The 230,686-nt window shown below is 47.0% G+C and carries 218 protein-coding genes, 7 tRNA genes and 2 rRNA genes (1 of these 227 cut by a window edge); 103 read left to right on the top strand and 124 right to left on the bottom strand.

Annotation, left to right across the window (positions count from 1 at the left end; genetic code table 11):
- The 6 genes from ACN08W_RS01135 to ACN08W_RS01110 all read left to right on the top strand — a co-directional run.
- Positions 1 to 912, top strand: partial view of an HtaA domain-containing protein gene (locus ACN08W_RS01135; protein WP_419108584.1) — the final stretch only. Its footprint begins 1,380 nt before the window's first position; only the last 912 of its 2,292 coding nucleotides appear in the window; its start codon lies off the left edge, out of view; its stop codon occupies positions 910 to 912.
- Positions 913 to 1,016: 104 nt separating this feature from the next.
- Positions 1,017 to 2,201 carry a heme/hemin ABC transporter substrate-binding protein gene (locus tag ACN08W_RS01130; protein ID WP_419108583.1) on the top strand — a complete coding sequence of 395 codons (1,185 nt, stop codon included), beginning with the start codon at positions 1,017 to 1,019 and terminating at the stop codon, positions 2,199 to 2,201.
- Positions 2,202 to 2,251: 50 nt separating this feature from the next.
- Positions 2,252 to 3,238, top strand: a complete 987-nt coding sequence (locus tag ACN08W_RS01125; protein WP_419108582.1) for a FecCD family ABC transporter permease — start codon at positions 2,252 to 2,254, stop codon at positions 3,236 to 3,238.
- A 1-nt stretch (position 3,239) separates the two neighbouring features.
- Positions 3,240 to 4,010 (top strand): heme ABC transporter ATP-binding protein, encoded by a 771-nt coding sequence (locus ACN08W_RS01120; RefSeq protein WP_419103125.1) that lies wholly within the window; start codon positions 3,240 to 3,242, stop codon positions 4,008 to 4,010.
- A 144-nt stretch (positions 4,011 to 4,154) separates the two neighbouring features.
- Positions 4,155 to 6,650, top strand: a complete 2,496-nt coding sequence (locus tag ACN08W_RS01115) for an HAD-IC family P-type ATPase (RefSeq protein ID WP_419108581.1) — start codon at positions 4,155 to 4,157, stop codon at positions 6,648 to 6,650.
- Positions 6,651 to 7,083: 433 nt separating this feature from the next.
- Positions 7,084 to 9,156: a glucose PTS transporter subunit IIA gene (locus ACN08W_RS01110; RefSeq protein ID WP_419108580.1), complete on the top strand. Its 2,073-nt coding sequence runs from the start codon at positions 7,084 to 7,086 to the stop codon at positions 9,154 to 9,156.
- A 101-nt stretch (positions 9,157 to 9,257) separates the two neighbouring features.
- Here ACN08W_RS01110 and ACN08W_RS01105 read toward each other — a convergent pair whose 3' ends face one another.
- Both ACN08W_RS01105 and ACN08W_RS01100 read right to left on the bottom strand, forming a co-directional pair.
- Complete coding sequence (locus ACN08W_RS01105) at positions 9,258 to 9,752, bottom strand: GNAT family N-acetyltransferase (RefSeq protein ID WP_419106657.1); 495 nt, start codon at positions 9,750 to 9,752, stop codon at positions 9,258 to 9,260.
- A 92-nt stretch (positions 9,753 to 9,844) separates the two neighbouring features.
- Positions 9,845 to 9,917: transfer RNA gene (locus tag ACN08W_RS01100), tRNA-Lys, on the bottom strand.
- A gap of 144 nt (positions 9,918 to 10,061) precedes the next feature.
- On the opposite strand from ACN08W_RS01100, the gene ACN08W_RS01095 reads away from it, so the two are divergent.
- From ACN08W_RS01095 to ACN08W_RS01085, 3 genes are all read left to right on the top strand, one after another.
- A complete protein-coding gene (locus ACN08W_RS01095) occupies positions 10,062 to 10,781 on the top strand; it encodes a histone acetyltransferase (protein WP_419108579.1) in 720 nt (239 codons plus the stop codon).
- A 261-nt stretch (positions 10,782 to 11,042) separates the two neighbouring features.
- Positions 11,043 to 11,663 (top strand): DUF47 family protein, encoded by a 621-nt coding sequence (locus tag ACN08W_RS01090; RefSeq protein WP_419103130.1) that lies wholly within the window; start codon positions 11,043 to 11,045, stop codon positions 11,661 to 11,663.
- A gap of 3 nt (positions 11,664 to 11,666) precedes the next feature.
- Positions 11,667 to 12,680: an inorganic phosphate transporter gene (locus tag ACN08W_RS01085; protein WP_419103131.1), complete on the top strand. Its 1,014-nt coding sequence runs from the start codon at positions 11,667 to 11,669 to the stop codon at positions 12,678 to 12,680.
- 115 nt (positions 12,681 to 12,795) lie between these two features.
- On the opposite strand, the gene pstB is transcribed toward ACN08W_RS01085, so the two are convergent.
- The 4 genes from pstB to pstS are packed head-to-tail and all read right to left on the bottom strand — an operon-like array spanning position 12,796 to position 16,906.
- Positions 12,796 to 13,575: a phosphate ABC transporter ATP-binding protein PstB gene (gene pstB / locus ACN08W_RS01080; RefSeq protein ID WP_419108578.1), complete on the bottom strand. Its 780-nt coding sequence runs from the start codon at positions 13,573 to 13,575 to the stop codon at positions 12,796 to 12,798.
- A 40-nt stretch (positions 13,576 to 13,615) separates the two neighbouring features.
- Positions 13,616 to 14,719 carry a phosphate ABC transporter permease PstA gene (gene pstA / locus ACN08W_RS01075; protein WP_419106659.1) on the bottom strand — a complete coding sequence of 368 codons (1,104 nt, stop codon included), beginning with the start codon at positions 14,717 to 14,719 and terminating at the stop codon, positions 13,616 to 13,618.
- Between the two features lie 3 nt (positions 14,720 to 14,722).
- A complete protein-coding gene (gene pstC, locus ACN08W_RS01070) occupies positions 14,723 to 15,754 on the bottom strand; it encodes a phosphate ABC transporter permease subunit PstC (RefSeq protein WP_419108577.1) in 1,032 nt (343 codons plus the stop codon).
- Positions 15,755 to 15,793: 39 nt separating this feature from the next.
- Positions 15,794 to 16,906, bottom strand: coding sequence for a phosphate ABC transporter substrate-binding protein PstS (gene pstS, locus ACN08W_RS01065; protein WP_419103135.1), 1,113 nt, complete (start codon positions 16,904 to 16,906; stop codon positions 15,794 to 15,796).
- 207 nt (positions 16,907 to 17,113) lie between these two features.
- Between pstS and ACN08W_RS01060 the strand changes: the two genes are divergently transcribed.
- From ACN08W_RS01060 to disA, 3 genes are read left to right on the top strand one after another with little or no spacing between them, the layout of a single operon-like run.
- Positions 17,114 to 18,439, top strand: coding sequence for an FUSC family protein (locus ACN08W_RS01060; RefSeq protein ID WP_419108576.1), 1,326 nt, complete (start codon positions 17,114 to 17,116; stop codon positions 18,437 to 18,439).
- Positions 18,440 to 18,487: 48 nt separating this feature from the next.
- Positions 18,488 to 19,900: a DNA repair protein RadA gene (gene radA, locus ACN08W_RS01055; RefSeq protein ID WP_419106662.1), complete on the top strand. Its 1,413-nt coding sequence runs from the start codon at positions 18,488 to 18,490 to the stop codon at positions 19,898 to 19,900.
- Between the two features lie 37 nt (positions 19,901 to 19,937).
- Entirely contained in the window at positions 19,938 to 21,014 is a 1,077-nt protein-coding gene (disA, locus tag ACN08W_RS01050; RefSeq protein ID WP_419103138.1) for a DNA integrity scanning diadenylate cyclase DisA, read from the top strand.
- Between the two features lie 87 nt (positions 21,015 to 21,101).
- On the opposite strand, the gene ACN08W_RS01045 is transcribed toward disA, so the two are convergent.
- Positions 21,102 to 21,980 carry a hypothetical protein gene (locus ACN08W_RS01045; protein ID WP_419108575.1) on the bottom strand — a complete coding sequence of 293 codons (879 nt, stop codon included), beginning with the start codon at positions 21,978 to 21,980 and terminating at the stop codon, positions 21,102 to 21,104.
- Positions 21,981 to 22,058: 78 nt separating this feature from the next.
- Here ACN08W_RS01045 and ACN08W_RS01040 point away from each other — a divergent pair, with 78 nt between their 5' ends.
- Positions 22,059 to 23,015 carry an A/G-specific adenine glycosylase gene (locus tag ACN08W_RS01040; protein ID WP_419103140.1) on the top strand — a complete coding sequence of 319 codons (957 nt, stop codon included), beginning with the start codon at positions 22,059 to 22,061 and terminating at the stop codon, positions 23,013 to 23,015.
- Between the two features lie 201 nt (positions 23,016 to 23,216).
- Here the strand turns inward: ACN08W_RS01040 and ACN08W_RS01035 are convergent, their stop codons facing one another.
- From ACN08W_RS01035 to ACN08W_RS00950, 18 genes are all read right to left on the bottom strand, one after another.
- Positions 23,217 to 25,784, bottom strand: a complete 2,568-nt coding sequence (locus tag ACN08W_RS01035; protein ID WP_419103141.1) for an ATP-dependent Clp protease ATP-binding subunit — start codon at positions 25,782 to 25,784, stop codon at positions 23,217 to 23,219.
- Positions 25,785 to 26,232: 448 nt separating this feature from the next.
- Positions 26,233 to 26,592, bottom strand: a complete 360-nt coding sequence (locus tag ACN08W_RS01030) for a histone-like nucleoid-structuring protein Lsr2 (protein ID WP_419103142.1) — start codon at positions 26,590 to 26,592, stop codon at positions 26,233 to 26,235.
- Positions 26,593 to 26,767: 175 nt separating this feature from the next.
- Positions 26,768 to 26,980 carry a hypothetical protein gene (locus ACN08W_RS01025; protein ID WP_419103219.1) on the bottom strand — a complete coding sequence of 71 codons (213 nt, stop codon included), beginning with the start codon at positions 26,978 to 26,980 and terminating at the stop codon, positions 26,768 to 26,770.
- A gap of 100 nt (positions 26,981 to 27,080) precedes the next feature.
- Positions 27,081 to 28,568 (bottom strand): lysine--tRNA ligase, encoded by a 1,488-nt coding sequence (lysS, locus tag ACN08W_RS01020; RefSeq protein WP_419108655.1) that lies wholly within the window; start codon positions 28,566 to 28,568, stop codon positions 27,081 to 27,083.
- Positions 28,569 to 28,639: 71 nt separating this feature from the next.
- Positions 28,640 to 29,560 carry a pantoate--beta-alanine ligase gene (gene panC / locus ACN08W_RS01015; RefSeq protein WP_419103143.1) on the bottom strand — a complete coding sequence of 307 codons (921 nt, stop codon included), beginning with the start codon at positions 29,558 to 29,560 and terminating at the stop codon, positions 28,640 to 28,642.
- Positions 29,561 to 29,596: 36 nt separating this feature from the next.
- Positions 29,597 to 30,490 (bottom strand): Rossmann-like and DUF2520 domain-containing protein, encoded by an 894-nt coding sequence (locus tag ACN08W_RS01010; RefSeq protein ID WP_419106665.1) that lies wholly within the window; start codon positions 30,488 to 30,490, stop codon positions 29,597 to 29,599.
- 50 nt (positions 30,491 to 30,540) lie between these two features.
- Positions 30,541 to 32,121: a PH domain-containing protein gene (locus tag ACN08W_RS01005; RefSeq protein WP_419108574.1), complete on the bottom strand. Its 1,581-nt coding sequence runs from the start codon at positions 32,119 to 32,121 to the stop codon at positions 30,541 to 30,543.
- 2 nt (positions 32,122 to 32,123) lie between these two features.
- Positions 32,124 to 32,645 carry a PH domain-containing protein gene (locus ACN08W_RS01000; protein WP_419103146.1) on the bottom strand — a complete coding sequence of 174 codons (522 nt, stop codon included), beginning with the start codon at positions 32,643 to 32,645 and terminating at the stop codon, positions 32,124 to 32,126.
- Positions 32,646 to 32,730: 85 nt separating this feature from the next.
- Positions 32,731 to 33,258, bottom strand: a complete 528-nt coding sequence (locus ACN08W_RS00995) for a DUF3180 domain-containing protein (protein WP_419106667.1) — start codon at positions 33,256 to 33,258, stop codon at positions 32,731 to 32,733.
- The gene (folK, locus tag ACN08W_RS00990) at positions 33,255 to 33,761 is read right to left on the bottom strand and encodes a 2-amino-4-hydroxy-6-hydroxymethyldihydropteridine diphosphokinase (protein ID WP_419106668.1); all 507 of its coding nucleotides are present in this window, start codon (positions 33,759 to 33,761) and stop codon (positions 33,255 to 33,257) included. Before folK ends, ACN08W_RS00995 begins: the two co-directional genes overlap by 4 nt.
- On the bottom strand, positions 33,758 to 34,171 hold the full coding sequence (folB, locus tag ACN08W_RS00985; RefSeq protein ID WP_419103149.1) for a dihydroneopterin aldolase: 414 nt from the start codon (positions 34,169 to 34,171) through the stop codon (positions 33,758 to 33,760). Before folB ends, folK begins: the two co-directional genes overlap by 4 nt.
- A gap of 240 nt (positions 34,172 to 34,411) precedes the next feature.
- Complete coding sequence (folP, locus tag ACN08W_RS00980) at positions 34,412 to 35,287, bottom strand: dihydropteroate synthase (protein ID WP_419108573.1); 876 nt, start codon at positions 35,285 to 35,287, stop codon at positions 34,412 to 34,414.
- A 159-nt stretch (positions 35,288 to 35,446) separates the two neighbouring features.
- Positions 35,447 to 36,019: a GTP cyclohydrolase I FolE gene (folE, locus tag ACN08W_RS00975; protein ID WP_419103151.1), complete on the bottom strand. Its 573-nt coding sequence runs from the start codon at positions 36,017 to 36,019 to the stop codon at positions 35,447 to 35,449.
- Entirely contained in the window at positions 36,019 to 38,148 is a 2,130-nt protein-coding gene (ftsH, locus tag ACN08W_RS00970; RefSeq protein WP_419103152.1) for an ATP-dependent zinc metalloprotease FtsH, read from the bottom strand. The genes folE and ftsH overlap by 1 nt, the downstream gene beginning before the upstream one ends.
- Before the next feature lie 218 nt (positions 38,149 to 38,366).
- Positions 38,367 to 38,918, bottom strand: coding sequence for a hypoxanthine phosphoribosyltransferase (gene hpt / locus ACN08W_RS00965; protein ID WP_419103153.1), 552 nt, complete (start codon positions 38,916 to 38,918; stop codon positions 38,367 to 38,369).
- A gap of 130 nt (positions 38,919 to 39,048) precedes the next feature.
- Positions 39,049 to 40,224, bottom strand: a complete 1,176-nt coding sequence (gene tilS / locus ACN08W_RS00960; protein WP_419103154.1) for a tRNA lysidine(34) synthetase TilS — start codon at positions 40,222 to 40,224, stop codon at positions 39,049 to 39,051.
- A 3-nt stretch (positions 40,225 to 40,227) separates the two neighbouring features.
- A complete protein-coding gene (locus ACN08W_RS00955) occupies positions 40,228 to 41,346 on the bottom strand; it encodes a zinc-dependent metalloprotease (RefSeq protein WP_419108572.1) in 1,119 nt (372 codons plus the stop codon).
- Between the two features lie 282 nt (positions 41,347 to 41,628).
- A complete protein-coding gene (locus ACN08W_RS00950) occupies positions 41,629 to 42,105 on the bottom strand; it encodes an inorganic diphosphatase (protein ID WP_419108571.1) in 477 nt (158 codons plus the stop codon).
- Between the two features lie 182 nt (positions 42,106 to 42,287).
- Between ACN08W_RS00950 and dacB the strand changes: the two genes are divergently transcribed.
- A complete protein-coding gene (gene dacB, locus ACN08W_RS00945; RefSeq protein WP_419106672.1) occupies positions 42,288 to 43,676 on the top strand; it encodes a D-alanyl-D-alanine carboxypeptidase/D-alanyl-D-alanine-endopeptidase in 1,389 nt (462 codons plus the stop codon).
- 85 nt (positions 43,677 to 43,761) lie between these two features.
- Here the strand turns inward: dacB and ACN08W_RS00940 are convergent, their stop codons facing one another.
- Positions 43,762 to 44,907 (bottom strand): CAP domain-containing protein, encoded by a 1,146-nt coding sequence (locus ACN08W_RS00940; RefSeq protein ID WP_419108570.1) that lies wholly within the window; start codon positions 44,905 to 44,907, stop codon positions 43,762 to 43,764.
- Between the two features lie 714 nt (positions 44,908 to 45,621).
- On the opposite strand from ACN08W_RS00940, the gene ACN08W_RS00935 reads away from it, so the two are divergent.
- Complete coding sequence (locus ACN08W_RS00935; RefSeq protein WP_419108569.1) at positions 45,622 to 46,272, top strand: hypothetical protein; 651 nt, start codon at positions 45,622 to 45,624, stop codon at positions 46,270 to 46,272.
- A gap of 41 nt (positions 46,273 to 46,313) precedes the next feature.
- Entirely contained in the window at positions 46,314 to 46,937 is a 624-nt protein-coding gene (locus ACN08W_RS00930; protein WP_419103159.1) for a recombinase RecJ, read from the top strand.
- A gap of 5 nt (positions 46,938 to 46,942) precedes the next feature.
- On the opposite strand, the gene ACN08W_RS00925 is transcribed toward ACN08W_RS00930, so the two are convergent.
- Both ACN08W_RS00925 and ACN08W_RS00920 read right to left on the bottom strand, forming a co-directional pair.
- Positions 46,943 to 47,302, bottom strand: coding sequence for a thiol-disulfide oxidoreductase DCC family protein (locus ACN08W_RS00925; protein WP_419108568.1), 360 nt, complete (start codon positions 47,300 to 47,302; stop codon positions 46,943 to 46,945).
- A gap of 10 nt (positions 47,303 to 47,312) precedes the next feature.
- The gene (locus ACN08W_RS00920; protein ID WP_419108567.1) at positions 47,313 to 48,164 is read right to left on the bottom strand and encodes an HAD family hydrolase; all 852 of its coding nucleotides are present in this window, start codon (positions 48,162 to 48,164) and stop codon (positions 47,313 to 47,315) included.
- Between the two features lie 129 nt (positions 48,165 to 48,293).
- On the opposite strand from ACN08W_RS00920, the gene ACN08W_RS00915 reads away from it, so the two are divergent.
- Entirely contained in the window at positions 48,294 to 48,989 is a 696-nt protein-coding gene (locus ACN08W_RS00915; RefSeq protein ID WP_419108566.1) for a metal-dependent transcriptional regulator, read from the top strand.
- On the opposite strand, the gene ACN08W_RS00910 is transcribed toward ACN08W_RS00915, so the two are convergent.
- The 4 genes from ACN08W_RS00910 to serS form a co-directional block, all read right to left on the bottom strand.
- The gene (locus ACN08W_RS00910; protein WP_419108565.1) at positions 48,940 to 49,821 is read right to left on the bottom strand and encodes a metal ABC transporter permease; all 882 of its coding nucleotides are present in this window, start codon (positions 49,819 to 49,821) and stop codon (positions 48,940 to 48,942) included. The genes ACN08W_RS00915 and ACN08W_RS00910 overlap by 50 nt on opposite strands.
- A 46-nt stretch (positions 49,822 to 49,867) precedes the next feature.
- Entirely contained in the window at positions 49,868 to 50,596 is a 729-nt protein-coding gene (locus ACN08W_RS00905) for a metal ABC transporter ATP-binding protein (RefSeq protein ID WP_419108564.1), read from the bottom strand.
- A gap of 9 nt (positions 50,597 to 50,605) precedes the next feature.
- Entirely contained in the window at positions 50,606 to 51,544 is a 939-nt protein-coding gene (locus ACN08W_RS00900) for a metal ABC transporter substrate-binding protein (protein ID WP_419103165.1), read from the bottom strand.
- 211 nt (positions 51,545 to 51,755) lie between these two features.
- Positions 51,756 to 53,060, bottom strand: coding sequence for a serine--tRNA ligase (gene serS, locus ACN08W_RS00895; RefSeq protein ID WP_419103166.1), 1,305 nt, complete (start codon positions 53,058 to 53,060; stop codon positions 51,756 to 51,758).
- A gap of 71 nt (positions 53,061 to 53,131) precedes the next feature.
- Here serS and ACN08W_RS00890 point away from each other — a divergent pair, with 71 nt between their 5' ends.
- Positions 53,132 to 54,223, top strand: coding sequence for a diacylglycerol/lipid kinase family protein (locus ACN08W_RS00890; protein ID WP_419108563.1), 1,092 nt, complete (start codon positions 53,132 to 53,134; stop codon positions 54,221 to 54,223).
- A gap of 75 nt (positions 54,224 to 54,298) precedes the next feature.
- Here the strand turns inward: ACN08W_RS00890 and pheA are convergent, their stop codons facing one another.
- Positions 54,299 to 55,216 (bottom strand): prephenate dehydratase, encoded by a 918-nt coding sequence (pheA, locus tag ACN08W_RS00885; RefSeq protein WP_419108562.1) that lies wholly within the window; start codon positions 55,214 to 55,216, stop codon positions 54,299 to 54,301.
- A 216-nt stretch (positions 55,217 to 55,432) separates the two neighbouring features.
- Here pheA and ald point away from each other — a divergent pair, with 216 nt between their 5' ends.
- On the top strand, positions 55,433 to 56,518 hold the full coding sequence (gene ald / locus ACN08W_RS00880; protein ID WP_419108561.1) for an alanine dehydrogenase: 1,086 nt from the start codon (positions 55,433 to 55,435) through the stop codon (positions 56,516 to 56,518).
- Positions 56,519 to 56,618: 100 nt separating this feature from the next.
- Here the strand turns inward: ald and ACN08W_RS00875 are convergent, their stop codons facing one another.
- From ACN08W_RS00875 to fbaA, 3 genes are all read right to left on the bottom strand, one after another.
- Entirely contained in the window at positions 56,619 to 57,044 is a 426-nt protein-coding gene (locus ACN08W_RS00875; protein WP_419108560.1) for a DUF3151 domain-containing protein, read from the bottom strand.
- A 211-nt stretch (positions 57,045 to 57,255) separates the two neighbouring features.
- Entirely contained in the window at positions 57,256 to 57,474 is a 219-nt protein-coding gene (locus ACN08W_RS00870; RefSeq protein ID WP_419108559.1) for a hypothetical protein, read from the bottom strand.
- A 187-nt stretch (positions 57,475 to 57,661) separates the two neighbouring features.
- Positions 57,662 to 58,684 carry a class II fructose-bisphosphate aldolase gene (fbaA, locus tag ACN08W_RS00865; RefSeq protein ID WP_419105772.1) on the bottom strand — a complete coding sequence of 341 codons (1,023 nt, stop codon included), beginning with the start codon at positions 58,682 to 58,684 and terminating at the stop codon, positions 57,662 to 57,664.
- A 523-nt stretch (positions 58,685 to 59,207) separates the two neighbouring features.
- On the opposite strand from fbaA, the gene ACN08W_RS00860 reads away from it, so the two are divergent.
- Complete coding sequence (locus ACN08W_RS00860; protein WP_419103172.1) at positions 59,208 to 60,803, top strand: SLC13 family permease; 1,596 nt, start codon at positions 59,208 to 59,210, stop codon at positions 60,801 to 60,803.
- Between the two features lie 103 nt (positions 60,804 to 60,906).
- Here the strand turns inward: ACN08W_RS00860 and ACN08W_RS00855 are convergent, their stop codons facing one another.
- The 5 genes from ACN08W_RS00855 to ACN08W_RS00835 form a co-directional block, all read right to left on the bottom strand.
- Entirely contained in the window at positions 60,907 to 61,578 is a 672-nt protein-coding gene (locus tag ACN08W_RS00855) for a TrmH family RNA methyltransferase (RefSeq protein WP_419101130.1), read from the bottom strand.
- A 77-nt stretch (positions 61,579 to 61,655) separates the two neighbouring features.
- On the bottom strand, positions 61,656 to 62,237 hold the full coding sequence (gene pyrE, locus ACN08W_RS00850) for an orotate phosphoribosyltransferase (protein WP_419108558.1): 582 nt from the start codon (positions 62,235 to 62,237) through the stop codon (positions 61,656 to 61,658).
- Positions 62,238 to 63,245: 1,008 nt separating this feature from the next.
- Positions 63,246 to 63,485 (bottom strand): hypothetical protein, encoded by a 240-nt coding sequence (locus ACN08W_RS00845; RefSeq protein ID WP_419103174.1) that lies wholly within the window; start codon positions 63,483 to 63,485, stop codon positions 63,246 to 63,248.
- Between the two features lie 7 nt (positions 63,486 to 63,492).
- Complete coding sequence (locus ACN08W_RS00840) at positions 63,493 to 63,720, bottom strand: hypothetical protein (RefSeq protein WP_419108557.1); 228 nt, start codon at positions 63,718 to 63,720, stop codon at positions 63,493 to 63,495.
- 1,004 nt (positions 63,721 to 64,724) lie between these two features.
- Positions 64,725 to 64,931, bottom strand: coding sequence for a hypothetical protein (locus ACN08W_RS00835; RefSeq protein WP_419108556.1), 207 nt, complete (start codon positions 64,929 to 64,931; stop codon positions 64,725 to 64,727).
- Positions 64,932 to 65,355: 424 nt separating this feature from the next.
- Between ACN08W_RS00835 and ACN08W_RS00830 the strand changes: the two genes are divergently transcribed.
- A complete protein-coding gene (locus ACN08W_RS00830) occupies positions 65,356 to 65,595 on the top strand; it encodes an antitoxin (RefSeq protein WP_419108555.1) in 240 nt (79 codons plus the stop codon).
- 325 nt (positions 65,596 to 65,920) lie between these two features.
- Here ACN08W_RS00830 and ACN08W_RS00825 read toward each other — a convergent pair whose 3' ends face one another.
- The 4 genes from ACN08W_RS00825 to ACN08W_RS00810 all read right to left on the bottom strand — a co-directional run bounded on the left by ACN08W_RS00825 (position 65,921) and on the right by ACN08W_RS00810 (position 67,720).
- On the bottom strand, positions 65,921 to 66,112 hold the full coding sequence (locus tag ACN08W_RS00825) for a methionine biosynthesis protein MetW (RefSeq protein WP_419108554.1): 192 nt from the start codon (positions 66,110 to 66,112) through the stop codon (positions 65,921 to 65,923).
- A gap of 475 nt (positions 66,113 to 66,587) precedes the next feature.
- Positions 66,588 to 67,211: an MFS transporter gene (locus tag ACN08W_RS00820; RefSeq protein ID WP_419108553.1), complete on the bottom strand. Its 624-nt coding sequence runs from the start codon at positions 67,209 to 67,211 to the stop codon at positions 66,588 to 66,590.
- On the bottom strand, positions 67,181 to 67,429 hold the full coding sequence (locus ACN08W_RS00815) for a hypothetical protein (RefSeq protein WP_419108552.1): 249 nt from the start codon (positions 67,427 to 67,429) through the stop codon (positions 67,181 to 67,183). The genes ACN08W_RS00820 and ACN08W_RS00815 overlap by 31 nt, the downstream gene beginning before the upstream one ends.
- An 18-nt stretch (positions 67,430 to 67,447) precedes the next feature.
- On the bottom strand, positions 67,448 to 67,720 hold the full coding sequence (locus tag ACN08W_RS00810) for a hypothetical protein (RefSeq protein WP_419103180.1): 273 nt from the start codon (positions 67,718 to 67,720) through the stop codon (positions 67,448 to 67,450).
- A gap of 878 nt (positions 67,721 to 68,598) precedes the next feature.
- On the opposite strand from ACN08W_RS00810, the gene ACN08W_RS00805 reads away from it, so the two are divergent.
- A complete protein-coding gene (locus tag ACN08W_RS00805; protein WP_419108551.1) occupies positions 68,599 to 69,066 on the top strand; it encodes a hypothetical protein in 468 nt (155 codons plus the stop codon).
- Here the strand turns inward: ACN08W_RS00805 and ACN08W_RS00800 are convergent.
- Both ACN08W_RS00800 and ACN08W_RS00795 read right to left on the bottom strand, forming a co-directional pair.
- The gene (locus ACN08W_RS00800) at positions 68,978 to 70,411 is read right to left on the bottom strand and encodes an anthranilate synthase component I family protein (RefSeq protein ID WP_419108550.1); all 1,434 of its coding nucleotides are present in this window, start codon (positions 70,409 to 70,411) and stop codon (positions 68,978 to 68,980) included. The two genes, ACN08W_RS00805 and ACN08W_RS00800, sit on opposite strands and share 89 nt — an antisense overlap.
- Before the next feature lie 162 nt (positions 70,412 to 70,573).
- Entirely contained in the window at positions 70,574 to 70,903 is a 330-nt protein-coding gene (locus ACN08W_RS00795; protein WP_419103183.1) for a rhodanese-like domain-containing protein, read from the bottom strand.
- Positions 70,904 to 71,154: 251 nt separating this feature from the next.
- Between ACN08W_RS00795 and ACN08W_RS00790 the strand changes: the two genes are divergently transcribed.
- Both ACN08W_RS00790 and ACN08W_RS00785 read left to right on the top strand, forming a co-directional pair.
- A complete protein-coding gene (locus ACN08W_RS00790) occupies positions 71,155 to 72,633 on the top strand; it encodes a peptide MFS transporter (RefSeq protein ID WP_419103184.1) in 1,479 nt (492 codons plus the stop codon).
- Between the two features lie 278 nt (positions 72,634 to 72,911).
- Positions 72,912 to 74,270, top strand: a complete 1,359-nt coding sequence (locus ACN08W_RS00785; RefSeq protein ID WP_419108549.1) for a uracil-xanthine permease family protein — start codon at positions 72,912 to 72,914, stop codon at positions 74,268 to 74,270.
- A gap of 307 nt (positions 74,271 to 74,577) precedes the next feature.
- Here ACN08W_RS00785 and ACN08W_RS00780 read toward each other — a convergent pair whose 3' ends face one another.
- Both ACN08W_RS00780 and ACN08W_RS00775 read right to left on the bottom strand, forming a co-directional pair.
- Entirely contained in the window at positions 74,578 to 75,399 is an 822-nt protein-coding gene (locus tag ACN08W_RS00780) for an HAD-IIB family hydrolase (RefSeq protein ID WP_419108548.1), read from the bottom strand.
- Positions 75,396 to 75,929: a YbhB/YbcL family Raf kinase inhibitor-like protein gene (locus tag ACN08W_RS00775; RefSeq protein ID WP_419103187.1), complete on the bottom strand. Its 534-nt coding sequence runs from the start codon at positions 75,927 to 75,929 to the stop codon at positions 75,396 to 75,398. The genes ACN08W_RS00780 and ACN08W_RS00775 overlap by 4 nt, the downstream gene beginning before the upstream one ends.
- A gap of 431 nt (positions 75,930 to 76,360) precedes the next feature.
- Between ACN08W_RS00775 and ACN08W_RS00770 the strand changes: the two genes are divergently transcribed.
- Genes ACN08W_RS00770 through ACN08W_RS00755 form a run of 4 tightly spaced genes read left to right on the top strand, consistent with a single transcriptional unit; the run spans position 76,361 to position 78,300 of the window.
- Complete coding sequence (locus ACN08W_RS00770; RefSeq protein WP_419103188.1) at positions 76,361 to 76,807, top strand: hypothetical protein; 447 nt, start codon at positions 76,361 to 76,363, stop codon at positions 76,805 to 76,807.
- A 45-nt stretch (positions 76,808 to 76,852) separates the two neighbouring features.
- Positions 76,853 to 77,554, top strand: a complete 702-nt coding sequence (locus ACN08W_RS00765) for a Crp/Fnr family transcriptional regulator (RefSeq protein ID WP_419103189.1) — start codon at positions 76,853 to 76,855, stop codon at positions 77,552 to 77,554.
- 2 nt (positions 77,555 to 77,556) lie between these two features.
- Positions 77,557 to 77,958: a hypothetical protein gene (locus ACN08W_RS00760; RefSeq protein ID WP_419108547.1), complete on the top strand. Its 402-nt coding sequence runs from the start codon at positions 77,557 to 77,559 to the stop codon at positions 77,956 to 77,958.
- Positions 77,959 to 77,961: 3 nt separating this feature from the next.
- Positions 77,962 to 78,300: a DUF427 domain-containing protein gene (locus ACN08W_RS00755; protein WP_419103191.1), complete on the top strand. Its 339-nt coding sequence runs from the start codon at positions 77,962 to 77,964 to the stop codon at positions 78,298 to 78,300.
- Between the two features lie 157 nt (positions 78,301 to 78,457).
- Here ACN08W_RS00755 and galK read toward each other — a convergent pair whose 3' ends face one another.
- From galK to ACN08W_RS00740, 3 genes are read right to left on the bottom strand one after another with little or no spacing between them, the layout of a single operon-like run.
- Positions 78,458 to 79,744 (bottom strand): galactokinase, encoded by a 1,287-nt coding sequence (galK, locus tag ACN08W_RS00750; RefSeq protein WP_419108546.1) that lies wholly within the window; start codon positions 79,742 to 79,744, stop codon positions 78,458 to 78,460.
- Positions 79,741 to 80,883, bottom strand: a complete 1,143-nt coding sequence (gene galT, locus ACN08W_RS00745; protein ID WP_419103193.1) for a galactose-1-phosphate uridylyltransferase — start codon at positions 80,881 to 80,883, stop codon at positions 79,741 to 79,743. Before galT ends, galK begins: the two co-directional genes overlap by 4 nt.
- On the bottom strand, positions 80,880 to 81,641 hold the full coding sequence (locus tag ACN08W_RS00740; RefSeq protein WP_419103194.1) for a DeoR/GlpR family DNA-binding transcription regulator: 762 nt from the start codon (positions 81,639 to 81,641) through the stop codon (positions 80,880 to 80,882). Before ACN08W_RS00740 ends, galT begins: the two co-directional genes overlap by 4 nt.
- 270 nt (positions 81,642 to 81,911) lie before the next feature.
- On the opposite strand from ACN08W_RS00740, the gene ACN08W_RS00735 reads away from it, so the two are divergent.
- The 5 genes from ACN08W_RS00735 (at position 81,912) to ACN08W_RS00715 (ending at position 87,438) form a co-directional block, all read left to right on the top strand.
- On the top strand, positions 81,912 to 83,588 hold the full coding sequence (locus ACN08W_RS00735; RefSeq protein WP_419106697.1) for a sodium:solute symporter family protein: 1,677 nt from the start codon (positions 81,912 to 81,914) through the stop codon (positions 83,586 to 83,588).
- A gap of 9 nt (positions 83,589 to 83,597) precedes the next feature.
- Positions 83,598 to 83,948: a hypothetical protein gene (locus tag ACN08W_RS00730; RefSeq protein ID WP_419103196.1), complete on the top strand. Its 351-nt coding sequence runs from the start codon at positions 83,598 to 83,600 to the stop codon at positions 83,946 to 83,948.
- 93 nt (positions 83,949 to 84,041) lie between these two features.
- Positions 84,042 to 84,980 (top strand): aldose 1-epimerase family protein, encoded by a 939-nt coding sequence (locus ACN08W_RS00725; RefSeq protein WP_419108545.1) that lies wholly within the window; start codon positions 84,042 to 84,044, stop codon positions 84,978 to 84,980.
- A gap of 189 nt (positions 84,981 to 85,169) precedes the next feature.
- A complete protein-coding gene (locus tag ACN08W_RS00720) occupies positions 85,170 to 86,615 on the top strand; it encodes a glyceraldehyde-3-phosphate dehydrogenase (protein ID WP_419108544.1) in 1,446 nt (481 codons plus the stop codon).
- A gap of 19 nt (positions 86,616 to 86,634) precedes the next feature.
- Entirely contained in the window at positions 86,635 to 87,438 is an 804-nt protein-coding gene (locus ACN08W_RS00715; protein WP_419108543.1) for an exodeoxyribonuclease III, read from the top strand.
- A 161-nt stretch (positions 87,439 to 87,599) separates the two neighbouring features.
- Here ACN08W_RS00715 and ACN08W_RS00710 read toward each other — a convergent pair.
- The 3 genes from ACN08W_RS00710 to ACN08W_RS00700 form a co-directional block, all read right to left on the bottom strand.
- Positions 87,600 to 87,672, bottom strand: a tRNA-Phe gene (locus tag ACN08W_RS00710).
- Between the two features lie 63 nt (positions 87,673 to 87,735).
- Positions 87,736 to 87,809 (bottom strand) — tRNA-Asp (locus tag ACN08W_RS00705).
- 44 nt (positions 87,810 to 87,853) lie between these two features.
- Positions 87,854 to 87,926 (bottom strand) — tRNA-Glu (locus tag ACN08W_RS00700).
- A 454-nt stretch (positions 87,927 to 88,380) separates the two neighbouring features.
- Here ACN08W_RS00700 and ACN08W_RS00695 point away from each other — a divergent pair.
- Positions 88,381 to 88,905 (top strand): DM13 domain-containing protein, encoded by a 525-nt coding sequence (locus ACN08W_RS00695; protein WP_419106700.1) that lies wholly within the window; start codon positions 88,381 to 88,383, stop codon positions 88,903 to 88,905.
- Positions 88,906 to 89,010: 105 nt separating this feature from the next.
- Here the strand turns inward: ACN08W_RS00695 and ACN08W_RS00690 are convergent, their stop codons facing one another.
- Positions 89,011 to 90,030: a universal stress protein gene (locus ACN08W_RS00690; RefSeq protein WP_419106701.1), complete on the bottom strand. Its 1,020-nt coding sequence runs from the start codon at positions 90,028 to 90,030 to the stop codon at positions 89,011 to 89,013.
- Positions 90,031 to 90,204: 174 nt separating this feature from the next.
- Positions 90,205 to 91,260, bottom strand: a complete 1,056-nt coding sequence (locus ACN08W_RS00685; protein WP_419108542.1) for an acyltransferase family protein — start codon at positions 91,258 to 91,260, stop codon at positions 90,205 to 90,207.
- A 372-nt stretch (positions 91,261 to 91,632) separates the two neighbouring features.
- On the opposite strand from ACN08W_RS00685, the gene ACN08W_RS00680 reads away from it, so the two are divergent.
- Positions 91,633 to 92,892 (top strand): D-arabinono-1,4-lactone oxidase, encoded by a 1,260-nt coding sequence (locus ACN08W_RS00680; RefSeq protein ID WP_419108541.1) that lies wholly within the window; start codon positions 91,633 to 91,635, stop codon positions 92,890 to 92,892.
- A 68-nt stretch (positions 92,893 to 92,960) separates the two neighbouring features.
- Here ACN08W_RS00680 and ACN08W_RS00675 read toward each other — a convergent pair whose 3' ends face one another.
- The 6 genes from ACN08W_RS00675 to ACN08W_RS00650 all read right to left on the bottom strand — a co-directional run bounded on the left by ACN08W_RS00675 (position 92,961) and on the right by ACN08W_RS00650 (position 99,208).
- A complete protein-coding gene (locus ACN08W_RS00675; RefSeq protein WP_419101162.1) occupies positions 92,961 to 94,361 on the bottom strand; it encodes an FAD-dependent oxidoreductase in 1,401 nt (466 codons plus the stop codon).
- A 174-nt stretch (positions 94,362 to 94,535) separates the two neighbouring features.
- Positions 94,536 to 95,174, bottom strand: coding sequence for an ABC transporter ATP-binding protein (locus tag ACN08W_RS00670; RefSeq protein ID WP_419108540.1), 639 nt, complete (start codon positions 95,172 to 95,174; stop codon positions 94,536 to 94,538).
- The gene (locus tag ACN08W_RS00665; protein WP_419108539.1) at positions 95,174 to 96,736 is read right to left on the bottom strand and encodes a hypothetical protein; all 1,563 of its coding nucleotides are present in this window, start codon (positions 96,734 to 96,736) and stop codon (positions 95,174 to 95,176) included. The genes ACN08W_RS00670 and ACN08W_RS00665 overlap by 1 nt, the downstream gene beginning before the upstream one ends.
- Before the next feature lie 20 nt (positions 96,737 to 96,756).
- A complete protein-coding gene (locus ACN08W_RS00660; protein ID WP_419108538.1) occupies positions 96,757 to 97,131 on the bottom strand; it encodes a hypothetical protein in 375 nt (124 codons plus the stop codon).
- Positions 97,132 to 97,336: 205 nt separating this feature from the next.
- Complete coding sequence (uhpT, locus tag ACN08W_RS00655; RefSeq protein WP_419103207.1) at positions 97,337 to 98,728, bottom strand: hexose-6-phosphate:phosphate antiporter; 1,392 nt, start codon at positions 98,726 to 98,728, stop codon at positions 97,337 to 97,339.
- 141 nt (positions 98,729 to 98,869) lie between these two features.
- Positions 98,870 to 99,208, bottom strand: coding sequence for a DUF2218 domain-containing protein (locus tag ACN08W_RS00650; RefSeq protein WP_419108537.1), 339 nt, complete (start codon positions 99,206 to 99,208; stop codon positions 98,870 to 98,872).
- Between the two features lie 352 nt (positions 99,209 to 99,560).
- Between ACN08W_RS00650 and ACN08W_RS00645 the strand changes: the two genes are divergently transcribed.
- Positions 99,561 to 101,033: an NCS2 family permease gene (locus ACN08W_RS00645; protein ID WP_419108536.1), complete on the top strand. Its 1,473-nt coding sequence runs from the start codon at positions 99,561 to 99,563 to the stop codon at positions 101,031 to 101,033.
- A gap of 96 nt (positions 101,034 to 101,129) precedes the next feature.
- Here the strand turns inward: ACN08W_RS00645 and ACN08W_RS00640 are convergent, their stop codons facing one another.
- Positions 101,130 to 102,323 (bottom strand): polysaccharide pyruvyl transferase family protein, encoded by a 1,194-nt coding sequence (locus ACN08W_RS00640; protein ID WP_419108535.1) that lies wholly within the window; start codon positions 102,321 to 102,323, stop codon positions 101,130 to 101,132.
- A 147-nt stretch (positions 102,324 to 102,470) separates the two neighbouring features.
- Here ACN08W_RS00640 and ACN08W_RS00635 point away from each other — a divergent pair, with 147 nt between their 5' ends.
- Positions 102,471 to 102,734, top strand: coding sequence for a hypothetical protein (locus tag ACN08W_RS00635; RefSeq protein ID WP_419108534.1), 264 nt, complete (start codon positions 102,471 to 102,473; stop codon positions 102,732 to 102,734).
- 77 nt (positions 102,735 to 102,811) lie between these two features.
- Here the strand turns inward: ACN08W_RS00635 and ACN08W_RS00630 are convergent, their stop codons facing one another.
- Positions 102,812 to 103,693, bottom strand: coding sequence for a spermidine synthase (locus ACN08W_RS00630; protein WP_419108533.1), 882 nt, complete (start codon positions 103,691 to 103,693; stop codon positions 102,812 to 102,814).
- A gap of 65 nt (positions 103,694 to 103,758) precedes the next feature.
- On the opposite strand from ACN08W_RS00630, the gene ACN08W_RS00625 reads away from it, so the two are divergent.
- On the top strand, positions 103,759 to 104,337 hold the full coding sequence (locus ACN08W_RS00625) for a GNAT family N-acetyltransferase (protein ID WP_419108532.1): 579 nt from the start codon (positions 103,759 to 103,761) through the stop codon (positions 104,335 to 104,337).
- Positions 104,338 to 104,380: 43 nt separating this feature from the next.
- Here ACN08W_RS00625 and ACN08W_RS00620 read toward each other — a convergent pair whose 3' ends face one another.
- Together ACN08W_RS00620 and ACN08W_RS00615 are read right to left on the bottom strand one after the other, a co-directional pair.
- Positions 104,381 to 105,382 (bottom strand): hypothetical protein, encoded by a 1,002-nt coding sequence (locus ACN08W_RS00620; RefSeq protein ID WP_419108531.1) that lies wholly within the window; start codon positions 105,380 to 105,382, stop codon positions 104,381 to 104,383.
- A 333-nt stretch (positions 105,383 to 105,715) separates the two neighbouring features.
- Positions 105,716 to 106,027, bottom strand: coding sequence for a thiamine-binding protein (locus ACN08W_RS00615; protein ID WP_419101174.1), 312 nt, complete (start codon positions 106,025 to 106,027; stop codon positions 105,716 to 105,718).
- A 217-nt stretch (positions 106,028 to 106,244) separates the two neighbouring features.
- On the opposite strand from ACN08W_RS00615, the gene pta reads away from it, so the two are divergent.
- The 4 genes from pta (at position 106,245) to ACN08W_RS00595 (ending at position 112,152) form a co-directional block, all read left to right on the top strand.
- Positions 106,245 to 108,356 carry a phosphate acetyltransferase gene (pta, locus tag ACN08W_RS00610; protein ID WP_419108530.1) on the top strand — a complete coding sequence of 704 codons (2,112 nt, stop codon included), beginning with the start codon at positions 106,245 to 106,247 and terminating at the stop codon, positions 108,354 to 108,356.
- A gap of 118 nt (positions 108,357 to 108,474) precedes the next feature.
- Positions 108,475 to 109,614, top strand: a complete 1,140-nt coding sequence (locus tag ACN08W_RS00605) for an acetate/propionate family kinase (protein WP_419103216.1) — start codon at positions 108,475 to 108,477, stop codon at positions 109,612 to 109,614.
- Positions 109,615 to 109,804: 190 nt separating this feature from the next.
- Positions 109,805 to 111,187 carry a M48 family metallopeptidase gene (locus ACN08W_RS00600; protein ID WP_419103217.1) on the top strand — a complete coding sequence of 461 codons (1,383 nt, stop codon included), beginning with the start codon at positions 109,805 to 109,807 and terminating at the stop codon, positions 111,185 to 111,187.
- A 5-nt stretch (positions 111,188 to 111,192) separates the two neighbouring features.
- A complete protein-coding gene (locus ACN08W_RS00595) occupies positions 111,193 to 112,152 on the top strand; it encodes a bile acid:sodium symporter family protein (protein WP_419108529.1) in 960 nt (319 codons plus the stop codon).
- Positions 112,153 to 112,209: 57 nt separating this feature from the next.
- Here the strand turns inward: ACN08W_RS00595 and ACN08W_RS00590 are convergent, their stop codons facing one another.
- Entirely contained in the window at positions 112,210 to 114,255 is a 2,046-nt protein-coding gene (locus tag ACN08W_RS00590; RefSeq protein ID WP_419108528.1) for a glycoside hydrolase family 15 protein, read from the bottom strand.
- Positions 114,256 to 114,429: 174 nt separating this feature from the next.
- On the opposite strand from ACN08W_RS00590, the gene ACN08W_RS00585 reads away from it, so the two are divergent.
- The 11 genes from ACN08W_RS00585 to ACN08W_RS00535 all read left to right on the top strand — a co-directional run bounded on the left by ACN08W_RS00585 (position 114,430) and on the right by ACN08W_RS00535 (position 121,670).
- Positions 114,430 to 114,762 carry a metal-sensitive transcriptional regulator gene (locus ACN08W_RS00585; RefSeq protein ID WP_419108527.1) on the top strand — a complete coding sequence of 111 codons (333 nt, stop codon included), beginning with the start codon at positions 114,430 to 114,432 and terminating at the stop codon, positions 114,760 to 114,762.
- A gap of 49 nt (positions 114,763 to 114,811) precedes the next feature.
- A complete protein-coding gene (locus ACN08W_RS00580; protein WP_419102731.1) occupies positions 114,812 to 115,027 on the top strand; it encodes a heavy-metal-associated domain-containing protein in 216 nt (71 codons plus the stop codon).
- 92 nt (positions 115,028 to 115,119) lie between these two features.
- Entirely contained in the window at positions 115,120 to 117,381 is a 2,262-nt protein-coding gene (locus ACN08W_RS00575) for a heavy metal translocating P-type ATPase (protein ID WP_419108526.1), read from the top strand.
- Between the two features lie 187 nt (positions 117,382 to 117,568).
- The gene (locus ACN08W_RS00570) at positions 117,569 to 118,060 is read left to right on the top strand and encodes an Asp23/Gls24 family envelope stress response protein (protein ID WP_419101183.1); all 492 of its coding nucleotides are present in this window, start codon (positions 117,569 to 117,571) and stop codon (positions 118,058 to 118,060) included.
- Positions 118,060 to 118,260: a hypothetical protein gene (locus tag ACN08W_RS00565; protein WP_419101184.1), complete on the top strand. Its 201-nt coding sequence runs from the start codon at positions 118,060 to 118,062 to the stop codon at positions 118,258 to 118,260. The genes ACN08W_RS00570 and ACN08W_RS00565 overlap by 1 nt, the downstream gene beginning before the upstream one ends.
- A 40-nt stretch (positions 118,261 to 118,300) precedes the next feature.
- Positions 118,301 to 118,660, top strand: coding sequence for a hypothetical protein (locus tag ACN08W_RS00560; RefSeq protein WP_419101185.1), 360 nt, complete (start codon positions 118,301 to 118,303; stop codon positions 118,658 to 118,660).
- Positions 118,657 to 119,283, top strand: a complete 627-nt coding sequence (locus ACN08W_RS00555) for a hypothetical protein (protein WP_419108525.1) — start codon at positions 118,657 to 118,659, stop codon at positions 119,281 to 119,283. The genes ACN08W_RS00560 and ACN08W_RS00555 overlap by 4 nt, the downstream gene beginning before the upstream one ends.
- A 2-nt stretch (positions 119,284 to 119,285) precedes the next feature.
- On the top strand, positions 119,286 to 119,909 hold the full coding sequence (locus tag ACN08W_RS00550; RefSeq protein ID WP_419108524.1) for a hypothetical protein: 624 nt from the start codon (positions 119,286 to 119,288) through the stop codon (positions 119,907 to 119,909).
- Positions 119,910 to 119,996: 87 nt separating this feature from the next.
- Positions 119,997 to 120,560, top strand: coding sequence for an RNA polymerase sigma factor (locus tag ACN08W_RS00545; protein WP_419101188.1), 564 nt, complete (start codon positions 119,997 to 119,999; stop codon positions 120,558 to 120,560).
- Entirely contained in the window at positions 120,560 to 121,216 is a 657-nt protein-coding gene (locus ACN08W_RS00540) for an Asp23/Gls24 family envelope stress response protein (RefSeq protein WP_419101189.1), read from the top strand. The genes ACN08W_RS00545 and ACN08W_RS00540 overlap by 1 nt, the downstream gene beginning before the upstream one ends.
- Position 121,217: 1 nt before the next feature.
- Positions 121,218 to 121,670, top strand: a complete 453-nt coding sequence (locus ACN08W_RS00535) for a hypothetical protein (RefSeq protein ID WP_419108523.1) — start codon at positions 121,218 to 121,220, stop codon at positions 121,668 to 121,670.
- Between the two features lie 70 nt (positions 121,671 to 121,740).
- Here ACN08W_RS00535 and ACN08W_RS00530 read toward each other — a convergent pair whose 3' ends face one another.
- From ACN08W_RS00530 to ACN08W_RS00520, 3 genes are all read right to left on the bottom strand, one after another.
- Positions 121,741 to 122,106, bottom strand: a complete 366-nt coding sequence (locus ACN08W_RS00530) for a hypothetical protein (protein ID WP_419108522.1) — start codon at positions 122,104 to 122,106, stop codon at positions 121,741 to 121,743.
- A 156-nt stretch (positions 122,107 to 122,262) separates the two neighbouring features.
- A complete protein-coding gene (locus ACN08W_RS00525; RefSeq protein ID WP_419106720.1) occupies positions 122,263 to 122,856 on the bottom strand; it encodes a hypothetical protein in 594 nt (197 codons plus the stop codon).
- A gap of 66 nt (positions 122,857 to 122,922) precedes the next feature.
- The gene (locus tag ACN08W_RS00520) at positions 122,923 to 124,422 is read right to left on the bottom strand and encodes a PLP-dependent aminotransferase family protein (protein ID WP_419108521.1); all 1,500 of its coding nucleotides are present in this window, start codon (positions 124,420 to 124,422) and stop codon (positions 122,923 to 122,925) included.
- A gap of 89 nt (positions 124,423 to 124,511) precedes the next feature.
- Here ACN08W_RS00520 and pdxS point away from each other — a divergent pair, with 89 nt between their 5' ends.
- The 3 genes from pdxS to ACN08W_RS00505 all read left to right on the top strand — a co-directional run bounded on the left by pdxS (position 124,512) and on the right by ACN08W_RS00505 (position 127,354).
- Positions 124,512 to 125,417, top strand: a complete 906-nt coding sequence (gene pdxS / locus ACN08W_RS00515) for a pyridoxal 5'-phosphate synthase lyase subunit PdxS (protein WP_419108520.1) — start codon at positions 124,512 to 124,514, stop codon at positions 125,415 to 125,417.
- A gap of 203 nt (positions 125,418 to 125,620) precedes the next feature.
- Positions 125,621 to 126,259 carry a pyridoxal 5'-phosphate synthase glutaminase subunit PdxT gene (pdxT, locus tag ACN08W_RS00510; protein ID WP_419108519.1) on the top strand — a complete coding sequence of 213 codons (639 nt, stop codon included), beginning with the start codon at positions 125,621 to 125,623 and terminating at the stop codon, positions 126,257 to 126,259.
- A 57-nt stretch (positions 126,260 to 126,316) separates the two neighbouring features.
- The gene (locus ACN08W_RS00505; RefSeq protein ID WP_419108518.1) at positions 126,317 to 127,354 is read left to right on the top strand and encodes a YeiH family protein; all 1,038 of its coding nucleotides are present in this window, start codon (positions 126,317 to 126,319) and stop codon (positions 127,352 to 127,354) included.
- A gap of 65 nt (positions 127,355 to 127,419) precedes the next feature.
- On the opposite strand, the gene ACN08W_RS00500 is transcribed toward ACN08W_RS00505, so the two are convergent.
- The 4 genes from ACN08W_RS00500 to ACN08W_RS00485 all read right to left on the bottom strand — a co-directional run bounded on the left by ACN08W_RS00500 (position 127,420) and on the right by ACN08W_RS00485 (position 131,307).
- Positions 127,420 to 128,745 carry an MFS transporter gene (locus tag ACN08W_RS00500; RefSeq protein ID WP_419108517.1) on the bottom strand — a complete coding sequence of 442 codons (1,326 nt, stop codon included), beginning with the start codon at positions 128,743 to 128,745 and terminating at the stop codon, positions 127,420 to 127,422.
- Positions 128,746 to 128,912: 167 nt separating this feature from the next.
- On the bottom strand, positions 128,913 to 130,265 hold the full coding sequence (locus ACN08W_RS00495) for an MATE family efflux transporter (protein ID WP_419108516.1): 1,353 nt from the start codon (positions 130,263 to 130,265) through the stop codon (positions 128,913 to 128,915).
- A 31-nt stretch (positions 130,266 to 130,296) separates the two neighbouring features.
- Entirely contained in the window at positions 130,297 to 130,827 is a 531-nt protein-coding gene (locus ACN08W_RS00490) for a GNAT family N-acetyltransferase (protein ID WP_419108063.1), read from the bottom strand.
- A gap of 72 nt (positions 130,828 to 130,899) precedes the next feature.
- Positions 130,900 to 131,307: an RNA-binding S4 domain-containing protein gene (locus tag ACN08W_RS00485; RefSeq protein WP_419108515.1), complete on the bottom strand. Its 408-nt coding sequence runs from the start codon at positions 131,305 to 131,307 to the stop codon at positions 130,900 to 130,902.
- A gap of 61 nt (positions 131,308 to 131,368) precedes the next feature.
- Here ACN08W_RS00485 and ACN08W_RS00480 point away from each other — a divergent pair, with 61 nt between their 5' ends.
- Positions 131,369 to 132,646: a sucrase ferredoxin gene (locus tag ACN08W_RS00480; protein ID WP_419108514.1), complete on the top strand. Its 1,278-nt coding sequence runs from the start codon at positions 131,369 to 131,371 to the stop codon at positions 132,644 to 132,646.
- A 115-nt stretch (positions 132,647 to 132,761) separates the two neighbouring features.
- Here the strand turns inward: ACN08W_RS00480 and gabT are convergent, their stop codons facing one another.
- The 3 genes from gabT to ACN08W_RS00465 form a co-directional block, all read right to left on the bottom strand.
- Positions 132,762 to 134,102: a 4-aminobutyrate--2-oxoglutarate transaminase gene (gene gabT / locus ACN08W_RS00475; RefSeq protein ID WP_419108513.1), complete on the bottom strand. Its 1,341-nt coding sequence runs from the start codon at positions 134,100 to 134,102 to the stop codon at positions 132,762 to 132,764.
- Between the two features lie 132 nt (positions 134,103 to 134,234).
- Positions 134,235 to 135,662, bottom strand: coding sequence for a gamma-aminobutyraldehyde dehydrogenase (locus ACN08W_RS00470; RefSeq protein WP_419108512.1), 1,428 nt, complete (start codon positions 135,660 to 135,662; stop codon positions 134,235 to 134,237).
- 55 nt (positions 135,663 to 135,717) lie between these two features.
- Positions 135,718 to 137,217, bottom strand: a complete 1,500-nt coding sequence (locus tag ACN08W_RS00465) for an NAD-dependent succinate-semialdehyde dehydrogenase (RefSeq protein ID WP_419106731.1) — start codon at positions 137,215 to 137,217, stop codon at positions 135,718 to 135,720.
- Positions 137,218 to 137,419: 202 nt separating this feature from the next.
- Between ACN08W_RS00465 and ACN08W_RS00460 the strand changes: the two genes are divergently transcribed.
- Positions 137,420 to 138,733, top strand: a complete 1,314-nt coding sequence (locus tag ACN08W_RS00460; protein WP_419108511.1) for a hypothetical protein — start codon at positions 137,420 to 137,422, stop codon at positions 138,731 to 138,733.
- A 10-nt stretch (positions 138,734 to 138,743) separates the two neighbouring features.
- Here the strand turns inward: ACN08W_RS00460 and ACN08W_RS00455 are convergent, their stop codons facing one another.
- Positions 138,744 to 139,259 carry a PTS sugar transporter subunit IIA gene (locus ACN08W_RS00455; RefSeq protein WP_419102753.1) on the bottom strand — a complete coding sequence of 172 codons (516 nt, stop codon included), beginning with the start codon at positions 139,257 to 139,259 and terminating at the stop codon, positions 138,744 to 138,746.
- 188 nt (positions 139,260 to 139,447) lie between these two features.
- Between ACN08W_RS00455 and ACN08W_RS00450 the strand changes: the two genes are divergently transcribed.
- From ACN08W_RS00450 to ACN08W_RS00400, 11 genes are all read left to right on the top strand, one after another.
- Entirely contained in the window at positions 139,448 to 140,047 is a 600-nt protein-coding gene (locus ACN08W_RS00450; protein ID WP_419108510.1) for an arsenic metallochaperone ArsD family protein, read from the top strand.
- A 103-nt stretch (positions 140,048 to 140,150) separates the two neighbouring features.
- Positions 140,151 to 140,861: a purine-nucleoside phosphorylase gene (gene deoD / locus ACN08W_RS00445; protein ID WP_419108509.1), complete on the top strand. Its 711-nt coding sequence runs from the start codon at positions 140,151 to 140,153 to the stop codon at positions 140,859 to 140,861.
- Between the two features lie 15 nt (positions 140,862 to 140,876).
- Positions 140,877 to 141,344, top strand: coding sequence for a GyrI-like domain-containing protein (locus tag ACN08W_RS00440; protein WP_419102756.1), 468 nt, complete (start codon positions 140,877 to 140,879; stop codon positions 141,342 to 141,344).
- Between the two features lie 424 nt (positions 141,345 to 141,768).
- Positions 141,769 to 142,734 carry a 5-dehydro-2-deoxygluconokinase gene (gene iolC, locus ACN08W_RS00435; protein ID WP_419101212.1) on the top strand — a complete coding sequence of 322 codons (966 nt, stop codon included), beginning with the start codon at positions 141,769 to 141,771 and terminating at the stop codon, positions 142,732 to 142,734.
- A gap of 34 nt (positions 142,735 to 142,768) precedes the next feature.
- Positions 142,769 to 143,683, top strand: a complete 915-nt coding sequence (locus ACN08W_RS00430; RefSeq protein WP_419101213.1) for a Cgl0159 family (beta/alpha)8-fold protein — start codon at positions 142,769 to 142,771, stop codon at positions 143,681 to 143,683.
- A gap of 40 nt (positions 143,684 to 143,723) precedes the next feature.
- Positions 143,724 to 145,658, top strand: a complete 1,935-nt coding sequence (gene iolD / locus ACN08W_RS00425; RefSeq protein ID WP_419108508.1) for a 3D-(3,5/4)-trihydroxycyclohexane-1,2-dione acylhydrolase (decyclizing) — start codon at positions 143,724 to 143,726, stop codon at positions 145,656 to 145,658.
- 86 nt (positions 145,659 to 145,744) lie between these two features.
- A complete protein-coding gene (locus ACN08W_RS00420) occupies positions 145,745 to 147,244 on the top strand; it encodes a CoA-acylating methylmalonate-semialdehyde dehydrogenase (protein WP_419102758.1) in 1,500 nt (499 codons plus the stop codon).
- A gap of 264 nt (positions 147,245 to 147,508) precedes the next feature.
- Positions 147,509 to 148,426 (top strand): sugar phosphate isomerase/epimerase family protein, encoded by a 918-nt coding sequence (locus ACN08W_RS00415; protein WP_419101216.1) that lies wholly within the window; start codon positions 147,509 to 147,511, stop codon positions 148,424 to 148,426.
- A gap of 40 nt (positions 148,427 to 148,466) precedes the next feature.
- The gene (locus tag ACN08W_RS00410; RefSeq protein ID WP_419108507.1) at positions 148,467 to 149,441 is read left to right on the top strand and encodes a Gfo/Idh/MocA family protein; all 975 of its coding nucleotides are present in this window, start codon (positions 148,467 to 148,469) and stop codon (positions 149,439 to 149,441) included.
- A gap of 325 nt (positions 149,442 to 149,766) precedes the next feature.
- Positions 149,767 to 151,209, top strand: coding sequence for a sugar porter family MFS transporter (locus tag ACN08W_RS00405; protein WP_419102759.1), 1,443 nt, complete (start codon positions 149,767 to 149,769; stop codon positions 151,207 to 151,209).
- Between the two features lie 121 nt (positions 151,210 to 151,330).
- On the top strand, positions 151,331 to 152,542 hold the full coding sequence (locus tag ACN08W_RS00400; protein WP_419108506.1) for a Gfo/Idh/MocA family protein: 1,212 nt from the start codon (positions 151,331 to 151,333) through the stop codon (positions 152,540 to 152,542).
- 88 nt (positions 152,543 to 152,630) lie between these two features.
- On the opposite strand, the gene ACN08W_RS00395 is transcribed toward ACN08W_RS00400, so the two are convergent.
- From ACN08W_RS00395 to ACN08W_RS00380, 4 genes are all read right to left on the bottom strand, one after another.
- On the bottom strand, positions 152,631 to 153,377 hold the full coding sequence (locus ACN08W_RS00395) for a sulfite exporter TauE/SafE family protein (protein ID WP_419102761.1): 747 nt from the start codon (positions 153,375 to 153,377) through the stop codon (positions 152,631 to 152,633).
- Between the two features lie 74 nt (positions 153,378 to 153,451).
- On the bottom strand, positions 153,452 to 154,348 hold the full coding sequence (gene iolB / locus ACN08W_RS00390) for a 5-deoxy-glucuronate isomerase (RefSeq protein WP_419101221.1): 897 nt from the start codon (positions 154,346 to 154,348) through the stop codon (positions 153,452 to 153,454).
- Between the two features lie 29 nt (positions 154,349 to 154,377).
- The gene (locus ACN08W_RS00385) at positions 154,378 to 155,124 is read right to left on the bottom strand and encodes a GntR family transcriptional regulator (RefSeq protein ID WP_419101222.1); all 747 of its coding nucleotides are present in this window, start codon (positions 155,122 to 155,124) and stop codon (positions 154,378 to 154,380) included.
- Positions 155,125 to 155,291: 167 nt separating this feature from the next.
- Positions 155,292 to 160,151 carry an NAD-glutamate dehydrogenase gene (locus ACN08W_RS00380; protein ID WP_419108505.1) on the bottom strand — a complete coding sequence of 1,620 codons (4,860 nt, stop codon included), beginning with the start codon at positions 160,149 to 160,151 and terminating at the stop codon, positions 155,292 to 155,294.
- 361 nt (positions 160,152 to 160,512) lie between these two features.
- On the opposite strand from ACN08W_RS00380, the gene ACN08W_RS00375 reads away from it, so the two are divergent.
- Together ACN08W_RS00375 and ACN08W_RS00370 are read left to right on the top strand one after the other, a co-directional pair.
- Positions 160,513 to 161,487, top strand: coding sequence for a glycosyltransferase family 2 protein (locus ACN08W_RS00375; RefSeq protein WP_419102833.1), 975 nt, complete (start codon positions 160,513 to 160,515; stop codon positions 161,485 to 161,487).
- Between the two features lie 150 nt (positions 161,488 to 161,637).
- Positions 161,638 to 162,633, top strand: coding sequence for a glycosyltransferase family 2 protein (locus ACN08W_RS00370; protein WP_419102764.1), 996 nt, complete (start codon positions 161,638 to 161,640; stop codon positions 162,631 to 162,633).
- Here ACN08W_RS00370 and ACN08W_RS00365 read toward each other — a convergent pair.
- The 5 genes from ACN08W_RS00365 to ACN08W_RS00345 all read right to left on the bottom strand — a co-directional run bounded on the left by ACN08W_RS00365 (position 162,630) and on the right by ACN08W_RS00345 (position 168,268).
- Complete coding sequence (locus ACN08W_RS00365; protein WP_419102765.1) at positions 162,630 to 163,949, bottom strand: hypothetical protein; 1,320 nt, start codon at positions 163,947 to 163,949, stop codon at positions 162,630 to 162,632. The two genes, ACN08W_RS00370 and ACN08W_RS00365, sit on opposite strands and share 4 nt — an antisense overlap.
- 87 nt (positions 163,950 to 164,036) lie before the next feature.
- Positions 164,037 to 164,915 (bottom strand): glycosyltransferase family 2 protein, encoded by an 879-nt coding sequence (locus ACN08W_RS00360; RefSeq protein ID WP_419102766.1) that lies wholly within the window; start codon positions 164,913 to 164,915, stop codon positions 164,037 to 164,039.
- Complete coding sequence (locus ACN08W_RS00355; RefSeq protein WP_419102767.1) at positions 164,912 to 165,343, bottom strand: DUF2304 domain-containing protein; 432 nt, start codon at positions 165,341 to 165,343, stop codon at positions 164,912 to 164,914. Before ACN08W_RS00355 ends, ACN08W_RS00360 begins: the two co-directional genes overlap by 4 nt.
- A complete protein-coding gene (locus ACN08W_RS00350; protein WP_419102834.1) occupies positions 165,343 to 166,041 on the bottom strand; it encodes a glycosyltransferase family 2 protein in 699 nt (232 codons plus the stop codon). The genes ACN08W_RS00355 and ACN08W_RS00350 overlap by 1 nt, the downstream gene beginning before the upstream one ends.
- A gap of 139 nt (positions 166,042 to 166,180) precedes the next feature.
- Positions 166,181 to 168,268, bottom strand: coding sequence for a DUF6541 family protein (locus ACN08W_RS00345; protein WP_419108504.1), 2,088 nt, complete (start codon positions 168,266 to 168,268; stop codon positions 166,181 to 166,183).
- Between the two features lie 238 nt (positions 168,269 to 168,506).
- Here ACN08W_RS00345 and ACN08W_RS00340 point away from each other — a divergent pair, with 238 nt between their 5' ends.
- From ACN08W_RS00340 to ACN08W_RS00330, 3 genes are all read left to right on the top strand, one after another.
- The gene (locus tag ACN08W_RS00340; protein WP_419108503.1) at positions 168,507 to 170,171 is read left to right on the top strand and encodes an alpha-keto acid decarboxylase family protein; all 1,665 of its coding nucleotides are present in this window, start codon (positions 168,507 to 168,509) and stop codon (positions 170,169 to 170,171) included.
- 332 nt (positions 170,172 to 170,503) lie between these two features.
- Positions 170,504 to 171,043, top strand: coding sequence for a flavin reductase family protein (locus ACN08W_RS00335; protein ID WP_419108502.1), 540 nt, complete (start codon positions 170,504 to 170,506; stop codon positions 171,041 to 171,043).
- A 97-nt stretch (positions 171,044 to 171,140) separates the two neighbouring features.
- Positions 171,141 to 172,382 (top strand): acetylornithine deacetylase, encoded by a 1,242-nt coding sequence (locus ACN08W_RS00330; protein WP_419108501.1) that lies wholly within the window; start codon positions 171,141 to 171,143, stop codon positions 172,380 to 172,382.
- A 1-nt stretch (position 172,383) separates the two neighbouring features.
- Here the strand turns inward: ACN08W_RS00330 and ACN08W_RS00325 are convergent, their stop codons facing one another.
- The 4 genes from ACN08W_RS00325 to ACN08W_RS00310 form a co-directional block, all read right to left on the bottom strand.
- Positions 172,384 to 172,989: a VanZ family protein gene (locus ACN08W_RS00325; RefSeq protein WP_419102772.1), complete on the bottom strand. Its 606-nt coding sequence runs from the start codon at positions 172,987 to 172,989 to the stop codon at positions 172,384 to 172,386.
- A 100-nt stretch (positions 172,990 to 173,089) separates the two neighbouring features.
- Positions 173,090 to 173,464: a fluoride efflux transporter FluC gene (locus ACN08W_RS00320; protein ID WP_419102773.1), complete on the bottom strand. Its 375-nt coding sequence runs from the start codon at positions 173,462 to 173,464 to the stop codon at positions 173,090 to 173,092.
- An 11-nt stretch (positions 173,465 to 173,475) separates the two neighbouring features.
- Positions 173,476 to 173,895, bottom strand: coding sequence for a fluoride efflux transporter FluC (locus tag ACN08W_RS00315; protein WP_419102774.1), 420 nt, complete (start codon positions 173,893 to 173,895; stop codon positions 173,476 to 173,478).
- Positions 173,896 to 173,910: 15 nt separating this feature from the next.
- Positions 173,911 to 175,215 carry a carboxylesterase family protein gene (locus tag ACN08W_RS00310; RefSeq protein ID WP_419108500.1) on the bottom strand — a complete coding sequence of 435 codons (1,305 nt, stop codon included), beginning with the start codon at positions 175,213 to 175,215 and terminating at the stop codon, positions 173,911 to 173,913.
- Positions 175,216 to 175,852: 637 nt separating this feature from the next.
- Between ACN08W_RS00310 and ACN08W_RS00305 the strand changes: the two genes are divergently transcribed.
- Both ACN08W_RS00305 and ACN08W_RS00300 read left to right on the top strand, forming a co-directional pair.
- Entirely contained in the window at positions 175,853 to 176,710 is an 858-nt protein-coding gene (locus ACN08W_RS00305; protein ID WP_419102776.1) for a PRD domain-containing protein, read from the top strand.
- A gap of 433 nt (positions 176,711 to 177,143) precedes the next feature.
- Complete coding sequence (locus ACN08W_RS00300; RefSeq protein WP_419101237.1) at positions 177,144 to 177,611, top strand: MarR family winged helix-turn-helix transcriptional regulator; 468 nt, start codon at positions 177,144 to 177,146, stop codon at positions 177,609 to 177,611.
- Positions 177,612 to 177,692: 81 nt separating this feature from the next.
- Here the strand turns inward: ACN08W_RS00300 and ACN08W_RS00295 are convergent, their stop codons facing one another.
- From ACN08W_RS00295 to ACN08W_RS00275, 5 genes are all read right to left on the bottom strand, one after another.
- Complete coding sequence (locus ACN08W_RS00295; protein WP_419102777.1) at positions 177,693 to 177,923, bottom strand: hypothetical protein; 231 nt, start codon at positions 177,921 to 177,923, stop codon at positions 177,693 to 177,695.
- 16 nt (positions 177,924 to 177,939) lie between these two features.
- The gene (locus tag ACN08W_RS00290; protein ID WP_419102778.1) at positions 177,940 to 178,302 is read right to left on the bottom strand and encodes a hypothetical protein; all 363 of its coding nucleotides are present in this window, start codon (positions 178,300 to 178,302) and stop codon (positions 177,940 to 177,942) included.
- A gap of 163 nt (positions 178,303 to 178,465) precedes the next feature.
- Complete coding sequence (locus ACN08W_RS00285; RefSeq protein ID WP_419102779.1) at positions 178,466 to 179,368, bottom strand: serine hydrolase; 903 nt, start codon at positions 179,366 to 179,368, stop codon at positions 178,466 to 178,468.
- A gap of 103 nt (positions 179,369 to 179,471) precedes the next feature.
- Positions 179,472 to 180,710: a biotin synthase BioB gene (bioB, locus tag ACN08W_RS00280; RefSeq protein ID WP_419106749.1), complete on the bottom strand. Its 1,239-nt coding sequence runs from the start codon at positions 180,708 to 180,710 to the stop codon at positions 179,472 to 179,474.
- Between the two features lie 117 nt (positions 180,711 to 180,827).
- Complete coding sequence (locus tag ACN08W_RS00275) at positions 180,828 to 181,574, bottom strand: hypothetical protein (protein WP_419108499.1); 747 nt, start codon at positions 181,572 to 181,574, stop codon at positions 180,828 to 180,830.
- Positions 181,575 to 181,637: 63 nt separating this feature from the next.
- On the opposite strand from ACN08W_RS00275, the gene ACN08W_RS00270 reads away from it, so the two are divergent.
- Positions 181,638 to 182,174: a TetR/AcrR family transcriptional regulator gene (locus tag ACN08W_RS00270; RefSeq protein ID WP_419108498.1), complete on the top strand. Its 537-nt coding sequence runs from the start codon at positions 181,638 to 181,640 to the stop codon at positions 182,172 to 182,174.
- A 181-nt stretch (positions 182,175 to 182,355) separates the two neighbouring features.
- The gene (locus tag ACN08W_RS00265) at positions 182,356 to 183,729 is read left to right on the top strand and encodes a galactokinase (protein ID WP_419108497.1); all 1,374 of its coding nucleotides are present in this window, start codon (positions 182,356 to 182,358) and stop codon (positions 183,727 to 183,729) included.
- Between the two features lie 83 nt (positions 183,730 to 183,812).
- Here the strand turns inward: ACN08W_RS00265 and ACN08W_RS00260 are convergent, their stop codons facing one another.
- A complete protein-coding gene (locus ACN08W_RS00260) occupies positions 183,813 to 185,834 on the bottom strand; it encodes an amino acid transporter (protein ID WP_419108496.1) in 2,022 nt (673 codons plus the stop codon).
- A gap of 402 nt (positions 185,835 to 186,236) precedes the next feature.
- On the opposite strand from ACN08W_RS00260, the gene ACN08W_RS00255 reads away from it, so the two are divergent.
- The 3 genes from ACN08W_RS00255 to ACN08W_RS00245 all read left to right on the top strand — a co-directional run bounded on the left by ACN08W_RS00255 (position 186,237) and on the right by ACN08W_RS00245 (position 187,256).
- A complete protein-coding gene (locus tag ACN08W_RS00255) occupies positions 186,237 to 186,410 on the top strand; it encodes a ribosome recycling factor (protein WP_419102785.1) in 174 nt (57 codons plus the stop codon).
- A 211-nt stretch (positions 186,411 to 186,621) separates the two neighbouring features.
- On the top strand, positions 186,622 to 186,816 hold the full coding sequence (locus ACN08W_RS00250; protein ID WP_419102786.1) for a CsbD family protein: 195 nt from the start codon (positions 186,622 to 186,624) through the stop codon (positions 186,814 to 186,816).
- 134 nt (positions 186,817 to 186,950) lie between these two features.
- Positions 186,951 to 187,256, top strand: coding sequence for a glutaredoxin domain-containing protein (locus ACN08W_RS00245; RefSeq protein WP_419106753.1), 306 nt, complete (start codon positions 186,951 to 186,953; stop codon positions 187,254 to 187,256).
- A gap of 265 nt (positions 187,257 to 187,521) precedes the next feature.
- Here the strand turns inward: ACN08W_RS00245 and ACN08W_RS00240 are convergent, their stop codons facing one another.
- Positions 187,522 to 188,226: a rhomboid family intramembrane serine protease gene (locus ACN08W_RS00240; RefSeq protein WP_419106754.1), complete on the bottom strand. Its 705-nt coding sequence runs from the start codon at positions 188,224 to 188,226 to the stop codon at positions 187,522 to 187,524.
- A 167-nt stretch (positions 188,227 to 188,393) separates the two neighbouring features.
- Complete coding sequence (locus tag ACN08W_RS00235; RefSeq protein WP_419102789.1) at positions 188,394 to 188,921, bottom strand: peptidylprolyl isomerase; 528 nt, start codon at positions 188,919 to 188,921, stop codon at positions 188,394 to 188,396.
- A gap of 261 nt (positions 188,922 to 189,182) precedes the next feature.
- Between ACN08W_RS00235 and ACN08W_RS00230 the strand changes: the two genes are divergently transcribed.
- A complete protein-coding gene (locus ACN08W_RS00230) occupies positions 189,183 to 189,644 on the top strand; it encodes a hypothetical protein (protein WP_419102790.1) in 462 nt (153 codons plus the stop codon).
- 262 nt (positions 189,645 to 189,906) lie between these two features.
- Here ACN08W_RS00230 and rrf (ACN08W_RS00225) read toward each other — a convergent pair.
- From rrf (ACN08W_RS00225) to dnaA, 18 genes are all read right to left on the bottom strand, one after another.
- Positions 189,907 to 190,023 (bottom strand): 5S ribosomal RNA (gene rrf / locus ACN08W_RS00225).
- A gap of 3 nt (positions 190,024 to 190,026) precedes the next feature.
- Positions 190,027 to 190,099 (bottom strand) — tRNA-Ala (locus tag ACN08W_RS00220).
- A 215-nt stretch (positions 190,100 to 190,314) separates the two neighbouring features.
- A complete protein-coding gene (locus ACN08W_RS00215; RefSeq protein ID WP_419102791.1) occupies positions 190,315 to 190,758 on the bottom strand; it encodes a DUF3349 domain-containing protein in 444 nt (147 codons plus the stop codon).
- Positions 190,759 to 190,797: 39 nt separating this feature from the next.
- Positions 190,798 to 191,091, bottom strand: a complete 294-nt coding sequence (locus ACN08W_RS00210) for a hypothetical protein (protein WP_419102792.1) — start codon at positions 191,089 to 191,091, stop codon at positions 190,798 to 190,800.
- Positions 191,092 to 191,094: 3 nt separating this feature from the next.
- Positions 191,095 to 192,327: an inorganic phosphate transporter gene (locus ACN08W_RS00205; protein ID WP_419102793.1), complete on the bottom strand. Its 1,233-nt coding sequence runs from the start codon at positions 192,325 to 192,327 to the stop codon at positions 191,095 to 191,097.
- A 401-nt stretch (positions 192,328 to 192,728) separates the two neighbouring features.
- A 5S ribosomal RNA gene (gene rrf / locus ACN08W_RS00200) occupies positions 192,729 to 192,845 on the bottom strand.
- 3 nt (positions 192,846 to 192,848) lie between these two features.
- Positions 192,849 to 192,921: transfer RNA gene (locus ACN08W_RS00195), tRNA-Ala, on the bottom strand.
- Positions 192,922 to 192,944: 23 nt separating this feature from the next.
- Complete coding sequence (locus tag ACN08W_RS00190) at positions 192,945 to 193,061, bottom strand: DLW-39 family protein (RefSeq protein ID WP_419102794.1); 117 nt, start codon at positions 193,059 to 193,061, stop codon at positions 192,945 to 192,947.
- A gap of 21 nt (positions 193,062 to 193,082) precedes the next feature.
- Positions 193,083 to 193,156 (bottom strand) — tRNA-Ile (locus tag ACN08W_RS00185).
- Positions 193,157 to 193,269: 113 nt separating this feature from the next.
- Complete coding sequence (locus ACN08W_RS00180; protein WP_419102795.1) at positions 193,270 to 193,770, bottom strand: DUF3566 domain-containing protein; 501 nt, start codon at positions 193,768 to 193,770, stop codon at positions 193,270 to 193,272.
- Positions 193,771 to 193,772: 2 nt separating this feature from the next.
- Positions 193,773 to 196,418, bottom strand: coding sequence for a DNA gyrase subunit A (gyrA, locus tag ACN08W_RS00175; RefSeq protein WP_419102796.1), 2,646 nt, complete (start codon positions 196,416 to 196,418; stop codon positions 193,773 to 193,775).
- Positions 196,419 to 196,496: 78 nt separating this feature from the next.
- On the bottom strand, positions 196,497 to 198,524 hold the full coding sequence (gene gyrB / locus ACN08W_RS00170) for a DNA topoisomerase (ATP-hydrolyzing) subunit B (RefSeq protein ID WP_419108495.1): 2,028 nt from the start codon (positions 198,522 to 198,524) through the stop codon (positions 196,497 to 196,499).
- 307 nt (positions 198,525 to 198,831) lie between these two features.
- Complete coding sequence (locus ACN08W_RS00165; protein WP_419102798.1) at positions 198,832 to 199,419, bottom strand: DUF721 domain-containing protein; 588 nt, start codon at positions 199,417 to 199,419, stop codon at positions 198,832 to 198,834.
- Between the two features lie 40 nt (positions 199,420 to 199,459).
- Positions 199,460 to 200,620: a DNA replication/repair protein RecF gene (recF, locus tag ACN08W_RS00160; protein WP_419108494.1), complete on the bottom strand. Its 1,161-nt coding sequence runs from the start codon at positions 200,618 to 200,620 to the stop codon at positions 199,460 to 199,462.
- A 46-nt stretch (positions 200,621 to 200,666) separates the two neighbouring features.
- Positions 200,667 to 201,791, bottom strand: coding sequence for a DNA polymerase III subunit beta (dnaN, locus tag ACN08W_RS00155; protein WP_419102800.1), 1,125 nt, complete (start codon positions 201,789 to 201,791; stop codon positions 200,667 to 200,669).
- A 207-nt stretch (positions 201,792 to 201,998) separates the two neighbouring features.
- Positions 201,999 to 202,643 (bottom strand): hypothetical protein, encoded by a 645-nt coding sequence (locus tag ACN08W_RS00150; RefSeq protein ID WP_419102801.1) that lies wholly within the window; start codon positions 202,641 to 202,643, stop codon positions 201,999 to 202,001.
- A gap of 171 nt (positions 202,644 to 202,814) precedes the next feature.
- A complete protein-coding gene (locus ACN08W_RS00145; RefSeq protein WP_419108493.1) occupies positions 202,815 to 203,411 on the bottom strand; it encodes a hypothetical protein in 597 nt (198 codons plus the stop codon).
- A gap of 545 nt (positions 203,412 to 203,956) precedes the next feature.
- The gene (dnaA, locus tag ACN08W_RS00140; protein ID WP_419106781.1) at positions 203,957 to 205,522 is read right to left on the bottom strand and encodes a chromosomal replication initiator protein DnaA; all 1,566 of its coding nucleotides are present in this window, start codon (positions 205,520 to 205,522) and stop codon (positions 203,957 to 203,959) included.
- Between the two features lie 520 nt (positions 205,523 to 206,042).
- Between dnaA and rpmH the strand changes: the two genes are divergently transcribed.
- The 9 genes from rpmH (at position 206,043) to ACN08W_RS00095 (ending at position 213,904) form a co-directional block, all read left to right on the top strand.
- Positions 206,043 to 206,180 (top strand): 50S ribosomal protein L34, encoded by a 138-nt coding sequence (rpmH, locus tag ACN08W_RS00135; RefSeq protein ID WP_419101264.1) that lies wholly within the window; start codon positions 206,043 to 206,045, stop codon positions 206,178 to 206,180.
- A 64-nt stretch (positions 206,181 to 206,244) separates the two neighbouring features.
- Positions 206,245 to 206,667: a ribonuclease P protein component gene (gene rnpA / locus ACN08W_RS00130; protein ID WP_419108492.1), complete on the top strand. Its 423-nt coding sequence runs from the start codon at positions 206,245 to 206,247 to the stop codon at positions 206,665 to 206,667.
- Positions 206,664 to 207,044 (top strand): membrane protein insertion efficiency factor YidD, encoded by a 381-nt coding sequence (gene yidD / locus ACN08W_RS00125; RefSeq protein ID WP_419106762.1) that lies wholly within the window; start codon positions 206,664 to 206,666, stop codon positions 207,042 to 207,044. Before rnpA ends, yidD begins: the two co-directional genes overlap by 4 nt.
- Positions 207,045 to 207,096: 52 nt before the next feature.
- Entirely contained in the window at positions 207,097 to 208,074 is a 978-nt protein-coding gene (gene yidC / locus ACN08W_RS00120) for a membrane protein insertase YidC (protein ID WP_419102805.1), read from the top strand.
- Positions 208,075 to 208,079: 5 nt separating this feature from the next.
- Complete coding sequence (locus tag ACN08W_RS00115) at positions 208,080 to 208,622, top strand: protein jag (RefSeq protein WP_419102806.1); 543 nt, start codon at positions 208,080 to 208,082, stop codon at positions 208,620 to 208,622.
- The gene (gene rsmG, locus ACN08W_RS00110) at positions 208,623 to 209,267 is read left to right on the top strand and encodes a 16S rRNA (guanine(527)-N(7))-methyltransferase RsmG (protein WP_419106764.1); all 645 of its coding nucleotides are present in this window, start codon (positions 208,623 to 208,625) and stop codon (positions 209,265 to 209,267) included.
- Between the two features lie 337 nt (positions 209,268 to 209,604).
- A complete protein-coding gene (locus tag ACN08W_RS00105; RefSeq protein ID WP_419108654.1) occupies positions 209,605 to 210,582 on the top strand; it encodes a ParA family protein in 978 nt (325 codons plus the stop codon).
- A gap of 192 nt (positions 210,583 to 210,774) precedes the next feature.
- A complete protein-coding gene (locus ACN08W_RS00100; RefSeq protein ID WP_419106765.1) occupies positions 210,775 to 211,887 on the top strand; it encodes a ParB/RepB/Spo0J family partition protein in 1,113 nt (370 codons plus the stop codon).
- A 358-nt stretch (positions 211,888 to 212,245) separates the two neighbouring features.
- Positions 212,246 to 213,904: an alpha-keto acid decarboxylase family protein gene (locus ACN08W_RS00095; protein WP_419108491.1), complete on the top strand. Its 1,659-nt coding sequence runs from the start codon at positions 212,246 to 212,248 to the stop codon at positions 213,902 to 213,904.
- Between the two features lie 65 nt (positions 213,905 to 213,969).
- Here ACN08W_RS00095 and trxA read toward each other — a convergent pair whose 3' ends face one another.
- From trxA to ACN08W_RS00070, 5 genes are all read right to left on the bottom strand, one after another.
- Positions 213,970 to 214,293, bottom strand: coding sequence for a thioredoxin (gene trxA / locus ACN08W_RS00090; protein ID WP_419108490.1), 324 nt, complete (start codon positions 214,291 to 214,293; stop codon positions 213,970 to 213,972).
- 39 nt (positions 214,294 to 214,332) lie between these two features.
- Entirely contained in the window at positions 214,333 to 215,286 is a 954-nt protein-coding gene (trxB, locus tag ACN08W_RS00085) for a thioredoxin-disulfide reductase (RefSeq protein WP_419102837.1), read from the bottom strand.
- A gap of 221 nt (positions 215,287 to 215,507) precedes the next feature.
- Positions 215,508 to 216,752, bottom strand: a complete 1,245-nt coding sequence (locus ACN08W_RS00080; protein ID WP_419108489.1) for a serine/threonine protein kinase — start codon at positions 216,750 to 216,752, stop codon at positions 215,508 to 215,510.
- A 97-nt stretch (positions 216,753 to 216,849) separates the two neighbouring features.
- Entirely contained in the window at positions 216,850 to 218,511 is a 1,662-nt protein-coding gene (murJ, locus tag ACN08W_RS00075; protein ID WP_419102812.1) for a murein biosynthesis integral membrane protein MurJ, read from the bottom strand.
- 32 nt (positions 218,512 to 218,543) lie between these two features.
- Positions 218,544 to 219,050, bottom strand: a complete 507-nt coding sequence (locus tag ACN08W_RS00070) for an NUDIX hydrolase (protein ID WP_419101276.1) — start codon at positions 219,048 to 219,050, stop codon at positions 218,544 to 218,546.
- 91 nt (positions 219,051 to 219,141) lie between these two features.
- On the opposite strand from ACN08W_RS00070, the gene ACN08W_RS00065 reads away from it, so the two are divergent.
- The 12 genes from ACN08W_RS00065 (at position 219,142) to dnaB (ending at position 229,248) form a co-directional block, all read left to right on the top strand.
- A complete protein-coding gene (locus tag ACN08W_RS00065) occupies positions 219,142 to 220,563 on the top strand; it encodes a CCA tRNA nucleotidyltransferase (protein WP_419102813.1) in 1,422 nt (473 codons plus the stop codon).
- 222 nt (positions 220,564 to 220,785) lie between these two features.
- The gene (locus tag ACN08W_RS00060; protein ID WP_419108488.1) at positions 220,786 to 221,832 is read left to right on the top strand and encodes an ABC transporter ATP-binding protein; all 1,047 of its coding nucleotides are present in this window, start codon (positions 220,786 to 220,788) and stop codon (positions 221,830 to 221,832) included.
- The gene (locus ACN08W_RS00055; protein ID WP_419102815.1) at positions 221,832 to 222,647 is read left to right on the top strand and encodes an ABC transporter permease; all 816 of its coding nucleotides are present in this window, start codon (positions 221,832 to 221,834) and stop codon (positions 222,645 to 222,647) included. Before ACN08W_RS00060 ends, ACN08W_RS00055 begins: the two co-directional genes overlap by 1 nt.
- A gap of 13 nt (positions 222,648 to 222,660) precedes the next feature.
- Positions 222,661 to 224,061, top strand: coding sequence for a sensor histidine kinase (locus tag ACN08W_RS00050; protein WP_419108487.1), 1,401 nt, complete (start codon positions 222,661 to 222,663; stop codon positions 224,059 to 224,061).
- Positions 224,042 to 224,737: a response regulator gene (locus ACN08W_RS00045; protein WP_419102817.1), complete on the top strand. Its 696-nt coding sequence runs from the start codon at positions 224,042 to 224,044 to the stop codon at positions 224,735 to 224,737. The genes ACN08W_RS00050 and ACN08W_RS00045 overlap by 20 nt, the downstream gene beginning before the upstream one ends.
- A gap of 93 nt (positions 224,738 to 224,830) precedes the next feature.
- Positions 224,831 to 225,175 carry a TM2 domain-containing protein gene (locus ACN08W_RS00040; protein ID WP_419108486.1) on the top strand — a complete coding sequence of 115 codons (345 nt, stop codon included), beginning with the start codon at positions 224,831 to 224,833 and terminating at the stop codon, positions 225,173 to 225,175.
- 222 nt (positions 225,176 to 225,397) lie between these two features.
- Positions 225,398 to 225,703, top strand: a complete 306-nt coding sequence (rpsF, locus tag ACN08W_RS00035; protein ID WP_419101282.1) for a 30S ribosomal protein S6 — start codon at positions 225,398 to 225,400, stop codon at positions 225,701 to 225,703.
- A gap of 109 nt (positions 225,704 to 225,812) precedes the next feature.
- Positions 225,813 to 226,445, top strand: coding sequence for a single-stranded DNA-binding protein (locus ACN08W_RS00030; RefSeq protein WP_419106773.1), 633 nt, complete (start codon positions 225,813 to 225,815; stop codon positions 226,443 to 226,445).
- Between the two features lie 81 nt (positions 226,446 to 226,526).
- Entirely contained in the window at positions 226,527 to 226,763 is a 237-nt protein-coding gene (gene rpsR / locus ACN08W_RS00025; RefSeq protein WP_004005948.1) for a 30S ribosomal protein S18, read from the top strand.
- 21 nt (positions 226,764 to 226,784) lie between these two features.
- Positions 226,785 to 227,234 (top strand): 50S ribosomal protein L9, encoded by a 450-nt coding sequence (rplI, locus tag ACN08W_RS00020; protein ID WP_419108485.1) that lies wholly within the window; start codon positions 226,785 to 226,787, stop codon positions 227,232 to 227,234.
- 148 nt (positions 227,235 to 227,382) lie between these two features.
- Complete coding sequence (locus tag ACN08W_RS00015) at positions 227,383 to 227,712, top strand: hypothetical protein (protein ID WP_419102821.1); 330 nt, start codon at positions 227,383 to 227,385, stop codon at positions 227,710 to 227,712.
- Positions 227,713 to 227,886: 174 nt separating this feature from the next.
- Positions 227,887 to 229,248, top strand: a complete 1,362-nt coding sequence (gene dnaB / locus ACN08W_RS00010; protein ID WP_419106775.1) for a replicative DNA helicase — start codon at positions 227,887 to 227,889, stop codon at positions 229,246 to 229,248.
- Here the strand turns inward: dnaB and ACN08W_RS00005 are convergent.
- Positions 229,245 to 230,489, bottom strand: coding sequence for an MFS transporter (locus ACN08W_RS00005; RefSeq protein ID WP_419108484.1), 1,245 nt, complete (start codon positions 230,487 to 230,489; stop codon positions 229,245 to 229,247). The two genes, dnaB and ACN08W_RS00005, sit on opposite strands and share 4 nt — an antisense overlap.
- Positions 230,490 to 230,686 lie beyond the last annotated feature (197 nt).

The following is a 230,686-nucleotide window of genomic DNA, read 5'->3' as shown; positions in this document are numbered from 1 at the left end:
CACCCAACTAAGCAGGATACAGAAGAAGAAAAACAAAGTTCACATTCTCAAGACTCTTCTGAACATCCAACCCAACAAGGGAATACAGCTACTCCTGAAACCACCACACCCAAGGGCAACTCTCATACACACGTATCACGCAACCCTTCTTCTGCTTCAGCAGCAACCTGTGTTCCAGTGCAAATCACCGAAACAGTACCTGGTAAAACCACTCAGGAAAGTACAGGAAAGAACATCATCTCAGCAGGTGTTCTTGACTGGGGACTTCGCACATCATTCCGCAATTACGTTGCCGGAGGAATTGCTCACGGCGGATGGAACCTTGACGGAGTTACCTACAATTCTGGTGCATTTACCTGGTCCAACGGAACAGGAAATATTGAAGGAGCAAAAGGCACCATATCCTTCAACGGCTCCATTAACTTCCACGGACATGACGGAGTTCTCAACACAACGCTTTCTAACCTTCGTGTAGAAATCAACGGAAAACGCGGAACTCTCTACGCACACGTCAACGCAAACTCCATGGAAGGCAAAAACGTTGACTACGGAATCATCGCTTTTGCTAGTCTTGACCTTTCAAAGATGTCAATGAACGAGCAGAAGATTTCTGTTGTTTCTGCTCCAGCAGTACTCACCGAAGCTGGAGCAAAATCCTTCGCAGGTTACTATAACGCCGGCGAAACACTTGACCCCATCTCTTTCTCCGGAACTCTTACACCCGAAACAAAGAGCGTCACAGGTCAGCCCACAACAGTCACCCGAACTGCATACCGTGGAGCAGGATGCACAGCTGAACAACTCGCATACACCGGAACTTCCCAAACTGTTCCATTCCTCATTGCTGGTGGAGGAATGCTAGCCCTTGGTGCAATGCTTCTTATCACAGCTCGTCGCCGACGCACAGCATAACCTCACAACGCTATCGTCGATAGCTTCAATCAAGCTGTTCGGGTAGATTACCCATCCGTTGTCTACCCGAACAGCTTTTTTAAAACCACAATTTTGGAGTTTCCATGCGCCCAACCATATCCTCTGCTTCCCTCTCTAACCCATTCCGCGCTGTTATCGTACTGTGTTTGCTTCCTCTCCTATTCCTTCTCACTGGTTGTGGGGTAGGAACACTCAATAACTCTCAGCCAAGTTCATCATCGCCATCATCTGACTCGTCAGCTCAGGCAGAATCTGAACATCTATCGGAGCTAGAACAAGGAACAAAATACCTCGAAGAACACGCATCAAAAAACCCCAAGGAACTAACTGGTACTGCAACAGCACAAAGCGTTGGAGCGGTACTTCCTCTTGAAAACCCACAGCAACCCCAACTGCCTGTAACAGTCACCGACCATCAAGGCACAGAAGTCACCGTAGAAAAAGTTGACAGAATTCTAGCCCTTGACCTGTACGGAACCCTTGCCGAGACAGTGCAAGGACTAGGTTTAGCTGACCATCTAGTCGGTCGCGTTACCTCAACAACAGAACCATCGTTGGCACAGCTTCCAGTCGTTACGCAAAACGGCCATGACCTCAACGCCGAAGCTATTATTGCTTTACATCCTGATGTAATTCTGATGGACACCACAAATGGCCCTCTAGAAATTACAGAACAGCTACGTAGTGCTGGACTAACCGTCGTACATTTTGACCCTAAACGTTCTTTACATACCATCAGTGAACAAATTACTGCCGTTGCGCACGCATTAGGCGTTCCTGAATCTGGAGAACGTCTCAATAAGCGAGTCAGCACTGAGCTATCTCTCGTCCAAGAATCTATTGCGCGTGTAGCGCCCAAGGAAGAGTCACAAAAAGTATCCATGGCGTTCCTATACGTACGTGGTACAGCGGGAGTCTTCTTCGTTCTCGGTCAAGGTTCTGGAGCTGACGATCTCATTACCTCAGTTTCCGGTATTGATGCAGCCTCTGAAGGGGGCGCACAAGGAACAACTCCTGCAACATCTGAAGCCCTCGTTAAACTCAACCCCGATTTGATTCTCACCATGACTGGCGGATTAGAATCAACCGGAGGATATGAAGGATTTTTAGCTCGTCCTGGTGTCAGTGAAACAGCTGCTGGTAAAAACCATCGCATTATTGATATGAACGACGGTCAGGTGCTCTCCTTCGGACCTAATACTCCAGCCGTATTACTTTCCTTAGCTCAAGCAATTTATATTCCTGCACAGGAAGCGAAAACCTCCTAGTGTTCACCAGTTGGATTCAGCAAAAAAAAGTTGCTCTCACCTTCACCATAATGTCAGTACTACTGATATTGGTCTTGTTATCATCTGCCGCTCTTGGCCAATATCAGATACCTGTTACTGAAGTATTTTCTTCTATCTATCGACGATTCTTTGGAGACTTAGACACCTTACAGCTCTCAGATGCCACGCTATGGAATATTCGTTTTCCCCGCATCCTTCTTGGAGTGCTTGTGGGTGCTGCTCTGGGTGTTTCTGGTGCTGTCATGCAATCAATTTTTGGCAACCCACTAGCAGAACCAGGCGTTATTGGAATTTCTGCAGGAGCAGCCGTTGGAGCATGCACAGCTATCGTCTTTGGGTGGACGTTCCTTGGAATTTTTACTGTTCCAGTTTTTGCGTTTTGCGCGGCTCTAATCACCACAGCTTTGGTATATATTTTTTCTCGCTCACACGGTAAAGCTGAAGCTCTTTCGATGATTCTTGCCGGTGTCGCAATTACGGCAGTTGCAAATGCTCTGATTGCTTTAATGATTTTTATCGCGGACGATGCTTCTCGTGACCAGATTGTTTTTTGGCAGATGGGCTCACTCAACGGAGCAACATGGAAAGCAGTCTATACAGCTTTTCCTATTATTGTGATAGGCCTTGTTATTTGTGCATATATTGCTGCTGAGCTCAACCTATTAGCTTTAGGAGAAAGAGCTGCTCAACACGCAGGAGTCCATGTTGAAAGGCTTCGTATCATTGCTGTTATTGCAACAGCCCTTCTAACGGGTGTTGCGGTAGCTTATGCGGGGATTATTGCTTTTGTCGGGCTGATTGTCCCCCATGTGTTACGTCTACTTTTAGGGCCCTCAAATATTTTGCTTCTTCCAGCATCTGCTTTAGGAGGGGCGTTGCTGATTGCTTCTTCAGATTTAGCAGCACGTACTCTTGTTGCTTTTGCAGATTTACCTATTGGTATTTTTACAGCCCTTGTTGGTGCCCCAACGTTCTTCCTCCTGTTACGGAGAACCATCAAAAAAGGACGTGTATAGCGTGCTCAATGTTCATAATGTTTCGGTCTCTATCGGGGCAAAAGACATCCTTTCAGAGGTTTCTTTTAAGGCTCATGCCGGTGAGGTGGTTGCTCTCATTGGCCCTAATGGTGCTGGTAAATCGACACTTCTTTCAGCAATTTGTGCCGATGTTTCGCTCAGTTCTGGGCACGTAGAATTTAACGGTATTTCCTTATCGTCATTGTCGGCGCGTGAACTGGCTCAAAAACGCGCTGTTCTTCTCCAAAAAACGGAAGTATCTTTTCCGTATTCAGTAGAAGAAGTCGTTGCGATGGGGCGTACACCGTGGAAGGGCACATCTGCTGCTCAAGAAGACGAAGATATTATCCAACGATGTATGCGCATCACTGAAGTTGAGCATATGGCGCTACGCGATATTATGACGCTCTCCGGTGGTGAGTCGGGCCGTGCTCATCTAGCACGTATTTTTGCTCAAAGTACTGAACTCATTTTGCTCGATGAGCCGACAGCAGCATTAGATATTTTGCATCAAGAGCAGACTCTTAAAAATGCTCGTGCTTTTGCTCAGCAAGGCGCTACTGTTGTGGTGGTGTTGCATGATTTAGATGTTGCTGGAGCGTACGCCGATTCTATTGTGCTGTTAAATCGTGGCAAAGTTATTGCTCAAGGGTCTCCTGAGCAGGTGTGTACATCTCAAAGGCTCAGCGAGGTTTATGGTCACCCTATTGAGGTGTTGCGTCATCCTTCAAATGGTAGGCTTCTGATTCTTCCAGAACGGCATGAATCCTAGATAAAGGTTCTTCCATCATTTTTCTTAGGATATATACCTCCTAGGGATGAGGTATTCTGCCACTTCTGTGGTTACTCTGATATAGAGTCGTCTTAGGCTGTATAGGTCATATATTTTATTCATCATCATAATGGGGTTTATTTCGTGAAAAATACTGGTTCGGTATCAACTGATTCCACGTTAAGTACGCCCTCGTCTGAGGATCTTATGAAGAATGGGCTCAATGAGGTTCAGGTTGAACAGCGTGTTCGTGCTGGCATGACGAACCACCAAGATCAGTCCTCTTCTCGTAGCACTTTGACGATTATTCGCACTCACTTATTTACCCTTTTTAATCTTGTTTTAGGTCTATGCGGTGCAGTTGTTATTGCTTTAGGACGTTGGCTTGACACCTTATTTCTTTTAGCAGCGATTGCCAACGTTGTTGTTGGTTTTATTCAAGAGTTCTCTGCCAAACGTAAACTTGATCAGATTGCATTATTGCGTCGTGATCCGGTGAGTGTCATTCGTTCGGGCTCTGTTGTTCAGCTTCCCATGGAACAACTTGTTGTCGATGATGTTGTATTGCTCAAACGCGGTGATCAGGTCCCTGCTGACGCGTTAGTGTTAAGTTCTGACGGATTAGATGTTGATGAGTCCATGCTCACTGGAGAAAACGATCCAGTTGCTAAACGTACTAATGACAAGGTTTTGTCAGCTTCTTCTGTTGTTGGTGGAACTGGCCGTGTCCGTATTTATGCAGCAGGTACGTCATCTCACGCAGCGAAGTTAGCTCAAGAGGCTCGAAAGTTTAGCGTTATTCATTCTGAGCTTCGTGCCGGAATGGAACGCGTAGTTCGGTGGATTACTTATGCGTTAGTGCCAATCATTGCAATTGTTCTTAACGGGCAGATGGTAGCTGCTGGTGGTTGGCGTTATGCTTTTGAGCATAATGTCTGGCAAGACGCCATTATCGTTGCGGTATCTTCTATTGCTTCTATGATTCCTCAGGGGTTAGCCCTGATGACAACGATTTCTTTTGCAACTGCTGCAGTCAAGCTTGCTCAAGATGATGTTCTGATCCAAGAACAACCTGCCGTTGAAGTACTCGCTCGTGTTGACGTGGTGTGTTTTGATAAGACAGGAACTCTCACTGAAGGCGGCGTACGTTTTAATGAGCTCCTGCCGTTATCTGTTCAAACATCACAGGACGACTCTTCTTCTGCCCTGTCAGAGGCGGGGCAACAGGCGCTTGCGTGGTTTGGTGCTGATGAAAACGCTAACCCTACGGCAGCAGCTTTAGCTGACGGTTTCCGTGTTGTTCCGTCAAGCCCCGTACGCGGTGTTATTGCATTTTCGTCTGCACTACGGTTTTCTGCAGTGGAGTTTGATACTGGAGCGTGGGTATTAGGCGCCCCTGAAGCTCTCTTAGAGGGCGGCTCTGCAGAAAGAGAGCGTGCTCAGCAACTTGCTTCTAGTGGATTACGGACGATGGTACTTGCCCATGCTTCGTCGTTAGAACGCGATGCAAAGGGTGAGGTGGTACCTCGTATTCCCACTGCTTTGAAGCCACTTTGTTTTGTAACGTTCCGCGAGCAAGTTCGTAAAGAAGCACCTGAGACACTAGCATATTTCCGGTCACAGGGAATTGATTTGAAAGTTCTTTCTGGTGATAATCCGCAGACTGTTGCGGCAGCAGCAAAGACTGCTGGTATGGATGTTTCTGCTGGTGCTATTGATACGTCCTTATTACCTGATGAAGGCCCTGAACTTACTGAAGCCGTGTTGAACCATGCTGTTTTTGGTCGTGTAAATCCTCAGCAGAAGAAGAATATGGTTCTTGCGTTGCAAGAGCATGGTAAGACTGTTGCAATGACCGGTGACGGTATTAATGATGCGTTAGCTCTCAAGCATGCTGATTTAGGTATCGCCATGGGAAATGCTGCTCCAGCGACGAAAGCTGTTTCTCGTTTGGTTCTTTTGGATGGACGTTTTGACCGGTTACCGTCGGTGTTGGATGAGGGTCGAAAGATTATCGCCAATATTGAGCGTGTGACGAATCTATTCCTTTCAAAGACAGCGTTTGCGATTTTATTGGGTATCACCTTGGGTATTTTGTGTTGGAAGTTCCCCTTCTTACCACGTCAGTATTCAACAGCTGATTTGTTGATTGTTGGTGGCCCAGCGTTCTTTATTACGATGTTCCCTAATACTCGTAAATATGTTTCGGGGTTCTTGAACCGTGCATTGCATTATGCGATTCCTACCGCGGTGATTATTACAACGATGCTTGTTAGCGTTAATTTCTTAGGTCGTTCTTTGGGTAGCGCTGTTGTTGAAGAGCAGATTCAGACGGCTACTTTTATCACGTTGACCATGATTGGTATTTATAACGTGACAACCGTTATACGTCCGTTGCGCTCATATCGTTTAGCGATGGTTGGGTTGCTCTATCTTGGTATGGTTGCAGCAATTCATGTTCCTCTCTTACATGAATATCATCAGTTTATGATGCCTCCGGCAGAGTTACATCTGTGGTCTGTTGTTCTTGGTGTTCTTGGCATTGTTCTTGTGGAAGTGAACCTGCGTTTCCATCAGCGTTGGTTGCGTCGTTATCACCCTCAAGCTGTTGAAGCAGAACGTGCGGCTCGTCTCTCATAGCGTTTCTAAGAATCAGTTTTGCTGTAAGAAGGATGGTCGTTTTAGACAAGTTTTTTAAGATATTTCCCTTAGAGATATTCCTCAATCGAAATATATACTTGTCAATCACGTTTTATGTAGATAGCTGTTATTTTCTGCGGGTATTGCAAGAAAACGCTCAGAGGGTGTAAAGTTACTGCCGAAAGCGCTTCTTCAAGCGTTTACTCATACCATCACAGGATTGTTACTGAGATAGCAGGCAAGACCTGAGTTACATTGTTCAACATCATCATTTTTAGATGCATTATTTGTTGGACCACCGGTTATATTACGGTAGCTCTCACAGCAGAGAACTACCTTCCAAAGTATTGCTTTGGAAACTCGGTGAGGTGTAGCTCGGGTCTTTTATGTTTTCTCAGGACTTTCCGCACACACCAATCCAGAAGGAGTACCAGTGAACAACTCCGAGATGGGTGCCAAAATCCTCGAAGGTCTTGGCGGCCCAGAAAATATCTCGCACTTCACTCACTGTGCAACCCGTCTGCGCGTTACCCCTAAGTCACGTGCAGCAATCAACACCGAAATGATTGAAAAAATCCCCGGTGTTCTTTCCATCATCGAACAGTCCGGACAGACCCAAGTTGTTCTTGGCGACAAGGTTGAAGCTGTTTACAACGACATGCTCAAACTCCCCGGCATGAACACTGTTGGGGAAAGCTCCGGCAATTCTTCCGCTGAAGGCGAGAAGAACGCTAGCGTCCTCACCCGCGTATTCGACGTTCTATCTGACTCATTCCGCCCAGTTCTTTGGGCACTGCTTGGTACCTCGATGATTCTAACCCTCATCGTATTCATGCAGCAGATTGGCTACTTCGGTCAGTACGTTGACCTCACCGGCGAAACCGTAAACATCGACATCGTTAACGGCCCTCGTCTCTCTGATCCAGAAGTTGCAGCAGCCATGCTCGATGAGTGGCGTCGTGCTTATCCTTTCTGGTTCCTCATGCTTGCAGCATCACTTTCTGTTTTGCAGTTCATGCCTATCATGATTGGTGCTACCGCTGCTAAGCGTCTTGGCGCAAACATGTGGGTTGGTGCAGCTATCCCTGCAGCATTGATGACCGGCGTTTTCCAGGGCTTCAACAACATCGCAGTTGATGGCGTTGTCAACGTTCCTTTCCTCGGTCTAGATCTTCCTTTGTACGTCATGAACTACACCGGACAGATCTTCCCGCCGTTGTTCGCAGCTGCTTTGCTTGCTCCACTTGAGCGATTCCTCAAGCGCGTTATTCCTACCATGCTTCACATGGTATTTGTACCAATGATTTCGGTCATGATTCTTGTTCCCGTTACCGCATTCCTCGTTGGTCCTTTCGGTATCAAGTTCGCATTGGCTATCTCTGACGTCATCGGTGGCGTTAACGAAGTTGCTCCTTGGCTTGTTGGCGGTCTCATCGCAGGTCTCTACCTCTTTATGGTTCCTCTTGGCCTACACTGGCCTTTGAACGCGGTCATGATCAACAACCTTCAGACCATCGGTACCGACTTCATCCAGTCCCCTATGGGTGCGTACAACTTCGCAGTATTCGGTCTCGTAACCGGTGTTGCTATCCGTGCTAAGCAAAACAAAGAACTCCGCCAGACCGCTGTTGGTGCAGCTGCTTCCGGTTTGCTCGGCGGTATCTCTGAGCCTTCACTCTACGGTGTTGTACTTCGCTACAAGCGCGTTATTCCTCTCATCTTGGTACCTGCTGTTATCGGTGGTGCTACCATCTCCGCATTGGGTGTTAAGTCCTACGCATTCGCATTTACCTCCTTGCTCTCTATCCCTGCGATGCAGCCTGCTGGCTACTACGTCATCGGTCTTTCCATTGCGTTCTTCGGTGCGATGGCTGGTGTTCTCGCATTCGGCTACGAGTCCAAGACTCCTGCTGCCGGCAAAGTAGCTGAGAAAGTAGCTGCTACCGCTGGTGCTGCTGCAGGCGCTGCCGGTGCCGCTGCTGGCGCTGTTGCAGATAAGGCTCAGGCTGCTACTTCCGCTGTTCAGGAAAACCTTCCTTGGGTATCCGGTGAAGCAGTAGAGATTTCTTCCCCTCTTGAAGGCGAAGCTATCGCGTTGTCTGAGGTTCCAGACCCCATCTTCGCAGCTGGTCAGCTCGGTAAGGGTGCAGCAGTTGTTCCTAGCGGAAACTCTGTTGTTGCTCCTGCTGCAGGCAAAGTTGCCGCAATCCCCGCTTCTCGCCACGCTATCGGCCTCAAACTCGATAACGGTGTAGAACTTCTCATTCACGTCGGTATCGACACCGTCAACCTCAACGGCGAAGGCTTCAATGTTCTCGTTGCTAAGGGCGACCGCGTCGAAGCTGGTCAAGAACTTCTTACCTTTGACCGCTCCGTCATTGAAAAAGCTGGCTACTCCCTCGTCACCCCCGTTCTTGTCACTAACACCGTCAAGTACGAAGACGTTGCAGGCGTAACTGGCGACGTAAACACCTCAAGCAAGTTGCTCTCTATCACCGCTAAATAAGGGATTCTTCCTTTTCTCAAAGTGCTGATATAAAAGGCTGGGTGTCTTACCAAAGATTTTTGGTAAGACACCCAGCCTTTATTGATGAGGGGAACATATTTTTATGGGTGCAGAGGTAAAACTTTATGCACGTGTGGAATACCAGCTTCCATAAATTCTTCACCGTATTCTTCGAACTCTCGATATAACGTATCTTTCAGATAAGACTGTGCTGTTAGCTCAATACGATCAGCTGATGTATTTTCTTTAATCCAACGAATACCGGTTTCAAGGATGGTGCGTCCAAGTCCCATTCCTCGAGCTTTCTCGTGCACTGCGACTCTTCCGATTGTCCAAGCCCCAGGCATTAGTTCATGTGATTCGTCGACGTATTTGCCACAATCGAACATGCGGATATATGCCAAGATTGTTCCGTCAGCGTCCTGATGGAACATGTGTATACAGTTAGTATCTGTTTCGTCTGGGTCTGGTTCAGTAATTTTTTGCCCGCGGGTAAAAACTTCTGCTCTGGTGCAATAGATTCCGTGAAGTTCGCGAAGGGTTAGTTCGTCGAAAGATTTAACCGTAAAATCTGGTTGTTTTTGTTGTTCGATCATCGTAACCACCTTAGGCTCTATCATTGTGAACATTGCGTGAACATAAACGAAAACCCCGCTCTGGAATATATACCAGAACGGGGTTTTTGCGGTGCGCCCTGTGGGGCTCGAACCCACGACCCACGGATTAAAAGTCCGATGCTCTACCAACTGAGCTAAAGGCGCTCCACCAAGCTCAAACGAACTCAGCAGGTACTACTATACAGCAATTATCGAAAAAGTAAAAACTCCACAGAGAATATTTTTAACGCGATAAGGAGCACATTTAAACCCTCTCACCCTCAACACTAAAAAACCTAGAATATCCCTATGCCCCAAAACCCTCGACCCAGCAGAACACACCACCGCCCCGTCGCATTCTCCACTGAGGTCTTCGACCGTTACCCTGGTGGTTCAGACCCTCAAACAACCGCACAGGCAGCACACTTCTCAGCGCATGCACTATTACAACAAGGAAGAAAAAATACCGACCCAAACATTACCCAAAAACTTGTCCACTTCACCGACACCTTCGGCTTAGAAACACTCGCCGAAATGTGGTCACAAGCGCCTGCTCTCTCTTTACCTGGCGCACTCTGGAGAATCTACCTCATTAGAGACACCGTCCACACACATACAACACAAATCGCGCACTACTATGCTCGCGGAATGGAACAAAACTGGCGTTCCTCCCTCATCGCAGGTGTAGCAGACCCACCCACCGAACAAGAAGTCGCAGAAACCACCAACACCATTCTCACAGGAGCCTACACCGGAGATTTCGACATAGCCTTAGAACGTTTCGCCGCATTCTGCGCTGTTATCGCAACAGGACAACGAGCTACCGCGCACACCATCGTCTCAGGCAAAAATTATCCCACGCGCTCATCTGAGCCAACGCTACAACCTGAACTACACCCCAGTGCAGAAGTACAGACAGAAGCACGTAGACGAGCAGAACGACTCCACTGCAAAACTCAACAGCTCCTTACTATCTCCCAAGAACTCGAACAAGCAGCACAATCATGGCGAGCAGGCACCCTCGAATAGACACCAACAACGCTATCTACACATGTAGCATCATCGGTATCGAACGTTTGACATCCTCATGAAAAGAGAAGAAACTAGATATAGATGTCAGGCTGCTAATAGGTAGCCCCGGGCTCCAAAAATATAGCCGCTACGAGCGGCCTTCCGCCGAGAGGCGCTCCCAGCCTGACATCGCCTAAAACACTTCCCCAGAACGGCTCATCTGCCTGCATCACCACTACGCACATCATAAGTTTGCGGGGAACCACCCGAAGGAAAGCCGTGTTTGACTACTTATTCCTCTCTGAAAACTCTTCTCTAAAATCTCTGGCAGAACTCTCACGAAAAGTTATCAACTCAGCAGATATGCTCTCAGAGCTCGTGGGCTCTATAGAACAAGCTGACACCTCTAATATCCTCGATGAGATGTTCACACAAGAAGCACAAGCACAAGACCTATTCTTTACCACCATGACACTCGTACGCAGCTCTTTCGCTGCTCCCCTACCTCGAGAAGACCTCTACACGCTAGCAAACCACCTGATGACAGCGGTAGAACGCCTCACCAGTGCCGCACATGTGCTTTCACTACACCGTATTGAAAGATTCCCCTCACATCTGACCACGATGCTCGACCTCATCCAACGAGAAGCCGTCCTAACAACAGCTGTTATCCCAAAACTCGAAGACCTCAAAGGACTCGACGAATACTGGATTGACATGCTACGCATCTCACGCCAAGCAACACGCACAGCAGAAATCTACAGTGCCGAACTTGTCGACCAAAATAACAGCCAACATTATATGAAGCACTTCCAATTCATTACAGAACTTAAAGCTGTATCTGATTCCATGAGAGCAGTCTCCGCACAAATTGGTCGCATCGTGGTACAGGAATCATAAATAGTGAGCATCATCCTGTTTATCCTCGCATTTTTAGGACTCACCGGCTATCTTTTCGTCACGGGATTCCATGATGCACCCAACGCCGCCGCCGTCCCCGTACGAACCCGCGCACTCACACCAAGAATAGCGTTACTTGTCGGCGCCTGCCTTAACTTCTTAGGAGTCCTCGCTGGTACAGCCATCCTCACAAACCATCACTCACAATGGGTGAAGGTACCGCTTAACAATGTAGGCTTAGCCATCCTCCTCACAGCTTTCTTCGCTCAAATAGTATGGGGCCTCATCACCTTTTGGCTTAGGATGCCCTCCTCGTCTACCCACGCTCTTTTTGGCGGACTCATTGGCGCAGTCTGGGCGGCGAATGAATCAAATATTGCGACCGTTAACCCGCTCACAGAGTCTTTTAAAAGCTTCATTCTTGTTCCGTTTCTGGTGCTCCCCGCCTTAGTATTTTTCCTCTCGTGGGCAACAGTTTTTCCTCTATCGCGTCTGACGTCTAAGGCATATCCGCGTGCAGTCCATAAGGTCTCACGCCACGCAATGTCGATGTCAAACTCAGCTATTTCTCTCATACACGGGATTCAAGTGGGACAACGAGCATTATTGTTCTTCTTATTAATGTGTCTATGCGCAGATATATCGCTCACCCCGTTATGGGTTATCGTGGCCATTCTCTTCTTCGCGCTAACCCTCGCAGCAGGAACCCTCGTGGGCGGATGGCGTATCGGGCACACCTTTGCACATAAAATGGTTCAAATCGACCCATTCCGTGGTGCAGTTGCACAGGGAACAACAGCAATAGCTCTCTTCTTATCTCAAGCTTTTCTGCACACACCCGTATCTTCATCTCATTTTGCCTCCGCCTCCGTGCTCGGCGCAGGCATCAATCAAAGGTTCTCTTCTGTACGTCTTCCTATCGCGCTCAAGGTTATTTTGACGTGGGTGGCAACAGTACCAGCGGCGTTCTGTATCGCCTCATTATTCTTTCTGCTACTCTCCCCAGCTCTCAAATAGCCTCAGAATCTTTTCATGAATTATTCATGCACACTCGTACTGCATCACATATACGATGAGGGGTGTAACGCATGCACGCGTTACACCCCTCATCTTCTGCCAGCAGACTTCGGTCTTATCCGAAACGGCCAAGAATATAATCTTCCGTTGCCTGCTCTTTCGGTCGGCTAAAGATCTCTCGAGTATCACCGTACTCAATCAGTTTTCCAGGCTTACCAGTGCCAGCAATATTGAAGAATGCGGTCTTATCTGAAATACGTGAGGCTTGGTGCATATTGTGGGTCACAATCACCACGGTATAGTCTTCTTTCAGTTCATTAATCAAATCTTCTACCGCCAAAGTAGAGATGGGGTCTAACGCAGAACAAGGTTCGTCCATCAAAATAACTTCAGGTTTGACGGCGATAGAACGAGCAATGCATAAACGTTGCTGCTGGCCGCCAGAAAGATCACCGCCTGGCTTATCAAGACGATCTTTGACTTCATTCCACAGGTTTGCACCTTTCAAAGAAGTCTCTACTAGCTCATCCGCATCACTCTTAGAAATCTTACGATTATTGAGCTTCACCCCAGCAAGAACGTTCTCGCGGATAGACATCGTCGGGAACGGATTAGGACGCTGGAAAACCATACCAATCTTCGCACGAACTGCTACAGGATCAACTCCCTTACCATACAAATCATGCCCGTCAAGGCGAATACTTCCGGTAACGCGAGCGCCGGCAATAACTTCGTGCATACGGTTCAACGTACGTAAGAACGTTGACTTACCGCAACCAGAAGGCCCAATAAAAGCAGTGACCGAGCACGGTTCAATCGTCATATTGACATCTTCTACAGCAAGAAAATCACCGTAGTATACGTTGAGGTTTTCAACATCGATTCGCTGAGACAAAAGAGTTTCCTTAACTATTGCGAGTGGGAGAGAAAAAGTATTATGAGCGGCTTGTCTTCGGGGCAAAAACCTTTGCCACCAGTCGAGCAGCTAGGTTCAACACCATGACAATGACGATAAGTACAAGAGCAGCTGACCACGCTCGACCTTCAGAAACGGCAGCAGCGGTTGGGCTAGTTGGTGTCATCAACTGGTAGTAGATGTATGTTGGCAATGTTGCCATCCACCCACCAAAAGCATTCCAGTTGATGGAGGTGACAAACCCTGCAGTTACAAGAATCGGGGCAGTCTCACCAATGACGCGCGCAATTGCAAGAGTCACACCAGAGGCGATACCAGAAATGGCAGTGGGAATAACAACTTTCATAATGGTGCGCCATTTACGAACGCCTAGCGCATATGCAGCTTCACGTAATTCGTTAGGAACAATACGGAGCATCTCTTCTGCGTTACGGACCACGGTAGGAACCATCAGAACTGATAAGGCTACAGCCGCAACAAAACCTGTTCTTTCAGAGGGGTTAGCTGTTGCGAAGGCGAAGAATGATGCCGCAAAAAGACCAGCCACAATTGATGGGATACCAGTCATCACATCGACGAAGAAAGTAATTGCTTTCGCAAGGACACCACCTTTGGCGTATTCCACAAGATAGATGGCAGTGAGCAGACCGACAGGAACCGACATCACTGTTGCAAGGAGAGTAATCTCTAACGTTCCTACTACCGCATGGTAGATACCGCCGAGGACGGCGCCTTCACCGCTTAATGCAGCGTTATCGTGAACACCTGTTACGCCCTTCATCGAGGTGCTCAACAAATCAACCGATAAGTGAGGCAGACCTTTAGAAAGAACAACCCAAATCACCGAGGTCAGTGGGATAAGAGCACCGATAAAAGCTCCAAGAACTAGGAACCGCGCTAAAGAATCCACTCCACGGCGTCGCCCTTCAACCATTCCCGTCACTATCGGAGCAGCAATGATGAAAGTTACTGCGGAAAAGAGACCCCAGCTAACCCACGAAAACCCAACAACCGAAGCGAGCGCCGCTCCGAAGGTTACCGCTAGGGCAGCTACTGCGAGAGGCATCCAACGTGGTGCTCGTCGAACTCCAAAATAGTCAGATGATGATAATGCGATACTCATGAGTTATGCCTTCTTGCGGTAGCGGCTGACGATAAGTCGTGCTGCGATATTGACGATGAGGGTGATGACGAAGAGCACCAAACCGGCAGCAATGAGTTCTGACATGCGTAAGCCATAAGCTTCAGGGAAGTTCAACGCAATTTCTGAGGCGAAGGTTTGGTTTCCGGAGGAGATAATGGAGGCGGTGAGTGGCCCTCCAGAGAGTACGAGGGTGACGGCCATGGTTTCGCCGAGTGCGCGTCCTAGTGCCAGCATGACGGAGGAGATAATTCCGGTTCGTGCAAAGGGAAAGACCGTCATACGAATCATTTCCCAGCGTGTTGCGCCTAACCCTAGCGCTGCTTCTTGTTGCAGTTTGGGGGTTTGGATGAAAAGTTCACGGCACATGGAGGTGATGATGGGCAGAATCATGATACCGAGGACGACTCCTGCGGTGAGGATGGTTTTACCTGTTTGTGAGGTGTTCCCTGCAAAGATGGGTAACCATCCCATGTGTGTTCCGAGCCAGTCGTAGATGGGTACGACTTGTGGTGCGAGCACCATGGCTCCCCATGCACCAAAGATGACGGAGGGGATTGCGGTGAGCAGGTCGATAAGGTAGCTGACCGGTTTCGCAATTTTCTTTGGTGCGTAGTGGGAGATGTAGAGGGCGATACCGATTCCCATGGGTGTTGCCAGAAGTAGCGCTATGGCTGAGGCAATAAGCGTTCCAACTGCTAGCGGGTAGATATAAGACCAGAAGCTGCCTTCGGTGAGTTCTGCTGCTGGGGCAGAGAAAACTGGGGCTGCTTGGATGATGAGGAATATAGCAACGGACGCAAGAACAGCGAGAATGAGGATTCCTGCACCGAGTGAAATTCCGGAGAAAATCTTGTCAGTGGCTGGGCTACCTGCATGTGTTGCCTGTGAGAACGGGTTGAGTGTTGCGCCGTTGGTGGGGCGTGAACCTTGAGGACGGTTTGTCTCGTTGTCTGGCTTTTCAGAATAGTGTGATTCTGTTGGCCCTGGAAGTGTGGACCGTATTTGGGTAGTCATGAATGCGCTCTATCTCGGTTCTGCGTTCGTTGCTGATATTTATTTCGCGACGGTGATGGAATCGACTGCTTTTTGTGCTTCTTCGCGTAGTGCTGGTGTGAGCGGCGCTGAAGATGCGGCGTTAGCAGCGTCTTGCTGTCCTTTTTCAGATACGACGTAGCTTTCGTATGCTTTGACGAGGTCTACGGTGTTCTGGTCTTTATAGGTGGAGCAGACAATGTGGTATGAGACGAGCACGATGGGGTATGCGCCGCTTTCGTTGGGTGTACGGTTGATGTCGATGGACATGTCGTGTTCGTTCATGGAGCCAACTCGTTCAGAGATTTCTACCGTTTTAGCGGCAGATTCTGGGGAGAGTTTGACGTAATCTTCACCGGTTTTGACGGATACTGTTCCGAGGCTTCCGATGGCTGATGCGTCGGCGTAGGTGATGGCGCCTTCTGTTGCTACGGTGGTGGAGACGACACCGGAGGTGCCTTTATTTGCTTCACCGGCATATTCGGAAGGCCAGTTACCGTCAGCTTCTTTGCCCCATGCACCGTTTGAGGCAGCTTCGAGGTATTCGGTGAAGTTTTTGGTGGTGCCTGAGTCGTCAGAGCGGTGGACGACGGTGATGGTGGTGTCAGGAAGTTCGACACCGTTATTTTGGGAAGCGATGGCAGTATCGTTCCATTTGGTGATGTCGCCTTTGAAGATTTTTGCGATGGTTTCGCCGTCGAGTTTGAGTTCTTTGACGCCGGGTACGTTGAAGGCGATAGCGATAGGTGAGATGTATACGGGGATGTCGATGCCGCCGTCTGCACCGCAGACAGCTTTGGATGCTTCGTATTCTTCTTTGGACAGATGGGCGTCAGAGCCGGCGAAGTTTGCTGCTCCTGCAAGGAATGCTTTGCGTCCTGCACCGGAGCCGTCAGGAGAGTATTGTACGTTTGCGCCGCTGTGTTCTGTTGCGAAGCCACTTTCCCATGCGGTAATTGCTGCCTGCTGTGAGGATGCGCCGATACCGGTGAGGGTTCCGCTGATGTTGCTTTGGGTATCGGAGGATGAGTCGTTGGTGGTTGTTTTGACTGCATTATCAGATCCGCAAGCAGAAAGAGCGAATAGTCCGATAAGGGCTAGGGAGCCTGCGCTTGCAAGAGCTTTTGCTTTCACGAATTGTCCTTTTCCGTATGTGAAGAAAATCTGAGATATTCTCTATCTCAGGTGTATGGGTAGACCGTTGAATGGGGTGTCGGTAGTTGTCCCATACAGGTGCAACTCTAGGAGTGGAAAGTTGCTCATAATAAACGCTTACGTGAACGGTTCCTTAACTCTGTGCTATTTTCTTGTTCTTTGTGTTGAGCGCCTACACTAGAGAGCATGGGAGTTTCACACGCGTGGTCGCGTCTTGTACAGAGTTTTTGTGACTGGTTTATGACTGGCATGAGAAGGGTTCGTGAGGGCTTTTTCCAGTCTCTTCAGATTGTTGCTTCTGGTATCGGTGCATATATTTTTGCTCAGCATGTTCTTGGGCATAGTGAACCAATTTTTGCTGCTACGGCGGCTATTGTTTCGTTGGGGTATGTGCGTGGTGCTACTCATGCGCGGAGGATGTTAGAAGTAACTATTGGTGTGACGTTGGGTGTCATTATTGGTGATGCGTTGATGTTGCTTCTGGGTCGTGGCATTTGGCAGGCTGCAGTAATTCTTCTGATTTCTATTTTGGTGGCACGTTTTCTTGACGATGGCATTATTTTTACGATTCAGATGGGTTTGCAGTCCTGTCTGGTAGTTTTGATGACGCCCACGGTTGAGGGTCCTTTTTTGAGGAGTCTTGACGCTATCGTGGGTGGTGCTTTTGCGTTTTTGATGATGTTCCTTTTCCCGAAGGATCCTCGGGTGTCTCCTCGTTGGAATTCTCAGAAGTTATTGGCAGCTTATAGTGAGGTGCTCAAGGAATCTGCTGCTGCGATGGAGGCCTATGATTCTAAGGCTGCGTGGATGGCGTTGGCCAGTGCCCGTAATTTACAGCCGCTGTATGCGACAGCAGATGGCGAGGTGGTAACGGCTAAGGGTATGGCTCAGTTATCGTGGTTGGGCCGTAGCCATCGAAGTGAGTTGTTGGAGTTAGCTTCTACGTTGAATGCTGTTGATTTGGCGATTCGTAATACTCGTGTGTTGAACCGGCGTATGGCTTCTACGTTGGCTCATGTGCAGCTCTCTGAAAGTGCCATTATTTCTTTGACGACGGTGCTTTCTAAGTTGAGTGTTGCGGTGACATTGTTAGGTGAGGCGGTTTCTCATCGTGAGGACCATATTCGTTCGGATCTTAAAGCTCAGACGGAACGTCATTTAGTGCGTATTGCTCAGCAGCTTGACCCTGTGCTGATGGGTGTTCGTACGTTGGAGGCGGAGTCTTTGGTGTTGATGGTTCGCCCTCTTGTGGTTGATTTGTTGGAGGCTACGGGGAAGTCTCATGATGAGGCGGTTCAGTGTTTGGTGCCGTTGACAGTTTCGATGACGGAGCATGCGCCACGTACTCAGCAGATTCCGGCAATTCCTCAAGATCCGCAAAAGCAGCGTGAACTTTTAGATCAGGCTCTTGAGCAGTCTGAGGATTCTTCTACTGGTGGTCGCGGTTTGTGCCCTGATGATACTCGTACGTTGAATATTGTGTTGCGTTCTCAGCTCAGAGGGGATCAGTAGTGCCATGTTGGTAGGCTGTATCTTGAGTTTTAGTGTGGAGGGTCGTTAATGAGTGCTCGTAAGTCTTCTCGTTCTGCGAATACGTATCGTTGTGCTGAGTGTGGTTGGACGACCGCTAAGTGGGTGGGGCGTTGTGGTCAGTGTCAGCTATGGGGAACGGTAGAAGAAATTCATGGTGCTGCTGTTGCTAAGACTGCTCCTGCTTCTGCGGTAGCTCAGCCGGCTCGTCCTATTGGGTCGGTTGATTCTACGGTTGCTCAGTATATGCCGACGAGTAATCCTGAGTTTGATCGGGTGCTTGGTGGTGGTCTTGTCCCGGGCGCGGTCATTTTGATGGCTGGTGAGCCAGGTGTCGGTAAGTCCACGTTGTTACTGGATATTGCGGCTCGTTTTGCTCGTGGTACAGGTGCTGATGCGTCGCATCGGGTGTTGTATATTACCGGTGAGGAGTCAGCGGCTCAGGTGAAATTGCGTGCTGATCGTATTGGTGCGGTGGCAGATACGCTGTTTTTGACCGCTGAGACGGATTTGAGTGTAGCTTTGGCTCATGTTGAGCAGGTGAATCCGGCGCTCTTGATTGTTGATTCGGTGCAGACTCTTGCTTCTACTCAAGTAGAGGGAAGTGCCGGTGGTGTGACTCAGGTGCGTGAGGTTGCTGCTTCGTTGATTGCTGCAGCAAAGTCTCGAAATATGTGCACTCTTCTTGTGGGTCATGTGACGAAAGAGGGCACGATAGCTGGCCCACGTCTTTTAGAGCATTTAGTTGATGTCGTGTGCCAGTGTGAAGGTGATAAACATTCGCAGATTCGTCTTTTGCGTGCTGTTAAAAATCGTTTTGGCCCAACCGATGAGGTGGGTTGTTTTGATATGCATGAGGACGGGATTGCGCCTGTAACTGATCCGTCGGGGCTTTTTGTGTCGAGGACAGCGCACCCTGTATCTGGTACGTGCGTTACGGTAACGATGGAGGGGCGTCGCCCCTTGTTAGCGGAAATTCAGGCGCTATTAGATCAGTCTTCTACTGCCCAGCCAAGACGGACAACTTCTGGTCTTGATCATTCTCGTATTGCCATGCTTTTGGCTGTGCTTCAGAAGCGTGCAGGGTTTCATGTGGGTTCTTTAGATTGTTATATTTCGACCGTTGGTGGCGCAAAAATTGCTGAGCCAGCATCTGATTTAGCGGCGGTGATGGCGTTAGCATCGGCTGCGCAAGATCAGCCTCTGCCGCGTAAGCTTGCTGTTTTTGGGGAGGTCGGGCTTGCTGGTGAGGTTCGCCCTGTTCCTGGTATTCGTCAGCGTATTGCTGAAGTTGCGCGCCTAGGTTTTACTCATGTTATTGTGCCGGCTTCTCCTGCGGGTGTGGGTGAGGTTCCTGCTGGTGTGAGCGTTCGTGAGGTTATTTCTTTGAATGAGGCTTTAACGTTGTTGTTCCCTGCTGAGAAGTCCTCTAAAACCTCCTAATTTAAGGTTTATGTTGTTACTGGCATAAGATGGTTTTGTGCAGTCTGTCTACAGTGAACGTCTTCTTAAAACTATTGCTCGTATTGCTCCTGGCACCGAGTTGCGTGAAGGGTTAGAGAGAATCCTTCGTGGTCGAACCGGCGCTCTCATTGTGCTCGGCAATGATAAGACGGTATCTCAAATATCTTCTGGTGGTTTTGCGATTCATACAGAGTTCTCTGCAACTCGGATTCGAGAGCTTGCAAAGATGGATGGCGCCATTATTTGTGACCGTGAGGCGACGCAGCTCATTCATGCTGGTGTTCAACTTTTACCTGATCCTAGTATTCCGACGCAGGAGTCTGGTACTCGTCATCGTACTGCTGAGCGTGTTGCGGTGCAGACGGGTTTTCCAGTGATTTCGGTGAGCGCGTCGATGTCTCTTATCTCGGTGTATGTGGACGGTATCCGTTATACGGTGGAAGATTCTCAGGTGTTGATGAGCCGAGCTAATCAAGCGATTCAGACGTTGGAGTCTTATACGAAGCGTTTAGAGCAAGTTCTTCAGTCACTGTCTTCTTTTGAGATTGAGTCGAGTGTTACGGTTCGTGATGTTGCAGCTACTTTGCAACGGATGGAGATGGTTCGTCGTATTTGCACTGAAGTAGGGTTTTATGTGTTGGAGCTTGGGGTTAGTGGTCGTCTCATTGCGTTGCAATTAGAGGAGTTGACCCGTCCAGATACTCCCGATGCTCGAGTGATTCTTCGTGATTATTTGCCGGCAGAAGGCACCCCTCATAGTGAACAGGTCGATGTGGCTCTTAGCGGTTTATATTCTCTTGATGATAGAGAACTTGTTGATTTTTCGATGATTGCAGACGCTATCGGTTTAGATGGACAGAATTTAGATGTGCCGTTGTATCCGCGTGGGTATCGTCTGTTATCGGGTATTAAGTCTATGCCAGGGGCAGTTGCGTCTCGTATTGTTGAACAATTTGATGGTTTGCAGGGGTTGATGTCTGCTAGTCTCGATGATTTGCGTGCTGTTGATGGTATCGGTGAGCAGCGTGCTCGTGTGATTCGTGAGTCTCTTTCACGGATGGCAGAGGCATCTTTGCTTGAACAGTTCAGATAAAAATACGGCGTATTATTTTTCAGCGTTAAAGGTTGAGCGCCGACAGTGTAGAAAACACTGTCGGCGCTCAACGTTAAGTTTATGGTACTAGCCGGTGACGATGATACGAACAGGCTTGGAATGTACGCCGTTTACGCTTGCAGTAGCCCAGTAGTGTCCAGGCTGAATGGTGCGTTTAGTGCCACAACCGAGGACGTTTAGGGAACGGTCCCAAGTAATCACCTTAGTATCGGTTGCACCAGCAGCGATTTCTGCTGGGTCAGCTGCAGCAGCGTTGCACTGTGCGTAGTTGTATACCTGAGCTGGACCAGAGATGATGTTGACATCGACGGTTCCGGCATTACCTCCAACAGCACAAGGAGTTCCGGCTGTGTTGGTGTAAGTAACTGCCATAGCAGGGAACTGACCGGCACCGTAAGAATTCTTATCAACGGTTAAGGAAACAGCCATGTCTGCTGCGGAGCAAGCTGATACTACGGCAGGGCTTTGCTCTTCGGTAGGTTCAGCAGTAGCAGTCTCGGATGCAGCTGCATCTTCAGTGCGCTGTTCCTGAGTTGGTTCAGCTGCAGCAGTCTCTGCGGCTTCTGAAGATGCACTAGCTTGTGCATCATCTTCTTTTTTCTGCTCTTGAGCATTATCTGAAGCCTGCGCAGAAGCAGAATTATCTGCTTCGTCTTTATCTTTATTATCTTTGTCGCCGTCTTTATTGTCGGCGTGGGCAGACGCTGAAGCTCGGTCTGTAAAATCGCTAAAAGGAGCAGCTGAAGAGCTGGACGCTGTTGCTTGTGAAGCAGAAGCGTCTGTGTTCTTAGATGAGCCGCTGAGCGCTCTCACAATAGACACAAAACCCCAGATAAGAAGGATCAGCACGAGAAGAAGTGCTAAGAGTGCAAAAATACGACGTCGGATGTACACCTGCTGTGTAGGCTCGTCGCCGTGTGGATCTTCGAAACCATTTTGAGACATATATCTAGAATAGCGTGTATTGTGCTAGTTTTCTGCCCCTATTGGCTATGGATATGTTAAATCCTTTATGGTGTTCTTGTGGCTTCTGAGCATTTTCATTCATCACCATCGGCACAAGAACTCGCCGTCATCCACCAAAACGTTATTTCGTGGTTCGAGAAGAACCAAAGAGACCTTCCGTGGCGTGCCCCTACACGCACGGGGTGGGAGGTGATGGTCAGTGAGTTCATGCTCCAACAAACCCCCGTCAAACGTGTGTTACCGGTCTGGGAATATTGGCTTGAACGGTGGAGTACGCCGGCTGCTCTTGCAGCAGAAGATTCTGCAACTATTCTTAGGGCATGGGGACGACTTGGGTATCCTCGGCGTGCTCTTCGTCTTCATGAAGCCGCAAAGACGATTGTTGAAAAACATTCTGGTATCGTCCCTCAAAGTTATGAGGAGTTAGTGGCGCTACCCGGTGTTGGCTCATATACAGCTGCTGCTATTAGTGTTTTTGCCTTTGGTGGCAGAGCAACAGTTATCGACACTAATATTCGACGAGTTCATAGCAGACTTATTTTGGCGAAAGCCTTACCGGGTAAATCTCTTACAGCAGCACAAACTCGATTAGCGCAGTCACTCATGCCAGAGTCTTTAGAAGATTCTGTCCAATGGAATGCGGCAACAATGGAGCTTGGTGCTCTTATCTGCACTGCACGTACCCCACAATGTCAGGCATGTCCGGTACAGGAGCATTGTGCGTGGGTTCGTGAAGGAAAACCTCCAGCAGATTACACCCCTAAAGGGCAGTCTTGGCACGGCACAGACCGTCAGCTTCGAGGTGCTATTATGGCGGTTTTGCGTCAGGCTCTCACACCTGTGCCACCAGAAATGTTTTTCGACGCTCATACGGTAAATCATCGCCCAGATATTTCTGAGGAGCTAACGCATTTACATCAGCTCAATAGTCCTTTTGAGCAGAAAGAGCGGTGTTTATCTACGCTAGTTCATGACGGGTTAGCTCAAAGAACTTCATCGGGTTTGAGCCTTTAAAGAGTGAGGTGTTTTCTCTACTGGAATGTTCAGGGGACGGGAACTAAACCGATGCGAGTCGTTGCGTGAGCGCATAGCCGAAAATAGACGCAAGGGCGGGAACTAAAAACCTCCCTCCCCCACACAGGGGGGAGGGAGGTTTACTAGTCATTGACGACCTCTATAAGTTTCTTGAGAGTTGAGGTGCTCCCAAGAATGCCTTTACTCTTCTGTTTCGGAGCTTTGAGCGTGCTCAACGATTTCTTCAGCTTCTTCTTCTGCCTCGTGGGCGGAGAAGTCTACTGAGTCCTCAGATAATTCGCTCATCGTGACGGAAGAGAACACAAATTTTGCGAGGTCTCCTTCGCCTACCGTATCGACCGTGATTTTTTCTCCCGGTTTGATCTCTCCAAAAAGAATCTTTTCGGATAGAACATCTTCAATGTTTCGTTGCATTTCACGGCGGAGTGGGCGTGCACCCATCGCAGGATCATATCCCTTTGTTGCCATCAGAATCTTGGCAGAGTTTGTGAGTTCAATGCTCATATCCTGCTCCGCAAGACGCTGAGCTAAACGACCAGTGAACAGGTCCACAATCTGCAAGATTTCAGTCTCAGAAAGCTGCGGGAAGACGACGATATCATCAACACGGTTCAAGAATTCTGGACGGAAATGCTCTTTGAGGCTTTCCATCACGCGTGCTTGCATCCGCTCGTAGTCACCTTCAACGTCTCCAACGCTTTGGAAACCGACAGGTACTTTACGTGCCATATCACGAGAACCAAGGTTAGTGGTCATGATGATGACGGTGTTTTTGAAGTCGACGACACGTCCTTGAGAGTCGGTGAGACGTCCATCTTCAAGGATTTGTAGAAGTGAGTTGAAGAGGTCGGCGTGAGCTTTTTCTACCTCGTCAAAGAGTACGACGGAGAAGGGTTTGCGTCGTACTTTCTCGGTGAGCTGTCCGCCTTCTTCAAAGCCCACATATCCGGGAGGTGCGCCGAAGAGACGAGAAACGGTGTGCTTCTCTTGGTACTCTGACATGTCCAAGGTAATGAGGGCAGATTCATCACCAAAGAGGAACTCAGCAAGCGCTTTAGCAAGCTCGGTTTTACCAACGCCGGTAGGTCCAGCAAAAATGAAAGAGCCACCAGGACGGTTGGGGTCTTTGAGTCCAGCACGAGTTCGACGAATAGAACGAGAAAGAGCTTTAATAGCGTTCTTTTGTCCGACAACTCGTTTGTGGAGTTCATCTTCCATGGTGAGTAGACGGCTGGTCTCTTCTTCGGTGATTTTGTAGACCGGAACACCCGTTGCGTAGGCAAGAACTTCAGAAATCACGTCAGGAGTGACTTCACCGAATTCGTCTCCGCCTTCGCGCCACTTCTTCTCTGCCTCATCTTTTTTCTCGATGAGTTGTTGTTCGCGGTCGCGAATTTCTGCTGCCTCTTCAAATTCAGAAGCAGCAATAGCAGCTTCTTTTTCTGTTTTAAGCTGGGCGATACGTTCTTCGAGATCTTTGATTTCAGGTGGTGCTGTCATGCGTTTGATACGTAGACGTGCGCCCGCTTCGTCGATGAGGTCTACTGCCTTATCGGGGAGGAAACGGTCAGAGATGTACCGTGCAGACAGATTTACCGCTGATTCGATGGCTTCATCTGAGATGGTCACGCGGTGGTACGCTTCATACTTGTCGCGCACACCTTTGAGAATTTCAATAGCCAGAGCTTGTGAAGGTTCATCGACCTGAATAGGTTGGAAGCGACGTTCTAAGGCCGCATCTTTTTCGATGTGTTTACGGTACTCATCCAAGGTGGTTGCGCCGATAGTTTGCAGTTCGCCGCGAGCAAGCATGGGCTTAAGGATTGAGGCTGCGTCGATGGCGCCTTCTGCTGCACCAGCACCAACGAGGGTGTGGATTTCGTCGATGAAGAGGATGATGTCGCCACGGGTGCGAATTTCTTTGAGAACTTTTTTAAGCCGTTCTTCGAAGTCTCCGCGATAGCGTGAGCCAGCGACGAGTGAGCCGAGGTCGAGTGAGTAGAGGTGCTTATCTTTGAGTGTTTCGGGAACGTCTCCGTGCACAATTGCTTGAGCGAGCCCTTCGACGACGGCAGTTTTACCAACGCCTGGTTCACCGATGAGCACGGGGTTGTTCTTGGTGCGGCGTGAGAGAATCTGCATGACGCGTTCCATCTCGCGGTGTCTGCCGATGACCGGATCCATTTTGCCTTCGCGGGCTGCGGCAGTGAGATTGCGTCCGAATTGGTCGAGGATGGCAGAACCAGCAGGCGCGCCTTCTTTGGAGTTTCCAGCACCAACACCGGCAGTTTCTTTGCCTTCGTTGTTTCCGGAGTATCCTGCGATCAAGTCGGTGACGGTTTGACGAACTTTAGCACCGTCTACACCGAGCTTGGTGAGAACCTGATTTGCAACACCCTCATCGGCGCGTACGAGCCCTAAGAGGATATGTTCGGTGCCGATATAGCCGTGGTTGAGTTGGATAGCTTCACGCATCGAAAGTTCTAGAACTTTCTTTGCCCGCGGGGTAAAAGGAATATGGCCTGATGGTGCTTGAGCACCGGGGCCGATGATGTCTTGAACTTGCTCTCGAACACTCGAGAGGTTTACTCCTAAGGATTCTAGTGCACGAGCGGCGATACCTTCACCCTCGTGGATGAGACCCAATAGGATGTGTTCGGTGCCGATATAGTTGTGGTTTAGCATGCGCGCTTCTTCTTGCGCTAGAACCACTACGCGCCGAGCACGGTCGGTAAATCGTTCAAACATTGAACACTCCTCACAAAATCTTACGTTATGCAAAACATTACGCGTATTTTTGTTCTTTCTGGGGGCTGTTCGCATGCGGTGAAAAGATAAGTAGTTAAACGCCCCCCTCTTAGGAGTCTTTAGACCCTGTTTGAGGTGTTCACTTACCACGTTCGGTGTTGGTAAGTTATTTATGGGCAGACTTACTATTTTTGTTAAAAAAGAAAATGAATGGCGTTGACAACATTCAGAAGAATTTAGTTTCTTTAAAAACTATTAAGATAAGAAAGCTTATAAAATACAGCAGTGGGAAATATGCTGATATATCAATAGATACATATCCCCTAAAGTGTGGACTAAGAATAACTTTATACATTTCTCAAGAAATATATAAACGCCTTAAAGAGTTTGGGGCTTTCCACACGGAAAGCCCCAAACTCTTTAAAATCAGGTAAAAGATAGCAGGTTCTTAGAAATCACCCTTAGTCTTCTGCTGGGCATAATATTTATCCTGAATATCCTGATGGATACGACCACGGTCAGAAACCTCATAACCGTTATCTTTAGCCCATTGACGGATAGCAGCAGTTTCAGGATTACGCTTGGGCGCAGAAACAGAACGTGAACCCGCAGGACGACCAGGAGTGCGCGAACCTTGCACACGACGCGCCTTTGCAGCAAAAGGACGCACAGCATCACGCAAACGAGCAGCATTTGCGCTAGACAAGTCAATTTCGTACTGGCCACCATCAAGACCAAAACGCACAGTCTCTTCTGCGGGACCGCCGTCGAGGTCATCTTCAAGAATAATCTTTACCTTTTGAGCCATTACGTTTCTCCTGAGTTATCTAAACCGTAGCAAAGGACACCACTTAGAACAAAGAAAGAATTATTCTTCTCATTCTAAGAAACAGAATCCATATATATTTATATACTATATATCCCTTAGAAGAATAGCAATAAATACGAATAAGGTAAAAATAAATAGTGAAAAAACACTATTTTTATTTAACCTCAGTATCTTTTGACTGCTCTGAACCAAAAGGATCACGAGTACCCTTTGAACTCTTCACATTCTCATACCACTGCTTTGCGTCTTCTTCAATCCCACGTGCAGTAGCTCGCTCCGTCCTATCAGCACGAGTAATCCAACGCAAAATAAAAAAGAGAACAATACCCGCCCCTAAAGAAGGCATAATCGCAATAAGATAATCCATCACCGAACTCATTTCCTCATGAAAACTTTTCTCTAGAATAACGTGCTTATACAAAAACGTTGCCCACAGGAACTCCTGCAGGCAACGCTTTCACACAAATTTAATCAGCTTCTGGCTTCATCAACGGGAACAAAATAGTGTCTCGAATACCAACATTCGTAAAGAGCATGATCAGACGATCCACACCAAGACCAATACCGCCCATTGGAGGAGCACCATACTCAAGAGCACGCAAGAAATCTTCATCTAACTGCATCGCTTCATCATCTCCACCAGCAGCAAGAAGAGATTGCTCCGTCAAACGCTCACGCTGAATCACCGGATCAATAAGCTCCGAGAAAGCAGTGCCACGTTCCATACCACCAATAATCAAGTCCCAAGCCTCAATCAGACCCGGCTTATCACGGTGAGGACGAGCCAAGGGCTGAGCCGACGGCGGATAATCATACACAAAAGTAGGATTGAGCAACGTCGGTTCAACAATTTCACCAAAGAGCTCCACCACAAGTTTTTCAGCATCCCACTGAGGGTCTACGGAGATATCGTGCTTCTGAGCAATATCGCGAAGTACCTGAGCGGGAGTCTCCGGAGTAATCTCTACCCCAACAGCCTCAGACAGACCAGGATAGACTGCAACCCACTTCCATTCACCGCTTAAGTCAATAGTGCCTTTATCAGTTTCAATCTGGTAAATGCCTACAGCCTCAGCACAAGCCAAAATAATCTCACGCATACGCTCCGCCATCACAAACTGATCAGCATACGCTTCGTAGCATTCTAACGTTGTGAACTCTGGGCTGTGAGTAGAATCGACACCCTCATTACGGAAAACGCGCCCGATCTCATATACGCGCTCAATACCGCCAACCTGCGCACGTTTTAAGAAAAGCTCGGTAGCGATACGCAACGTCATATCTTGGTCAAACGCGTTCAGGTGTGTACCAAACGGACGCGCCGCAGCACCACCATGAATCAGCTGCAAGATAGGAGTCTCAATCTCAATATAACCGTGCCCATTCAGAACATCACGAATAGTTTGAGTAATTTTTGCACGCTTAATCACAAGCTCACGAGCCTCATCACGAACCATCAAATCGAGGTAACGCTGACGGACACGAGTCTCATCATTCAGTTCCTTATGCAACGTGGGCATAGGGCGTAACGCCTTAGAAGCCATCTGCCAAGAATCAGCCATCACAGAAAGTTCACCGCGACGAGAAGAAATCACTTCACCATGAACAAAAACATGATCGCCAAGATCAACTAAAGCCTTCCAATCAGCAAGGGCTTCTTCGCCTACACCGGCAAGAGAAATCATCGCTTGAATACGAGTACCGTTACCCTGCTGTAAACTTGCAAAGCACAGCTTACCGGTATTACGCACAAACACGACACGCCCAGCAATACCCACGATATCGCCGGTAGTATCCTCAGCGTTAAGCACACCGTCGTATTTTTCGCGGATAGCCTCAATAGTGGTCGTTACAGGCACACCCACGGGGTATGCTTCACGTCCTGAAGCAAGGATATCTGCACGTTTGCCCAAACGAATCTGCATCTGTTCAGACATATCTGCAATAACTGGCATTTCTGAAGAAACGCCCTTCTGATGATTAGTCACGTAAAAAACCTAACGTCTTTGAATATATAGCGGAAAAATTAGTTTAATTCCATGTTGTCAATGAGACGAGTCTGCCCCACATAGGCTGCCACGAGAGCCAAGACCTTTGATGAATCAGCTGCCGGAGGCTCAAAGGTTTCTGAATCAATTACTTCAAGATAATCTAAGCGCACACCTTCAACAGCGTCAATGCGTTCGCGAGCAGCGCTAATATCATCTTCAGTGAGCCCACGAGTAATCTGCTGTTCTCGAAGCATCGCTAATGTACGCGATAACACCAGCGCACGCTCACGATCTTCAGCACTCAAATATTGATTGCGAGAAGAAAGAGCTAAACCGTCATCAGCACGCACAATAGGCACCGGCTTAATCACAATATCGTGGTTAAAATCCTGAACCATACGCTGAATCAACGACACCTGTTGTGCGTCTTTACGACCAAAATATGCGTTGACAACATGATGACGAGCACCAGATTTAAGAATGTTAAAGAACTTATTGACAACCGTCAAAGCACCATCAAAATGCCCAGGACGTGTCTTACCTTCAAAAAGATTTCCGAGCTTCCCTGAAGACACCGTAATCAAAGGGGTGCCAGAAGGATACATTTGGTCGTTATCTGGGGCAAAAACAATATCGGCACCAGCTTCTTGAGCAACCTGAACATCTGATTCAAGGGTGCGTGGATATTTCTCGTAGTCTTCGCCAGGGCCAAACTGTAAAGGATTGACAAAGACTGAGACCACAACAACATCATTTTGTTCGCGAGCGCGACGGATGAGCGTGGCGTGTCCTTCATGTAATGCGCCCATGGTTGCCACATAACCCAATGTTACGGGTGTTGCGGGTTGTTCTTCTGTTGCCTGCTGGTGAGCTTGTTCTTGGGCTCGTTCAAGTGCTGAACTGACGCTTTGGCGAAGTTCATCAACAGAACGAATAATTATTGGACTACTCGTCACGGGGTGAAAGATCCTTTCATCATGTGCACTAAAACGTTAGCGTTGTAAGGCGTCTAGGACGCGTTCAAGCTGTTCATCACTCAATGCGCCTCGCGCGTGAGCTCTCTGCGCGGTGGCTTGAGCTAACGCTATGTACGCTATTGAGATATCTTCAGAGTTCTCTTCTTGTGCATACTGGCTAAGTTCTTGTGCGTGTGTGTGTACCGTCTGGATATCGGCTCGAGCTACTGGTCCTGTGAGCGTATTTTCGCCAGAAGATAACACGTTATCTAACGCTGCTTGAAGGAGCGGACGTAAATAGTGTGCAGGTTGGGGAACCCCAATAGATTCGAGAATTTGTAGTGATTGTCCAGTAATGGTCACAAGGTGGTTTGCCACATGTGCCAATGCCGCGTGGTACAGTCCACGGTCTGTTTCTGCAATAGTTACCGGTTCAGCACCCATCTCAACGCTTAGTGCCTGAGCAATAGGTAGAAATGGTGCCGGCCCTGTTACTGCGCAACAAGTATCTTGTAAACGCGCTAGGTCCAGAGATAGCCCAGTGAAGGTCATGGCCGGGTGAATTGCTAAACAAATTGCACCTTGTGCGGCAGCTGGTTCAAGAACCGAAATGCCGTGCATACCGGAGGTATGAAAAACGATTTGTCCGTTTTTCCAACCGACAGTATGCGCTATTCCTTCAACAACGGAAGTAATAGTATCATCAGGTACAGCAAGTAATACGACTTCAGCTTCTTGCACAATATCGGGGATGCTGCGAAGAGGAACGCCAGGTAGTAGCATCTCAGCACGTTCGCGAGAAGCCTCTGAGATGGCGTGTACCCCGACGATGGTATGTTGAGCGGCCCGTAGGGCGGCGCCGAGGACGGCACCTACCTTACCGGCAGATATCACACCAATTTTCATGCGGGCTGGTTGTGTAAAACTCACGGGTAACAGCTTACCCTAGTTGTTTCCTTAGATTCTGCCCTTATGCACACTTATCGGTAGACGTCACGATGAGTTTGCACAATTCTTTGGGCATCTTCGGCATGAATGTTCTTATTTGTGGCGGAAATAGGGCCCACAATAGTCCAAATGTTAACTGTGCGTGCCCCATAATGTCGTTCTAAAGGTGAAGAGCGCACATCAACAGATTGGATAAACTGGTAGGGGATGATGGAAAGCTTGTAGTACAAGACACCGTCACGAAGGATGAAATATTTATCGGTGAGGGTAAACCCTGCACGGCGGTACGATAGTGGACGTAGCCACCGGAGTTTTGCTACACGAGGACGAAAACCAGCCTCAGTACCTCGAGTTCCATGAGCGTAGAGAAGCCATCGGCCTGTTACCCGTTCCTCATGGACGGGGAGAACCATGTCTAAGATTTTTTCGAGTTCTTCACCTGTTGCAAGAACAACTAATTCTTCCGTAATTTTTTTATCGTTCATCATGTCTTTGATGCCGTAGCCGGCGACGTTGATTACGACTTTGTACCAGTTCAAAGATCGCCAGAGAACGCTCTGATTAATCTGTAGCCCTTGGATTCTTGATACGGGTACGCTCTGGGTCACGGTATCGAATAGTCCATAACGAATTTTAAGACCTTCAGGAGTATCTGCAATACGGAAATTATAGCGGCGGGCAAAAGTGTTAAATAGAGAGCTCGCAAAACCAAACAAAATGATGATGGACGTAATACTTGAGAAGAAGCCTACACCCACTTCTCGCAAAGTAACCACTATGAAAATGAGAAAAAGCAAAAGCTGGAATAGCACTTTCACGTCCAACAATAATGACGCGACAAGACGCTTGGGCGGAACTCTTAGAAGCTCTTGTTCTGAAGAATCCTCAACTGCCGTAGGCGTTGGGAGATTCTCCTGCTGTAAAAATTGTTGCAGTTTCTCTTCTTCCGAGAGCACTACGGTAGGTACGTCTTCTGATTCTTCTCGTGTGGGCGCAGAATGCTGAGACTGCTTAACGTCCGTTATTCTTTGGAGCAAAGTCGAACGTAATTGTTGAGCATGTTGGTGTTTGAGGAATTTAATCGAAAGAGCACTACCGTCTCCGTCCGCTACGTCAACTGTCATTTCTGATAGACCAAAAAGACGAGCGAGGAATGGGGACGTAATATCGATGGACTGAATTTTGTTGATATTTGCTTTACGGTTCTTTTTAACGAGAAGAACCCCCGTTTTAAGGTGAAAGAATTTTTCTCCAACAGCAAAGAATGTAAAGAACCAGCCAAGATACGTTACCCCATAATAAATCACCACAGATAACAGTGCCGGAACAAAAATTTTAGGGGTTGAAGTAATGAAAGTTAAAAAGTCTCGTAGAGACTCAAGCAAAGAAGTATCTGACTCTAAAAACCCCGATTCGAAGAGTTCTTTACCGGTAATCCATACGATCCACGCAAGAATAAACCAGCTTGAGGCAAGAGGACTCAGCGGGTGGGCACGTTTCCAATGAAGTTCTTCATCTGGTACTTGTTCGCTATTTTGAGGTTCGTCATGTGTGTTGTTCTTGGCATCATCGTGTCCAAGAGAAAAATTATGTTCTTGTGGTGTTTCGCTCATCGTTACTTCACCATCTGTTCTACGCCGTCTTGAGTCAGAATCTCTCGTATTTTTTCAGCTTCAGGTTGAGGAAGCCCCGGGATTTTTGCCTCTGTTCCAACAGAAGCTGTATGAAGCTCTAGAGAAGCGAGTTTAAAGATTCCTGACACGAGGCCAGAGGTAACGTCTACGTATTGCAAACGCCCATAAGGAACAGAGATGACTTTTCGCATCAAGATTCCTCGGGTGATAACGAGATGTCGTTCATCAAGGTGATACCCAATAGATTTGACGTAGCGAGGTGCCAGCAGAAGGTATGTCAGTTGTCCGAGGAAGAGAACGCCTAGGACTCCCAGAATAATAGGAAGTTTGAGGCCAGAGGAGAAGAACTCGTCTTCACGAAACATCCAGACAAGACCTGCGACACTCATAATGACCAGCAGGAAGATGGCCCTATTGATAAGGACAATCTTCACATAGGAGGGTGATACTCGTATCCACGGCCGCTGCTCAATATCTCCTATTGTTGAGTTCTGTTGAGTCATGAGAAGGTACCTCATTTTCTAGTGCCCATAATTTTAACTACACACTATCGAAAAGTAACCTGCATCTCAACCTTCAAAATAGTTATTAAATATCATCCTGACGTGCATATCCACGGCTATCACGCTCAAGAATGTGCTCGTCTTTAGGGGCATGATCGTCAGAATCAGAAGGTGGTATTTTACACAGATGCTCCACCCAAACACCGACACCACATAAAAGCGCACCGGCAAGAACATCAACAATCGACGTTACCAGCGGAGGCCATGCAGCACGAAGAGTGAACATATACAACTGGTACGAAAGCAATGCGCTATGCCAGCCAGCAATCATCACACCCGTATAGGCGCTAGATTGAGCCAGCACAACAGTACGAGCTGCCAAAAGAGGGTTCATTCGCCCAGCATCAACCCGCCGGTCTCGCTGACGAAAACGTGATACCTGAACACCCAACCACATCAAGGGGGCACAAATTATCACTGAAACGAGAAGACTCGAAGGTGAAAGCATCAGCTCTGCGCCACCCCAACGCACGCTCAGCGTATTAGCTAAGGCGCCAACCATAAAAGCACCAAGAAAAACACTGAGTAATACTCTCAGACGTAAAGACGTCATGCACAAACCACCGGTGCTTCACGAATTTCGCGGATACCATCACGATCTTCAGCTTTTTGCGCCAACTCAGCAACCGGCACACCTTGTAGCTCGGCAGAAGGGTCCATACGAAGCCACGGTTCTAGAACGAATGCACGCTCAGCAGCTCGAGGGTGAGGAATCGTCAAATCGGTCTGAGTCATCTGAATATTGCCGTATTCGATAATGTCGATATCTAGAGTACGAGGACCCCAATGAACCTCGCGTGTACGATGATGTTTCGTTTCTACGCTCTGCGTATACTCCAACAATTCAAAAGGACGTAAATCCGTCTCAATCTGAATCACTAGATTCAAAAAATCAGGCTGCCCGTCAGGCCCGCCCACTGCAGCAGTCACAGCAACCGGAGAAATGTTCTGTACAGAAATCTGCGGATGACTACACAAGTCTGCAATCCCCCTAATGAGGGTTTCTTCTCTATCTCCCATATTTGAACCAAGAGCGAGGATGGCAGTTACACTCATTTTTTCTCCCTGAAAATCGTCACCGATACATCCGAAAAAGTCACTTCAATAGGAGCTTTCGGTTTATGCACGGTTATCTCAACGGCAAGAAGAGGGAAATGTTCTAACACTTCTTGCGCAATTTTTTCCGCCAATGTCTCAATCAAATCGACAGGCTCTCCCATCACCACATCACGAATAGTTTCAGCGACTTCAGCATAATTTGCTGTCTGCGTAACGTCATCGTCAGCAACAGCTCGTGAGAAATCGGTGAACATCGTAATATCCACAAAGAACGGCTGACCAGTTTGCCTCTCACTATCGAGAACGCCGTGATACCCAACGCACCCAACACCATTGAGGGTGATACGGTCTGCGGTACGATACGCAGAGGGCACAGCTTGTTCTGTAATAGTGCGGTACTCCGTCACAATGTTCCTTTGTTCGGCAGTATGGGGTATTACCGTCTCCTATTATCCACTGTTCCTGAGCATACTTAGTGTTGTTTGTCGCCACATTGAACCCCGTCAACATGTCAACGAACCCCCTCTTCCGCACCATTGCAAGGTTTTAAAGTTAAAAAACGAACTAAATGCGCTTGGAATAGAGGTTAAGCTCACACATGTTTTTAGGTCAAAAACACCTCATGTCGCTTCATCCATACAAAAACATCACATTTCCGAAGAATACGCTCTCACTTGTTGAACAACAGCAAGAGCATCAGCGCTAGAGCGAACATCATGAACCCGCACACCCCACGCACCATTTAACGCAGCAATAACACTCAGCGCTGCCGTCGCCGCATCACGCTCATCAACAGCACGACCCCGAGGCTCAACACCCAGGCGTTCAGCACGCTGACAATCTTCAACCTCCAATAAACGCCCTAGAAAGCGCTTACGAGATCCAGCAATCAATAGCGGATGCCCCAGCTCTCGAAAACGTGTCATCGACGCACACAACTGCCAATCTTGCATACCAACTTTTGCGAAACCTAAACCAGGATCAAGAATGATATTCTTCGACGCCACTCCCCCAGAAAGAAGACGATCACGCAAAGAACGAAGCTCAAAAAACACTTCATCAACAACATCCTCATAGCTGGCACAATCATTCATCGTCGCAGAAGTGCCACGAGCATGAGTCAAAATATAAGGAACATCCAGTGACGCAACCGTATCAATCATCTGCTCCGAAAGATTCATTCCCGAAACATCATTAATAATGTCTGCACCAGCTTCAACCGCAACACGAGCCGTATCGGGATTAAGCGTATCGATACTCAAAAAAGCAGGAATATCACGTAATTTCTCAAGAACAGGCAAAATACGACGCTGTTCCTCAACACTTGAAATACGAGTAGAACCAGGTCGAGTTGATTCACCACCAATATCAATAATCGTAGCGCCATCTTCAACCATACGGTATGCATGGTCTACTGCTTCTTGCAACGTATAGTGTTCACCACCATCCGAAAAAGAATCAGGAGTGACATTCAGAATACCCATCACATGAGTACCAGAAGAAGCAAACACAGAAGACACCACAACGCCCACTTTCTAAAAATTTATCGATAGCAACTAAAACATACAGACACCACAAGAATACGCACAAGTACACACCGCATAAGGGTGAGGGCACCTACGATATTTTCGTAGGTGCCCTCACCTTTGCATCGGCAGAAGATTCTTCACAAACTTCCGGAACTACGAGCGAGAACTATTAATCAAGCTCATTGCCTCAGCACGAGTTGCCTCAGCACGTAATTGACCGCGCACAGCACTCGTCACCGTCTTAGCACCCGGTTTACGAACCCCGCGCATTGCCATACACATATGTTCAGCTTCCACAACAACAATCGCACCAGCAGGACGTAGATACTTTTCAATAGCATCTACAATTTCCGTTGTCATACGCTCTTGTACCTGCGGACGTTTAGCGAATAAGTCCACGGTACGAGCCAACTTTGAAAGACCCGTCACTTGCCCAGAATCCCCCGGGATATAGCCCACATGTGCCTGACCGAAAAACGGTACAAGATGATGCTCACACGTAGAATAAAACGGGATATCCTTCACAAGCACTAGTTCTTTATGGTCAATATCAAAAGTCGTCCCCAGAATATGGCCGGGTTCATCGTGCAAACCAGAGAACATCTCTGCATAGGCACGCCCCACTCGAGCAGGGGTGTCGACAAGACCCTCACGATCGGGGTCTTCCCCAATCGCTAATAGAATCTCGCGAACAGCTGCTTCAATACGAGGCTGATCCACTGCCATTAGCGTGCACCACCCCAAGGACTTTCATCTGGGCCTTGAGCACCGTTATCATTGCCCATACCAGGAGCGGGGTCTACATCTGTCACAGGCTTCTGAACCGGAGAAGAATCCGTATCAATCACAGGCTGTTGAACAATAGGCTCATTCTCTTGCGAATCTTCTGAAGAACCGTCCACCTCGCTAGGAGCCTTTACTGGGGGCAAAGAAGAAGGTTCACGAGTTGTTTTAGAGTACCAATGTGAACGCTCAGGACGTTTACGAACATCCTTGAAAATCTCTGCAATCTCTTTCTCAAGAAGAGTTTCTTTCTCAAGAAGAGCATAGGCAAGACGATCCAAAACATCTCGGTTCTCGGTCAGAATCTCAAAGGCCTCATCATGAGCGTTCTCAAGCAAAGCAGCAACTTCTTGGTCTACCACATAAGCAAGTTCATCCGAGAAGTTATTGCCTCCACCAGCACCACCGCCAAGGAACGGATCAGACTCACGAGCAGCAAGACGAACAGAACCGATACGTGAGCTCATGCCGTACTCGGTAACCATCTTACGAGCTGTTTCAGTAGCTTTTTGAATATCATTCGAAGCACCGGTCGAAGGATCGTGGAAGACCACTTCTTCTGCTGCACGTCCGCCCATGGCGTAAGCCATCTGATCAAGTAGCTCATGGCGAGTTGTCGAATATTTGTCGTCCTCAGGCATCACCATGGTGTAGCCCAACGCACGCCCACGAGGAAGAATCGTAATCTTTGTTACTGGAGAAGAATTACGCAAAGCAGCCGCAACCAAGGCGTGTCCGCCTTCATGATAAGCGGTAACTTTTCGTTCATGTTCTTTCATAATACGAGAAGAGCGCTGAGGCCCAGCCATCACACGATCAATAGCCTCATCAATGGCACGCTCATCAATCACGTTTCCACCATCACGAGCTGTCAACAAGGCAGCCTCATTCATGACATTTGCGAGGTCGGCGCCGGTAAACCCAGGGGTTCGTTTCGCCACAGAAGACAGCTCTACACGGCGGTCAATAGGCTTACCCGCCGCGTGCACCTCGAGAATACGCTGACGACCCTTCAAGTCAGGAGCATCCACTCCAACTTGACGGTCAAAACGGCCCGGACGCAACAAAGCAGGGTCTAACACATCAGGTCGGTTCGTTGCAGCAATCACAATGATATTTGAGGTTCCGTCAAAACCATCCATCTCAACAAGAAGCTGGTTTAGAGTCTGCTCACGCTCATCGTTACCGCCACCCATACCGACACCGCGTTGGCGACCTACAGCGTCAATTTCGTCAACGAAAATGATGGCAGATTTATGGTTCTTAGCCTCTTTGAAGAGGTCTCGCACACGAGAAGCACCCACGCCCACGAACATCTCCACAAAGTCAGAACCAGAAATAGAGTAGAACGGAACTCCAGCTTCCCCAGCAACAGCTTTCGCAAGAAGAGTCTTACCGGTACCGGGAGGGCCATACAAGAGAACGCCCTTAGGAATTTTTGCGCCAAGACGAGTAAATTTCTCTGGTTCAGCAAGGAACTCACGCACTTCTTCAAGCTCCGCGAGAGCTTCATCAACACCGGCAACATCAGAGAACCGTACGGTCGGGTTGTCTTTATTGAATTTCTTTGCACGAGACTTCGAGAAATTCATAATCTGAGAGCCGCCAGAACTGACTCGAGACATCAAGAACCAGAACAATAAAGCAATCAGAACAAAAGGTGCAAAGAATGTCAGTAACGAAGTAAACCAGTTATTCTGTACAGGCTGATCGGTGTAACTCTTCAGTTTTCCATTATCCACAGCCTGAACCACATCACCAGCGCGAGCATTTACGAAATAGAATGTGACATTCTTTCCGAGATTCTGCCCCTTAGGAGTGGAATAGTCGTCTTTAAGCTCTAAATCTACACGCTGATCGCCATCATAGATTTTCGCGCTCACAGCTTTATCGTTCTTCAATAACTCTAAGCCGACATTCGTATCGACACGGTTTGAACCGTTAAACATCGAGGTAATCGAAAAAGTCGCGAAGATGGCTAAAGCGAGCACCACCCAGAACCATGGTCCTGAGATGAACTTGCTGAAGAACCCTTTATCTTCTTCTGGGTTCTTATTGGTTTTTTGCGCCAATGCGGTAATCCTCCAAATATGGGTGACTACCCGTCTAGTAGAAGCACGAGGCAACCACTATAGGGGCAGAGGTTATTCTGCACATTAATGTACAGGTGAAACCTGTTAAGTTCCCGTTCAGTCAGGTGCGTTCCCCTCAAGGCTAAAATTTTACGGTGCGAGCGAGCGTACTATTTTTACCTCGTTCGCACCGTACAAGAGGAGAATCTTAGGTGTATTTAGGAATAGACGTGCGGAGCTAAAGTCGCAATACAGTCCAAGTTACGGTAGCGTTCTGCAAAGTCTAAACCGTAACCAATCACAAATTCAGGGTCGATATCCCAACCAACATATTTGCACTGAACATCAGTTTTAACGCATGTTGGTTTACGCAGAAGAGCACAGATTTCAACGGAGTTTGCACCACGAGAAATGAGATTCTGTTGAAGCCACGCAAGAGTAAGCCCAGAATCAATAATGTCTTCGACAATCAGAACATCACGTCCAGTCAAGTCGGTGTCAAGGTCTTTGAGAATACGAACAACACCAGAAGACTTTGTTCCAGAACCATAAGAAGAAACAGCCATCCAGTCCATGGTGTAATGGGTGCTCAATGCTCGTGAGAGGTCTGCAACCACCATAATTGCACCTTTGAGAACACCTACCAGAAGAACTTCTTTACCTGCGTAATCTTTATCAATCTGTGCAGCGAGTTCTTTAATCTTTGCGTCAATATCTTCTTTGGTGAAAAGAACGTGTTTGATATCGTCCTGTACGTCTTCTGCCTTCACGATTCCTCTAATCCTTTGTGATTGATATGGGGGCTGTAGAAAATTAGTGTACCGTCTAGCAGATAGCTGCGCTAAAGCAAACCGGCACCTAAACATGTTTTTCTCGGTATTCGTTCTTTAAGTATGGAGCTTACACGGTGGTGAGTAAAACAATAACCCCAGTTTCTTTCAAAAGAATCTCTTTTTTCTCTGCAGATGAACGAAGTTCCACTGTAACTTTCGCAGGTGGACGGCGACGGTAAGCACTCACCTTACCTGCCAGCTGTATAGGGCCAGCAATAGTGTGACCGCACAAGAGTTCTCCTAATGCTTGTAAACGTTCAAAACTTGGATTTTCTCCGCCCAAAGAACGAACAGCCAAAGATAATACTCGATGCTGTAACGCTGGATGTTCTTGACTCAACGCATAACGGTTAATCACTACGACACCCTGCATATTAGTCTCAGTAGGAAGGTTCAAAGATTCAACTCCACCTACCGCCGAGAGTTCAAGCTGTACCCGAGCAAAAACTCTCTCAGCTTCTTCTTCAAGATACTGTGCGTCAGGGCCACTAATAGCAGCAGTACGGGCCAATGAGAGAGCAACAGAACCACCTAAATGCTCTTCCAAAAAAGGAAGAATACTATGACGGACCTTCGCTCTCATAAGGCTCTGGTCGAGGTTCGTAGGGTCATACCACGGGTCTAAACACTCAGCAACACAAATTTGTTCGACCTCATACCGACGTAAATTCAGCAGAGGACGGAGATAATTCACACCATGGTGAACACGCACCGGACTCATCCCGCCTAAAGATTTTGTACCCGACCCTCGCGCTAAACCAAGAAGCACTGTCTCTGCCTGATCGTCTAACGTATGTGCAAGCATAATTCCTTGTGCACCAGTTTCTTTAACGGCATCTTCAAACGCCGCATATCGCGCAATACGTGCCGCCATTTCAGGTCCCTCATGGTCAGCGTCAACAGTAACAGAACGTACAAGCACCGGAGACAATCCCATATCACGGCATGTTTGTGCAGCCTGTGCAGCGACTTCGTCAGAGCCTGTTTGAAGCTGATGATCAACAATTATTGCACCGATACGTATCTCACCACGACGTACAAAGTGGGCTGCCAATGACGCTAACGCCAAAGAATCAGGGCCACCAGAACAACCCACCAAAAAAAGTGGAGGATTCTCTTGTGGACGCGCTTTACCTGAAGCGTGAATAAGTGTTTGTCCCAAAAAATGATTGATGTTTTGTTCAAGAAGGGTGCGTGCGCGTCCTACTGCCGGATGTAAACGTCCTCGTCGTCCGTTTTGCATGAGTTATTCTCCTGCCCAAGGGATGACGCGTTCCGTTGACGCTAACACCCTATCAATCCACTGCTGGGGGTGATGTATTTCTTGTTCAGTAGGAAGATTCTCAGGGCGTTCCCACATCATATTGAAACGCTCCATACCCTGAGCGTCCACAATGTATTGAACGAATTTTTGTCCGTCTTTATATTGTTGAAGTTTTCGTTCCATGCCAAAGAGTTTTTGCACTATTTTGTGGAAGAAGGTGTGTGTTTGGCTGCGACGGTTAAACCGTTGGCGAATAGTTTTGATACTAGGAACTACTGATGCGTCAATAGAGTCCATGACAACGTTAGCGTGACCTTCAAGAAGACTCATCACAGCAGTTACCTCAGAAAGCGTCTTATGGGCAGAATCGTTAAGAGCCAAAGAATTTGCCTCTGATTGAGAAGAAGTAGAGTGACCCAAGGAAGTTTTCGCTGTATGGATAACATGACCAAAGAGCTCTTCAGTGTTCGACCCTAAATCTGAAGATAGGCGGTGCACGAGTTGAAGGATATACTCATCAAGCCACGGCGCAGCGGCAAACTGCACACGGTGTGTTTGTTCGTGCAAACAGACCCATAGTCTAAAATCTTCGGGATCGAGGTGAAGTTCTTCCTCTAGTGCAAGGATATTGGGGGCTACGAGCATGAGCCGTCCACCCGATGCCCCGTACCCGGCGCGGGCAGCGTATGGTTCGTATTGTCCTAGTACTCGTGTGGAAAGATAAGCGAGCACGGCACCAACTTCAGTTGCTGTTGCATAGCTGACTAATGTTTTTTGGGTTTTTGTTAGTTTCTTCATCTTCTGTGCTAGACGTGAAGACGGTTCGGTGTTAAGCATGGTTGAGAATGCTTGTGTGTTTGCTTTAGACCATGTGGGGCGGTCTACAACGAGAACTTGTGAGTCTGTGAGCTGGTGAGCTACCTCAAGTTGAGTGATACGGTGTACGTGCTCCACTGACATTAAAGCCGCATAACGGATACTTTCTACAGCACGAGTCATCTCTTGAACTGTTTTTTGAGGTCCAGCAGGTACAAGCTGAGCAGCAACTTGGGCTGCTGTATCCCAAGCTACAAGGTGAGAAAGAGTATTTTTTTGAGTCATTGTTCTTTACTCTATACCACAGTTTTCTCATCTTTCTTATCCTTTAGTTCTTCACTCAACACACGTTGCACGTTTCAGAAAGATGTTGATTGTTCAAGGTATCTGCTTGCTGTAGTTCTTTCCATAAGGCGGCTTATCTCTGGCAACAGAGGCGAACCTTAGAAAAGTTTTACTCGTTTTATATCGTCTATAAATAAAGAGGTGTCATGGACAAGATACATGTTCTTGCCCATGACACCTTATAGGTTTTGGTTAGAAGTGCTTAACCTCTAACGCATGAATTTATGCGTTGTGGCGGTCGATAGCTTCCTGAACCATTTTTTCTGCAGCTTCGCGGCCTTCCCAGCCTTCACCTTTAACCCATTTACCGGATTCGAGGTCTTTGTAGCGTTCGAAGAAGTGCTGAATTTCTGCTTTGAGCTGTTCAGAAACGTCTTCAAGTTCTTGGATGTGGTCATAGCGTTTATCGGCAGGAACGCAGAGAACTTTTGCATCTCCGCCAGCTTCGTCAGTCATATTGAAGACTGCGATAGGGCGAGCTTCAACAACAACTCCGGGGACAACGTCAACGTCGAGGATGACCATTGCGTCCAGTGGGTCGCCGTCTTCACCAAGGGTGTTATCAAAGTATCCGTATGCGGTGGGGTACTGCATTGAGGTGAATAGAACACGGTCAAGGCGTAGACGTCCGGTTTCGTGATCGATTTCGTACTTTACGCGTGAACCGCGATTGATTTCGAGGGTGACGTCAAGTTCCATGAGGTCTCCTTATATGTTGTGAGTTGGGGCGTACCTGTTGCAGGTACGTTTAGCATATCGGTGTACAGTCTAACCTAGACATGAGATATACCTGAGTTTTTACGGCTATTCTCTTATAGTCTAACGTTCGTGACTTTTGCTGGTGAATAGTGTTGGGAGAATATATGAATGGTGAGGAATCTATGTCTTCGTCAGAGACATCAAAGAAACGTCAATGGATATTACCTAGCGTTTTAGGTGTTGCAACGCTAAGTGTTGGGGCGTGGGCAATTCCTCACGTACAGTCAGCCCATACTTTAGCTGATGGTGCAACGTCTTCGTATGTTAGCCCTCAGCCTGTTCAGATTCCTTCTGCTGTTCATTCTTCAGTAAGCTCTCAAACAGCGACTCTTACGCAAACTCTTGACCAGATTTTAGACTCTTTACCTGACGGTAATGTGACGGGATTAGTGATTGATAAAGATTCGGGTGAAGTGCTCTATCAGCGTGGTGCTGAACAGCAGAGGGTTCCAGCATCTAACCTGAAAATTCTTGTCGATTATGCTCTTCTTCAGCGGGTTGATCCGACCGCACGTTATGAAACAAGTGTTCGTCGTCAAGACCATGTATTGACTCTTGTAGCGGGCGGAGACACTCTTTTAGGAACTGGTTTATCGCGCCCTGACGATGTTGTAGGTCATGCAGGTTTAAGGACGCTTGCTCAGAAAGTAATTCAGGGGCTATCACAGGGGTCTTCTCATTATCGTGTCAATCTTGATACGTCTATCTATCAGGGGCCTTCGGTTAATCCGGCGTGGGCGCAAGGAGATATTGATGCTGGGGAGGTCTCTGCAGTCAGCCCTATTGCGTTCTACTCTCATTATTCTCCTGATGCTCAGGGGAAGGCTTCTCGTTCCCGACCGGCACAAGCAGGACAGGAAGTACACCGTTATTTTGTGTCTTTACTCAACGAGTTAGGTGCGCAGAAAAATCTAAGTTTCTCTATGGGGGAGGAAACAAACGCACCAGAACATTCAGAGGTTCTTGCTCAGGTGAGTTCGGCAACGGTTGCTGAGCAGGCAGCGTATATGATGCAACATTCAGATAACATGTTGGCAGAGACTTTAGGACGTAATCTTGCGGTTTCTTTAGGTCGTGAAGGCTCTTTTGAGCAAGCACGTACCTCAATTCAAGAGACCTTAGAACAAAATGGTATTGATACGACGGGGTTTCATCCGGTAGATATTTGTGGTCTTTCGGGTGATAACAAAGTCACCAATAAGATGATTGTTCAGGTACTTGAAGCTATTGCTGACTCGTCTTCTCACACGACATTGGCGTTAGACGGTTTTCCGGTTGCTGGTGGTTCGGGTACGTTAGCTTCACGTTTTGGTGCTGCTGATACAAGGCAGGCACAGGGATATGCGCGTGCGAAGACTGGAACTTTATATTCTGTGATTTCTTTATCGGGTTATGCACGTTCTGCTTCCGATAAAACTTTGGTGTATTCGTTTATCACTAATGACATCAACGATATTGGTGGGGCTAAAGAAACGTTGGATCGTGCGGTAGCTGTTTTAGTCCAGCGTTAGGTGCGTTAAACACGTCAAGCTTTGGGTGTGAACCAATATTGGTTCACACCCAAAGCTTTATATGGATGAAGTTTTGTACCGTGTCTTAGCTTTTGAAGGCGCGTACACGTCCTGTGCGTGAATGCCAGGCGATGGTGTAGCCTTTGCTGAAACGCTGGTGCACTTCAATACCGTGGCGATATTCTCCGGTGACGGGGTATCCGTATCCGCGTTCGTAGTCATTGCGGCTCCATTCTGCGGAGATTGCACCGTATTCGAGGATGGGGTGCGCGCCGTAGCGTGGGTGCCACATAATTTTGGTGACGCGATTTCCTCGTTTGAATCGCTGGTATGCGCCACCACCGATGAGCCCGCCTGTTTCGTACATGAGGGGGTATCCTAGGACGTTTTCTTCACCGTGTCGTGCCCAGTACCGACCAATATCACCTTCAAAGTGCACTGGGTACGCGCCGGTGTCTGCGGTCCAAAGGAATTGGGAGATGTTGCCGTTTTTACTGTAGTTCTGGTAAATGCCCCCTTCGACGAGTCCACCTTTTTCGTTCATGATGGGGACGCCGAATCGAGCTTCGCCGCCGCCGTTATGGTAGCTTGCACCGATTCCGCCTTTGATGGCGTAGGTTGGCTGTGTGGATTGTGTTGCGATACGGCTTCCGCCAGCGATAGTGGGTTGAATGTCTGATGGTCCACGTCCACGTTCGTAGCGGTAGATTCCGACGTTTCCGAGGACTCGCCAAGGGAGTCCGCGTCCGTTACCGTAGCATAGTCCGATTCCGCAGGTGTTTGCTTGTGGAGCAAGAATTGCGGCGCGGTGCGGCGGTGAGCTCTTCCAGAATGCTAGAAGTTGGCTGATATCCCCGTTGTAGGATAGTGCGATGACTTCGCGCACAAAGCTGTATCCGCGCACTTTGGGGTTGTACATGAATTGGGTGCCATGCGAGAAGTAGCCCTGAATAAATTGGCGCCGAGCTTCTATGTCCATCACGGATGCAACGGTTGCTGAATGTTGCAGGGGTTGGAGCCCGTATTGTGCGCGATATTGGTTGATGAGGTTGAGTAAGCGCTGCGCATCTGCATTTCGGTATGCGGTGCTTACTCGTCGAATATCGCTATAAGCGGCTTGGGCAGCGGTGCTACCTAGCGCTGTTGCGCCGAGTCCCGCAAGAGCAATTTTTCCTACCTGGCGTCGGTTAGGAAGAAGACTCTTGAGAGAACTGAGTTCTGTATTTGACATGTCTTTCTCCGATGGCGATCTTTTGGAATGCTGTAATAACGGACAATGTGCGTACACAACTTTATAGAATCGTTATCAAATTCTATGGATATTTTATGGTTTTTTGTGATTTTTGTGTCCATATTTTCGATAATTCACAGGATTCGAACACTGCTTAGCGTCTCTATATTTCAATTAAAAATCTGTGCTATATATGCGTTTTCTTGCACAAATACACAGATGGCTTAGTTTGCCATTATGGCTAACGAGGGGCACATTTGAGAGAAATTCACAGGTTTTGTTCGATAATTAGATGCGCTTTCTTGGCGTTTCGTTCACCGCTATTCACAGCTTTTCGAAAATCAATTCAGAATATGAGATATATTCGATTATTTATTCGAACATTAGATATATTCATCCGTACCATTGCATTCTTAATCGACATAAAAGCAATTAAATGAAAAATATGTATTTTATTAATATCTCACCTAAAAATTTGACTTTGACCTGACAAGCTCATTCCCACAAGACGTTGTTACCTAAGTATTTACCGCCCATTTACCGACCTTTAAAACAACAATATTTTTGCCACGCAACGACACAATTCCCTGCACCCACTGACGAATACACAGGTTTTGGCACTACCCCCACAGCACAAACCACGACCGCTAAAATCAGTACAACAAGACCACAAGCTCGTCCACGAACAGGCACCCTCATAGCACGAAAGACACCATGAGTTCAGAAGAGTTCCAAGAACACACCCCATACCTATTTCACCAAGAAAACCTCACCATAATCCTTGGAAAATCAGCACAGCTAGCAACCATTAAAGAACTCATACACTCCACCCAAACACCCACCACAACAACATACTGGGGGCAACACGCATCAGAAGAACTCATCACCTCACTCGCCACACCCCTGACCAGCCAAAATTTCTGGGAGACAATCACAGAAGGGCTCCTTCTGCAAACCCATTGGCCCACACATCCAGAGGGAACCCTCTACTACCCCACCACGCCCCCATGGCTCAACAACGCACCATCATGGGAATATGACCCCATCTGTCCACCTGACGGGCCGGGGGCCCTCGGAGGCTGGATACATCTGAAAGGACCCACACTGCCAAACCACCAACTCGCCCTCTTCCAACTCACAGACGAAAACTCATTCTGGATTTTCAGTTCAGCAAAAACGCTCCAACACATACTGCAACTATGCAAAGACATCGCACCCATAAGAGAACATTTCGAATACGCCACAGGCTATCTCGGCGATGACGCACAATACCAGTGCATAGCACTACCCATTACCTGTAGACATATCCTCGAAGACGAACTCACCCTCCAAGGAAAACACTACGACTCCTTTTTCTGGGAGTAAGCTACGCCTCTTTTAAGCGCAAAGACTGGCATACTTAACTCGTGTATGTTTTGACCTTTATTCGCCGCAAAGGCGCAAAAGCTCTTCCCCTCGAAGAGCTCTGCGAAAAACTCAACGCTCTAGAACCGTTCGTCCCATTCACCAAAACCTACCCCGACGAAGTACAAGGCGCGTTCGATCACCCAGAACATGCAACACGAGCGTTCCTACTCGGGTCCCTCTACAACGGGTACTGGATTGGTATTGGGGTGGGAGGGCTACGCGTCCCACGATTTGCGATGGCTCTCGGCGCTATCGGCACACCAGAATGTTCCGGAGACGCTATCAGCTACTCACGTCTTGCCGTAGAACAAGCACCCACCGGAGCACCCTCAAAATGCGTTGTGGTACTTGGTAACGACCAAAAACTTTCACAACATGCCACAGGTATTGCACGATTGCTCTATCGAGTCTGCTCAGAACGCTCAGAAGCCGAAAACCGCGTCATATCCTTACTCATCCCAGGTGTGCGAGGGCAGCAAAAGGCAGTAGCGCAGGCGCTCGGTATCAGTTCACAAGCAGTCAGTAAAACACTAGTTAGAGCACAATGGCATGAACAGGAAGCAGCGTTACCAGTACTTCAAGAGCTCCTCAGCTCTATCCATCGGCTGACGCCAAAGCATTAGAACTCTTACGAACGTCGTGGCAAAGAACAGGTAGATCCGGGAAGACGCCAGCGATTCTCTGCGATGAGAGCGTACACTTTTTCAGCAGGTAAACGTCCTATAGGAGACAGAAAATACCGTCCTAGAAGTTGTAAAGAACGACGTTGGCTCGTCTTCAGAACAAGTCCCACGGCAATCACACCATAGGTCGTATGTCCGTTATCTGTTACAAGTGGAATAGCTCGAGAAAAACGTTGAGGGTCAACCTTCGAAGAAAACTCCTCATCGCTCCAGGCCGGAAGAATGTCAGCACGTACCTCTTGCTGAGCAAGCCAATGGCCTGCTTGAGTGCAAATACCACAGTCAGGGTCATAATAGAGTTTCATACAGTATCGCCTAAGAAAGAAGCGTCGCTAAAGTACGTGCTACGCCATCATCATAGACACTAGTAGTGACCTCATCAGCAACAGCAATCACTTCCTCAGGGGCTTGTCCCATGGCAACTCCACGAGCTGCCCAATGTAACATCTCTTTATCGTTGTGCCCGTCCCCAATAGCAATCGTATGCGCGGGGTCTATGCCGAGGGTGCGTCGTAGCTGCTCTAGAGAGGATGCTTTTGACACACCGTGTGCAGCGATATCTAACCATGCGGTCCAGCCGACGGCATAGTTTACTCCATGAAGACCTGCAGCATAAATAGCTTTTTTGAAGGTTTGAGGATCAACATCCTCAGCAAAAACGACAACACGGGTGGCTTCACGATGTTCGAGAAGATCTGTTTTTGTTACAGGAATCGATGATGCGCCAAAAGATCCGTCTTCAAAATCGTCTGTTGCATAAATATCGCCAGAGATGGTCTCCAACGCCATCTGAGCATAAGGAAGTTTCTCCTGTAATAAGCTCAATGCGCGCTGTGGGTTAAATGCCACACTATCAATGACGTGGTAGCCGCCATTTTTGTCAGAGAGCTCGAGCGTAACCGCACCGTTAGAGGCCACCATATATCCTTCGGCGATACCAAGCTGTTGTGCAATGGGAAGTGCTGCTTGACGAGAACGCCCCGTCGCGATAATTACGGCATGACCAGCTGAGATAACATCTTGAACAGCTTTTTTAACGGCCTCGCTTAAGGTCCCGTCGTGATGCACCAGAGTCCCGTCAATATCTATGGCAATCAAGTAGCGGGTATTCGGTTCAAGAACCCAGCTACTTGAGACAGGCGGGTGGACTCGTAGGTTTTCCATCATAGTTTCAGGTGTCTTTTCTTATGGTGGGTTCAAGGTAAAAATAGCGGTCGTTCAAAGACTCTACCCGCTCAATAGGCTACCCATCATACTGGAGTATTAGCGAGTATTCTCTCCTGTTAGTATATTCCTATGTCTCTTTCTGATTTATCTGAAAGCACCCAAAACTATCTTAAAGAAATCTGGGGAATATCGGAGTGGTCTCAGCACGTCGCAACGACAACATTACTTGCACAAAAAACAGGTAATCGGCCTTCGAGTGTTTCTGACGCGCTCAGAAGGTTGGCGAATGCTGGTCTCATTTCGTATCGCCCATATGCTCCAATTGAGCTAACAGAGCTAGGGAAAAAATATGCGGTGTCGATGGTTCGTCGACACCGCCTTTTAGAGACGTTTCTTGTGCAGGTTCTCAACTACCCTATTGACAAAGTTCATGATGAAGCAGAGGTGTTAGAACATGCTGTCTCAGATATCATGATTGAACGTATTGATGCGTTATTAGGACATCCCACTCGCGACCCTCACGGAGATCCTATCCCTGCCGAAGACGGTACGGTAGATAACCCAGAACAGAGCACCCTCACAGACTATCTTCTAGAACATTGCTGCCAAGATCCACAGCGCCTCAGAATAGAACGTGTTAGTGATAAAGATGCCAAGATTCTCAGCTTTTTTATTCAACACCAACTCGTTCCAGGAAAGACTATTCTTGTACGTGGCAGCAGGAACCTAGAAGATATACAAGTTCGCCATGAAGGTTCAGCAAAAAGTATTGAACTTAACTCTGAGCAAGGGAAGAAGATTTTTGTGATTGAGTGCGAATCTTAGTGTAGATACGCTCTGAGATGAAGACTGCCGCAAACATGACTCCTTGAGTAAGCACCACTGCCCCACCAGGAGAAATATCAACATAGTAACTAATGTATAGTCCGCTAATAGAGCCGACTAATGCAAAAGTCACTGAGTAGCACAGCATTGTTGTGAATTTATTTGTCAAAAGACGTGCGGTAGAACCTGGAATAATCAGCATTGCAACCACCAAAATAACACCAACAACTTGCAACGCAACAACAGATGTTAACGCCAGCGAAAACAACAAAATACCCGATAACAAGCGAGTAGATAGACCAATAGCGGCAGCGTATGAAGGATCAAAAGCGTAGAGAGTAAGATCTTTACGTTTGTAGAGTAAAACGCCTGTGACAAGAGCAGCTAGCACACACACCTGAGTAAGGGCAGCGACACTAACACCAAGAACGTTACCGTAGATGATTTCGTTCAGGTCAATGTGTGAAGGTGTTACAGAAACCATCACAATACCTAAAGCGAAGAGTGTCGTGAAGACAATACCCATGGCAGAGTCTTGACGAATCTTTCGATGAGAACCGACAGCCCCGATGAGCATCACCGCCACTAATGCTGTGACAAGTGCACCAATCGCAAAAGGAATTTGAAGAATATAGGCAAAGACAACACCAGGTAGCACAGCATGAGATATAGCGTCCCCCATCAAAGACCAACCCACAAGAACCAACCAACAAGAAAGCACTGAGCAGACTAGTGCTGCAACGATAGTTACAGCAAAAGCGCGCTGCATCAGCCCTAGGCTAAGCGGGGAAAGAAGAAAATCAAGCATGACAGTTTCGCTTTCTGTCCGCATTGTTGGTTGGTTAATGCGGGCTGGTTTATGAGGGGGAAAAGAAAAGTTACTGGGGTGATAGAACGTCCGTACCAAAAACCTTCATGAGGTTTTCGGGGCGGAGAACTGTTTCGACATCAGCATGAGCAAGCACTGTGCGTCGCAACAGAATTGCTTCGGTTGCTAACTGGCTCAAAGAGCTTAAGTCGTGGGTAGAAACGAGGATAGTTGCCCCATCTTGTGCTAACTCATTGAGGAGACTAACAATCATCTTTTCAGAACGCTTATCGACCCCTGCAAAGGGTTCGTCAAGCAAGAAAATGTTTGCTCCTTGCGCCATCGCACGCGCAACAAAAGCTCGTTTCCGCTGACCTCCCGAGAGTTCACCAATTTGGCGTTCTGCGAGGTCTGTAAGTTCTACACGTTCTAATGCCCGTGCAACCGCCTGTTTTGCTTGAGTATCGAGGCGGCGAGTTGTTCCGAGTCGCCAGTATGTTCCCATTGAAACCACATCACGAACAGATACCGGAAAGGTGAAATCTATTTCTTCGCTTTGAGGAACATAACTGACGACTCCAGTTGAACGCGCCTGTTGTGGGCTATGACCGTCAAGGGTAACAGTACCTGTACAGTCACGATGTACTCCCATCATGGTTTTGAAAAGGGTTGATTTTCCTGATCCATTCATCCCAATCAAACCGCAAATACGTCCTGGTTCGACGCTAAAGTTAACGTCGTCGAGGGCGTGGACGGAACCATAATGGGCAGAAACCCCAGTAACTTTGATGGCGCTCATAATATTTTTTTACTTTTCCTGAGTTAGAGCTTTAGAGATGGTCTGTGCATCGTAGGTGATCAGGTCTAGATAGGTCGGAACAGGTCCACCCTCTTCAGAGAGGGAGTCTACGTACAGTGTTCCACCAAAAGGTGTTCCGGTTTCGGTAACAACCTGTTGCATGGGGTTGTCAGAAACGGTGGATTCGCAGAATACTGCAGGGACTTTTTTGTCTTTGACGAATTCAACAACTGATTCGATTTGTGAAGGTGTTGCTTGAGCGTCAGAATTTACTGCCCAGATGTATTTTTCTTGAAGTCCTGCGTCTTTAGTGAGGTAGGAGAAAGCTCCTTCACAGGTGACGAGTGCTCGTTGTTCTTCGGGGATAGTGGAGATACTTGCGACGAGGTCGTCATGTACTTTTTGTAGTTTTTCTTGGTAAGCGGAGGCGTTGGCGCGGTAGTCAGACTCGTGTGCTGGGTCGAGTTTTACGAATGCGTCAGCGATATTATCGACATATTTCTTGGCGACGAGCGGGCTCATCCATGCGTGAGGGTTTGGTTTACCAGCATAAGCGTCTTCGGTAATGCTGATTTCTGGGACGCCTTCACTAACTTTGACGTGGGGCGCATCGGTGTTTTGAACAAATTTTTCGAACCATGTCTCGAGGTTTAGTCCGTTGTCGAGGATGAGATCTGCTTGGGTTGCTTTTTCGATATCACCGGGGGTTGGTTCGTAGCCGTGGATTTCTGCGCCAGGTTTGGTGATGGATTTGACCTCTAGGTGGTCACCAGCAACGTTTTGGGCGATGTCTTGAAGAACGGTGAAGGTGGTAAGAACCTGTGGTTTGCCGCTGGATGCTGATGCTTCTGCGCTGCTCTTTGCGGAGGGAGAGCCTGCACCACCGCAGGCACTAAGGAGCAAGACTGCTGAAGTGCACAGAGCTAGGAATTTAGGTGATTTTTTCACGATGAATACCTTTCACATCATGAGGTTTGATAAGGCTACGCCTTGTGTTATCTGAGAGTTAGAAGTCTGTGTGTATTGACGAGTATAACTTAAATGTTCGTCTAGACGAACATTTTTCGAGGGTGTCCCGATAACACCTCATATACAACAAAAGAGGTAGCCCTTGAAAACCAAGAACTACCTCTTTAATGAGCCATAAAAATAGCAAACACTACTGAACGACAGGAATAACCTCTAGCCCACCCATATATGGGCGCAAGGCCTCAGGAATACGGACAGAACCGTCCTGCTGCTGATGTGTTTCTAGAATGGCGACAAGCCAACGAGTTGTTGCTAGCGTTCCGTTGAGCGTAGCTACCGCACGAGTGCCACCCTTCTTCGTTTTACCAGAAGAATCAACAGTGTCAGCAAGACGTTCACGAATGTTCAAGCGACGAGCCTGGAAGGTTGTGCAGTTTGATGTTGAGGTTAGCTCACGGTAGGTACCTTGGGTAGGAACCCATGCTTCGCAGTCAAATTTACGAGCAGCAGAAGATCCGAGGTCTCCAGCGGCGGTATCAATAACACGGTAAGACAGCTCGCACTTTTGAAGCATCTGCTCTTCCCATTTCAGAAGCTGAGCGTGCATATCTTCAGCCTCTTCTACGGGGCAGTACACAAACATTTCAGCTTTATTGAACTGGTGCACACGAATAATTCCACGAGTGTCTTTTCCGGCAGAACCAGCTTCACGGCGATAGCAAGAAGACCAACCGAGGTATTTCTTTGCACCCTGGGAGAAGTCAATAATCTCGTCAGCATGGTAACCTGCTAGGGCAACTTCCGAAGTGCCAACGAGGTATAAATCGTCGCGTTCTAAACGGTAAATTTCGTCATCGTGCTTGACATTAAAACCTGTACCATTCATTGTTTCTGGACGCACGAGGGTAGGTGTTGTCATCATGGTGAACCCATCAGAAACAGCTTGATCCAGAGCCATGAACAAGAGGGCTTGCTCTAGACGGGCAACGTGACCTTTGAGGAAGTAGAAACGAGAGCCAGAGACTTTAGCCCCACGCACCATGTCAATACCGTCTACTAGTTCACCAATCTCGAGATGGTCACGAGGAGAGAAACCTTCTGCTTCAAAGTTTCGAGGTTCACCAACGGTCTTGAGAACAACGTAGTCATCTTCTCCACCAACAGGAACACCGTCAATAACGAGGTTTTCCATGCGAGTGAGGAGTTCTTCTTGCTGAGCTTGTGCCTTTTCGGAAGCTGTTTTTGCTTGGGCTACACGTTCAGATAGTTCTTTGACCTCAGCAAGCAATGCCTGTTTTTGCTCCCCTTGAGCCTGAGCGACCTTCTTGCCGAATGTTTTCTGTTCAGCGCGCAGATTCTCAAATTCAGTGATGCTAGAACGGCGGGTTGCATCAGCTTCAAGAATCTGGTCTACCAAAGACTCATCAGCGCCACGTTTACGCTGCGATTCACGGAATAGGTCTGGGTTTTCACGAAGAAGGTTAATATCAATCACGGTATAAATTTACCGCAATTACTGCGGGTTCGCTCAAATTCACACACCCCATAGTTGATACGCTAACTATCATGAACATCAGCACACGGAAAATAGTCATCTATAGCACTCTCGCTTTAGGTGCAGGATGTAGCGCCGCTACGTGGGCGTTTAATATGCTCAACAGACACGGAGGGCGAGACGTTTTCCCTATATACCAGCCATCACACGTGATGCTGTCACCGGGAGAGCCTCAGAAGGTTGCGGTTATTTTTAATCCAACGAAACCTCAGGCAGAGTTAAGTTGCCAGACCATCAAGGAACAGTTGGCTCAGGCGCAATGGCCAGAGGCATTATTTTATGAGACAACGGTTGAAGACCCCGGCTATCACGTTGCGCAAAAGGCTTTAGAGCATGGGGCACAGCGCGTTATAGCTATTGGTGGTGATGGCACTGTTCGTGAGGTTGCTTCAGCTCTAGCCGGCAGCGAGGCCACGTTAGGTATTGTGCCGATGGGGACAGGTAATCTTCTCGCACGCAATCTTAACTTAGCCTATGGAGATGTTGCAGAGTCAGTTAATACTGCTTTGTATGGGACTCCCGAACGAGTTGACATGATTCAGATGACAATGACTCATCGAGATCAGAGCATCACTGAACGGCGCTACATCATCATGGGTGGTGCAGGTTTTGATGCCCAAATTATGCATGACACTGATGAAAAGCTAAAAACTAGATTTGGGTGGGTTGCGTATTTGCAGGCAGGTTTAAAAAATCTTCTCAAACCACGCAAGTCTGTCAAAATTACAGTAGATGATCGACCTCCTATACGACGTAAAGTCCGTTCAGTTCTTATTGCTAACTGTGGTCAGGTGCAAGGTGGGGTAAATCTTACGTCTACGACAAATGCTCAAGATGGTCAGCTAGAAGTTATTATTCTGGCTCCTCGCAATTTGAGTGAGTGGATTATTGTAGGGGTGCAATTTGTTCTAGGTCCTCAAATATTCGATAAGCGCCGACGAGTTCTTGAACATGTAGTGGGCAAGAGTGCAAACATTAAGTTCGTTCGAGAAGAACAGCCGGTAGAGATTGATGGGGACACTCTTCCTCATGCAATTCGTTTACAGGCGGAGGTCTTACCGGGCGCGGTGAAGATTTCGCTTTATCCTCAAGAATCAGAATAAGAGCTAAATGGTGGGGTGTATATTCTGAAGATGGAATATACACCCCGTGATTTTATAGTCAGCTAAGGGGATAGGTTATTGCAGTAGGGATTTTACCCACTGCTCAGCTTGAGAGAATGCCTTATCAGTATGCACAGGGTCTACAGTATTTTTTTCGCAGAGCGCACGAGGATATGACCCTAAAAAGGTGAGTTGCGGGCTGATTCTATGGAGTCCACGTAACGCATCTTGCATCCGTGATTCAAAAAGGTGACCGTCAGCGTCAATTGAGAAAAAGTATGACCCTAAGAACTGTCCTGTTGGACGCGATTCGATACGCGAAAGGTTAATACCACGAGTCGAGAATTGTTCTAGGAGGTTAAGTAATGCTCCAGGTTTATCTTGAGGCAACGGAACTACCAGCGTTGTTTTATCTGCACCAGTAGGTTCGGGGATAACGGGGTTTTTTGCAACCAAAATAAACCGTGTAACAGCTTGTTTGTTGTCACCAATGTTTTCTGCAAGGACAGTTAGCTCAGGGTTGTTTTGAGCGACAGCTGGTGCGCAGACCGCAGCATCATAGGTGGGGTGATCTTCAAATAGACCCATGGCGGCAGCCGCTGTTGATTGCTCTGGAACATAGTCTGCTTGTGGAATGTGTTGTTCTGCCCACTGTCGTATTTGTGCCCATGCATGGGAATGTGTTGATACACGTTGAATATCGTCAAGGTTGATATTTTTGCGTGCTACGAGGGAGAATTCGATGGGTACGAGCACTTCGCGGATAATTCGCAAGCTTTTTTCACGAGCGATAGAGTCAAGCGTTGCACTGACTCCTCCTTCTACAGAGTTTTCGATAGGGACCATAGCCGCGTCTGCTTGGTCTAAGAGAAGTGCTCTAAAGGCGGCAGGAACGGTGGGTGAGGGGAAGCGTTCACTGGTATGAGCTTCGGGAATACTCAGAAGTGCCGATTCGGTGAAGGTTCCAGATGGTCCGAGGAAGGTGTAGCGCATGCGTTCTAGTGTATCTGTTTCTTAGGAGGTGTTTTGACGTAGCGACAGGTGTATAAAAGGTGCTTGGGTTAGGCATCATGACGGTGTTTTACATATTAAACAACCACCCAAAGGTGAAGTATCTCACACACAATTGTTATCTTTGCGCAACCGCTAGAGAATGATATTTAGGTCACACAAGGCCTATTTGTATATTTCAGTCCAATGGAGGATCTCATGCGCATTAGCGTACCCCGCGAGATAAAACCACAAGAACAACGAGTTGGCATGACCCCAGACGGTGTTCACGCTCTCGTCGAAGTGGGACATGAAGTTCTTGTAGAAACCGACGCCGGCGTCGGAGCAGGCTTTAGCAACAAAGAATACCAAGAAGCTGGTGCACGCCTTGTCAGCGCAGATGAGGCATGGAACAACGCAGAACTTCTCGTCAAGGTCAAAGAACCTATTGAATCCGAATACCAGTATCTACGCGAAGATTTAACCCTATTTACTTATCTTCACCTTGCAGCAGACAAACCACTCACACAAGCTCTCATAACAGCAAAAACACGTGCTATTGCTTATGAAACAGTACGCGTTGGGCGAGCCCTACCGTTACTCCTACCCATGAGTGAGGTTGCAGGTCGTCTTGCCGGCTCTGCAGCAGCACAATATCTATTGGGTTCCCAAGGTGGCCCTGGCATCCTTCTTGGTGGCGTTCCAGGTGTTGCACCGGCACGAGTTGTTGTCCTTGGCGGCGGCAATGTTGGTACCCATGCGGCACAGATGTGCGTAGGACTTGGTGCCGAAGTCACCATTCTTGAAGGATACGGCCCTCGAGTACGCGAGTTGAATACTATCTTTGGTTCTACAGCTCGTATTCTGAACTCAACTCCACGCAATATTGCGCGTGAGATTTCCGAGGCAGATGTTGTCGTTGGGTCAGTGCTTGTCCCTGGGGCAAAAGCTCCTAAGCTAGTACGCCGAGAGCACCTGTCTTCTATGAAAACTGGTGCATTGCTCATCGACGTAGCAATTGATCAGGGTGGTTGTTTTGAGACTTCCCGACCAACCACCTATCAAGACCCTATCTATGAGGTCGATGGCATCCGTCATTATTGTGTCGCAAATATGCCGGGAGCTGTTCCACGTACCTCTACGGTGGCACTGACCGATGCCACCTTGCCTTATATCCTCAAGCTTGCACAGGGCGTTGATCAAGCGTTATCAGAAGATTCTTCCTTGCAAGCAGGACTCAACACTGATAGCGGAAAAATTACGTTCCCAGCTGTTGCAGATGCATTCCCTGACTTAGTGAAGTAAGTTTTCGCTTCGTCATGCCATAAGGGGTGGTGTTCAAGAATTTTTTTCTCTTGAACACCACCCCTTATGACGTACTGTGCTTGTATCAGGTAAAGATATTTTAGGAAGTTTGTTTTAGTCGTTGTGCTGCTTCAGAGTCAGAGTCGTTGAGGAATTTTTCAATCCGTTCAGCTTCATCTGACTCTCCAATCGCAGATGCTGCTCCACCCAGTAGATATAAGGCTTTGAGAAAACCTCGGTTTGGCAGGTGAGTATAGGGTATGGGGCCGTGCCCACGCCAACCATTAGCACGGAGAGAATCTAGCCCGCGGTGGTATCCCACACGAGCGTAAGCATAACCTTGAATCAGGTTACCTTCCTCCAGTGTTTTTTCCGCAAGAAGCGCCCACGCCAGTGATGATTTAGGGAAGGAGTGCGCTAACGATTCAGGCGATTCCCCTTGTTCAATGCGGGCAAGCAATTCTGTTTCTTCTGGTAAATAGGTGGGGGCAGGCCCGTCTAGAAGATTTTTTCCGGCTAAAGACATGATATTTTTCCCTCTTTTTTGTGTAATTACAATTTTTTGTCCCTCAACTATTATGCAAGGAGTATACGCAGTCATCCTACCGAGGATTGCCCTGACCTTAGTTCATTTACGGCACGCAAGAAAAGCTGCCCGCCACAACAAGTTGATGACGAGCAGCTTTTCAATCATCTAATAAAAGTTAGCTACCTCTGAGAGAAAATACTTAGTTACGTTATTCGGCAAAAGAGGTCACGCCGTTGACGCCTAGAACGCTATCTCTTTTTGATGTTTCAGGGTGCTCTACCTGCTCAAGGTTCTGAGTTTTATACCATTTGATAGCAAGCAGGTTCTTTTTAAGCTGGGTCACCAGCACTGCGACAACCAACGCTCCTACCGTAAGCGCCACTAAAAGATATACGAGAACGAACACCGTTGTTGTTTCTACAGACATCGCAGATTCTCCTTAAGATTGCCGATGCATTTTGGGTAAAACACTTCACCCTTGTGAGCGATGTTACTCTTCATATTCTTAGAAAGTCAACAAAATCTTTAGAAAATCAATAAAAAATACGGTGCGACAAGCTCACATTGTGAACCTGTCGCACCGTAACAACGATAAAACGTTATTCTTGCAAGAACTACTTGATAGATGTCCCCACAGAGCCAAGCTGCTGGGCAGCCTCAACAACGCGAGCGCTCATGCCAGCTTCTGCTGCAGCGCCCCATACACGAGGATCATAGGTCTTCTTGTTTCCGACTTCGCCGTCAACTTTAAGAACACCGTCGTAGTTGGAGAACATGTGTCCAGCAACAGGGCGGGTGTATGCGTACTGGGTGTCAGTGTCAATGTTCATCTTGACAACACCGTAAGATACAGCGTCGGCAATTTCTTGCTCAGTAGAGCCAGAACCACCGTGGAATACAAGGTAGAAGGGCTTCTCTTTACCGTACTTCGCGCCGACTTCTTCCTGAATTTCTTTGAGGAGTTCAGGGCGAAGGTGCACGTTACCGGGCTTGTAAACGCCGTGGACGTTGCCGAAGGTAAGAGCTGCCATGTAGGTGCCTTTTTCGCCAAGTCCAATAGCTTCTACAGTTTTGATAGCGTCTTCAACAGTGGTGTAGAGAGAGTCGTCGATAGCGCCTTCTACACCGTCTTCTTCGCCGCCGACTGCACCAATTTCAACCTCAAGAACCTGGTGGTTCTTTGCGGTACGTGCAATCATCTGCTGAGCGATTTCGAGGTTTTCTTCTAGTGAGATAGCAGAACCGTCCCACATGTGAGAGTTGAAGATGGGGTCTTCGCCACGAGCTACAGCTTTTTCGGATTCTTCGAGAAGGGGAAGAACATAGGAGTCTAGCTTGTCTTTGGGGCAGTGATCGGTGTGTAGTGCAATGTTTACATCGTATTGCGCTGCGACAACTTTGGCGTATGCGGCAAATGCGAGTGCACCAACGACCATGTCTTTTTTGCTAGATCCAGACCAGTAAGCTGCGCCACCGGTTGAGGCCTGGATAATACCGTCAGATCCTGCTTCTGCGAAACCTGCGATAGCAGCGTTGAGCGTCTGAGAGGAAGTAACGTTGATTGCAGGGTACGCAAAACCTTTAGTCTTTGCGTTTTCGAGCATTTCTGCGTATTTTTCCGGGGTTGCAATAGGCATGCGGACTCCTTGGAGTTTTGTTAGATAGCCACCGGTATTGATGACTGCGTGTTCACGGTACGCTTGTTCAGCTATGTGACATAAGCGCACGTTTGTACTTCTTATTCTAGCAACTTACAGGCTAATAGCTACGGAATTTTTCGCAATGTTTCGGACATAAACCCACTTAATAACACGCTATTTCGTCACCTTACAAACAACTATTACCAGCTTTAACACCCTTTCCACGGGAAAGAAAAAGCCTACTAAACTCAAATGTCACAGCAAAACCCACGCTTTTCCACGCCATTAAATACCACCACCAAGAAAGCTGACTAAATCTCACACAATGGCACATCACGCCCCTACACAACACACCTAGAACAATTCTCATTTTTTGGAATAAAAGATGTCTTTTTCTACACTATCGGCGTGCCTAAGATAGCTTTACCACCAACCTTGTGGCTAGAATCACCGAATACGCATCACATTTTGTGAGGGCTCAACGACGCGCCCTCCACACAGCAATAAAGGAACTACCACTATGAGTAATCCGCACCCACACGTCACAGGGGACCACCTCAAAAACTACGAGCCAGTCCCTACACAAACCATCGATCAAGTACAACTCTCACGAGGCTCACGTGCAGAAGAAATAGAATCCGGTGAACGCACCAAGCGACTCATCGGCCTATTCGGAGGTCTATTCGCAGCAGTACTGATGTATTGCATCCTGCCAGCAGATATGCCTCACGCCGCACGACTCACCGCAGCTACGGCCGTCCTCATGGGTGGCTGGTGGATGACAGAAGCTCTCCCCATACCCGCAACAGCACTGCTACCATTAGTGATTTTTCCGGTCTTCAACCCAGAAGTAAAAATCAACGACGTAGGAGCCTCCTACGGCAACAGCATCATCTTCCTCTTCATGGGAGGATTCCTCCTAGCCCTTGCCATGCAAAGGTGGAACCTGCACCGGCGTATCGCCCTTCTCACCCTACGAGTTATGGGCTCCCGACCCTCAGCCATGGTTGCCGGCTTCATGATAGCTACAGGCTTCCTCTCCATGTGGGTCTCCAACACTGCAACAGCTGTCATGATGCTCCCCATCGGCGTTTCAGTTCTAACCCTTATCGCTCAAATTCAGCATAAAGACACAGGAACAAGCACCAAAGATGCGACAGCAGAACTCGTCACATCAAATTTTGGTACGGCACTCATGCTCGGTATCGCGTATTCTGCATCTATTGGTTCGCTAGGAACGCTCATTGGAACCCCACCAAACACCCTACTTTCCGGTTACCTTGCTGATACGCACAACATCGTCATTGGATTTGGACAATGGATGCTTGTTGGTGTTCCCCTAGCCGTCATCATGTTATTCATTTGCTGGTTTATGCTCACCCAAGTAGTATTCCGACCCGAAATTAAAGAGATTCCAGGCGGTAAAGAACTCATCAATAACGAGTACAAGAAACTTGGTCCCATGAGCTCAGGAGAGCTTCAAGTGCTCATTATCTTCATTGGTGCAGCACTTGCATGGATTCTTATCCCCGTTATCTGGGGCAAGCAAGCACCTATTACTGACGCCGGAATTGCCATCCTCGTCGGATGTATTCTCTTCATGCTCCCCGCTGGCAAAGCCGGTAAAAAAGGTGTTCGACTCATCGACTGGGATACTGCGATGCAACTACCTTGGGGCGTCCTCATGCTTTTTGGTGGAGGCCTTGCACTCTCTAGCCAATTCACAAAATCCGGTCTTACCGAATGGATTGGTAAAGCAGTAGGTCACCTCGACGCGCTGCCTCTAGTGCTCATGATTTTCTTAGTAACAGCAGGAGTAATCTTCCTCACAGAGTTAACCTCAAATACTGCAACAGCAGCAACCTTCTTACCTGTTGCCGGTGGTATCGCCATGGGAATGGGATTCAACCCAATGCTACTAGCTATTCCTGTTGCGCTCTCAGCAACCTGCGCTTTCATGCTTCCAGTAGCTACCCCGCCCAACGCCATTGCATACGGCTCTGGTTATGTCTCCATCTCGCAAATGATTAAAGGCGGTTTCTGGCTCAACGTCATCGGGGTCTTCCTCATTACTGCAACCACCATGACTCTAGCCACCTGGGTCTTTTCCCTCTAACAACAGAAATATAACGGCCCAAAACTAAGAGATACATTACTGGTGGGGCGGTTAAGAATGTTCTTAACCGCCCCACCAGCATCATTTTAATAGTTATAAAGCCCTAGGACGAATGCACTTTTTGCCCAAAGACATGGCGACGTACCCATGCGTGCATGGCCACTGCTGCAGCACTTGCCGCGTTCATCGAACGTGTAGAACCAAATTGTTCGATAGATAAAGTAGCTTCTGCTGCATGGTGAATCTCTGGTGAAAGACCGGGGCCTTCTTGCCCAAAAACAAGAACACATTTTTCAGGTAAATCGTAAGTTTCTAACTGCTGTGAATCTGGAAAAATATCGATACCAATAACAGCAATATCTTCACTACGCGCCCACTCTAAGAACTCTTCAATTGTGGGGTGATGACGCACATGCTGATACCTGTCAGTCACCATTGCGCCGCGTCTATTCCAACGCCGTTTACCGATAATATGTACTTCTTGCGCAAGGAACGCATTAGCTGTACGCACAACAGTTCCAATATTCAAATCGTGTTGCCAGTTTTCAATAGCAACATGGAAGTTGTGACGCTTGGTGTCGAGATCAGCAATAATTGCTTCCATTTTCCAGTAACGGTATTTATCAACAACGTTACGGCGGTCGCCTTCTCGTAAGAGCTGCTCATCCCACCAGTCACCTTCTGGAAGCTCTCCTTCCCACGGGCCAACACCAATGGTGTGAGATAGTTCCGCGGAGGTTTTTTCATCTTTTGAGCTAGCGTATTCTTCGCTCACCTTATCTCCATCTGCCAAGAAAAGAATGGTAGCAGCGACACCAGAAAAGGTGCAGCTGCTACCACCAGAAAAGTTTTTTAATCGAGGCCTAAATCAGTTTTTGAGTATGCATAGAGGCAAGGGACTCCTGCAACCTCTTCAATATGTTCTTTTGCGCCAGTAGCACGGTCTACAATCACAGCCACAGCAACTACCTGAGCGCCGGCAGAGCGTAGGGCTTCAACCGCGGTCAAGGCAGAACCACCGGTGGTTGAGGTATCTTCAACAGCGACAACACGACGTCCTTGCACGTTAGGGCCTTCTACTTGACGTCCCATACCGTACGATTTCTGCGCTTTACGAACCACAAAAGTGTCAATAGCGCGGTCTTCGTCGCCGGCAGCGCGCATGATGGCATGCCCGACAGGATCAGCACCCATGGTGAGCCCACCAGCTGCATCAAATTCAATACCGGCAGAGTCAATCAGGTCTAACATGACCTGCCCGACAAGACGTGAAGCCTCGTGGTGTAAGGTTACTCGACGCAAGTCCACATAGTAGTCTGCTTCCTGACCAGAAGCTAGAGTTACTTTTCCGTGAACAACGGCAAGTTCTCGGATGAGTTCTTGTAGGCGTTGGCGAGCTTGTTCAACGGGCATTTTTTCGGAGAGCTTAGTCATGCTCTCTAGTCTAGTCATCTTCTTCGGTTCACACGAGATAAAGCATCACTAAGATGATGAAAAACTCGTAGGTATCTACGCTTCGGCATCATGGCCAGTTTGGTTGCCAGTGGTAAACATTTGATTCGGTAGTACACAGTTATTCTGTTTGCGAAGCAACTGGTTCTGTGTTGGTCCTGCTACTTTTCACAAGCGGGAACTTTTTGACCCTGAATAGTTAAGTGTGCACCCCAGTTAGGGGGTACTCTATCATGCTCGTTTTACCTTATAGGTCGCAGGAATACATATCAGTTATATAGTAGGTTGTGGAATTTTTTCCATACCTAATTATATCTATTTCCCTAGTTTTGCTAAGAATATTCCAATACATATAGAAGCAACACAGGCAAGGACCCCACTAAAGTAAACCAATGTATCTACAAATGGATTGCGTATATATGCAGAAAATGCGAGTATTGAAAGTAGTGAGAGAATTATTGGATTGCTTCTAAAAATATTATCTTTTTCATAAGACCTCTTAGATGCAAAAATAATTATTATCATCCAGAGAGCCACATAAATTATATTTAATAGTGTCAATTATTAATCTAAGCCCTTTCTACCCTCGGAGTTCTCTAACCAAAGAAACACATGACCCTATTCCTAGCAAATCAAACACCTCGTTCATGACGAAAGTTAGATCGGCAGCAGCTGCCACTATCTTATGGACCTTTTCATGACGACTCCCAATTGCTACGAGAATCCATTACCGAATTTAAAAATGTGATTCAGAACATATTTGCAAATGTTTTGAACAACTATAGAGCGAATCCTGGGAATGGTCAATATGTTCCTAAAAAATTCACAAGGCTTAGGGCATCCCTTAGCCAATTATTACCTCATACTGACGCGGCAGTGGTGCATTTCAACGCCAGACGTGTGTAAGAAAAAAGTTCCTATAAACCGGGTCAGAGCTGATAGGGAAGTGCGTGGGTGGAATTGGAACGGGTTATAGATCTGGAGAGAATACTACTTTTGGAAACTAGTTAAAGTAGCGTTCCCCAAAGATTTCGCTGCTTCAAATGCCACATATCTCTCAACAATTGAGGCATTTGGGAACACCCGCGCATACTCTGCAATTGCTTGCCTACGTTGCCCTGCTACAACATAACCACAGAACATCTGTAGCTCTGGTGTTGCAAAATACTCGTAGACACCTTTCGTCTGAAACATTCGCAACAGAGTTTTTACCTTTTCGTTTCCAAACATTTTTCTCCTAAATCACCCATGGGGTTGCACACCAGACACCTGCAGCTACCAGATATGTCACAATACCTACGAGTCCGCCTTCAAGCACGTTGACATCAACTAGCCAAGCTAACACCCAAGCTACTTCACACCAATTCTGAGCTGCTAGAAGATAGTCGCTGACCGGCAAAAATCCAGCTATAGGAGCTGGGCAACCATAGTTCCAGTCAACTTCACACCTGAAGGCGTTAAGCACAGAAGCAGTTTCTTAAAATCATGAAACCCTCCCGCTCTTATTATGCAAAACATATGTTATGCATGACTTGTATCTCACTGTAGAGAGCTTTTTGAGAGAAGTAAACGTCAAAACAGGTATTTTTTAAATATCAAAACAAGTATTTTCTAGTTAGTTGGGGGATCCCCCTGCTCTGTTCGACAAAGAGTGAGCGCTGGACGCAACTAGACAGTACAAGTCCAGTTAGTTACTCTTACAAACCACCACACGACGACAAGAACCACCCCTTAGCTTCCAACACCAACAGTTGCCACCAGAGCCAACATCAACTACGCTAAAACAAGAGGCCTAAGAAGCTCCACGTTTGGTGATTACACTGTACTTGCTAAGCGTCGCCTTATACCCCCGTCACGCACCCCAATGCGCTCGCAAACTCCTCTCAAAAGATTTTTATAAAAAGGGGCAAATCAAAGACGTAATTAGACGCGAAAACGTGGTCAATGTCGATAACCAACGCACGATAGAAAAAGGGGCTGGGCTGTTAAAACGCGTACTTGTATAGGTCTGCCCGTAGGGGTTTTGGCCAGCGGGGCGCTCCTGGTTTCTGAGCAGAGAAAGACCCTCTGGGCGTCTGTGACGTGTACGGCGAACCGGGCTTCTTTTGTTGCGGTTCTGCTGGATAGTACTAGACTCGTAGACACAAGCTTGGATTCCTTTCGCAGTAAGACACGAGACGGAATTTGTGAACCGGAAGAGTTACCGTTCTTCCAGTTCTTTTTTATCTAAAACTGCTCTAAGCCCGTTCTAAATTCTCTATCGGCTCCTTATGAATGGCTCGACCGCGCAACGCTTGCAACATATATCCCAGTGCTTATCGCGATAATTAGCAGAGCTAGCATCGAATAGTTACTGACAGCTTCGTTTATAAAGCCCATGCTTCTAGCAACTAGTAGAGATATACCGATAGCAAAAAATACCAAAGGCAGGATAATTTTATTTTTTGTTAGCACTTTAATTCAGCACCTTTATTGAGATGAACAGCCTGTAACAATTCCGTTGATTTCTGTGAAAGTGACCCCATTTCCATCTTGAGCACATTCTTTAAGCTTTTCCTGGTTATTCCAGGCCCATCCGAAGAAGATTCCGCCCGCTACTCCAACAGGCCAATAACCCGAGCCCAAAAGGCCAGCAAGTCCTGCCGAGTCCTTTACCTGCCCATACCCATCAATCATTTTCTGGACTTTGCAGGAATCTAACTTAACATCATTGGTTTGGCTGCCAGTAATAAAATCAACTGATACGACCTCAGTTTTCGTTTCGCCCTTACACTCTTCCGCAACTGCAGGAGTGTATATTCCTCCTGCTAAGCCAAGAGTTAGAAATCCAACAACAAAACCAGTTGAAATTTTTTCATAAAAGTCATTGTTCTTTTTTCCATCTGAGCACCTCTACCCTGTTGGTTAGCATAATATTAATCCAATCATGGCAAAAATAATCAGTCAACTTATCACATCACAAATTGATAAAGCCACCAAACCCTCGTGTGTACGGGGAAATCTTTTTAGAGTCACGTATAAGGAATGAGAAATAAAATATCCCAAAATTCTTGATTCAAACTCCTTGACCACGCACAATACAATGTGCCATGTATGTTACATGGCTACTACATCAGATAGCGTACTCACAGTACGCATACCAACCACCCTCAAAAAGCGTTTAAATGCATTGGCTCAGCGCACTGAACGCCCTGTTGCTTTTTATGTCAAAGAGGCATTGGAACAGAGTATCTCAGAACTTGAACATGCTTATGAATTGCAGACTCGTGCTCAAGCAATACGTGAAGGTAGAGTCCGCACATATACCCTTGATGAAATCCGTACTGAATTAAGTCTATAACATAGCTAATTCTTTATGGATGAAGGTCTTTGATAAGCAGATAAAACACCTCTGAGAGGTGGCGAGTTATCTACAGCTTCTCACGCGCACGTTTAAGTACGAGGTTTAATGAAAAAACTTCTTGAAAGAAGCTTTTTTGTAGTGGAGTAAAAATAGGGGTAAAAACGGTTATTAACTAGGTTAAACAGTGCTTACATGGATTTTTAACTTCCACCCAAATGTCACACCCTAGATTAATGAGCTGTTTGCCTTCCCTATCGTGCAGTCAAAGAGAAAATCTGGCTTCGTGAAAACGGCTCTTGAACACTTAGAATCACCCTAAACGTTACCCAGCAAGGTGCAAGAGAAGCCGCCCATCACCACATCCAAGATCAAGTACTTCATCTCCGTCGTTTGCGATGCTCTCAGCGGCGGCAAAGTCCCATGTTGCTCGGACAGTTGTTGCTTCGTATTTATCAAACAAGGGCTCATCGAAATAGTATTGGCTTACTCGAAGTTTTGCTATTCCAGACCTCACGATTTTGTCTATTGGTGGTTGCAAATCAACGGCATCTAATGCTAATTGATTATGCTCAAATCTGCTTGTTCCAGCAGTCATCTCAGTATCCTCTTTTCTTTTTTTGAAAGTTGTTGTTTATTAGACCGATTTACAAACGCGCCAAATAATCCTACGAACGTAGCTATAAAACCGACTATAACTAAAGCAAGACCAGCTTAATCAACATGTATAAAAGCGGAACCAATAAAACCTATAAATACTGCAGTTTGCAGGAGTAAAACATAGGCAGGCATCTGAAGAACTCGCTTTGTCGAGTCTACTCTTTTGATGATGAACCCTGACATTAGAGTGTTTTGAACACCGTTAGCAACGCCAATGAATGCTGCTGCTACCACTATCTGCCAAGTAAGTTGTGTTGAACCTACTATTACGATGCTGAGACCAATTACGGCTACTGCTATAGAAGCACCAGACGCCTCGCCGATTTTCTTTCCTACAAAGCTAGAAAAATTACGGGGCCTGCTACCAGGCCCGTGCTCAACGTTGCAACGATAACTCCGTAAATCTCGGCGTTTATACCGAGTTCATTACGGATTCTTACCAGAAGAAGAACGTTTAATGCGCTAGTTACCAAAACTGTAATGAGGAGCGGAGTGATTGCACGAGATACTCCTTCAGTCCGGAGTAATCCCAATATATCTACGCTTTTACTATCTCCATAACTATTTTTCGTGCCTACACCAACGTTCAATAGTTTAGGTAACGATATAGCAGTGCAGGCTACAGAAATAAGCATGAGAATAGCTACATACAAGAACCCCTGAGGCCCGGGTGATAAGGCAAAAAAGATACTTCCAATGAGTGGTCCAACAACATATCCAAGGTTACGTACCGATTGAATCACTCGGTTTGCTCTATCGATTCCTGCCTCATCAGTAAACAATGCGGGAAGCGCAACCATCACCGCAGACCAGAGTATAGAGCCTAGACACCCAAGTGCTGCGGAAACTATGAGACACCAGAACAGTGTATTCATAAATGATGCAACAGCAATAAGTGTTGCTTCAGCGATAAATACAATATTGATTACACGCCGAGCGCCGAAAAATGCAAGCAAACGAAGTGAAAAAAGCCAGCTGATATACCTCCAAGAAGCCCAGCAGCAAGTAATGCAGATACTTGTGCAGGTTCAGTTTGACCTGTCTCTGAAAAACGTAAGGCAAACATAACTTGCGTTGCCTCATCTCCAAAGCTTCCTAGAAATAGTGCTACGCAAGCTATACCTGTGGCAATTTTAGTGTCAGACCTTTTAAAGAAATCATCTATGTAACTCATAAATGCAGCTCTTACCCTTTATCGTGGGGATTGTTTGTCCCAATCTAGTCGCTCTACAACCATCACCATGAGTACTGCTACCAGTATCCCAATGAGTCCCGGTATGACTGCCCCTACCGGATCATTGCCCCATTTTTCTGGCAATAGCGCTTTGACAACTACCGGCACACCCCATAGGAGACACAGTGCCCCTATAAGGGTGAGGGTAACTGTCTTTTTCTTTGAGCGACCAAAGAACTGTCGGGCTGGTTGTTCCTGCGTGTTGTTTTTGATTCCTAGCCATGTAAGCATCTGAGACTCCTATCAGCTGATGGATATTGATAAACAAATCACCAAAACAGGTAATCGCTCATTTTATTTAAACCACCTTGTTAAAGTGAGACTTAAATTTTCTCAAGAAAATTTATAAAATTATAATATTTATTCCATAAATTACTCTAGTTTTTTCATTGATGGCACAAGCGGCAACCCTATGACCAAATCTTTATTTGACGACCCGACGCCCCGTGTCTCAACGCCATGGCAGGAACAAGAAAAATCCATAAATTTTTACACTACTCATGTGTCGTTTTTATAGACATAACATCGCAACGGTGACCCGACCAGAAGCACCCAGCTTGTGATATACAGTTCCGGTATTTTGTTCACATTGATGATGTAACTAGGTTTGCACGCATTGAAGGATTCGTATGACAGGCAAGTAGCTACCGAAAAGTTCGGCTGAGTATCGCTACGGTAAAACACGATTTTGAAGACCCACTGATTCTGATTGATAGGACCGCTAGCTGTCACCCGTTGTTCCTAACACGTACTTCCAGCAAACAACCAAGCCTGCACATATAGACCATGTTTGCCAGACAAACGCCGGTTCCGCTATCAAACCGCTAATTAGCCTGAGCCTTTATAAACCTCGTTCTAACCTGTTTCCTGCTCCACATTGCTCTAAACATCCAATACCCAAGCAACCCAGCAAAAGGCCAGATACCAGAAAAGACATTTAATAATGCCACTTGTTAATCTAAAATCTTTCTGTCCTCTGGTGACAATGAGAATCTATTACCCAATTAGATGATTCAACTATACGTGACGATGTTTTGACTCTTATAGATACATTTTCCGGAACTAGCTGACACCTCTCTACTACATCAAGAACCGACTAGACTGAAAATATGAGTATTTTTTCTTCTGACCCAACCGAAAAAACATCCCAAAAAATAACACGCTACGTTCTTGGTGCCGGTCTGAGCTTCATGGGTGCGTTGCACTTCAAAAAAGATTCAGTCGAAAAGTTCGCGAGTATTGTTCCACCCATAGTTCCAGGCTCAGCTGAAAATATTGTGTACCTTTCTGGCGTAGCAGAGCTCGCTATCGGAGGAACACTCCTACTCGCACCACGAGCACGAAAAGCTGCTGGTTTAGCAGCCACAGCACTATTTGTGGCAGTTTTCCCTGCCAATATTTATCAATACCTTGAAGGGATTGATATTCCAGGGGTATTTGAGACAGATGCTCAACGGCTACGTCGTCTGCCCTTGCAGTTACCGTTAATTATGGTTGCCCTCTATGTGGCACAGCAGCGTTCAACTTCGTCAGCATCTCCTGATACTCAGCTTCAGGATGAGAGTCGTAGACGATAGCGCCTCCTGCGCTCACAGATATGGTGCCGTCAGCGTCGATAATGAGTGTGCGAATCACAATGGATAGCTCAGCCGAACCGTCTGCACTAAAAAATCCCAGAGCACCCGAATATACTCCGCGAGCGCGTTTTTCCAATGAGTCAATGATGCTCATCGTAGATGCTTTAGGTGCTCCGGTCATCGAGCCGCCAGGAAAACATGCGGCCGCTGCATCAACAGCAGTGATTCCCTCACGTAACTGTGAACGAATAGTGGACACAAGTTGATGTACCGTAGAGTAGCTTTCTACTCCCATCAGCACCGGAACGTTAACCGTACCTGGTTGGCTCACTGTTGAGAGATCATTTCGCAGTAGGTCAACAATCATCAGGTTCTCAGCCCGTGTTTTTGGGTCGTCCCTGAGCCATTGTGCTCGTTGTTGGTCTTCTACGGGGTCGTGGCTGCGAGGAATGGTGCCTTTGATAGGTTTCGTTTCCACGATTCCGGTGTTTTTCACCTGAAGGTAGCGTTCTGGGGAAGAACTGAGCACATACCATCCTGCACAGTTGAAGAAAGCGGCGTAAGGGGCAGGATTCTTTTCTCTTTGAGCGAGATAAATCCCTAGGGCTTCTTCTGCACTCAACGGTTTTTCTGTGTGTATGTGTGTGGCGGTGGTGAGGCATACTTCGTAACTGTTGCCGTCATGTATCTGCTCTAGGCATGTTTCTACATGCTGGCAATAGTCCTGTTTTGAGGGCGTTGGAAAGTTCAACGGAGGTGCCGGAATTGGCTGGTATATCGTGAGGTTACGAAGCTGCCGCTCCATGTGATGGATCCATGTGCTATCTCCAACTAGCCAGCTCTTTGCTGTGCGGTGCTCATAGATGAGGTAGTTCGTTGCAGGAAACCATAAAGCATCTGGTGTAGTACGGGGAGCATTTTTTGCATGTGGGGTATTAGCACCGATGTCTAAATCGAGGTGTGTTTCGTACCCAAAATATCCGACGTATCCGCCCAGTAGTAGAGTCTCTTCAGGAGAGGACATGGTGCCCGATGCGGGGGTGGGTGCTGTCTCTAATTTTTGGTGGAGAACTTCCCAGATGTCACCATCAATGGTGCCGTTGGGTGTTCCGTTTCCGTCGTAGAGGTGTACTTGTGGGGTTGGTGTTCCAGCGTGAACATAGTGCAATATCTGGGAGTCTTCAGGAACTACACCAATATAAGAATAATGAGACATGCTAGAGCTGGCTAAAGCGCTATCAAGCCAATAAGAATACCTGCTATCAGCAGTAATAACCGGATAGGCTTGGGCAGGTTCAATAGGGTAGCTCAGAGCTAAAATCTCTAGTTCCACAGGCTTATTCACCCAATATATGCTACCGGATGTACGGGACTGATAATTTTCTTCTATCCGGTAGATTCTTTTGCCCTACAGACAAGAGGTGTTCTCACTAAAATACTTAGTGAGAACACCTCTTGTTCTCGATGTTCTCTAAGGCTTCATAAAAGGCGTGAAAAGTACAGTATTTTAGAGAACTTGAGGAGTGTCTCCATTGTCAGAAACCATAGGTTTTTGAGCATCTGCCCACGCGCCCATTCCACCAAGAACGTTAATCGCATCAAAACCGTACTGGTTAAGATAGGCAGTTGCTTTCAAAGAACGTCCACCGGAACGACAGATAACATACACATCAACGTCGGTAGGTACTTCTCCGTAACGTGCAGGTACCTCTCCCAGTGGGATATGTTGAGCGCCTTGAATATGGCCAGCTTCCCATTCGAAGTCTTCTCGAACGTCAAGAATTTTAGCGCCTTCAGGAATCTGTTCAACAGTTACTTGCGATAGCTCGTCATTCATGATTTTTTACTCCTAGAAATACGGACGTTAGATACAACTCTTCCATTAGATGGACGAACCAACAAGAGGATTTTTGAAGGAATGTTAAAAAGTTTCTCCTAATTTACGATGTGTTTCCTCGGATAAAGCATGTTTTACAAGGCAATATGCTAAGAATATGCAGATAAACCAGTTTTTGGACTAAGGTTTTACAAGAAAACATCTGTGTACAAGATGTATCAGTACCCCAAAAAAAAATTTAGCGAGTTGATATGAATTCTGCAGCAGCAGGAAACTCTCCGGTATCGGATCCTCATAACCCGACCGGCAAAAAATTCTTTGGCCATCCCCGTATGCTGGCAAACCTTTTCTCCGTAGAAATGTGGGAACGTTTCTCGTTCTACGGCATGCAAGGCATCATGGTCTACTACCTCTACTATTCGGTGGCAGACGGTGGCCTTGGACTTCCAGAAAGTTCAGCTACCGGTATCATCGGCGCTTATGGGTCGATGGTTTACCTCTTCGCTATCGTCGGAGGGTTCTTCGGTGACCGCGTATTTGGGCCAGAACGAACATTGTTCTATTCGGCGCTTGCCATTATGGCAGGGCATATAGCTCTTGCATTACTCCCTGGTGTTGCCGGAGTTATTATCGGTATGGTTCTTGTCGCAATCGGCTCTGGTGGCCTTAAAACTAACGCGTCAGTGCTCGTCGGATCACTCTACTCACGAACTGACCCGCGACGAGATGCTGGGTTCACTATCTTCTATATCGGTGTTAATATTGGTGCTCTCCTTGGTCCTCTATTGACTGGCTTTGCATGGAAGACTCTTGGATTCCACTTTGGTTTTGGTCTAGCTGCCATTGGTATGGCGTTTGGTCTCATTCAATATTCTTTGACACGTAAGAATCTTCCCGCTGAGGTTCACACTATTTCTGATCCTCTCCAAGGACACGAAAAACGCCGTTACAGCATTGCAGCTATCGCGGTGCTCAGTATCATTGCGCTTCTTCTTTCCTTGGGTGTTGTGACTGCAGATAATCTCTCTAGCTGGGTCATGGGTCTTATCCTCCTTGGCGCTTCTGCGTTAGCGTACCAGCTACTCACCTCACAGCAGACCACTGAGACAGAGCATTCACGAGTTATTGCGTTCTTGCCGCTATGGGTTGGTAACGCCGTATTTTGGGCTCTCTACCAGCAGCAGTTCACCGTCATGGCAGTGTACTCTGATACTCGCCTTGACTGGAACATTCTTGGTTTTGAATTCCCTCCCAGCACCATTAACTCCATCAACCCTATTTTTATTATCCTTTTCGGTACTGTTTTTAGTACGATGTGGACCAAACTTGGTGATCGTCAGCCTCCAACACCTATTAAATTTGCCCTTGGCATCATTGGTGTAGGTATTGCGTTCCTGATCTTCCTGACACAGGCAGGTAACCCTTCTGTCAATGTTGGTTGGATTGTTCTTATCCTCTTTGTGTACTCCATCGCTGAGTTGACGATTTCTCCGGTGGGTTTCTCGCTAGCGACAAAGCTTGCCCCTGAAGCTCATCGAAGCAATATGATGGCGTTCTACTTTACGTCAGTGTCCATGGGAACGGTGCTTTCTGGTTGGTTGGCACAGTTCTATTCTGAGGAGACTGAGGTAGCCTATTTCTCCATCCTCGGTGTTGGCACCATTGTTATCGGCATTATCCTCTGGTTCTTCAATGGTTGGATTCTTCAGCGTATGAAAGGTATCCGTTAATGAGCTGAGGCCTATAAGCGTTCAAGAATTATTATTCTGCCGGTGGGTGCACCATGATGATGGTGCACCCACCGGTTGTTTATGTGGTGTTTTGTGGTTTAAGAGATGTCGTTATATGGCTCTTAACCGTTGAGTTTGGCATATGTTGGTGGAGTGTTTCACCTTGTATGTGTGCTCTGTCTATTGCTTTTCTTGGGTTCAGGTGGGGTTTCCTGTCATATTTTGGCGTACAATAATCAGCGGTTCTTTTACATACTCACAATCAGCAGGAGCCTCTTATGAGCTCAAATACCTCACCTCGTTCCCCGTTCCGTTGGGAACTTCACGGTAACGGTAAACATATTTCCCCCGGAAACGTCGTTGCTCCGCACGAACGACTCACATGGGGACGCACCATCGGAATTGGCGCTCAACATGTTGTTGCCATGTTCGGTGCAACCTTCCTTGTGCCTCTGATTACCGGTTTTCCGCCGGCAACGACGCTTCTCTTCTCTGGATTAGGAACAATTCTCTTCCTCATCATTACCGCAGGACGAGTACCTTCCTACCTTGGATCTTCTTTTGCTTTTATTGCCCCTATCGGGGCTGCGATGAATCAGGCAGGACCAGCTGGTGCTCTTGGCGGCATTGTCATGGCAGGTATCTCACTTTTTATAGTGGGACTTATCGTTCAGGTGGCTGGCACCGCATGGCTCACAGCGTTAATGCCGCCGCTCGTTACGGGCGCTATTGTTGCTCTCATCGGTTTCAATCTTGCCCCTAGCGCAAAAGATAACTTCATGAAAGCACCTGTTACGGCTCTCGTCACTCTTAGTTCCATACTTCTCATTTCCGTTATCTTTAGAGGGATGACAGGACGTTTGTCCATCCTCTTGGGCGTTATGATTGGCTACCTGACTGCTGTCATTCGTGGAGAAGTAGACTTTAGCGTTATTCATAAGACGTGGGAAGAACAAGGGCTGATTGGCCTTCCTCATTTCCAAGCGCCTGAGTTCCATTGGAACCTAGCAGGTTTGTTCATTCCAGTCATTCTTATTCTGGTCGCTGAGAATATTGGGCACGTTAAGTCTGTTGCTCTGATGACTGGTGAAAATCTTGATTCTTATTCTGGTCGTGCCATCATGGCTGACGGTCTTGCAACAACAATTGCGGGTATGGGTGGTGGCTCTGGTACTACCACTTATGCAGAGAATATTGGTGTCATGGCAGCGACTAAGGTGTATTCGACTGCTGCTTACTGGTTTGCGGCTCTTTTTGCGATTGCGCTTTCCGTATTCCCTGTCTTTGGTGCGGCTGTAGCGTCTGTTCCTGCTGGTGTTCTTGGTGGCGCAGCGACTGTGCTTTACGGCATGATTGGTATGCTTGGTGTGCGTATTTGGGTAGAAAACCGTGTAGATTTCTCAAATCAGGTGAATTTGAGTGCTGCTTCTGTCGCTCTCATTATTGGCATTGCTGACTACACGTGGGATATTGGTAATCTTCAGTTCGCTGGTATTGCTTTAGGTACTGCGGCAACTCTTGTGGTGTACCATGCGATGGCGTTTATTGCGCGTTCTCGTCAAAGTGCACCCGAACCGTTAGAGCCAATGTCTTCAGATTCTTCTACCGACGATTCAGAACGCTCTGCAATTCTCTAGGCTGTTCTGCTTGCTACGAGGTTAGTATCTTTTAGATAAAAGGAAGAAGCCAGGCTCCCCAGCCTGGCTTCTTCCTTTTATCATCAACTCGAAAGTCGATAACATTATCACACACACATTTCGCTTCTCAGCAAGGGCTCTATCGAACCGTCTAATCAATAGTTAACACTGTTCACCTTTGGGAAGAATAGGTATAAAGTGAGAGAAACCTGAACATCTCATAACGATTCGATATCGAAATAATATTTATCCTAGTCAAGCTGATTATGCGAGGAAATATTTACTGCACAAAAGATAAAGAAAAGGGTTATTTTTCAGAATTATCACAGTGCGCACTCAAAAACTCTTCGATAATTTGAGCTACACCATCTTCACTAAAAGCAGGACAGGTACGTCCTACCTGCTCAATCAGAGCAGCAGAGCCAGAAGCCATCGCATACCCCTCCCCTGCCCATAACAACATCTGCGCATCATTCGGCATATCACCAAAAGCAACAACATCAGCAGCGGGAATACCACGTTCATACGCGAAACGTTCTAAGGTATGTCCTTTATGAACATCAGCACGAGCAATCTCAACAAGCGCCTGACCTTTCACACCCAGCGTCGCTCCTAAAGATTCCCCAATCACCGCTTGTACACGTTCTAACAACTCGTACGGATCCGCGTATGGATGGTGAATCAGATACTTCACTGCAGCATCTTCTTCGATAAACGCATCTGATAAATCACCAGAAATAATCGGAGCACCTTCTAAGACAGACGTTATTTCAAACTCACCCTGAACATAAATCTTCTCAAGCGTCTCAAGAGTAAACGTTGCTTCAGGAAAAGACTCTGTTAAACACTGATGGGCGGTGGCGATATCACGCATAGGAGTCAAAGAGGTTGAAACAATTTCACCCCGCCCCAGGTGATACACCACCGCACCATTAGAACAAATCGCATACGAATCATAGGCAAGTTGCTCATGCAAAGGGGTAAGCCAACGAATGGGACGGCCCGTCACAAAGACCACTTCAACACCTGCCGATATAGCTGCCTCTAAAGCAGCTATAGTACGGGGGCGAAAGCGAAAGTCTTCTCCAAGTACGGTGCCGTCCAAATCGCTAGCAATTAGCCGCATCATGAAGAGGGATGTTCCTCATAGGTCACTGTTAAGAAAGCACGAGCAATACCGTGGAAGAAAATGTTAAATTCCACGACGGCAGGGGCAGTATTCTCATCCACCTCAAGCTTTTCAACATCTAATGCGGTAACACAGAAAATGTAGCGGTGAGCACCATGTCCGGCAGGAGGAGCACAGCCAATAAAGGAGTCAGTGCCACCGTCATTACGATGCGCAAGCGCACCCTCTGGTAGCTTCTGTGCAGCACCGCGCTCTAAAGATGTCACCTGGGCAGGAATGTTTGAAACACACCAGTGCCAAAAACCAGAAGGAGTTGGTGCGTCAGGGTCAAAACATGTCACCACAAAAGATTTAGTTTCTTCAGGGAAACCCTCCCACGATAGCTGTGGTGAAGTGTCAGTTCCTCCCTCAACACCAAAAAGAGCTGATGTGAGCCACTGCGGAGCTTTTTCTCCGTCACGAAGATCCTCAGATGTAAGCGTAAAAGAGGGCAGCTGTGGTAGCTGTGCATAGGGTTCGCGTTGAAGCATGGGGGTGCACTCCTATATGAGAGTAGTTTATATCTTTAGATTACCCTGATTCTGAACTGGCATAAACCTTTATCTCATGTTGTCAGCACGTTGAAGAACAACAGCTTGTCTCTTCATGGCATCACCATAAAAATAACAGTATTGCTCATCGTGAATCAGAGTAAGGGCGTTCTTGGACTAACACGTCAAGAACATAGGAATCATCATAGAAGCCAAAGATGAGATTTACCTTAGAAAAATTTTCTACTTTTAGGCTTTCACCTGCTAAAACACACTAAATAAAGATGAAAAGTGTATTTTTCCAGCCGTCCTTTACCATGCGTTCTCAAAAAATTCAGAGAGTATTTTCCGTTCTGTAAACACCTTCACAGAACTTCTTTTCAATGCTTCATAGAGTATGACATACATTCTGTACACAGAAGAAAGAACATATGATGAACACTCAATCGTTTTCTAACACCACCAAGTCCACCATTCTAGCCACTACTATCGGAGGGTTAGCAGGAGGCGTTATTTTTGGCATGATGATGGCAATGATGGGAATGCTCCCCATGCTTGCTAGCATGATTGGCTCAGAATCAGCATTTGTAGGCTTTGCAATGCACATGATGATTTCTGGTGTATTTGGTGCTCTTGCCGGCGCTATTATTCACTTCTCAGGTCAAGACCAATCACTTACTCACGTTTCCGGTGCACTCATTGCAGGTAGCCTTATCGGAGTACTGTTCTGGATTGTTGGACCTCTTCTGATGATGCCACTGATGATGGGAGCACCAGTATTCACCATTACATCCGCTACCTTGCTCTCTTTGATGGGGCACATCGTTTATGGTGTTGTTATGGGACTCACTGCTATGGTAGTTCTCAAACGCGCATAATATTTTCGGGTTCAGCGCACCGACTATCAGTAGCTTGGAGCAAATATGGATAGCGATTTTGCTTGTATTCGCGAATCAGATCTTTTCTCTCATTGTTCGCCCGAACAAATGAGCCATTTAGAATCACTTGCTCCTGCACAGTTTTTTAGCCGTGGTGAACTGATTTTCTCTCGACAAGACCAGCAGCAAACGCTCTTTATCCTTAAAAAGGGAAGAATCCGTGTATTTCGCATTATCGATAGCGGTAAAACGTTAACCATCGCCATTTTGACCCCCGGAATGGTTTTTGGCGAGATGGCACTCATGGGACAGTCAATGCATGAAAACTATGCAGAAGCTCTCGAAGAATGTCAGGTATGCGCTTTAAAGGTCAGCCATATTGAAGAGCTCATGAGCACTGATCCACAGTTTACGGTGCAAGTCTCAAAAATTTTGGCTGAACGCGTTCAAGAGCTAGAGGAACGGCTCTCAGATAACCTGTTGAGGCCACTTCCAGCACGTATTGCACGGGTTCTTCTCAAAACATCAGAAAAAGCTCTCATCACAGGAAAACCTATCGTTCGTCTAACTCATGAACAGATTGCAAACCTTGTAGGTGTGAGCCGTGAGATTACAAGTAAAACCTTGGCAGATTTTGCTACTCAAGGAATAGTGCGACAAGGACGTGGAAAAGTCATTCTTACCGATATGCCAGCATTATATACGCAAGCATCCATTCACCCTTCAACCGATGATTTAAGGAAATAAACATGGTGACCCATCATTCAAATTCTTCTGCGCAACTTATTGGCGTTTATGCCGCAGACGGAGGAATTAAAGGGGAGCTTTCGTATGTGTGGGGAAAGCTCCGTCATACGCGCTCTTGTGCGCTTTGCGATATTACACATGGTCTTAACCCGCTCGGTAAAAAAGAATGGAAAACAGCCTGTGCAACATTGCCAATTCCTTTTAGCGCCGTACATTTGAACGAACGAGATGACCTGTTAAAAAAGATTATTCCTGATACACAGGCTCCTGCTATTGCGTATATTCAAGACGGAACCGGCTTTATTTTGATTAATGCTGAAGAACTTGAACAATGCCATAAGTCTGCTGAAGCGCTAGTATCCCTTATCTCTCAGAAGCTCATGAACATTGAAAGGCAGAGCTAAAAGATGCGCCGTTATACGGTACGCGCAGTAGCATATGGTCAAGAGATTGCTCGCACCTCAGATGCACTGTTAATAGAGGGAAACTTTTATTTTCCCTCTCACGACGTTATTTCTGAGGCACTAGAGCCAGCACGGTTGCGCACACTGTGTGTATGGAAAGGCATTGCTCGTTATCAGCATGTGATAGTCAACGGTGAACGTATCTCTCATGGTGCATGGGTTTATCCATTGCCCTTGCCGTGGGCATGGTTTGTTAAAGGACGCGTAGCATTTGATGTCACTCAAGGAATTGACGTCGTTCAGGAGCCTACCCAGACAGACATCAACGTCCAGAGAAAGTAGAGGATGAGTTTGGTGGCTCTCGACAGGATACAGGCTTTCTAGCCTTTAGAGTTCCCCTTGAGTCGCATAAGCCACACAAACACACCCCTAGTATGTAACGAGGAATCACAGACAACAATAGACAAGTTCCTCGTCTGGAAAGATTCTAGCTACTTCATCATTTCACTCGAGTTGCTGCAGCACCGGGTGTCGCCTCAACAAAAGCAGGAGCACCAAAACCGTGCTGTTCAAAAGCATTCACCACAGCCTCGGCGATATCCTCAATTTTCTGTTGAGGGACCAAAGCAAGCACCGAACCGCCAAAACCGCCGCCTACCATGCGAGCACCTAAAGCACCGGCATGCTCAGCAGCTTCGACAGCGACATCTAGTTGAGGGACAGTCACTTCATAATCATCACGTAGTGAAGCATGAGAACAGCTCAATAGCTCTCCTAGACGTTTCCAGCTCTCATCGGTTACAGAAGCAGAATATATATCGATACATTCTTGGACTCGCACCATCTCATGAACTACGTGACGTATGCGTGCTATGGCTTGTTCTGGGGTGGTGTCTTCAGGAAGTTCGACGTCGTTTAAGCTTTCTTCCCAGCGTCGAACAACGGCTTCTGCATCTGCGTAGCTCATATGCGTTGGCATAGCGTTACGCACGTTGTCTACGTTTAATGCCTCTGCTGCAAGCTCACAAATAGCGCGGCGGCGAGCGTATTGTCCGTCAGCTAGTTGGTGTGGTGCTTTTGTGTCAATCACGAGAAGCGCCAATCCGGCAGAAGCCACATCAACAGTGAGGGGTTTAGTGCTAAAATCACGGCAGTCGATGGTCAGTACAGAGCCTTCAAGTGCACGTAAGGAAATGGATTGGTCCATTCCACCTGTTTGGGCGCCGGCGATATCGTTTTCTGCGGTAATACATACCTGTGCCAAGGTTGCCCGCCCTGTATCAGTTTGGTGAAGTGGAGCTGTTTCTTGCGCTTGAGCGGTAAGTTCGTCCAGTGCAAGCGCCACAGAACATTCCAATGCTGCAGAAGAGGAGAGTCCGCCTCCCACGGGAACGGCTGAGGTGATGGCAAGGTCGGCACCTACAACATCGATATCAGCAATTTTTTTCATCCCCCATGGGACACCAGCAACATAAGTAAACCAGCCGTTTAGCGCTCCTGGGGCAATATCTTTAAGAGCGATCTGCTCAACACCGTCAGCTTGATCTGATACAGCTCGTAGTATGCTGTCTTGGCGAGGGGCTGCCGCGACGAGGGTACGATGTGGCAATGCCAAGGGCATAACGGTTCCGCCGGCATAATCAACATGTTCGCCAAGCAGATTTACGCGCCCCGGTGCAGCCCATACGCCAGTTGGTTCGTAGCCGTATTCTGCGATGAATGCGTCAATAACTGTGCGAATTTGGTCTTCTTGGGTGGGGTTGGTAATCCATTGTGGAGTGCTCATGGGAGTTCAACTTCTTTCAGACGAGCAGCAATTTCTTCGGGTGTCCGGTCGTTAATCCACGCTGCCATTGCAGATTCAGAACCGGCAAGATATTTGAGTTTTTCGGGGGCACGTTTGAGGGAGAATACGTGCAAGAACATGCGGGAGATATGCTCTGCACCGTCGGAGGGAACCTGATGCCATGCAGAGATATAGGGCAGTTCGATACCGTCAAAGTAGCGGTTAAGTCGTCCTAGTAGGTCTAAGTAGAGTTCGCTTAGCTCATCAAGCTCTTCGGAGGTGAAACCCGTAAAGTTTTTGACTGCTTTATGAGGCATAATCATGAATTCGACAGGCCATTTAGCCGCAAACGGGACGTAAGCAGTAAAGTTTTCAGTTCGTCGAATGATGCGCCGCCCGTCTCGGACTTCGCTCAATAGCACATCGGCAAGAAGGTCTTTGCGGTTCTTTTGCGCATAAGCGTCTGTCTGTCTTTTAAGGGCTGTGGTATATGGGGTAAGGTACGAGTAACCGTAGATTTGCCCGTGTGGGTGGTGCAAAGTTACGCCGATTTCTTCACCTTTGTTCTCAAAGATAAAGACTTCACGTACGGAGTCTAAAGCGAGTAGTTCTTTAGTGCGGTCTTTCCATGCTTCAAAGACGGTGCGTGCTCGTTGTTGGCTCAATGTTGCAAAGGAGCCGATGGCGTTAGAGGTGAAGCAGACAACTTCGCAACGTCCAGCAGGGGTTGTCTCATAGTTGAGAGTGTTATCGTTGAGAACTTCATAGGGCCCTTGTAGTGAGGGGAAGCGGTTTTCAAAAACAACGACATCGTATTCTGGTTCAGGAATTTCGCTGGGGACGCTTCCTTGTCCGGCAGGTGCTAGGGGGTCTTCATCTGCTGGGGGGAGGAAGGTGCGGTTTTGTCGATGTGCTGCAATAGCTACGGGGTATCCGGTGAGAGGGTCGGTGCGTATGGATGCGGCGTCGTGTGGTGGTAGGGTTCGTGCTTCTAGCGGACGCGGGTCGTGGACGGTGCGGGTTTTTTCTCCGCTAACGTATGCTGCGGAGTCATCATAGAAGATAATTTCACGTCCGTCAGCGAGTGTTGCTGATGTTTTGACGACGGTTGGTGTGAGCGGTGTGCGCGTAGTGGTCATGATGCTAGAACTACCTCGTTAACAGTGTCTTTCAAAATGGTGAGAGTTTCGTCGGGGATATCTGCGCCGGTAATGACGGTGTTAATTTTTTCCCAAGGGGCAAATTGGCTCAAGCCTCGAATATCCCATTTACTGTGGTCAAAAACTGCCACAACTTGTGAAGCGGAGGATATGAGAGCGCGGTTCGTTGCGGATTCAATCAGTGTGGGGCTCATAAGGCCTTGTTTGAGGTCTGCTGCGTAGGTACCGAGGAAGAGCACGTCCATGTGCAAGGTTCCTAGTGCGAGGTCGGCGATGGGTCCAACGAGTGCGTCTGAGGGGGTGCGTTGTCCTCCGGTGAGGATTACTTGAGCGTCAGATGGGGATTGGTGAAAAGTTTCATGGACGCGCAATGAGTTTGTAATGACGGTCAGTTCTGGAACTTTGAGGCAGTTCATGGCGATGGTTGTGCAGGTTGTTCCGGCGGAGAATCCGATAGTTTGCCCAGGATGTATATAGTGTAGGGCGCGTTGGGCAATCTGTTGTTTTTCGGGTTCGTGAAGGAGCATTTTTGTGGCGAATGTTGGTTCGCTACTGGCTCTGAAGGAGGTCGCTCCACCGTGGACTTTGACGAGTAATCCTAGGTCAGCTAGTTCGTTGAGGTCTCGGCGAATAGTCATGGATGAGACGTTGAGTAGTTCAACGAGTTCTCCGGTGAGCACAGTGCCACGGGCCTCGATTTCACGCAGAATCTGGCTATGCCGTTCTGATGCAAGCATGGGGCCTCCTGTTGTTGTGCTGTTGGCTGTAGGTAGAAGGATGTATCACCCTCCATTCAATCACAAACAAACATTTTTGAACACAAGTTTTTTATCTAGATGGAAAACATTCAGATAATTTTAGAAATATTCTTGATTAATCCTTGCATTAAAAGACTTATAGGGGTTTACTGGTCATTGAATTGGCAATGTTGCCGCACACCACATATAAACAAAAATAAACATTTCAACGTGGTCGTTGTTGTGTTTTCAAAACCCAGGAGCTCCACTATGTCTCTTGTAGCATCTGCTGATGGAGTGAGACTCGATCTACATTTTGTAGATTATCTAATGCTCATCATCTACTTCGTTACCGTCCTCGCAATCGGCATTATCGCCCGCCGAAGCGTCAAAACCTCCATGGACTTCTTCCTCTCTGGACGGTCCATGCCGGCATGGATTACAGGCCTAGCTTTCGTCTCTGCAAACCTTGGAGCCACCGAAATTCTCGGTATGGCAGCAAACGGCGCAGAAATCGGCATGTCCACCATGCACTACTATTTCATCGGCGCTATCCCCGCGATGGTATTCCTTGGCCTTGTCATGATGCCGTTCTACTACGGTTCAAAGGTACGAAGCGTCCCCGAATTTATGCTTCGACGCTTCGGACGACCAGCACACCTCGTTAATTCTTTAGCGTTCGCCATCTCCAACGTACTCATCGCAGGTATCAACCTCTACGCAATGGCGATCATTATCGAAGCAATGCTGGGATGGCCACAATGGGTTGCTATCATCGTCTCTGCACTTTTCGTTCTTGTATACATCACCCTCGGAGGACTATCCTCAGCAATCTATAACGAAGTTATGCAATTCTTCGTCATTATTGCTGGCCTCGTACCACTAACCGTTGTCGGTATGCACCGTGTAGGTGGTTGGAGCGGACTCAAAACAGCCCTCATGAACACCGAAGGCGTCAACAACCTTCACCTTTCCGCATGGCAAGGCACCGAAATTGGTCACGTCACCAACCCCATTGGTGCAAACTGGCTGGCGATTGTTCTTGGCCTAGGATTCGTCCTTTCCTTCGGTTACTGGACCACCAACTTCACCGAAGTTCAACGTGCATTCTCCGCAAAGAACATGTCTGCAGCCCGCCGCACCCCGCTCATTGGCGCTTTCCCCAAACTCTTCATTCCTTTCATCGTGGTTATCCCCGGAATGATTGCCGCAGCAACCATCGGTAACCAATTTGCAGATGGAACTCTCACCTACAACGACGCCATCCCAAAACTAATCCAGATGTATCTACCTTCTGGTGTCCTTGGTGTCGCTGTTACCGGTCTTATGGCATCGTTCATGGCAGGTATGGCAGCAAACGTCTCCTCTTTCAACACCGTATTCACCTACGATATTTGGCAAGAATACGTCAAACCTAAGATGAGCGACTCATACTATCTCTCTACAGGTCGTTGGGTCACTGTAGGAGGCATCCTTATCGGTATCTTTACCGCATTCCTCGCGGCACAGTTCGGTAATATCATGACCTACATGCAGACGCTATTCTCTTTCTTCAACGCACCCTTGTTTGCTGTTTTCATCCTCGGTCTCCTCTGGAAGAAGATGACTCCGCAAGCAGGTCTTTGGGGATATGTCAGTGGTATTATCGCCCCAGCACTTGTGTGGATCTGGTATTTGAACGACCCCACGCTCTTCGAGACTGGTACTGCTGGAACCCTCTACATGGCTATTATTTCTTTCATCACCGTGATGGTTGTTTCCGTGGCCGTATCAATGTTCACCACACCTAAAACAGACGATGAACTTGCAGGGTTGGTCTATGGTATCGGCACCATCGACCTCACCAAAGATGCTGTCGCCAGCGATACCGTATGGTACCGCTCCCCAGCACTTCTTGGAACAGTCGCCCTCATCCTCTGCGTTCTGCTCTATCTTCCCATTATCTAAGGAGTCACTATGAGCAACAAAAACCAACCAACAGCTGTAGTGCTTAGCCCCGAAGAAAAAGAGCAACTCGTTCGCTCTACCCGCCGTACTGACCTACGTAATATCATCGGCGCGCTCTTCGTTGTTTATGGCGTCCTTGTAACAGTTACAGGAATTCTTGACCCAGTAGCAGACAAGGCATTGACCGGCGGTATTCCCATCAACCTATGGACAGGGTTGAGCATGTTCGTCGGCGGTATCCTCTTCTTCTTATGGGCGAGGCTCTCCCCCGTCCCCGCGGAGGATATTCTCGCCAATATTGAATCTATTGGAGAAAAAATTGCTGAAGGTGAAGCAAGTACTTTAGCTGAAGAACACTAAAAATAATGCTGTGGCTCAATAGTATGAACTATTGAGCCACAGTGCTATTTTCTTGCAAGATTCTCACACAATCGTCTATCTACGGAGAAGTTTATGTCTACATCATTTTCTGGGACAACCTACACGTTAAACGCTGGTGGGTATAGCGCCACCATTGCCGAGGTGGGAGCTAACCTAGAATCCCTTATATCACCCCAAGGCAAACAGCTTATTCTTCCAGCTTCTCCCAACGAATTACGCGCTGGAGCACGTGGCTCACACCTTGCACCGTGGCCCAACCGTATCGACGGCGGACGATACACTTTTTCCGAGGTCGAGCATCAACTACCAATATCTGAAGTGGAACGACACAATGCTATTCACGGGCTCGTGATGTGGCAACGATGGTCTTTTGAAGAGCCCGTCATAAACGCTCATCAGGCTCAGCTATCAGGCACTCTTGAGCTTCCACCATGCCCCGGATACCCTTTCTTTCTGAAATACACCGTGACGTATATTCTCAACGATGAAGGACTTCACGTAGAGTTTTCTGCGCAAAATGTGGGAGATGAGCCCGCACCCTATGCGTACGCTGCTCACCCTTATCTGAGTGCCGGTGGGAATGTTGACCAAGCATCAGCCCTAAACCGGTGGGTGCTAGAGATTCCTGCAGAAAAATATCTTGAAACAGATGAGCGCTTACTACCTATAGCAGAACATTCTGTTGAAGGAACATCCTTAGATTTTCGTACTGGTGCGCTCTTAGGCAAGATAGAGTTAGACCATGCTTTTGGTTCGCTCTCTTACGCTGATAAGCGCGGCCATGTTCGTCTTTATGCTGATGTTCATCGTTCTTCTGGTGTGGAACTGACTTTTGATGAAAGTATTCGATGGGTTCAGGTATACACCGACGGCTTAGAACGTCGGGCTTTAGCAGTTGAACCGATGACAGCACCTGCCAATGCATTCAATAGCGGAACTCATCTTGTGGTTCTTTCTCCTGGTGAAGAGCATATTTCACGGTGGGGAATTCGTGCTTTTGATCAGGCGTAGAAAATACACACCCTCTTTATATTCCCTAATCGGTATATAAAGAAAAACTCTGTAAAATACGGAATTACCTTATTTCTGCAGGTAAGCTGTGAAACGTTAGATGAACGCAACGAGGCGTACATCTAACGTTTTGCAAGCACATATGCTCGGAGAATACGAAGACGTATCACCGCAAGGAAGAAGGAAGCCGTGGCGCTCTCTAGCACCCTAAAAAACACTACATGGAACGACGCAGAATCAGCAGCAGAACAAATGATTCCGCTCATTGGAAAACTCAACCGAGAATACGGTGTAGTTGTCAGTATTCATGGACGTTCCCTCGTCAACCAATCTGTCATTCAGATTCTGAAATTACACCGATTTGCTCGGCAAATCGACCATGAAGAGCTCGACCCCAATCGCTCTCTAGAAATTTTACAAACACTCATCCAACTCCAATTAGCACCCTGCTCTATCGGATTAGCAGAACTATACCGACAATATGAGCGTTCTGGCTCAACAGAGCTCGAAAAATGGTTACGCGAAGAACTATCCCCCGTTGTTGAAAAAGCAGGAACACAAACAGCAACCAACCAAGACGTTGTTCTCTACGGTTTTGGTCGCATCGGCCGTCTTCTAGCCCGCATACTACTTGAACGAACAAGTGGTTCCGGGCTTAATTTACGTGCCGTTGTCGTCCGTAAAAATGGAGAGAACGATCTCTACAAAAGAGCCTCACTCTTGCGACGAGACTCCGTACACGGAGCATTCGCTGGAACTATCCGCGTAGACGAGCAGAATTCCACCATCATTGCTAACGGGACGCCAATTCGTTTTATCTATTCCAACGACCCAGCAACCATAGACTACACAGAATACGGTATTCGTGACGCTATCATCGTTGATAACACTGGGCGTTGGCGCGATGATGAAGGGCTCAGCCAACATCTCAAGAGCAAAGGAGCCTCTCGAGTATTGCTCACAGCCCCTGGCAAAGGAGATATTAAAAATATTGTTTGCGGTGTTAACGACTCTGTTATTACGTCCGAAGACACCGTTCTTTCAGCAGCATCGTGTACAACTAATGCCATCACTCCAGTACTGAAAGTTATGGACGAAAACTTTACGGTACTCTCTGGTCACGTTGAAACGGTTCATTCCTTCACCAATGATCAAAACCTTATTGATAACTTCCATCGTGGTGATCGGCGTGGGCGTTCTGCAGCGTTGAACATGGTTATTACTGAGACAGGTGCGGCAAAAGCTGTTTCTAAAGCACTTCCTCAGCTTGAGGGAAAACTGACCGGTAGTGCCATTCGTGTTCCAACACCAGATGTGTCACTAGCTATTTTGAATCTGCGTTTAGAAAAACAACCAGATTCTAAAGAGTCGCTTAATGCTCTCTTGCGTAAGGTATCTTTAACCTCGTCATTACGCCGTCAGATTGATTACACCGATTCACATGAGGTGGTTTCTACCGATTTTGTGGGGTCGCGCACGGCGAGCATTGTCGACGGGTTAGCCACGCTGGTCACCGAGGATACAACGGTTCTGTATCTGTGGTATGACAATGAATTTGGGTATTCTTGTCAGGTAATCCGAGTCGTAGAGAAGATGGCAGGTCTGCATATTCCAGCATTCCCGCCCGCACGATAGAGCATGTACCCTAGAGGGTATGAAGATTGCTACCTGGAACGTAAACTCTATTCGCGCCCGAGCTGAACGCGTTGAAGAATGGCTAGACCGTTCTGACGTTGATGTGCTTGCTATTCAAGAGACGAAAGCTCAAGAGAAAAATTTCCCTTATGAAATTTTTGATTTTATGGGTTATGAAGTTGCTCATTTTGGGTTAAGTCAATGGAATGGTGTGGCCATTGCTTCACGCGTGGGATTAGAGGATGTTGAGCGGACTTTTGCAGGTCAGCCAAGTTTCGCTAAACCTGGTGATACTCCGGTTCAGGAGGCGCGTGCTATTGGTGCAACGTGCGCCGGTGTTCGCATTTGGAGCTTATATATTCCTAATGGGCGCGGACTTGAAGACCCTCATATGGCGTATAAGTTGGAGTGGCTCAAAGAGCTACGTTCTAATGTTGATTCTTGGCTGAGCGCGGATGCTCAAGCACAGTTTGCGCTTGTAGGAGATTGGAACGTTGCTCCTTACGACCATGATGTGTGGGATATTGACTACTTCCGTGAGCATCAGATGACGCATGTTAGTGAGCCAGAGCGCGACGCGTTCTTTGCTTTTATGAACAAGAGCGGACTATCTGATGTCGTCCGTCCGTTCACGGAGGGCGAGTACACGTATTGGGATTATACGAAGCTACGATTCCCGAAGAATGAGGGTATGCGTATTGATTTTCAGTTATATTCTCCGGCGTTGACGCAACGTGTAAAAAGTGCTCATATTGATCGTGAGGAGCGTAAAGGGAAGGGTGCTAGTGATCATACGCCTGTTGTTGTAGAGATCGCAGACTAGCTTCTAAACCTTGTGGCAAGAGAGCGCTTGACCGAGAGCCTATTTTGGTTCTGGTTAGGCGCTCTTTTGATTTTAATGACGCCCATAAGGAATGTTTCTTGGTGAAGTGTGTTAAATAGAAAATCCACCTGCACGTTAGAAGCCCGTGCAAGTGGATTTTGTGGCTCCGACCGGCGTCGATCCGGTGACCTTACGATTTTCAGTCGCACGCTCTACCAACTGAGCTACAGAGCCAGGCATATGCTGTAGATATGCCACAACCGCGATATTTCATCATAAAGAAATACGCGGTCGGAGCGACCCCGACGGGACTTGAACCCGCGACCTCCGGCGTGACAGGCCGGCGCGCTAACCAACTGCGCTACGGGGCCATAGCTGAAATTATCAACTAGGCTTTGTAGATGTAATCTACAAGTACCCCCAACGGGATTTGAACCCGTGTTACCGCCGTGAAAGGGCGGCGTCCTAGGCCGCTAGACGATGGGGGCCTGGACTGAATCAGCGGTTTTTACCCCGCCGTTCAAGACTCAATAAGCTTACGACAGTTTTGGGACGCATGCAAACTCAAAATGGGCAAAAAACCATTTTTTCTTGTTAAAAACTGACCAATACGCGAGATAACAACACAATAAAAGCCACAAAAACCGCTAAAAATCAAGGAAGTTTTAGAAAATATACTTTCCTTATCAAGTAAAAAAATTTCTCAAAAAAGTTTTAAGAGACCGCAAAAAACCGCCACCAACGCCTAAAAACACCTCATCCACGATGCCATTATCTCAAAAACGCCAGCGCACAATATTCACCTTTGTTACCAACGTTACTCCTGTTCACACAGAAACAGAATACTTTCACCCAAAACGCCCGGTTCGGAATAAAAAGCACCCACATCACGCTATACAGATAAACCACACCACATACATCAAACAAGAACAAAGGACACACATGAAGAACAAGAAAAATATTCTGCTCATCCTCTCCATTGCAGCACTCGTCGTATTAGGAATAGTCCTATCCCTCACCCAACCTTGGCGAGCCTTCACCAGCTCAACTATCGACGAAGCACTACCAGAATCAACACAAACACAACCAGCAACTAGTAACGCCCAACAGCCAACAGCTCAAAGCACACCAACACCACAAACAGCCACACAAGGAACATTCCACTCCATCGACCACGACACAACAGGAACCGCAGCAATCATCACCCTCAACGATGGAACACACCTACTACGCCTCGAAGATCTTTCAACGCTAGATGGCCCCGACCTCAAAGTCATCCTCACCGACAAAACAGGAGACTTCACCACCCTCACCGCAGAGGACTACACCAACCTCGGAGACCTCAAAGCAACCAATGGAAACCAGAACTATCCCATTCCCTCCAACGTAGACATCAACACCATCAAGAGTGTTGTCATCTGGTGCGAACGTTTCAGCTCCCCATTCGGCGCTGCAACACTCAACTAAAAGTTATACGCTCAATACAACAGTGGCAGGTCAAGAGAGTTCTTGACCTGCCACTGTCATATACGTACCGTCAAACTCAACTACCGTTGACGTAGAACGCTCACTCTAACCCCAGCTAATATCCGCCGAAGGTGCAGTCTCTAAACGCTCATCTTCCATCTCAGGAACAATCATCACCGGACGCTTAGCATGGTGCAAAACCCCATGAGATGTAGAACCAAGAATCATCCCCACCAAACCGCCACGGCCACGAGTACCAACAACCACCATTCCAGCATCCTCACCAGCTTCTAAAAGCACCTGCACAGGAGAACCATCAACTAACTTAAACTCAATCTCTAAACGCGGGAAATAACGACGCAACCACTGCGCAGCCTTCCGTTGCAATTGCGCAATCTCACGATACATCGCTTCAAAATCAACAGCAGCAGGAACCCAATTCAGAGCACCCGTATAAGGCGCCAAAGCATTTACCAACGTCAGCTTTACCCCACGACGCTGAGCCTCTTCGGCGGCTTTCAACATAGCAACACGCGCCTGCGCAGAACCATCTGAACCAACCACAATAGGCTTCTTCGCGTCAGCATCTAAACTAGTAGATTGAAGATTCTCGCTATAAGAAGCAGGCACCGCAACCAACGGGCAATGAGAATGAGCCGGAAGAGACACCGAGACTGTCCCTAAAAGTCGCCCTAAAAAGCTTCCGTGAGAACGAGAACCCACAACAACTAGTTCAGCACGCTTTGATAGCTCAACAAGAATAGCGGTAGCATCACCTGTCTCAACGGTGGCACGTAGCTCAACACCAGTCGTATCAACACGGGAATACGCCTCATCAAGTATCTGAGCCACCCCTTCACGCAACGCCTGTTCATCAACAACCGAATACCCAGCCTCAAAACCCGTACCGGTAAAAATAGGCAAAGAGTACGCCGTCACCAAACGCACTGGAGTACCCCGACGTCGAGCCTCGTTCACTGCCCAACGCAAAGCGCCATAGGATTGCTCCGAACCATCAATACCGACAACAATTTCTCCCGAAAATTGTGTAACGTCATAGTTTTTCTCGCGGGATTCAACCGCCTGATGTCCAAAAGTTTTCTGAGTCGATTCTTGGGCAGTCATTATCGTTCTCCTTCTCATCAAGAGCCTTGAAGGGTACTAACGTCTTGCCATTAGCGTTTCAAGAACTCACTTTAATCATAGGTGCCGACCATCACATGTGCTAGGGTTTCGCAGATTCAAACTCCCAGAAAAAATTTCAAAAATCGACACCACAGAGAACGTCCAGAGCAGCAGTTATTTAACAATCCTCTTCAAAGATAACGCTGGTCTCTCGATCAAAAACCATGAGACTGATGCCAAAGCCACGGCTACAACGCATGTTACCAAAGCGTTGATTGGCCAGCTCAAAGTACTAAAACCAACCATAAGCAGGACTTGTTGAACAGGCCATCCATAGATGTAAAGACCATAAGAAATATCATTCTTTTGAGCAAAATCCGTCTTCAAAACAACACCTAGCGTCAGGATTGCATACGCGAACAATGGTTGCAGCAAGAGATTAGGAAGCTCAGAATTAAGAAGGAATATAACAATAGATAATATCGCGCACAATATAGACATTTCTCTTTTTACAATAATCTTATCGCCCCACACGTAGAATAATGATCCCATAAAAAAGAATGACATTAGGTGAGGAAGATTATTGAATCCAGGAAAAACAAAATCAGCCAGATAACTATAAGCCGCAAAAATAGCAGAGAAAATTGCAAATATTGTTACATACAACCGCTGTTTATTTTTAATAAAACTCAAAAATCCAAAAGGAATTAATACAACATACAAAACAACTTCATATTTCAATGTCCAGATAGGACCATTCCAAACTCCCGGAACACCAACCCCCGCCGGAGAGCCAGCAATATCTGCAACATACGAGGGTGAGACAATCGTGAAATTACTTATCAAATAGCGAACAGACTGAGACACTTCCCAGCCATTCGATGGAAAATAACCCAGCAAAGACGACAATGGCGCAGCGATAAAAGCAATGAATAAGAGCATCCCCCAATAAGCGGGGTAGATTCGCAGAAATCTCCTCCACGCATAAGATTTCAAATTGCCATGTCTGGTACTTGCCAAAATAAGATAACCAGAAATAACAAAAAACATCATCACAGCATAGCTACCCAAAGAATTAACTTTACGAACCCAAATATCCGTTATGTTGCTATCTCCATATAACTGCAAGGGAGCATGACCAACAATAACTATTGCTGCTAGCACAAGCCTAATGAAATTTAACGAGTTTCTTCTATTTAACAATGAATCGTTAAGAGTTTGATGCCCCAAAATTGTGTCCCTTTAAATATATACGAAGTGATTACAAAATGAACATTTTTACTACACAAAAATATGCAATAAATAAATAGCCCAGCATAAGCATCAAACCCAACAATAGAATTAGAATAAATATATTACTAGGATTAATCTTAAAACTGTTCCGCAGTACCACTACCTTATGCATGATACCCGAAACATTAAGATACCCCATATCTATCCCCACAAACCATCACAAAATCCACCTGACGACACCTCAAAACCACGGTCAAAAGAAACCAGTATCCAAGAGCCAATGAGAGAATAGAAAAGGATACTTTATCCACATTGGGAGGAACAATGCGTCGACATCGCTGGAACACACAAAAACAGGAACACCGCACCATGGCGCCCCGAAATATTCAAGAAATACAAAAAACCATTAAAAATGCCAGCGAACACCAACAAACCATCACCGTGTTCGATACAGGATACAATTCCAAAAATATTACAGAATCTGAAACCCGCATACTCTCACTCAATCAGCTTAGCGGACTCACAGACATCAACCCGCAGCAACAACAAGCTACGTTTCTAGCCGGAACAACCCTTAACGAAGCATCAAAAATCCTAGCAGAACACGGATTCACCTTCACCAACATGGGAAGGACTGGGGAACAAACCCTCGCTGAAGCAATCTCCACAGGCATGCACGGAACGGGCAACACCTATGGTATCTTCGCTACACAATTGCAAGAACTGACATTTATCACCGCTCAAGGAGACGTCCTCACATGCTCCCCGCATAAGAACAACGATATCTTCACCGCAGCACAACTCGGGCTAGGGGCCCTCGGTATCATCTTCTCGCTGACGTTCCGTATCGAACCGCTCTTTCGACTCCACGCAGCAGAACGAAAACGTGCGTACAAAGACGTCATCCACCATTTCGCAGAACGTTCATCAAACGCAGATCATTATGAAACAACATGGTTCATAGGATCTTCACAAGTTAGAACTCGACGACTTACCCGCTTACCGTTACTCACCGATGGGTACATGAACCCTTCCGCCGTATTAAGCAAAGCCCGAAGACATCTCGGCGACAACACCCTCAATAACGGAGCATTTCACCTCATCAGTTATCTCGGGTATAAACAGCCCGCAACGAAACCAATCCTCAACAGCATCTCAAACTGGGGCAAAGGCAACAGACGTTACGCAGATTTAGCGCCACAGGTCTACACACAAAAACGCACAGTCCGCCATCACACCATGGAATACGCTTTCAACAGAAGCCAACTTGCAACCATCATGGAAGATATCCGCGCCTCCTACCATGACAGCAACAAACACCTCAGTTACCCGCTTCTGGTTCGTACAGCAGCCGCAGATAACATTGCACTATCACCGGCATACCAACAAGACACCGTCTTCATCTGCGCACGTGAATACTGGAAGACACCACCACAGCAAGCATTCAATACACTAGAGACAATTTTCAAAGCACACGGCGGGCGAGCGCATTGGGGACACTATCACACCAATAGTGCAGAAGAACTTCAGGGACTCTACCCACGTTTTGAGTGGTTCTGCGCTCTCCGAAAAGAGCTAGACCCTCAGGGGATATTTCTTAACGCTCAGCTACGCCGTTTACTTACCTAGTGTTGAAAGAACTTAACAGTTTGGGCCTACCATGAGGATTCTCATGATAGGCCCAAACGTTAGAGATCTTAGAGTGAACGTGAAATACGAATCATCTCTTCACGGTCAGTCACCTTCACACGAGCGCGTGGCTCACCGGAAGCGTCCTGCGCGGCAGCACCAAGTGCACGTTCGTGTTCGTCCAGCTTATGCCAGCCTTCCCATGTGGTGTATTCGATGCCTTTAGAGTCAAGGTATGCGCTGAAGGTCTCGGCGCATGGCTCAGTAGCAGTGTAGAGGTTCTCACGGTCAGATAGTAGGTGGGTGATGGTCTCTAACGCGTCTGATTTAGTTGAACCAATCAGTCCGACGGGGCCTCGTTTAATCCACCCTGTTGCGTATAACCCGGGAACAGGTGTCCCTTCATTATCGACGACGCGGCCTTCAACGTTGGTGATGACACCGCGTACGGGGTCGAAGCCAACCTCAGGAAGTTCTGAACCGAAGTAGCCGATAGCACGGTAAACCGCTTGCATGGGGTATTCAACGAATTCTCCGGTGCCTTTGATACCACCGTTGCCGTCGAGTTCGTTGCGTTCCATCTTGAGGGCGGTCACTTTGCCGTCCTCACCAAGGATTTCTGCTGGAGATTGCAAGAAGTGTAGGTGTAGTCGGCGGGATGCGGTTTGTGGTTCTTCTTTTTGTTTCTCAAGCCAGCCGTTGAGGGTTTTCATCATGACTTTAACTTGAGAGTTGGTTTCCATCGCTTCTTGTGAGGCTTCGTCGAATTGGAAGTCTTCTTCGTAGAGGACGATGTCTACGTCACGGGAGTGTGCTAGTTCTCGGAGTTCTAGCGGGGTGAATTTAATCTGTGCTGGTCCACGGCGTCCGAAGACGTGTACGTCGGTAACTGGTGAAGATTTTAGTCCTTCGTAGACGTGGTCAGGAATTTCAGTGACGAGTAGATCATCTGCGTGTTTGGAGAGGACACGGGCGACGTCTAGCGCTACGTTGCCGTTGCCGAGTACTGCGATTTCGCGGGCGTTAAGTGGCCATTCGCGAGGGTAGTCGGGGTGTGCGTCGTACCAGGAAACGAAGTCTGACGCGCCGTAGGAGCCGTCGAGTTCTACACCGGGGATGTCAAGGTTTGCGTCTTTGATAGCGCCGGTTGCGAAGATGATGGCGTCGTAGTGTTCGCGGAGGTCTTCGAGGGAGAGGTCTTTGCCGTATTCTACGTTGCCGAAGAAGCGGATGTCACCGCGGTCAAGGACTTTATGTAGTGCGGTGATAATTCCTTTGATACGGGGGTGGTCGGGTGCTACACCGTAGCGGATGAGGCCGAAGGGTGCAGGGTAGCGGTCGAAGATGTCGATGGATACTTCAAGTTCACCGTTTTTGACTTCTTTTGATTTGGTGAGGATATCTGCCGCGTAGATGCCAGCAGGTCCAGAGCCGATGACGGCAACGCGCAGGGGGCGTGCTTCAGACACAGTTTTTCCTTTCGGTGCCAGTTCCCTGATGTGGTGGGGCTGGCTGGATGATTTACACACTTGGGCATTAGTTTACCTATCAGATGCCTCTGTGTGGACTCTCTTGTGTGCTGAACCTCTAAAAACTTAGGTTTACTTAACTTTCGTGAGCTGGGTTGTTGTGTTCTGAGGTTTTTATGCTGTGTGGTTTGTGTTTAAAGAGCGTATGTCTTTTTCTAGCCAGGTGTTGGGTAGAAGGTGCTGGTGCGTATGGGTTATGAGAATGATTGAGCGCCCTGCTAAGCGTTCTGTTTCGAGGATATCAATCATGAGGGGTACGGAGTCTATGTCGATAGTGGAGAATGGTTCGTCGAGTAATAGTAGTGGTGCTTGGTGTGCGGCGATGGTGGCAACAAACCATACTTTTTGTGCTTGTCCGCTTGAGATTTGTGTGCATAGTTGGTCGGTAATGTCTTCTGGTACGAGTTTTTGTAGAAGGTCTAGTGCTGCAGCGGGGTCTGTGCCGTAGGCGGCACAGTAGAACTCTAGTTGTTCGCGGACGGTGAGAAGTCTAAAGAGCGCTGGTTCTGTACTCATATGCCAGCGGGTACGTCGCCCCTCTATGCTGTGGGGTGGGTGTCCTGCTAGGGTGATTTCTCCGCCAGTGGGTCGTAGTGCTCCGGCTATGAGATTTAGGAGGGTGCTTTTTCCGGCGCCGTTGGGGCCGTTGAAAATGATTGCCTGATGGGTGTCGAGGCTGAGGTTGATGTCTTCGAGTATGGGTTGGTCGGGTGTAAACCCAAAATGTAGGTGAGTGGTGGTTAATAGAGCCATTAGAGTGTTTTTCTGGGGATTCGGGCGGTCAGGGTGAATAGTGTTGCAAGGCAGATGCTGATGAGGGGTAGAACGTAGAAGGGCGTATTGTGGTGAAGGAGTGCATAGGCGATGAGCGCAAATATGCCGGCTATAACAGAGATGAGGGTGGAGGCGATGGGGTTTTGGCGGATACGCCCGTTAGATTGTGAGGGTAGACGACCGGGGAACAGGCAGTCTGCCCAGAGGGTGAGTGCCGGCGAGATGAGTATTCCAGTCAGCCATGCGATCAGGAGTGAAGAGGCTGAGACTGATGACATGAGCAAGAGTAGTGGTAAAGATAATAGGCTCAATGGTGCACATACTAAGGTGGTTGAGCAGACTATTGCGCTTGCTACGCCGCGTTCCCCGAGCAGTGATGCTGTTAGGTGAGGAAGTAGTGGGCGATACGCGTTTACCGAGCAGATTCCGTGTGCTACACCGGTAGATAGTAGGGGTGCTCCCATGGCTATGCCCCATGCGGCTTCAGCAGGTAAGAAGGGCTCTATCACGGTGTTATTGACCAGTATGCCGGTGCAGAAAGCTGCTGAAAAATATGTGATGCGGGCAGAGATGAGAAATTCTCCAGATTCTCCCGCTGTTGTATCTCGGGTGATGGTCAGTGGCAGGGCAATGAGTCGTCTCCACGCATTTTGAGGTAATGGTATGCGCCATGTTGTGTAGGTGGGGGCAGAGTCTATGGGTGCGTTATTCCAGAAGATTTTATGTCGTAGACGGATTAACGCTGCTACTGATACGCCTAAAAGGATGAGGGTCAGGCTGAGGAGTGTTATTGTTCCTTGCTCGGAGAGGAGGAAAGCAAAACATTTTTGTATAGCCTCACGGAAGCTGTCTTCTCCCATCACGATAGGCAGTAGAACCCCTGCAAAGATGCTTCCGGCACCGTACAAGAAGAAAGACCAAAGAAGTACTCGTAGCGTGGTCATTGACGTTCTGCCTGTTGCTAGTAGGCATAGTGCAGTTCCTCGAAAGAGTCCTCCAGAGATGCTAAGCAGGGTTCCTATCAGTAACGGTTTAAGGATGATGTGTGCTGGTATTTCCCAGTTATAGATTGCAATGATGGAGTATGAGCACAAGGCAATGACCATCAGTAGCGTTTCGAATGTTAGGGGAAGAATGAGCCGTGCTGTGAATAGTTGCCCTCGGGTGAAGCCGGCGTGCGTAAGGATGGTGGCATCAGCTGGAGCATTGATTTCGCGTGCAGTGCGACCCGATATTTTTAGGAGGTGATGAGTCAAGCAGTAGATTCCACCGAGAGAAAGTAGTGACGGGACGAGGTGCTGCGATTCGCCAACATAGGCAAATAATGTGGGGGCAGCAATCACAAAGAACGTAAGGAATAGCCCCAGTAATATGCTGACGAGAAGGCAAGCTAAGCCAAGGAGGAGGTAAGCGTTGCGGGTGAGACGAAATTCTGGTGCAACAGCTCGTACATCTAATAGTTTGCTAGTTTTGATAAGAAGTATAACGTGGTGAATCCACCGGTCTCGTTGTTGTGTTCTCGGCGTAGCGTTGCTGCTCATGGGAATGTTCTTGGGCTTATTTAAAATGACTGATTAATGCGAGAGCGTTGCCTGAACTCGATAATTCCAATGAGGCAAAAGGCAAGCAACCAGAGAATTGAGAACACCATAGAGATGGTGTTCTCTGTCTGGCAGGCTAAAGCCGTTGTACACATAGAGACAGCTCCGCCAAGCAGCAGGGAGACGGCTAGGGGAATGTTTGGTCCGAGTTTTAGGGTCTCTGTGAAGACATAGATGATACTCAGAAGCACGACGAGAGCGAACCACGTATAGGTGAGGAAAACCCAAAAGAGCTGAACTGATTCTGAAACGTTAGTGAGGGGGTTTAAGAGCATGATCAACCCTACAATTACGGCAAGGGCAATGAGGATTATTCCACGAACACGGCTAGTCATCGGCTTATTCCTATGGAGACACAACGGCATATTACGTATTCATAATATTTATTTTTTAGTGTTAGGGTGCTCAACTCGCTCTGTATTCTAAAAAATAGCAAGGATAAAACGTGTACTCGGCAGGTTTCCCCGAATAGCAAAAAGCGGTGTTGTTGTGATGAGATTTCATCACAACAACACCGCTTTTTATCAGAGATAAGCCTGTTTATTGCTCAGCTTTTTGTAAACGACGAATCTTGCGTTCTTCACCATAAGCGACGATGCCCAGAAGGATAATCCCGATGATCAAAGCAGCATAGAATACGGTGAACACAGAGTCCCAGCCGTGTAGCACATGGCCAAAGACGGTAAGTCCAGAACGCTCGGGGTCGGCGATGGCGGCTAGACCCACCTTTGCCATCGAGTCCCCTAGAAGATAAGCGAAAGTACCGCTCATGCCGTTTGCTACACTGACTGCACGTTTAGGGACAAAGCCCACCAAGGAAACACCAATCAGTAACTGTGGGCCAAAGATGAGCGCACCCAAACAGAAGAGGGCAATGTTAACTTCTGCCACGCTATGCGCATTCTTATAGAGTCCGACGGCGAAGAAGATGAGGAAGAGACACCCAACAGAGACCAGTGCACGGCGTCCTTTAAGCAAGTCGGAGATGTAGCCCCACGACATACTTGCAACGAGGGCACCAATCTCAAAGAAGAAAATCGTGTTCACAGCGTCTGAAGTGCTAAAGTTCAGTTCTTCACTCACATATAGTGGCGCCCAGTTATCAATGCCGATACGCACGATGTACACGAAGATATTTGAAGTGCATAGAATCCAAATCCACGGGTTTTTGAGAACATAGGTGGTAAAAATCTGCCATTTGGTCAAAGACTCAGATTGGGTGTTTTCTTCTTCAATGGGTTCGTCAAAAATTTCTTCTGAACGGTTCCAGCCAAGCTCTTCGGGGTCGTCTTTGCCAATGAAAAGACCTGCGATACCGATAGCGAGACCAATCAGTGCAGGAAAAATGAACATACCAACAACGTGACCGTTGAAGAAGACGTTCGCTCCCCATAGGGCGAGACCGCCAGCAATAGCGCCGCCAATGTTGTGTGAGGCATTCCAGAAGCCGAGGTAACGTCCTCGTTTTTCACGCGGTGTCCACCGTGAAATAGTCGAGTATGAGGCGGGCCCACCAGCAGATTGGAAGACGCCGTTGAGTCCCCATAGCACCACAAAGATACCGATTACAGAGCCGAATGCGCTCAGTAATAGTCCCATGAGCAGAACCATGAGGGAGGCAGAGACGAGTAGGGCAGAAACGATACGTTTAGAATTTCTGCCGTCTACGAAATACCCAACAAGGGTTTTTCCTAAACCATAGGTGATAGAGAACGCTAGACCGATATAGCCCAGTTCGAGGGTGCTTAGCCCGTATTCTTCTTTAAGGAGCGGTTGAGCAGCTTTAAAGTTGTTGCGGATTAGGTACATTGACATGTACACCAAGAACACAACGAAGAAGGCTTTAAGGAATTCTCGGAGCCAGAGTTTGCGTTGTTCGCTGGTAGATAGGCCAGACGGTGGGGCTTTGCGGATTGCGAAGAAATCCAGCATGGTGTTCCTCCTAAATGATACGAATATCGTTCGGGTGAACGGTATTCAATGATTTAGGATTCATTAAATACGATATTTCGTTAAAACACCTTGTCAAATGAACTTTTGTTCACGTCTCTGACGATATGTTACAACATATTCTCAAACGCTAAAATGAGCGCTCAGCCCCTCGCGCTCACCAAAACGTTCTAAATGTCGAATAAGAACACCCTTAACGCGTTCTAAGCGCTCTTCGTCCTCTGCATATGCCCATAAAACAAGTTTCGTCTCACCGGCAATATCTGTCACGAGAACATCACCATAGCCACTAAAAATACCTTCTCGGTTAAAAGTGATTCGATGGCCATCAACTATTTCTTCACAAGGGACTTTATGGCACATATGCGATATCAACTGTTTTGCGTATCGTGCAGGACGAGAAGTCTCAACAACAGCTTGGGCAGAACATGCCAGCTCTGAAATAGCAGGATATACGCTCACGAGGGTGTCCTTCAGGGTATGTCTATAGACCAAGAACTAACGGTTTTCTTCTCGTCTACACTAGCAGTCTGGCAACACCAAAAGTAACCCTGTATTTGCTGTGAGTTCTATGGGGTTGTCTAAGTAATCCGCTAGTAAGGTAACCTTCGTGTGTCCTTTGGAAGCATTACTGTATTTTTATTAAGGTTTTCTCGAAAATTACGGCAGGTTTTACCACAAAATAGCCCCTCAAGACGTATTATTATCAGGTAATTATCAGCGTTGACATTGCGCATTTGCGCATCGTTAACGCTTTCTTCATTTTTGGGGCTTTTTGTTCCCATTCACACGAGAGTAACTACGGATTCAACGAATGTCTTCTGAGAACACCGCGGCTCACGCATCCGCATCGGCACCCACCCCTACTAATGGGTTAGACCGTTTCTTCAAAATTACTGAGCGAGGCTCTACCTTCGGAACAGAAATTCGAGGTGGTTTCGCAACCTTCTTCGCCATGAGCTACATCGTGGTACTAAATCCCCTCATTATTGGTACTGGGGCAGATTCTGCAGGCAACATCCTCGGGCCAGAGAAAGTAGCAGCTGTTACTTCTCTTATCGCCGGCATCATGACCATCATGATGGGCATTTGGGCACGTCAGCCCTTTGCAATGGCAGCAGGATTAGGCGTTAACGCCCTGCTCGCATCAACCATTGCAACCACCCCAAACCTTACGTGGCCCCAGATTATGGGGCTTGTTGTTTGGGCAGGTATCATCATGCTTTTGTTGGTGCTTACCGGTTTCCGAACCGCAGTTTTTAACGCGGTACCGCAAAGCCTCAAAACCGCTATTGTTGTTGGTATCGGCATGTTTATCGCTTTTATTGGCTTAGTTGATGCCGGTATTGTGCGCCGCATGCCAGACGCAGCAGGAACAACCGTTCCTGTCTCCTTTGGTGTCGGCGGCCATCTTATGGGTTGGCCAACTGTCGTATTCCTCTTTGGTTTGTTCCTCACCATTGCATTATTTATTCGTAATGTTCGTGGAGCTATTCTGATTTCAGTAGTGGCATCAACCGCGCTCTCCATTTTCCTTGAAACAGTCGCGCCTTCTGGGTCTTCTATTGATTCACCAACGGGTTGGTCTTTGATGGTTCCGGGTGTTCCTACTCAGTGGTTCAGCTTGCCTGATTTGTCTCTTATCGGTTCAGCTGATCTTTTCGGTGCATTCCAGTCTTTGAGCGGCGCAGCAGCATCCTTGCTTGTATTTTCTATCTTGTTAGCAGTCTTCTTTGATGCAATGGGCACTTCTGTTGGTCTTGCGGCTGAGAATGGCACTCTTGGCAAGGACGGAAAGATTGAAGGAATCAATCAGGTTCTTCTGGTTGATGCTTTGGGTTCTGTTGCCGGCGGTGGCGCTTCAAGCTCCTCTCACCAGATTTATGTTGAATCAGCAACGGGTATCGGCGATGGTGCTCGTACTGGTTTTGCAAACCTGATTACTGGTGCGATGTTCTTACTTGCGGTCTTCATTTCTCCGCTGGTTAATATTGTTCCATTTGAGGCTGTCGCACCGGCTCTGGTTGTTGTTGGTTTCTTGATGGTTCGTCAGGCTGTTCATATTGATTGGACAGATTGGGGTCTTGGCATTCCAGCGTTCTTGACGATTATTATGATGCCTTTCACCTACTCCATCGCTGATGGTATTGGTGCCGGATTTATTTGCTACGTCTTTATTCGTCTGGTTCAGGGTCGTACCCGCGACATCCATCCGCTCATGTATGCAGTTGCTGGTGCTTTTGTGCTTTACTTCAGCATGGGCGTTGTTGAGGGGCTCCTACACTAAACGTTTGAACAGAAGGTGCTATTTTTAGTTCTTCTAAACGATGAGGGTCGATAGCTGGTTAGGCTATCGACCCTCATCGTTTTGTGGTGAAGATATTTATGTGTTGGTGATGTTATAGAGCTGTTGTGCTTGTGCGTATTTGGTGTGCACGTGTTGAGTCATGTCTTCGGGTGCGGTGAGGTCGTCCCAGTCGTAGAGTTCTTGGGAATCTGCGTTAGAGAGTTTCCAGTGGCTTCCTAGCTCGAGTAGGGACTGGTGTTTGACGTCGTAGTAGTCGGGTTTTCCACTCAGTGCGATTCCGCGGGCACCGGCGAGAGATGCCATGAGGTGGTGGTGGAATCGGCTGGTTATCCAGAGTTGTTCTGGTGAGAAAGTGAAGTCTTCGTCCCAGAATTGTTGGAAGGAGATAAATCCGTGGGGGCTAACAATGTCTTGTAGTGCTTCGTATCCGGCGTAGTCGGCACCGGGGATTGCTTCGACGTAGTGGATGTTGTCGCGGGGTATGTCGAGTTTTTTGACTTGTGCGCGGACGAAGTTGAGCATTCGTTGGTGTTGTCCGTCTTCTACGGCGTCGTTTTGGACGCAGAGGTAGAGGCGTGTGTTCTCTGGTGAGAATTCTGCGGTGTTTTGGGTGAGGGTGTTGGGGTTGATGAGGTAGGCGTCGTCGAGTCCGCGGGTAATGCCTAGGGCGTAGGAGCTGGGGGTGTCTCGTACGCTGATGTGTGAGAATCCGGTGAAGTTTTCGGTGATGCGTGGCATGAGTCCTTGTCCGGTGGCGATGAGTCGCGCTCCAGTTTCTTGGGCTGTTGCTTGCATGGTTTCGATGATGAGGGCGTTGGATGGCCAGACATTGTTGATGAATCCGCCGCCGAGGAGGTGTATGGTTCCGGCTCTGCGTAGTTGGAGTAGTCCTGCGTCGAAGCGTGGTGAGCCGAGTGTTTTAATGAGTTCGCTAGGGTGGCGGTTGAGGTTATGTTCGTATTCGAAGATGGCACGGAATACGGTGTTGACAACGTGTAGATTGGGGTGGATGTTTTTGAAGAGGGCGCTGGCTGTTCCGGGTTCACGAACGTCGAGCCAGATTTCGGTGTTGGGTTTGTGTTCTGCAAAGAATTCGAGCCATCTGCGGGTGATGAGTTCGTCGCCGTAGTTGGGGTAGCCTGCCATGGAAATGAGGTAGATGGGGGCTTCTTCTGGTTGGTGTGTGGTGGCGATGTTTTCGTGGCGGTGTTCTTCGGTAGTGTTTTTTGGTGTGGAGAACCCGGGGATTTGTTGCAGAATTTTTTTCACGGTACTACCTTACTCGTCTTTGTTTGTGCCGGTAAATAGGCGGAAGGTTTCTTATGGTAGTGGATGTTGGCACCAGAAGAAAATACTAAGTAGGTTGACTAAAAACCTTGTGTGATGTTAGGTTAGTTACATCTCAAGGAGGTTTTGATGTCTCGGAAAACAGTAGAAAAGCTCCCCCGAAACCTTGCGATTGTTTCTTTTATGGTTGCAATCGCTGTAGCGATTATGGTGACTGGGCGCTCTGGCATGGAATTACAGAGTATGGCTGCTATCCTCAAAACAACATTTTTTATTCTTATTGTCTGCAGTATTTTTTCTGCAGTTGTGTACACGTTTACCTATTTCAGATTTCATTCTCGTATGCCTTGGACAAAAGGGCACAACACCCATCAGCTTTTTAAAGTTGACTAAAAGTTTTATATCGACATATCAGACAGAGGGTGCTCACCAGTTAGCTGGTGAGCACCCTCTGTCTTCCTCGTATAAAACTAGTTTTCCGTCACCGGCTTATCGTGGCGAGGGGTTGCACCTTGTGCAAATTTTCGTACCCAGCGGTCATCTTTATATTGTGCTGGTACGGCACCGCCAAGGAGTCTCTTGGTCAGTTGGGTGGCAAGATATTCGCCGTCTAATGGCAGTGGAGAGTGAGCACCAGCAATAATGATGTTGCCTCGTCTGCGACCTTTGAGCATGGCAGGGTCAGCGATAATGCAGGTATGTTCAAAGACTTCTGCGATAGCGGCAGCTTCTGCTTTTGCTCCTAAGAGTTCTGGATAGTCACCACAGTTAATAATGTATAGACCTTTGTGAGATAGGGATTCTGAGGCGATGCGCGTGAATTCTAGTGTTGTGAGCGGTTCGGGGGTGATGTATCCGGCAAAAACATCACGAATGATGATGTCACGCGATTGGGCGGTAAATGTTTCTGTCACAGCTCGCGCTTCGCCTACTCGTATTTTAAGCTGTGGTGCTTGCGGTAGTGAGAACCACTGGCGTACGTATTCTGCGAGTTTTGCGTCAAGTTCTACCACCGTATTGCGTGATTTTGGGTAAACGTCCACAAAGTAGCGCGCCATGGAGCACGCCCCTCCGCCGAGGTGTGTTAAACGTAATTTTTCGATGTCTAGGGTACTTTCTGCATAGGTTTCGACGGCGGCAGCTATCCATCGCATATATTCAAAGTCCAGTGCTCTGGGGTCGTCTAAGACGATATGTGATGATTCCATACCGTTGATTTCAAGGACCCATCCACCGGGAGTGTAGTCATCTTCAATGAGTTCTGCTACCCCTGTAGAGATGGGGTATTTTCCTTCGACGAGGGCGCTTTGGTCTGTTGCGGTGTTCTTTGTTTTTCTTCTGCGTCTAGCCACAGGTTTAAGGGTACAGTGTTGAGGGTATCTATCCATGATGTACAGATGAGATAAGGGCGATGTTCGTGGAAATCATTCACCGTCAGTATAGGCTTATTCCTGCCACTGTTGAGGATGTAGATGTGTATGTTGATTTGCAGTTGAAGTGTTTAGAGCAGACTTATGCTGGCTATGGGGACGAGGGTTTTATACACCGTCAGCGTGATTCTCGTGATGAGCTAGTTGAAGAATTTGTGGACAATGTTTCTTCTGCTCAGTCGCGGGCTTTTCTTGCGTACGATACTTCTGCAGATTCTTTGTCTCCAGTAGGCCTTGGATTGTCTCGGCTAGGTCCGTTACCGTGGGAGAGTGAGCTTGATTTTGTGCAGGTTCCTGCTGGTTCTCGTGAGCTAGTTCAGTTATATACTCTTGAGCAGGCTCATGGTCAGGGGTTGGGTCAGGCACTTTTTGATGCTGTTCTCGATTCGGAGGAGCCGGCGTATCTTCATATTGTAGAAGGTAATGCGAAAGCGCAACGCTTCTATGAGAAGAATGGGTTTAGCCATGAGGGATTTTCGTTGACGTGTTTGGGGTCGTGGCATAATCCCGATGGTCCGAGTATGCGTGTGGGGCGCATGTTTCGCGGGATCACTCTTACGTCTTAACACCTCGGATGATTTTATGCGTGGCCATCACAGCATAGGGTAGTTATAAGCCGTTGCTTTTGTCGTCATGGTGAGAGTTTCTGTCGAGGGCACAGCATAAGATTGCGGCGACAGGAAAAACAATCCATGCTTCTGCCCAGAGGTTTCCGGAGAATCCCCAGAGTAGGAAAATGATGATGACGATACCCCAGTATGATTTTCTGAGAAGGTGTAGCAAGGGGGTAGAGCGTGTTTGATTGGCTCCCCAGTCTTGAGATTGCACGCAGATAGTGTCAGCGGCTCTTGTTGCCCAGGAGCAAAAGATGATAATCCATACGCCAGCAGCAACCATGCAGAGCAGTAGGGTAAGTCCCACGGTGGATACTTGGTGGTTATCGGTCAAGATAGCAGGAGCGATGACGCCGATGGGTGAGGTTGCGATAAGTAGTACACCTGCAGCTTTGAGGGGGCGTGCGTGTTTTTTCTGTTCTTGTTCTTGTTCATGCACCCATTGTTTGACGGCTGGGTCTGCCATGAAACCGTATTCTTCGACCATGCTAAAGGGGCTCATGTATTTTTTCACCCGATGGAGCAAGAAGCGGCCTATTACGATACAGAGGATAAGCCCTACCGTTGCAAGGGGTATTGATACGGTATGGTGCTCTCCGCAGATTGAGATACAAAGCAGGAAGAAAGCTAATCCGAGGATAAAGAAAATGGTTCCTGTTGCTCTTTGGGCGGAGCTTTCTTTGAGTGCCTGAGAATATTTTTGGGCGCATTCTTGGGTGACGAGGGAGTACATGGGTTGAGCAATTCCGTAAAAGCTTTTGCCCGTTCTATAAGAGATGATTTCTTCTGCGATGTTGAGTTCGTCGGCTAGAGCTTCTAAGGAGTTGTGCTCTGCTATGACGATGTTTTGTGCTTCACTGGGTGTTTTACCGTGTTTGATGAGTGTTTTTAGACGTTTTTTCATGCGTAGTCGGAGTCGTTTTTTGGCATGTTTAAACGCTGGGGTTGGTGGGTATTCGGAAAATAGTGTTGAGAGGTAAGAGTCAATATTTTTCATAGGGGGCTTCTATTAGTGTGGGGCTGCGCGTACGGGGGAAGATGGCGCCGACTCTGGGGGTGTTCTTCTACGGTGTGTGTTATGAAGACACTTCAAATAGGCGAAAAAATATACAGAATAAAATTAAAAAACATTTAAAACATTGGTTTAGCTTGGGGAAACTATTCCTACTGTATATAGAAAATAAAAAATCTACAACATATATTGCATATTTAAACACTTATGTCGTTTTAGTAAAATTTTCACCTCATACCACACCCACAAAAAAGCGGCCTATCGTTCGTCAAGAACAATAGACCGCTCACACGTGGCAACAAAGCCACCCAAAAATAGTTAACTCTCTTGAGACAACGCCTTATTCAAGCGCTCCACCTTACCGGTTATCTCACCGCTGTCGTGCCCTGGGCGAATATCAGCTTTAACCACCAAAGACACTCGAGGAGCAACAGCAGAAACCGCCTCCGTCGCACGCTTAATAACATCCATGCATTCATCCCATTCGCCCTCAATGATGGTGAACATTGCATTCGTCTCGTTCGGCAAACCAGACTCATTCACAATCTTCACAGCTTGAGCAACAGCAGTATGAACAGAACCATCTTCATAGGCACCACCAGTGGGTGCAACAGAAAAAGCAAATAACATATTTTCACCCTACGACACATCAGCACACACACTCAATACCACGTGTCAAAGCATCGTCATAAAAATAGAACATTCTCATGAGTTACCCCACAGAGGGAACTAATCTACCCCACCACCCGCCTATTAAGGCATAAAATTCAAATGAACTATCGACACAAAAGAGTGCCGTGACATCCGCCCCACCATCGGGACGTACAAGAGATAGTAGAAACGAGACATGACAACCGGTATCTACCTTTCAGCAATGAACCCGCTTTCTGGCAAGTCCTTGGTGAGCTTAGGTCTAGCAGACTCCCTCATCAAACGTGCAGATAGAGTCGGCTACTTCCGCCCTGTCTTCAACGGACAAACCGAAGCCCAGGACCCAATGCTCAACCTCATGCGGCAAAACTTTGGGCTTACCAGCCTACAAGCCCGCGGAGGAGTGTCCCTCGAACGTTGCCGTGAGCTTCTCGCTCAAGGCAACCACGAAGAAATGTCCTCTATTGCAGTATCTGTCTACGCAGAAATGGCCTCAGAATGTGATGTCATCATCGTCGATGGTACTGACCTTATGGCTCACAACGCAGTCACCGTCGAATTCGACCTCAACGTGCAGTTCGCTCGCGATCTTGGGCTACCCGTTATCGCAATAGTTGGTGCACGAGAATCCTCTGTGCAAGACATCGTCAACGCCGTAGATGTTGCACGCACCGAATTGACCAACGCCAAAGTCGACATTTTGGGTATTATGGTCAACCGTTGCAAACCAGAATTACGCGAGGAAATTCTCAAGAGCGTCAAACGCGGTCCTTCAAAACGCCCCGTCTACGTTCTTCCAGAAATTCCTGAGCTTACCCTACCTTCAATCTCCGAAATGGTGGCGGCACTGGAACTATCCGCTGAAGGAATCGACGAAGAGCACCTCAACCGCGATATTCACGACGTCAAAATTGCGGCAATGACCGTCGCAAACTTCCTTGACCAGTTCACTGACGGAGACTTCGTCATTGTCCCAGGTGACCGCACTGACGTTGTTGTCGCGTCACTTGCTTCAGCTCTTTCGCCCACCTTCCCAGCACCTGCTGGTATGCTCCTCACCGGCGGATTCTCTGAGGTTAAGAATGACACTGTCATTAGCTCCTTGATGAGCAATGCGCCATTCCCTGTCTTTGAGACCACCATGGACACCTTCCAATCAGGACGAGCAGTATCACGTGTCGAAGGCTCACTCTCTAACGGACAGCCTCGTAAAATTGCTGCAGCACTCGGTGAATGGTCCCGCTCTGTAGACCCTGATGAGTTGCTTGAACGCCTCGAGTTAGAGCGTCCTGCATCCATGACTCCGCTACGCTTCTTGCATAACCTCATTGAAAAAGCACGCCAAAACCGTCGCACCATTGTCTTACCTGAAGGCCATGATGTACGTATCCTCCGTGCCTCTGAGATTATTGCTCGCCGTGACTTCTGCAACCTCGTTCTCATTGGTAATCCCGCAAAAATCTCTGAGATTTGTCAGGCTGAGGGCATTAACCTTCCTCTCGCCGGAGAAGATAAGAACGGTATCCGCATTATCGACCTCAACGATAATGAATACACCGAAGATTTTGCACAAGAATATGCTCAGCTACGCGCGCATAAAGGCATGACAGTTGAAGCAGCTCGCGGACGCATGCAACAAGATGCCTCCTACTTTGGCACTATGCTCGTCTACAAGGGCATTGTTGACGGTATGGTCTCCGGCGCGGTTAACACCACCGCAAACACTATTCGCCCATCATTGGAGTTTGTGAAGACTCGCCCCGGCGTAAAAATTGTTTCCTCCGTATTCCTCATGCTCATGGAAGACCGCGTCTTGGTTTTCGGTGACTGTGCTGTGAACCCCAACCCCAATGCAGAGCAGCTTGCTGATATTGCTACAGCGTCAGCAGAAACTGCCCGCCAATTTGGTGTGACGCCTAAGGTTGCGATGCTCTCTTACTCCACCGGAACATCCGGTTCTGGTGCAGATGTTGAGGTTGTACGTGAGGCAACCGAAATCGTCAAAGCTCAGCAGCCCGACTTTGAGGTTGAAGGACCTATCCAGTTCGATGCAGCTTCTAATATGTCTATTGCTTCTTCAAAGATGCCAGACTCTAAAGTTGCCGGACAAGCAACAGTCTTCGTATTCCCTGACCTGAACACCGGTAACAACACCTATAAGGCTGTACAGCAGACTTCTGGTGCCGTTGCTGTTGGTCCGGTACTTCAAGGACTACGTAAGCCTGTAAATGATCTTTCTCGCGGTTGCACCGTTGATGACATCATCAACACCGTTGCTATCACCGCAATTCAGGCTCAAACTCTCTAAAACGGATAACGGTGGCTCTGTTCAAAGGGGCAGGCTTATTGTTTGAAGCGTTTGTGTTGTGCAACAGAATGTTCTGTTGCACAACACCTTTAGATTCTCTATAGAAAAGGAAAATATTTTGCTCATTCTCGTTGTGAACTGCGGTTCTTCCTCCGTCAAATATCAGGCACGCGATACCTCTTTGCCAGAAGCTGAGCAGGTTCTCGCTAAAGGACTCATCGAAAACATTGGAACCAAGATTCCAAGCCACACAGAAGCTCTTGCCATCATGGCAGAAGACCTCAAAGAACCTCTCCACGGTCGTGAAATTCAAGCGATTGGTCACCGTGTTGTTCAAGGTGGAGACGTCTTTACTGAACCAGTACTTATCGACGATGAGGTTCTCCAAAAGATTGATGAGCTATCCCCGCTAGCTCCGTTGCACAACCCTGCACACGTTATGGGCATTAAAGCAGCAACTGAGACATATCCTGGTGTTCCTCAGGTGGCTGTTTTTGATAATGCTTTCCATTCCACCATGCCAGAGCATGTGTACCGTTACGCTGTTCCAGAAGAATTCTACGAGAAATACGGTGTGCGCCGTTACGGATTCCACGGTACAAGCCACGACTACGTTACTGGTATTGCAGCAGAATTCCTCGGCATTGAGCGTGAAAAGTTCAACGCTGTTGTTGCGCACCTCGGCAACGGTGCCTCTGCTACCGCTATTGCTCACGGTAAATGCCTCGATACGTCCATGGGGTACACTCCTCTTGCAGGTTTGGTTATGGGTACTCGTAGCGGTGACATCGATCCTTCTGTTCTCACATCTTTGATGATGCGCGACCCAGAACTTACTGCTGAGCGTATGGATCAGATTCTCAACAAAGAATCCGGTTTGCTTGCTATTGCAGGCGATAACGATATGCGTACTGTTGTCAATGCGATGGAAAATGGTGATCAGCGCGCAAAGCTCGCCTTGGATATGACCACTTATCGTCTTGCAAAATACATCGGTGGTTACCATGTAGCTGTTGGTGGTATGCAGGCGTTGATCTTTACCGCTGGTATCGGCGAGAACTCTTCTGAGTTCCGTGCCCTAACCATTGAGCGTCTCGGTGCTTTGGGTATCACTCTTGACCCTGAGGCAAACCTTGTTCGTGGTGATGAGCCACGTATTATCTCTACTGAAGAGTCTGCAATTCCTGTTCTTGTTATTCCTACGAATGAAGAATTAGCTATTGCTCAAGCAACCGAAGTGATTGTAGCTTCGGCATAATTATTTTGTTTGTGGATTCTATGCGGGGTGTATCCTCACTGTGGTGAGGATACACCCCGCATAGTATTTAAAAGTTTTGATACACAACAATTTCGAACGTTAATTACTTCCTTCGGATGAGGTTCTCCTTGTCGCTAATGCGTACTATAGTAACCAGTGAACACCCTTGTCGAGAGCGAAAGAAACAGCAATGAGTCAACCTCCCCATGACGACGGTATGACACCAGCGGGTCAGCCATCTGAGAACCATTCCTCTCAGAATTATCCTCCGTTGGGTGCTCAGAATATTACAGAGCACCCGTTACCTGATGACGTGTCACGAGGTTGGATTCCTGAAGACTCTCGTCAGCATCCGATTTCTCCGTTGCCGGCACCATCGTTGCTGAAGTATCAATCGTTGATGCCGTTTAAGTTCATTAACTCTTTACGTCATCCGGGTGAGCTACCGTGGGTGATTGCAGCGTATTTATTGACTTTTGCGGTGTATATTGCTGGTTTTATTTATTTGGTCGTTAATTTTGTGTCAGTGATTACTGGTGCAGCAGAGGGTATGACGCCGGGGGCTACGCTTAAACAGCTTCTTCTCATCGCTATTTATGCCCCTCTAGGCATATTTATTGTGCGTGCTTTAACCTACGCAAAAATTCGGCTTATCGCGGTGCGTATTACCCCTACACAATTCCCCGAAGCCTACCAAATGGTTGTTGATGCGGCGCGTGCTAGCGGACTTCGTCGTGTACCAGATGCCTATGTGCAATTAGGCAACGGCCAGATTAATGCTTTCGCTTCGGGGCATGGACACCGCCGCTTTATTGTCATCTACTCAGACCTTTTTGAGATAGGTGGAAAAGCAAGAAACCCCGAGGCTCTACGCTTTATCATTGGGCACGAGGTGGGGCATATTGCCGCCGGACACGTCAGCTATTTCCGACTGATTTTTACGTCATTTTTTATGCAAATTCCGGTTCTTGGTTCGACGCTCTCACGCGCACAAGAATACACTGCAGATAATTTTGGGTATCGTCTTGCACCTCAAGGTGCACTCCAAACGATGGGTGTTCTTTCTGCCGGTAAATACTTGTGCAACGAAGTCAATAGTGATGAATTAGCAAACCGCGCAGTCTATGAAAAAGGGTTCTTTACGTGGATGAGCAACCTATCCTTGACTCATCCTCCAACGACGTGGCGTGCCCATGCTTTGCGTGACCGTTCTGAACCAGGACGACTTATTTGGCGTCCGAAGACCAACCCGCCATATCCTCTTTCTGCTGTTCCAGCGGCTGAGCCTGCTCGCCTATGGCCAGATCCGTTGCAGGCAACAGACTTCATGAATATCTACCCAGAACGTGCTGATAATGAGCATTGGGGTATCGTTCAGACGCAGAAGAAGGAGCCAGCTACCGAGCGTGACCGCCGCATATCTGACACCCTCTTCACGCTATGGGTTCCACCGCATTTGCGCCCTCAGATGCCAGCTGAGAATCATGTACAGGAATCAAAGAGTGAAGAAACGTCATATACTTCTACATCTGCAGAAGAAGGCAATGACGATGAGGGCCGTATCGTAAAATAGCCTCTATGGCTCTTCGTATTCCACGCATCACCGCTGACCCGCTCATCATGTTGATTGTGCTGGCAGCGGTGATTGCTTTTATTGCCCCAGCCACAGGCGCTTTTGCTGAGAGTTTTTCGTTCGCAACAAAAATTGCTATTGCTTTATTGTTCTTTCTCTATGGTTCTCGTCTTTCTCCTCAGCAGGCTTTAGAGGGGTTAAAGCATTGGCGTCTTCATCTGCTGATTCTTGCTTTTACCTTTATTGTTTTCCCTTTCATGGGGGTTCTTCTGTTCCCGATGGGTATGGTGCTGGGGCATGAGCTATATTTAGGGATTCTTTATATGACTCTTGTTCCTTCAACGGTGCAATCTTCTGTGGCCTTTACTTCTATTGCTCGCGGTAATGTTGCTGGTGCAATTGTTTCTGCCTCTGTCTCGAACATTACGGGGGTTTTTGCTACACCTCTTTTAGTCATGTTTTTGATGCACTCTGATGGCATTACCATTAGTGGAAATATCTTTTTGGACATTGCTATACAGTTACTTGCACCCTTTATTGCAGGACAGCTGATGCGTCGTTGGAGTGCAGATTTTGCGCACCGTCCGGTGACAAAACAGGTGGATCGTCTCTCTATTGCCATGGTGGTTTATATGGCTTTTTCTGAGGGTATTGTTCACGGTGTTTGGAGCCGTATTAGCTGGTGGCAGTTATCTCTTCTAGTAATTTTTTCAATACTTTTTGTGTACGCCATGTTGTGGCTAACACGTGCGGTTGCTTCTCGTGCTGGGTTTAGCAGTCAGGACATTATCGCTATTCAGTTCTGTGGAACGAAGAAATCTTTAGCGACGGGTCTTCCGATGGCTGCTGTTATTTTTGGTAGTTCTCAGGTGGGTGTTTTGATTGTTCCGTTGATGATTTTCCATCAGGTGCAATTGATGGTGTGCGCTCATCAAGCCGCTCAATATGCCAAAAAAGGAATATAATCTATAACTCCTTCTTGACCAGTGGTTATAGATTATATTCCTTGAAAGTTCTGGTGGTTATAAACCTAGAGCTTCTACGGTACGAATCAAAGATATATGCGCTAGAGAATGCGGGAAGTTACCTGTCATTCGCTCAGCGGTGAAATCGTATTCTGAGCTCATCAGGTTAAGGTCGTTCGCAACCCCCAGTACTGTATCGAGAATTCTTCGCCCGTCTTGTTCTCGACCAGAACGTATGTATTGTTCTGCTAACCAGAGCGAAGCTGCACAGTGTAGGTTATCTTGGTCTTCAAAACCGTCAAACCCGTTGCGGTTAATGTAGCGATAAATCATTCCGCTAGCATGCTGTAATTCTTGTTCAATTCTGCGGACAGTGCCGAGCATGCGTTCGTCAGACCAATCTAAGAAGCCTACCTGTGGAAGTTGCAATAAGGAGGCGTCTACGGTGGTTCCGTCGTAGGTTTGCACGAAGGAATTCAATTCTGGGTTGTAGCCGTGTTCGAGAATTTCTTCTGCAAGGCTGTCTCGACAATGTGCCCATAATGCTCCGTCTCCAGCAAGACCATAGTCTTCAACCGCTGATACTCCGGCGTTAAAGGCTGCCCATAGCATGACTTGAGAATGAGTGTAGATGCGAGGTTCTGCTCGCATTTCCCACAGTGATCGGTCTGCTTGTCCGATTCGTTCAACGGCTGAGTTGAGGAGTTCTTTTTGTAGCGGCCATGATAGGTGGTCCTCCCCTACCCCGTTATGACGCAAGTTTGCGAAGGTGACGAGCATTTGCCCTAGAGCGTCTGCTTGGAAGTATTCTCCTGAGCCGTTACCTGAGCGAACCGGTTGTGAACCTTCGTAGCCTGGTAATGCGAGGCGACGGTCTAGGTCGTCTTTTTCTCCGGCGACACCGTAGACGGCGTGAAGTTTTTGAGGGTTATTTGCTACGGCACGAAGTATCCAGTTTCTTAGTTGGGCAGTTTCTCGTTCGTGTCCGTGTGTAAGGGTCACGTCCATTGCCATGGCGACGTCTCGTAGCCATGAGAATCTAAAGTCCCAGTTTCTACTACCGCCTAGGGTTTCAGGTAGCGATGTGGTGAGGGCACCGACGAGTCCGCCAGTTTCTCGGGAGATGAGGGCGCGTAGTGTGAGTAGTGCGCGTAGCCGTGCTTCTCGGTAGAGTGCATCGTGCTCATTTTGGGTGTCTTCTGCGGTGTTTGGCAGGATGGTGTGCGTTGCTGTTTGCGCGAGTTCGTGATAGGTCTGTGAATCAATTTCTGGTAGTTGCGTATTGGTCACAGGGTCATTTTCAGTGTTGAGAGCTTCACCGATAGAGCGTGTTGCCCAAACAGCGGTTTCGTTGGTGTTCGTTGAATCTGAGACAGCTTCTGTTGCGGTGATGACAGGGCGTGATGATGTTTCTGGTGCTGGTTCGTTGCGCCCTGTAGTGAAAAGTTCTGACCATTCGCTCCATTGTTCGTTGGCGTAGGTCAAGGCGGTGTCATAGTCGATGGGTGCGGGCGGGTTGTGGTTTGAAGCGAAATAGCTCAGGGAGAAAGAATAGTGTTGTCCGGCAGATACAACGAATGTGTCGGTATGGGCACCATGTTGGGTGTCGGGAATGGTATCTCCACGGAAGACGAGCGCGTGAGGTCCAGCCATTCCGATGACCATGGGGTCGGTGTCTCCGTCGGTGTAGCGGGTGACCCATGGTGTTGTTTTTCCGTTGTCGAATCGCATGGTGAGCTCGTGGAGCATGACGACCTCTCCGGTGAGTCCTTCGACGTTTCGTACGATGGAGGTTCCGCCGGTTAATGGCATAAAATCTGTGACGCGTACGCTGGCGTCTCCGATGTGCCAGATGGTTTGGAGAGTGAAGGTGTTTTCTCGGTAGGAGCGTTCTGTACGAACTTCTTCTACGGGGGCGGGGTTTACTGATTCTAGGGGCGCAAGCAGCCATCGTCCGTGTTCTCTGTCCCCTAGTAGGGCGGCGAACACGGCACCGGAGTCGAATCTTGGGGCGCAAAACCAGTCAATGGATCCTGCGCGGGAGACAAGCGCTCCAGTGTTCATATCAGATAATAATGCGTAGTCCTCGATAAAAGAAGCCATGGGGTTAACACTAACCTAAGCTTAGTTTTCTGGGGAGGGTAGAAGCGTCTTTCGTGGTTTTTTGCAGAAATAAATACATTCTTGACACCTCTTGTTTTATACCCCTAGGGGGTATATCTTGGAGGTGGGTGTTTTCCTCATCGAACACCAAACACTACGGAGGGAACGTGCAACATGTGCCAAGAAGAAGTCCACTCAAAGACCTCACCGCCTCACGGATACACCTCTGAAAAAGAAGCGTATCTCAAAAGGTTACGTCGCATTGAGGGGCAAATCCGTGGTATCTCACGCATGGTAGAAGAAGACCAATATTGCATTGATATTTTGACGCAAATATCAGCAGCTAATAAGGCACTACATGCTGTTTCTATCGGCTTGCTCGAAGAACATATCGGACATTGTGTTGTTCACGCGGCAGAAGAATCTCAGCGCACAGGAGACCACCGCATCGTAGAGCATAAAGTTTCTGAAGCTAGTGCCGCAATTTCACGGCTTTTACGCTCCTAAATAAGCTTTCCTTGTACACCATAAAACCTAAAAATATGGAGAAAATATCATGACAGAAACTATTGTCAAAGCAACAGGACTGACCTGCAACCACTGCGCAATGAGCGTAGAAGAAGAGCTCAAAGAGCTTTCTGAAGTGCAAGAGGTCAACGTGGACGTTGTAAAAGATGGAGAATCCACCGTCACTATCTCACACGAAGAAGAGTTAAGTAGAGATAAGATTCGTGAGGCCATCGCAGAAGCCGGCTTCACCCTAGTGGATTAGTCCTCACTGACCTTGAGGGCACCTCATCGTTCTCATGGAGCTGAGGTGCCCTCTGCCTTTTATACCCCTTCTTAACCTCTAGGAAAATAACTGTGAACGAGCAACAAAACCAACGCGTTATCAATCTTCATATTGGAGGCATGACCTGCGCTTCCTGCGTTGGGCGGGTAGAGCGCAAATTGCACAAAATTGACGGAGTGGACTCTTCCGTTAATTTGCCGTTATCTTCCGCTCGAGTACTTGTTCCAGAAGGTGTAGAAGCTGAAGAACTAATTCGCACGATTGAAAAAGCTGGGTATACGGCACAGCTTAAAGAACCAACGATGAGCCAAGGAGCGTCTTCTTCTCCTGAGCATACAGAGTTAGATTCTCTCAAACAAAGAATCTGGGTTACAGCAGTATTTGCTGTTCCGGTGTTCTTTATATCGATGTTTTCTTCTGTTCAGTTTCCGCATTGGGGTTGGGCGGTTGCACTCCTTGCGAGTGTAGTGGTGTTTTGGTCAGCGATTCCTTTCCATCGTGCAGCATGGGCCAATCTGCGACATGGTATGTTTACGATGGACACTCTCATTTCGCTAGGTGTTCTTTCTAGTTATTTCTTTTCTTTAGCTCAGTTGCTGATCGACCCTGCAATGACAGCAGCTGTGCACGCTCATTCTGCGCATAGCCATCAACTTTATTTTGATTCTTCAACGATGGTTGCTTTTTTCCTCTTGATAGGACGTTACATCGAACAGCGTATTCAGCAGCGTTCTTCTCGCGCTCTTCATCAGCTTCTTGAACTGGGCGCTAAAGAAGCTCGTATTCTTCGTCATGGTCAAGAGGTCAAGATTCCGGCTCAAGATGTTATGCCAGATGATGAGTTTCTTGTCTTACCTGGGGAAAAAATTGCCACCGATGGTGAGGTGGTTGAAGGAAAATCCTCTGTTGATATGTCTCTCGTGACCGGTGAATCTGCTCCGGTTGAGGTTGGAGTGGGAGATACCGTCACAGGTGCTACGGTCAATCTTTCTGGTGCTTTGACGGTCAGGGCCACCCGTGTGGGGGAAGAGACGACTTTAGCTCAGATAGGTGCTCTTGTCTCTGAGGCTCAGGCAACTAAAGCACCTATTGCGCGTCTAGCAGATAGGATTTCTGCGGTTTTTGTTCCGGTAGTTCTTGTGATTGCGGTGCTGACATTCCTTGCGTGGTGGGTGTTCTCTCAGGACGTCAATAGCGCTTTCATTGCCTCAGTATCTGTTTTGGTGATTGCATGCCCTTGTGCCTTGGGTCTTGCAACTCCTACTGCGCTTCTTGCGGGAACCACGCGTGCTTATCAGCTAGGTATTCTGATTCGTTCTGCACAAGTGCTAGAAGATACTCGCGATATTGGTGCAATTATTTTCGACAAGACAGGAACAGTTACTGCAGGAAAGTTTAACGTCGTTCATACGTTGCCGCTCAGCGGTAGTTCCTCGCGTCTTACTGTTGAGCAGGCTCTTACCTATGCTGCATGTGTTGAAAAACGTTCAGAGCATCCTATTGCTCAGGGAATTATCCGTCATGTCAACGCTGATCATAGTTCTGTGGTTGAGCCAATTGTAGAAGATTTTACGATGACCGCAGGTGGCGGCGTACAAGCATGCGTACGGTCTTCGGGGCAAAAGCACACTGTGATGGTTGGGCAGCGTTCTTTCCTTGAGGAGCATTCAGTGCAGTTGAGTGAGAAAGATGCCCTCTTATTACGGCAGGAGCAAGAACGGGGCTTAACGGTGGTCATGGTTGCTGTTGACGCCACCCCAGCTGCTCTCATCGCGCTTCAAGATACGCCAAAAGATGATGCAATAACGGCTATTGCCGCATTAAAGAAGCAGGGACTACGTCCAGTGTTACTAACCGGTGACGCTCAGCCTGTTGCAGAATCTATCGCACATCAAGTGGGTATTGCAGATGAGGATGTTTTTGCTGGGGTATCACCATCTCAAAAGGTAGAGACTGTTAAACGCCTTCAAGAAGGTGGGGTACGCGTTGCCATGGTGGGTGACGGTGTCAATGATGCGGCTGCTTTGGCGCAGTCCCATCTTGGTATTGCGATGGGTTCTGGAACAGATATTGCCATGGAAGCATCTGATATGACGGTGATGCGTAACGATGTACGTTCTATCGTGACAGCAATTGAGCTTTCACGAGCAACGTTGAGGCTGATTATGTCTAATCTTGTGTGGGCGTTTGGGTATAACTTTATTGCTATTCCTGTGGCTGCTTTGGGATTGTTGAACCCGATGATTGCTGGCGCTGCGATGGCTTCTAGCTCGGTGATTGTGGTTCTTAATTCTTTGAGGTTGATGCGTTTCCGAGAAAATTCTTCAAAGTAAAACAGCTAGTAAATCAGCAAAAACATAAGTCCACTGAACATTTTTGAGAAAATACCGTGACATTTTCTCTTGTCGTTTCGTCTTATTAGTGACGGCACCTCAGGCGCTTCGACCAATATCTCTTGGGGTGCCGTTATCTAAAAATTTTTTAGCCATTATGACAGTAAACTCGCAAGGAGAAAGAATCATGGCACAGAACACTAAGGTAACCCCTGCAGATGTAGAGTCCAAGAGCACTTCAGCTTCCTCTGGTCCTGCAAAGAACATTGGCGCAGATAGCGGTCAGGGTACCACCCACGTCAATGACGCAGTTATCGCTAAGATTGCTGGCCTCGCTCTTCGCGACGTAGAAGGCGTTTACGCACTTGGTGGCGGCGCAGCTCGCGCATTGGGCGCTATTCGTTCCTTCGCTGGTCAGGAAGAAAACCTCAAGCAGGGTGTTTCTGTAGAGGTTGGCCAGACTCAGGCTGCTGTAGATCTCTCCCTCGTTGTTGAGTACCCTTACCCCCTCTACAAGGTTGCTGAAGACGCACGTAACTCCGTCATCAAGGCAATTGAAGACCTCGCTGGTCTTGAGGTAACTGAAGTAAACATCGAAATTCTCGATGTTCATGTTGCTTCTGAAGATGACGAAGAAGAAGTAGAAGAAGAAACCAAAACTGAAAGCCGTGTTAAGTAGTGAGTAAGACTCTAATCGGATTATTAGTAGCCGCAGTGCTTGCATATGCAGCACTTGATCATGGATTTGGCGGATTCCTCCTCGCTGTAATTTTCCTTGCAGCAGGTGGATTCCTCGGGGCAATGCTCGAAAACGGTTCTTTGAACCTTGATGAAGCATGGAAGTCTCTCGTAAATAAAAAGGGCTCTTCCTCCAACTAATCCATGTCACTTCGGTGAATAGTCCACGAAAGTACAAGCAATGAATTCAAGTAGTCGCGGAAACACGATTGTTGCCCGCAAGGCTCTGGTTACCGTGTGCACTGCTGTTGCTTCTGAGGCGTTCGGTGTGGCGTCGTCTGATATTAAGACGACGCTCACCGATCACTCAGGTAAGCTCGGCGTGAACATTTCTATACCGCTTCGTGCTCCACGTCTCGACGAGATTCCCACTTCACCTGACTTTCTTCAAGAAATGGGTGGCACGGTCTTTGATTTGGTGGAGCGCGCTCGTGCGCTAGTTATCGCACAGGCCAGTGAGATTACTGGTCGTGAGATTGGCGCAGTAAATGTCAGCATTTCAGGTATTACCGAGTACGGAAAGCAGGTGCGTGTTCAATGAGTCGTCATCAAGAATATGTCGAAGAATATCCCACCGCTCGTCGCGCTCCAGGGCCGTTTGTTAAATATATGGTTCGTCGCGAAACGCACTCTTCACGTGCTGGCGTCTCCATTTTCTTCGCGGTCTTATTGCTCGCCGTCATTCTTTGGGCTGGTATTGAACTAGTTTTGAGCATGGCAGGGCAGAAGGCTCTTTTGCTCAGCGGTGAACAGATGTTTGATGGTGTAGCTCAGCTACCTTCAGGCATACCTAACTGGGCACTCTACCTAACGGGCGCTGTTCTTGTCATCCTCGGTATCTTCGCTGTTCAAAAGGCGTTGTCGCCTGGGACTTTGGCAAAGCATTCTTTAGGATCTCGCCAGAGAGTCGCTTTTGTTGCAGATGATAAAGTCATCGCTGCGGCAATGAGCGAGGCAGTACGCCGTCAATTCGGTTTCAATCAGGAGCAGGTCACCACAAGTATCTACCACGCTAAGGCTGTTGTAGAGATTGTTCCGACCTCTGGTTCGGTTGTACCGACTCAAGAAATCACTGATTTTGCACAAAAAACCTTGGACGCATACGGTTTTGTACCGACAATGCGCGCTTCGGTCACTGTTACTGGAGAAGGGCTGGTGGCATAAAGATGGGTAACGCACCTCGCGCACTCAATAGAATCTTACTGACCCTCTTCGGCTTAATATTCCTTGCTTTAGGTGCAGGGCTTATCGCGTTGAAAGTCTCTGAGCCTTTGGCACAGTACTGGAATGATGCTGTTGATCAGGTAGAACAGCCAGCACGCGATGTGTTTGCGGCAGCTGCAACTCCTTGGGGTTTTAGCTGGGTAACAGTCGGAGTTGTTGTTCTAGCGGTCATCGTCGTTTTCCTTCTGGTACGTTGGATTTTTGCTCAGCATGGTAACCGCGCTCATTCTGTAGCTTCTAGTCAGCACTCGGTAAAGTCGCAGGGCTCTCAGGGACGCACAGAACTTGCTGCTAGTTTCGCTAAAGACGCTGTCAAAGAGTCTTTTGAGCAAAACCCTGACGTTCTAAGTACAAGTGTTACGGCACTTAAACTCCCCAAGAAAACCTCTGGATTATTTGTCAAGGTTGAAGTTCGACAGGGCGCAAACCCGCTCTCACTACGGGAAACAGTTGATAAGACTGTTGCTGGTTTAGATGCCCTTACAGGACAAGAAATTCCTGTAACGGTCTATTTGACCGGCGGGATTCGCGCCATGATGTCCAAGGACACACAACGGGTAAACTAACCCTTAGAACACATAAGGCAGAACCACACGAGTTATTAATGTTGTTGGTTCTGCCTTGTGTTTTTGTGAGACCGGGAAGGAAAACACATGGCATTACTCACCCCCGATAGAGTAGCAGGACTATCTGACGCATTATTGTGCGAAAGATCTGCAAACGGCGATTCAGACGCATTTCAAGCTCTATTACGTAGACATGCTCCTTCCATGAGGGCCTACGCTATTCGGTTAACAGGAAGCACCGCTGACGCAGACGATGTTCTCCAAGAAACCTTTATTCAGGCGTGGAAGAAAATGGATACGGTCGAGAACCCTGAACGTGTTAAAAGCTGGCTCATGATGCTTGTCAACCGTAAAGGAATCGATCTTATTAGAGCGCGTAAGCTCAACGCCGACATTGATAATTCACCCGAACCCGTCGCTGCAGGAGCTACTCCTGAGCAAAGTGCTATTACGGGTTCACAGATGGGTGCGCTCTCCGAAGTGCTCAAAACATTACCCGTTCAGCAACGGCAGATATGGGTGATGAGGGAACTTGGTGGAGCCTCATATAAAGAAATTGCACAGACATTGATGATTAGCGAATCTAGTGTTCGAGGAAAACTTGCTCGAGCAAGAATCGCACTGCTTGATGGATTGGAGGGCTGGAAATAATGTCTGATTGTAGAATCCCTCTCAGCGTCTTAAGTGACTGGTTGGATGATGAACACGAAAATAATGAAACGGTAGCCCATAGAAAAACAACAGAACATATTGATCAATGTCCTGTATGTACACAACGGGTCAAGGCGCTACGTAAGCTCGGCACACTCACCGCTGAGCTCTCTGAGCATGACCTTAAAGAGCAAAATAAGGATACGAGCTGGATTGATACGCTCTTGAATAATATTGCTCTCGAAACTAAAGCTGGACGTTCTATCCCCCTACGCTCAGATAACGAGTTTGACCGTCTAACACAGACGGAAGGTTCAGTTATCTCAGCTATCCGTTCAGCCGCTGATGAGTTAGAGGACGTCGTTATTGGTAAATGCCATCTTGATGGTGATGTGACTGTTATCGATTCCCCCATTACGGTTAATGTCACTGCATCTATTCGTTTTGGCACAGTTATTGACAACGCTGCTGAAGAGTTACGAACACTGATTCTCAAAGAAATTGAGCGTATTAGTGAGCTGAACGTTCAGATGGTGAACGTGACGATTCAAGATATTTTTGATGCTGCTCAAACGCAACACACACGTCAGAAGAAAACTGGTGCTTGGGGGATGCTCCGCGACGAAGCTGCCTTCGAATACCGGAAAGGTGCGTGATATGCCACAAATCATTCATATTGAGCCACATTCCTCCCACGATTCTGATTCCCAAAATAACACGCAAGAAGAATACCAAGGTTCTGAATTATCAATTGATATTTCTCGGATACGCAAGGAAGTATTAGCGGTAGAGGGTGTAGAGAAAATCTACCCTCATTATGCTGGTGCTACACGTATTTTGCGGGCGATGAGCGCGGTTAACTCTACGGTGGGTTCAACGGTTCGAGAAACCCTTAACGGGTCTGCCTCATCTGAGCAGAAAAAGGGTATTGACTCTGATCGTTCTCGTTCTTCACAGAGTGCGGTGCAGACTCCCCAACTAAATATTGTTCTTCGTTTAGGAACAACCTCGAGTGCGAATGTTCCAGATACCGTACGGACTGTAGCGCAGGTTGTCCGTCGTATTGTGGAAGAGCCAGTGGTTCTTCATATAGACATTGTCAATAGCTAAAAAATATGCTGGTGACGAGTTTTCCCTCGTCACCAGCATATTTATTTTAAGTTTTATCGTCACAACGTCTTTAACGCTCTTGAGAGTTTTTCTCCTCTTGAGAGGTTTTCTGTTGTGCTTTTTCTGCGCGTGCTTGGGCTTCACGTCGGGCACGGGCTTCGGCGTAAAGTTTTGCTGAAGAACGGTTGATTCCGGTACCTTGCCCTAGTTCAGGAGAGTTCGGTTTTTCAATAAGAATTAATGTTGCACAAACAACGATGGTAACGATAAAAACTGCACCAGCAACCGTAAACGCTAAAACATATTGTGGGCGGTTATTTGTTCCACCTGTTGCAGTGATGAAGGTTCCCCAAAACGCAACGACGGCTAGAATTGAGGCGATGACGAGCGGCCCTGTCACCTGCTCTTTGAAACCTCTAGGGCGCTGTTGTACCACTAAACTTTCCTCCTGATGTGTCTCATCCAGTCTACTCGTTAACCGGCGAGCATGCAGAGAATGTTAATCTTTCAGCTTGTCGTGTGTATTTCCCCAAAGAAAACTTCAAGCTACTGGGAACTTGGATGAGGTAAGAGACGTCGTTTTGTAGGTGTTCTATATTTCTAGAGGTTTCCCGAGCCGGTGCCACGTGATAACACCGGTGCTTAGAAACACACCGGTAATGATTGCGCCACAGCTGAACACTCCAAGCATGGCTCTATCGCCGATACCGCTCACAGCCCAGAAGCTCAGCCCTGTTGCAAGCATCATGATTCCTTCGAAACGCCAATCTTTAGCAAGTGCGTTGTTGTTCTTTAACTTGTTTGAAAAGATGGTTTGCGCAGCACCAGAAATACACCATCCTATTCCGAGGATAACTCCGGCTGAAGTTTCTTCCCGTGCAAAAAATAGATATATCAGCGTAGTTATGCACAACACTACGGACGAGGTGACAAAGAGAAACCGACTCTTGTCTTTTTCTGTTGCAGATAAAGTTTTGTATAGGTAGCTATGCACAACTGCCAATATGACCATAAATGGTGAAATCGTATAGCGAAGTACGTCAAGACTGGGGTTCACCATGAATAACGTGATGAGACCGAATACAACGTATATTGATGCGTGGACGGCAGTCCACTGGCTTAGCAACTGTTTTTTCTGCTCTGATTGGTTGTTTGAAGATTTTGAGTGGGTACGGTTTTGAGTCACGGTATAAGGCTATCGGAAAAGAGTATTTTCGTGCGAGTAGAGAACTGATAATTCTCAGAGTCTGTTTTAGGGATTGCAGATGATGCGGGTTAGCAGTGTCATTGCTTGTTCGAGGTACCGTTCTGATACTGCACCGAAGCCGATGATTAGCCCGTAGTCTTGACGCGGCATACCATTATGCGACCAGTATTCTCCTAAGCTTCTGACGGATACTCCTTGTTCTTTAGCTCGCGCTACAACCTTTTGTTCTTTGAGGTATTGTTCTTCTGCGCTGAGGTGCGCTCTCGACGTGAATTTGAGGATGGCGTGTAGCCCGCCGTCCATGGGTAGGAGTGTGCACTGTTGAGAAAGTTTGCTGTGGTCATAATAGTTTTGTACAAGACGACGTCTTGTGGCGTAAGTTCTTCGCATCTTTGCAATATGACGGCGTACCGTACCGTTTTGTAGGAGGAGTGTCATCGCTTCTTGAGTAATGGCAGAGACAGGTGAGCCGAGCTGGGTTCTGAGCGTGCTAAGTGGCTCATGTAGGTGTTGCGGAGTGAGAAGGTAGCCTAGCCCAACGGCTGGGGAGAGGGTTTTAGCGAACGATCCGAGGGTAACGACACAATCATAGTGTGATGCTAGATGATGTGAGCGAGTGAGTGAAGCGAGCGCGGGGACGGGGTCTCCTGTGTAACGCAGTTCGGAGTCGTAGTCGTCTTCGACGATGAGGGCTTTGTTTTTGTGTGCCCATTCGAGCAGTTCGAGTCTGCGTGTGATAGGCATGGTGGTGCCTAGTGGGTATTGGTGGCTTGGTGCAAGAAGGATGATATCTGGTGGGGTGTGAGGAGGTAGGTGTTGGGGGTTGAGTCCTTGTGTATCGAGGGGTATCGGCATGATGGTGTGTCCGAAGGTGGCAGGAATTTTTTGTAGTGAGGGGTACCCTGGGTTTTCAACGGCGATACGTAGTGGGCGGTCTTTGATGATGGTTCTTAGTGTTGAGAGGGTGAGTCTAAATCCGTCTCGTGCTCCTGATGTGATGAGTAGCTCTTCGGGGTGGGTGATGACGTTTCGGGTGATTCGCAGGTGTTCGGCTAGTTCTTTTTTGAGGGTGGGAGAACCTGTGGCAGGGTATGTTGTTCCGACGTTGGCTGCTGCGGTTCTCCATGCTGCTCTCCATGGTGTGCTGGCGAGTGTGGAGGTGTCTGGGGTGCCTGGCCGTAGGTCGATAATGGTGTTTTGAGGTGTTCTCAGGTGACTAGTGGAAAGGTGTGTTGGTGTGGTGGGCTGTGGCGTATTGGTGTGGTGTTTGTTGTGGGGGTGAGGTAGGTGGGGGTTGATGGTTGTTCCGGTGTGTGTGGTGTGTAAGTATCCTTCTGCAGTGAGTTGTTCGTAAGCGGAGACGATTGTTCCTCTGGAGACGTTGAGACGTTGAGCGAGTGTTCGTGTTGAGGGTAGCGGGTCTGATGCGATGAGTGTGCCATTGAGGATGAGTTCGCGTATTTTTTCTGCCAGTTGGCTTGGTAGTGAGGTTGTGAGGTTGCGGTTAAGGGTGATGGGTAGTTCTACAGAAGCTGAGGTGTGCATAGGAGTGTAGTAGTTCCACCTAGTGGTCTAAAATTTTTGTTGATTCTTGGCTCTATCTTAGACCAGCGTTTTAGGGCACAGTAGAGACCATGATTGAAAATACTGAACTTCATGGATCTCCCCTCGTCAAACGAGGATTAGCAGATATGCTCAAAGGTGGCGTCATTATGGACGTCGTCAACGCTGAACAAGCAAAAATTGCAGAAGATGCTGGTGCTGTTGCGGTGATGGCACTGGAGCGTGTGCCTGCCGATATTCGTGCTCAAGGTGGCGTTGCTCGTATGAGTGACCCCGACATGATTGAAGACATTATTAACGCGGTGTCTATCCCCGTAATGGCTAAAGCACGCATTGGACATTTTGTTGAGGCGCAGGTTCTTCAATCTCTCAAGGTGGATTACATTGATGAATCTGAGGTTCTTTCTCCTGCTGATTACGTGAATCATATTGATAAACAGCAGTTCACTGTTCCCTTTGTGTGTGGTGCAACTAATTTGGGTGAAGCACTTCGCCGTATTGCTGAAGGTGCGGCGATGATTCGTTCTAAGGGCGAAGCTGGCACGGGCGATGTTTCTGAAGCGACAAAGCATATTCGCACGATTAAATCTGAGATTGCTGAACTACAAGCACTATATGCGACCTCTCCTGACGCGTTGTATGTGAAAGCTAAAGAGCTTGCTGCACCGTACGACATCGTTGTGGAAGTGGCACGCACAGGAAAACTTCCGGTGGTTCTTTTTACTGCTGGTGGTGTGGCAACCCCTGCTGACGCTGCAATGATGATGCAGCTTGGTGCAGATGGTGTTTTTGTTGGTTCTGGCATTTTTAAGTCTGGTGACCCTGTTGCTCGTGCACGTGCCATCGTTAAGGCCACTGCGTTCTATAACGACCCTGCTGTTATCGCTGAGGCTTCTCGTGGTTTGGGTGAAGCGATGGTTGGTATTAATGTTGCGGACCTTCCAGCACCTCACCGTTTAGCTGAGCGCGGCTGGTAAGAATTGTAATTACACAAAAATTCTTGTGGGCGCTACGTACCCCCTTAGAACGGGCACATAGCACCCACAAGTATTTATAGGAGCCTATTAATATGGCTCAATAGCACAGAATAGAATCCACGCATAGACAATAAATATGCTTAGTTTAGCCACAGATTTTATCTGTATAAGTTTGCGCGAGAAAAACACGAAGGGTACAAACATTGACCACTATTGTTAACAATTCTGGGAACAGTAAAACTGTTGGTGTTCTTGCCCTTCAAGGTGGCGTCGCAGAACACGCACAAATGATGGAATCTCTGGGTGCGCAGGTAGTTCTTGTTAAAAAGGCTGAGCACCTTCATGGGTTAGACGCGTTGATTCTTCCCGGTGGAGAGTCTTCTACCATTGACCGTCTTACTCGTATTTTTGGGGTACGGGATGCCCTACGCGAAGCTATTATCTCAGGTGTACCAACGTTAGGTACTTGTGCTGGGATCATCATGTTAGCGCACACTGTAGACGACCCTGCACCGGGTCAGCAAACACTCGATATTCTTGATATTTCTGTAGATCGTAACGCTTTTGGTTCGCAGGTTGATTCTGCCGAGACAGAGGTTCTTTGGCGTGGGGCAGATGAACAGCTACACCCTGTTCATGCGGCTTTTATTCGGGCGCCTCGAGTGAGTCGAGTGGGTCAAGATGTTCAGGTAACAGCTCATCATGGTGGGCAGGTTGTCGGTGTTCGGCAGGGCAATGTTATGGGTATTTCTTTTCACCCTGAACTTACGGGCGATACAACGATTCATCGTGAGCTTCTTAGCATGACGAATTTTAGATCATCATTCTGTTCTCTGTCTTAAACGTTGAAGCTGTCATATCTTGGTGTACGTATCGTAGATATGGGTTATGTTTAGTTTATGTTCAGTACTTTTACCTCCCGCTTACACGGTATTCTCTTTGCAATTGCGTTAACAGTGGGAGCTTATCTCATCACGTTTATTCCGGGGTTTCAGCTTGTTAGCGTTCTCCTGTTGGCGATTGTTCTCGGCATTTTGATGCGGAATGTGGGTCTTATCCCCGATTCTTGTTCAGCAGGTTTGACGTATTCGAGTAAAACGTTTTTGAGGGTTGGTGTTGTGCTCTTGGGGTTGCGTCTGGCAATTCCTGACATTCTTGGGCTAGGTTGGGGCGTGCTTTTTATCATTGCGGTCACGGTGCTGAGCACGTATCTGGTGACGTTGTGGTGCGGACGTTTGATGGGTGTTGCCCATAATTCTCGTATGCTTATTGCGACGGGTACAGCTATTTGTGGTGCTTCTGCGGTTGCTGGTATGTCTGCGGTGTTAGAGAAAAAAGATGATTCCGAAGAGGATGTGGAGTCTTCTGCGACTACTGCTATTGCTTGTGTAACACTGTTTGGAACATTTTTGATGTTTCTTATTCCGGCTTTAGCTGTTCAGTTTGGTCTTTCGTCCGAGCAGGCTGGGGTTTGGATTGGTACTTCTATCCATGAGGTGGGTCAGGTTGTTGCGGGTGCTGGGTTTATCGGTACGGATGTGGTGGCAACTGCTACGGTGACGAAGTTGGGTCGTGTGGTTCTTCTTGCTCCTTTGGTTGCTTATGTGGGGTATCGGCAGGGGCAAGAGAAAGCTCGTCGTGGGGTGTCGTCTCAGAAGCGGCCACCGTTGTTGCCACTTTTTGTGGTGGGTTTTCTTATTGCAGTATTTTTGCGTTCAGTATTGAGCTATATGGGGTTTGATGGTGTTCTTAGCAGCGTGTTGAGGGGTGCTGAGGTTCTGTCAACTGTGTTGATTACTGTTGCGATGGGTGCGATGGGCACTAATGTTCATCTTCGGAAGATTATGACGACGGGGTTGAGTGCTGTTGTTTTGGGTGCTGTTGCGAGTGTGGTTGCGGCTGTGGTGAGCCTTGTCTTGGTCTTAGTCATCATGTAGGTTTTCAAGCATCTTAGGTTCTCATGGGTTCCTACCGTGGGTAGTTGAGTGAAAATATACTTTCATTATTGCTGTTGGGCTGCTGTCGTAAAGTGGTAAGTATTTTTAATAGCTAGCCAAGCTATTGAGCATAGTATTGAGATGATAGCAACAACTAGGAAAACTGGTGTTCCACCAAATTTATCCATGATATATGCGGCAATAATTATTGTTATTGCATTGAAAATTAGTTCAACAGTATCTATGACGGAGAACCAAGCAGCAATTTTTCCTTGAGGGGCGTTGAGCTGGATAAGAAGGGTCATCCCTCTCAGCTGAAAGACACTACCGAACCCTAAGATAAATGCCCCAACCATAGCAATGCTTAGTGTTCCGTAGGATAGAGCAATGATGGCACCTCCTAAACCGGTGATAAAACATCCAATACCAAATAATTTGGAAATAGTATCTTTTGTAGATTTTCCAATAAAAAATGCTGCGATAAAAGATCCTAGAGCCATAGCTCCTAAAACTAAACCAGCAGAAGATGTGTCTAAGGTAAATTCGTGTACCAATAGCGCGAATAGGAGCAGTAGAACTGTGGATATGGCAACCGTAGCTAACGTGTCAATCACAAGGAAATATCTCCACGACGGTGACCTTAAAATGTAAGATAGCGTCTGCTGGAAACCGTTAGGAAGACTCGTACTCTCTGCTGGCTTTTCTTCTAAAGTTCCATCTAATTTTTCCTGCTGGTTATGCTCAGACTTTTCTGTTAAGTGTGCCTGCTGTCCAATAGTTACTCCCATCTGTTGGTTTTTGACCGTTGATAAGAAGAAAACAAGTAAGGTATAACTTAGCCCATAGAGTATTCCTACAATAATTAATGACTTAAATCCTGGGAAGTCGAAAATAATTGCGCCGGATATAACGGGTGCGGCGATAGATGATATAGACCGAACCGATGAATCAAGACCGGAAAATTGGATGAGACTTCTCTCGTCATCGCCGAAGACTTCGGGAAGTGCTGATTCGTGAGCAATTCCAACTAACTGATTGATAAAGTCGATAGCTCCAGCTAAAAGTACTATAAGAATAATGCTGGTAACACCAAATATGAGGTTAGATAGACCAGCAGTGATAAGCAGCAAAGAAGCTAATGAAGTAAATATTATGACTGCTTTTATGGGACCAATTGCGTCTATCTTTGACCCTAAAGTTGCTGATGCTACTGCTTCAGTAAGATATCCTGCAAAATATATCCAGCCGATTGCTGTAACGCTATCAGATATGTCCAGAGCGGTTTTAGCGAAGGACATATCGTAAGTTGATTCTGAAACTGAACCAATAAATCCTGAAAGTATAAAGATAGATATTAATATTATTTTTAATACTTTTTTACGGGATGACATCTCTTTACCTGCTCAAAAGATATTGAACATCCACTGTCAACGTCGAAATACACTTTGTGTGATTATTTATATTTTCAAAGTTCGTTGACAACAGAACCGCTCATGTGTGATGCAAGTCAATATATCATAAAGGTTCAAAATTAGTTCAAATATTTTTATTGCACATCCTACCGAACCCATATCTCAGTGCGAGCGCGTCGGCCAAGAGTCACGGCACGAGCACCCATGAAAACCGTAGAATACGCTAACCATAGAGCGATAAAGGCCACACTCTGCCCCATGAGCGGGGTGAGGACGTCAACGAGTAGAAGTGACGGCACGTAGGCACCTAAAACAATGAGTGAAGCAATGCCAAGATAACGCATGTCTTCTGCGCCCATCAGCACCCCGTCTAGAACAAAAACATATGCGGCTAATGGTTGGGTGAGTCCCACAACTAGTAAGGACAACGCAAAAAGGTGTTGAACGTGCGGGTCAGAACTAAAAATCCAGCTACTGGTAAAACCGATGAGTGCACAGAAAATTCCTGTAATTACACCAAAATAAAGACTCCACCGCACCAAAGCATTTTTAAGATCAAGAACAGCGTTTTTTCCTTGTGCCGTGTTGAGGTTCTGCGCACCCAGTTCTTTACCTAAAAGAGCCTGTGCAGCGATAGCCAAAGAGTCGAGTGCAAAAGCAAGAAAGCTAAAAAAGCTCATGGTGAGCTGATAGGTTGCAAGAGCTGTCTGCCCTTGATGTGTGGCAACAATAACCGTGCCGAGTAACGCCACTCGCATAGAAAGCGAGCGCAACATGAGCCATGAGCCGAGAGCAAATACGTGGCGAAGCCCCGAAAGTTCGGGTGCAAGTTGCACACCGTATCGGGTGATACCCCGCCACAGACTCACGCTGAGGACAGCGAACATGCCCCATTGTACGGTGGCGGTAGCAATAGCAGAGCCGGCAAGTCCCCACCCCAGAAGGTAAATCATCACCCAGTCGAGGACGATGTTCACAATCGCGCCGACGGTGGCAACATAGAGCGGGGTTTTTGTGTCTTGTAAACCTCGTAGCACCCCTACGATTGCGAGTACGCCGAGCATGGCGGGCAGTCCAAGTAGTGAGGGGTGTAAGTATTCTTGGGCGTTGATGGTGGTGACGGTGTCTGCTCCTAATGCGGTGAAGAGCTGTTGAGAGAAAACCCACCCTAAGATGCCAAGTAGTGCCCCTAGTCCGAGGGCGACCCAGAGCGCGTTTCGTCCTGCAGCGTAGGCTTGAGCGAGGTTATTTTTTCCGTAGGCTCGGGCAACTGCTGGTGTTGTGGAGTATGAGAGGAACACCATTAGCCCTATGACTGTTTGGATGATGGTTGAGCCGAGGGTGAGTCCTGCTAGTTTGTCGGTGCCGAGGTGTCCGATCATGGCAGAGTCAGCCATGACGAAGAGCGGTTCAGCGACGAGTGCGCCGAAGGCTGGTATTGCTAGGTGAAGGATTTGTCGGTGCAAGGTGTTGGAGGGTGCAGGGCGGGTAGCTGACATAATCTTTACTCTACTTGTGTGGGGCAGGTGTTTAGAGGTTGAGACGGCGTATGACGTCGTCTCCGTAGATGTCTTGGGTGAGGTAGAATTTGCGTTCTCCGACGATACGGAAACCGTATTTTTCGTAGAATTTGTTGGCACGTATGTTGAGTTTTGCGGTGCCGAGCCATAGTGTTGTGAAGCCTGCTTGTCGTGCTTGTTCGCAGACGGCATCCATCATTTTTTGGGCTGTTCCGTTGCCGCGTACGGATGGGTCTAGATAGAACTTGCTTAAGCATGCTGCTTCTGCAACGATTTCGGGGTTTTCGGCGGTGTTGGTGCAGAGGACGGTGTACCCGACAGGTTGTTTGTTCTTTTCGAGGATGCCTACTTGGTAGTGTTCTGAACGGATGTATTCTTCAAAGATTTTTTGTGAGAGTTTTTCGTTGATGAAGGTTTGTACTGCTTCTTGGGGGATGTAGGACGGTGTTGCGTCAGGGAACATCTTTTGTGCGAAGGTGTGCAGTATGGGTGCGTCGTTGAGGTTTGCTAACCGGTAGTTTGGGGTTTCTTCATGTATCACTCGCTCTATCCTAGTGGCAGGGGTGAGTCGACGGAAGAGAGCTTTTCCTCTCTATAGGTTGAGTATCAGATTTTAAGATTTTTCGTATCCTCGAAGTTTGTTGAGTTCACGACGTTGAGCTTTTGTTGGGCGCCCCGCGCCAGGTTCACGGCGGGGAACACCGCCACGCAATAAATATGATGGGTATGGTTCGGATAAGTCCTCGTAACAGGTTACCGCGATAGGTGCGCCTACTCGACGAGAAATGGTACGAATAACTTTCAGGACCTTCTCATATCCGGGGTATCGTACACGTATCACGTCTCCCGGTTTTACTGTTCGCGAGGGTTTAACAGCGCTATCGTCGATACGTACGTGCCCTGCTTTACATTCATTCTGCGCTAAGGATCGTGTTTTAAAGATACGCACAGACCACAACCACACATCAACCCGAACTGGTGGATTATGTTGATGAGATGAGCTGAGGTTGTCCTGACTCATTTTCTGTGCCTTTCCTCAAAACAAATATGACTCTCTTAGCATACCCAGCTAAGCTGAAGATATGACTACCACCCTCTCCCTCCCACCCTGCTCGCATGAGGAGATTCTTTCTACTATCCGTTTCCCTGTTCTTCCACCAGAGTCTTGTTCTCAGAATGTTGCGGGGGAAACTTATGGGACGGCTACACGTACCCGCGGATGGGTTGGTGTTGAGGTGCCAGGGCAGTGGGGGCGAGAGATCCTCAAAGGTGGCAGTGTTCATTCTGCACTTGCTCGAAGAATTGCGCGTAAGGTTAAAAAACTTCGCGGATATAAGCTGTTGTTTATTAGGGAGCCGGCTTCACGTGGAAGTCAATCTCAGCAGAAGCGTCAAACACACCGCATTTTTATTGTTAATAGTGCACAGGGGAAGCAGCACACGTACCGTTTTGAGGTTCCTCATTTAGAGAAGATGCTCTCTCTTCCGTTGCACTCACCGCAGAAGATTAAGGGTGTTGAGAAGGTTCCTCATAGTCTCATATTTTTGTGTACTCATGGTAAGCGTGATCGGTGTTGCGCGTTAGCAGGACGGCCTATTGCACAGTATCTCAAGCAGGTTCGCCCTCCGGAGACGGTTTGGGAGTGTTCGCATATTGGTGGGCATCGTTTAGCTCCCACCGGTGTGGTGTTGCCTGCTGGTTATATGTATGGTCGGCTGACTCCTGCTACTGCTCTTATGGCGGTGGTGTCTTTAGAGGAGTATCAGGTTCCGTCGTTGGCTGGTATTCGTGGTTGTTCTTCTCTTGCGGCGGTTCATCAGGTGGCAGAGGTTGCTGTTCGTGAGTATCTTGCTCAGGGTGGAGAAGAGCCTACTATTTCTCAGCTGTCGTTTTCTTCTGTTAAAAGTGAGAAGTCCTCAAAGAAAAAGAAGAATCTTAAGAAGTCTCGAGAGTACCGGCAGTTGAAGAAGAAGTATGCGCGGTTGCGTAAGAGTCGACTGTGGCGTGAGCAGAAGGCGCGGGCGAAGGTTCTACGCAAGAAGTTGTCTTATGGTCAGGCATGTGTTGAAGAGCTGGTAGAGCTCAATGAGCTTAATCGGCGGTATCGTGAGGTTAAAGAGCAGTACCGTCGTGAAAAGTATGCGTTGCTTCATGGTGGGCAGGATACTGGGTCTTCTCAAGTTTTTTCGTCTGCGCATAAGGGTGTTCAGCGCTCTATTGTTCGCCATGAGGATGGTCGTTCGTGGGTTGTTGTCACAGCTAAAACGAAGACTGCTCCGGCACGTGAGTCTTGCGGTAAAGGAGAAAAACCGCTTTCAACGTTTAAGGTTCTCTCGGTGGAGAAGGCGTCTCATCGTTAGTCAGTTGCTGGTAAGTTTTCAGGTGTGGTTCTGAAGATTGCAGTTTTTCTTGTTAAAGTGTTGTCCCCGTAGCATGCGCGCTACGGGGACAACACTTTTAGAGTGTAGGAATGTTTTAGATTGAGCGGATACCTTCAACCAGAATATCTAATGCCTGTTCAAGGAGATTTTCTGGGATGGTTAGAGGAGGTAATAGGCGTACAACGTTGCCGTATGTTCCGCAGGTGAGGATAAGCACTCCGCGTTCTAGGCAGTAGCTTGCAATATCTCGTGCTGCTTGCGGGTGTGGTTCTTGTGAGTTGGTGTCGAGAACGAACTCTAGTGCCATCATGGCGCCGCGTCCACGTACTTGACCAAGAATAGGCAGTTCGTGGACGAGTGGTTCAAGTTTTTGGCGGATGAGTTGTTCAATACGTAACGCGCGTTCGTTGAGGTTCCATTCTTGCATGGTTTCAATGGTGGCGAGAGCTGAGGCGCAGGCGACAGGGTTTCCGCCATAGGTGCCGCCGAGTCCGCCTGGTTGCACTTTTTCGAAGAGTTCGGCTCGTCCGGTAACGGCTGATAATGGCATACCACCGGCAATGCCTTTTGCGGTGGTGATGAGGTCTGGTTCGATGTCTTCATATTCGCTGGCGAACCATCGTCCGGTACGGCAGAATCCGGCTTGTACTTCGTCGGCGATGAAGACGATGTCTTTGCTCTTTGCCCATTGTGCGATGTTAGAGAGGAATCCTTCTGCGGGGACGATGAATCCGCCTTCACCTTGAATGGGTTCGATGAGCACGGCGGCGATGTATTCTGCTCCGACTTGTTTTTCGATGATGTCGATAGCTCGTTGTGCCGCTTGTGTGCCGGTGAGTTCTTCACCGTCACGGTAGGGGTAGCTCATGGGAACACGGTAGATTTCTGGTGCGAATGGGCCAAAGCCTTTTTTGTAGGGGGTGGCTTTTGCGGTGAGTGCCATGGTGAGGTTGGTTCGCCCGTGGTATGCGTGGTCGAAAACGATGATGGCGTTACGTCCGGTTGCTGCGCGCGCGATTTTTACGGCGTTTTCTACGGCTTCTGCGCCGGAGTTGAAGAGGACGGATCGTTTAGGGAAGTTACCGGGGGTGAGTTCGTTGAGTTTTTCTGCTACCGCAATATATCCCTCGTAGGGGGTGACCATAAAACAGGTGTGGGTGAAATGTTCGCTGGCTTCTTGGATGGCTTTGACCACTCGTGGGGCGCTTGCGCCTACGGAGGTCACGGCGATGCCTGAGCCGAGGTCTACGAAGGAGTTTCCGTCGACGTCGAGGATTACTCCGCCGTCTGCGTCTTGTGCGTAGATGGGTGCGGTGGAGGCGACTCCGGCGGGTACGGCGTCTGCTCGTCGTTGTGCTAGTTGTTGTGAGTGTTCACCGGGGAAGATGCCGTTGAGTTTGATTTCTTGTGGTAGGCGGTAGGTTATGTTTGTCATTGATGTACTTTCTCTTAGAGGAAGCAACCGAGAAGAGTTGACGTTTCACGTGAAACGTTTGGGGCTCTTCTCGGCAGCTTTTGTGTTCAGTCACTTCACAAGCAGGAGCTAAAGACTCCCGCCGTAGAGGAATTACACGCTCATATCACTCATCACGTGTTTGACGCGGGTGTACTCTTCTACTGAATACAGGGAGAGGTCTTTGCCGTATCCAGAGAGTTTGTATCCTCCATGTGGCATTTCTGCGGTGAGCATGACGTGAGTGTTAATCCATACAGCACCAAAATCCAGGTCACGAGACATGCGCATGGCAACACCATGGTTGTTTGTCCACACAGAAGAGGCCAAGGCATACGAGACGTCATTAGCTAGTTCTAGAGCTTCTGCCTCATCACTGAAAGGTTGCACAGTCAGAACCGGAGCAAATGTTTCTTCTTGGACGATAGGGTCTTGCTGTTTGACGTTACTAATCACCGTGGGGGCGATGAAGTATCCGCGTTCAGTGCAACGAACACCGCCCGTATCAACAACCGCGTACTCAGGAAGGTTCTCTAGCTTCTGCATAACCGTCTTGAAATGGTTGACGTTATTGAGCGGGCCATAATAGTTCTTTGAGTCGTCTGCGTCTCCGGTCGTAATCTTTTCGGCTTCTTGCACCAGCAGTGCACGGAATTGTTCGTAGACAGACTCTTCAACAAGAACACGAGTAATAGCAGTGCAGTCTTGACCAGCATTAAAGTACCCGAATTCGGTGAGCATACGAGCCGCGCGAGGTAAATCTGCATCAGCGAAAACAATGGCGGGAGCTTTACCACCAAGTTCAAGGTGTGCACGTTTGAGGTCTTTTGCGGCGCTTGCGGCGACTGCTTGGCCTGCACGCACTGAACCGGTAATAGAGACCATGGACGGGGTGGGGTGTTCTACCATCTGAGCCCCAACACTTGCGTCTCCTAAGAGTACATTCACCACGCCGGCAGGGAAAATATTCTGAATGAGCTGGGCCAGCACCAGAGTGGATTCTGGGGTAGTGTCCGAGGGTTTAAGAACAACGGTATTACCGGCCGCCAAAGCTGGCCCCAGTTTCCACACGGCCATTAGGAGCGGGTAGTTCCATGGGGCGACTTGGGCAACAACACCTACGGGTTCACGGCGAACATAGGAGGTATGGTCGGCCATGTATTCGTAGGCCGCTTTGCCTTCAAGGGTGCGTGCGCAACCAGCAAAGAAGCGCATTTGGTCTGCACCGGCGAGAACTTCTTCGTTGCGGATGATTTCTCGTGGCTGACCGGTATTGCGGTGTTGCGCTTCAACCAGTTTGTCGGCGTTTTCTTCCATGGCTGTTGCCAGCTCAAGGAGGTATTTTTGTCGTTGTGATGGGGTGGTTCTTCGCCAACTAGTGAAGGCTTCACGAGCAGCACTCATGGCAGCTTCGATCTCTTCTGCTGTTGCAATAGGTGATTGTGCGACGGTTTCTTCGGTTGCGGGGTTAACGATATCGAGTGTCTCGACTGAAAGAGAGTCGATAAATTCTCCGTTAATGAAGTGTTGTAGGCGTTTCATGGAGTGAACCCTTCATTGTGTATTGGGGTGACGTGCATTACTTACAGCATATCTGCTAAAGAGCGTAGGGGTCTTTAACTCCGATATATTGCGTGTAGGTGTATTCATCGATGCCTTCTGCGGCTCCTTCACGACCTAAACCAGAATGTTTAACTCCGCCAAAGGGTGCAGCCGCGTTAGAGATAACCCCAGCATTCCAACCCACCAAACCAAATTCTAGGTGGTCAGCGGCACGCAGTTGACGCTGATAATCCTTAGTGTAAACGTAGGAGGCAAGCCCGTATTCGGTGTTATTAGCCATGCGGTAAGCTTCATATTCATCGCTAAAGGTCATAATGGGTGCAATAGGCCCAAAGATTTCTTCACGAATCACAGATGCTTCTGCTGGAACGTTAGCTAACACGGTTGGTTCAAAGAAATATCCTGCACCATCTATTGCATGACCGCCCACAACGATACGAGCACCGTGAGCTACCGCGTCAGCAACTTTTTCGCTCATCTGTTCTTGTGCTTTCTTTTCAATGAGAGGACCGCAAGTAACCCCTTCATCCATGCCGTTGCCGACTTTCATCTGACGGATTTTTTCGGCAAATTTTTCAGTGAATTCTTCAGCAACTGATTCGTGCACAATAAAACGGTTTGCAGCGGTGCAGGCTTGACCCATGTTTCGCATCTTTGCGCCCATTGCGCCGTTGACGGCGTCATCAATATCAGCATCGTCAAAGACGATAAATGGCGCGTTTCCGCCGAGTTCCATGGAGGTGCGCAGAACATTTGCGGAAGCTTGTTCGAGGAGTTTTTTGCCGACTTCTGTTGATCCAGTAAAGGACACTTTACGCAGTCGAGAATCAGCAAGCAGGGGTGCGCTAATAGCAGATGCTGAGGCTGAGGGTACGACGTTGAGCACTCCGTGAGGAAGTCCAACATCGAGCATTGTTTGCGCAAAGTATTGTGCGGTCAAAGGGGTGAGTCGTGCTGGCTTGAGAATCATGGTGCAGCCAGCGGCGATAGCTGGGGCGACTTTGCGTGTTGCCATAGCAAGAGGAAAATTCCATGGGGTGATGAGCAAGCACGGACCAACAGGTTTGCGGGAGGTGAGGATACGGTTTGTTCCTTCGGGTGTGTTAACGTATCGCCCGTAGTTGCGAACGGTTTCTTCAGAGAACCAGCGAAGAAACTCAGCACCGTATTTTACTTCTCCGTGAGCTTCTGCAAGCGGTTTACCCATTTCAAGTGTCATAAGTTGGGCGAAGTCTTCGGCACGTTCTGTGACGAGCTCGTAGGCGCGACGAAGGATTTCAGCTCGTTCACGTGCAGGAGTTTCAACCCACCCCTTGTTTTTATATGCGGCGTGATATGCGGCGTCTAACGCTTCAGTAGCGTCTTGAGAAGTTGCTGAGGCAATAGTTGCTAGTTTTTCTTCAGTTGCAGGGTTGAACACGTCAAAGGTTTCTCCGGTGGAGCTTTCTTTCCACTGGTCGCCAATGAGCAAACCGGTGGGTACTTTGTTGATGAGTTCGGTGATTGCGGTGTTCACGTTAGTCCTTTTCTCCATGTTCTTCGTTGAATGTTGGAATGATAGGGGGAAGATGATGATTCTTCTATCACACCCCAACCTAATGCGTTAAGGCAATTTTGGCGAGGTTTTATTATTTTTGCTACCGTTATCACGATATTAATGGCTTTTGTTGAAGGTATTTTTAATCTTCCTATCGCAAGAGTCTGCACACAATGCGACGGTATGAGAAAATGACCCCATGAGTTTGAACAGCTCCCCCACAAACACTGTAGATTTATCGGCTCTGACCTCACTTCTAGAGAATTACTCACAGCAGGCACAAGAGCCTATTCACGCGCACCTTCATAGCTCTCACGGTGAAATAGTTGAACTTTCATTGACGAACGACGGCGGAAATATCATTATTGACGCCACACTCACGCAGAACTTTCTTGTGACTGCTCAAGAGTTGCGAAATAGTGGTGTTATTCCCCCTAACGCTACGATTAGTATCGACACCTCTGCTTCTCACAACAACTCTGATGTTGAGACTGTTAAGTCTGACCCCGGAGATTTAGATTCTGTCCCAACCACGAAGAATGACGGTTTAGCCCTTCATCGTGCATTGACACGTTTGGGACATAGCAAGGGTTATTCACCGTCAGATATTGATTACATCATCAAAAAACGTGGGGGTATTACTCTGCCGGAGCTACGTTTTTATCGTTCGACGGTGCGTGATGGAAAAATTGCGGACGGACCCCACGGGGATATCCTTGCATCACACATTGAAGAAGATTTTGGTACGAGCGACCTTGCAGATGCTCAGCTTCCACATATTCCAGCGCAGCCGAGCGATATTGTACAGCCGTTGTTATCTCATCGGCTGTGGGTAGAAATTGCCCATGATACAGATACTCTTTATGCGGTAGATCTTGCCCCTGGGTCCTCTGGCGCAAAGGGACAGGTTATTAGCCGTGACCCGCGTATTGCAGAGCCGCCTCGTCTTCTTGCTCGTTCGTTCTCAGATTTTGTGACTGGCAACTGGGTCAGCGAAGAGGAGCGCGGTAAGAGTTGGGGCGTATCGGTTGCTTCTTCTTCTGTTCAGTGGACGAGCTCTACCACTGTCAAAGAAGATGACAGCACACACGAGAGTCAACCACAGCAGGAGCAGGCTGTTCCAGCAGTGACGATGGATTCTCTTACAGAGCCTGCATCTTCTCAGGTTCTTTCAGATGATTTCCTACCTGCTGAAGAGTCTGCTGCTTCTGAGCAAGTTACGATATCTTATCGTTCGCAGGTTGATGAATTTTTACGGCATACCAAGCAGAATGAGCAAAAATCTCAGGAAGAGTTTGCTCAAGATTTTGCAACTCATGCTTTTGGCGATACCGAAGAATCTTCTGCTGTTGAGACAGAGGCGTCATCATCATCTTCAGATGAGTCACTTCCTGTTTCTGCTCAGGAGAAGAATCTTGAGGCAGAGCGTGATGAGACGAAGAGACGTCATTTTGCAGAGTCTGAACCGGAGAGTGTTCTTAAAGCTGCGGTTAAAAAGTTTTTCCTCGGTTAGGTCACGGGTTTTATCGTGGCTTAGTGTAGCCGATGTGCTCTCCGCTGGAGACCTCACGTACGTCATTGTTGGTGATGTTCACGCCGAAATTCTTCATGTTGGTGACCATGACCATGACTTCTGGCAGTGGTGTCGAGGCGTATTCTTTTTCTCTGCTGATGCGTAGTAGGGGTTCTCCGGCGGTAATCTGAGTTCCTGTTTCGACTAACGCTTTGAGCCCGTAGTGGTTTCGTTGGGCGACGTCTACTCCAATGTGTATGAGCACTTCTGCCCCTTGCGGTGTGCAGATGGCGCATGCTTGGAGGGTGTTTTGAATGAGAACGATGCGTCCACTCACGGGTGCGTTGATGGTTTTTTCTGTCGCTTCTACGGCGTAGCCTTCTCCTAGTAGCCCGCTGGAGAATACTGGGTCTCCGACAAGGTTTAGTGGCTTATATGTTCCTTGTACTGGCGAGAAGAGTTCTTCTGGCGTATATGATGCGGTTGAGAGCGTGGCTGTTCTCTTTTTTCGTCTGAATCCAAACATCGTTCTCCTTTGGACGTATGTTGTTTCTCTACACACCATGAGAGTAACCTGGAACACTCTTGAGTGGTATTTAGCCACTCATAGATACAGAAATTTTACGCGTTCTTAGCTTGTCTCGACATTGTTATATACAAAGTATCTTCTGCACGGGTAACGTTGATACGAGTTCTATCATGATGAGGAGAATTGTGGCTGATACTGTACAGAATGCTGAACTTGAGGTGTTTATTCCCGCTCCGGGAGAGAATCCTGACGACCCGCAAGATATAGAACGTGAGGAGTTTCTTAGGATGGCTCAGCAACTCCTTGATGAAGGTTTAGATATTGTTGTTTATTCAACAGATTCTTATCCGAGCGCTTTTACGCAGTGCGTTCCGGTAGCTGATCAGATTGAGATATCGGGTGCTGATGTGCTCCCTATTTTGTTGGTTGATGGTGAGGTGAAGGTGTCTTATCATTACCCTGACGCTGAACAATTACAGCGTTTTTCGCGCGCTCGTAGTGTGCAGCAGAAAAAGGTATCGGCGACTGCTGCCGGTTGTGGCCCTGTCACCACAGAGCCGACTCCCTCTGCAAAGCCTTCAGCTCCGGCAGGTTTTGCTGCAACGTTAGCGGGTCTTTCTCAGAATCCTTCTGGGGCACCGGATATTGGTCAGCGTCAGAACCTGATGGAGTCTGTGGAGAATCAGGATGAGTTTTCAGACGAAGAATTATCTGAGGTAGAGCGTCGACTCTCTGGTGCGCCAGCTTCTGGGGGTTGTGGTTGCGGTGGTTGTGGTTGCGGATAACTGCCTGCGTGTTCATATCGCCTAAACTAAAGTATTGAGAATTATTAGCATGTTCTTCGGCAGCGATGTTGAAGTTCTGTATGGTCTTTGAAAGGACGCTCCTATGACAAGCACTCCTCATATCAACCCTCAGGGTGTTCCTATTGCAAAAACTGTTCTTTTGCCGGGGGACCCTCTTCGTGCACAGTTTATCGCGGAGAATTATCTGAGCGATGTTCAGCAGTTTAATACTGTTCGTAACATGTTTGGGTTTACAGGAATGTTTAATGGTCGGCAGGTTTCTGTGATGGGCTCTGGCATGGGTATTCCTTCTGCGAGTCTTTATGCTTATGAGCTGATTCATACGTTCGGTGTTGAGCGCCTGATTCGTATTGGTTCTTGTGGTGGCATGCAAGATCAGCTTGAACTATTCGATATTGTGGTTGCGGCTTCAGCTTCTACAGATTCTCATTTCATGCATCAGTACAAGCTTCCTGGTACTTTTGCCCCGACTGCTTCGTGGAGTCTGCTTTCTGCTGTGGCGCAGGAGGCTGAGTCTCAGGGTATTCAGTTGCATGTGGGTAATGTTTTGTCTTCTGATGTGTTTTATCGTCATGATCCTTCTGATGCTCAGCGCTGGGCTCAGATGGGTGTTCTTGCGGTTGAGATGGAGACTGCTGGTATTTATTCTGTTGCGGCACATGCTGGTGTTGAGGCGTTGGCTTTGTTCACGGTTTCTGATCATTTGTTTAAGGGTGAAGAGACCACCAGTGAGCAGCGTCAGAAGAGCTTTACTCAGATGATGGAGCTTGTTCTTCCGGTTGCTGCACGTTAAGGGATACTGGCGTTTATGATGTCTGATTTTGCGCGAGTGGAGCATCGCCCATCGCTTGTTCTTGCTGGTTTACGGGAGACGATTGATCCTGCTGTTGGCAATGCTGATGTGTGGGAGCGTGTTTTGAATACGGTTAAGCTGGCTGGTTTTAGTACTGAGGGTACTCAGCAGGTTGCCATTATTTTTGGTGCTAATATGCGTCAAGAGTTTGATTATATGGCTGGTTTGGTGGTGAATTCTCGGGATAACGCGCAGGCTTTGGGTTTGAATGCGGCAGAGGTTCCTGCTGGTGATTATGCCATTGTTGATGTTCGTGGACCTGCCCCGTTAGCGTCTATGACGGGTTTGGATTATCTTTTGGGTACGTTTTTGCCTGAGAGAGCTTTGACGGCGTCTGGTCCTGCAATGGAGGTGTATGGTCCTGGGGATACTAGTTCTGAGGATTATATGATGCAGGTTTGGGTTCCTGTTAAGGCACTTTGAGAGGGTAGTTCTTCTCGTGTTTTGGTATGGAAGGTCGCTTCACTGTTTGGTGGAGCGACCTTTTTCGTATGGTGTTTGTTTGGTATGAGTGTTTTTTCAGTTCTGGTGTGCACAGTGCAAGTTGGGTATCACGTTCTGGGGCTGAGGTGTATGGGGTAGGTGGAGATGTTCTGCTAGCCAGATGGTTTATGCGGGGTTTTCTAGGAGTTCTATTGTGGTAAACGGTAGGGGTTCTTGTTTTTTCGGGTGGGGTATCGGGAGTGAGGTTTTTTGCAAGTTTTTCCAGTCTTTAACGCAAAATAAAGAAACTTTGTAACTATGTCAGTACAAACATTGACATTTGGGTGTGTGATGGGGCACGCTATAACTAACAGCTTTTCGGCGAGGACGCCAAACCCATACGACCCCACTAAGGAAAGATTTCATGTACGACCTTCTCACCATGGGCCGCATCAGCGTTGACGTATACCCTAACGACATTGGAGTCGGACTAGAAGACGTCACATCATTCGGTAAATACCTCGGTGGCTCCCCTGCAAACGTAGCGGTAGCAGCTGCCCGTTACGGACATAAAACTTCGGTCATTACCCGCGTTGGCAATGACCCTTTCGGCACTTTTCTTCGCCGTGAACTCAAAAAATACGGTGTAGACGAAGCTCATGTTTCAACTGATCCTCAGCTACAAACATGCGTAACTTTCTGCGCTATCAAGCCTCCAGAAGATTTCCCTCTATACTTCTACGGCCGCTTCCCTACCGCACCAGATTTACAGCTCACCGAAGCAGACATCAACAAAGAAGCTGTCAAAGAGAGCCGTATCTTCTGGAGCACTCTAACAGGAATGTGCCAAGAACCAGCTCGTAGCGCGCAACTTGCAGCACATGAGGCACGCCCCCGTGATCTCCTCTCCGACGAACAACACACTATCCTCGATTTAGATTACCGCCCCATGTTCTGGGAGAACATTGAGCAGGCACAACAAGCTGCTCAACAGCTTCTCTCCTATGCAACTATCGCGATCGGAAACCGTGAAGAATGCGCCGTAGCAGTTGGAGACGGAACACCAGATGAACAAGCAGACCGACTCCTTGAAGCAGGCGTCAAACTTGCTGTCGTGAAGATGGGTGCCAACGGTGTTCTTGCAAAGACCGCAACCAGCCGTGTGGTATGCGCACCAACACCAGTTGAAACAGCTAATGGTCTTGGTGCTGGAGACTCTTTCGGCGGAGCTTTTGTGCACGGCGTACTCTCTGGCTGGGAACTCGATAAGGTACTCGACTTTGCCAATGGTGCAGGCGCTATCGTCGCATCACAAATTGCATGTTCGGATGCTATGCCTACCGAATCTGAAGTACAAGAGTTCCTCGCTCAGTATGGGCGCAACTTCTAAGCACCGCACGAGCCAAATTTTTCAGGAGATTACAATGTCCCATTCTCATGATGAAGAGCGTGACCCTAGACGATATGAGCATCTCACGCGTATCCGTCTAGAGGATCCTCAAGCTATTCAACGTGCAGCCGACAACCGTGTTCGCCACGAAGGCCCACGTTATGGAAAACAAAACTTTATCGTCGCTGCAGATCACCCTGCACGCGGAGCAAACCGCGTCAAAGATCGTGCAATGGCGATGGCAGATCGTCGTGATCTTCTTGACCGCCTACAAATTGCACTCAAAAACCCAGCGGTGGACGGTGTTCTCGCGTCTCCCGACATTCTCGACGACTTGCTCCTTTTAGGTGCTCTTGACGGAAAGCTCGTCTTCGGGTCGATGAACCGTGGTGGTATTAGTGGGCTTGTCAACGAAATGGACGACCGCTTCACCGGACACACTGCCGAATATCTCAAGCGTATTGGCGCTGACGGCGGCAAAATGCTCACCCGCATTCACTACGGTGATGAGAACACTGTAGCTACCCTAGAGGCTTGCGCTCAGGCAGTTAATGCTTTAGCAGAACAAGAACTCTACGCGATGGTTGAGCCTTTTATCTCAGAAACTCATAACGGCGCTATTCGTAACAATCTCTCTGCTGATGCTGTCATTACCTCTATCGGTATTGCTGAAGCTCTTGGAACTAACACCGCTTATACGTGGATGAAACTTCCTGTTGTTGAGGAGATGGAACGAGTCATGGCAGCTACGACGATGCCGACTGTTCTTCTGGGTGGAGATCCTTCTGGTTCTCCCGAAGAGGTATTCTCTAGCTGGGAAAATGCGTTGAAGCTCCCTGGTGTTCAGGGTCTTACGGTAGGGCGTACCTTGCTATACCCTGCAGATGGCAATGTTGCTGGTGCTGTTGAAACAGCCGCTTCACTTCTACATCACACCATCACCGATTAATCTTCTTTCATTCACCTTTTGACGTATAAGGACACAAATTATGGGTTTTCAAAAACTCTCTGTAGCTCAGACTGTGGTGAAGTTCTTAGCGAACCAGTACACCGTAGACACCATTGATGGGCAGGAATACTGTGAGCGCACTATTCCTGGTATTTTCGGTATTTTTGGGCACGGCAATGTTGCCGGCATGGGGCAGGCTCTTCGCCAGTATCAGGAATTAGATCCTTCCTTGATGCCGTACTATCAGGGTCGTAATGAGCAAGCTCAGGTAGACCAAGCTGTTGGGTATGCTCGCCATACTCGTCGTCGTGCAACCTACGCGGTTACCACGTCGATTGGCCCTGGTGCTTCAAACATGGTTACGGGTGCGGCTCTTGCGACAACGAACCGTCTTCCGGCGTTGCTTTTCCCGTCTGACCAGTTCGCTACTCGTGTTCCGGATCCTGTTCTTCAGCAGCTAGAACGTTTTGACGCAGCAGATGTGACGGTTAATGATATTTTCCGTCCTGTAAGCCGCTATTTTGATCGTGTATGGCGTCCGGAGCAGGTTTTCTCTGCACTTTTGAACGGTATGCGTGTTTTGACTGACCCCGTGGATACAGGTGCAGTGACGATTGCTTTGCCTCAGGATGTTCAGGCAGAAGAAATTCTTGTTCCTGATGAGTTCCTTGCTCCTCGCCATTGGCGAATCCGTCGCCCTGAGCCAGAAGATGTTGATATTCAAGCAGCGATGAGTGTTATTCGCGAAGCGAAGAAACCTGTCATTGTTGCTGGTGGTGGCGTGCATTATGCGTTTGCTCAAAATGAGCTACGTCAGTTTGCAGAAGCAACAGGCATTCCTGTCACATACACTCAGGCTGCTGTTGGTGTGATGGATTGGGATCATCCTTTGTGCTTGGGTGCTGTTGGTTCCACTGGTTCTACGGCATCTAATGCTCTTGTTCGTGATGCTGATGTGATTATTGGTATTGGTACTCGTTACGAAGATTTCACGACGGCTTCTCGTACGGCATTCCAAAATCCTGATGTTAAGTTTGTCAATATCAACGTTGCAGCATTTGATGCGTATAAGCACAGTGGTGTTGTTGCGATGGTTGCTGATGCGAAGAAGGCTCTTATTAAGCTCAATGACGCATTGAGCGGTTTCAAAGTTTCTTCTGCTGTTACTGAGGAAGTTGCTTCAGAAAAGGCTCGTTGGAATGGCATTGTTGATGATGCTTTTGCTGAGCGTTATCGTCCGTTGATGAGCCAAAACGAAATTATTGGTGCTGTCAATGAGGCAATGGACGACCGCGATGTTGTGGTGTGTGCAGCGGGTTCATTACCTGGTGACCTCCACAAGATGTGGCGAGTTAAGGACGCTTATGGTTACCACGTTGAATACGCGTATTCATGTATGGGCTATGAGATTCCTGGCGGTTTGGGTGTGAAGCGTGCGTCGTTAGATACCCAAGATGGTCGTGATGTTGTGGTGATGGTTGGCGATGGTTCTTATCTGATGATGAACACTGAGTTGGTCACTGCGGTAGCAGAAGGTATCAAACTGATTGTTGTTTTGATTCAAAATCATGGTTATGCCTCTATTGGTGCGCTCTCTGAGTCTGTTGGTTCTCAGCGTTTTGGTACAAAGTACCGCACCTTGGATAAAGAGACTCACAGTTTTGATCATGGCGATACTTTGCCTATTGATTTGGCAGCGAATGCTCAGTCTTTGGGTGCGAAGGTTATTCGTGTTGAACCGGGTGAGGATGTTCGCGAGCGCTTGCAAGATGCTGTGGCTCAGGCGAAAGCAGCACCAGAAGGTTCTGGCCCGATTGTTATTCATGTTGAGTCTGATCCGATGATTGATGCGCCGTCTTCTGAATCGTGGTGGGATGTACCTATTACGGGTGTGAGTGAGCTTTCTTCTACTCAGAATGCTTATGAGACCTATCGTGAGAAGAAGGCCATGCAGCGTCCTCTTCTTGGATCTTAAGTTTTAGTTGTCGTGTGTGCTGTGGCGCATGAGTGTTACAGCACGCATTATCCCGATATTTTTCTATCTCTATACAAGGAGTAAATATGTCATACGAAGTTCTACACTTCATCAACGGCGAAGAAGTACCTAGTTCTGGTTCTGCTCGTCAGGAAATTTTTAACCCTGCTACCGGAGATGTTCTTGGTTCTTTGCACCTTGGTTCTCAGGACGAGCTTGAGAAGGCTGTTGCTGCTGCGAAGACTGCTGCGAAGGGCTGGTCTGAGCTATCTTTGGCGAAGCGCACTGCTGTTCTTTTCCGTTTCCGTGAGCTTCTTGTAGAGCGCACTGGTGAGTTAGCAGAACTTGTTGTTTCAGAACACGGTAAGGTTCTTTCTGATGCTCGCGGTGAGATTGCTCGTGGTCAGGAAATCGTTGAGTATGCTTGCGGTATTACCAACCTTGTGAGTGGTCGTTTCACTCCTCAGGCCGCAACTGGTATTGATGCGTATTCTGTTCGTGAGCCTTTGGGTGTTGTTGCTGGTATTACTCCGTTCAACTTCCCTGTCATGATTCAGTTGTGGATGGCACCTTTGGCTATTGCTGCTGGTAACGCTTTCATTTTGAAGCCTTCTGAGCGTGACCCCTCTGCTGCAAACTTCATGGCAAAGTTGTGGAAGGAAGCTGGTCTTCCTGATGGCGTTTTCAACGTTTTGCACGGTGGTAAAGAGACCGTTGACGGTCTTTTGACTCATCCTGATGTTGATGGCATTTCGTTTGTTGGTTCTACTCCTATTGCTCGTTATGTTCATGAGACTGGCACGAAGCACGGCAAACGTGTTCAGGCTCTTGGCGGAGCGAAGAACCATGCGCTGATTATGCCTGATGCTGATATGGATGTTGTTGCTGAGCACCTTAACGCTGCAGCTTTTGGTGCAGCAGGTCAGCGTTGCATGGCTATTTCTGTTGCTGTTGCTGTGGGAGAAGCTGCTGAGAAGACCATCGAGAAGGTGACCGCTTTAGCTCGTAATATCAAGGTTTCTAACGGTATGGATAAGGACGCTGATATGGGTCCTTTGATTACTCCGCAGTCTTGTGAGCGTGTTCAGCGCATTATTACTGAGGCTGAGAAGGCTGGCGCTACCGTTGTTATTGATGGTCGTAACCTTGTTGTACCTGGCCATGAGAAGGGTAACTTTGTTGGCCCGACCATCTTGGATAATGTTTCACCTGAGATGAGCGCTTATGGTGAAGAGATTTTTGGTCCCGTTTTGGTAGTTATTCGTGTTGATACTTTGCAAGAAGGTATTGATTTGATTAACTCCAACCCCTTCGGAAATGGTACCTGCATCTTCACTTCCTCTGGTGCTGCAGCTCGTACCTTTAGCCGAAAGATTAAGGTCGGCATGGTTGGTGTCAATGTTCCGTTGCCTGTTCCGTTGGCAAATCACTCTTTCGGTGGTTGGAACGATTCGCTCTTTGGTGAGCACCATATTTATGGTGAAGATGGTCTTCGCTTCTACACTCGTGGCAAGGCTATTACTCAGCGTTGGCCTGAGCCGAAGCAAGCTTCTGGAGCGAACTTTAATTTTGAGTCACGTAACTAGTGACTAAAAAGGATCCTTTATTGGATGTGTGATGGTTGTGAGGGGTTAGTAGCTAGTGATTACTGGTTACTAACCCCTCCTCTTTTGTGGTTGTGGCTAGGGCTGATGCAGGTTCTTTGAGGGTTCATAATTTTTCTCAAACTTTTTCTTCTACTATGTTCACCACCACACATTATTTGATAGTATGTCTTTACATAGTTAAGGGTTTTTGAAACTCTTCATTTTCACCCAGACAACACTTTTCAACGATGAAAGCGTGAGAACATGACCGAGAATAACCTCATCATTGGCACAGCCCCCGACTCTTGGGGCGTATGGTTCGCCGACGACGACGCTCAAACACCGTGGCAGCGTTTCCTAGATGAAGTTGCTGAAGCTGGCTACAAGTGGATTGAACTTGGACCTTACGGCTACCTCCCTGCAGAACCAGAGGTTTTGGCTCGCGAACTTAAAGAGCGCGATTTGCAAATTTCTGCTGGAACTGTTTTCACAGCTTTCCATCGAGGCGGACAGGAGCAGTGGGATATCGCATGGGAGCCCGCTCGCAAGGTTGCTGAACTAACAGCAGCTATGGGCGCAAAACACATTGTTGTTATTCCGGCTCTTTGGCGCGATGACAAGACCGGCGAAGAACTAGAACCATCAACCTTGACCGAACAGCAGTGGGATAATCTTGCTCAAGGACATAACAAGCTTGGCGAAACCCTTCAGCGCGACTTCGGCTTGTTCCAACAGTTCCACTCCCACGCAGATTCTCATGTTGAGACCATGGAAGAGATTGAAAAGTTCCTTGCTGTAACTGACCCGAAGCTTGTTACTCTCTGCTTGGATACCGGACATGCCCAGTATGGTGGAGCTTCTTCTGTTGAACTAATCGAAAAGTATCCTGAACGCATCGGGTACTTGCACTTGAAGCAGGTAGACCCTGAGATTCTTCGCCGAGTACGTGAAGAAAACATGACCTTCAAAGATGCAACCGCAAGTGGAGTGATGTGCGAACCACCTCACGGATTGCCTGACTTGTCGAAAGTTATTGAAGCTGCTGAGGCTCTCAACCGACCACTCTTTGGCATTGTTGAGCAGGATATGTATCCTGTGAAATCTTTTGATATCCCACTACCTATCGCTCAGCGCACCAAAACTTATCTACTTGGTTGCGGTTCTCGCACCGTAATTGGCTAAAGATAACCCAACTTCATCTGTTATTGAAAAGGAAGTAAAGATGTCTCAGGATATTCGTGTTGCCGTTGTTGGCGCTGGACGCATGGGATACGACCATATTCGTCGTATTCACGAACGTATTGATGGCGCACGCGTTAGCGCAGTAGTAGATATTGATGAGTCTAAGGCTATTGAAGCTCTTGAAGGTATTGATGGAGCTCAGGTTTATACTGATTTCCACAAGGCTCTTGAGTCTGACAGTGTTGACGCTGTTTTAATTGCGACTCCTGGTTTCTTACATGCACCTGTTTTACAACCTGCATTAGAGGCTGGATTGCCTATTCTTTGCGAGAAGCCACTCACTCCAGATTCAGCCTCTGCATATGAAATTGTTAAGGCTGAAGTTGCTACCGGCAAGAAGTTGATTCAGGTTGGCTTCATGCGTCGTTTTGATGGCGGTTACCGCACTATTCGTGCAGCTGTTCAGGCTGGTTCTTATGGTGAACTTTTGCAGCTGGATTGCGAACATATTAATCCGTATGTGTTGGATTCTTATACGGGGCGTAATCTCATTGACGACACTGTTGTTCACGAGTTTGACGGAGTTCGTTATCTGACTGGTGAAGAGATTAAGACAGTCCGTGTAATCTCTGGCAAGAAGACCAAGCATGCTCAAGGTGAGCTTGCTGATCCGGCAAAAGTCATTATGGAGACTGAGTCTGGCGTACTGGTAACGGTTAGCACTCATGTCACTGCTCGTTTTGGATATTCTGTAACTACTCGCGCAGTATTTGAAGAAAACCACATTTCTGTCGGTCAAGATTTGACCTGCCCCAGTTTTGAGCCGCGCTTTGTTGATGCATATGATCAAGAAGTTCAGGCATGGATTAATGCCATCAGCAAGGGTGAGCATACTGGACCATCTGCTTGGGATGGTTACGCGGCGGCTGCTTGTTGTGAAGCTGGTTTTGCGGCGTTGAATTCCGGAAATATTGAGCAGGTTGTTCTCGAAGAGAAACCTGATTTGTATCGCTAAAGATATTTTCGGGTATCTACGCTAGAGGGGGTACCAACATGTTGGTACCCCCTCTTCGCGTATCTGCTTGTCTTTGCACTCTTTTTCTTGGATTAGGGCTGATTGTCGTTTCAAGAAAAAGGGGATAAAAAATTTTCTTAAAAAGATTGTCATTATGTCATGACAAATATATAGTGTTTAGTAACACATTGGGTTCTCTGTTGAGTAATTGGTTACTAAAACCACACACTCTATAGAGCATGAGGTTAGGTAAGCTCGCCTACAGAGACTATCGTTTAACCTCATATATCTACTATCGACATTTCTTATAGACGAAGGAGTCATAATGTCAGGACACTCTGTTAGTGCGTCGGAGGCGAACTTACCGCCTCTCACCAAGGGGCCTCACAGTAAACGCCTCGGCCAGGTCGCCGTTGTAGCAACTCTCGGCGGCTTGCTCTTTGGTTACGACACCGGTGTCATCAACGGTGCTCTACTTCCTATGTCAGAAGAGCTAGGCCTCAACGAAAAAACAGAAGGTATCGTTACTTCTTCACTCCTTTTCGCTGCAGCATTTGGCGCACTCTTCTCCGGTGGCATTTCCGACAAATTTGGTCGTCGTAAGACCATCATGGGGCTCGCAATTATCTTCTTCCTCGGCGCATTAGCGTGCTCCTTCGCACCAAGCCTAGGCCTACTCGTCCTTGGACGCATCCTACTCGGTATCGGCGTCGGTGGCGCTTCCACCGTCGTTCCCGTGTTCCTTGCAGAACTTGCACCTTACGAAATTCGTGGTTCCCTCTCTGGACGCAACGAAATGATGATTGTTGTCGGTCAGTTGGCAGCATTCGTCATCAACGCATTTATCGGCAACGTATGGGGCCACCTTGATGGTGTCTGGCGTATCATGCTCGCTATCTGTGCAGTTCCTGCAGTATTCTTGTTCATCGGCATGCTCCGCGTTCCAGAATCTCCTCGTTGGCTAGTTTCTAAGGGACGCCTCGATGAAGCAACTGAAGTTCTACGCCAGATTCGTTCCGAAAAGCGAGCTGAAGCTGAGGCTAAGGATATTCAGCGAACCCTCGAAAAAGAATCCACCATGGTTGCTCCTAGCGTGTCCTCCATGCTCAAAGACAAATGGATTCTTCGCATCGTCCTTGTTGGTGTTGCACTTGCGGTATTCCAGCAGTTCACCGGCATCAACTCCATCATGTACTACGGTCAGATTGTTCTTCAAGAATCTGGATTCTCTAAGAACGCAGCTCTTATCGCTAATATCGCTCCCGGTATCATCGCTGTTATCGGCGCATTCATCGCATTATGGATGATGGAAAAAATTAACCGTCGTACCACCGTTATCACCGGCTACACTTTGGTTACTATCTTCCACCTCCTCATCGGTACTGCAGCATTGGTACTACCTACCGACTCTGCAGCTCGCCCTTACATTCTCTTGCTTCTCATCGTCGGCTTCGTCGGTTCGATGCAGACCTTCTTGAACGTTGCAACATGGGTTCTTCTCTCCGAGATTTTCCCTCAGCAGATTCGCGCATTCGGTATGGGATTCGCAGTTCTCTGCCTCTGGCTTGCAAATGCTGCAATCTCCTTCGCGTTCCCTTCAATCCTCAAAGCAGTTGGACTAAACTCCACCTTCTTCGGATTCGCCGTCATCAACGCAATCGCAGCGTTCGTAATGTTCAAGTTCCTACCAGAAACCCGCGGTAAGAGCCTTGAAGAAGTGGAAGTTGGCGTCACTACCGGTGCTATCTACATTGTCAAGAACAAATAAACTACCACTGAATAACCTCTCTTGATGTTCCGTAGCCTCTATTGCTCACGATGGGCATAGGGGCTACGGTTCCATTTTCCTCAGTTCTACACATCTACTACTTTTTTGAAAAGGTCACATCATGACAACAACACGTACCATCAACGTTGGTCTTATCAGTGTCGGCTGGATGGGAAAAGTCCACAGCAAAGCCTACGCAGCAGTTCCACAGGTCTACCCAGAACTAGGAATCAAAACTCGACTCGTTCAAGCCGCAGATACCTCCGAAGAACGCGTCGATTACGCGGTTAACGTTCTTGGCTTTGAAAGTGGAACAACCAACTATCAAGACGTCCTCGCAAACCCCGATATTGACGTTGTTTCTATTTGTGCACCTAACTTCTTGCACGCACAAATCGGTAAAGAAGCGGCAGCTGCAGGCAAAGCATTCTGGATTGAAAAACCAGCAGGACGCTCCGCGGCAGAAACCCAAGAAATTGTTGATGAAGCTCGTAACAGTGGTGTAGTCACCGCCGTTGGATTCAACTATCGCAACACACCAGCTATTGAATACGCTCGTCAACTCATCAGCGACGGAAAACTTGGAAGAATCACCAACGTTCGTGGTTCATTCTTTGCAGATTATTCTTCAGACCCCCGCGGAGCGCTCTCTTGGCGTTTCGTACGAGACCTTGCTGGTACCGGCGTATTAGGAGATCTTTTAGGACACCTCGCAGACCTTATTCACTACACCGTCGGCCCTATCACTGAGGTCTGTGCGCTCACCCACACCGTCCATACCGAGCGCCCCAAACTGCCTATGGGAAGCGGAACCCACTTCGCAGTCATTGAAAATGGTGAAATGGCACCGGTCGAGAATGAAGATTACGCCGCACTCTTAGTACGTCTTGGTGGCGTAGGCGCGGTAGGAACTCTTGAAGCCTCTCGTGTGAGTGTTGGCCCACGCGCCCAGTACGCTATTGAAATTTACGGCACTGAGGGCTCCCTCAAATGGGATTTTGAGCGTATGAACGAACTCGAATTAGCTCTTGGATCAGCTGGCGAACAGGTTGGATACACTCGTATTTTTGCCGGCCCAGGCTTTGGAGATTTCTCCTTCTTCCAACCAGGGGCAGGAACTTCCATGGGATATGACGACCTAAAAATTATTGAAGCGAAGAAATTCCTTCAAGCATATCTTGGACGAGAAAAGATTCACGCTGATATTCACGACGCACTCCTCGCTAACCGCGTCATCTCAGCGGCAGTAGACTCTGCGGAAACGCAGACATGGCAGGTAGTGGAACCTGTTACTGGCACTAGTGCCAGCGGAGAAGACCTCTCCAAACGATAAGAAGAAAATAACTCCTAGAGATACTTAAGGCTCTTTGAAACTGGCGGGGAAACCGGTTTCAAAGAGCCTTAAGCATACTCAAAACTTTTTAGAAAACTAGGTAAAGAGCCCCCACCCACGTTACAACAATGACAAGACGCTCAAAAACTTTTTGTGGAATACGTCGAGCATAAAACCAGCCTATAAAACTTCCCAGAAGAAGCAGCGGAAGTAAGACTAAACCTAATGTTAAGGTGTGAGGGTTCACCAACCCTAAACTCACAGAAAAAGGAAGTTTCAGCATGTTCATCACCGCAAAAAACCAAGCTGTTGTCCCTAAGAAAAGCTGAACGTTAAAACGGCGCGCCAAGAAATACATGTTCATGACTGGCCCACCAGCATTAGCGACCATCGTGGTAAAACCACCAAGTCCCCCATAAAACCAAGCAAACTTCTGCGAAGTATTCTGTGCTGAATGACGGCTCTGACGCTGAAGAAGAGTCAGCACCATCAAAGCCAATAAAATCCAACCAATACTACGACGAATCACCTGATCATTAGAAACAAAAAGATACGCAGCACCCACAACTAAGCCACAAAGCACAGCCGGCACCAAGGTCAAGAGTGTTTTCCAATGAGCATGTTTTCTATACGCTACTAACGCTGAAATATCGCCGATGATGAGCAATATTAATAATGCGCCCGTTGATATTTTTGCTGGCATGAGAGAAGCAAAAATAATAACAGAAATAAGATTAACTCCCGGAAGCATCGTCTTAGAGATACCCACTAAAAAGGCTGCGCATCCTAGAAGAGCCCAAGAAATTAGAGAGTACTCCCCTATAATATTCAGCATTGTTTTTGCCCCATCATGTTAAAGCCAGAGGTGCTAAAGAATAATTCTTTAGCACCTCTGGACATATTATATTTTTATTGTTCTGCGGTGAAAGGAAGACGGGGATCAATCTCCTGATTGTCCCATGTCGAACGGACCCAGCCATGGTGTGGGTCATCGCTGATCAACCAATCACGAACAGGTCCAGGACCTGCCATAACATTCAAGTAATACAAATCGTAGCCAGGAGCCGCCATGGCTGGCCCATGCCAACCATAAGGCACCAACACCACGTCACCGGTACGCACTTCAGCGTTGACATCAATGGGACGTTCATCTGAAGCATATACACGCTGGTAGCCAATCGCGTCCTGCGCTTCTGCCGGTGCACCTACTGCAGGGCGAGTCTCAAAATAATAAATCTCTTCTAACGCAGTTTCCCCTTCTTGCTCCACATCATGCTTATGAGGAGGATATGAAGACCAGTTACCGGCAGGAGTAATCACTTCACAGACAATGAAACGGTCTGCTTCTAACGCTGCTGGAGTACCAAAATTATGAACCTGACGAGAACAATTACCGGCACCACGGAGCTCTACAGGAATCTCACTCTTTTTAACATGACGAACCGGATAGTGTGCACGTGCTGGTGCAGAAGAAATAGAAACTCGCGCACCTTTGACTCCGCTAATCACCACAGGGGTATTAATACCGGTGTATAAGATATCTGCAGGGCCGTGGAATACAGATTCGCGACCTTCAAGAAGGTACTGTTCGTCACCTATCGTGACGTGAACATCACCGTTCAAGGGCATGATGATACGCTCTTCATCTGCTGCATCTAAGCTCAGAGGTTCTTCCCCCAAAGTAGCAACACGAATACCAGTATGTTTCCAGCCTTCTACAGTCGTTGTAGAGTCAGAAGCCCCTAAAGAAACCTCCCATTGGTCTTGGGAAGCAGAACCTGCTGGGTAGAACCACTGCTGTGTCACGGTACTCTCCTATCGTAGAGTTCAGAATTTTAGTTTGAAAGCGTCATTTCAAAGGAATATAGGTCTGCTCGGTATACGTGCTTTCCTGTTTCAACACGAACACCGGTGTCATTCATGGTGGTGCGGAACATCGTCACCAACGGTGCACCCTCATGGGTATCAAGCTCTACCGCCTGATACTTATTAGCTATAGTGGCACCAATTTTTTGTTGAGCAAGAGAGAACGTCACCCCACGAGATCCCATGAGCTCATACAAACCGCGTTCATTTAATTCGTCCTCTGTCAAAGAGACCGCACTAACAGGAACCCAGTTCTCCATTAAAGCTAGTGGAGTACCGTTTTCGTAACGAACACGAACCAGATGATAAACCGATAAATCATCAGTTAGGGCAAGTTTCTCTGCAATTTGCTCATCAGCTTCAACCACTTCATAGGTAATGACACGTGTTGTTGGTTCAATACCGCTTCGTTGCAAATCGTTGTATAGAGAAGACAGGCTCAAAGGGCGACGAATCTCGTTTGAAACAACCTGTGTACCTACCCCACGTTTACGAACAAGTAACCCGCCACGAACAAGCTCATCCATAGCTTTACGCACAGTTGGACGTGATAGATGCAGCTGAGCAGCAAGTTCTAGTTCGTTAGGGAGCATTGAACCAGTAGGAATCTTTCCCTCAGCAATATGGTGGTTAATGCCGTTAACAAGCTGATGGTACAGGGGAATAGGGGAAGAACGATCAATAGTAATTGCAGGAAAATCTATAGTAGCCATCATCAACCTTGCTGGGGATAGTGTCTATATGTCCTTTTGTAAAGACATAACTATTCTAGAGTAGCATTGTGATTCATTCCAAGGGTGCTAGCACATCAACAAATGCAAGGAAGTCATCGCTATTTATCAAAATAATAGCGATGACTTCCACACCTGAACCACAGTGTCTGTTAGCTCAACGCACCACGCAAAGCACGCAACGCAACAGAGAGCACATCAAAACGGGGGCGACCATCAGACCCAGTAGCAGCCTGAACTACCTCAGCTAAAGTGTCATCAACTCGTTCCATACGAACAGGATGTTCTTTGACCCATTGTTGAACGGCAGAATCTCCTTGTTCCACCGAGCGAGCCGAGGCATTTTCACCTTGAGCCTTCAAAATTGCTAGGGCAAGGCCAGCAGCAATCTCATAGAGGTCATCGCGAAGAGCTGAACGAGCAAGAATCTCCCAACGGTCAGTACGAGGCAGACGGCTAATGAGCGTCAACAAAGAATCTACTCCGAAACGGTCATACACCGAGAAGTAAATCAGAGCAACAGCATCAACACTGAGTTGATGAGCCTGAGCAGTCCGCACCACATCCATCAATGCGAAACCTTCAAAACCACGAATCCAGACAACTAACAATTCTTCAGGAAGACCCCATTGCTCACCCTGCTCACGCAAAGCACGAACGCGAGCGCGAGAATTATCAGAAAGATAATCAGGGAGGTTACGTCGCAGTCGCAGAACCTCTGAATAGGTGTTAATGATGTCAAGGATTGGTGCTCCTGTAACAACAGAACGCTCAGAGATAAACCAGCGTACGAGACGGTCAAGTACGCGTTGCCAGTCTCGCATTGTTGCCTGCCAACCCTGAATCAGGGTGTGTGCAGGAAGCCCGCGGTGTACGGTAGAAGCCTTGTCAATATCGAAAAGGTCACGGGCAACGAAGAAGGCTCGTGCGATAGTGTCTACGCTGGCGCCTGTTTCTTCTTGAACCCTAAAGACATGCGTAATACCAGCAGTGTTCACTATCTGGTTTGCAACCCGCGTGCAGATAATTTCTTGACGTAGCGGATGGGTGTTTAGGTCTTCTCCGAATCGCTCTACAAGTGCTGGAGGGAAGTACTCTTGCAAAATACGGTGCAGATAGGGGTCTTCTGCAAAAGATGTTTTGCAAAGCTCCGCAGTGAGGTGCATTTTGACGTATGCGGTAAGCACTGAAAATTCAGGGCTAGTGAGAGTAATTCCGGTCTGTTCATAGCGTTCGCGGATGTGTTCGTCGTCAGGGATGAACTCTACTTCACGCACCAGTCCGGCATGTTTTTCAAGGTCGTGGATGAGTCGGATGTAGGCGCTTACCCCTGGGATAACACCGTGCCGTTCTGCTTGGAGTAGAACATTTTGTTCACGGTTTGTTTCAAGAACTTGTTGGCCCACATCTTCCCGTTGAGCTTCAATAAATGTTGCTCTCTCCTCTGGCGATAGTTTGCCTTGAGCGATGAGTCGGTCAATTAGGATTTTGATGTTGACTTCACGATCGGAGGTTTCTACGCCGGCAGAGTTGTCAATAGCGTCAGTGTTGAGAAGTACGCCTGCTTCTGCTGCTTCAATTCTGCCGCGTTGGGTCATTCCGAGGTTTCCGCCTTCACCGATAATGGTGGCTCGTACTTGGCAACCATTGATACGAAGTGCGTCATTGGTTTTGTCGCCAACTTCTGCGTGAGTTTCTGCAGACGATTTAATATATGTACCGATACCACCGTTGTAGATAAGCTCGACGGGAGCTTTGAGAATAGCTGAAAGCAGTTGAGGTGGTGACATCTCTGTGATGTCCTCATCAATACCTAGAGCGGAGCGTACTTGGGGTGTCAGCGGAATAGATTTACTATCGCGAGAGTAGACTCCGCCGCCTTCAGATATGAGTGAACGGTCGTAGTCCTGCCACGAGGAGCGTGGCAATTCGTAGAGGCGTACGCGTTCTTTGAAAGAGGTTTCGGGGTCGGGGTTGGGGTCTAAGAAAATGTCGCGGTGGTCAAAGGCGGCAAGGAGTTTGACTGTTTGTGTGCGCATCATTCCGTTACCGAAGACGTCACCGCTCATATCTCCAATACCTACTGCGGTGAATTCTTCTTGTTGGCAGTCTTTACCGAGTTCGGCAAAGTGACGTTTAACAGATTCCCATGCGCCTTTTGCGGTAATTCCCATTGCTTTATGGTCGTATCCGATAGAGCCGCCGGACGCGAACGCGTCACCAAGCCAGAATCCATATTCTTCGCTGATGCTATTAGCTGTATCAGAGAACGCTGCAGTCCCTTTATCTGCGGCTACAACAAGGTAGTAGTCGTCTGCGTCGCGAGCGATAATACCTTCGGGGCGGATGATGTGTTCTACGCCGTTCTCATCGATACGCAGGTTGTCGGTGACAGAAAGGAGCGCACGAATAAAGATTTTGTAGGATTCTCGTCCTTCTGCAATCCATGCGTCACGATTTTGTGCTGGGGAAGGAAGCTGTTTCGGGAAGAACCCGCCTTTAGCTCCAGTTGGGATGATAACCGCATTCTTGACCATCTGGGCTTTGACAAGGCCAAGGACCTCAGTTCGGAAGTCTTCACGACGGTCAGACCAGCGGAGTCCGCCGCGTGCAACGGAGCCGAAGCGTAAGTGTACGCCTTCTACTCGGGGAGAATACACGTAGATTTCAAATTTAGGTCGAGGCAAAGGCGCAAAATCAATGTATTCGGGAGAGACTTTTAGCGCGAGGAACTCATCTGGTAGGTACGCGTTAGTGCGTAAAGTAGCTGCGATAACGGTAGCCATTGAACGCATAAAACGGTCTGCGTCAAGAGTTGGTATCTTGCCAAGTTCTAAGAGGAGCTCTTCCCATGTTTTTTGGCGTGCTTGTTCTCGTTCTTCATCAGTGTTGTACTGGCGTTTCGGGTCGAAGCTGATAGCGAAGAATTCGTTAAGTAGGCTCGTAACAGCAGGGTACCCTAGCAGCGTGTCGGACATGAATTCTGGGGTGAATCCGCATCCAAGTTGACCAAGGTAGTGTGTGTAAGCGCGCAGAACAGTCACATATTTCCAGCTCATTTTTTCTTTGAGAATGAGACGGTCAAGGGTGTCTGTTTCACGGCGTCCTTGAAGGAATGAGCTTAATGCTTGTTCGTAAACATCTACGACTTCTTGTGCATCAATCCCTTCAGGGAATACCACACCGAAATCATAGAGGATAAAGTCTCGCCCGTCTGCAGGGGTGATACGGTAGGGTCGCTGATCGATTACGATCAGCCCCATATTCTGCATAACCGGTAGCAGTTCGGTTAGTGTGTGTTGGCTATTGAGATACGTTTTGAGGCGAGTTTGCCCATCTTTTGTGTAGAGTCTGACTGCTACAGGCTTTTTATGTTGTGTTGAGAGCTCTTCAAAGATGTCAACATCGTTGACGGCTTCTTCAACGGAATAGTCGGCACGATAGGTTGCAGGAACCGCATCAGCCCATAGCTGAGAAATCGTACGGGCTTTATCTTCTGGTTGGGCTTTTTCTAGTGCCGAAGCAGTTGCTTCTGACCATGAGCGCACAGCTCGTTGGACTCTTTGTTGGATGTCCTCAGTGTTAATCTCGAGGGTCGTATTGGGTTGATTCAACCGAATACGAAGGAAAAGACGAGCTAAGGAAGAAGTCGACAAACGTACGTCATAGTCGATGTCTGCGACATCAAATTGTTCGCAGAAAACAGATTCGATTCGTTGGCGAACTCCAGTGTTATAACGGTCTCGCGGTAAGAAAATAACGGCACAAATAAACTGCCCTAAGCTATCGGGGCGGATAAAGACCCTCGTAAGGCGTCGTTCTTCAAGCCCCATGATGGCTCGGAAGGTTTCGCTGAGAGTTTCAACGTTGGTGTGGAACAGTTCTGTTCTAGGGTACTGCTCGATCATTCCGGTAAGAGTTTTTTCTGAATGGGAGGAGCAGTGGAACCCGAGTCGGTGACGAATAGAATTAATACGTTCTCGTATCAATGGAGTTTGCGTAGCTGGCAGTGTATACGCTTGAGCAGAGAACAGCCCTAAGATAACGTGCTCCCCGATGATTGCACCGGAGTCGTCCACAATGCTGACACCAATATAGTCGAGATACTCGTGACGGTGAATGGTTGAGCGAGAATACGCTTTCGTGATGTGTAATGGCTGTTGGGAATACGCCGTTGTGATGTCGAGGTCAGGTAGTTCGACGTGATGTTCTTGGCTTTGGGTAAAGATTCCTAAACGATTCTGCGGTGAGGTCTCTAGTGTTGCTGTTGCGGGGTTAATGCGCCGTTCTTCCATCCCCCAGAACAAGAAGTTTCCTTCGGTTAACCAGTTAAGAAATTCTTGAGCAGTGCTTATTTTTTGGATGGGGTCATGGGCGCTAAAGGTTTGTTGTGTGGTGTTCGTGCGCTCGCTGAGTTGTTGGGCGATGGTTCGTACGTGTTGTGCCATGGCGTCAGCGTCCGTAACGGCGCTACGTACATTTTTGAGAATCTGGTGAATACGTGTTGTGAGTTCTTGTTGCGTTTGTGGGTCAAGAGTTTTGATGAGCTGGATGGATATCCATGATTCTACGGTGAGTGTGTTGCCGTTCGAGGGTGTTTTTTGGTCTAGTACGGGTAACGCTGCGGTGTCTCCGCTGACGACCGGTTGTTCTACACCTGTTCCTTCTAGGCTGATGAGTGTTCCGTTATGGTCTCGTTCAGCAATGAAGGTGGGGTGGTTCAATGTTGCAATACCGCCGTAGTGTGCGGCAATCTCGGCGGTGATGGAGCTGACAAGGTAGCTCATATCATCGGTGGTGATGAGTAATGTGGTGGAGGTTTCGTCCTGTAGCATGTTGACGAGGGATTCGCCGTGTTGACGGGTCTGTGATAGACGTCGGTGTTCTTGGGCGAGACGTTGGCGGTTGTGAACGTTATTTCCTTCTGCCTCTGTAGAGGTGTATTGGTAATACTGATCGATCCATGTTGGGGTGGTCAGTTGTTCTGGTGATGCGTCGTCGCGAGCGTGCAAAATATGCCTCCGGTAGTAGTACAATCACACCTTTGTGATATGGTCAACACGCTAAGTGTGCGTGTTATAGGTAATACCTTATAACGTGACTCCACTAACACAAAACCCCTAGAGTGCTCTCGTGAAGAAAATTAAAAAAACTAACGTATCAGCTAGATAACCCCATATTTTAGAATAACCAAGAAGCATTAAAGTCTGTAACACTTTTATTCGCTACTGACATTCCTCAAAAGACACCCAACCACAAGACCTTGCCACATCACGAGACATGAGAGAGCTCCTCTAAAGTCCAAACTACACTCTAAAAACACCTATAATCATGGGTACATGTACTTTTGAGACAAGGGGGCACTCATTGACTGTGCGAACTACCATTATTATGCCGGTCTACAACACCGCTCATGCAGTTATCCGTGCCATCGATAGCGTTCTGCATCAGACAGACCCAGATTTTGAACTCATCATCGTTAACGACGCTTCCCCAGACCACGCTGATCACATCATCACAGAACACCTCAAAAAAGTTAATGATTCACGGGTACGCTACTTCCTCAACGAACAGAACATTGGATTATCCGAAACTCGCAACCGAGGACTTTCTCAAGCTCGCGGACAGTGGCTTGCCTTTTTAGACTCAGACGATGCCTTCACACCAACTTTTCTTGAAAGAATGCATCATTGGACGAACGATGAAATAGACGTTGTTGTCTGCGCTCATGATGTCGTCACACGAGACGGAAACCAACGCACCCGACTCCGCGGAAAAACTGGAATATTCACGGGACATGAGGCGATGCTCAAACTGCTACGCGACGAAACAACACCCTATGTGTGGGACAAAATTTTTCGTGCCAGCACCGCAACTGGACACACCTTCCCCACTATTAACCGTATTGAAGATGCCGCCTACATTATTCCGATTTATCAAAAAGCGCGAAAAGTGCGCTTTATTGAAGAATCATTATGCCTCTATAGCGTAAACCCGCATTCTGTCACGTGGGGGTCTGTACCGCCCATACAAGAAATGTACCGGTATATGAACTATCTCAAAGAAAATACTCAAATACATCAAGGGAGCAAGCAAGAGCAGGACGCTCTTGCCGTTACATGGTGTCTAGCTTTTCTCAATGGAGCACAAAGTGCTCTGCGTTTAGGTGTTTCCAACGCTCCGAATTATTTAAAACAATGCCAACAGGCATTAGCGTGGCATATTGTTGTACGAGCTCTTAGAACACGTCCAGTTTTTGGTGCTGCCGCATTCTTATTTAAACTTTCGCCGAAGGTCTACCAGACGTTTTATACCCGTTATGTTCAACGAGCGTATGGAATTGACTAAGTCTCTTTGGTCTTACACTACTCAGATGTAGCACTCCCTGATGTCCGCTATAACTTTTAAGGTTCTGCATGACGCATCCTTTGTTTCAAGCGGTGAAGGATATAATGTGTGCTGTCGATATTTCGTTTCCTACCCGTGAGGAACTTCTGCATGAGCTTTTCTGCTCCTCGCACATCCATCATTATGCCGGTGTATAACACTGCTGAACGTGTTATATCTTCTATTCAATCGGTGCTCGCTCAAAGTGACCCTGATTTTGAGTTGCTGATACTCGTAGATGGGGCAACTGATCATTCAGCGCAGGTTATTGAACAATTTCTTCACCACAACCCTGATCCAAGGCTACGTTTTTTCAATAATGCGCAGAATCAGGGGGTTTCACGAACACGCAACCAGGGGCTAGAGCATATTCGGGGGCAATGGGTTGCTTTTCTTGATTCAGATGATACGTATCGCCCGCATTTTTTAGAATCTTTGCATTCTTATACGGAGCGCTATGATGCCGATATTGTGACCAGTGTTTTAGCTATTGCTAAACCAGATGGTTCCGTTACCCCACGCCCAACCCAACCGACAGAGACTTTCCTAGGACAAGAAGCCGCTTATCACCTTCTTCAAGGTGGAAGAATCACTCCTTATCTGTGCGACAAAATCATTCGTAGTTCTCTTTTTGAAAATGTTCGTTTCTGCCCAGATATTCATCGTGGAGAAGACGCTCTTGTCACCTTGGCATTATGTCTTAACGCTCAGACGGTTGTAGCAACTCCAGAAGTCCAATATGAGTATTTTATGGAGTCGACCGGTCTTTCGTGGGGACGCATTACCCCTGTAGAAGAAAGCTTAGCTCTCATGCAGGCTCAAGCAGAGCTATTAGGGGAACGCCTGAACACCATTCAAGGGCGTAAGGCTTACGATGTTTCGTGGATTATCACTTTTCTTAATAGCTCACAGCAAGCAATTTTTAATGACACTGCTCAGGGGCGTGAAATTCTATCTCGTAATCGTCAGCTGATTCGGTGGTCACAGATTTATCAGATTATTTCTATTAATCCTATTTTTTGTGCGGCTGCCACTTTACTAAAATTATGCCCACCGTTGTATCGGGTAGTGTATCGCGCCTATGTCAAGAGAACCTATGGGCTTTAGCGACTCACGCGTGCGTTCAGCCATGCTCCAATGAGGTGAATACTAAATCCGCTGAGGGGTCCGACAAAAAGCGATATCAGCACTCTCACCATAAGCGGCAAAGGTAAGAAGAGTAACCCGAGGGAAATACACGCCGCCCCAACCCACCCGAGGATATAGATTCGGTGCAGGTTTGTTGCCAGTACAAGTGTTCCAGAAAGAACTAAGAGCGCCATAATAGCTGAAGCAAAGGTGAGCAGGGCGAGGATATGTCCTTGGGCGACTTCTTGGTACGCCACGGTTTCTTCTGGTTTGGGATGATAAATCGCCAAGAAGAGGAACGGCCCTATCAGATAAGCTGCGATCGCCCCAATGGCGCCCACCCCGAGAAGAGCACCAGCAGGTCGGACAATGGCTTGAAGAGGACGATCCTGATGCTTGATAAAGAGAGAAATTGCCACGCCTTGAAAAGCTTGGAGCGGAATCATAATAGGTGAACGAGTAATCGAAATAGCCAGAATGAGCGCTCCTAGCACCATATCTGAGTGTGTACCAGAAGAGGCTCCTTCAGTGGCTTTCATCATGAGGGGGAAGCCTGTGGTAAGAGCAGCCGATGCGCCGGCTGAGCCCATTGCGATAAGGGTGTTTATGGTGAGCGTTTTTGCAGGCACATCACCTCTGGCCCCTAAGGCAGAACGGGCATGAGAAGAACATATAGCAAGGACTATCCAGAGTAATGCTGGCGAAATAACAGCAGCTTCAAGACCCCAAAGGTATCCGGCAAGAAGACCGACAACAAGCATGCTCACGAAACGCCAAGTAGCCTCTCCGCCGTTAATGGTTGCCATAAGATACCATTTTTTCTCACCTGCAGCATTACCGCTTAGAGCAACTTGAACAGCATATAGAACCGTAGCTAACGCAATGGCGACGAGAGTAAACTGGGGGTCTTGAGAAAGAAAGTAATGAATCCAGATACCTGATGTTGCTGTCACGATGATGGCAATACCAAGACCTATCCCTAAAGCGATAACAGCAGGGCGGGCACCAGGTGTTGCAGGTGGGTTAAGTTGAGCGGCTCCAACGGCACGGGTGGCCTCTGAGGCAATACCTCCAATGATTCCGTAGATACCAAAGAGTAGCGCCCAAAATACTAAAAATTCTGGTACGTCAGCGCTAGGTAGTGCATGTTTTGCAATGACTGTAGCAAGGAATGCTGAGAGTGCAGAAAGAACAGACGCACCGAGGATAGCGCTAGATTCCTTACGGGTAATAGATGTTGGGGGGGTAGGTTGATCGGTAGATGCGGGAGGTTCTTTTGATTGTTGTTTGACCACCGATAACACTCTACACTTTCATAACTTATCAGGAATATATACTAGTGCCGGCAAGGTTTAAACCTTACCGGCACAATAACATCATCTCTACTTCACTAGATGATTGACAAGATTCTTCACACCATTCCATTTCTTCGCCATCGCAGCCTGAGGCAACAACGTCAAAGCATGCATACGAGATGAGAAATGAACACGAGCAACCATAGCTGCTTTCTTCCAACCTAAAGCAGACATCTCTTGTGCAATGGTCTCAAAATATGTTCTCTCCTCATCAAAACGTGTTCCTTCAAGAGCACGCCAAGAAGAGTCAGATGCCTTATGACGACGGTACATAAAAGCAACAGCCTCGTCGTAGTATAACGACCCACCACTCATCGCAACATCAAGGACTAACGCCATATCTTGAACAACATTGAGCCCTTCTCGGAACCCAAGACCAACAATAGTCTCAGCACGCCATCCAAGAGAGGGGAAGTACAACCAATCGCCACGAAGAATCGACACAGCTAGTTCTTCACCAGAAAGCTCCGTTGAAGTGTTAGGTCGGTAATAAGCTTTTGTTTTCTCTACTAAGGTGTTCGACAATGCATTATTTTCATCAATCACAACACAACCAGGCTGGAAAATCTGAGCTTGAGGATGCGCCTGCGCAGCTTCAATAAACCAGTCAATATAGTTTGGAAGCATCACGTCGTCAGCACCCATCACTGTGACCAGTTCATTTTCAACGAAGCTCAGAGCCTTAGTGTAGTTACCATTTGCGCCGAGGTTCTTTTCGTTGCGCATATAGGTGATACGTTCATCGTTAAGGGACTCAAACCATCCAGGGATAGAGTCATCGGGGTAACCATCATCAACTACGACAAGACGCCAATGAGGGTTCGTCTGACCCAAAACGGAACGCACCGCTTGTTTCATAAAGTCCACATCACCGTAGTACGGGAAAAGCACATCAACGGTCGTCATTTTTTCTCCTGTGAGTTATTAAGGTTGCACTTCTTAGAAGAAGTGCTCTGAGCTGTTTTCTTTGAAGCGTAGCGTTCTTGCACCTGTTGAGGACTACCCTGATCTACGGTAGCTTTCAGCATCGCTATTTCTTCTGCTAAGGTTCTCGTCTCATCTGATAATTTTGACACTTCAAAACTCAAGTGCAGGCACACCGCAATAAGCATCATAATTGCTAATAAAAACAGTAGGTTCACAGGCACAACCACACCTGTAAACTCCGCAAGGCGAAGAAGAACATCAGGGAATAGCGCAAGGACGATAATAACGGCTGAGATAACAAGCCATAACGCCGCATATTTCTCTTTCATCTTCTGATTACGCACCTGAGTAATCACCATCAAGAAGACAACAAGAGAAAGAAATAAAAAGAATACGTTAGATGGCATTAGTTATCCTTTCCCGCTGGTTCTGTTTTTCGTCGTGTCATGGAGATACCGAAAGCAAAGAACGAGCGAATCAGATAAATAGCAGATTTGAGAGGCCCTGAAGAGGGTTCTCCCCCCTGCCTCTCACGCATCTGAACCGGAACCTGAATGACTTTACATCCCGAACGAATCGCCATCACCGTAGAGTCTATGGTGTCACCAAGATATTCGGCAGGGAAGAAATCACAATATTGGGCAATACCTCTACGGTTCACTGCACGGAACCCGCTAGTAACGTCTGTAAATTGTTCTCCAGAAATGCGGGAGAACATAAAAGATAGGATTCCCATCGCCCATTTTCTCGGACCAGAAACTTTATACGTACTATTTCCTTGAAAACGCGAACCAATAACAATGTCAGCTTGTTCTAGTCCTTTGATAAGAACATCAATATATTCTGGTGGGTGCTGTCCATCAGAATCCATTTGCAAGGCGATATCGTATCCCATGCGTTGAGCATATTTATAACCAGTTCGCATGGCAGCACCTACGCCCATATTGAAGGGAAGATCTATAACGAACGCTCCATGTGATTTTGCGATATCACTAGTTTTATCAGTAGAACCATCGTTAATCACAACAAGGTCTACCCACGGCGCCGTCTCGCGTAGTTCACGAATACTCTGCCCAATAGTTGTTTCTTCATTCCACGCGGGCATGATGACGAGGACGCGCTGAGGCGTCACATCAGATGCAGGTGTATTCGTCAAAAATTTGCTCCCAGTATGTGCAATGGCATCGAGGGGTGTTCTCGGTGAATCGTTACTCAGTGTAACAGTTCATTTCCCTCATATACCGCTAGTTACAGGCAGTGATTCGATAGAGAATAGCATCACCTTGACGGTGAACTTCAGAGAGTATTCCCGAGTTCTTGAGATTCTCAAATCCTTGATAACGATGCGTATGGTCATCACCGTTAACTTCTTGTTTTCCGAAGTCAAGATAGTAATTCATTCTATCTTTTTTAATAATACGGCACACTTTCGGGTCATCTTTGGCCTGATTAAGGTGTTCTTGTACGTATTTAACCTCAGGCTCTTCAACATAGATGGTGTGATAAGCGGTAACTTTTCGATCTGCTAAAGCATAGGCTAAAGCAGAGCCTGTATAGGGTTGCACAATAATTTCGTTATCTGCTGGAACATAGTCATCCAAGGTTTTAAGGATTTCTATTTCATCAGTCGTCAGCAGTCGAGAATCGTGAGTAGGCGCATAGAACCAGAAACTGTCTTCAATCTGACGGGTAAGAGCTTGAGCAGTTTGCCCCCCATAAATCACAGCACATAGAACTACTGCTGTCGATACGATACGAGCTTGAGATTCTAGAGTTTGTTTCCGTCGTGACGTGTTCTTTATAGTGTTTTCTAGGACGTGTATCAATTTAGACCATAGAACACTCTGGTAGAAGTTCCGTGTCATGTATTGAATACCCCATACAGCAATGGGAATCACAACAATAGGCAAGAGTGCTGCTAATCGGTAAGAGTCGTGATACCAGATGCCAACAACCCAGTAACGGTCTTGGTCCCAGGGGAGAGATCGTGCAGCACTATAGAAAAATGCGACAAAAGACCACGACAGAAGAAGCCACAGATTCCGATCTTTGCGGCGTAACAATGCGTAGATTCCTATGAGGAATATAATCGTGATAAACCATTGAGGGACGTTATTAATCTCAGCGTTCGTTAAGGCTTCTCCATAACCTTGAGCTTGACTAATATGAGGACCCCAGATTTCTCCAGCTTCTTTAGAGGGACGCACAATCCCCCACAGGATATTAACGACCGCAAGAACAGCGCTTAAAGATGCCATTTGCACGCAAAAAACCCATCTGCTCAGCGCGCCCTTCGATAAACGAATTATTTGCAAAACCATCCGCACAAGTACTAATGGCAACGCAATCACAAAGAGTGACATAATCGCGTTTGGGTGTGATAGTGCAATTCCTAATGCACAGAAAATGCCTAAGAGCAGGCTCTGAGCGGTGTTCAGCAGACGTATTCCTGTAATACGCAGTATTTGAATAATTAGAGCAAGCCCTGAGGGGATGAGCGCTATGCCAAGAAGGTTAGGGTAAAGCACACCAAAATTTAGGAGTAATACAGGGTACGCGGTAAAAGCTGCACCAAGAGCACCAATACTCATGACCGCTGCAGCGTTAAAACGATATATACTCCTCATGAGCATCACGAGGTTCAGTGGCCAGATAATTGCACAAGTCACCAATGCCATCGTATTGGTTGCGATGGGTATGGTTGTTCCAGAAAGCTGGAAAATCAGTGAGACAACATCGTGCCATGCAGCAGGGTAGAAAAATACGTCGCCGTCTCCAGATGTCATCCCAGCGATAGATAAAGATGAGCCATTTTGTGTTTGTTCTATATAGCGAATGGCATTTAGGTGAAAGTTATTATCAAAAGTTTGCGAAATCCATTCAGGGCGACCAATAGCATTTTTGGTGTTCCGCAGAAGCAATAACGCCCCGATTAGGAAACTACCCCAGTAGATTGCTTGTTCTTTGCTGAACCACCGTTGCAGTGTAAGTGCTGGCGCTGTAATGCCAGCACCTTTGGTTATAGTCAAGGCTCGTTTGCTTCGCACTGTTGCAGGGAAGTCTTCGCATCGAAGATAGCGGATAAGAGCATAGATAACGCCAAGGATAAAAGCTACCAGCAAGGAGAAACCTAAGGGAACACCAACGTTCCAAGGAAGTCCAATAAGTGGCGCAATCATTGCGCTAACGGTAATAAGCGCAATAGAGACAGAAGGCGCGATAGCTATTGCGTCGACACCTCGAAGACGTAGTGCGGAGGTAACAAAAAGACCTGGTAGCAGAATAAGTGCTATTCCTATGAGGAATGGCACTGCGGTAACCAGCCAGACCATAGTTTGCGTTCTCCTTGCTGTGCAGTATTAATGAGCCGTTTATACAGCCTACAATATGCGTTCTGTTCGTTATTGCGGAAAAGACAAAAGCCTTAGATTCTGAGGTAAAACACACTGTTTTCTCGAGTTATTTGCGAGTTCTTTCTCGAAAAGCAGGTGGTTTATCGGAGGTATGACCGCTATCGTTAGAGACGATATGCGTTACCACACTTTATTTTAGGTTTAGGAGTTTATTCTAATGTCTTATACCGTAGGTCATTATCTGCTTGATCGACTAGTCGAATTGGGTGTCACCGACATCTTTGGTGTTCCAGGAGATTTCAATTTACATTTTCTAGATCATGTTCTTGAGCATGAAAAACTTTCGTGGGTGGGTAACGCTAATGAACTTAACGCTGGGTACGCTGCCGACGGGTATGCTCGCGTACGTGGTTTAGGTGTTTTATGCACCACCTACGGTGTTGGAGAGTTATCTGCTATTAATGCGACGGCTGGTTCTTATGCCGAAAATGTTCCCGTTATTCATATTGTTGGAGCGCCGGGTACAACGGCTCAGCAACAGCATGGACGTATGCACCATACTTTGGGCGATGGGGATTTTAACCATTTTGTGCGCATGGCTAGAGAAGTGAATTATTCGGTAGCTATTCTTGATAGGGCTACCGCAACGAGCGATATTGATCGTGTTTTACGCGAAGCTATTGTTCATCGTAAACCCGGTTATTTGATGGTTCCTGTGGATGTTGCTCGTGTTCCAGCAAGCGCTCCCAGCACCCCTCTTGATGTGAATTTGCGTCTTTCTGATCCTGAGGTTGAAGATCAGTTCCGTCATGCGGTGAGAGATTTTATCCGTGGTAAGAAGACTGCTGTTCTTGCCGATATTATGACAGAGCGTCTTGGTGCAGTCGGCGAGCTTAACGCTCTTGTGACCTCCACAGGGTTCCCTTTTGCGTCTATTCTGTGGGGTAAGGCAATGATTGATGAGACGTTGCCGAATTATGCTGGCATTTACATTGGTGCGCTGTCTGACGAGAATACTCGTCGTGTTGTTGAGGAAGCTGAGGTTCTTATCTGTTCGGGTGTGGAATTTACCGATATGACTTCAGCGCATTTTTCTCAGCAAATTGACTCTTCTCGTGTGATTGATTTAGGTGCACAAGGGGCAACGATTGCTGGTGCGGTATTTGCCCCGCTGACTATTGCTGATGCTTTGAATATTATTCGTGAGGCTGCTACGGAGGTTGGTGCTTTACCAGCAGATTTTTCGTCGATTCTTGCCTCTGATAGTTCGGTGGAGGTAAGTTCTGGGCCTTTGACTCAGCACCAGTTATGGTCTCTTCTTCCTCAGCATTTGGATGCAAAGAACACTGTGGTTGTTGATATGGGCACGTCGTTCTTCGGTATGGCTCATCAGAAGTTCCCTGAAGATTCTCGTTTTATTGGCATGCCGTTGTGGGGTTCTATTGGCTATTCGATTCCTGCATTATTAGGTGCGGCGATGGCTGATCGTGATTCGCGAGGTGTTCTTCTCGTCGGTGATGGTTCTGCTCAGTTAACGATTCAGGAGTTGGGAACTATTATTCGTGAGAATCTTAATCCTGTTATCTTCGTTGTCAATAATGAGGGTTATACGATTGAGCGTTCTATTCATGGGCCAGAGGCTCAATATAACGATATTACTGCTTATAACTGGCAGAAGATTCCAGAAGGTTTTGGGGCAACGGAAGAGAATTCCATCATTTTGAAGGCGACGACCTCTGAGGAGCTTGTTCACGCATGTACGGTGGCACGCGAGGTTCGAGATCGATTGGTTTTTGTTGAGGTTGTGACCGATAAGAATGATATGCCTCAGTTGCTGAGAGACTTTGGTGCACTCGTTGAAGAAATGCACAAAAAGGCATAAATACTAATCAAATACATTATTTTTCTTGTATACAGTTCAGGCCTGCTATCCGTGCGCAGATAGCAGGCCTGAGCCGTTAAGAGAGTGTTCTTGAGTGAAACCTTGTTTTCTGCCGTTGCAGATATGCGGTTTTAGTATGTAATTACAAAAATTTAGGATGGATACTTCTCTAGAGGATTCATATGAAGCGCTAGCAATGTGACGTTATACCCTCGTCATATTCGTCATAGAACGCCCTCATTTACACAAAACGACATAACCTCGCGCATTCTGCTGTGTGCCTTTAGGCTTACCCGTATCACCTTGCAGCCGCAAAAGAAAGATTGATAGCCATGAGCACACAGTTGGCACCTACATCGCACGTATTTTCTTCAAAGACTCCAGCAGAACTTTTTTGTGAGTGTTTTGGAGCTCAGGCAGCAGCAGTTGCCATCATTACGGCACAAGATCAGCAGGGGTTTCCTGCGGGGCTGACTATTTCTTCTCTTTCTTCGGTGTCAGCAACACCTCCTATTGTTGCTTTTTCTTTTCAGAGTAGAACCGGTTCTGCAGCTAGAATTGTTGATTCGGAGTCCTTTCTCATTCATTTAGTTAGTGGGGAGAATGTTGAGGTTGCGAAGAAATTTGCGACCAGCAGATACCCCAAGTTTGAGGGTAGAACAACGTGGGACACTCTCCCCACGGGTGAACCTCTTTTGCAGGGGTTTAACCGTGTTCTAAGAGTGAAACCTCTTCAGAAAATTGAGGCAGACCCAGCGGTTGTCTTAACTGCAACCGTCACAGATTTTATTCGTCATGACACTACAACAATGACTCCGGTGGTGTATCACGCCCGTAAGTTCCACCGCTTAGGCGACTTTTACGAAATATAGTCCTGCCTCGCACACATATTTTCAGAGGAGTTTAGAAAACTATTTCTGAATTCCTTTTAGACTGGATATACACAGACCACCGATTGATTAAGGACTCATGATGTCAACGCTTCCCGATTCGTTGCCTTGGATTCAAAAAGTTATTGCGATTCCTACGATTTCTGAAACTTCTAATGCCATCCTTTTAGAGCTCATTGCGCAAGAGTTTCTCAAATACGGTTATACCCCGTGGTATACCTATAGCGATGATGGCGAGCGCGCCAATATGTATGTCACGATTCCTGCAGCAGATGGAACGCGCCAGGGTGGTGTTGTTCTTAGCGCTCATACCGATGTGGTTCCTGTTCAAGGACAGCGTTGGGATACTGCCCCGTTCTGTGCGACGGTAGTAGGTGATCGACTTTATGGTCGTGGTGTTGCTGATATGAAGTCTTTTATCGGGGTAGCGTTGTGGCTTCTTGAACGGATTGATCAGCAACGTTTAGTGAAGCCTTTACATTTTGCGTTCTCGTATGATGAGGAAATTGGGTGTTTGGGTGCCCCTCGTATGATTGCGGAGCTTGCAGAACGTGGTGTTCGCCCTGAGTATGCGGTAGTTGGTGAGCCGTCTTCAATGCAGGTTATTGTGGCGCATAAGTCGGCTCATCGTGGTCGTGCTACTTTTCATGGCATCGCTAAACATGCGTCGTTGGCTCCTCATGGGGTCAATGCTGTTGCTTCGGCCGCCGAGTTCATTGTGTTTATTGAGCAGTTAGCGCAGCAGTGGCTCGAAGAGGGGCCTTTTGATGAGGGTTTTGTGACTCCGACTTCTACTGCGGGTGCAAATTTTGTGCAGGGTGGTTTGCAGTACAACATTGTGGGAGAGAACGTTGTGGTGGAATATGATTTCCGCACGATTCCTGCAACGAACCGTGAAGAAGTTATTGCATCGGTTGAGGATAAACTTTTCAATGATATTCTTCCGAGGATGGTACAAAAAGCCCAGCGTGCAGAACGTCTATCGGGTGTGCCAGAGGGTTCTTTGTCTTCTCAGGTTTCGGTGAATCATGAGTTGATTGCGGCGGTTCCGGGGTTAGATACTCCTGAGGATCATCCACTGGTTTCTTTAGGTTTTGAGTGGGTTGGTCAGGAGTATAGCGATACGACATCTTTGGTTCGTGTTACGTATGGTACGGAAGCTGGTCAGTTTCAGCAGGCTGGTATTAGTGCGGTCATTATTGGTCCAGGTGATATTGCTCAGGCACATACTCCTAATGAGTGGATTGAGCTTTCCCAGATTCGTTTATGTGAGCAGTTTATGCTTCGTGTGCTGGAGTATTCTTCACGACCAACTCTTTAAATTAGTCTCTGGTGGGTTGTTTGCGGGTGTGGTGTCGTAGTAATTCGATGATGGCCCACCCCATCATAGCTCCGATGGTGTTGGTGAGCAGGTCTTCTGCATCAAAGGTGCGGTATGCGCAAGGATAGTACCCCCAAATGCCAGTTAGTTGTGTGAGTTCTATGAGCATTGATAGCCCGAAGCTTGCGAAGAGTGTTGTTTTCCACGTTGTTTTTGCAAGGAGTGCGAGGAAGACACCGGCTGGTAAGAAAAGTGCAACGTTGAGGATGAGTCCTTTGATGTAGCTGCTGGTGAGTATTGCACCGATTCCCATGGAGGAGAAATCACGAATGGCAAATTGTAGGCTCCATCCGAGGATGAATCGTGGGTAGTAGGGGTTCTCAGAGCAAATGTGGGTATATTCTTCGGGTGTTGGTAGGGGCAGCATGGTGACTGCGATGACGCCACAAAGATAGAGCAGGATGATGGGTGTGTAGAGAAACCATCGTAGGCTAAAAGTTATTTTTTTCATGCTCCATAGTGTTAGCAGGATGATGCTGATGATGGCATAGGAGAAACCCCATAGGTAAAACGCTTGTTCGATGGCGAGGAAGTGTACAGCGAGCATATCTGAGTGAGCCTTGTTGTTAGTTTTGGGGTTTAGGGGTATCTGTGTTGCGCACGTTGTGTGGTGTCGTTAAAAGATAGCAAGTTATTTTGCGGTGGTGTTAGCTGGTAATTGCGAATCCTAGTGCTGCACAGGTGAGTGCTAGTAAGGGTTGGATGAGCAGAAGAAAATAGACTGCGTGGTGTTGTTTGATACGTAGGTGAGTGACGACTTCGACCATTGCGCTGGAGAATGTGGTGAATCCTCCGAGGAATCCGGCGCCGATAATGGTGATAATCCAAGTGTCGGTGATGGTTTGTGATGCGATGGTTCCTGCGAGTAGTCCGAGGAAGAACGATCCTACGATGTTGATGAGGAAGGTACCAAGAGGAATGTGTTTTTTCCATAGTTTTTTGACGAATCGGTCGCAGGTAAAGCGTGCCCATGCTCCGCTTCCTCCAGCAATGAAGATACCGATGATGAGTGCATAGTTCATGAGGTTTTTCTCTATGGTGTTGAGGTTTTTGTGCGGTATTGAGTTCCGAGGTATGTCCCAAGGTGGGTTCCAAGCCAGCAGCAGAGGAGCCCTAGGGTTAGGGTTGCTCCTAAGCTGAGGGCAAAGCCTCCCCAGAGATTTTGTTGTGCTAGTTTGATGGTTTCTACGGAGAAGGAGGAGTATGTGGTGAATCCTCCCATGAGTCCGGTGCCGATGAGTAAGCGTAGTGCTTGACGGTGCTCATTATCTTCTCCTGAGGCGGAGAGGAAGCTGAGGAAGAGTCCGAGGATAAATGCTCCGGTCAGGTTAATCATCCATACTTGGGTTGCAGTGTCTACGGCTAATATGACGCTCAGTAGCCAACGTAGTGTTGCGCCGGTTCCGCCACCTAAGAAGACGAGTAGTCCTTGTGGGATATCCGATAGTTTCACGGTATCTAGTGTCCTTTATTTTTCTTCAAAGAAAAATTGTATCTGTGCTAAGTCTTTTAGTTCGGCGCGTATTGTGCCAGTTCGTGCAAATTCTGCCCAGATGGTGCGGAGCGCTTTTCCTTGTTGGGTTCTTTCATAGTGGTGCATTCCGGCGAGCATTTTAGAGTTTTCCCAGGCGGGGTTGTCAAAGAGGAGCGAAAGTTCTGCTCCGTGTGCTGAACGTAGGCGGTGCAGTGGGTGACCGACTTTTAGGGTGTATCGGGTTGCTTTTCCACCTGCTTGTTGGTGCCTTTGGGCGAAGGTTTTTGCTGGTTTTTCGTAAATATCGTAGGTGGTTTTTTGGATGATTTTTTCGAGGGGTTGTGAGTTGCTGATGGAGGTGAGGTATTGTGTGGCGGGTGTAAAGTAGGCGGCTTCTCGTTCGTTATTTCCAAGGAGTACTTGTACGTGAGGTGCGGCTTTTTTCCATGCTTGTTCTACGTGTTCTGGGGCTGGTAACGGGTAGTACCCATATTGTGTTCCGAAAGGCATCATCGAAGGATATAAGCCGAATTTGAGCGGGTTGAGGCTTATCATTTTCCAGGAGAGTTCAGCGTAGGTTTCAGCTGGTGCGTTTTCTGGGATGTGTGCAATTTTTTTGAGCATTGCTGCTGGCATTTTTTCTTTATGGTTGACCATGTCTAAAGGTGCACTTTGTGCAATGACACGGTGCAGTAGTCCTTCTTCGATGACGTTTTCGGTAATCATGAGTTGTGTTGCGAGGTCTGCTCCTGCTGATTGTCCGAAGACGGTAATGTTGTTGGGGTCTCCACCGAATGAGCTAATGTTTTCTTTGATCCAGCGAAGGGCTTCTCTAACGTCGAGCAGTCCGAGGTTGGCTGGCCTTTGGGGTGTTCCTCCGAGGAATCCTAGTATTCCTAGCCTGTAGGTTACAGTGACGACGATGAGGTTTTGTTCTGTGACGAGTTTGTGGGCGTTATATCGTTTTCCGTCTCCTGAGCCGACAACATAGGAGCCTCCGTGAAGGTAAACCATAACTGGTTTTTTAAGATCCACTGTTGTGGGTGCGAGGATGGATAGGTTTTGGCAGTCTTCGCTGATGAGTGTTGCTTGTCGTATATCGGAGCGTGTTCCACGAAGTTTTTGTGGTGCTGCCGGTGCTGGTTGGTCTGCGATATAGGGTTGTTCAAAAGCGTCTAGTCGGACTGGATATGGGGCTTGGAATCTTTTGGCTCGAGCGTAGGGGATTCCGCATGCTTTGATGGTGTTCTCATCTTCTATGGCGTGGATGGTTCCTGCTGGTGTGTTGATGAGTTTCATGAGGTTGTCTTTCTGAGCTTTTGAAGGCGTTTTGTCTACTCTTTTCAGTGTAGTTTGTTGAGGTGGGGTTTGGCGGTGGGCAGTATTGGTGTTGTATTTAGTACAGTTATCTGCTTTATCATCAAATATTTTTGTTATCTGGTTTATGTATAAAAATGGGTCTGTATAGGTCTTCTCTATGAACAATAGTTGTTCAGAAAAGTTGAAGAACAAGACATTGACTAGGAATAATAATGCGTTAGTAAGCTCTACTACACTAAAGGTTTACCTGACTATGTTACCCACGGGTACTGTGTTAAAAAATTATCTAATGCCACTTGCGTCATTGCTCAATAAATAGGTATAGTTATTGTGTTGTCAACTAAATTAGCACCCGAAAGGGTGCGCGCGAGACTGAATCGTACTAATGCAAACTCGAGATGCGTACGTTTCATTTAGACTGGCTCGTGTCGGTGGTTGTGGTTCCCCCCGGCACGAGCCTTTCTACGTCTTCAGCCATGTGTCATCACGGAAGAAAAGCTCCCTCACCACTAAAACTTCTAGGCATGATAGCGGTCAAACCCTTTCTTGACCGACATATCACCTAAAATAGAGAAGACATATATGCTTCATAGTTGTTTTATTGAAGGAGGGTACTTTGCGGATTTCTCGAATCTACAACAATAATGTTGCCCTCGCTATGAATCACTCTGGTGTTGAAACAGTCGTCATCGGCAGAGGTCTCGCCTTCGGCAAACGCAAAGGCGACCTTCTTGACCCCACCAAAGTTGAACAGACTTTCGTTCCTGAACAGAACACCTCAGACGAAAGGCTCACGTGGTCTCTGTCAGAGATTCCTTCAGAGATTCTTGCCCTTGCCACTGAATTAGAGGCTTCTGTTCGTGAAAATAGCGATATATCTCTTTCTCATTCTTTTATTATCCCACTCGCAGATCACCTGAACTTCGCTATTATTCGAGCGAAGGAAGGTATTGACGCGGATTATCCACTCACTCTTGAAGTGACCCAGTTATATCCTCAAGAAGTAGAGTTCGGAAAGAAAGCAATTGCATTAGTAGAAGAACGTTTAGGCGTAAAGTTAGCTGAGGCAGAGGCTATTCCTTTAGCATTGCATCTGGTCAATTCTCAATTAACAACGGCGGATATGTCTACGACGTTCCGCATGACTGAAATTTTTTCCCAAATTTTTGATGTGATTTCTTCCGCATATGGGCAAAAAATTGATCAATCTTCGATGAGCGTTGTCCGTTTTATCACCCATTTGAGATATCTTTTTGTTCGCTCTCAACAAGGCAAATATCCTCTACAGCAAGATCCAACAACTCCAGCTATTTTCGAGGCTGTCAAGACGAGTTATCCTCAAGCTTTTTCTTGCGCTAAAAAAGTCCGTCTTCTACTTGAAATGCAATTGGATCAAGAACTCACAGACGATGAGTTAACCTACCTGACTATTCATATTGCTCGTTTAGCAAAAGATTTAACTCTTGATAGCTAGCAATTATCTAAACAATCTTAGCGAAAGTCACAATAAACAACTTTCCTGTTTTATCAATAAAGAAGTTCTTAGAAGTCAATAGCGACACTATTCCCCTCAGATGAAACTCATAGAACGTAAAGATTCCTATCAGCTTTAACGACTAATATCTTAATATTATTTGTATTTTTACGCTCTTGACTAGGTCAATCTATATAATTGAAGACGTAGATATCAGACTTAACTGGAAATTACCGGCTGGTAATGAGAAAATTTTTCTTTGCATATAATGTAACTGTTAAGGGATTATTTACTATAAACTATATGTAGATTGTGGACTTGATATTTTGTCATGGATATCCAGTAATGGATTTTCTGAACAACATATCATCGAAACCTACAAAATATATTTCCCCAACCCACTTCCCCAACGAAGGGTACACTCCATACTGCTATGAATACTGCCCATCCACTTACCGAACAGGAAATTACACTTCTCTGGAAGCTATTTTCACAAACACACAGCACCATTACCCAATACCTTGATAAAGGCCTTCGAGCGCATACCAAAATGAAGCTCGACGACTTTCAGGTGCTTGCAGTACTTGCAGAAGGGTACAAAAAAGACAAAGAGCCACCAGTGGTGCGCATGGGTAAGCTGTCCTCAACGCTCGTCCTCTCTCCTTCTCGACTCACCTACCAAGTTGGTCGTCTCATTGACATCGGTTGGGTTGAACGCATCAACGTCGAACAAGACCGCCGAGGAAAAGGCGTCTACCTAACACCCCAAGGATATAAACAATTCCGAGCAGCACGCACCGTGCACACTGACCTTATTCAAAACCTACTGCGCAACACTGATTCAAATGAGATTGTTGCAATGTCTACTCTGATGAAGAGAATCCTCAACGACATCATCTAAGTAGTAGCTATGCAAAGAAATAAAAAATGCGGTGGTCCTCCATTTATGGAGGACCACCGCATTTTTTATGCTTTCGTATTGTTATGACGAACGACCAGACGTACGTGCAGAACGAGACGCTTCTAAACGCTGAACATGATGTAAATAATCTCGATTAGCCAAAACAACTAGCGCCATAGCGTTAAGAGCAAGGCCAACAGCAAAAACAATCCACCCGATAATCATCATGTCAGTACTAGCTAGCACCGCACCAACAATAAGCGCACCAACCGACATAAGATACGCCGGAGAACGTAAAAACTTTGTATTCATACCGGTTCTTTACCTTCTAGTTTCGTGGGCGAGCAGAACGGGAACGAAAAATCTTTTCTTGTTCTTTTTCAGTCTTTTTCTCTACCACGGGTTGAGCTTCTGTATCAGGTTCAGGCTCAGAATCTTCTGTCTGAGTAATAGCTTTTTTCTCGTCACCACGAGAATCCGAAACAACAGAACTAATCAAGCTAGGAAGATCCTTACCTTTAGCACCTTGGAGAGAAACCATCACGGAAAATACGTTAAGAACGAGGGCCGCCAGTAACAGTAACCATCCTAGAGCCGTTACTACTACCGAGCTTGAACCAATCATCAACGCTCCCACGAAAATACCTGCTAACGAGGTTAGGAATGCTGGAGAAAAATCTTTTAAATTCATGGTTATTGAATCAATTCCTTGAGTAAGTCTTTGCGTCGCTCATAGAGGAGCTTTATACAGGTTCATAAGCTATCTTATGCAATAAGTCTAGTTCATATTTCTTCTCGTTCTAAGACCTAAAGACTGATAGCATCATCAAAGTTTTTCCCGATGACGGTGTTTATCAAGAAGATAATACTGATAATGCCGTCTGAGCAACTTTACTATTAGCTTCTTGCCCCTGCTGTTGCTCTGCGAATCCGGTTGTCATTACGGATAGAGCATATGTTTTCCCATGATGAAGCACATCGCCCGTAGAATTAATGAACCAGATGCCAGCATCATCAGCAATCCATCCGTTCTTGCAAAGTACGCGTTGAGCACCGGGGTTTTGAGTGAGGGCACCAACACCCCACCCCTGCGATGACGGGTCAGCTCCTTCCATAGCAGCACGAAGAACGCGCATATCCGATGAAGCCACCCAATCAAGTCCCTCATAGACCGCTCGCGCAATTTTGAGGTGGTCTCCAGCTGTTGTGAGGTTATTCCCCCAACCACCACCGTCTCGAGTCTGAGAAACACCCAGCTTTTGATAGGTGAGATTGAGTTGTTCAGAGCGTTCCTGCTCGTTGTCACCTAATCCGGCGTAGAGCAAAACTGTCGAATTATTATCGCTATACCCGATACTTGATTTCACTAAAGATACGGTATGGCGCCCCAACGATTTTCCATGCTCATAGGCAATACGCATTCGAGCTAAAGCAATAGGAACCTTCACCGTGCTCGCTTCATAACCACGATATGACGGGTTATAGTAAAAAGTTTCTTGCGTATCATAACGGTGCAGAGCCAGAGAAAAATTACGAGGGGAAGAAAACTCTGGTAGCCCACGTAGAGAATCAGCTAATTGACGGTAAGCACCAGAAACTTTAAGCGGATTATTCTGGCGGTCCAATAATTCCACGGCAACATGGTCTTCATCATTTCCTTGATCGGAGGAAGAACCACAAGCATTAAGAGCTAAACCTAAACCGCCTAAACCACACAATGTTAGCGCTGAACGTCGAGAAATAATGGCTCTACTCACCCTCTCATGATGTGCTGGTGCATCGTATAAGACATCATGCCCCAGTCTATGTGAGAAAAGAGCAAAAATACTTTATTTTTCTCACCGTATCATCAGAAAACCATCAGGCATTAGGGGCGATATCAGTACCCACGCCACGTTTTCTCGTAATAACAGGCGAAAACTCTACATGATGACCAGAATCTTGAGCAGCTTCTACTGAAATATGAGAGCTTCCACAAGCTCCAGCAGAAGAACAACCACCACAAGCACTCACCGAGCCACTGGTTCCACAGGGGGTCGCAGCCGGCATGTTCTCTTGAGGTAAAGCATGATGAGCACGTAGGTATTCTTCATGTTCTGCCACAAGGTCTCGGTCTTCAGCGCCGAGAACAACGAATCCCCCATCACGAATCATTTTTAAATCGTCTAAAGCAGACTGCCCGACAGAAGTTAAATAATCCCCGAGGAATAGAGAATTAACGACGTGTAATGCTGTAGCTTGAAGCGAGCGCAAATGCATTTCTCGTCCGCCAGCCATACGAAGCTCTTTTTCAGGGTTCACCATACGGACTGTTGCAAGAATGCGTAAGCATCGCATGGGCGTGAGTTCCCACGTGCCAGCTAAGGGTGTCCCGTCAAAAGGCATCAGGAAGTTGACGGGGATAGAATCTCCCTCAAGGTCTTTAAGAGCAAAAATTGCGTCGACGAGTTGTTCGTCGCTTTCTCCCATTCCGACGATGAGACCAGAGCATGCAGATAGCCCAGCATTCTGAGCTGAGTGCACCGTGTTGACGCGGTCTTCGTAGGTGTGGGTGGTGCAAATATCTTTATAGTGGTCTTCACTAGTGTTGAGATTGTGGTTGTAAGCGTCAACCCCAGCTTGTTGCAAGCGTTCAGCTTGTCCTTCTTTGAGGATGCCAAGACAAGCGCATACTTCTACTTCGGGGTGTTCTTCTTTGAGGCTTTCAACCATTCCAGCAACACGTTCAACATCGCGGTTGGTTGGGCCTTTGCCTGATGCAACCATACATACACGAGATGCCCCTCCAGCAATACCGTGCCCTGCCTGTTTGACGGCTTCGTCAGGTTTAATCCACGTGTATTTGAGAATATCGGCTTCTGATCCTAATCGTTGAGAACAATAGGTACAGTCTTCTGGACATAAGCCAGATTTGAGGTTGACGAGGTAATTAATTTTGACGGTGTTTGAAAAATAGTGGCGACGTAGCTGACCGGCGGCTTCTACCAGGGTAAAGGTAGAAAAGTCTTCTGCGGTGAGCATGGCTAAGGCTTCTTCGCGGGTGGCAGGCTGTCCGCCGTTGAGAATGCGTTGAGAAATCTCTAGAAAGTTGGTCGTCATAGACTCATCTAACTGTTTTTTTGAACGGTGTTCAATTCAAAACGCGCCAACACCCCTGAAGTTCTCCAGAAAATCTCAGGTAAGCGTCATTTTAAGGACATCTACATCACATGATGACTAGCCACAGCCACCTGAACCGCACCCGCAGTTGCCACCACAACCGCCACCGGAACTTTCTTGGTCTCCCAGAAGAACCTCAGCATAAGACCGAGCATCTGAATCTCCTTGAGATTCAAAGAATGAAATATATTCTTCTACGATATCTCGACCTTGCACTCCAGAAATCTCTAAACGTGCATTACGAATAGAAACAAAATCTTCAAAAACGCTCAACGACGCATTCTCTTGGTTTTGTTCCAGCATCAATGTATCAATGACGTGCAATCCTAAAGATTGTAAGGACTGTAGTCGTTGGACTCGTTGCTGACGTAAGAAAAGACTGTGCGAACCAATGAGCAGACGGAGAGCAATGAGAACACCAACCGCTCGCATAGGGCTAAGTGCCTGAGCCGCGTCGGATACCTTATGAACTGGCAAAAAGTCGAGAACCAACTGTCCAGATTGTCCGTGCGTAAGCGACTCTAATTCTTCAGCTGCGTCCATCAATTTACGCGCTAACGTTTGGTCATCTTCTGCGTCTGCAACCGTTACAACAACTTGCGGAATATCAGAAAGAGGTGCTGCACCGAGTAAATTAGCGATTGTTATTTCACGACCAAAAAATTCGGTACGTTGCTGTGCAGCTAATTCGACAAGAGCGAATTTTGCACCTGGACCAGAGCTCAAAATATCAACAACATCGTTAATAGTCAGATGCTCTTTATGAGAAACACGTGCTTTGAGTTCAGAGAAGTTCAGTGTCATATTTCCATTCAACCCCATTGCTTATCTATTTTTTTGTTCTCTGAACCGTTTTACAATAATGTGGTGGCTCTATCACGTGAAAAAATTTTGGACACAGCATTCTCCGTTCTCAACCAATATGGTTTAGCGGATCTTTCGATGCGTAGATTAGCCACCGAGTTAAACGTCGCACCAGGTTCTTTGTACTATCATATTCGCAATAAACAAGAGCTTCTTGCCTCTTTAGCCTCAAGAATGCTCTCCGCCGTTCACTGCACTGGAGACACTGAGGCTATATCACTGTATAACGGCACTCAAGAACTTTATACACAGATTATTTCTATCCCTGAAGGCGCCGAAGTTATTCGTTTAGCCTTAGCGCTTCACCCTGAAGATTTACCTTTTCTATGCAAGCTAGCAGAACTCTTCGCCCACCAACAAGACGATATTTCAGGGATGGTTGCCGCAAAGTCTTTAATACATCTTTGTCTCAGTCTCATCGAAGAAGAACAAACAACAGCTGTGCTTGAAGCACGAGATGCGATGCTGACGCCCCCTTCTTCTTATCAAACAAGTATCCAAGCGCTCATTCATGGGTGGTTATCTACGGAATGCTCGTAAATACCCTAAAAGTAATACATCCGAAACGATGAAAACTGTCATCTTTAGTGAGAACAAAAAACAAGACTTCACCACGGGGAGGGAATACATCGTGGGAAAATATCGTTGATATTCCCGAAACTGCCACATCATCATGCATGAGGTTTGAAGGTTACAACTACAGGAAAGAAGATATATCGCTATGAGCAATTTTGCTCAACCACATTGGAAGGATCTTCCTCACCATCAAGAACAGGTATTACGCGTTAGAGATGCATTCAAAGAAAAATACGGCGTCTATCCTGATGGTGTCTGGTCTGCTCCTGGACGCCTTAACCTCTTAGGGGAATATATTGATTTCTTGGGTGGTTCATGTTTGCCGATGCCTCTTCCCTATCGCACCTATATTGCAGGAAGACTAAGAACTGATGGTGTGCTTCGTGCAGAGTCTCTACAGATGCCCGCGGACGAAAGAACCGTCGTTATTCGAGATATCCATCCAGGCAATCTCAAAGGGTGGTTCACATATGTTGCAGGTGTTGCTTGGGCCATGAACCAGGAAGGGGGCAAAGATATTGTTTTACCTAAAAATTTTGGTGCAGATTTACTCATTGATTCTCATGTTCCTGTCGGCGGAGGGCTTTCCTCTTCTGCAGCTTTAGAGTGTTCAACGATTTTGGCACTCCTCGACCTTTCATGCCCTCTACGTGAGGATTGCGATGAGAGTGAGCCGTTACCTTCTGATAGAGGCCCTGGCAATGATGTTTTACGTTCTCGTTTAGCTCAAGTATGTATACGTGCAGAAAACGATGTTGCGGGGGCTCGTACAGGAGGACTAGATCAAACTACCTCATTACGGTCTAAACCACATAAGGCTTTAGCTATTGATTTCCGAGATTTTTCTATAGAACCTCTAGAAGCAGATGTCGAGTCAGCAGGACTAGGTTTCCTCGTCATCAACACCAATACTCCACATGAGCTCTCAGGCGGAGAGTTTGCGGTTCGTCGAGCAGCAGCAGAAGCCTGCGCTCAGGCTCTAGGTTTGGACTATCTTCGCAATGCTCTCCCTGAGGATTTGTCCTGTTCTCAATTAGATGAGCATCAGGCGAAGCTTTGGCGTTTATCGATGGTTGATACAACGACGATTCGTGCTCTTGATGCTTTTGAGGGGACTCAACAACCTCCACAATTTCCTCGTGGTTGGGTTAGACATACTTTTCACGACATGTGCCTTGTAGAGCGAGCCGCATTCCTTCTTCGGAATATGTCAGATAAAACACCGCAAGCATGGACGGAGTTAGGGCATTTATTTACTGAATCTTTTATTTCCATGAGGGATGAGCTGAGGGTTTCACGACCAGAGATTGACCTTGCAGTAAACGTCTGTCTTGAAAATGGAGCATTAGGCGCTCGCATGGTTGGTGGAGGATTTGGTGGTGCTGTTATGGCACTCATCGATCAAGACAAGATTCATGACACTGCAAAGAGTGTGACACAGGCTTATGCTCGTTGCGGTTACGCAGCCCCTGAATTTTTGCCGATGGTTGCGGGATTCCCTGCAGATAAAGATTTCTAGGAGCTATTTAAATCAAGCTGTCCCCTAATATATATTCCCGTAATGGCATATATACTAGGGGACAGCTTGTCAAGATACGTTAATTATGAAACGTGTACAACAGGTCGTCTCATAATCTGTTTCTCAGCTCGCCGCAACACCTCATGCGTCGTTGAAGCAACTTGACCTTGTCCAAAGAAAATAAACGCCAAGTAATTCTTCATCGGAGAACCCGCAGCCCAGTCAAGATACACGTGCGGAACGTTACCGGTCATATCACGAATCTCTAGTGTCAAAGCAGCAATGTTATTAGGGATAGAAGCCCCAGAAGCGCAGAGGATACGTTGGTCGCCTACCTCAACGCCGTGCACCGTTAGCTCAGATTTAAACTGGCTAGGATCCATCACTGCAATTTCCATAAAGAGCACATTCTTATCCCTACCAATATGATGCCCCCATTCTTCACGTTCTCGCTTTTCAAGATAATCAGCAAGATTGAAGTTATCAGGACGGTGAGCAATGAGGTGTATGGGCTCATCCGTTTTTTCGAGAATAAATTCAAGAGCCTTTTTATCAAATTTAACGTGGTCAATACGAAGCTCGTATGAGCGCATAGCACGAGATACCAGCGACACAAGCACTATTGCCAGAATGAAAGTGCTAGCAATACGAATACCTTCTGGGCGTTCAATAATGTTAGCAACGGTTGTGTAGACAAAGATAAGAGTGATCAACGAATAGAAAATAACGGAATAAGGTTCTCGATGACGGCGAGCGCTTAGTGTTACTGCAATAGCGGCACTAGTCATGAGCACCAAAACACCTGTAGCATAAGCTCCACCTTGGGCGTTAACATCTGCCTTATAGATGATGGTGATAATAAATGCGGTAATAGTAAAAACAATGACCAGAGGGCGCGAAGCACGCGCCCATTCTGGGGCCATACCGTATCGAGGCAAATAGCGTGGCACGAGGTTCAAAAGACCGCTCATCGCTGACGCTCCTGCAAACCAGAGAATGAGAATGGTGGCAATATCGTAGATTGTGCCAAATCCTTCCCCATACATTTCATGGGCCAAGTAGGCTAAAGCTCGACCATTGGCGTGGCCGCCTTCTTGAAATTCTGCCTGCGGAATGAGCAACGTTGTAACAAAACTTGAGGTAATCAATAACGTACTCATGGTTATTGCCGCTGTTGTCAGTAGTTTACGAGTAGCGATAATACGATGTTTAGTCTGCTCGGCGGTATTCTTCCCTTCAGCTTTGATTTGAGGCATGACAACCACGCCGGTTTCAAATCCACTCATACCTAGCGCAATTTTAGGGAAGACGAGAGCAATAAGACCAAAAGCTAACCACGGGTTTGAATGGCTTCTGAGCAAGGCGTCGGACCAATTGTTGAGGTAGTCGGGGTGCTCAAAGATACGAATCATTGATCCAACGATGACAACGACGTTGACCGAGAGGAAGAAGACAACGAGACCGACAGCAATACCGATAGCTTCTTTGAAGCCACGCAAGAATACTGCTCCGAGTAATCCAAGGAAGAAGAGTGTAATAAGGATATGTTGACCGCTAAGGAATGAGGGTACATAAGGATTAGCTTCGACGTGTTCAGCAGCGTCAGCTGCTGAGAGCGTCATCGTAATCATGAAGTCTGTAGTGGTGAACCCTAAAAGAATGAGGACAACAATTTTTGCGTTCCACCGTGAAAGTAATCTTTCAAGCATGACGATAGAACCGGCACCATTTGAGGATTCTGCAGCTACACGTCGGTAGATAGGAAGCGCTCCGAAGAGGGTGACGAATACGAGGAGTATTGTTACGAGCGGGCTGAGTAGTCCTGCTGCGAGTGCTGCGATAGCTGGCTGGTATCCGAGGGTTGAAAAGTAGTCGACGCCGGAGAGGCACATGACTTTCCACCAAGAGTGACCTTCATGTTGCGGGCGTTTTCTACCGTGGGGGCCTTGGAGGTTGCCTTTGAGTTCTTGCCCGTTATCTAAGAGCCATGTGCGAGATATATGGCGAACTTTTTGGGTGATAGTTGATGTCGCCTCTGGTTCAGGATCGCTATTGTGTGTTCGTTGAGCGATACTGCGCTGTTTATTTTTGAGCGTAGACCCCATCAGGGGGACCTTTCTAGGAACGCACTATTGTGCGTAATCATGAATAAGACTCTGGCGAGTATACTCCTGTTTTTCGAAGCAAGGTACTCAGCAATGTTATTTTTTAATTTCTACTGGTCAGAAGCGTCATTTTTGGCTATTTTGTGATGTGTTGTTCAATAAACAATAGGATTTAAAGGTACACAAAAGACTATTTTTGGGGGTTTGAGATATCAGTCGTATAGGTTTTGCGCCTAGATTCAAACGCGTGTTTTGTAAATCGCCTTCTACCGATAGAGAAAATTTTGATGAAAAGCTTTTATTTATGATTCTGCACCAACTATTCTGGTTATGAGCATTGTTCTGATGCTTCGAGTAGATACTCTAAGAGTTCTTCTCGTCTTGAGATGAAAGGATAGTTCCGTGGGTTTCGATCTTGATGGAATGAAAGACAAAATCACCGAAGGCGTCGAAAACGTCAAAGATGTTGTCAATGAAAAAATTGGTAAAGACGTTGTCAATGACGATATTGTCAACCAGGCAAAAGAAAAAATCAGCGAAGGTATTGACGCTGTAACCGAAAAATTTGGTAAGTAAGTTTTTCGTCGAACGCTCCATCTGTAAGATGGGGCGTTTGGTCTTTTAAGGCTACTTTTCGCTGTAAAAGTATGGCAATATCAGCCTTTTTTAGTTTCCTCAAAAAATTTTTTATTTTCTGCGTGACATTTTTGTGGGTTGTTTCGTCTTACTAGTGAGAGGTTGCAAGTTTGCTTCCTCGAAAGACCTCATATCTATGAAGGAGGCTCTTATGAGCATCGGAGATAAAATTCAGAACGGCGTTGAAGACGTTACCGGTAAGGCAAAAGAAGCTGCTGGCAAAGTAACTGACGATTCTCAGCTAGAAGCAGAGGGTAAAGTTGATCAGCTCAAATCCACTGTTAAAGACGGTGTAGAGAAGGTCAAGGACGCTGCTGGCGACATTATTGATTCCTTCAAGAAGTAATTTATTCTTTTAGAAGCTGTGGGCGGTACCGATTTTTCGGTATCGTCCACAGTTTTTTGTGCCATCATACTTCCAGTAGCAAGGAGTTTTCTGTGTTACCTCGTATCAGTATTTTTAAAAGAAAGAAGTTTGCCATGACAAACCGTCAACAATCAACGTTTATTCAGGCCCAGCAGGCTCTTGAGCAGGGTTCTGTTGTTATTTTTTGGAGACCGGGGTGCCCTTTTTGCGAGCGCCTTGATGCTGGTTTAGGTGGCGATGGAGATAACGCCGTATGGGTCAATATTTGGGAAGATTCTGAGGCTGAAGAATTTGTTAAATCGGTCAATCAGGGAAATGCTGTTGTTCCCACGGTTTCTACAGCTGAAAAGTCTTTTGTTGCTTCTGCTCCTGATGCTGCTGAGACTGTGCGCCGTCTTATCAAGACGGCATCAGCTTAGAAGTTTTATGTTGTGTGAGATTTTGTAATTCCAAAAAATCCACACCTTTCAATCCCAGGGTTATCCACAATCGTGGATAACCCTGGGGAAAATAGTTACACCCCTGTAATTACGCGAAGGTGGCTTCTTGGTTTTATCGCTTTCTTCGCAGAATGACACTCTGAGAATTACACACCTGTAGTTATTAACAATGTGGACAACCTCTGTGGATAACTTTTAGTAGGGTTCTTCCATAGAGGTCAATCCACGTTCTTTGCAGAATGACTTATCGTCCCTGATGAGAGAATTTTTGCATTAGCCACGTCACCGCAGCACCGGTAAACATCCCTCCGAGATGAGCTTCCCAAGAGATGCCAGGGAAGAAGAAACTATAAGCCATATTGATAGCAATTAACACCAAAATAGGAGAAGAATTTTCGCCGCGAAGACGCGTTAAAACCCAAAAAGCACCAAAGAGCCCAAAGACTCCCCCAGAAGCACCAATGGTGGTGACAGATGGGGCAAAACTCAGAATACTTGCCAAAGACACTGCAATGGAACCACCGATAATAGAACACAGGTAGAGGGCTATAAATTTTATTCTTCCCAGGCGAAATTCTAGTTCACGGCCAAAAAGCCAAAGAGAGAACATGTTAAGCGCCAGATGGGAGATATTCCCTTGGCTATGGAGAAAACCGCTCGTAAGAAAACGCCACCATTGGTGTGTTTCAAGAACATAATTCCAGTTAAAAGCGAAGGTGTTGAACATAAAGTGCCCAGGAATTAATAATTGAGCGCCATAGACTATCGTGGTTAGTGCTATCAATAGATAGGTGATAAGAGGAGAGCCTTGTTGCATTATTGCTCTCGTCATCTTTTGAGTGGATGTCCTATCGGGGTGGCAAGACCGACATAAAATACCGACTTCTACAGGAATCTGACAGTCACCGCAGGTTGGTTTTTGGCATTGTTTACATCGTGCATATGCCATTTTGTCAGGGTGTTGAGAACATGTAGGAAATGAATATTCGGAGGATTCTCCATACAGGGGTGGCTGATAGTTCATCTGTGTATTTTCTCTGAGTGTTGTTGTGGTGATGCAATAAGAGCCCGTCCAGAGTAAATACCGGACGGGCTCTTATCTCACCTCAATAAGGTTTAGAGCTCTTCAATATCGATAGAAGAAATAACGACGTCTTCTACAGGACGATCCATATTTCCGGTCTTGACGCCTTCAATAGCGTCTACGACTTTCTGAGATGCTTCGTCTGCGACTTCACCAAAGATGGTGTGACGGCCGTTGAGCCAAGGAGTCTCTACAGTGGTGATGAAGAACTGTGAGCCGTTGGTGCCGGGGCCAGCATTTGCCATAGCAAGAAGGTATGGCTTGTTGAAGGAAAGTTCAGGATGGATCTCATCTTTGAATTGGTATCCGGGGCCGCCGATGCCCTGCCCGAGGGGGTCTCCACCTTGAATCATAAAATCACGGATGATGCGGTGGAAGATGACATCTTTGTAGAGAGGGCCTTCTTGTGGTTCACCGGTGTGAGGGTGTGTCCATTCCTGAGTACCATTGGAAAGACCAATGAAGTTTTTAACGGTGATGGGTGCATGATTACCGAAGAGGTTCACCACAATGTCACCGTGGTTGGTATGAATAGTTGCTTTAGCAGTTGCGTTAGTCATAGTTCCTATTTTCGCATGTTCTGTCATAGTCCGCTAGCCTATGAGACACTTATGCACTCAGCGAAAGTGTTTTTAGGGTGTGGGTTTCTCCTCTTTTTTGGTCGTTCAGGTGTGTTCATGAACTTTAGCGAGAAGTGAAATACAGGGGTTTTTGCGAGCTAAACCTCTGTTTTAGGAAAATAGTACGTAAGCTAGGTATTGATCATAATTTTCCATAGGACACTTTGTTTTATGGTGTAACGATAGAGAAAGGCAGACCTCATGGTGTGTGCACGTAAAGTGTCGAAAGCTCAGAAGCTTGCAGAAAAGACTTTCGCTAAGGCTCAGAAAGCTACCGGCAAGAAAGCTGAGAAGCTTACTCAGCTTGCTGAAGCTCAGGCAGCCAAGGCTAGTGAAATTGCTCAGAAGTATGCAGAAAAGACCCGCGCGAAGAGTGGCGAGGTTGCTGCTGTTGCTGCAGATAAATTAAGTTCTTTCGATATTCCGGAGCAGGCTGAGAGCCTTGTTGAGAAGGCAACTGGAAATAAGAAAGCTCTTAAGAATGCACAGAAGCAGGCGGTTAAAGCTGCGAAGGCTTATGCGAAAGAGCAGAAAAAAGCCACTAAGGGTGGAAACAAGTCCTTGGTTTTCCTTGGTTTGATTGTTGCTGGAGCAGTTGCAGGTTATGCTGCGTATAAAGCGTCTCAGCCAGTAGAGGATCCTTGGAAGACTCCTCAGAGCTAGTTCTTATGCTCAGATAATGAGCGAAGGAGTATTCAAGAGATTCCTTCTTCAAAATACCCCTGATGATTGGATGTCGCATCTATTCATTAGGGGTATTTTTATAGGAATATCAAGAAGCTGAATAAGAGCATGCAAGTTTTTGTCAGGCAGAAATAGCTATGGGGAGGATGGTTCAAGCCGTCATATGCGGTGAATTGTTTAGAGATAAACAAATGACTCCAAACCTCTACAAGGCTTGGAGTCATTCTCAACCATAAAAATAGCTCGGCGACGACCTACTCTCCCACACCGTCCCCAGTGCAGTACCATCGGCGCAAAGAGTCTTAGCTTCCGGGTTCGGGATGGATCCGGGCGTTTCCCTCTTGCTATAATCACCGAAACGTGGAGGCGAGGGGACTCGAACCCCTAACCCCCTGCTTGCAAAGCAGGTGCGCTACCAATTGCGCCACGCCCCCGTGGTGTTACATATAAGAGTCTACAACACTGATCAAAACATGAGCAAATCAAGAAGTTATGACTTGCAACACTTTATCTCTTAAATAAAGTGGGGAGCACCCCGCTACAAGGTGCTCCCCACGTGCATTTCGCTACGGACTACTGATGCGATTGCACCTCTCTTATCTCTAAGAAAGATTAGGTACGACATCCGCATCTGAGCGAATATCGATAATTATTGTTCTTTCGTAATACCATCTAAGTGAACTCGAGAAGCAGCTGATTCAGCAATACGCTTTTCTTCCTCACTGGGATTGATGTACTCGACGTACCCATCAGTGTCAGTCTCTTCAACCGAGTCCTCAGCACTGAAGTGATTCTCTGAAATATGCAACCCATGAGCACCGAGAATTCGAGCTACACGGTCAATTTCTTCAGGAGTAGGGACATCGTCAGTTACTTTTCTGATGTATTCGTTAATACGCTGATCAGAAACATAGTCTTCACCACGAGCAGCACGAGAAAGCATCAATTTACGTATAACTTCTTCGAGCTGAGCATCGGTCAAACGCCGACGCAACACTGCCATAACGGCCGCTCTATCCTGTACCGGGACGTCTTCGGGGTAACCGACACTCAACCAGTCAATAACACGAGAGACGATATTTCTCTGAGGCATCCCGCTACTCCTTTGCTAGGGATTCAAAGACGAGACATCCTATCCCGCCACACCAAATAGGTTAAACCCTGTGGAATGATAAATAAAATCTTTAGCAATCCATAAGATTCCCATAATAATAACAAGGACAATCACTGCAAAGATACTATAAGCGATGAGTTTACGGAATGAAGATGGTGGCTCCACCTCAATGAGGCGCCCATCTGCGGTGTATTCGGTTGTTCCAGCAAGCATTCTCAAGCCAATAGCGTAGAAAGCTGGAATACCAGCACCGAACACTAGGCCTGTAAGAATTACAGGGACGACCCTCTGTGCAATTTCAAAAAGACTCATATTTTAGGCACCCACCTTATGGGCTGTATTTTCAGAGACACCAGATTTAAGTGTTTGAACTGATTCTTTGGACTGTTTATCGGCACCAGATTCTCCCCACTCATCGTTGACGTTTGACGCATCAACAGGAGCTTTCTTGGAATGTAGATACATCCACAAGCAGAAACCGATGAGGATAAGGAATACGGCCAGTTCACCTAAGAACCCGCTACCTGTTACAGCATTGAGATAGTGCCCAATCATCCACGTTATTGCGCCGATACTACCTGCAGCAGGCAAGGTAATAATCCAAGCGATAACCATACGTCCAGCAACACCCCAGCGAACTTCAGCACCGCGGCGACCGAGCCCAGTACCAAGGATAGACCCTGTTGCTACATGGGTTGTAGACAGTGCCATACCGAAGTGGGAAGAGGTCAAGATAATAGCGGCAGAGGATCCTTCAGCTGCCATACCTTGAGGTGTATCAATCTCGACAAGCCCTTTACCTAAGGTGCGAATAATGCGCCAGCCACCCCAGTACGTACCAAGAGCGATAGCAAGAGCGCAAGTAAATTTAACCCAGAAAGGAATATCTGCATCGGGCGTAATTTCTCCGGAAGCAACAAGCGCTAGGAAGATAACACCCATGGTTTTCTGAGCGTCGTTTGTGCCGTGTGCCAGTGAAACCAAAGACGCAGTACCAACCTGACCCCAACGGAATCCTTCGTATTTCTTTTTATCCGAGACGGGGCGGGAGATTTTGTAGATAAGCCAGGTACCTACCGTTGCAACCATACCCGCAACGAATGGTGCCATCACAGCGGGGATAACAATTTTCGCTGCGACACCGCTCCACTGCACACCAGAGAATCCAAAAGCTGCAATGGCTGAGCCAATCAATCCGCCAAATAGGGCATGAGAAGAGCTAGAAGGCAATCCGAGAAGCCATGTCAGAACGTTCCATAAGATACCGCCGACAAGTCCGGTGAAGACAATCAGGAGGAGCCCTGAATTGTCACCAGCAACAGCATCGAGATTAACAATGCCCTTACCTACAGTGCGAGCAACTTCTACAGAGAGGAATGCTCCAATGAGGTTAAGAACAGCAGAAAGAGTTACAGCAGTTTTAGGTTTGAGAGCACCGGTGGCAATAGAAGTTGCCATAGCGTTTCCGGTGTCGTGAAATCCGTTCGTGAAGTCAAAGGCTAAAGCCGTAAGAACCACGATAGCTAAGATAATAAGTTCAGTAGTCACCCTTTGATTATGAACATAGTTATTCGGTATAGGAAGCTAGGTGAACACGGTAAAAACAACCATAAAAAAGCAATATAAAACAACATTAACAAACAGTAAACGCAACTTAATCTTTACCAAGAAAATAATAATAGGTTAAAAAGTTATAAACTCACCCTAAATAACAGGTTTACAATCGACATAAAACAAAGTTGATTCACTTAATAAATATGTTGGTTTATGTTGGCTTAGGAATAGTTCACCTAGGGGATTAATGAGTTAAACCCCATCTTTAGATGCTGTTTACCAACTGTTCACCTTAAAAACAGTGGGATACTCATCACAAAGACTATATAACTCTGGATATAAAAAATGACTCCAAACCTCTACAAGGCTTGGAGTCATTCTCAACCATAAAAATAGCTCGGCGACGACCTACTCTCCCACACCGTCCCCAGTGCAGTACCATCGGCGCAAAGAGTCTTAGCTTCCGGGTTCGGGATGGATCCGGGCGTTTCCCTCTTGCTATAATCACCGAAACGTGGAGGCGAGGGGACTCGAACCCCTAACCCCCTGCTTGCAAAGCAGGTGCGCTACCAATTGCGCCACGCCCCCTCGGCTATAACCTCTATGAGATTTTATAAAGAATCCGTAGATTCTTTCCAAGATTTTTTAACATCTTGATTTTCCTGAACCTTCTTCGTCAAAAACAATCCAAGAACTGTTGTTGAAACAACGACAAGTATCTTTTTCATTTTTGCCTTTCGGTAAGGAAGTGGGCGTACCAGGAATTGAACCTGGGACCTCTTCGTTATCAGCGAAGCGCTCTAACCGTCTGAGCTATACGCCCTTACCTGTCCCTTAGGACGAAATAAAACTTTACACGACCTTCTCGACTTTTCCAAATCGATATTGGGTATTTTAGGTCACATTTATAACGTTCTAAGGAAACAAGGAAAATTTCTAGTCATCAGTCAAGGTCAGACCGATACCGCCAACAAGCTTTGCAGCAATGTTGTACAGCATCGCGGCAATAACACCAAGCAACGTAAAGAGAATAACGTTCACCACAGAAATCATAGTGGTGTACAGTGCAACCTGCCCCAACGACAAGAAATTAGAAATATCAATATGGTTGCCAGTAGTGCCAAGCATCGTCAAAAGATCATTAATGCCATCAAACAATCCTGTAGCCTGCATAGCAAGCCACAAAACCACTGAAGACACAACAAAAACAATACCCACAGCAACAGAAAGCAAGAAAACTAGCTTAGCCACAGACCATGTATCAACTTTGGCAACAACAAGGCGAGCACGACGAACTTTAGAGCGAGGCGCAGGACGCACCAACGGCTTATTGCGGTGAGCAGCAGAACGTGTGCCGTTGCTGCGAGCCCCCGCACGCTGTTTATTCGCAGTAGGGCGTGCACCTTGTTTACGGGTGCTAGTACCGGTAGTGCTCACTCTTAGTTACCTCCGTGTGCATTCTCTTCAGAACTCTGAGCTACTACTTGCTCAGACTCAAGCTGATGACTCTCTAACGGTACTGTATTATCGACCGCTTCGGTGCGTTCACCATCATTTTCTTCTTCAAGCTGTCGGTCTTGGTTACGAGCAACACCAACAATATGGTCATTTTTGCCAGGCTTAGCAAAAATAACACCCATGGTGTCACGTCCTTTAGCAGGAACTTCAGCAACAGAAGTACGAACAACTTTACCTGATTGCATAACGACTAAGACTTCGTCATCGTCTTCAACAATCAGACCTCCCACAAGGTCACCACGATCTTCAGCCAACTTAGCGACCTTAATACCAAGACCGCCACGACCTTGAATACGGTATTCTCCGACCTTCGTACGCTTTGCATAGCCACCTTCGGTTACAACAAAAACATACGAATCATCAGAAACAACATTCATACTCAACAGTTCATCACCGTCACGGAACTTCATGCCCGTCACGCCAGAAGTTGCACGCCCCATCGGACGCAACGCTTCATCAGTTGCAGTAAAACGTAATGACTGACCTTTACGAGAGATCAGCATCAAATCGTCTTCGGCCGAGGCAAGCCCAGCAGAAACAAGTTCATCGCCATCACGTAGGTTAATAGCAATAACACCAGCAGTACGATTGGTATCGTAATCACTTAGTTTGGTCTTCTTCACCAGACCGCCCTTAGTAGCTAGTACAAGGTAGGGAGCGTCCTCATAAGATTTCAGCTCCATCACTTTGGCTATGGTCTCGCCCGGCTGGAAAGCTAAGAGGTTAGCAACATGCTGCCCTTTAGCGTCACGACCGGCTTCCATTAGTTCATAAGCCTTTGTACGGTAGACGCGGCCCAGATTAGTGAAGAAAAGAATCCAGTTATGTGTTGTTGTGACAAAGAATTGTTCGACAACGTCATCACCACGTAGCGCGGCGCCCTTAATGCCCTTGCCGCCACGGTGCTGGCTTCGATACTGATCAGAGCGAGTACGTTTAACATATCCGCCACGGGTAATGGTTACGACCATCTCTTCTTCAGGAATAAGGTCTTCCATCGACATGTCACCGTCATAGCCCATCAGAATCTTGGTACGACGATCATCACCATAACGATTGACGATATCGGCAAGTTCTTCAGAGATAATTTCACGCTGACGAGCCTCAGAAGCGATAATCTCGTTATATTCTGCAATCAAACGCATTAATTCATCATGACGAGTTTGAATCTTCTGACGTTCCAAAGCTGCTAGACGACGTAGCTGCATATTAAGAATTGCTTGAGCCTGAGCTTCATCAATATCAAGCAATGCCATCAATCCACTGCGAGCATCGTCAGCTGTTGCAGAACGACGAATCAGCGCAATGACCTCATCTAAAGCGTCAAGAGCTTTGAGCAACCCGCGAAGAATATGTGCTTCTTCTTCAGCTTGACGTAGACGATAACGAGTACGTCGAACAATAACCTCAATTTGGTGATTTACCCAGTGGCGGATAAACGCATCCAAAGAGAGTGTACGAGGCACACCATCAACAACGGCAAGCATGTTAGCAGAGAAGTTTTCTTGCAACTGGGTGTGCTTATAAAGGTTGTTCAGGACAACCTTAGGGACAGCATCACGTTTGAGAACGACAACTAGACGCTGTCCGGTACGGCCAGAAGTTTCATCACGTAAATCAGCGATACCGGTAATCTTATGCTCTTTGACAAGGTCAGCAATTTTAATAGCAAGATTATCGGGGTTTGCTTGATAGGGGAGTTCGGTAATGACGAGGCACGTGCGGCCGTGAATCTCTTCGACGTTAACCACAGCACGCATCGTAATGGATCCGCGCCCTGTACGGTAAGCATCTTCAATACCCTTATGCCCAAGGATAGTTGCACCAGTAGGAAAGTCAGGACCTTTGACCCGTTCTAACAATGCGTCAAGGAGTTCTTCGTTGGTTGCATCAGGATTTTTAAGGAACCATTCCACACCTTCTGCTACTTCACGCAGGTTGTGAGGAGGGATGTTGGTTGCCATACCTACCGCAATACCTGAGGAGCCATTGACTAATAGGTTAGGAATACGTGAGGGAAGAACAGTCGGTTCTTGGTTTTTACCATCGTAGTTGTCTTGATAGTCCACGGTATCTTCGTGGATATCACGAACCATTTCTAATGCGATAGGCGCCATCTTTGTCTCAGTGTAACGAGAAGCTGCCGCTCCGTCGTTACCGGGAGAACCAAAGTTTCCTTGACCTAGCGCGAGCGGGTAACGCATGGTCCAATGCTGAATCAGACGTACCAAGGTGTCATAGATAGCGCTATCACCGTGGGGATGGTACTGACCCATCACGTCACCGACCACGCGAGCGCATTTATTAAAAGCTCGTTCAGGTCGATAGCCGCCATCGTACATCGCGTAGATGACTCGGCGGTGCACAGGTTTTAGCCCATCACGTACATCCGGTAAAGCACGTCCGATAATGACAGCCATTGCGTAGTCTAGGTACGAACGTTCCATTTCTGAGCGGAGGTCTACTTTGTTCACTCGTCCGTGAACGGTAGTTGCTGCCGCTAAAGAACTTCCTACAACTTCGCCTTCAATAGGTTCTGTGGAATCATTCTGAGTTTCATCGCTCATGTGAAGTTTTCCGTTTCTTTTCGTCCTTGATTTATATTCCTTGAGCGTTATATAACGCTTGTGCTATGCACATATTCCCTAGACATCAAGGAATCGAATATCTTTTGCGTTCTGCTGAATAAAGTCACGTCGAGCCTCAACATCTTCACCCATCAGAACAGAGAAAACCTGATCAGCTGCAGCAGCATCTTCTACAGTCACCTGCAAGAGAGTGCGTTTTTGAGGATCCATTGTTGTTTCCCAAAGCTCGGTGTAGTCCATTTCTCCAAGACCTTTATAACGCTGAATACCATTGTCTTTAGGGAGACGCTGGTTATTAGCAAGACCTCGAGCAACAACCTCATCACGCTCAGCATCAGAATACACATAATCGTGTGGAGCGTTAGACCACTTAATGCGATACAGCGGAGGCTGAGCCAAATACACATACCCAGCTTCAATCAAAGGTCTCATGAAGCGGAAGAGCAAAGTTAACAACAACGTCGTAATATGCTGACCGTCAACATCTGCATCCGCCATCAAAACAACCTTATGATAGCGGGCTTTTTCGATATTGAATTCTTCTCCAATACCAGAACCAAAAGCAGTAATCATCGATTGAATCTCAGCATTACCCAATGCACGATCAAGACGAGCACGCTCTACGTTAAGAATTTTTCCACGTAGAGGAAGAATCGCCTGAGTATTTGGGTCACGCCCCTGAACTGCAGAACCACCTGCAGAATCACCCTCCACCAAATAAATTTCAGAAATCGAGGGATCCTTCGACGAACAGTCTTTAAGCTTTCCAGGCATTGAACCTGTCTCTAGCAACCCTTTACGGCGAGTTGTCTCGCGAGCGCGACGAGCAGCTAAACGAGCGTTAGACGCAGTAATTGCACGACGAACAATGTCTTTAGCTATCTGAGGATTACGCTCAAACCAGTCACCTAAATGATCAGACATCTCACGCTGAACAAAAGACTTTGCCTCAGAGTTGCCCAATTTCGTTTTTGTCTGCCCCTCAAACTGGGGCTCAGAAATTTTTACAGAGACAACAGCAGTCAGACCTTCACGAACATCTTCACCGGTGAGGTTATCGTCTTTATCTCGCAACAGCTTGTTATCACGAGCATAACGGTTCACCAAAGATGTCAATGCAGCGCGGAAGCCTTCTTCATGTGTACCACCTTCATGTGTATTGATGGTATTAGCATAGGTGTGAACAGACTCTTTATAATCGGTGGTCCATTGCATCGCTACTTCCAAGCTCATAATACGTTCAGTATCTTCTGCTTCGAATGCGATAATTTCATCGTTGATAGTCTCTAATTTTTTAGAGCTATTAAGGAATTTAACATAGTCCAAAAGACCGTTTTCATAGAGGTAAGTGACACTCTTATACCCTTGGGCATTTGCGCTCACTCGATTGAGTTGTTCGCCCTTTTTCTTTTCATCTCCAGCGATTTCGTCTTGGGGGAGAACCTCTCGCTGATCAGTGAGAGAGATAGTGAGCCCCTTATTTAAGAACGCCATCTGTTGGAAACGTGCCCTGAGGGTTTCAAAATCAAAAATAGTTGTTTCAAAAATTTCAGGATCAGGCCAGAACGTCTGAGTCGTACCAGTTTCTTCTGTCGCCTCGCCACGAGTCAATGGGTTCTTTGTAACACCACCGTTTTCGAAGGAAATGTTCCAAGCGTATCCTTGACGTCGCACCTGAGTTTCTACGCGTGTAGATAGCGCATTCACAACGGAGATACCTACACCGTGCAAGCCGCCAGAGACAGCGTATCCGCCACCGCCAAATTTACCGCCAGCATGCAAAATCGTCATCACGACTTCTACAGTAGGCTTGTGTTCGGTGGGGTGTTCATCAACAGGAATACCGCGCCCGTTATCGCTAACGCGCACTGCACCATCTTCGAGGATTGTCACCTCAATGTGGTCAGCATGCCCAGCTAAAGCTTCGTCAACAGAGTTATCGACAACTTCGTAGACGAGGTGGTGCAGACCGCGTTCATTAGTTGAACCGATATACATACCAGGACGCTTACGAACAGCTTCTAGCCCCTCGAGAACCGTAATATCGGCTGCACCATATTCATGAGGTGTTTCTTCAGTTGCCACAGGTATAAGGCTCCTTGAGTAAGATTTAGCGCACCCCCCATCAAGACCTCTTACAACCTCGCTCATTACTATGAGCAAAGGTTGCATGAATTGCTCATTTAATGAGCGATGCAGAGTTAGAAATGCGCAGTACATTTACGCTCAATTCTACCGGAAAGTAGGGAGATATCGCCCTCTTTGTTGCCTTTTGTAAGGGTTATTCTTAGTATGCACCCGCTAGAACGCCTAGAATCAGCGCTTCTAGCGCACGAGGGTATTACGCAATAGGTTCCCCGTTGCTATGAGATTCTCTTCTTAGATGAGAAAACTATCCGTAGGTATCTCGTGGACCACGCCCTCCAGGCGCAACTAATTTTCCGTGTTTCCATTGTCGTGTATGGGGCCCCAAAATAATAATATCGGTGACAATACCGGCACCAAGTTCCCTCTCAAACATCTTCAATATTTCTTCTTTCATCAGCTTTAAGCTGGTAGCCCACGAAGTAGATGTACATCGAATAGTGACTTTAGTGTCTTGATATTTTTCAGGGGTTGTATGCTCGGCAACGTGTTCTCCCATGAGTTCTTTCCAACGAGCAAGAACAGAAGAAACAGCAACAGGCTCTTTCCAACCTCGACTACGAATTAATTTATCAATAGCGTAGCTCAAAGGTTGAGGATCACGATAATCTTCACCAGCGCCGGTATATCCACCCATTTGAGCAATATTATGCCGTTGATAATATTGTTGTGGCTTCTTCTTTCCCGGTTGCTGAACCATAGAAGCACTAAAATCTTTGAGAATTTTTCGGGCAGCATACCCTTTGAGAGGAGCTTCTCCTCTCTCAGAAGCAGCATAACGCATTCTTTGCAGCATAATTGCTGGTGCTTGGGCGTATTGCTCATCAAAATTCATGAGAAGACAGTTCTTTCACTACGATATGCCATTAAGATACTCAAGCAAGAGACGCATGCCCCGGAGTCACTCTAATCATAGTGATATCTTCACCAAGCTCTTGCGGAAGGTCCTCTTCAATAGCACATGTTACTAACACTTGTTCAGCGTCAGATACGATTGCACCAAGACGTTTCCGGCGCGCAGTATCTAGCTCAGCAAAGACATCATCGAGGATAAGAATAGGGCACGATTCTACGCTTTGTTGATCTTTTCTATGAACGTACCAAGAACCTAGTTTTAACGCTAGAGCTAAGGACCAGCTCTCCCCATGAGATGCAAAACCTTTAGCGGGTATATCACCAATTTTCCATATCATCTCATCGCGATGAACACCGATGAGGCTCACTCCACGCTCAATTTCTTCAGATTGTTTGTCTTCTATTGCTTGCATCCAAGCCTGAGTAATCTCAGCAACACTCAGCTGTGCTGCTTGTGGCAAGGTCCGTTCTGTAATATCAGGAAAAATTGTTGATTCATAGGTAATGCCAATAGCTTTAGACCCGTCAGTGAGCTGCTGATAAGCGTATTGAATTTCTGGAACTAAGCGCGCCAACGCATTCCATCGAGAATGAACAAGTAATGCCCCAGCTTGAGCAATCTGTTCATTCCAGATATTCAACGTATGACGATGCTCCTCAGTGATTCGTCCACCTCTCATCGTTTTCAGAAGTGAATTTCGTTGTCTGAGGATTCGCTCATAATCACTTCGGTAAGAAGCAACAACAGGACGCAGAGAAACAGCCAAATCATCAACAAAACGTCTCCGACATTGAGGTTCACCTTTAACGAGTTGTAAATCTTCAGGTGAGAAAAACACCGTCGAGGTAATCCCCAATGCTTCACGGGCACGAACCGGAGCAGCTCTATTGATACGGACACGGTTACTATGTCCTGGGGCAATTTCAAATTCAGTGATGGTCTGCCAATTTCCTCTCACAACACGAGTCCGTATATATGCTCGTTGCGCCCCCACCTGAACTAAAGGCCCATCATGAGATACTCGATGTGAAGAAAGCTCCGCAGTGTAGTTAATAGCTTCAACAATGTTGGTTTTACCGACCCCATTAGCGCCAAGGAATACAGTGACACCGGTAGATAACGGTAAATTCAGTAGCGAGTAGGTACGGTAGTTCATCAACGAAATATGGTCGATGTACACACAAACCTTCCGTTCTTCACACAGTCCTTAGAGGTAAGAGACGTAACTAATTAGGCAGGCGAACAGGCATGAGCAAGTATCGATAGTCACTTTCGTCTTCACCCATCAACTCTTTTTGCCCTGAAATAGAAGCGGGTTTTGCAGGATCAGTGAAAGAGAATCTAATAAATTCTGTTCCGAAACTGTTAAGACCTTCTGAAAGGTAGGAAGGGTTAAACGCTACCGTAATGCTCTCTTCACCTTCAAGATGAGCGCTCAGCGTTTCCGTTGCTTGAGCGTCTTCGCCAGTTCCAGCATCCAAAGTGACTTGGCCTTCGCTAAAGACAAGACGCACTGGTGTATTACGTTCTGCAACAAGCGATACACGTCGTACGGCTTCAAGCAAATCGGAAGTTCTAACAATTGCGTGAATTGGTGTTGAGTCAGGAAATAGTGATCGAATTTTCGGGTATTCTCCGTCAACAAGCAAGCTAGTGGTTCGACGTCCACCTGATTCAAAGCCGATTAGCTCATGAGAGTCAGAAAGCGCTATGTTCAGTTCTCCTGCTCCGCCGAGAGTTTTAGCTACTTCTGACATAGTTTTTGCTTTAACTAGTACCGCAGTTTGGATATCTGATGACGTTGGCGCCCAGGTGAGTTCACGCATTGCTAGACGATAACGGTCAGTGGCAAGCAACGTCATTTTTTCCCCCTCAATCTCTACCAAAATAGCGGTAAGAATGGGGAGGGTATCGTCTTTAGAAGCGGCAACAACAACTTGCGATACAGCTTTCGCAAACGAGTTCCCTTCAACTGTTCCTGAAATCGTCGGCAGTGTTGGCAATTCTGGGTAGTCAGCTACTGGCATGGTGCTGAGGTTAAAGCTTGCAGTGCGACACTGAATGTGCATTTTCGAATCATGCACGCTGACATTAACATCTGCATTAGGCAAGGAACGGCAGATTTCTGCAAGAAGCCTTCCAGAAACGAGAGCTACGCCTTCTTCTTCAATAGTGGCACTAACGTTGAGTTTCGCAGAGGTTTCGTAGTCAAAACTTGCGATGGAGACTTCTCCTTCGGCTGCGGTAATTAGCAGCCCTGATAGAACAGGTGCAGGTGGTCGAGGTGAAAGTGATCGAGCAGTCCAGCCGACTGCTTCTGTGAGGACATCACGTTCGATAGTAAATTTCACCGGTACCCCTTGTGCAATAAGTCAAAGAAAAGTTGTGAGCTCATCGAAGTTGTGAGCACATTTTGTTTTTCAGTCTACCGGATATTTTCAACAGTACTGTTGCAAACATCAGAAGATAGGAGGTTTTTAGTCGTTATCACTCCATAAAAAACCACTAGCGTATATACACAATAAGGCATATACGCTAGTGGCTATTATTTGATGGCTTTAGCAACCTAGTTTTTTAAACTCAATAGTCGCTTCAGCAGTATAAGTATCGCCAGTTCCAGTAGAGCTATTACGACCAAGTACAGCATCTTCTCCACCCTTTGGGTCTGCAGAGAACGTAAAGACTGCTCCTGCACCCTTCGGAATAGGCCCAGCGAAGATAATAGACAGGTAAGTTCCACGATCTTCAATGAGAGCAGGCGGGAAACTCTCCGAATAAAGTTCTGGACGGTGAGCATCAAGACGCAAGAAAAGTTCGAGTCCGCCTTGGGTAATAGCTGAGGGGTTTGACCATGAAGGGTCAATAGGAATCGTAATCATTGCACCACTAGCTGCACCTTCAGGAAGACCTATATGAAGACGCCACATAAGTTTTTTACTATTAGCGTCGTACCAGTGTTGCATCTCTGCTTCACCATATTGTTGCGCTTTATCTTCTCCAGAAAGACCTTCTCCGTAGAGGACTTTTTTATCATAGTTGTGGTTTGAATAGTCTGGGTCTGTTGCAACGATTCGAGATTTAACTTCCCAGACTCGCATATCGCATGAAGCAGCATAGACCGGAACAACAGATGTTGCGAGGACAACAGGTGCGGCCCAAGCGGCACCTTTAACAAGATGACGACGGTTCACTGTGTGAGACATTATTCCCCTAATAAGAAAAATTTTTAAATTAAAACTTCACTTTTTAGTGTACCTACAAGATATCTAAAAGACGCTTTATTAAATAACCACTCTATTGGCGGGGAGTGTCAGCTAAACGGGTGACATTCCCCGCCAAACTTGCGCTATAACCTGTCTAAGAAAACAGAATATTTAAGAGCACATTAGGGGTTTGAAGGTTATATAAGCTTCAGCAGTATATGGGGTACCTGCCAATACAGCTTCTTCTCCACCAACAGGAACCGTTGTAAAGATAAAACCTCCAGCGGCGCCAGCTGGAATTTCTTGAGGGAAAGAAATGGTTATGTGACCAGTTCCTATAGCTACCTCAGCTGCAGGAAGTTCTTGAGTGAACAGTTCAGGATGGGCTGATCCAAATGCTTTAAACTTTGCAAGAGGATAAGGGGCTGGTTTTGAAGGTGAAGTCCATGAACTGTCAAAGGGGACAGTAACAAGAGTACCTGCTTCTGCGCCTTGTGGGAATCCTAAAGGAATACGCCACCATAGCTTTCCTCTGAAATACCAGTGTTGCATCGAGCTTTCGCCGGGTGGAGTGGTTTGATCGGTGACAACATTATCAAAATTAACATTTGATGGATCTTCATCTGTCTGAATGAGCCGTGACTTGATGTACCACGAACCTTCAGGACAAGGAGAAGCTGCATAGCTGGGAATTACTGCTGAACTAAGAACTACAGGTACAGACCAAGCAGCTCCACGAACTATGTGACGACGAGATAGTGAATTCATGGTTCCTCTATAAGAAAGGGAGAACTAGCAAAAACCCGTTGATTTTAGCGACGTTCTCGTTGGTTCATTGCGAGGATGTTTTCTAAAAACTCATGGTGTTGAAAGAAGAACATCTGATAGTCAAATTACAGCCTTTTAATTTTCAAAACAACAATAAGACTCTAGAAACAACATATTTCTGTAATTACAAAGTGCACTTAACCCCTTGGAACACGAGAAGAAAAAATGTAATTACAGAGTTCAAGACCTCCGCAGGAAGCAGAGAAAATGTTATTTGGATGTTTTTCTCTTTAAGGGAGTAGTGTTAATAACGGGTGTGGATTATGTGGAAAACCATTATCAACCGCGAGAATCTAGGGTTTTAGATGTTGATAAGATGTGTTTTAATAATGACTATTAAGTGAATCTATTGTGAATGAATATTTATACCGTATAAGCAATCCACTTAAAACGCATAACTATACACTTAACGTCCACATTTTAAGACCTTAAGTCACACAAGTTATCCACAGGGTCGATATTTTTTGTTATTAAGCTTGTCAGAGCTACTTTTGAGACCTTTGAGCCTGCTTAATCTTATTGGTGAGCTCATTGACCTGATTAAAAATCTGGTGTCTCTCCGCCATTAACGTCCTAATCTTCCGATCGGCATGAATCACCGTTGTATGGTCACGCCCACCTAACTCTTGACCAATTTTAGGAAGCGACATATCCGTTAACTCACGTAGTAGATACATCGCAATTTGACGTGCAGTCACCAGCGTGCGCGTGCGAGACTTCGACTGCAAATCTTCAATCGAGACATCAAAATAGCTAGCCGTAGCAACAAGAATCTGAGAAGCTGTAATTTCCTGAGCACCATCACTTGTAATAAAATCTTTGAGAACTCTCTCCGCTACAGCTAAATCGATAGGTTGTTTATTCAACGAAGCAAAAGCCGCGACACGGATGAGAGAACCTTCCAGCTCTCTAATGTTGGTGGTGATGTTCGAAGCAATATACTCCATCACATCATCAGGTACCTCAATCGATTCATTCTGAGCTTTCTTCCTCAAAATAGCAATACGAGTCTCTAGCTCTGGTGGCTGAACGTCGGTAATGAGTCCCCATTCAAAACGAGAACGCATACGTTCAACGAAACCAGTGAGCATTTTAGGAGGCAAATCAGAAGTAATAACAACCTGCTTCTGATGGTTGTGCAAGGTATTAAAAGTATGGAAAAACTCTTCTTGTGTATGTTCTTTACCCGCTAAAAACTGAATATCGTCAATCAGCAACATATCAACGTTGCGATAAATCTGTTTGAACGAGGAACCTTCGTCATCTCTAATAGAGTTGATGAATTCGTTAGTGAACTCTTCAGAATTGACATAACGTACCCTGAGCTCTGGATAAAGTCTCTTTGCATAATGCCCAATAGCATGAAGCAAATGAGTTTTACCTAAACCTGAGTCTCCATAGATGAAGAGGGGATTATAAGCAGAGGCTGGAGTTTCCGAAACAGCAAAAGCTGCAGCATGAGCAAAACGGTTAGACTGCCCAATCACAAAAGTATCAAAAGTATATTTATCGTTAAGACGGGCAGAGCTCTCCCACACCGATGAAGCTGTTGATGTTTCTGTATTCTGCTTTGGTTGGGGTTGCTCAACGTCCGAAGCAGGCGCCGATTCTTTCTGAATGGGACTCTTGTTTTGTGTAAAGGAAGGGCTTGCCAAACGCCCTTCTGTCTCTATCTCTTGAACATTTGGAACAGAAGTAAAATTCTGAACACTGTTGCTCTCTTGTACTATGTTTGCGGTGTTAGCTGTCGGCGATGAGACTGTCTGCTGAGAAACTTTTGGCTGGGTGAAAGTAAGATCTGGAGTTTCTTCGAGGCTTGTATCAATGACGATAGCTTCAGTTGTTCCCTCTCCAAAAGCATTCTCTAACGCAACTTTGAATTCTTGATTGATTTTTTGCTGAATAACATCTCTCGCGTATTCGCTAGGAACTGCAATCAGCAGCACCGTTCCCATATGAGCTTGAGGTTGAGCTTGCGAAATAAACCCCATCCATCGCGGACTGACACTAGAACGAAGCGCATCCTTGAGATGAGCCCAACGAAGCATCATGTCTTTATGTGATTGCTCGCTCAAGGTGAACTCCTTTTTTCAGTCGGTAATGTTGAGATTAAATTTTAGCGCTTAACCACCAAAATCCACAGTTTTCCACAAGGGTTATACACAGAGTGGAAAACTTGTTATTTACACAGTGTATTTCGTGAGGATACTTTGAGACAGTCTATCGAAGAAGTCGTAAATTACAAGAAAATAGCTGTTGATAAGTTATAAAGTGCTATTCTGTGGAAAACTTGACACTTAAGCCTCTTGCGGGAAGTAATCCACAGCTGTTGATGATAAATTGTGCACATGTTGTGATTAAAAACTTAGCTGTGCCTTGCTTGACCACAAGCAATTAAACTCATAGAGTTTTTTAGTCGTATGTGTACGCTCCGAACGCTCTGTTTAGGCAGGGCAATAGTGTGAAAAAACGCTTAGGATGTGTGCTCATCATCAGAAATAAGCGTCAACCTGTTTCTAAACAAATTGGTGAAGGGTTGCGCGCCCCTACCAAACGCTTTGGAGTAACAAAATGAGCAAGCGGACTTTTCAGCCGAATAACCGCCGTCGTGCCAAGAAGCACGGCTTCCGTCTTCGTATGCGCACCCGCGCAGGTCGTGCCATCTTGGCAAACCGCCGCAGCAAGGGTCGCACCGCTCTTTCGGCATAAATTAAACTCCTTCCCTCCTCGACCTCTGGGGGAATCCTAGGAGTCGAAACCGAAAGGAGAACATGTGCTGGCTCAACAGCACCGGATGCGGACAAAAGTCCAATTCGCAGAAACTACACGTTCCGGTGTCCGTTCTGGGCGCCGGAACTTAGTTCTATATGCAACTTCTCACGGTGAATCTCCGACTATTATTGGGTTCATCGTTTCTAAAACTGTTGGAAACGCTGTCACTCGAAACCTTGTTAAAAGAAGATTACGTGCGTTATCAGCTCTCACCCTTAAAAAAAATCCTCAGGGTCATCAAATAGTTATTCGCGCTCTTCCCGCGTCTTCCCACGCCACATGGGAAGAACTATCACAAGATTACGAAAACGCTTTAACCAGCACCCTTGCTAAAATGGCATCACAACAAAATCTGCAGGCAGTAGCACAAAGCCCTGAAACTGCCCCATTATCTTGCGAGAGGAATGCCGAAAACCCATCATGAAGCACTCCTCTCAAAAACAGCAGCCAGACCTCTTAGAACAAGCGCCGCATGAATTTGTACGACCGCAATCTGTACAACATGCTCTATGGACACTACCGCAGAACTTTCTCATTGCTGTACTAAAAATCTATCGAGCAGTCATCTCACCGCTTTACGGAAATGTTTGTAAGTACTACCCAAGCTGTTCAGCTTATGCCTTAGAATCATGCCTTCGACACGGAGCAACTAAAGGACTATCGCTCACTGTTCGCAGGCTTCTACGCTGTCACCCCTGGGCAACTGGCGGACTTGATGAAGTACCGGCAGGAAAACAGAATTTTCCTGCCGGAAAAGAACCTAAAATTGTTCTTTTAAACCACCCTCAAGACTACCTATAAACCATCTTCATACAGACCAAACTAACAGGCTCAACGAGCCAAGGAGAACTCGATGTTTGACGTCATCCTCTGGCCCTTTAAATGGATTGTTTCCTTTATTCTCTGGGTATTCCATTCACTTTTCACCACATTAGGATTAGACCCCACTTCCGGTCTGACCTGGGTTCTTGCCATTGTCGGGCTAACACTCGTCATGCGAACCCTGACAATCCCTCTATTCCTTAAACAGATTAAATCTATGCGAGGAATGCAAGAACTTCAGCCAGAATTTGCAAAGCTGAAGAAAAAATATCAGGGTAAAACAGACCAGCTCTCACGCCAAGCTATGGCACAAGAACAAATGGCCCTGTACAAAGAACGCGGTGCTAACCCGCTGTCTTCGTGCTTCCCTATCTTGGCTCAGATGCCAATCTTCTTTGGCCTCTTTGAAGTTCTAAGAGGCATCCCTCATGCAGCAGAAAAGCACGAAGGCATCTTAATGCTTTCTAGCGATCTGGTGAAACAGTTCAACGATTCCTATATTTTCGGCCAGGTTCCGCTCTTCTCTACGATGCTGAACCCCGGAAATGGAAACCACGCAAGCACCATTATTGTTGCTGGTACTCTCGTTGTGTTGATGTCTGTGTCCATGTTCGTATCTCAGAAACAACTGGGTGCTAAAAACATGTCCGACGCTGCTAAAGAATCTCCCATGTACCGTCAACAGCAGATGATGATTTACATCTTCCCTGTCATCTTCTTGATTTCTGGCATCAACTTCCCTATCGGTGTTCTCGTGTACTGGACTGTTTCAAATATTTGGTCTGTAGGTCAGCAATGGTGGGTTATCCGTAATAACCCAACACCTGGGTCCCAAGCAGAACGAGAGCTCAACGCTCGTCGCGCCGAAAAAGGTTTACCACCAGTTGGTAAAACCAAAGAACAATACGAAGAAGAACTACAAAAAGCACGTGAACGTGCAGCTCAGGGACAGCGTCAGCAACCTATGAGCAAAAAACGTCAGCGTCAGCAACAGAAAAAGAAGAACTAGTTTTAATGGAGCAACTTGTGGAAGAAACACCTGTGTCTGAAGAACACGAAAACTACGAGGAAAAAGACCACCTTAAATACCTCGAAGATGAAGGCGATATTGCGGCAGATTATCTTGAAGAACTCCTAGATATTGCTGATATCGATGGAGATATCGATATCGAGATTCGTAATAATCGCACGTATCTTTCTGTTATTAGTGAAGACAGCGAGAACGAACAACTTAAAGCTCTTATCGGTAAACGAGGAAATACTCTTGCTGCCTTGCAAGAACTCGTACGTTTATCAGTGCTTGCCTCTACCGGAAACCACTCCCGCCTAGTTCTTGATATTGGTGAGTACCGCGCAAAGCGCATTAAGCGAGCTACTTCTATGGCATTAGAAGCTATCGCACAGGTCAAAGAGACGGGGGAGGATTACCACTTAGAGCCTTTGAGTGCTTATGAGCGGAAGCTCGTTCATGATCTTGTTGCTGAAAACGGTCTTTACTCAGAGTCTGAAGGAGAAGGGGCAGGGCGTCATATCGTTATTTCTGTCCCGGAGGCATAAATGGCTCAAGATATCCTTCCGGAACTCACCGGTGCTGAAAGAACTGCTGCGGAAAAGATCTTTGGTCAGAGACTTCCACTTGCCCAGCGCTACGTAGAGCATCTTGCAACGAGTGGCATCGAAAGAGGTCTTATTGGTCCTCGAGAAGTGCCTCGTTTGTGGGGGCGTCACGTCCTAAACTGTGCAGTGGTACAAGAATATATTGAGAAAGACGCTTCAATTGCCGATGTAGGCTCCGGTGCGGGTCTTCCAGGGCTTTGTTTAGCTATTGCTCGCCCAGATCTTGATATTACGCTGATAGAGCCTCTGGAGCGTCGTGTCATATGGCTTGATGAAGTCGTTGAAGACTTGGGTCTAGATAACGTAACGATTTTACGTTCGCGTGCTGAACAAGCGGTAGGCATGGTCGACGTCGAGTACGTAACGGCTCGTGCTGTCTCCGCCTTGGTCGGGCTTGTTGATATTACCCTTCCGATTCTTCGTGGTACTGGCGAATTGCTTGCTATTAAAGGGCGTTCTGCGGGAGAAGAAATTACGAAAGCAAAGAAGAAGCTCAATAAGTATGGTGCTCGCACGGTCGAAGTGCTTAGTGCTGGCGATCAGCTCCTTGATGAGCCAACTACTATTGTGAGGGTTTCTCTCTAATACACGTTCGCCGGTGGGCGGATTTTCATCGTCGGTGGTGTTGATATTACAAAATATCAACACCACCGTTTTTATGTATGGTGAAGATTCTGTTTTTGGTATAAACGCTGGAAAGCTATGAACCGTATGTGTTCTACTATGAGAAATCTTATCTCAAAACAACTTTTATAAGTTTTTATTTATAGATACTGTCGAGATGTTGTACGTGAACAGGTAATCTAAATATCACCCTCACATAATAGTGCCGAACCTTCCATATTGCTCTTGAGGGGAGAAAGATGGGATTGGCTGGAATTTCATGAATGAAAAAATAGCAATCAATATTCCTGATTTTGGAATGCCTCCGGAGCCCCATGAGAGCGTGGGTTCTTCTCAATTGGATCGAGGTCGTGTTTCACGTGAAACACGCCAGAAATTAGAGAAACAAGTGCAAGATAAAGGGCTGAATACTCTGGTTTCTCCAGAGGTTTTGAGCGAGAAAACAAAACTTAAAGAACTGGAACAAATCGTGTTGAATCGACCAGAAAGAACTCGCATATTTGCTGTTTCTAACCAAAAAGGTGGCGTTGGGAAAACAAGTACCGCCGTCAACTTAGCAGCTGCTCTCGCAACTAAAGGAATGAACGTTCTTGTGATTGACAGCGATCCTCAAGGAAACGCTTCGACCGCTTTGGGTATTGATCACGGAAATGATACACCTAGCGTCTATGACGTACTCATTGACGAATTGCCTTTATCTGAGATTGTTAAACCTTGTCCAGATATCAAACAGCTCTGGTGTGCGCCTGCAACTATCGACCTTGCCGGAGCTGAAATTGAACTTGTATCAATGGTTGCTCGTGAAAATCGGTTGAGGGGAGCTCTCCAAGAATATAAACAATGGCGAGACCGCGAAGGGTTGGAGCGCCTTGACTATGTTTTTATTGACTGTCCACCCAGTCTTGGGTTACTGACGGTTAATGCTTTTGTTGCCGCTCAAGAAGTTCTCATTCCGATTCAATGTGAATATTATGCGCTAGAAGGATTGAGCCAGTTACTTAAAAACATCAAGATGATTCAGAAACACCTGAATGCAGATCTTGCGCTGAGTACTATCCTGTTAACAATGTATGACGGAAGAACAAATTTGGCTTCACAGGTCGCTGATGAAGTAAGGACTCATTTTCCACGCGAAGTGCTCAACAGTGTTATTCCTCGTTCTGTTCGCATTTCAGAAGCTCCAAGTTATCAGCAGACCGTTATTAGCTACGATGTCTCATCCACGGGCTCTAGAGCGTATATAGAAGCGGCTATAGAAATAGCAAAGAAAAAATAAAATAATATAAAACTTATATCAGTTGCTATTCTATGATTATTAGGGTAGCAACTGGTATTTTTAATGGAAAATAACGATTAGAATAATCATTCTATTTAAGAGTTTCACGTGAAACATGACATTTTTCTCCCCATGTTTCTGTGAGAACAGATAGACTTAGACGGTCCGTTGAACAAGAGGGAGAATCTTACTATGGCAGAAAAGAAGCGTGGATTGGGTCGCGGTATTGGCGCCCTCATTCCTACTGAAAGCTACTCAGAGAAGGACGTTCAAACGGTGCCAACTGTAGAACATTCATCTCAAGACACTTCTCGTCGTCAAAAAGACCACAAGAATGTTTCACGTGAAACTTCTAAAGTTCCTCAAAAAGATTCAAAGAAAAAACGTGCAGACATGGGAGCAGCTCTTCGTAGCTCGACTTCCAATCGGCGTCCTGTTGACTTTTTCTTCGGGGGAGAAGAACAGCCTGAAAGTGGATTAGTCCCTGTTCCTGGTGCTCAATTTGCTGTTCTTAATGTTCACGATATTCACCCCAATCGAAAACAGCCTCGTACTGAATTCAATGAACAAGACATGGAAGAACTTGTTCACTCCGTAAAAGAAATCGGAGTTCTTCAACCTATTGTGGTACGAAAAAGTCGTGAAGGTGGGAAAGAAAAATACGAATTAGTGATGGGAGAGCGTCGCTGGCGCGCCACTCAACGAGCTGGACTCGACACTATTCCTGCTATTGTTCGCGAAACTCATGATGTCGATTTATTGCGCGATGCATTATTGGAAAACCTTCACCGTAGCCAACTTAATCCTATTGAAGAAGCTGCCGCGTATCAGCAACTTCTTGAAGAGTTCGGAACTACTCAAGAACAATTGGCACAAAAAATTGGACGCTCTCGCTCGTTGATTGCGAACACTATTCGCCTTCTTAAACTTCCTGCTCTTGTTCAACGTCGAGTAGCTGTAGGTGTTCTGTCCTCTGGACATGCTCGAGCGTTATTATCTTTGAGAACTCATGCTGAGATGGAGAAGCTTGCTCAAAAAATTGTTAATGAAGGTTTATCTGTTCGTGCAGTGGAAGAACTCGTCTCTCATTCAACGGAACAATCTAAGAGAGAACCTAAGGTCGTTCAACCTCAAAAGCATCATGAGCGTTTAGATTATATTGCCGATGCATTTGCTGACAGGCTTGATACAAACGTTAAAATTCAGCTGGGGGCACGTAAAGGGAAAATGACTATTGAATTTGCTTCGGTAGAAGATTTGAACAGAATTATTTCTGTTCTTGACCCAAGTATAGATAAAAAATAGATAGTTTATTTATTAATAAACGGTACGTAAAATAAATTTATTTATTTTACGTACCGTTTGTTTTATTATTCCCGCAGAGCGCTCTCTCTTGTTCCACGTGAAACATAGGGTGAATATATCGGCATAAGTTTGATATAAAACTTTACCAGTTGTTATATCTGTATTTGTGGTGTGTTTTATGCGTAGTTTTCGTGGGTGTTTTACGTGAAACAGTGGTGAATGGTTGGAATATCGTTGGTGATTTTATTGCCTATGTTTCTCGAACCTTGCAACTTTTTATTCTTTATGTGATTCTAAGTACAGGTAAATTGTTTTTACAGTTTTTATATTGTGTTATTCAAAAAGAGACGAGGGTTATATGAGTTATACGGTGAGTGATTATCTATTAGATAGACTTGCAGAGCAAGGTGTTACTGAAATATTTGGGGTTCCAGGAGACTTCAATCTTCAATTTTTGGATCATATCGTAGAGCATAAAAATATATCTTGGGTTGGCAGTGCAAATGAACTTAACGCCGGATATAGTGCAGATGGTTATTCGCGAGTTCGCGGCTTAGGTGCACTCGTAACAACTTATGGTGTTGGAGAACTCTCTGCAATTAATGCTATAGCTGGTTCCTATGCTGAGCACGTGCCGGTGGTTCATATTGTGGGTGCTCCGAGTAAAGAAAACCAAGCAAATCATCTGAAAATGCATCACACTCTAGGAGACGGAGATTTCTCCCATTTTATGAGGATGGCGCAGGAAGTTTCTTGCGCTGTAGCAGACCTTGATCATGCCACAGCGACTGCTGAAATTGATCGAGTGATTCGCGAAGTAATAATCCGTCGCCGTCCAGGGTATCTCCTTCTGTCAACCGACGTTGCTCGAGTTGAGACAACTCCGCCTCAAGAGCCGCTCCAAACTGATGTTGCACTCTCTTCGGAAGGTGCTCAAAAAGCCTTTAGAATGGCGCTGAAAGAGGTTATTGCAGGGAAAGAGGTGAGTGTCCTTGCTGATTTGTTAGTGCACCGCATGGGCGCACGTGAGCAGCTAAATAATCTCCTTAAGGAAACTGGGTTTCCGCACGCAACATTGATGTGGGGCAAAACTCTCGTTGACGAGAGCGATGCTCAGTTTGCCGGAGTATATGCCGGTGTAGTTTCTGATCATCGTACAAGGGACGCCATCGAAAATACGGAAGTGCTTATTAGTGCTGGTGTTGAGTTCACAGATTCAACAACCGCAGGATTCTCGCAGAAGCTTCCTCAAAATACTGTTCATATCCGCCCTCAATCGTCACGTATTGGAAATGAGGTTTTCACTCCGTTAACGATTAAAACAGCACTAGAGATTGTGTTAGATGTTGCTCGGGAATATGGTGCTAAGTCGTATCCCCTCCAAAAAGAAGCAGAACAACAATCTCAAAAGATTGATATGAGTGCTCCTTTGACACAAGACATCCTATGGGACTTACTTTCTGGAGAGTTAACCCCCGGAAATATTGTTGTTGCTGATCAAGGAACTTCTTTCTTTGGTATGGCGAATAGAAAATTTCCAGAATCTTCAATGTTTATTGGACAACCGCTCTGGGGATCTATTGGATATAGTCTGCCTGCAATGCTTGGAGCGTCAATAGCTGACAGGGAATCTCGAGGTATTTTGCTAGTGGGTGACGGGTCAGCGCAACTAACCATCCAAGAAATCGGAACGATGCTGCGTGAAAAAATCAATCCGGTCATTATCCTCATCAATAACGATGGATATACCGTTGAGCGCGCTATTCATGGGCCTCAACAGCCTTACAACGATATCCACCGTTATCAATGGGATCTTATTCCTGCAGCATTCGGTGCTGGTAAAGATGATGTTCTTTTATTTAAAGTCCAAACGGCTCAAGAGTTGTTAGACGCTTGTCGTATTACTAATGAAACTCGCGATCGGATGGTGTTTATGGAAATTATCATGGATAAAGATGACGTACCTCAGTTACTCAATGACGTTGCGAAGGCTCTAGCTCGAGCTAATTCTCAATAAAATAAGGGTGTTTGTTGTGTTTCACGTGAAACACAACAAACACCCTTATACGTAGTCTTTAGTTGCTACACTCCTAGGAAAGGAGCAAACTCTTTGACGAGAGCTGCCTTAGGTTTTGCGCCAACACTCTGATGAGCAACTTCTCCATCCTTGAAAACATATACTGCAGGAATGGAGGTAATGCCATACTTCATTGCTGTTTCTGGATTGTTCTCCACATCGAGCTTGAGAACTTTAACCTGCTCTGAATATTCTTCAGCAATTTCATCGATGACAGGTCCAAGCATGCGGCAAGGACCGCACCATTCAGCCCAAAAATCAACAATAACGGGTTTCTCAGAGCGAAGAACCTCGTCAGCAAATGTTGCGTCAGTGACTTGATTAGCCATAATTTTTTTCCTTTGGATAGTAGTGAATAAAAATATCTCTTAAGACAAAGATTCAAGATAATGTTGAGCATCCAACGCTGCCACACAGCCAGAACCTGCAGCCGTAATCGCTTGACGATACGTTGAATCAATAACATCTCCAGCAGCAAAAACACCTGGAATTGAGGTGCGTGAAGAGCGTCCGTCAACAGCGATTGTTCCAGCCTCAGTTAGCTCTAAAACATCTCGCACAAGTGCTGTTCGCGGGTCAGAACCAATAGCAACAAAGACACCATCTACAACGAGCTCGGATTCCTCTGAAGTCTGAGTATTAACCAACGTCAATGAAGATACTTTATCCTCACCGTTAATAGACTGAACAGCGGAATCCCACACCATCTCAATCTTCGGATGATCAAAAGCGCGTTTTTGCATAATCTCCGATGCACGCAAAGTATCGCGACGATGCACCAAATATACTTTTGCTGCGTGATTCGTCAAATAGAGGGCCTCCTCTAATGCAGAATCGCCCCCTCCGATAACAGCAAGAGTCTTCCCCTTGAAGAAAAAACCGTCACACGTTGCACACCATGAAACACCATGACCAGAAAGGCGCTGTTCCCCGTCAACGTTCAACTTACGATATTCAGAACCTGTTGAGATAATGACAGTTTTCGTGAGAAAAGTAGAACCATCACTCAAAATAACTTTCTTAACATCGCCCTCAAGTTCAAGCGATTCAACATCCTCATACCGGACATCAGTACCAAAACGCTCGGCTTGCGCACCAATCGTGGTCATCAATTCAGGACCCTGAATACCGTCAACAAAACCGGGGAAATTCTCTACTTCAGTGGTTGTCATCAAATCGCCACCAGGGGAAACAGAGGAGGCAAAAAGAAGGGGACGTAAATTCGCTCGTGCAGCATAAATCGCTGCAGTGTACCCAGCAGGGCCAGAACCAACAATAATGACGTCATGTACATGGCTGTCTTCAGCCTCTGTGACAGACATAGATTCTGGTACTGTAGCGTCCACCTTAATGCCGCTAGGGGCAGAGAAAAGACCACCCAAAGACTCGTTTGGCAAAGTATCCTTCTTTCATTGAAATAATGTTCATCAAATAGAACCACGATGTAGCTCTGATTATTCCAAACTCTTGAGCCTATGTGAACAACTGCCGCCTGATGTAGAACAAGAACACATCAGACGGCAGCCTAAAGAAGAACAGGAACCTATCGAGCTGTTACTTCAGCAATGCGCACACCATAGTTATAACCAGCAATAGGCTGACCCAATAGAGGAGCTTCTGTGAACTTCACCAGAACATACTGAATGCCTTCACCCTGCTTCTTCTGATCAAGCTTGACGTTGACCTTAGGTGCGTTGAAAGAACCCGAACCAACTTCCGTTGCACCATCCAAAGAAGGCGTATTGTTGGTATATACCGTAAAGGCGCCACCTGAACCATTAATCTGTTCAATCGTAAGTTCAGAAACAACGGTACGTTCTTGAAGCTGGAATGCTAATGCGAAAGAATCAGTGGCTCCACCAAAATTAGGTGTTGCAAAACCGTAGCTAATCCATGTGCTTGCAGGATTGCCGTCAAGCATCTGGGGGAGAGTCGCATCCTGATCAGCCATAAAATCGGGGGAAGACGGCACAAGACGGGTAACATTTGTAATCTTTGGTGGGACATGAGAAACACTTGGAGAAGGCGTTTCTGAAGGCTCTGAGGACTTCTTCTGTGATGGGGTAGCCGTAGCAGAAGCACTAACAGCCGTTACATTCTCGTTTTCACTTTTCTTTGAAACCATGCCGTTGATGGAAGAGAAAACAATAGCTACACCCAAAACAAGAAGAATAATAGCGGCGATAGCTACAATCCACACTCCACCAGAACGCTGATCGTCTTCATCGTCAAATTCTGGTTCGTCAGGGTAATCGTACTCATCGTATTCTTCCTCGTAAGAAGATTCTTCAACAGGGTCTGGTGCTAGAGTCTCTTGATCATCAACAGCCCGTGTTGCAGAAATTGAGGTATCTTCTGGGGCAGGTTTTGATGCTTCTGCATAAGGAGTTTTTCCAGTTGTGACCTCGTCCCCAAAAATTTCTTGCCCTAGAGCTTCTTGAGTTTCGGAGGATGCGGCTACCGCCGAAGAATCTGCCAAAAGATTTTCTAGAAGTGCTTCTGGTCGGGAATATGACGTTACAAGGTACGTTCTGCCTTCACTATTTCCCAAATCAAGAACCTGAATAGGAGAACGTGAAGTCGTTGCGACAAGGCGTGCATTAGCAATGAGCCGATCATTATGAGCGGGAGAAGCTACCACAATAGATACACGTCTATTGAGAACCTGGTCTTTACCTTCCAAAACTGCGTCGCCGTGCTCGGTCTGTGCAATAGCAGCTGTGACGCGATAACGCTCACCCAGAACAGTGTTGATAGCAATGGGATGGGAGGAATGTGAATGAGACAAGGTAGCCCTCCAAGGCTCTAAAAATTTAATACGGTGATTCTCTTCTGAATCTTACCTGTTATGACGAGGTGTTGGGTTCTGTCCGTTGAAAATAAATCTATATTTTGTGTCGAGATTGGTGACGTTGTGGCATCAATTTTCGTGCAATCGGGGAGATTAAAGAATCCAGCTCCTTGACTCTGAAGATTTGCAGAGCAATGTAGTAAGCCAAAGACATAATACTTCCGCCCACAGCAATGGTGATGAGGGCAGGCGTCGTCCCTGACCATGCGAACCCATCGAATGAGTATCCGCCTAATATCCAGAGGATGAGCGAACCAAAAATACCTGCAACAAAGGAAGCTAATCCAACACGAGCATGGGTGGAAAGAATGTTCATTCCATCGTAGTCCCCAAGATATTTTTTGAGGAAAATATGGCTCAAGACAACAGAAAGGACATTTTGTAAGGCATAAGCTGCTGCCAGTCCGAAGACGATGTAATGCGGGTTGAGCTGGGAGGCGATGAATCCCATTCCGACAATGACTACTGCGGAGATGAACTGAATAATAAATGGGGTTTTTGCGTCTTCTCGTGCATAGAGAACTCTTCCCATCATAAAAGAAATAGTGAGGAAAGGGCCGCCCAAGGCAATAATGCAAATAGTTTGAGCAATGAGGGCTGCAGAAATATTATTTCCATTACCAAATAATACGCCTACAGGTCCTGAGAAAACAATAAGAGCTACAGATAAGAAAATTGTTGCAATAGAAGAAACTCTCAAACCGGAGGATAAAGCATGCACTACATTTTGATGATTATTCTCTTGTGATGCATGGGACATTTTATTGAAAAGATATGTTGCAATAGATAATCCAATAACACCATGAGGTAGTGAATAGAGCATAGATGAATAGTTAAGCGCCTGAATTCCAGGAACAATTTTTCCATCATGAGAAATAACATTTGAAGCAATTTGTATGAGGTAAAAGAATGAAAGGTTAGAAACAATTCCCGTAGCTAGTGTCCACACTGCTAACTTGACGGACGCACCAAGACCAATCCCTCTCCACCCAAACTTGGGTCGAATGCGAATACCAATACGGCGTAGAGGAATAAGAAGCACTAACGCTTGAGTTACAACACCTAACGTTGCTGATCCTGCAAGAACGACCGTCTGAGCAGTGCTCCACGTGTTCACAGTGTGTAACGGCGGGACAGTGTTAGTTTGTTGACCAAAAACATTGATAAAGAGGATAAGGGCAATAATCGCTACCACATTGTTGATCACTGGGGACCACATGAACCAGCCAAAAGCCCCTCGGGCATTGAGGACCTGACCAATGATGGTGTAAAAACCGTAGAAGAAAATTTGGGGAAGACACCATAACGCAAAGATGAGCCCTAAAGTGCGTTGTTCTTCCGTCCATGTTCGCCCCATGACGGAGATAATAGGCACAGAACACGCTACGACAACGATGGTAACAGCGGCTATACCGACAGTAGCTAGGGTAACTAACCGAGAAATAAAATCGGAACCGCCGTCATCATGTTTTGCGGCTTTGATAATCTGTGGGACAAGAACAGCGTTAAAAATACCTCCAGCAACAAGAACATAAATCAAGTTAGGTAGGGTGTTTGCTGTTTCAAAAATCGTTCCCATTGCGGTTCCGGTGCCGATAGCAACGGTAATGAGAATGGTTTTAACGAACCCGAGAATACGGGAAACCATCGTCCCTGATGCCATAATTGCGCTAGATACTGCACCTGTACGTGCCACGTTGTGCCCTTAATCTTTGCTGAGAGAGCTGCTCACGAGGAGAGCTGGTGAATAATATATTCGCGCGCAATCTCGGCAATTCGTCGTTCGTTCGAAAATGAGAGTTTACGCCCTAAATCGTCAATGTTAACCCAATCGACGGCAATTGCCTCATGATCTGGATCTTTTTCTGTAGTGAGATATCCTCCCGTGGCCGCTAAAAGGTAATGATGAACTGTTTTATGTACTCTGCGACCGCCAACAGTAAACCAGTAGTCAATACTTCCTAGAGGGGAAAGAACCTGACCAGAAATTCCTGTTTCTTCTTCGATTTCGCGTGTTGCCGCTTGAGCGTTATTTTCTGACCCTTCGGGATGTCCCTTGGGTAAACACCATTCTAAACGTCCTCCGCGGTTCATTCTGGCAATAATAGCTACAGGAAAATTAGGCTTGTCAAGATCGACGATAACACCTCCTGCAGAGACTTCTTCTACCGTCGGCAAGAGAGAAATAGGGGTTATTGCCCGCTTCTTGGGAGCCCGAGGTATAGGAAAAGTCATGTCTCTACCTTAACCGATGAAATGAGTCTATGCCTGATTATTGTGTGGGATACGGGTATAACGGTCATTTATCTGGCACGATGGTATGACTATGGCGCATCTTTTTGACTCTTCTATTATTGACCCCATCGCTCTATCTCTTGGTGAGCTTTTTGCACAGTCTGGGTATGAACTCTCTCTGGTGGGCGGTCCTGTTCGAGATCTTTTCCTTGCTCAAAAAGCGACGGACTTAGATTTTACGACGAATGCGACCCCTGATCAGATTCTAGAAATTGTTGATGATTGGGCTGACACAACATGGGAAATTGGTAAGGAATACGGAACTATTGGTTTGAGGAAAGGCGATGAAACTGTCGAAATTACGACCTATCGGGCAGAAATTTATCGTCACGATTCACGCAAGCCTGTTGTGTCTTTTGGTGATTCTCTAGAAGACGATCTTTTTCGGCGTGACTTTACGATTAACTCTATGGCGTTGCGTCTACCCTCTTTAGAGCTTGTAGATCCTTACGGGGGGTTTAGAGACTTACGTGCTGGTGTCATTCGAACTCCTGGGCGAGCTGAAGATTCTTTCTTAGACGATCCTCTGAGAATGATGAGAGCTGCTCGATTCGCTGCACGCTTTGATATTGATGTGGCTCCTGAAGTCTTTGCTGCGATGAAAAAGATGGCACAGCGTATTGAGATGATATCTGCTGAGCGTGTGCGCGATGAACTCGTCAAATTGGTGACGGCAGCTGCCCCTCGTCGAGGTGTTGACCTTCTGGTTGATTCTGGTCTTGCTGATTATGTTTTGCCTGAAATTCCTGCTCTTAAACTGGAAATTGATGAGCATCATCGTCATAAAGATGTGTATCAACATTCTCTGACGGTTCTTGAACAGGCAGCCGCTCAAGAAACTGACGAGCAGGGCGCGGTGCCTTCTCCTGATTTTATCCTCCGTTTTGCGGCGTTGATGCACGATATTGGTAAGCCTGCTACTCGTAAGTTTGAGAAGAATGGTTCGGTTAGTTTTTTGCACCATGATGTTGTTGGTGCGAAGCTAGTCAAAAAACGTATGCGTGCGTTGCGTTTTGATAACGATACGACGAGGGCTGTTGCCCGTTTGGTAGAGCTTCATATGCGTTTCTACGGTTATGGTGATGCTGGGTGGAGTGATTCTGCTGTACGTCGTTATGTGCGTGATGCAGGGGCATATCTGGAGCGGTTGCACCGTTTGACGCGTGCTGACGTGACAACGCGTAATAAGCGTAAGGCTCAGCGTATTTCACGTGCTTATGATGATTTAGAACGTCGTATCACGGCTCTCGCTGAGCAAGAGGAGTTGGATGCTATTCGTCCAGATTTGGATGGCGAGCAGATTATGCAGATTTTGGGTGTTTCTCCTGGTCCTGTTGTCGGGCGGGCGTATAAGTATCTGTTGAATGTTCGTTTAGACGAGGGTGTCTTATCTGAAGAAGATGCGCGTGAGCGTTTAGTGTCATGGGCTAAAGACGAAGGAATTCTCTCCTAATGATATGGGTAACCCCTTGTGGGATTACATATTCTTGATATGGAATATTTAATCCCACAAGGGGTTAGAACTTTAATCGGATGTTTTTATCGTCAATTATTATGCTTATTCAAGGGAAAAAATAAGGTTCCTCCTTAGGGAGGATGTACTCCTGCAATGGACTTCGTAGAATGATGAACATAAACCACTTCATACTCTACGCTCAGAATAAGGAGCGATACTATGCTAGAAGTTCATGAACTGACTAAACGCTACGGAGCAAAAAAGGCCGTAGACAATATTAGTTTCAGTGTCCCTGACGGAAAAGTTACTGGATTCCTTGGCCCTAACGGTGCTGGAAAATCAACCACGATGCGCATGATTGTTGGTCTTGAAAAACCAACTTCAGGGCAAGCCCTTGTAGAAGGAAAACTCTATAAAACGCTTACCTCACCGGTGTCCTCAGTGGGTGCTCTTTTAGACGCTAAAGCTGTACACCCTGGGCGATCTGCTATTCAACATCTGCGCTCGCTTGCTCTCACTCACGGAATCTCGAAGAAGAGAGTCGATGAAGTCATTGAGCTGACAGGACTTAGTGCTGTAGCGCATAAGAAAGTTCGTGGTTTCTCTCTGGGGATGGGGCAACGTTTAGGTATTGCTGTTGCTCTTTTGGGAGATCCTCATAACCTTATTTTTGACGAACCGGTTAACGGGCTTGATCCAGAAGGCGTTATTTGGGTGCGTCACCTTGCTCGTCACCTTGCCTCTGAAGGGCGTTGTGTTCTGATCTCTTCACATTTGATGAGTGAGATGTCTCAGACTGCTGACGAACTCATCGTTATCGGGCAAGGGAAAATCTTGGCTCATTCATCTATTAAAGATTTTCTTGCACGTTCTGCTAACGATACGGTTTTGGTTCGCACGGATGACCGTGAACAGCTGGGTACGCTTCTGCGTGAACGACAGCTAACCATAGAGTCTCATGAACTTGATGGGTTGATTATCTCTGGGAGCACTGCGCGAGAAATCGCCAAAATTGCTCAGGAAAATAATGTCCTTCTCCACGAATTGACACCTCAAATTAGCACCTTAGAGGATGTCTATATGGAGCTCACAAAGGACTCTATCGAATATTCTTCAACTGGAATAAAACCTTCTCATCAGAAAGAATTATATGATCCGGTAGGTGCATCTGAATCTATTCCACAAGCCACAAGAGCAACAATGTTTGAAGACAACTCCGCATCAGTTGCCCCTTGGTCAAAGGGTTCTACAAAGGAGACAAAATAATGAGTCAGCACGCTAATGTTCAGGCAACATCACGTAATGTTCTACGTTTTGGTGGAGTGATTCGTTCTGAATTTCTTAAATTTAGAACTCTCACTTCTCACCTCATTATGGGTGCTGTCATCCTCTTAATGATGGCTGGATTTGGTTTTATTGGTGCATTATCTATCAACTACAGTCAAACACTTGGAACCTCGGCTGAGTCCCTGAAACATATGGCTCACGGTGTTGGTGGGGCTGGTATGCCATTTACCAATATGCTTTTTGCTTCATGGGCAGTTATTTTTATTGGTTCTGAATATGCAACGCGGTCAATATATACATCATTGACCGTCGTGCCACGCCGTTCTGTCCTATATCTGGCAAAGTTCATTGTTGTCAGCTTGATTGGGTTCTTCTGGGGTATCCTCTGTGCGGCAACATCTTTTGGTGTAGGTCTTCTAATCTTCAATCCTGATTTGGCACCCGAACTAACCTCAGGGGTTCTGCTGAATTGGGTGGCAGTTGGCCTGTACTGTATGTTCATGTCTTGGATGGGGCTAGGCTTTGGTGCTTTCTTACGTAATAACGCTGGTGGCATTATCTTGGCAGTAATTACTGTCTTGGTAAGCTATATCGTTTTCTTACTGTTCCTGCCTTGGGATTGGGCTAAAGATTTCACAAATTATCTACCACTCCCTGTTGGAAGTGAACTAATTTCTTATGGTAAGGCTCCTGATGCGAAAATTAGCTACCCAATGGCAGCATCTATCCTTGCTCTATGGGGAGCTGTTCCTGCATTCCTTGGGTACCTGCGTTTCCGCTTTACTGATAGCTAAGAACTAAAAATTTATGGATCATCGAGGTTCATCAGAAACACTAGACGCCGTCGCTACTGAGGGACGGCGTCTAGTGTTGCAACGTCGTGGAGTTATCCGCCGTTGGATTCATGAAAATACTTTTTGGGTTAATCTCTTCTGGGTTTTTAATAATCTACTTTTTGTTTTTCTAGAACTCTTATTCTCCTCAGATTCTGAGATATTTGACCAAGATGAGAATGTCGTTATTTATTTTTGTGTAGCGTTATTCTTTGCTGCAGGAATATTTTGGAGGGAAAAATTTCCCGTACTGTTGATATGCCTATCAATATGTGTAGATTTTTTGCAATTGCAAATTCTTCAGACAATTTTTATATCACCAACTGGAATTACCTTCTATATATTTCTTTATTCTGCAGTAGTTAAATACCCTTTTAAAAAATCTCTTCCTATTTTTATTTCCACTAGTATCTTTATCGTCGTTTTAGGTTTTATCTATTACCCATACATATATGCTGGGATTAGTAGAGGCGGACCTTCTGATGGAAGCTACGACTCGCGATATGTCATCATCAGTTATTCAGTTCTTGGCTTCCTGACGCTTTCGTCTCTTTTGATGAACCTCGTCGTTTTCCTTGTTGCTCGACAGGTTCATAAGAATCGTCTCTTTGACCAAGAAATTATTCTTAGCTTTGATAAGACACAGAAAATAGCTGCTATCGAGGAGCGTCATCGTATCGCACGAGAGATGCACGATGTTGTAGCTCATTCTTTGACAGTGATGATTGCCTTGGCCGATGGTGCGCAGGCTATTAGCTCTAAAGATCCTCAACGTACATCACATATTCTCAAAGAGCTGTCTGATACGGGACGAAGTGCGCTTGCTGATATGCGAGAGACGCTAGGCGTTCTGCGCGATGAGTCCCCACAACAGCTTTTATCGCCGATAGAAAGAAATAAGACTCTGGGCATAGACAACCTCAAAGCGCTAGTTGATTCTTTTGGTTCGACGGGGCTTCCGGTCTCTTTCTCTCAGCAGGGTCAAAACTTACCTGAAGATAGTCAGTTGCACATGACCCTTTATCGTATTATTCAAGAGTCTTTGACTAACGCTTTAAGATACGCCCAAGACGCACATATTATTGAAGTGCTCATTAAGGTCAATCTGCCCGATATCGTAGTGATTATTGCCAATGATGGAACAAGCGGAATAGAACGTAGAGGTATCTCTCGTAGACAAAATAGTGTTGGAAGCGGCAAGGGCCTTATCGGTATTCAAGAGAGGGTTGCTGTTTATCATGGATCGCTTCATGCTGGATCTAACGACCGTGGAGGGTGGACTGTTCGTGCTCATTTATTGTGGGAATCAACGAGTCGCACTAAAGACCGTTCCAAAACATCCGAGGTAGAAAATAATGCAAGAGCAAGAAAATAGTCCTTTGCGTGTGCTGCTAGTAGATGATCAATCATTGTTGAGGATGGGGTTTCGTCTCGTTCTTGAAAATGCAGGTATTGAGGTTGTTGGCGAAGCTTCGCATGGGCAAGAAGCGATTGAGATGGTGCAAAAACACCATCCTGATGTTGTGTTGATGGATATTCGGATGCCTGTTATGGACGGTATTACCGCGACTGAGAGAATCACGAGTATGAGTGATTCAAAAGTTATTATTCTGACGACTTTTGATCTCGATGAGTACGCTTTTTCCGGTTTACGAGCTGGAGCTAGTGCCTTCGTTCTTAAAGATATCCGCCCTGAAGACCTGATTAGCGCACTTCATACGGTCAATGAAGGGGAGTCTATGGTGGCTCCTCATCTTACTGCTCAGTTGGTGAAAGAATACGTTGAAGATTCTTCATTGGGGCAGGTTGCCATCCGTGAGTATCAGCACCTGATTGATTCTTTAACTTCTCGTGAAAAAGACATGGTGGGCGCTATTGCTGAGGGTCTTTCTAATGCTGAGATTGCTCAACAATTTTTCCTTTCTGAGACAACTGTCAAAACACATGTACGGTCAATTCTGTCGAAGCTTAATCTTCGTGACCGTGTTCAAGTTGTTGTTTTTGCCTATGAATCTGGCATGGTCCGTCCACGTAGAATTTCTGGCAGGTAGTGGTTGAGGGATGTTGTTTGGGGAATAAATATGTTGCTTCAGCGGTTGTACTGTATGGGAGTTATTCCCTGCTGATATTTCTAGGAAAGGGGAATGTTGATGTCGAATAGAGAACATTACACACCTGAATACATAAACCATGGAGGGCGAAGCTCCTATCAGGGTGCCCCTTCTACGGTGTATATTGTGAAGCAAAAATCGTTGTTAATTGCATATATATTGTGGTTTTTCCTTGGCGTATGGGGAGTGCATAAGCTGTATTTGAGGCAGCCTCTTATGTTCGTTCTGTATCTTTTCTTGCTCGGTATTGGCTGGTTGACGACGCCCATTTTGATTGGGTGGGTATTTCTCTTCCTGCTCGGTGTTTTGATGGTTATTGATCTCTTTACAATGCCAATACGTGTAGGTGTTTTGAACTCTCGAGCTTATCGCTATTAATTATTTGGTGTGGAAGAACAGCAGATTCAGCCTGAGGTGACATTGATGTAATTCATGTGACCTTGTGCTGAAAACGGTAAATTTCTGCACTTTATACTGCTCTTACTGTAGAGTAGGTGAAGTCTGTGTACTTATGGGTAAATCTCCGGCGGTACACTGACTGTTATACATCTCCTGCTATGGAAATCCCATAGCCGTTTAGCCCAAAGGAGGGGTTTAATCATGCGTGCATACGAGCTAATGGTTATCCTCAACCCCGAGGTAGAAGACAAGGCTGTAGAGCCAACTCTTTCTAAGTTCCTCGAAATCGTTACCAAAGACAACGGCACTATCGACAACATGGATATTTGGGGTCGTCGTCGTTTGGCATACGAAATTCAGAAGAAGACTGAAGGCATTTACGCCGTCGTTAACTTCACTTCCACTCCGGAAACTGCTGCAGAGCTTGACCGCGTTCTTAGCTTGAACGAGTCTGTAATGCGCACCAAGATTATCCGTCCGGAAGACCAGAAAATCTCTTCTAAATAATAGTCATTCATTATCTTGATGTAGTTATCAACAAGGTTATTTTTACTCTTGATATGACTGCTCTCAGAATGAATTATTATTTGAAAAACTCTATGAATGGAGGCCTCAAATGGCTGGAGATACCGTCATTACCGTGATTGGTAATCTTACTGGTGATCCTGAGCTTCGTTTCACTCCTAACGGTGCAGCGGTAGCAAACTTTACGATTGCTTCAACTCCGCGTAATTTTGACCGCGCAAGTGGCGAATGGAAAGATGGGGAGACTCTCTTTCTGCGGGCATCTATCTGGCGTGAAGCAGCAGAAAATGTTGCAGAAACCCTACATAAGGGAATGCGCGTTATTGCTCAGGGACGTTTGAAATCCCGTTCATATGAGACCAAGGAAGGCGAACGCCGCACTGCGATGGAACTTGAGGTCGAAGAAATCGGCCCATCCCTTCGTTTTGCTTCTGCTTCTGTGAACCGTAATCAACAGCGCTCCGGAGGTAACTTCGGTGGCGCTCAAGATGCGCAAGGCTACGCCGGCGGTGGCAATAACTTTGCTGCTCCTGCCCAAAACAATGGGTATAACGGTTCAGCTTCTGGCGGTTTCGGCGGAGGTAACGGCTATAACGGTGGTGGTTTTGGTGGAGGAAATCCTGCACCACAGGCAGCACCTGCTCCTTCTGCAGATCCTTGGGGTTCTCAATCTGGTGGAAACTATGATTGGGGCGCCGGTGCAGAAGATGAACCTCCGTTCTAAAGATAACCTTCCTTTTATTCCAAATATCCAACCCATCCCGCGGTAACTTCCGCGGGCTCCCAAAGAAAAAGGAGCACCACGATGGCTAAGGCTGAAATTCGTAAGCCCAAACCAAAGCAGAACCCACTCAAGGCTGCTGACGTAACTGTTATTGATTACAAGGACGTTGCACTTCTTCGTAAGTTCATCTCCGATCGCGGTAAGATCCGTGCACGTCGCGTTACCGGCGTCACTGTCCAGGAACAGCGCAAAATCGCTCAGGCAATTAAGAATGCTCGCGAAGTTGCATTGCTACCTTACTCCGGCGCTGGCCGCTAAAGAGAAGGAGATTAGAAGAACATGGCTAAGATTATTCTGACTCAGGAAGTATCCGGTCTCGGAACTGCTGGCGATGTCGTAACCGTTAAGAACGGCTACGCACGCAACTACTTGCTACCTCGCGGTTTCGCAGTAACCTGGACTAAAGGTGGCGAACGTCAGGTTGAGTCCATTCGCGCAGCTCGTGCAGCTCGCGCTAAGGCTTCTCTTGAAGACGCTCAGGCACAGGCAGCTAAGCTTGCTGCAGCTACTGTTACTGTAGCGCACAAAGCTGGCACTGAAGGTCGACTTTTCGGTACCGTCCGTGCAGAAGCAATTGCGGAAGCAATTGAAGCTGCTGGTCTAGGTTCCGTTGATAAGCGAGCTATCCATCTCGGATCTGCTATCAAGTCCACCGGTGCTTACAAAGTTTCTGTGCGTTTGCACGAAGACGTTGTTGCGCAGGTTGCACTAGATGTCGTTGCTGCGTAAGTAATGGCTCATAGCATATAGAAGAAGTGTCCTTTCCTGTTGTTTCAACAGGGGAGGACACTTCTTCTATGTTGTATCATCACGAGAAATTGTGCATTAGTGTTCTTCACTATGATGTTTCAGGACTTAAGGAATAGATAAAGGGATAATGTTTTCATTGGTTTCGTCTGAGGCTGAGCCTGCTCCGAAGCTGCGTCCAAGTTTGCAGATGTTTCTTATTGCATTGGTTGCCGAGCTGATTTCGTTATTGCTGATATCTTTAGGGTTTTGGAATAATGTGGGGACTCCTTCTGATAGTTTGACTGTTTTTTTGATATGCGTGGTTCTTGCTGTCGTTATGTCGTCATTGTCGAGTATTTTGGCGGTTGTTGGTTTAGTTCGTTACCGACGTTTTAAAGTACATAATGCGCTATTGTTAGTGGTTTCTTTCCTTGCAAACCCAGCAACAGTTTTTCTTGCTATCTCTGTGGTGGGATAGTTTTTCTGCAGAGTGAAGCATGGGTGCTTCCTCTGAGGTAGGTTTTTCTCATAGTATGTTTCACGTGGAACAGTTGTTCTGCCGCGTACTTCCATAACGGTTTTCGCTAGCTGAGCATAGTGAATAATCTTCGAGGTCCTTTTGTAGAAATATCTCGACAATTTAAGGTTGATTGTGTCTCAAAATTCTTCTGATTACGGTGTTCGTACTCTTCCTCACGATGATGATGCAGAGCGATCTGTCCTTGGTGGAATGTTGCTCTCTAAAGATGCTATTGCAGACGTTGTTGAGGTACTTCGTGGTGAGGACTTTTATAAGCCTGCACATGAGAGTATCTACGATGCAATCATTACTTTATATGGTCAAGGTGAACCAGCAGACGCTATCACTGTGACTGATGAACTCACTAAACGAGGTGAATTGTCCCGTATTGGAGGGGCACCTTATCTACATTCTTTAACAACTTCTGTGCCCACTGCAGCAAACGCAGGGTTCTATGCTGAGATTGTTTCTGAACGAGCTATTTTGCGTCGTCTCGTTGAGGCGGGTACGAAAATCGCTCAGCTTGGTTATTCTCAAGATGGTGAGGTTGAAGCCCTTGTTAACCAAGCTCAGGGAGAGATCTATCAGATTAGTGACCGTCGTGCTTCTGAGGACTACGTTCCTTTGAAAGAAGCGATGGATCAGACCATCAACGACATTGAGGCTCAGAGCGCTCGCGGTAGCGGTATTAGCGGTGTACCAACGGGGTTCTTTGAGTTTGATGAACTGACTGATGGTTTTCAACCGGGACAGATGATCGTTATTGCTGCTCGTCCTGGTGTTGGTAAATCTACTTTTGCTCTAGATATTGCTCGCCATGCTGCTATTAAGAAGGATATGGCAACGGTATTTTTCTCTTTGGAGATGAGCCGTAATGAAATTGCAACAAAGATTCTCTCAGCTGAAGCTAAGATTAACCTTTCTCGTCTACGTCAGGGAAAACTTGATGAGCAACAATGGTCTACCCTTGCAGCGGCGGTAGGCAAGATGGATAGTGCGCCTTTGTATATTGATGATTCTCCCAATATGACGTTGATGGAGATTCGGGCGAAGGCGCGTCGACTTAAACAGCGCAATAATCTTAAGTTGATTGTGTTGGATTATTTACAGTTGATGACTTCTGGTAAAAAAGTAGAGTCTCGTCAGCAAGAAGTTTCTGAATTTTCTCGTTCTTTGAAATTGATGGCTAAAGAGCTAGAAATTCCTGTTATTGCGTTATCTCAGCTGAACCGTGGTTCTACTCAGCGTGCAGATAATCGCCCGATGGTTTCAGATTTGCGTGAGTCTGGCTCTATTGAGCAGGACGCGGATATGGTGATTCTGCTGCATCGCGATGATGCCCATAATAAAGAGTCATCACGTGCTGGAGAAGCTGACGTTATTGTGGCTAAACATCGTAATGGTCCCACCAAAACCATTGCTGTTGGATTCCAGGGACATTATTCTCGCTTTGCGAATATGGTCAACGATACGCCACCTAGTATTGAATCTTAGGCTACTGGTGCGTCGTTATGAGGTTTATCTTTTCGTGTTAAAACCATGACGCAGAGTGATACGAGCAGTGCTGTGAAGATGATGCAAAACCAGGCTGTGCTGTACCACCCGCTGGTGTTGTAGATTAGTCCGCTACCCCAACCAATAACTGCTGAACCTGCATAGTAGGCGAGATTATAGAGTGCTGTTGCTTGCGCTTTTCCTGTTGTGGCTCGTAGTCCTGTCCATCCTGAGGCGATGGAATGCCCGCAGAAGAATCCGAAGGTCAAGAGCAGGACTCCGATAATAATGGCGGTGACGTTTGTGGTCATCGTGAGAGCTATGCCAAGGACAAGGAGGGTAGTTGAGCCTATCATAACGTTGAGGTTTCCCCATCGTGTGCTGAATCGGGCAGATATTGATGAGGATATTGTGCCTAATAGGTAGGAGAGGAAGAGCGCTGAGAGAGCTATTTCGGAGAAGAGATAGGGTGGTGCTTTGAGGAGGAACCCTACGTAGTTATAGATGGTTACGAAGGTTCCCATCATCGTGAATGCGTAGAGGTATAGTGCAAGCATTGCTGGGTTTTTGAGATGTTTTTTGGCTTGTTTGAGGGTGTTACTGAAAGATCCTTTGCGTGGGATGGGTGTGAATCGTCGGGCTTTGGGCAGGCTGACGATAAAAATGAGTGCGGTGATGGCTCCTAGTAGTGAAACTGCTGTGATGGCGATGCGCCAGTCTCCAGTCCATTGGGTAAGAGGGCCTGCGAAGAGTCGTCCGGCGAGTCCTCCGAGGGTGTTTCCTGCGACGTATAGTCCGCTTGCTGTTGCTGCATGGAGTGGGTTTGTTTCTTCGGTGATGAAGGCGATGGCTACTCCTGCTATTCCTGCTAATGCTGCTCCTTCTAGGAATCTGAGAGTGAGGAGTATGGTGAAGTCGTGAACCCATGGGCTGATTAGTCCGAGTGCTGTGGCGATACTGATTGCGATGAACATGGCTTTGCTTTTGCCATGGATGTCGGCGATGTAGGCCCATACTATGGCAAAGAGTGCTAGTCCAAGTGTTGCCGCTGAGATGGTTAGTGCTGCACTAGATGGTGTGATGTCTAGGTCAGTTGCAATGGAGGGGAGGATTGCTTGTGGTGCGTAGAGTTGGGCGAAGGTGGCAATGCCTGCACAGAACATGGCAATGAGCATGTAGCTATATTCGCGAGAGCCTTTTGAATATCCGTTCCAGGGGTCAGGGTTGTGTGTGTTGTTCATGTGATTTGGTGTGTTTTTTCTTCGGGTGATGATGCTTTGTAATGGTAATGGTAGTTGTCGTTTGGGGGTGCCGGGTACTGTTGTGGGTGTTTATGGGGCTCTCTGGCAGGTTTTTTTGAGCTTTTTTAAATCTTTTTTGTGTGTTGTTTTGTGGTCTGACGTGGGGTTTTGGTGTTTTACATGGGTGTAAGTAATCC

The organism is Rothia sp. CCM 9419, assembly GCF_048512815.1.
Lineage (GTDB): Bacteria > Actinomycetota > Actinomycetes > Actinomycetales > Micrococcaceae > Rothia.
The sequence above is the reverse complement of the archived record's forward strand: the minus strand, read 5'-3'. Positions and strand labels throughout refer to the sequence as shown.

What these genes read in the sequence shown, in the direction of transcription:
- ACN08W_RS00770 (WP_419103188.1), top strand. Translation starts at nt 76,361, where the DNA reads ATGATGAACACTCAATCGTTTTCTAACACCACCAAGTCCACCATTCTA.
- galK (WP_419108546.1), bottom strand. Translation starts at nt 79,744, where the DNA reads ATGAGCACTCCACAATGGATTACCAACCCCACCCAAGAAGACCAAATT.
- ACN08W_RS00015 (WP_419102821.1), top strand. Translation starts at nt 227,383, where the DNA reads ATGTTTTCATTGGTTTCGTCTGAGGCTGAGCCTGCTCCGAAGCTGCGT.
- ACN08W_RS00320 (WP_419102773.1), bottom strand. Translation starts at nt 173,464, where the DNA reads ATGAACTATGCACTCATCATCGGTATCTTCATTGCTGGAGGAAGCGGA.
- ACN08W_RS01060 (WP_419108576.1), top strand. Translation starts at nt 17,114, where the DNA reads ATGGGAGTTTCACACGCGTGGTCGCGTCTTGTACAGAGTTTTTGTGAC.
- ACN08W_RS00485 (WP_419108515.1), bottom strand. Translation starts at nt 131,307, where the DNA reads ATGAGTCAGGACAACCTCAGCTCATCTCATCAACATAATCCACCAGTT.
- ACN08W_RS00500 (WP_419108517.1), bottom strand. Translation starts at nt 128,745, where the DNA reads ATGTCATCCCGTAAAAAAGTATTAAAAATAATATTAATATCTATCTTT.
- ACN08W_RS00665 (WP_419108539.1), bottom strand. Translation starts at nt 96,736, where the DNA reads ATGAGCAGCAACGCTACGCCGAGAACACAACAACGAGACCGGTGGATT.
- ACN08W_RS00495 (WP_419108516.1), bottom strand. Translation starts at nt 130,265, where the DNA reads ATGTCAGCTACCCGCCCTGCACCCTCCAACACCTTGCACCGACAAATC.
- ACN08W_RS00860 (WP_419103172.1), top strand. Translation starts at nt 59,208, where the DNA reads ATGAGTAATCCGCACCCACACGTCACAGGGGACCACCTCAAAAACTAC.
- ACN08W_RS00875 (WP_419108560.1), bottom strand. Translation starts at nt 57,044, where the DNA reads ATGTCTTTAGCCGGAAAAAATCTTCTAGACGGGCCTGCCCCCACCTAT.
- ACN08W_RS00550 (WP_419108524.1), top strand. Translation starts at nt 119,286, where the DNA reads ATGGGTAACGCACCTCGCGCACTCAATAGAATCTTACTGACCCTCTTC.
- folE (WP_419103151.1), bottom strand. Translation starts at nt 36,019, where the DNA reads ATGGCAGTGGATCAGCCTCGTATTGAAGCAGCTGTTCGCGAGATTCTA.
- ACN08W_RS00600 (WP_419103217.1), top strand. Translation starts at nt 109,805, where the DNA reads ATGAGTCAACCTCCCCATGACGACGGTATGACACCAGCGGGTCAGCCA.
- ACN08W_RS00670 (WP_419108540.1), bottom strand. Translation starts at nt 95,174, where the DNA reads ATGGCTCTATTAACCACCACTCACCTACATTTTGGGTTTACACCCGAC.
- pheA (WP_419108562.1), bottom strand. Translation starts at nt 55,216, where the DNA reads ATGCGCTACACCTTCCTCGGACCATCTGGAACCTTCACCGAATCGGCA.
- ACN08W_RS00785 (WP_419108549.1), top strand. Translation starts at nt 72,912, where the DNA reads ATGAGCTCAAATACCTCACCTCGTTCCCCGTTCCGTTGGGAACTTCAC.
- radA (WP_419106662.1), top strand. Translation starts at nt 18,488, where the DNA reads ATGAGTGCTCGTAAGTCTTCTCGTTCTGCGAATACGTATCGTTGTGCT.
- ACN08W_RS00480 (WP_419108514.1), top strand. Translation starts at nt 131,369, where the DNA reads ATGACTACCACCCTCTCCCTCCCACCCTGCTCGCATGAGGAGATTCTT.
- folK (WP_419106668.1), bottom strand. Translation starts at nt 33,761, where the DNA reads ATGAGTGTAACTGCCATCCTCGCTCTTGGTTCAAATATGGGAGATAGA.
- ACN08W_RS01045 (WP_419108575.1), bottom strand. Translation starts at nt 21,980, where the DNA reads ATGTCTCAAAATGGTTTCGAAGATCCACACGGCGACGAGCCTACACAG.
- trxA (WP_419108490.1), bottom strand. Translation starts at nt 214,293, where the DNA reads ATGGCTAATCAAGTCACTGACGCAACATTTGCTGACGAGGTTCTTCGC.
- ACN08W_RS00760 (WP_419108547.1), top strand. Translation starts at nt 77,557, where the DNA reads ATGGTGACCCATCATTCAAATTCTTCTGCGCAACTTATTGGCGTTTAT.
- fbaA (WP_419105772.1), bottom strand. Translation starts at nt 58,684, where the DNA reads ATGCCTATTGCAACCCCGGAAAAATACGCAGAAATGCTCGAAAACGCA.
- ACN08W_RS00580 (WP_419102731.1), top strand. Translation starts at nt 114,812, where the DNA reads ATGACAGAAACTATTGTCAAAGCAACAGGACTGACCTGCAACCACTGC.
- ACN08W_RS00955 (WP_419108572.1), bottom strand. Translation starts at nt 41,346, where the DNA reads ATGACTCAAAAAAATACTCTTTCTCACCTTGTAGCTTGGGATACAGCA.
- ACN08W_RS00400 (WP_419108506.1), top strand. Translation starts at nt 151,331, where the DNA reads ATGACAACAACACGTACCATCAACGTTGGTCTTATCAGTGTCGGCTGG.
- ACN08W_RS00620 (WP_419108531.1), bottom strand. Translation starts at nt 105,382, where the DNA reads ATGAAAAATATTGACTCTTACCTCTCAACACTATTTTCCGAATACCCA.
- ACN08W_RS00215 (WP_419102791.1), bottom strand. Translation starts at nt 190,758, where the DNA reads ATGCCTCAGAGAAATATCGTCTCTCGTGTTATTGACTGGTTGAGTGTC.
- ACN08W_RS00355 (WP_419102767.1), bottom strand. Translation starts at nt 165,343, where the DNA reads ATGCCATCTAACGTATTCTTTTTATTTCTTTCTCTTGTTGTCTTCTTG.
- ACN08W_RS00470 (WP_419108512.1), bottom strand. Translation starts at nt 135,662, where the DNA reads ATGAAACGCCTACAACACTTCATTAACGGAGAATTTATCGACTCTCTT.
- trxB (WP_419102837.1), bottom strand. Translation starts at nt 215,286, where the DNA reads ATGTCTGTCACAGAGGCTGAAGACAGCCATGTACATGACGTCATTATT.
- ACN08W_RS00420 (WP_419102758.1), top strand. Translation starts at nt 145,745, where the DNA reads ATGTCATACGAAGTTCTACACTTCATCAACGGCGAAGAAGTACCTAGT.
- ACN08W_RS00005 (WP_419108484.1), bottom strand. Translation starts at nt 230,489, where the DNA reads ATGAACAACACACACAACCCTGACCCCTGGAACGGATATTCAAAAGGC.
- ACN08W_RS00795 (WP_419103183.1), bottom strand. Translation starts at nt 70,903, where the DNA reads ATGAATGACGAGCTATCGCAAGTAACTGTTGAACAGATTCCTGAAGGC.
- ACN08W_RS00730 (WP_419103196.1), top strand. Translation starts at nt 83,598, where the DNA reads ATGAGCAACAAAAACCAACCAACAGCTGTAGTGCTTAGCCCCGAAGAA.
- ACN08W_RS00045 (WP_419102817.1), top strand. Translation starts at nt 224,042, where the DNA reads ATGCAAGAGCAAGAAAATAGTCCTTTGCGTGTGCTGCTAGTAGATGAT.
- pyrE (WP_419108558.1), bottom strand. Translation starts at nt 62,237, where the DNA reads ATGACTAAGCTCTCCGAAAAAATGCCCGTTGAACAAGCTCGCCAACGC.
- ACN08W_RS00065 (WP_419102813.1), top strand. Translation starts at nt 219,142, where the DNA reads ATGGCGCATCTTTTTGACTCTTCTATTATTGACCCCATCGCTCTATCT.
- ACN08W_RS00810 (WP_419103180.1), bottom strand. Translation starts at nt 67,720, where the DNA reads ATGCTTACATGGCTAGGAATCAAAAACAACACGCAGGAACAACCAGCC.
- ACN08W_RS00505 (WP_419108518.1), top strand. Translation starts at nt 126,317, where the DNA reads ATGTTCAGTACTTTTACCTCCCGCTTACACGGTATTCTCTTTGCAATT.
- ACN08W_RS00150 (WP_419102801.1), bottom strand. Translation starts at nt 202,643, where the DNA reads ATGTCTCACACAGTGAACCGTCGTCATCTTGTTAAAGGTGCCGCTTGG.
- ACN08W_RS00335 (WP_419108502.1), top strand. Translation starts at nt 170,504, where the DNA reads ATGAGCACACAGTTGGCACCTACATCGCACGTATTTTCTTCAAAGACT.
- ACN08W_RS00920 (WP_419108567.1), bottom strand. Translation starts at nt 48,164, where the DNA reads ATGATGGAAAACCTACGAGTCCACCCGCCTGTCTCAAGTAGCTGGGTT.
- ACN08W_RS00295 (WP_419102777.1), bottom strand. Translation starts at nt 177,923, where the DNA reads ATGAATACAAAGTTTTTACGTTCTCCGGCGTATCTTATGTCGGTTGGT.
- ACN08W_RS00330 (WP_419108501.1), top strand. Translation starts at nt 171,141, where the DNA reads ATGATGTCAACGCTTCCCGATTCGTTGCCTTGGATTCAAAAAGTTATT.
- ACN08W_RS00395 (WP_419102761.1), bottom strand. Translation starts at nt 153,377, where the DNA reads ATGCTGAATATTATAGGGGAGTACTCTCTAATTTCTTGGGCTCTTCTA.
- tilS (WP_419103154.1), bottom strand. Translation starts at nt 40,224, where the DNA reads ATGCAAAACGGACGACGAGGACGTTTACATCCGGCAGTAGGACGCGCA.
- ACN08W_RS00805 (WP_419108551.1), top strand. Translation starts at nt 68,599, where the DNA reads ATGAGTATTTTTTCTTCTGACCCAACCGAAAAAACATCCCAAAAAATA.
- rpsF (WP_419101282.1), top strand. Translation starts at nt 225,398, where the DNA reads ATGCGTGCATACGAGCTAATGGTTATCCTCAACCCCGAGGTAGAAGAC.
- ACN08W_RS00725 (WP_419108545.1), top strand. Translation starts at nt 84,042, where the DNA reads ATGTCTACATCATTTTCTGGGACAACCTACACGTTAAACGCTGGTGGG.
- ACN08W_RS00410 (WP_419108507.1), top strand. Translation starts at nt 148,467, where the DNA reads ATGTCTCAGGATATTCGTGTTGCCGTTGTTGGCGCTGGACGCATGGGA.
- ACN08W_RS00570 (WP_419101183.1), top strand. Translation starts at nt 117,569, where the DNA reads ATGGCACAGAACACTAAGGTAACCCCTGCAGATGTAGAGTCCAAGAGC.
- ACN08W_RS00910 (WP_419108565.1), bottom strand. Translation starts at nt 49,821, where the DNA reads ATGCGGACAGAAAGCGAAACTGTCATGCTTGATTTTCTTCTTTCCCCG.
- uhpT (WP_419103207.1), bottom strand. Translation starts at nt 98,728, where the DNA reads ATGCTGGATTTCTTCGCAATCCGCAAAGCCCCACCGTCTGGCCTATCT.
- ACN08W_RS00870 (WP_419108559.1), bottom strand. Translation starts at nt 57,474, where the DNA reads ATGTCTGTAGAAACAACAACGGTGTTCGTTCTCGTATATCTTTTAGTG.
- ACN08W_RS01035 (WP_419103141.1), bottom strand. Translation starts at nt 25,784, where the DNA reads ATGTTTGAACGATTTACCGACCGTGCTCGGCGCGTAGTGGTTCTAGCG.
- ACN08W_RS00950 (WP_419108571.1), bottom strand. Translation starts at nt 42,105, where the DNA reads ATGGAACTTGACGTCACCCTCGAAATCAATCGCGGTTCACGCGTAAAG.
- ACN08W_RS00790 (WP_419103184.1), top strand. Translation starts at nt 71,155, where the DNA reads ATGAATTCTGCAGCAGCAGGAAACTCTCCGGTATCGGATCCTCATAAC.
- ACN08W_RS00250 (WP_419102786.1), top strand. Translation starts at nt 186,622, where the DNA reads ATGAGCATCGGAGATAAAATTCAGAACGGCGTTGAAGACGTTACCGGT.
- ACN08W_RS00030 (WP_419106773.1), top strand. Translation starts at nt 225,813, where the DNA reads ATGGCTGGAGATACCGTCATTACCGTGATTGGTAATCTTACTGGTGAT.
- ACN08W_RS00040 (WP_419108486.1), top strand. Translation starts at nt 224,831, where the DNA reads ATGTTGATGTCGAATAGAGAACATTACACACCTGAATACATAAACCAT.
- ACN08W_RS00165 (WP_419102798.1), bottom strand. Translation starts at nt 199,419, where the DNA reads ATGAATTTTGATGAGCAATACGCCCAAGCACCAGCAATTATGCTGCAA.
- ACN08W_RS00660 (WP_419108538.1), bottom strand. Translation starts at nt 97,131, where the DNA reads ATGACTAGCCGTGTTCGTGGAATAATCCTCATTGCCCTTGCCGTAATT.
- yidC (WP_419102805.1), top strand. Translation starts at nt 207,097, where the DNA reads ATGTTTGACGTCATCCTCTGGCCCTTTAAATGGATTGTTTCCTTTATT.
- pstA (WP_419106659.1), bottom strand. Translation starts at nt 14,719, where the DNA reads ATGAGTATCGCATTATCATCATCTGACTATTTTGGAGTTCGACGAGCA.
- ACN08W_RS00190 (WP_419102794.1), bottom strand. Translation starts at nt 193,061, where the DNA reads ATGAAAAAGATACTTGTCGTTGTTTCAACAACAGTTCTTGGATTGTTT.
- yidD (WP_419106762.1), top strand. Translation starts at nt 206,664, where the DNA reads ATGAAGCACTCCTCTCAAAAACAGCAGCCAGACCTCTTAGAACAAGCG.
- ACN08W_RS00460 (WP_419108511.1), top strand. Translation starts at nt 137,420, where the DNA reads ATGAGTTTGAACAGCTCCCCCACAAACACTGTAGATTTATCGGCTCTG.
- ACN08W_RS00890 (WP_419108563.1), top strand. Translation starts at nt 53,132, where the DNA reads ATGAACATCAGCACACGGAAAATAGTCATCTATAGCACTCTCGCTTTA.
- pstC (WP_419108577.1), bottom strand. Translation starts at nt 15,754, where the DNA reads ATGACTACCCAAATACGGTCCACACTTCCAGGGCCAACAGAATCACAC.
- ACN08W_RS00845 (WP_419103174.1), bottom strand. Translation starts at nt 63,485, where the DNA reads ATGTTTGGAAACGAAAAGGTAAAAACTCTGTTGCGAATGTTTCAGACG.
- ACN08W_RS00695 (WP_419106700.1), top strand. Translation starts at nt 88,381, where the DNA reads ATGAAGAACAAGAAAAATATTCTGCTCATCCTCTCCATTGCAGCACTC.
- ACN08W_RS00240 (WP_419106754.1), bottom strand. Translation starts at nt 188,226, where the DNA reads ATGGCATATGCACGATGTAAACAATGCCAAAAACCAACCTGCGGTGAC.
- ACN08W_RS00405 (WP_419102759.1), top strand. Translation starts at nt 149,767, where the DNA reads ATGTCAGGACACTCTGTTAGTGCGTCGGAGGCGAACTTACCGCCTCTC.
- ald (WP_419108561.1), top strand. Translation starts at nt 55,433, where the DNA reads ATGCGCATTAGCGTACCCCGCGAGATAAAACCACAAGAACAACGAGTT.
- ACN08W_RS00635 (WP_419108534.1), top strand. Translation starts at nt 102,471, where the DNA reads ATGTCTCGGAAAACAGTAGAAAAGCTCCCCCGAAACCTTGCGATTGTT.
- ACN08W_RS00070 (WP_419101276.1), bottom strand. Translation starts at nt 219,050, where the DNA reads ATGACTTTTCCTATACCTCGGGCTCCCAAGAAGCGGGCAATAACCCCT.
- ACN08W_RS01105 (WP_419106657.1), bottom strand. Translation starts at nt 9,752, where the DNA reads ATGATCGAACAACAAAAACAACCAGATTTTACGGTTAAATCTTTCGAC.
- ACN08W_RS00735 (WP_419106697.1), top strand. Translation starts at nt 81,912, where the DNA reads ATGTCTCTTGTAGCATCTGCTGATGGAGTGAGACTCGATCTACATTTT.
- ACN08W_RS00755 (WP_419103191.1), top strand. Translation starts at nt 77,962, where the DNA reads ATGCGCCGTTATACGGTACGCGCAGTAGCATATGGTCAAGAGATTGCT.
- ACN08W_RS01130 (WP_419108583.1), top strand. Translation starts at nt 1,017, where the DNA reads ATGCGCCCAACCATATCCTCTGCTTCCCTCTCTAACCCATTCCGCGCT.
- ACN08W_RS00715 (WP_419108543.1), top strand. Translation starts at nt 86,635, where the DNA reads ATGAAGATTGCTACCTGGAACGTAAACTCTATTCGCGCCCGAGCTGAA.
- ACN08W_RS00935 (WP_419108569.1), top strand. Translation starts at nt 45,622, where the DNA reads ATGAGTTCAGAAGAGTTCCAAGAACACACCCCATACCTATTTCACCAA.
- deoD (WP_419108509.1), top strand. Translation starts at nt 140,151, where the DNA reads ATGACAAGCACTCCTCATATCAACCCTCAGGGTGTTCCTATTGCAAAA.
- ACN08W_RS00690 (WP_419106701.1), bottom strand. Translation starts at nt 90,030, where the DNA reads ATGACTGCCCAAGAATCGACTCAGAAAACTTTTGGACATCAGGCGGTT.
- ACN08W_RS00340 (WP_419108503.1), top strand. Translation starts at nt 168,507, where the DNA reads ATGTCTTATACCGTAGGTCATTATCTGCTTGATCGACTAGTCGAATTG.
- ACN08W_RS00230 (WP_419102790.1), top strand. Translation starts at nt 189,183, where the DNA reads ATGGTGTGTGCACGTAAAGTGTCGAAAGCTCAGAAGCTTGCAGAAAAG.
- ACN08W_RS00095 (WP_419108491.1), top strand. Translation starts at nt 212,246, where the DNA reads ATGAGTTATACGGTGAGTGATTATCTATTAGATAGACTTGCAGAGCAA.
- ACN08W_RS01095 (WP_419108579.1), top strand. Translation starts at nt 10,062, where the DNA reads ATGCCCCAAAACCCTCGACCCAGCAGAACACACCACCGCCCCGTCGCA.
- ACN08W_RS00830 (WP_419108555.1), top strand. Translation starts at nt 65,356, where the DNA reads ATGGCTACTACATCAGATAGCGTACTCACAGTACGCATACCAACCACC.
- ACN08W_RS00540 (WP_419101189.1), top strand. Translation starts at nt 120,560, where the DNA reads ATGTCTGATTGTAGAATCCCTCTCAGCGTCTTAAGTGACTGGTTGGAT.
- ACN08W_RS00555 (WP_419108525.1), top strand. Translation starts at nt 118,657, where the DNA reads ATGAGTCGTCATCAAGAATATGTCGAAGAATATCCCACCGCTCGTCGC.
- ACN08W_RS00360 (WP_419102766.1), bottom strand. Translation starts at nt 164,915, where the DNA reads ATGACGACCGTTGATGTGCTTTTCCCGTACTACGGTGATGTGGACTTT.
- ACN08W_RS01125 (WP_419108582.1), top strand. Translation starts at nt 2,252, where the DNA reads ATGTCAGTACTACTGATATTGGTCTTGTTATCATCTGCCGCTCTTGGC.
- ACN08W_RS00780 (WP_419108548.1), bottom strand. Translation starts at nt 75,399, where the DNA reads ATGATGCGGCTAATTGCTAGCGATTTGGACGGCACCGTACTTGGAGAA.
- ACN08W_RS01000 (WP_419103146.1), bottom strand. Translation starts at nt 32,645, where the DNA reads ATGACTCAACAGAACTCAACAATAGGAGATATTGAGCAGCGGCCGTGG.
- ACN08W_RS00415 (WP_419101216.1), top strand. Translation starts at nt 147,509, where the DNA reads ATGACCGAGAATAACCTCATCATTGGCACAGCCCCCGACTCTTGGGGC.
- ACN08W_RS00060 (WP_419108488.1), top strand. Translation starts at nt 220,786, where the DNA reads ATGCTAGAAGTTCATGAACTGACTAAACGCTACGGAGCAAAAAAGGCC.
- ACN08W_RS00545 (WP_419101188.1), top strand. Translation starts at nt 119,997, where the DNA reads ATGGCATTACTCACCCCCGATAGAGTAGCAGGACTATCTGACGCATTA.
- galT (WP_419103193.1), bottom strand. Translation starts at nt 80,883, where the DNA reads ATGACCACTACGCGCACACCGCTCACACCAACCGTCGTCAAAACATCA.
- ACN08W_RS00925 (WP_419108568.1), bottom strand. Translation starts at nt 47,302, where the DNA reads ATGAAACTCTATTATGACCCTGACTGTGGTATTTGCACTCAAGCAGGC.
- ACN08W_RS00310 (WP_419108500.1), bottom strand. Translation starts at nt 175,215, where the DNA reads ATGAAACTCATCAACACACCAGCAGGAACCATCCACGCCATAGAAGAT.
- iolD (WP_419108508.1), top strand. Translation starts at nt 143,724, where the DNA reads ATGGGTTTTCAAAAACTCTCTGTAGCTCAGACTGTGGTGAAGTTCTTA.
- ACN08W_RS00835 (WP_419108556.1), bottom strand. Translation starts at nt 64,931, where the DNA reads ATGATTGATGGGTATGGGCAGGTAAAGGACTCGGCAGGACTTGCTGGC.
- ACN08W_RS00050 (WP_419108487.1), top strand. Translation starts at nt 222,661, where the DNA reads ATGGATCATCGAGGTTCATCAGAAACACTAGACGCCGTCGCTACTGAG.
- ACN08W_RS00300 (WP_419101237.1), top strand. Translation starts at nt 177,144, where the DNA reads ATGAATACTGCCCATCCACTTACCGAACAGGAAATTACACTTCTCTGG.
- ACN08W_RS00455 (WP_419102753.1), bottom strand. Translation starts at nt 139,259, where the DNA reads ATGTTTGGATTCAGACGAAAAAAGAGAACAGCCACGCTCTCAACCGCA.
- ACN08W_RS00345 (WP_419108504.1), bottom strand. Translation starts at nt 168,268, where the DNA reads ATGGTCTGGCTGGTTACCGCAGTGCCATTCCTCATAGGAATAGCACTT.
- ACN08W_RS01030 (WP_419103142.1), bottom strand. Translation starts at nt 26,592, where the DNA reads ATGGCTCAAAAGGTAAAGATTATTCTTGAAGATGACCTCGACGGCGGT.
- ACN08W_RS00350 (WP_419102834.1), bottom strand. Translation starts at nt 166,041, where the DNA reads ATGCCCGCGTGGAATGAAGAAACAACTATTGGGCAGAGTATTCGTGAA.
- rpsR (WP_004005948.1), top strand. Translation starts at nt 226,527, where the DNA reads ATGGCTAAGGCTGAAATTCGTAAGCCCAAACCAAAGCAGAACCCACTC.
- ACN08W_RS00465 (WP_419106731.1), bottom strand. Translation starts at nt 137,217, where the DNA reads ATGGAGAAAAGGACTAACGTGAACACCGCAATCACCGAACTCATCAAC.
- ACN08W_RS00115 (WP_419102806.1), top strand. Translation starts at nt 208,080, where the DNA reads ATGGAGCAACTTGTGGAAGAAACACCTGTGTCTGAAGAACACGAAAAC.
- ACN08W_RS00905 (WP_419108564.1), bottom strand. Translation starts at nt 50,596, where the DNA reads ATGAGCGCCATCAAAGTTACTGGGGTTTCTGCCCATTATGGTTCCGTC.
- ACN08W_RS00145 (WP_419108493.1), bottom strand. Translation starts at nt 203,411, where the DNA reads ATGAATTCACTATCTCGTCGTCACATAGTTCGTGGAGCTGCTTGGTCT.
- rpmH (WP_419101264.1), top strand. Translation starts at nt 206,043, where the DNA reads ATGAGCAAGCGGACTTTTCAGCCGAATAACCGCCGTCGTGCCAAGAAG.
- ACN08W_RS00590 (WP_419108528.1), bottom strand. Translation starts at nt 114,255, where the DNA reads ATGGCTTCTTTTATCGAGGACTACGCATTATTATCTGATATGAACACT.
- ACN08W_RS00325 (WP_419102772.1), bottom strand. Translation starts at nt 172,989, where the DNA reads ATGCTCGCTGTACACTTCCTCGCCATCGAACAAGCGTTTTACCTATGG.
- ACN08W_RS00290 (WP_419102778.1), bottom strand. Translation starts at nt 178,302, where the DNA reads ATGAATTTAAAAGATTTTTCTCCAGCATTCCTAACCTCGTTAGCAGGT.
- ACN08W_RS00915 (WP_419108566.1), top strand. Translation starts at nt 48,294, where the DNA reads ATGTCTCTTTCTGATTTATCTGAAAGCACCCAAAACTATCTTAAAGAA.
- ACN08W_RS00585 (WP_419108527.1), top strand. Translation starts at nt 114,430, where the DNA reads ATGTGCCAAGAAGAAGTCCACTCAAAGACCTCACCGCCTCACGGATAC.
- gyrA (WP_419102796.1), bottom strand. Translation starts at nt 196,418, where the DNA reads ATGAGCGATGAAACTCAGAATGATTCCACAGAACCTATTGAAGGCGAA.
- pdxS (WP_419108520.1), top strand. Translation starts at nt 124,512, where the DNA reads ATGATTGAAAATACTGAACTTCATGGATCTCCCCTCGTCAAACGAGGA.
- ACN08W_RS00245 (WP_419106753.1), top strand. Translation starts at nt 186,951, where the DNA reads ATGACAAACCGTCAACAATCAACGTTTATTCAGGCCCAGCAGGCTCTT.
- iolC (WP_419101212.1), top strand. Translation starts at nt 141,769, where the DNA reads ATGTACGACCTTCTCACCATGGGCCGCATCAGCGTTGACGTATACCCT.
- rsmG (WP_419106764.1), top strand. Translation starts at nt 208,623, where the DNA reads ATGGCTCAAGATATCCTTCCGGAACTCACCGGTGCTGAAAGAACTGCT.
- ACN08W_RS00430 (WP_419101213.1), top strand. Translation starts at nt 142,769, where the DNA reads ATGTCCCATTCTCATGATGAAGAGCGTGACCCTAGACGATATGAGCAT.
- ACN08W_RS00100 (WP_419106765.1), top strand. Translation starts at nt 210,775, where the DNA reads ATGGCAGAAAAGAAGCGTGGATTGGGTCGCGGTATTGGCGCCCTCATT.
- ACN08W_RS00940 (WP_419108570.1), bottom strand. Translation starts at nt 44,907, where the DNA reads ATGTCAAATACAGAACTCAGTTCTCTCAAGAGTCTTCTTCCTAACCGA.
- ACN08W_RS00210 (WP_419102792.1), bottom strand. Translation starts at nt 191,091, where the DNA reads ATGAGTCTTTTTGAAATTGCACAGAGGGTCGTCCCTGTAATTCTTACA.
- ACN08W_RS00055 (WP_419102815.1), top strand. Translation starts at nt 221,832, where the DNA reads ATGAGTCAGCACGCTAATGTTCAGGCAACATCACGTAATGTTCTACGT.
- ACN08W_RS00815 (WP_419108552.1), bottom strand. Translation starts at nt 67,429, where the DNA reads ATGAGTTACATAGATGATTTCTTTAAAAGGTCTGACACTAAAATTGCC.
- pta (WP_419108530.1), top strand. Translation starts at nt 106,245, where the DNA reads ATGACAACCGGTATCTACCTTTCAGCAATGAACCCGCTTTCTGGCAAG.
- lysS (WP_419108655.1), bottom strand. Translation starts at nt 28,568, where the DNA reads ATGCCAGTTATTGCAGATATGTCTGAACAGATGCAGATTCGTTTGGGC.
- ACN08W_RS00680 (WP_419108541.1), top strand. Translation starts at nt 91,633, where the DNA reads ATGGCGCCCCGAAATATTCAAGAAATACAAAAAACCATTAAAAATGCC.
- ACN08W_RS00440 (WP_419102756.1), top strand. Translation starts at nt 140,877, where the DNA reads ATGATGTCTGATTTTGCGCGAGTGGAGCATCGCCCATCGCTTGTTCTT.
- ACN08W_RS00615 (WP_419101174.1), bottom strand. Translation starts at nt 106,027, where the DNA reads ATGTTATTTGCTTTTTCTGTTGCACCCACTGGTGGTGCCTATGAAGAT.
- ACN08W_RS00385 (WP_419101222.1), bottom strand. Translation starts at nt 155,124, where the DNA reads ATGATGGCTACTATAGATTTTCCTGCAATTACTATTGATCGTTCTTCC.
- ACN08W_RS00775 (WP_419103187.1), bottom strand. Translation starts at nt 75,929, where the DNA reads ATGCTTCAACGCGAACCCTATGCACAGCTACCACAGCTGCCCTCTTTT.
- ACN08W_RS00535 (WP_419108523.1), top strand. Translation starts at nt 121,218, where the DNA reads ATGCCACAAATCATTCATATTGAGCCACATTCCTCCCACGATTCTGAT.
- ACN08W_RS00645 (WP_419108536.1), top strand. Translation starts at nt 99,561, where the DNA reads ATGTCTTCTGAGAACACCGCGGCTCACGCATCCGCATCGGCACCCACC.
- dnaA (WP_419106781.1), bottom strand. Translation starts at nt 205,522, where the DNA reads ATGATGCTTCGTTGGGCTCATCTCAAGGATGCGCTTCGTTCTAGTGTC.
- ACN08W_RS00260 (WP_419108496.1), bottom strand. Translation starts at nt 185,834, where the DNA reads ATGGGGTCTACGCTCAAAAATAAACAGCGCAGTATCGCTCAACGAACA.
- ACN08W_RS01005 (WP_419108574.1), bottom strand. Translation starts at nt 32,121, where the DNA reads ATGAGCGAAACACCACAAGAACATAATTTTTCTCTTGGACACGATGAT.
- gabT (WP_419108513.1), bottom strand. Translation starts at nt 134,102, where the DNA reads ATGACAAACATAACCTACCGCCTACCACAAGAAATCAAACTCAACGGC.
- ACN08W_RS00105 (WP_419108654.1), top strand. Translation starts at nt 209,605, where the DNA reads ATGCCTCCGGAGCCCCATGAGAGCGTGGGTTCTTCTCAATTGGATCGA.
- ACN08W_RS01025 (WP_419103219.1), bottom strand. Translation starts at nt 26,980, where the DNA reads ATGGATTATCTTATTGCGATTATGCCTTCTTTAGGGGCGGGTATTGTT.
- dacB (WP_419106672.1), top strand. Translation starts at nt 42,288, where the DNA reads ATGTCTTCGTCAGAGACATCAAAGAAACGTCAATGGATATTACCTAGC.
- ACN08W_RS00595 (WP_419108529.1), top strand. Translation starts at nt 111,193, where the DNA reads ATGGCTCTTCGTATTCCACGCATCACCGCTGACCCGCTCATCATGTTG.
- ACN08W_RS00765 (WP_419103189.1), top strand. Translation starts at nt 76,853, where the DNA reads ATGGATAGCGATTTTGCTTGTATTCGCGAATCAGATCTTTTCTCTCAT.
- ACN08W_RS00265 (WP_419108497.1), top strand. Translation starts at nt 182,356, where the DNA reads ATGAGCAATTTTGCTCAACCACATTGGAAGGATCTTCCTCACCATCAA.
- bioB (WP_419106749.1), bottom strand. Translation starts at nt 180,710, where the DNA reads ATGACGACCAACTTTCTAGAGATTTCTCAACGCATTCTCAACGGCGGA.
- ACN08W_RS00370 (WP_419102764.1), top strand. Translation starts at nt 161,638, where the DNA reads ATGAGCTTTTCTGCTCCTCGCACATCCATCATTATGCCGGTGTATAAC.
- ACN08W_RS00235 (WP_419102789.1), bottom strand. Translation starts at nt 188,921, where the DNA reads ATGACTAACGCAACTGCTAAAGCAACTATTCATACCAACCACGGTGAC.
- ACN08W_RS00275 (WP_419108499.1), bottom strand. Translation starts at nt 181,574, where the DNA reads ATGACACTGAACTTCTCTGAACTCAAAGCACGTGTTTCTCATAAAGAG.
- ACN08W_RS00560 (WP_419101185.1), top strand. Translation starts at nt 118,301, where the DNA reads ATGAATTCAAGTAGTCGCGGAAACACGATTGTTGCCCGCAAGGCTCTG.
- rplI (WP_419108485.1), top strand. Translation starts at nt 226,785, where the DNA reads ATGGCTAAGATTATTCTGACTCAGGAAGTATCCGGTCTCGGAACTGCT.
- ACN08W_RS00520 (WP_419108521.1), bottom strand. Translation starts at nt 124,422, where the DNA reads ATGCACACCTCAGCTTCTGTAGAACTACCCATCACCCTTAACCGCAAC.
- ACN08W_RS00995 (WP_419106667.1), bottom strand. Translation starts at nt 33,258, where the DNA reads ATGACGTCTTTACGTCTGAGAGTATTACTCAGTGTTTTTCTTGGTGCT.
- ACN08W_RS00740 (WP_419103194.1), bottom strand. Translation starts at nt 81,641, where the DNA reads ATGCTTGCATCAGAACGGCATAGCCAGATTCTGCGTGAAATCGAGGCC.